190 protein-coding genes and 4 tRNA genes (2 of these 194 running past the window's edge) are annotated in these 230,686 nt (G+C 53.4%); 85 read left to right on the forward strand and 109 right to left on the reverse strand.

The window, feature by feature from the left end:
* The 3 genes in view from hisF to coaA are tightly spaced (at most 28 nt apart) and all read left to right on the forward strand, a layout consistent with a single transcriptional unit that may run on beyond the window.
* Positions 1–83, forward strand: partial view of an imidazole glycerol phosphate synthase subunit HisF gene (hisF, locus tag VRZ32_RS06140; protein WP_414524796.1) — the final stretch only. Its footprint begins 706 nt before the window's first position; only the last 83 of its 789 coding nucleotides appear in the window; its start codon lies beyond the left edge, outside the window; the stop codon is at positions 81–83.
* 10 nt (positions 84–93) lie between these two features.
* On the forward strand, positions 94–429 hold the full coding sequence (locus VRZ32_RS06145; protein ID WP_414524797.1) for a phosphoribosyl-ATP diphosphatase: 336 nt from the start codon (positions 94–96) through the stop codon (positions 427–429).
* Positions 430–457: 28 nt separating this feature from the next.
* Positions 458–1,465 (forward strand): type I pantothenate kinase, encoded by a 1,008-nt coding sequence (gene coaA / locus VRZ32_RS06150; RefSeq protein WP_414524798.1) that lies wholly within the window; start codon positions 458–460, stop codon positions 1,463–1,465.
* A 17-nt stretch (positions 1,466–1,482) separates the two neighbouring features.
* On the opposite strand, the gene VRZ32_RS06155 is transcribed toward coaA, so the two are convergent.
* The 5 genes from VRZ32_RS06155 to VRZ32_RS06175 form a co-directional block, all read right to left on the reverse strand.
* Positions 1,483–1,932 carry an RrF2 family transcriptional regulator gene (locus VRZ32_RS06155; RefSeq protein WP_414524799.1) on the reverse strand — a complete coding sequence of 150 codons (450 nt, stop codon included), beginning with the start codon at positions 1,930–1,932 and terminating at the stop codon, positions 1,483–1,485.
* 152 nt (positions 1,933–2,084) lie between these two features.
* Positions 2,085–2,915: a dihydropteroate synthase gene (gene folP / locus VRZ32_RS06160; protein WP_414524800.1), complete on the reverse strand. Its 831-nt coding sequence runs from the start codon at positions 2,913–2,915 to the stop codon at positions 2,085–2,087.
* Positions 2,912–4,072 (reverse strand): N-acetylglucosamine-6-phosphate deacetylase, encoded by a 1,161-nt coding sequence (gene nagA / locus VRZ32_RS06165; RefSeq protein WP_414524801.1) that lies wholly within the window; start codon positions 4,070–4,072, stop codon positions 2,912–2,914. Before nagA ends, folP begins: the two co-directional genes overlap by 4 nt.
* Positions 4,069–4,983 (reverse strand): BadF/BadG/BcrA/BcrD ATPase family protein, encoded by a 915-nt coding sequence (locus VRZ32_RS06170; RefSeq protein ID WP_414524802.1) that lies wholly within the window; start codon positions 4,981–4,983, stop codon positions 4,069–4,071. Before VRZ32_RS06170 ends, nagA begins: the two co-directional genes overlap by 4 nt.
* Positions 4,984–5,074: 91 nt before the next feature.
* Entirely contained in the window at positions 5,075–6,118 is a 1,044-nt protein-coding gene (locus VRZ32_RS06175; protein WP_414524803.1) for a cysteine synthase A, read from the reverse strand.
* 147 nt (positions 6,119–6,265) lie between these two features.
* Here VRZ32_RS06175 and VRZ32_RS06180 point away from each other — a divergent pair, with 147 nt between their 5' ends.
* Complete coding sequence (locus tag VRZ32_RS06180; protein WP_414524804.1) at positions 6,266–6,610, forward strand: rhodanese-like domain-containing protein; 345 nt, start codon at positions 6,266–6,268, stop codon at positions 6,608–6,610.
* Positions 6,611–6,620: 10 nt separating this feature from the next.
* Here the strand turns inward: VRZ32_RS06180 and murJ are convergent, their stop codons facing one another.
* The 6 genes from murJ to VRZ32_RS06210 form a co-directional block, all read right to left on the reverse strand.
* Complete coding sequence (murJ, locus tag VRZ32_RS06185) at positions 6,621–8,165, reverse strand: murein biosynthesis integral membrane protein MurJ (RefSeq protein WP_414524805.1); 1,545 nt, start codon at positions 8,163–8,165, stop codon at positions 6,621–6,623.
* Positions 8,166–8,173: 8 nt separating this feature from the next.
* Positions 8,174–8,941: a peptidoglycan-binding protein gene (locus tag VRZ32_RS06190; protein WP_414524806.1), complete on the reverse strand. Its 768-nt coding sequence runs from the start codon at positions 8,939–8,941 to the stop codon at positions 8,174–8,176.
* Between the two features lie 222 nt (positions 8,942–9,163).
* Positions 9,164–9,658, reverse strand: coding sequence for a hypothetical protein (locus tag VRZ32_RS06195; protein WP_414524807.1), 495 nt, complete (start codon positions 9,656–9,658; stop codon positions 9,164–9,166).
* A 119-nt stretch (positions 9,659–9,777) separates the two neighbouring features.
* Positions 9,778–10,137, reverse strand: coding sequence for a response regulator (locus VRZ32_RS06200; protein WP_414524808.1), 360 nt, complete (start codon positions 10,135–10,137; stop codon positions 9,778–9,780).
* Between the two features lie 2 nt (positions 10,138–10,139).
* Positions 10,140–10,682, reverse strand: a complete 543-nt coding sequence (hpt, locus tag VRZ32_RS06205; protein ID WP_414524809.1) for a hypoxanthine phosphoribosyltransferase — start codon at positions 10,680–10,682, stop codon at positions 10,140–10,142.
* A gap of 81 nt (positions 10,683–10,763) precedes the next feature.
* Positions 10,764–11,987 (reverse strand): UbiH/UbiF family hydroxylase, encoded by a 1,224-nt coding sequence (locus VRZ32_RS06210; protein WP_414524810.1) that lies wholly within the window; start codon positions 11,985–11,987, stop codon positions 10,764–10,766.
* A gap of 324 nt (positions 11,988–12,311) precedes the next feature.
* On the opposite strand from VRZ32_RS06210, the gene VRZ32_RS06215 reads away from it, so the two are divergent.
* Positions 12,312–13,286 (forward strand): quinone oxidoreductase family protein, encoded by a 975-nt coding sequence (locus tag VRZ32_RS06215; protein WP_414525058.1) that lies wholly within the window; start codon positions 12,312–12,314, stop codon positions 13,284–13,286.
* Positions 13,287–13,292: 6 nt separating this feature from the next.
* On the opposite strand, the gene VRZ32_RS06220 is transcribed toward VRZ32_RS06215, so the two are convergent.
* The 9 genes from VRZ32_RS06220 to rimP form a co-directional block, all read right to left on the reverse strand.
* Positions 13,293–14,318: a lysylphosphatidylglycerol synthase domain-containing protein gene (locus VRZ32_RS06220; RefSeq protein ID WP_414524811.1), complete on the reverse strand. Its 1,026-nt coding sequence runs from the start codon at positions 14,316–14,318 to the stop codon at positions 13,293–13,295.
* A 251-nt stretch (positions 14,319–14,569) separates the two neighbouring features.
* The gene (gene pnp, locus VRZ32_RS06225; protein WP_414524812.1) at positions 14,570–16,711 is read right to left on the reverse strand and encodes a polyribonucleotide nucleotidyltransferase; all 2,142 of its coding nucleotides are present in this window, start codon (positions 16,709–16,711) and stop codon (positions 14,570–14,572) included.
* Positions 16,712–17,091: 380 nt separating this feature from the next.
* Positions 17,092–17,361, reverse strand: a complete 270-nt coding sequence (gene rpsO / locus VRZ32_RS06230; protein WP_414524813.1) for a 30S ribosomal protein S15 — start codon at positions 17,359–17,361, stop codon at positions 17,092–17,094.
* Between the two features lie 29 nt (positions 17,362–17,390).
* Positions 17,391–18,446, reverse strand: coding sequence for a tRNA pseudouridine(55) synthase TruB (truB, locus tag VRZ32_RS06235; RefSeq protein WP_414524814.1), 1,056 nt, complete (start codon positions 18,444–18,446; stop codon positions 17,391–17,393).
* A complete protein-coding gene (rbfA, locus tag VRZ32_RS06240; RefSeq protein ID WP_414524815.1) occupies positions 18,436–18,876 on the reverse strand; it encodes a 30S ribosome-binding factor RbfA in 441 nt (146 codons plus the stop codon). Before rbfA ends, truB begins: the two co-directional genes overlap by 11 nt.
* Before the next feature lie 199 nt (positions 18,877–19,075).
* Complete coding sequence (infB, locus tag VRZ32_RS06245) at positions 19,076–22,114, reverse strand: translation initiation factor IF-2 (RefSeq protein ID WP_414524816.1); 3,039 nt, start codon at positions 22,112–22,114, stop codon at positions 19,076–19,078.
* A 26-nt stretch (positions 22,115–22,140) separates the two neighbouring features.
* Entirely contained in the window at positions 22,141–22,944 is an 804-nt protein-coding gene (locus tag VRZ32_RS06250) for an RNA-binding protein (RefSeq protein ID WP_414524817.1), read from the reverse strand.
* Positions 22,904–24,520, reverse strand: a complete 1,617-nt coding sequence (gene nusA, locus VRZ32_RS06255; RefSeq protein WP_414524818.1) for a transcription termination factor NusA — start codon at positions 24,518–24,520, stop codon at positions 22,904–22,906. Before nusA ends, VRZ32_RS06250 begins: the two co-directional genes overlap by 41 nt.
* 3 nt (positions 24,521–24,523) lie before the next feature.
* The gene (gene rimP / locus VRZ32_RS06260) at positions 24,524–25,246 is read right to left on the reverse strand and encodes a ribosome maturation factor RimP (RefSeq protein WP_414524819.1); all 723 of its coding nucleotides are present in this window, start codon (positions 25,244–25,246) and stop codon (positions 24,524–24,526) included.
* 614 nt (positions 25,247–25,860) lie between these two features.
* Here rimP and VRZ32_RS06265 point away from each other — a divergent pair.
* From VRZ32_RS06265 to VRZ32_RS06285, 5 genes are all read left to right on the forward strand, one after another.
* Positions 25,861–26,241: a TIGR02300 family protein gene (locus VRZ32_RS06265; RefSeq protein ID WP_414524820.1), complete on the forward strand. Its 381-nt coding sequence runs from the start codon at positions 25,861–25,863 to the stop codon at positions 26,239–26,241.
* 193 nt (positions 26,242–26,434) lie between these two features.
* Positions 26,435–26,510 (forward strand) — tRNA-Ala (locus VRZ32_RS06270).
* Positions 26,511–26,651: 141 nt separating this feature from the next.
* A tRNA-Ala gene (locus tag VRZ32_RS06275) sits at positions 26,652–26,727 on the forward strand.
* Positions 26,728–27,266: 539 nt separating this feature from the next.
* Positions 27,267–28,718, forward strand: coding sequence for a hypothetical protein (locus VRZ32_RS06280; protein ID WP_414524821.1), 1,452 nt, complete (start codon positions 27,267–27,269; stop codon positions 28,716–28,718).
* A 206-nt stretch (positions 28,719–28,924) separates the two neighbouring features.
* Complete coding sequence (locus tag VRZ32_RS06285) at positions 28,925–29,305, forward strand: CesT family type III secretion system chaperone (protein WP_414524822.1); 381 nt, start codon at positions 28,925–28,927, stop codon at positions 29,303–29,305.
* 77 nt (positions 29,306–29,382) lie between these two features.
* Here VRZ32_RS06285 and VRZ32_RS06290 read toward each other — a convergent pair.
* From VRZ32_RS06290 to VRZ32_RS06310, 5 genes are all read right to left on the reverse strand, one after another.
* Positions 29,383–29,460, reverse strand: a tRNA-Pro gene (locus VRZ32_RS06290).
* 170 nt (positions 29,461–29,630) lie between these two features.
* On the reverse strand, positions 29,631–33,206 hold the full coding sequence (locus tag VRZ32_RS06295; RefSeq protein WP_414524823.1) for a hypothetical protein: 3,576 nt from the start codon (positions 33,204–33,206) through the stop codon (positions 29,631–29,633).
* A gap of 884 nt (positions 33,207–34,090) precedes the next feature.
* Positions 34,091–34,408: an EscF/YscF/HrpA family type III secretion system needle major subunit gene (locus tag VRZ32_RS06300; protein ID WP_414524824.1), complete on the reverse strand. Its 318-nt coding sequence runs from the start codon at positions 34,406–34,408 to the stop codon at positions 34,091–34,093.
* A 26-nt stretch (positions 34,409–34,434) separates the two neighbouring features.
* Positions 34,435–34,716: a hypothetical protein gene (locus VRZ32_RS06305; RefSeq protein WP_414524825.1), complete on the reverse strand. Its 282-nt coding sequence runs from the start codon at positions 34,714–34,716 to the stop codon at positions 34,435–34,437.
* A 2-nt stretch (positions 34,717–34,718) separates the two neighbouring features.
* Entirely contained in the window at positions 34,719–35,564 is an 846-nt protein-coding gene (locus tag VRZ32_RS06310) for a Crp/Fnr family transcriptional regulator (protein ID WP_414524826.1), read from the reverse strand.
* A gap of 528 nt (positions 35,565–36,092) precedes the next feature.
* Here VRZ32_RS06310 and VRZ32_RS06315 point away from each other — a divergent pair.
* Complete coding sequence (locus VRZ32_RS06315; RefSeq protein WP_414524827.1) at positions 36,093–38,252, forward strand: FHA domain-containing protein; 2,160 nt, start codon at positions 36,093–36,095, stop codon at positions 38,250–38,252.
* A gap of 34 nt (positions 38,253–38,286) precedes the next feature.
* The gene (locus VRZ32_RS06320) at positions 38,287–38,625 is read left to right on the forward strand and encodes a hypothetical protein (protein WP_414524828.1); all 339 of its coding nucleotides are present in this window, start codon (positions 38,287–38,289) and stop codon (positions 38,623–38,625) included.
* Positions 38,626–38,677: 52 nt separating this feature from the next.
* On the opposite strand, the gene sctU is transcribed toward VRZ32_RS06320, so the two are convergent.
* From sctU to VRZ32_RS06400, 16 genes are all read right to left on the reverse strand, one after another.
* On the reverse strand, positions 38,678–39,817 hold the full coding sequence (gene sctU / locus VRZ32_RS06325) for a type III secretion system export apparatus subunit SctU (RefSeq protein WP_414524829.1): 1,140 nt from the start codon (positions 39,815–39,817) through the stop codon (positions 38,678–38,680).
* 133 nt (positions 39,818–39,950) lie between these two features.
* Complete coding sequence (sctT, locus tag VRZ32_RS06330) at positions 39,951–40,784, reverse strand: type III secretion system export apparatus subunit SctT (RefSeq protein ID WP_414524830.1); 834 nt, start codon at positions 40,782–40,784, stop codon at positions 39,951–39,953.
* Positions 40,781–41,047, reverse strand: coding sequence for a type III secretion system export apparatus subunit SctS (gene sctS, locus VRZ32_RS06335; RefSeq protein ID WP_414524831.1), 267 nt, complete (start codon positions 41,045–41,047; stop codon positions 40,781–40,783). Before sctS ends, sctT begins: the two co-directional genes overlap by 4 nt.
* Before the next feature lie 96 nt (positions 41,048–41,143).
* Positions 41,144–41,743, reverse strand: a complete 600-nt coding sequence (gene sctR, locus VRZ32_RS06340) for a type III secretion system export apparatus subunit SctR (RefSeq protein ID WP_414525059.1) — start codon at positions 41,741–41,743, stop codon at positions 41,144–41,146.
* Positions 41,744–41,995: 252 nt separating this feature from the next.
* Positions 41,996–43,411 carry a FliM/FliN family flagellar motor switch protein gene (locus tag VRZ32_RS06345; RefSeq protein ID WP_414524832.1) on the reverse strand — a complete coding sequence of 472 codons (1,416 nt, stop codon included), beginning with the start codon at positions 43,409–43,411 and terminating at the stop codon, positions 41,996–41,998.
* On the reverse strand, positions 43,408–44,346 hold the full coding sequence (locus tag VRZ32_RS06350; protein ID WP_414524833.1) for a hypothetical protein: 939 nt from the start codon (positions 44,344–44,346) through the stop codon (positions 43,408–43,410). Before VRZ32_RS06350 ends, VRZ32_RS06345 begins: the two co-directional genes overlap by 4 nt.
* Positions 44,343–44,822, reverse strand: coding sequence for a type III secretion system stalk subunit SctO (sctO, locus tag VRZ32_RS06355; protein ID WP_414524834.1), 480 nt, complete (start codon positions 44,820–44,822; stop codon positions 44,343–44,345). The genes VRZ32_RS06350 and sctO overlap by 4 nt, the downstream gene beginning before the upstream one ends.
* Positions 44,819–46,111 carry a type III secretion system ATPase SctN gene (gene sctN / locus VRZ32_RS06360; protein ID WP_414525060.1) on the reverse strand — a complete coding sequence of 431 codons (1,293 nt, stop codon included), beginning with the start codon at positions 46,109–46,111 and terminating at the stop codon, positions 44,819–44,821. Before sctN ends, sctO begins: the two co-directional genes overlap by 4 nt.
* 160 nt (positions 46,112–46,271) lie before the next feature.
* Complete coding sequence (gene sctL / locus VRZ32_RS06365; protein WP_414524835.1) at positions 46,272–47,099, reverse strand: type III secretion system stator protein SctL; 828 nt, start codon at positions 47,097–47,099, stop codon at positions 46,272–46,274.
* Complete coding sequence (locus VRZ32_RS06370; protein ID WP_414524836.1) at positions 47,078–47,992, reverse strand: hypothetical protein; 915 nt, start codon at positions 47,990–47,992, stop codon at positions 47,078–47,080. Before VRZ32_RS06370 ends, sctL begins: the two co-directional genes overlap by 22 nt.
* Before the next feature lie 151 nt (positions 47,993–48,143).
* Positions 48,144–48,275, reverse strand: coding sequence for a hypothetical protein (locus tag VRZ32_RS06375; RefSeq protein WP_414524837.1), 132 nt, complete (start codon positions 48,273–48,275; stop codon positions 48,144–48,146).
* A gap of 203 nt (positions 48,276–48,478) precedes the next feature.
* Positions 48,479–49,006 carry a hypothetical protein gene (locus tag VRZ32_RS06380; protein ID WP_414524838.1) on the reverse strand — a complete coding sequence of 176 codons (528 nt, stop codon included), beginning with the start codon at positions 49,004–49,006 and terminating at the stop codon, positions 48,479–48,481.
* On the reverse strand, positions 49,007–49,498 hold the full coding sequence (gene sctI, locus VRZ32_RS06385) for a type III secretion system inner rod subunit SctI (RefSeq protein ID WP_414524839.1): 492 nt from the start codon (positions 49,496–49,498) through the stop codon (positions 49,007–49,009).
* 445 nt (positions 49,499–49,943) lie between these two features.
* The gene (locus VRZ32_RS06390; RefSeq protein ID WP_414524840.1) at positions 49,944–51,371 is read right to left on the reverse strand and encodes a glutamate synthase subunit beta; all 1,428 of its coding nucleotides are present in this window, start codon (positions 51,369–51,371) and stop codon (positions 49,944–49,946) included.
* 11 nt (positions 51,372–51,382) lie between these two features.
* Entirely contained in the window at positions 51,383–56,131 is a 4,749-nt protein-coding gene (gltB, locus tag VRZ32_RS06395; protein WP_414524841.1) for a glutamate synthase large subunit, read from the reverse strand.
* 659 nt (positions 56,132–56,790) lie between these two features.
* Positions 56,791–57,303, reverse strand: a complete 513-nt coding sequence (locus VRZ32_RS06400; RefSeq protein WP_414524842.1) for an Hsp20 family protein — start codon at positions 57,301–57,303, stop codon at positions 56,791–56,793.
* Positions 57,304–57,486: 183 nt separating this feature from the next.
* On the opposite strand from VRZ32_RS06400, the gene VRZ32_RS06405 reads away from it, so the two are divergent.
* The gene (locus tag VRZ32_RS06405; RefSeq protein WP_414524843.1) at positions 57,487–58,524 is read left to right on the forward strand and encodes an alpha/beta fold hydrolase; all 1,038 of its coding nucleotides are present in this window, start codon (positions 57,487–57,489) and stop codon (positions 58,522–58,524) included.
* Here the strand turns inward: VRZ32_RS06405 and hisN are convergent.
* The 7 genes from hisN to VRZ32_RS06440 all read right to left on the reverse strand — a co-directional run bounded on the left by hisN (position 58,491) and on the right by VRZ32_RS06440 (position 66,626).
* Positions 58,491–59,300, reverse strand: a complete 810-nt coding sequence (gene hisN, locus VRZ32_RS06410) for a histidinol-phosphatase (RefSeq protein ID WP_414524844.1) — start codon at positions 59,298–59,300, stop codon at positions 58,491–58,493. The two genes, VRZ32_RS06405 and hisN, sit on opposite strands and share 34 nt — an antisense overlap.
* 325 nt (positions 59,301–59,625) lie before the next feature.
* Positions 59,626–61,032 carry an NAD(P)(+) transhydrogenase (Re/Si-specific) subunit beta gene (locus VRZ32_RS06415; protein WP_414524845.1) on the reverse strand — a complete coding sequence of 469 codons (1,407 nt, stop codon included), beginning with the start codon at positions 61,030–61,032 and terminating at the stop codon, positions 59,626–59,628.
* Between the two features lie 4 nt (positions 61,033–61,036).
* Positions 61,037–61,486 (reverse strand): proton-translocating transhydrogenase family protein, encoded by a 450-nt coding sequence (locus VRZ32_RS06420; protein ID WP_414525061.1) that lies wholly within the window; start codon positions 61,484–61,486, stop codon positions 61,037–61,039.
* Positions 61,487–61,571: 85 nt separating this feature from the next.
* On the reverse strand, positions 61,572–62,708 hold the full coding sequence (locus tag VRZ32_RS06425; protein ID WP_414524846.1) for a Re/Si-specific NAD(P)(+) transhydrogenase subunit alpha: 1,137 nt from the start codon (positions 62,706–62,708) through the stop codon (positions 61,572–61,574).
* Between the two features lie 285 nt (positions 62,709–62,993).
* Positions 62,994–63,125 carry an aa3-type cytochrome c oxidase subunit IV gene (locus VRZ32_RS06430; protein ID WP_414524847.1) on the reverse strand — a complete coding sequence of 44 codons (132 nt, stop codon included), beginning with the start codon at positions 63,123–63,125 and terminating at the stop codon, positions 62,994–62,996.
* 651 nt (positions 63,126–63,776) lie between these two features.
* Positions 63,777–65,051, reverse strand: coding sequence for a hypothetical protein (locus tag VRZ32_RS06435; RefSeq protein WP_414524848.1), 1,275 nt, complete (start codon positions 65,049–65,051; stop codon positions 63,777–63,779).
* Between the two features lie 237 nt (positions 65,052–65,288).
* A complete protein-coding gene (locus VRZ32_RS06440; RefSeq protein ID WP_414524849.1) occupies positions 65,289–66,626 on the reverse strand; it encodes a lytic murein transglycosylase in 1,338 nt (445 codons plus the stop codon).
* A gap of 421 nt (positions 66,627–67,047) precedes the next feature.
* On the opposite strand from VRZ32_RS06440, the gene galU reads away from it, so the two are divergent.
* The 3 genes from galU to VRZ32_RS06455 are packed head-to-tail and all read left to right on the forward strand — an operon-like array spanning position 67,048 to position 69,465.
* Positions 67,048–67,923: a UTP--glucose-1-phosphate uridylyltransferase GalU gene (galU, locus tag VRZ32_RS06445; protein ID WP_414524850.1), complete on the forward strand. Its 876-nt coding sequence runs from the start codon at positions 67,048–67,050 to the stop codon at positions 67,921–67,923.
* A 24-nt stretch (positions 67,924–67,947) separates the two neighbouring features.
* A complete protein-coding gene (locus tag VRZ32_RS06450) occupies positions 67,948–68,430 on the forward strand; it encodes a GNAT family N-acetyltransferase (protein WP_414524851.1) in 483 nt (160 codons plus the stop codon).
* A 33-nt stretch (positions 68,431–68,463) separates the two neighbouring features.
* Positions 68,464–69,465: an NAD(P)H-quinone oxidoreductase gene (locus VRZ32_RS06455; protein WP_414524852.1), complete on the forward strand. Its 1,002-nt coding sequence runs from the start codon at positions 68,464–68,466 to the stop codon at positions 69,463–69,465.
* On the opposite strand, the gene VRZ32_RS06460 is transcribed toward VRZ32_RS06455, so the two are convergent.
* The 3 genes from VRZ32_RS06460 to VRZ32_RS06470 all read right to left on the reverse strand — a co-directional run bounded on the left by VRZ32_RS06460 (position 69,455) and on the right by VRZ32_RS06470 (position 74,019).
* Entirely contained in the window at positions 69,455–71,395 is a 1,941-nt protein-coding gene (locus VRZ32_RS06460) for a patatin-like phospholipase family protein (RefSeq protein ID WP_414524853.1), read from the reverse strand. The two genes, VRZ32_RS06455 and VRZ32_RS06460, sit on opposite strands and share 11 nt — an antisense overlap.
* Before the next feature lie 673 nt (positions 71,396–72,068).
* Positions 72,069–73,022, reverse strand: a complete 954-nt coding sequence (locus tag VRZ32_RS06465; protein ID WP_414524854.1) for an acetyl-CoA carboxylase carboxyltransferase subunit alpha — start codon at positions 73,020–73,022, stop codon at positions 72,069–72,071.
* 244 nt (positions 73,023–73,266) lie between these two features.
* Complete coding sequence (locus VRZ32_RS06470) at positions 73,267–74,019, reverse strand: class I SAM-dependent methyltransferase (RefSeq protein ID WP_414524855.1); 753 nt, start codon at positions 74,017–74,019, stop codon at positions 73,267–73,269.
* A 403-nt stretch (positions 74,020–74,422) separates the two neighbouring features.
* On the opposite strand from VRZ32_RS06470, the gene gloB reads away from it, so the two are divergent.
* Positions 74,423–75,217: a hydroxyacylglutathione hydrolase gene (gloB, locus tag VRZ32_RS06475; protein WP_414524856.1), complete on the forward strand. Its 795-nt coding sequence runs from the start codon at positions 74,423–74,425 to the stop codon at positions 75,215–75,217.
* A gap of 44 nt (positions 75,218–75,261) precedes the next feature.
* On the opposite strand, the gene phbB is transcribed toward gloB, so the two are convergent.
* Both phbB and VRZ32_RS06485 read right to left on the reverse strand, forming a co-directional pair.
* Positions 75,262–75,990, reverse strand: a complete 729-nt coding sequence (gene phbB, locus VRZ32_RS06480) for an acetoacetyl-CoA reductase (RefSeq protein ID WP_414524857.1) — start codon at positions 75,988–75,990, stop codon at positions 75,262–75,264.
* Positions 75,991–76,478: 488 nt separating this feature from the next.
* Positions 76,479–77,657, reverse strand: coding sequence for an acetyl-CoA C-acetyltransferase (locus tag VRZ32_RS06485; RefSeq protein ID WP_414524858.1), 1,179 nt, complete (start codon positions 77,655–77,657; stop codon positions 76,479–76,481).
* A 316-nt stretch (positions 77,658–77,973) separates the two neighbouring features.
* Here VRZ32_RS06485 and phaR point away from each other — a divergent pair, with 316 nt between their 5' ends.
* Together phaR and VRZ32_RS06495 are read left to right on the forward strand one after the other, a co-directional pair.
* Entirely contained in the window at positions 77,974–78,579 is a 606-nt protein-coding gene (phaR, locus tag VRZ32_RS06490; protein WP_414525062.1) for a polyhydroxyalkanoate synthesis repressor PhaR, read from the forward strand.
* A gap of 200 nt (positions 78,580–78,779) precedes the next feature.
* A complete protein-coding gene (locus VRZ32_RS06495) occupies positions 78,780–79,355 on the forward strand; it encodes a hypothetical protein (protein WP_414524859.1) in 576 nt (191 codons plus the stop codon).
* Between the two features lie 42 nt (positions 79,356–79,397).
* Here the strand turns inward: VRZ32_RS06495 and fba are convergent, their stop codons facing one another.
* The 4 genes from fba to tkt form a co-directional block, all read right to left on the reverse strand.
* Positions 79,398–80,465 carry a class II fructose-bisphosphate aldolase gene (gene fba, locus VRZ32_RS06500; protein ID WP_414524860.1) on the reverse strand — a complete coding sequence of 356 codons (1,068 nt, stop codon included), beginning with the start codon at positions 80,463–80,465 and terminating at the stop codon, positions 79,398–79,400.
* A gap of 75 nt (positions 80,466–80,540) precedes the next feature.
* Positions 80,541–81,737 (reverse strand): phosphoglycerate kinase, encoded by a 1,197-nt coding sequence (locus VRZ32_RS06505; RefSeq protein ID WP_414524861.1) that lies wholly within the window; start codon positions 81,735–81,737, stop codon positions 80,541–80,543.
* 74 nt (positions 81,738–81,811) lie between these two features.
* On the reverse strand, positions 81,812–82,819 hold the full coding sequence (gene gap / locus VRZ32_RS06510; RefSeq protein WP_414524862.1) for a type I glyceraldehyde-3-phosphate dehydrogenase: 1,008 nt from the start codon (positions 82,817–82,819) through the stop codon (positions 81,812–81,814).
* 62 nt (positions 82,820–82,881) lie between these two features.
* Positions 82,882–84,819, reverse strand: coding sequence for a transketolase (gene tkt / locus VRZ32_RS06515; protein ID WP_414525063.1), 1,938 nt, complete (start codon positions 84,817–84,819; stop codon positions 82,882–82,884).
* Between the two features lie 349 nt (positions 84,820–85,168).
* Here tkt and VRZ32_RS06520 point away from each other — a divergent pair, with 349 nt between their 5' ends.
* From VRZ32_RS06520 to VRZ32_RS06610, 19 genes are all read left to right on the forward strand, one after another.
* Positions 85,169–85,441, forward strand: a complete 273-nt coding sequence (locus tag VRZ32_RS06520; RefSeq protein WP_414524863.1) for a DUF4164 domain-containing protein — start codon at positions 85,169–85,171, stop codon at positions 85,439–85,441.
* A gap of 2 nt (positions 85,442–85,443) precedes the next feature.
* Positions 85,444–85,836 (forward strand): cell division protein ZapA, encoded by a 393-nt coding sequence (locus tag VRZ32_RS06525; RefSeq protein ID WP_414524864.1) that lies wholly within the window; start codon positions 85,444–85,446, stop codon positions 85,834–85,836.
* 77 nt (positions 85,837–85,913) lie between these two features.
* Positions 85,914–86,456, forward strand: coding sequence for a crossover junction endodeoxyribonuclease RuvC (gene ruvC / locus VRZ32_RS06530; RefSeq protein ID WP_414524865.1), 543 nt, complete (start codon positions 85,914–85,916; stop codon positions 86,454–86,456).
* Complete coding sequence (gene ruvA, locus VRZ32_RS06535) at positions 86,453–87,070, forward strand: Holliday junction branch migration protein RuvA (RefSeq protein ID WP_414524866.1); 618 nt, start codon at positions 86,453–86,455, stop codon at positions 87,068–87,070. The genes ruvC and ruvA overlap by 4 nt, the downstream gene beginning before the upstream one ends.
* The gene (gene ruvB / locus VRZ32_RS06540) at positions 87,067–88,125 is read left to right on the forward strand and encodes a Holliday junction branch migration DNA helicase RuvB (protein WP_414524867.1); all 1,059 of its coding nucleotides are present in this window, start codon (positions 87,067–87,069) and stop codon (positions 88,123–88,125) included. Before ruvA ends, ruvB begins: the two co-directional genes overlap by 4 nt.
* Positions 88,115–88,582, forward strand: a complete 468-nt coding sequence (gene ybgC, locus VRZ32_RS06545; RefSeq protein WP_414524868.1) for a tol-pal system-associated acyl-CoA thioesterase — start codon at positions 88,115–88,117, stop codon at positions 88,580–88,582. The genes ruvB and ybgC overlap by 11 nt, the downstream gene beginning before the upstream one ends.
* A gap of 366 nt (positions 88,583–88,948) precedes the next feature.
* Positions 88,949–89,665 carry a protein TolQ gene (gene tolQ, locus VRZ32_RS06550; RefSeq protein WP_414524869.1) on the forward strand — a complete coding sequence of 239 codons (717 nt, stop codon included), beginning with the start codon at positions 88,949–88,951 and terminating at the stop codon, positions 89,663–89,665.
* Positions 89,666–89,685: 20 nt separating this feature from the next.
* The gene (locus VRZ32_RS06555) at positions 89,686–90,159 is read left to right on the forward strand and encodes an ExbD/TolR family protein (protein WP_414524870.1); all 474 of its coding nucleotides are present in this window, start codon (positions 89,686–89,688) and stop codon (positions 90,157–90,159) included.
* An 11-nt stretch (positions 90,160–90,170) separates the two neighbouring features.
* Positions 90,171–91,232, forward strand: coding sequence for a cell envelope biogenesis protein TolA (locus VRZ32_RS06560; protein WP_414524871.1), 1,062 nt, complete (start codon positions 90,171–90,173; stop codon positions 91,230–91,232).
* Between the two features lie 270 nt (positions 91,233–91,502).
* The gene (gene tolB, locus VRZ32_RS06565) at positions 91,503–92,792 is read left to right on the forward strand and encodes a Tol-Pal system beta propeller repeat protein TolB (protein ID WP_414525064.1); all 1,290 of its coding nucleotides are present in this window, start codon (positions 91,503–91,505) and stop codon (positions 92,790–92,792) included.
* 134 nt (positions 92,793–92,926) lie between these two features.
* On the forward strand, positions 92,927–93,442 hold the full coding sequence (pal, locus tag VRZ32_RS06570; RefSeq protein ID WP_414524872.1) for a peptidoglycan-associated lipoprotein Pal: 516 nt from the start codon (positions 92,927–92,929) through the stop codon (positions 93,440–93,442).
* A gap of 272 nt (positions 93,443–93,714) precedes the next feature.
* On the forward strand, positions 93,715–94,797 hold the full coding sequence (gene ybgF, locus VRZ32_RS06575) for a tol-pal system protein YbgF (RefSeq protein ID WP_414524873.1): 1,083 nt from the start codon (positions 93,715–93,717) through the stop codon (positions 94,795–94,797).
* Positions 94,798–94,871: 74 nt separating this feature from the next.
* Positions 94,872–95,984 carry a tRNA lysidine(34) synthetase TilS gene (tilS, locus tag VRZ32_RS06580; RefSeq protein ID WP_414524874.1) on the forward strand — a complete coding sequence of 371 codons (1,113 nt, stop codon included), beginning with the start codon at positions 94,872–94,874 and terminating at the stop codon, positions 95,982–95,984.
* A gap of 206 nt (positions 95,985–96,190) precedes the next feature.
* Positions 96,191–98,110, forward strand: a complete 1,920-nt coding sequence (ftsH, locus tag VRZ32_RS06585) for an ATP-dependent zinc metalloprotease FtsH (protein ID WP_414524875.1) — start codon at positions 96,191–96,193, stop codon at positions 98,108–98,110.
* 277 nt (positions 98,111–98,387) lie between these two features.
* A complete protein-coding gene (gene glmM, locus VRZ32_RS06590; RefSeq protein WP_414524876.1) occupies positions 98,388–99,761 on the forward strand; it encodes a phosphoglucosamine mutase in 1,374 nt (457 codons plus the stop codon).
* Positions 99,762–99,911: 150 nt separating this feature from the next.
* Positions 99,912–100,721 (forward strand): outer membrane protein, encoded by an 810-nt coding sequence (locus VRZ32_RS06595; protein WP_414524877.1) that lies wholly within the window; start codon positions 99,912–99,914, stop codon positions 100,719–100,721.
* A 231-nt stretch (positions 100,722–100,952) separates the two neighbouring features.
* Positions 100,953–103,265, forward strand: coding sequence for a DUF3141 domain-containing protein (locus VRZ32_RS06600; RefSeq protein ID WP_414524878.1), 2,313 nt, complete (start codon positions 100,953–100,955; stop codon positions 103,263–103,265).
* 27 nt (positions 103,266–103,292) lie between these two features.
* Positions 103,293–104,711: a bifunctional enoyl-CoA hydratase/phosphate acetyltransferase gene (locus VRZ32_RS06605; protein ID WP_414524879.1), complete on the forward strand. Its 1,419-nt coding sequence runs from the start codon at positions 103,293–103,295 to the stop codon at positions 104,709–104,711.
* A 69-nt stretch (positions 104,712–104,780) separates the two neighbouring features.
* Positions 104,781–105,983, forward strand: coding sequence for an acetate/propionate family kinase (locus tag VRZ32_RS06610; protein ID WP_414524880.1), 1,203 nt, complete (start codon positions 104,781–104,783; stop codon positions 105,981–105,983).
* Positions 105,984–105,998: 15 nt separating this feature from the next.
* Here the strand turns inward: VRZ32_RS06610 and VRZ32_RS06615 are convergent, their stop codons facing one another.
* Positions 105,999–106,376 (reverse strand): YkvA family protein, encoded by a 378-nt coding sequence (locus tag VRZ32_RS06615; RefSeq protein ID WP_414524881.1) that lies wholly within the window; start codon positions 106,374–106,376, stop codon positions 105,999–106,001.
* A gap of 75 nt (positions 106,377–106,451) precedes the next feature.
* Positions 106,452–107,111: an arylesterase gene (locus tag VRZ32_RS06620; protein ID WP_414525065.1), complete on the reverse strand. Its 660-nt coding sequence runs from the start codon at positions 107,109–107,111 to the stop codon at positions 106,452–106,454.
* A gap of 208 nt (positions 107,112–107,319) precedes the next feature.
* On the opposite strand from VRZ32_RS06620, the gene VRZ32_RS06625 reads away from it, so the two are divergent.
* The 3 genes from VRZ32_RS06625 to VRZ32_RS06635 all read left to right on the forward strand — a co-directional run bounded on the left by VRZ32_RS06625 (position 107,320) and on the right by VRZ32_RS06635 (position 111,476).
* A complete protein-coding gene (locus VRZ32_RS06625) occupies positions 107,320–108,000 on the forward strand; it encodes an ABC transporter ATP-binding protein (RefSeq protein WP_414525066.1) in 681 nt (226 codons plus the stop codon).
* A gap of 3 nt (positions 108,001–108,003) precedes the next feature.
* Positions 108,004–110,550, forward strand: a complete 2,547-nt coding sequence (locus VRZ32_RS06630; protein WP_414524882.1) for an ABC transporter permease — start codon at positions 108,004–108,006, stop codon at positions 110,548–110,550.
* Positions 110,551–110,687: 137 nt separating this feature from the next.
* On the forward strand, positions 110,688–111,476 hold the full coding sequence (locus tag VRZ32_RS06635; RefSeq protein WP_414524883.1) for a Bax inhibitor-1/YccA family protein: 789 nt from the start codon (positions 110,688–110,690) through the stop codon (positions 111,474–111,476).
* Between the two features lie 92 nt (positions 111,477–111,568).
* Here VRZ32_RS06635 and VRZ32_RS06640 read toward each other — a convergent pair whose 3' ends face one another.
* Positions 111,569–111,913, reverse strand: a complete 345-nt coding sequence (locus VRZ32_RS06640) for a DUF2794 domain-containing protein (protein ID WP_414525067.1) — start codon at positions 111,911–111,913, stop codon at positions 111,569–111,571.
* A gap of 766 nt (positions 111,914–112,679) precedes the next feature.
* On the opposite strand from VRZ32_RS06640, the gene VRZ32_RS06645 reads away from it, so the two are divergent.
* The 3 genes from VRZ32_RS06645 to VRZ32_RS06655 all read left to right on the forward strand — a co-directional run bounded on the left by VRZ32_RS06645 (position 112,680) and on the right by VRZ32_RS06655 (position 120,197).
* The gene (locus tag VRZ32_RS06645) at positions 112,680–117,506 is read left to right on the forward strand and encodes an NAD-glutamate dehydrogenase (protein ID WP_414524884.1); all 4,827 of its coding nucleotides are present in this window, start codon (positions 112,680–112,682) and stop codon (positions 117,504–117,506) included.
* A gap of 233 nt (positions 117,507–117,739) precedes the next feature.
* Positions 117,740–118,840, forward strand: a complete 1,101-nt coding sequence (gene nspC, locus VRZ32_RS06650) for a carboxynorspermidine decarboxylase (RefSeq protein WP_414525068.1) — start codon at positions 117,740–117,742, stop codon at positions 118,838–118,840.
* 76 nt (positions 118,841–118,916) lie between these two features.
* Positions 118,917–120,197 (forward strand): saccharopine dehydrogenase family protein, encoded by a 1,281-nt coding sequence (locus tag VRZ32_RS06655; protein WP_414524885.1) that lies wholly within the window; start codon positions 118,917–118,919, stop codon positions 120,195–120,197.
* Between the two features lie 265 nt (positions 120,198–120,462).
* Here the strand turns inward: VRZ32_RS06655 and gltS are convergent, their stop codons facing one another.
* Positions 120,463–121,659 carry a sodium/glutamate symporter gene (gene gltS, locus VRZ32_RS06660; RefSeq protein WP_414524886.1) on the reverse strand — a complete coding sequence of 399 codons (1,197 nt, stop codon included), beginning with the start codon at positions 121,657–121,659 and terminating at the stop codon, positions 120,463–120,465.
* Positions 121,660–122,282: 623 nt separating this feature from the next.
* Here gltS and VRZ32_RS06665 point away from each other — a divergent pair.
* The 6 genes from VRZ32_RS06665 to VRZ32_RS06690 all read left to right on the forward strand — a co-directional run bounded on the left by VRZ32_RS06665 (position 122,283) and on the right by VRZ32_RS06690 (position 131,621).
* Complete coding sequence (locus VRZ32_RS06665; protein WP_414524887.1) at positions 122,283–124,541, forward strand: FepA family TonB-dependent siderophore receptor; 2,259 nt, start codon at positions 122,283–122,285, stop codon at positions 124,539–124,541.
* Between the two features lie 307 nt (positions 124,542–124,848).
* On the forward strand, positions 124,849–125,919 hold the full coding sequence (locus VRZ32_RS06670; protein ID WP_414524888.1) for an HlyD family secretion protein: 1,071 nt from the start codon (positions 124,849–124,851) through the stop codon (positions 125,917–125,919).
* Positions 125,916–128,702 (forward strand): ribosome-associated ATPase/putative transporter RbbA, encoded by a 2,787-nt coding sequence (gene rbbA / locus VRZ32_RS06675; RefSeq protein WP_414524889.1) that lies wholly within the window; start codon positions 125,916–125,918, stop codon positions 128,700–128,702. The genes VRZ32_RS06670 and rbbA overlap by 4 nt, the downstream gene beginning before the upstream one ends.
* Positions 128,702–129,814, forward strand: a complete 1,113-nt coding sequence (locus VRZ32_RS06680; RefSeq protein WP_414524890.1) for an ABC transporter permease — start codon at positions 128,702–128,704, stop codon at positions 129,812–129,814. The genes rbbA and VRZ32_RS06680 overlap by 1 nt, the downstream gene beginning before the upstream one ends.
* A 55-nt stretch (positions 129,815–129,869) precedes the next feature.
* Entirely contained in the window at positions 129,870–130,268 is a 399-nt protein-coding gene (locus tag VRZ32_RS06685; RefSeq protein WP_414525069.1) for a MarR family winged helix-turn-helix transcriptional regulator, read from the forward strand.
* Positions 130,269–130,325: 57 nt separating this feature from the next.
* On the forward strand, positions 130,326–131,621 hold the full coding sequence (locus VRZ32_RS06690) for an MFS transporter (RefSeq protein WP_414524891.1): 1,296 nt from the start codon (positions 130,326–130,328) through the stop codon (positions 131,619–131,621).
* Positions 131,622–131,629: 8 nt separating this feature from the next.
* Here VRZ32_RS06690 and VRZ32_RS06695 read toward each other — a convergent pair whose 3' ends face one another.
* From VRZ32_RS06695 to VRZ32_RS06720, 6 genes are all read right to left on the reverse strand, one after another.
* Positions 131,630–132,157, reverse strand: coding sequence for a gamma carbonic anhydrase family protein (locus tag VRZ32_RS06695; protein WP_414524892.1), 528 nt, complete (start codon positions 132,155–132,157; stop codon positions 131,630–131,632).
* A gap of 295 nt (positions 132,158–132,452) precedes the next feature.
* Positions 132,453–132,758, reverse strand: coding sequence for a DUF6949 family protein (locus VRZ32_RS06700; RefSeq protein ID WP_414524893.1), 306 nt, complete (start codon positions 132,756–132,758; stop codon positions 132,453–132,455).
* A 207-nt stretch (positions 132,759–132,965) separates the two neighbouring features.
* Entirely contained in the window at positions 132,966–133,184 is a 219-nt protein-coding gene (locus VRZ32_RS06705) for a DUF3126 family protein (protein ID WP_414524894.1), read from the reverse strand.
* A 240-nt stretch (positions 133,185–133,424) separates the two neighbouring features.
* The gene (gene cysE, locus VRZ32_RS06710; RefSeq protein ID WP_414524895.1) at positions 133,425–134,264 is read right to left on the reverse strand and encodes a serine O-acetyltransferase; all 840 of its coding nucleotides are present in this window, start codon (positions 134,262–134,264) and stop codon (positions 133,425–133,427) included.
* Positions 134,265–134,703: 439 nt separating this feature from the next.
* Positions 134,704–135,858: a nickel/cobalt transporter gene (locus tag VRZ32_RS06715; protein ID WP_414524896.1), complete on the reverse strand. Its 1,155-nt coding sequence runs from the start codon at positions 135,856–135,858 to the stop codon at positions 134,704–134,706.
* Positions 135,859–135,889: 31 nt separating this feature from the next.
* Positions 135,890–136,543, reverse strand: a complete 654-nt coding sequence (locus VRZ32_RS06720) for a DUF1007 family protein (protein WP_414524897.1) — start codon at positions 136,541–136,543, stop codon at positions 135,890–135,892.
* Positions 136,544–136,793: 250 nt separating this feature from the next.
* Here VRZ32_RS06720 and VRZ32_RS06725 point away from each other — a divergent pair, with 250 nt between their 5' ends.
* From VRZ32_RS06725 to VRZ32_RS06745, 5 genes are all read left to right on the forward strand, one after another.
* Positions 136,794–137,900 (forward strand): putative B6 ABC transporter substrate-binding protein, encoded by a 1,107-nt coding sequence (locus VRZ32_RS06725; protein ID WP_414524898.1) that lies wholly within the window; start codon positions 136,794–136,796, stop codon positions 137,898–137,900.
* A 13-nt stretch (positions 137,901–137,913) separates the two neighbouring features.
* Positions 137,914–139,467: an ABC transporter ATP-binding protein gene (locus VRZ32_RS06730; RefSeq protein ID WP_414524899.1), complete on the forward strand. Its 1,554-nt coding sequence runs from the start codon at positions 137,914–137,916 to the stop codon at positions 139,465–139,467.
* Positions 139,464–140,489 carry a putative B6 ABC transporter permease subunit 2 gene (locus VRZ32_RS06735; RefSeq protein ID WP_414524900.1) on the forward strand — a complete coding sequence of 342 codons (1,026 nt, stop codon included), beginning with the start codon at positions 139,464–139,466 and terminating at the stop codon, positions 140,487–140,489. Before VRZ32_RS06730 ends, VRZ32_RS06735 begins: the two co-directional genes overlap by 4 nt.
* Positions 140,490–140,497: 8 nt before the next feature.
* Entirely contained in the window at positions 140,498–141,430 is a 933-nt protein-coding gene (locus VRZ32_RS06740; RefSeq protein ID WP_414524901.1) for an ABC transporter permease, read from the forward strand.
* 185 nt (positions 141,431–141,615) lie between these two features.
* A complete protein-coding gene (locus tag VRZ32_RS06745; protein ID WP_414524902.1) occupies positions 141,616–142,068 on the forward strand; it encodes a TspO/MBR family protein in 453 nt (150 codons plus the stop codon).
* 98 nt (positions 142,069–142,166) lie between these two features.
* Here VRZ32_RS06745 and guaA read toward each other — a convergent pair whose 3' ends face one another.
* The 11 genes from guaA to rpsF form a co-directional block, all read right to left on the reverse strand.
* Positions 142,167–143,741, reverse strand: coding sequence for a glutamine-hydrolyzing GMP synthase (guaA, locus tag VRZ32_RS06750; RefSeq protein ID WP_414524903.1), 1,575 nt, complete (start codon positions 143,739–143,741; stop codon positions 142,167–142,169).
* Positions 143,742–143,790: 49 nt separating this feature from the next.
* Positions 143,791–144,585: an SDR family NAD(P)-dependent oxidoreductase gene (locus VRZ32_RS06755; RefSeq protein ID WP_414524904.1), complete on the reverse strand. Its 795-nt coding sequence runs from the start codon at positions 144,583–144,585 to the stop codon at positions 143,791–143,793.
* Between the two features lie 20 nt (positions 144,586–144,605).
* Complete coding sequence (gene purF, locus VRZ32_RS06760; RefSeq protein WP_414524905.1) at positions 144,606–146,087, reverse strand: amidophosphoribosyltransferase; 1,482 nt, start codon at positions 146,085–146,087, stop codon at positions 144,606–144,608.
* A 219-nt stretch (positions 146,088–146,306) separates the two neighbouring features.
* Positions 146,307–146,930, reverse strand: a complete 624-nt coding sequence (locus VRZ32_RS06765) for a CvpA family protein (protein ID WP_414524906.1) — start codon at positions 146,928–146,930, stop codon at positions 146,307–146,309.
* 137 nt (positions 146,931–147,067) lie between these two features.
* Positions 147,068–148,492, reverse strand: a complete 1,425-nt coding sequence (gene radA / locus VRZ32_RS06770) for a DNA repair protein RadA (RefSeq protein ID WP_414524907.1) — start codon at positions 148,490–148,492, stop codon at positions 147,068–147,070.
* Positions 148,493–148,507: 15 nt separating this feature from the next.
* Positions 148,508–149,998, reverse strand: coding sequence for a replicative DNA helicase (locus VRZ32_RS06775; protein WP_414524908.1), 1,491 nt, complete (start codon positions 149,996–149,998; stop codon positions 148,508–148,510).
* Between the two features lie 141 nt (positions 149,999–150,139).
* Positions 150,140–151,492, reverse strand: a complete 1,353-nt coding sequence (locus tag VRZ32_RS06780) for a class I SAM-dependent methyltransferase (protein ID WP_414524909.1) — start codon at positions 151,490–151,492, stop codon at positions 150,140–150,142.
* Between the two features lie 196 nt (positions 151,493–151,688).
* A complete protein-coding gene (gene rplI / locus VRZ32_RS06785) occupies positions 151,689–152,252 on the reverse strand; it encodes a 50S ribosomal protein L9 (RefSeq protein WP_414524910.1) in 564 nt (187 codons plus the stop codon).
* Positions 152,253–152,296: 44 nt separating this feature from the next.
* Positions 152,297–153,235, reverse strand: a complete 939-nt coding sequence (locus VRZ32_RS06790) for a DUF2232 domain-containing protein (RefSeq protein WP_414524911.1) — start codon at positions 153,233–153,235, stop codon at positions 152,297–152,299.
* A 170-nt stretch (positions 153,236–153,405) separates the two neighbouring features.
* Positions 153,406–153,648 carry a 30S ribosomal protein S18 gene (gene rpsR, locus VRZ32_RS06795; protein ID WP_414524912.1) on the reverse strand — a complete coding sequence of 81 codons (243 nt, stop codon included), beginning with the start codon at positions 153,646–153,648 and terminating at the stop codon, positions 153,406–153,408.
* 2 nt (positions 153,649–153,650) lie between these two features.
* Positions 153,651–154,115, reverse strand: coding sequence for a 30S ribosomal protein S6 (gene rpsF, locus VRZ32_RS06800; protein ID WP_414524913.1), 465 nt, complete (start codon positions 154,113–154,115; stop codon positions 153,651–153,653).
* A 372-nt stretch (positions 154,116–154,487) separates the two neighbouring features.
* Here rpsF and acpS point away from each other — a divergent pair, with 372 nt between their 5' ends.
* The 3 genes from acpS to ribB all read left to right on the forward strand — a co-directional run bounded on the left by acpS (position 154,488) and on the right by ribB (position 157,871).
* Entirely contained in the window at positions 154,488–154,886 is a 399-nt protein-coding gene (gene acpS / locus VRZ32_RS06805) for a holo-ACP synthase (RefSeq protein ID WP_414524914.1), read from the forward strand.
* A 489-nt stretch (positions 154,887–155,375) separates the two neighbouring features.
* A complete protein-coding gene (gene aroC / locus VRZ32_RS06810) occupies positions 155,376–156,506 on the forward strand; it encodes a chorismate synthase (protein ID WP_414524915.1) in 1,131 nt (376 codons plus the stop codon).
* Positions 156,507–156,584: 78 nt separating this feature from the next.
* Positions 156,585–157,871 (forward strand): 3,4-dihydroxy-2-butanone-4-phosphate synthase, encoded by a 1,287-nt coding sequence (gene ribB / locus VRZ32_RS06815; protein WP_414524916.1) that lies wholly within the window; start codon positions 156,585–156,587, stop codon positions 157,869–157,871.
* A 168-nt stretch (positions 157,872–158,039) separates the two neighbouring features.
* Here the strand turns inward: ribB and VRZ32_RS06820 are convergent, their stop codons facing one another.
* A complete protein-coding gene (locus VRZ32_RS06820; protein ID WP_414524917.1) occupies positions 158,040–158,969 on the reverse strand; it encodes a histone deacetylase family protein in 930 nt (309 codons plus the stop codon).
* A 314-nt stretch (positions 158,970–159,283) separates the two neighbouring features.
* Here VRZ32_RS06820 and VRZ32_RS06825 point away from each other — a divergent pair, with 314 nt between their 5' ends.
* Positions 159,284–159,895, forward strand: coding sequence for a L,D-transpeptidase (locus VRZ32_RS06825; RefSeq protein WP_414524918.1), 612 nt, complete (start codon positions 159,284–159,286; stop codon positions 159,893–159,895).
* Between the two features lie 381 nt (positions 159,896–160,276).
* Here the strand turns inward: VRZ32_RS06825 and VRZ32_RS06830 are convergent, their stop codons facing one another.
* Positions 160,277–160,489 carry a hypothetical protein gene (locus tag VRZ32_RS06830; protein WP_414524919.1) on the reverse strand — a complete coding sequence of 71 codons (213 nt, stop codon included), beginning with the start codon at positions 160,487–160,489 and terminating at the stop codon, positions 160,277–160,279.
* A 258-nt stretch (positions 160,490–160,747) separates the two neighbouring features.
* On the opposite strand from VRZ32_RS06830, the gene VRZ32_RS06835 reads away from it, so the two are divergent.
* A complete protein-coding gene (locus VRZ32_RS06835; RefSeq protein ID WP_414524920.1) occupies positions 160,748–161,626 on the forward strand; it encodes a DUF1499 domain-containing protein in 879 nt (292 codons plus the stop codon).
* 73 nt (positions 161,627–161,699) lie between these two features.
* On the opposite strand, the gene VRZ32_RS06840 is transcribed toward VRZ32_RS06835, so the two are convergent.
* The 3 genes from VRZ32_RS06840 to VRZ32_RS06850 form a co-directional block, all read right to left on the reverse strand.
* Positions 161,700–162,056: a hypothetical protein gene (locus VRZ32_RS06840; RefSeq protein WP_414524921.1), complete on the reverse strand. Its 357-nt coding sequence runs from the start codon at positions 162,054–162,056 to the stop codon at positions 161,700–161,702.
* 233 nt (positions 162,057–162,289) lie between these two features.
* Positions 162,290–164,122, reverse strand: a complete 1,833-nt coding sequence (locus VRZ32_RS06845) for a ShlB/FhaC/HecB family hemolysin secretion/activation protein (protein WP_414524922.1) — start codon at positions 164,120–164,122, stop codon at positions 162,290–162,292.
* Positions 164,123–164,402: 280 nt separating this feature from the next.
* On the reverse strand, positions 164,403–165,305 hold the full coding sequence (locus tag VRZ32_RS06850; protein ID WP_414524923.1) for an MBL fold metallo-hydrolase: 903 nt from the start codon (positions 165,303–165,305) through the stop codon (positions 164,403–164,405).
* Between the two features lie 543 nt (positions 165,306–165,848).
* Between VRZ32_RS06850 and VRZ32_RS06855 the strand changes: the two genes are divergently transcribed.
* A complete protein-coding gene (locus VRZ32_RS06855; RefSeq protein WP_414524924.1) occupies positions 165,849–167,168 on the forward strand; it encodes a helix-turn-helix transcriptional regulator in 1,320 nt (439 codons plus the stop codon).
* Between the two features lie 41 nt (positions 167,169–167,209).
* Here VRZ32_RS06855 and VRZ32_RS06860 read toward each other — a convergent pair whose 3' ends face one another.
* The gene (locus VRZ32_RS06860; protein ID WP_414524925.1) at positions 167,210–169,945 is read right to left on the reverse strand and encodes a cation-transporting P-type ATPase; all 2,736 of its coding nucleotides are present in this window, start codon (positions 169,943–169,945) and stop codon (positions 167,210–167,212) included.
* Between the two features lie 470 nt (positions 169,946–170,415).
* Here VRZ32_RS06860 and fmt point away from each other — a divergent pair, with 470 nt between their 5' ends.
* On the forward strand, positions 170,416–171,366 hold the full coding sequence (fmt, locus tag VRZ32_RS06865; protein WP_414524926.1) for a methionyl-tRNA formyltransferase: 951 nt from the start codon (positions 170,416–170,418) through the stop codon (positions 171,364–171,366).
* Positions 171,366–172,118, forward strand: coding sequence for a tRNA pseudouridine(38-40) synthase TruA (gene truA, locus VRZ32_RS06870; protein ID WP_414524927.1), 753 nt, complete (start codon positions 171,366–171,368; stop codon positions 172,116–172,118). The genes fmt and truA overlap by 1 nt, the downstream gene beginning before the upstream one ends.
* Before the next feature lie 64 nt (positions 172,119–172,182).
* On the opposite strand, the gene dapE is transcribed toward truA, so the two are convergent.
* Complete coding sequence (gene dapE / locus VRZ32_RS06875) at positions 172,183–173,349, reverse strand: succinyl-diaminopimelate desuccinylase (protein ID WP_414524928.1); 1,167 nt, start codon at positions 173,347–173,349, stop codon at positions 172,183–172,185.
* Between the two features lie 6 nt (positions 173,350–173,355).
* Positions 173,356–174,198 carry a 2,3,4,5-tetrahydropyridine-2,6-dicarboxylate N-succinyltransferase gene (dapD, locus tag VRZ32_RS06880; protein ID WP_414524929.1) on the reverse strand — a complete coding sequence of 281 codons (843 nt, stop codon included), beginning with the start codon at positions 174,196–174,198 and terminating at the stop codon, positions 173,356–173,358.
* A 327-nt stretch (positions 174,199–174,525) separates the two neighbouring features.
* Here dapD and VRZ32_RS06885 point away from each other — a divergent pair.
* From VRZ32_RS06885 to tgt, 5 genes are all read left to right on the forward strand, one after another.
* A tRNA-Leu gene (locus VRZ32_RS06885) sits at positions 174,526–174,610 on the forward strand.
* Between the two features lie 374 nt (positions 174,611–174,984).
* On the forward strand, positions 174,985–175,566 hold the full coding sequence (locus tag VRZ32_RS06890; protein WP_414524930.1) for a peptidylprolyl isomerase: 582 nt from the start codon (positions 174,985–174,987) through the stop codon (positions 175,564–175,566).
* Between the two features lie 213 nt (positions 175,567–175,779).
* A complete protein-coding gene (locus tag VRZ32_RS06895; RefSeq protein ID WP_414524931.1) occupies positions 175,780–176,259 on the forward strand; it encodes a peptidylprolyl isomerase in 480 nt (159 codons plus the stop codon).
* Positions 176,260–176,270: 11 nt separating this feature from the next.
* Entirely contained in the window at positions 176,271–177,359 is a 1,089-nt protein-coding gene (queA, locus tag VRZ32_RS06900; RefSeq protein ID WP_414524932.1) for a tRNA preQ1(34) S-adenosylmethionine ribosyltransferase-isomerase QueA, read from the forward strand.
* Entirely contained in the window at positions 177,356–178,492 is a 1,137-nt protein-coding gene (gene tgt / locus VRZ32_RS06905) for a tRNA guanosine(34) transglycosylase Tgt (RefSeq protein WP_414524933.1), read from the forward strand. The genes queA and tgt overlap by 4 nt, the downstream gene beginning before the upstream one ends.
* Here the strand turns inward: tgt and VRZ32_RS06910 are convergent.
* The 3 genes from VRZ32_RS06910 to VRZ32_RS06920 form a co-directional block, all read right to left on the reverse strand.
* Positions 178,449–179,564 carry a hypothetical protein gene (locus tag VRZ32_RS06910; RefSeq protein WP_414524934.1) on the reverse strand — a complete coding sequence of 372 codons (1,116 nt, stop codon included), beginning with the start codon at positions 179,562–179,564 and terminating at the stop codon, positions 178,449–178,451. The two genes, tgt and VRZ32_RS06910, sit on opposite strands and share 44 nt — an antisense overlap.
* A gap of 5 nt (positions 179,565–179,569) precedes the next feature.
* Positions 179,570–180,268 carry a DsbA family oxidoreductase gene (locus tag VRZ32_RS06915; RefSeq protein WP_414524935.1) on the reverse strand — a complete coding sequence of 233 codons (699 nt, stop codon included), beginning with the start codon at positions 180,266–180,268 and terminating at the stop codon, positions 179,570–179,572.
* A gap of 68 nt (positions 180,269–180,336) precedes the next feature.
* Entirely contained in the window at positions 180,337–182,337 is a 2,001-nt protein-coding gene (locus tag VRZ32_RS06920; RefSeq protein ID WP_414524936.1) for an extracellular solute-binding protein, read from the reverse strand.
* Between the two features lie 448 nt (positions 182,338–182,785).
* Between VRZ32_RS06920 and VRZ32_RS06925 the strand changes: the two genes are divergently transcribed.
* Complete coding sequence (locus VRZ32_RS06925) at positions 182,786–183,520, forward strand: invasion associated locus B family protein (RefSeq protein WP_414524937.1); 735 nt, start codon at positions 182,786–182,788, stop codon at positions 183,518–183,520.
* 228 nt (positions 183,521–183,748) lie between these two features.
* On the opposite strand, the gene VRZ32_RS06930 is transcribed toward VRZ32_RS06925, so the two are convergent.
* Positions 183,749–185,590 carry an AsmA family protein gene (locus tag VRZ32_RS06930; RefSeq protein WP_414524938.1) on the reverse strand — a complete coding sequence of 614 codons (1,842 nt, stop codon included), beginning with the start codon at positions 185,588–185,590 and terminating at the stop codon, positions 183,749–183,751.
* Between the two features lie 690 nt (positions 185,591–186,280).
* On the opposite strand from VRZ32_RS06930, the gene secE reads away from it, so the two are divergent.
* The 8 genes from secE to rpoC all read left to right on the forward strand — a co-directional run bounded on the left by secE (position 186,281) and on the right by rpoC (position 198,799).
* Complete coding sequence (gene secE / locus VRZ32_RS06935) at positions 186,281–186,475, forward strand: preprotein translocase subunit SecE (RefSeq protein ID WP_414524939.1); 195 nt, start codon at positions 186,281–186,283, stop codon at positions 186,473–186,475.
* An 89-nt stretch (positions 186,476–186,564) separates the two neighbouring features.
* Entirely contained in the window at positions 186,565–187,098 is a 534-nt protein-coding gene (gene nusG / locus VRZ32_RS06940; RefSeq protein WP_414524940.1) for a transcription termination/antitermination protein NusG, read from the forward strand.
* 208 nt (positions 187,099–187,306) lie between these two features.
* Positions 187,307–187,738 carry a 50S ribosomal protein L11 gene (gene rplK, locus VRZ32_RS06945; RefSeq protein WP_414524941.1) on the forward strand — a complete coding sequence of 144 codons (432 nt, stop codon included), beginning with the start codon at positions 187,307–187,309 and terminating at the stop codon, positions 187,736–187,738.
* Between the two features lie 10 nt (positions 187,739–187,748).
* Positions 187,749–188,450, forward strand: coding sequence for a 50S ribosomal protein L1 (gene rplA / locus VRZ32_RS06950; RefSeq protein ID WP_414524942.1), 702 nt, complete (start codon positions 187,749–187,751; stop codon positions 188,448–188,450).
* 504 nt (positions 188,451–188,954) lie between these two features.
* Positions 188,955–189,470, forward strand: coding sequence for a 50S ribosomal protein L10 (rplJ, locus tag VRZ32_RS06955; protein WP_414525070.1), 516 nt, complete (start codon positions 188,955–188,957; stop codon positions 189,468–189,470).
* A gap of 47 nt (positions 189,471–189,517) precedes the next feature.
* Positions 189,518–189,892: a 50S ribosomal protein L7/L12 gene (gene rplL, locus VRZ32_RS06960; protein ID WP_414524943.1), complete on the forward strand. Its 375-nt coding sequence runs from the start codon at positions 189,518–189,520 to the stop codon at positions 189,890–189,892.
* 377 nt (positions 189,893–190,269) lie between these two features.
* Complete coding sequence (rpoB, locus tag VRZ32_RS06965; protein ID WP_414524944.1) at positions 190,270–194,391, forward strand: DNA-directed RNA polymerase subunit beta; 4,122 nt, start codon at positions 190,270–190,272, stop codon at positions 194,389–194,391.
* A 178-nt stretch (positions 194,392–194,569) separates the two neighbouring features.
* Positions 194,570–198,799: a DNA-directed RNA polymerase subunit beta' gene (gene rpoC, locus VRZ32_RS06970; protein WP_414524945.1), complete on the forward strand. Its 4,230-nt coding sequence runs from the start codon at positions 194,570–194,572 to the stop codon at positions 198,797–198,799.
* A 213-nt stretch (positions 198,800–199,012) separates the two neighbouring features.
* Here the strand turns inward: rpoC and hrpB are convergent, their stop codons facing one another.
* The gene (gene hrpB, locus VRZ32_RS06975) at positions 199,013–201,535 is read right to left on the reverse strand and encodes an ATP-dependent helicase HrpB (RefSeq protein ID WP_414524946.1); all 2,523 of its coding nucleotides are present in this window, start codon (positions 201,533–201,535) and stop codon (positions 199,013–199,015) included.
* 248 nt (positions 201,536–201,783) lie between these two features.
* Between hrpB and VRZ32_RS06980 the strand changes: the two genes are divergently transcribed.
* Positions 201,784–202,782: a GNAT family N-acetyltransferase gene (locus tag VRZ32_RS06980; RefSeq protein WP_414524947.1), complete on the forward strand. Its 999-nt coding sequence runs from the start codon at positions 201,784–201,786 to the stop codon at positions 202,780–202,782.
* A gap of 2 nt (positions 202,783–202,784) precedes the next feature.
* Here VRZ32_RS06980 and hrcA read toward each other — a convergent pair whose 3' ends face one another.
* Positions 202,785–203,879 carry a heat-inducible transcriptional repressor HrcA gene (gene hrcA / locus VRZ32_RS06985; RefSeq protein WP_414524948.1) on the reverse strand — a complete coding sequence of 365 codons (1,095 nt, stop codon included), beginning with the start codon at positions 203,877–203,879 and terminating at the stop codon, positions 202,785–202,787.
* Positions 203,880–204,061: 182 nt separating this feature from the next.
* Between hrcA and rph the strand changes: the two genes are divergently transcribed.
* From rph to VRZ32_RS07000, 3 genes are read left to right on the forward strand one after another with little or no spacing between them, the layout of a single operon-like run.
* Positions 204,062–204,775 carry a ribonuclease PH gene (gene rph / locus VRZ32_RS06990; RefSeq protein ID WP_414525071.1) on the forward strand — a complete coding sequence of 238 codons (714 nt, stop codon included), beginning with the start codon at positions 204,062–204,064 and terminating at the stop codon, positions 204,773–204,775.
* Positions 204,775–205,401 (forward strand): RdgB/HAM1 family non-canonical purine NTP pyrophosphatase, encoded by a 627-nt coding sequence (rdgB, locus tag VRZ32_RS06995; protein ID WP_414524949.1) that lies wholly within the window; start codon positions 204,775–204,777, stop codon positions 205,399–205,401. The genes rph and rdgB overlap by 1 nt, the downstream gene beginning before the upstream one ends.
* 49 nt (positions 205,402–205,450) lie before the next feature.
* Positions 205,451–206,587, forward strand: a complete 1,137-nt coding sequence (locus tag VRZ32_RS07000) for an acyltransferase family protein (RefSeq protein WP_414524950.1) — start codon at positions 205,451–205,453, stop codon at positions 206,585–206,587.
* A gap of 37 nt (positions 206,588–206,624) precedes the next feature.
* Here the strand turns inward: VRZ32_RS07000 and recQ are convergent, their stop codons facing one another.
* From recQ to VRZ32_RS07045, 9 genes are all read right to left on the reverse strand, one after another.
* Complete coding sequence (gene recQ / locus VRZ32_RS07005; protein WP_414524951.1) at positions 206,625–208,484, reverse strand: DNA helicase RecQ; 1,860 nt, start codon at positions 208,482–208,484, stop codon at positions 206,625–206,627.
* Positions 208,481–209,107: a LysE family translocator gene (locus VRZ32_RS07010; RefSeq protein WP_414524952.1), complete on the reverse strand. Its 627-nt coding sequence runs from the start codon at positions 209,105–209,107 to the stop codon at positions 208,481–208,483. The genes recQ and VRZ32_RS07010 overlap by 4 nt, the downstream gene beginning before the upstream one ends.
* A 40-nt stretch (positions 209,108–209,147) precedes the next feature.
* Entirely contained in the window at positions 209,148–210,293 is a 1,146-nt protein-coding gene (recF, locus tag VRZ32_RS07015; RefSeq protein WP_414524953.1) for a DNA replication/repair protein RecF, read from the reverse strand.
* Positions 210,286–211,404, reverse strand: coding sequence for a DNA polymerase III subunit beta (gene dnaN, locus VRZ32_RS07020; RefSeq protein ID WP_414524954.1), 1,119 nt, complete (start codon positions 211,402–211,404; stop codon positions 210,286–210,288). Before dnaN ends, recF begins: the two co-directional genes overlap by 8 nt.
* Before the next feature lie 193 nt (positions 211,405–211,597).
* A complete protein-coding gene (gene dnaA, locus VRZ32_RS07025) occupies positions 211,598–213,172 on the reverse strand; it encodes a chromosomal replication initiator protein DnaA (protein ID WP_414524955.1) in 1,575 nt (524 codons plus the stop codon).
* Between the two features lie 1,879 nt (positions 213,173–215,051).
* Positions 215,052–215,318 (reverse strand): 30S ribosomal protein S20, encoded by a 267-nt coding sequence (gene rpsT, locus VRZ32_RS07030; RefSeq protein ID WP_414524956.1) that lies wholly within the window; start codon positions 215,316–215,318, stop codon positions 215,052–215,054.
* 289 nt (positions 215,319–215,607) lie between these two features.
* A complete protein-coding gene (locus VRZ32_RS07035; protein ID WP_414524957.1) occupies positions 215,608–216,420 on the reverse strand; it encodes a TSUP family transporter in 813 nt (270 codons plus the stop codon).
* 42 nt (positions 216,421–216,462) lie between these two features.
* Positions 216,463–217,479 carry a polyprenyl synthetase family protein gene (locus VRZ32_RS07040; RefSeq protein WP_414524958.1) on the reverse strand — a complete coding sequence of 339 codons (1,017 nt, stop codon included), beginning with the start codon at positions 217,477–217,479 and terminating at the stop codon, positions 216,463–216,465.
* A gap of 280 nt (positions 217,480–217,759) precedes the next feature.
* A complete protein-coding gene (locus VRZ32_RS07045) occupies positions 217,760–219,577 on the reverse strand; it encodes an ABC transporter transmembrane domain-containing protein (protein ID WP_414525072.1) in 1,818 nt (605 codons plus the stop codon).
* Positions 219,578–219,871: 294 nt separating this feature from the next.
* Between VRZ32_RS07045 and rpmE the strand changes: the two genes are divergently transcribed.
* Entirely contained in the window at positions 219,872–220,102 is a 231-nt protein-coding gene (gene rpmE / locus VRZ32_RS07050) for a 50S ribosomal protein L31 (protein ID WP_414524959.1), read from the forward strand.
* Between the two features lie 119 nt (positions 220,103–220,221).
* On the opposite strand, the gene VRZ32_RS07055 is transcribed toward rpmE, so the two are convergent.
* Positions 220,222–221,028, reverse strand: coding sequence for a MetQ/NlpA family ABC transporter substrate-binding protein (locus VRZ32_RS07055; protein ID WP_414524960.1), 807 nt, complete (start codon positions 221,026–221,028; stop codon positions 220,222–220,224).
* Positions 221,029–221,441: 413 nt separating this feature from the next.
* Between VRZ32_RS07055 and purU the strand changes: the two genes are divergently transcribed.
* Together purU and folD are read left to right on the forward strand one after the other, a co-directional pair.
* Positions 221,442–222,302, forward strand: a complete 861-nt coding sequence (gene purU, locus VRZ32_RS07060) for a formyltetrahydrofolate deformylase (protein ID WP_414524961.1) — start codon at positions 221,442–221,444, stop codon at positions 222,300–222,302.
* A 3-nt stretch (positions 222,303–222,305) separates the two neighbouring features.
* Positions 222,306–223,190 carry a bifunctional methylenetetrahydrofolate dehydrogenase/methenyltetrahydrofolate cyclohydrolase FolD gene (folD, locus tag VRZ32_RS07065; RefSeq protein ID WP_414524962.1) on the forward strand — a complete coding sequence of 295 codons (885 nt, stop codon included), beginning with the start codon at positions 222,306–222,308 and terminating at the stop codon, positions 223,188–223,190.
* Between the two features lie 95 nt (positions 223,191–223,285).
* On the opposite strand, the gene VRZ32_RS07070 is transcribed toward folD, so the two are convergent.
* The 7 genes from VRZ32_RS07070 to VRZ32_RS07100 all read right to left on the reverse strand — a co-directional run bounded on the left by VRZ32_RS07070 (position 223,286) and on the right by VRZ32_RS07100 (position 228,988).
* The gene (locus tag VRZ32_RS07070) at positions 223,286–223,984 is read right to left on the reverse strand and encodes an AprI/Inh family metalloprotease inhibitor (protein WP_414524963.1); all 699 of its coding nucleotides are present in this window, start codon (positions 223,982–223,984) and stop codon (positions 223,286–223,288) included.
* 238 nt (positions 223,985–224,222) lie between these two features.
* Positions 224,223–225,008, reverse strand: coding sequence for a succinate dehydrogenase iron-sulfur subunit (locus tag VRZ32_RS07075; protein WP_414524964.1), 786 nt, complete (start codon positions 225,006–225,008; stop codon positions 224,223–224,225).
* A gap of 130 nt (positions 225,009–225,138) precedes the next feature.
* Positions 225,139–226,959 (reverse strand): succinate dehydrogenase flavoprotein subunit, encoded by a 1,821-nt coding sequence (gene sdhA / locus VRZ32_RS07080; RefSeq protein ID WP_414524965.1) that lies wholly within the window; start codon positions 226,957–226,959, stop codon positions 225,139–225,141.
* A 2-nt stretch (positions 226,960–226,961) separates the two neighbouring features.
* Positions 226,962–227,360: a succinate dehydrogenase, hydrophobic membrane anchor protein gene (sdhD, locus tag VRZ32_RS07085; protein ID WP_414524966.1), complete on the reverse strand. Its 399-nt coding sequence runs from the start codon at positions 227,358–227,360 to the stop codon at positions 226,962–226,964.
* 10 nt (positions 227,361–227,370) lie between these two features.
* Positions 227,371–227,778: a succinate dehydrogenase, cytochrome b556 subunit gene (sdhC, locus tag VRZ32_RS07090; protein WP_414524967.1), complete on the reverse strand. Its 408-nt coding sequence runs from the start codon at positions 227,776–227,778 to the stop codon at positions 227,371–227,373.
* Between the two features lie 560 nt (positions 227,779–228,338).
* Positions 228,339–228,671, reverse strand: a complete 333-nt coding sequence (locus VRZ32_RS07095) for a DUF167 family protein (protein ID WP_414524968.1) — start codon at positions 228,669–228,671, stop codon at positions 228,339–228,341.
* Between the two features lie 26 nt (positions 228,672–228,697).
* Positions 228,698–228,988, reverse strand: a complete 291-nt coding sequence (locus tag VRZ32_RS07100; RefSeq protein ID WP_414524969.1) for a YggT family protein — start codon at positions 228,986–228,988, stop codon at positions 228,698–228,700.
* Positions 228,989–229,686: 698 nt separating this feature from the next.
* Here VRZ32_RS07100 and VRZ32_RS07105 point away from each other — a divergent pair.
* Positions 229,687–230,686: the 5' portion of a porin gene (locus tag VRZ32_RS07105; RefSeq protein WP_414524970.1), read on the forward strand. It continues 299 nt past the right edge of the window; only the first 1,000 of its 1,299 coding nucleotides appear in the window; it begins with the start codon at positions 229,687–229,689; its stop codon lies beyond the right edge, outside the window.

Consider the following 230,686-nt stretch of genomic DNA (forward strand, 5'->3'; position numbering starts at 1 on the left):
GTGAATTCACGGTAGCGCAGGCGAAGGACGCCTTGGCTGCGGCCGGTGTTGCGGTGCGCCGTGATTATCTCGTTGGTATCTGAGGAAGAAAATATGGCCATTCAGCCTGAAAATGCATTTTCCCTCAGCGATCTTGAAGCCATCGTAGCGCGTCGTGGTGCGGAAAGTCCGGATGTTTCATATACGGCTAAGCTTCTTGCTGGCGGCATCTCTCGATCTGCCAAAAAGCTTGGTGAGGAAGCGGTTGAGGCAGTCATCGCTGCGGTCGAGGGAGACCACGACGGCCTTGTGAGCGAGAGCGCAGATGTGCTGTATCATCTCCTTGTTGTGCTGCGGGCGCGAAATATTGCATTGCAGGATGTGCTGAACGAGCTTAAACGGCGGACAGCACAATCGGGCCTTGATGAAAAGGCTGCGCGGGGATCGTGAAATATCCCGGCGTTTGGGAGCGAACTGTATGAATGCGCGCAACATCGGCACACCTGAAAGCCGCGGCGCTGAGTCTGACACGGGTATCGTGCCATTGAATGGTGAGTTGTCGCCTTATCGCGTTTTCAGTCGCGCTGAGTGGGCGAGCCTGCGCGCAGACACGCCCATGACGTTAACGGTGGAAGAGCTGGTACGTCTGCAATCGCTGAATGATCAGCTGTCGCTTTCCGAAGTTGCCGAGATTTATCTGCCGCTTTCGCGTTTGCTGTCGCTTTACGTTGCATCAATGCAGGGGCTTTTCCGTGCAACGGAACGCTTCCTGGCGGTGGAAGATGGCAAGGTGCCGTATATTATCGGTGTTGCGGGGTCTGTGGCGGCGGGGAAGTCCACCACCGCGCGCGTGCTTGAGGCGCTGTTGGCCCGTTGGCCAAATACGCCCAAAGTGCAGCTGATTACCACCGATGGCTTTCTGTTTCCCAATGCGGAGTTGAACCGTCTTGGTATTTTGAGCCGGAAGGGTTTTCCTGAAAGCTACGATACGCCAGCATTGCTGCGGTTCCTGTCGGCGATCAAGGCTGGTGCACGCAATGTGCGCGCGCCAGTTTATTCGCATATGACATATGACGTGGTGCAGGGTGAGGAAATCGTGGTTGATCGGCCCGATATTCTCATCGTTGAGGGGTTGAATGTGCTCCAGACCGCTCGCCCCCCCAAAGATGGCAGGGCAGTGCCATTCGTCTCTGACTTTTTCGACTTTTCAATCTATGTGGATGCAGACGAAAGCCAGTTGCATGAATGGTATGTCAGCCGTTTCATGAGCTTACGTGAAACCGCATTCCGCGACCCGCAATCCTATTTCCGCCGCTATGCTGAAGTGCCTGAGGAAGAGGCGCTGCAGAAAGCCGAGGAGCTTTGGGGTGGCACGAACCTGATTAACCTGCGCGATAACATCTTGCCGACTCGCCAGCGCGCCAATCTCATATTGCGCAAGGGCGACAGCCATCGCATTGAAGAAGTGGCGTTGCGACGGCTCTAACTGCAGCTTCCTGGCGGTTAAATGTGATAAACGAAGGATGCCATTTCGTCTTTTGGCATGTCGCGCATTTCGGCGAGCGTGCGTTTATCAAGCACGCGCGCGATGGCTTCACGCACTTCCATCATCATCAGGCGCACAGCGCATAGTTGCTCATCCTGGCAGTCGTCGCAGGGGCGATAGGCTGTTTTGCTGGCGCAGGGCAGGGGCGCAAGTGGGCCATCCAGCACGCGCACAACATCGCCAACGATGATTGTCTCAGGTGGACGTGCCAACATATAGCCGCCGCCCTTGCCCTTCTTGCTGTGCAGAAAGCCAGCATTGCGCAGCTCGCCAAGAATTGCATCAAGGAATTTTTTGGGAATATTGTTGCTTTCGGCAATATCTGCCACAAGCGCTGAAGTGCCGGGCTGAAGATGCGCAAGGTGAATGGCAGCCTTGAGGCCGTATTTCCCCTTTTTTGTTAGCATGTAGATATATCTCTTATTCTTGGGCGTGCTGCGATAAGATTTCAGTCTGGAATCAGTTCAGGCAATGATTTTTATATCAAGTCCCTATACTATACAAAATATATAAGCTGAAAGTGATGGTGCAAGGTCATGCGGTTAATCATGGTCTGTCATCACTCACCAGCTGCAACAAGTGCCTTCCATACGCGCTTTGCCTCTACATGGGGGCGCACATCATGGACGCGTAAAATATCCGCTCCTTGTGCTACGGCAAACATATGCGCTGATAACGTGCCATATAGCCGTTCTTGCGGGGGCTGGTTGATCAACGCGCCGATGAACGACTTGCGTGAAGCGCCAACCAGGATAGGGTAACCTCTCGCGCGCAGTTCTGAAAGCCGGCTCAGGGCCTCCATGCTTTGGGCGGGCGTCTTTCCAAATCCTATTCCGGGATCAAGAATGATGCTGCCATCATCAATCCCTGCTTGATGAGCGATGGCGATGGAGCGGTCAAAAAATTGGCATAACTCATCAATCACCTGCAATGAGGGATCAATTTCGGTGCGGTTATGCATCACGATCACTGGCGCACCATGGGCTGCAGCCACATGGGCGATGTCCGGTTCGCGCTGAAGGCCCCAGACATCATTGATAACCGTTGCACCCGCTTTTAGCGCGGCCTCGGCGGTTGCGGCCTTATACGTATCAATGGATATCGGCACGTTTTGGGCGTGAGCAATGGGAGAAATGGCTGCAAGTACTGGAAGAACGCGTGCCTGTTCATCCTCAGCCGAAACTTCCTCATGGCCCGGGCGGGTAGACTCACCGCCAACATCAATGATGTCCGCACCCTCCGCCAGCATGATCATGGCATGCGCATGAGCGGCCTCAACGGCGCCAAACATGCCCCCATCTGAAAACGAATCCGGTGTTACATTCAAGATCCCCATGATGAGCGGGGTATCTTGACAAAGCCGGCTAAACAATGGGTGGCGAATAGTCATTGAGGTGGTGTTCCTATGCCGTTTATCCAGCTTCCACTAACGTTCAAGTCAGCATCCAGAGCCACGAGGTTTGCTTGGTATCCCGGGGTAATTCGGCCAAGTTCATTCTCTACACGTAAAAACATAGCCGGATAAAGAGAGGCCATGCGTAGCGCTTCTTCCAGTGAAACATCAAGACAATTCACAGTGTTGCGGACGGCTGAGGCCATATCAAGATCAGAGCCAGCAAGTGTGCCGTCATCAGCTGTCAAGCGACCGTCTGCCCGCGTGATCTGGCGGCCAAGCAGGGCGAACGTATCCTCACTGAAACCAACGGACGACATGGCATCTGTGACCAGCATCATACGCTCTGGCCCGTGAGCGCGGATAGCGGCTTTCAGCGCGATGGGCGATGCATGGTGCAGATCGACGATGAGGCCGCAGAAGCTTTCCGGGTCTGTAAAAGCTACACCAACAGGGCCGGGATCACGGCTGGTGAGCGGGGGCATGGCGTTGAAGAGGTGCGTAAAACCGCTCAAACCGCGGGCGCGTGCATCGATTATTGCCTCAGCACTGGCGGCCGTGTGTCCGGCGGAGAGCACGACACCTGCTGCGATAAGTTGGTCAATCGCAGTGGCTTCTACCATCTCAGGTGCGAGTGTGACGTGAACACGCATGTTCTCAGGTAGATCGTGCGCTAATGCGGTGATCTGGCGGATGTCATCATCATCCATCGGCCTGATGAGGGCAGGATCGTGGATGCCCTTGCGAGCGGGGTTCAGGAAGGGGCCTTCGAGATGCACGCCCAGCAATCCGGGCGCCTGCTGCGCAGCAGCCTCGCGCGTGGCGGCTATGGCTTGTCGCATGCGGGCAGGGGTGTCGGTGATGAAGGTCGGCAAAAAGCCGGTTGTGCCATACGCCCGATGTGCCGCGCCAATAGCGGTGATGCCTTCTACGTTGGGGCTGTCGTTGAATAAAACGCCGCCACCGCCATTGACCTGCACATCGATAAAGCCTGGCACCAGCAATCCTGATGTAGACTGGCGTTCAATCGCGGGATCAAGCGCGCCCTCTGGCGTGACAGCCGTAATGCGCCCTGCGTCAATCACCACTGCATAGCCATCAAGCCAGGTCGTATTATCGTTGAAAATGCGCGCGCCGATGAGTGCATAGGTCATGCTGCATCTCCATTGCCATGCCCTGCGCTGGCAAAGTTTCTTTGTGCCATTACTATTGCGCCATCAAGCGCATCTGCGTGTGGGGGGGCGAAACAGGATTGTGCTGCTGGTGATAGCCACGGCTGAATGGTTTGCGCCAAACCACCCAGCATATGAACTCGCGGTGCTCCAAGCGTTACGAGTCGCAGTGTCAGCTCACTAATGGCATGGGCCGCTTGCTCAACAATATCACGTGCGTTGGGATCGTCCTGGGCCGCATGCGCGTAAGCCAATGGCGCGAAGCGGGCGAAATCTGCGGGCTTGGCCGTGTCCGCCCATTCCACAATGGCTTCAACAGAGGGGCCTATAGCGGCTAGAATAGCCTCTGTAAGAGGGCTTGCCGGAAAGAGACCGTCGTATACCTTCAGTGTCCGCCGGATGATTTCACGGCCAGTTACAGCGCCACTGCCATCATCGGAAACGATAGAGCCCCAACCACCGATGCTGATGCGCTGCTCTTCACGTTCCATGAAGCCGCATACGCCTGTGCCGACAATCAGGATTGCACCGCGATTATCCGCATGCTCAGCAGCGGTTGCGCCAAGCCAGGCTGTGTAGGCATCGGTGTCGAGAGAGATTGTCGCGAAGGGAAATTCCTGCGCCAGCAGCCGCGTTCGCGCCACAGGTTGGCCTGCGCCAGCCAGGCCCCAACCGGCGTAGGTGCGTTTCCAGATTGCGTCCTCATCCAGCCCGGCTTGCGCGCGAGCAGCGGAGGCTGCGTCGAGGATGGATTGACGCACCAGTGCAGGATCAAGCCGTGCATTGGCTGCGCCGCCCATCCCTTCGCCTAAAAGCTTACCAGCTGCATTGCGCAGCCTTGCACGACAGCTGGTGCCGCCGCCATCGATGCCTAAGAAAAGGGGCTCTGCCATTACTTGCCTGCACTGAAACGGATCGGTGTCGAATCTGATGGTTGATCGACTATCGATAGCCTATTCGGGCGGGCGGGGGAAATCGTTTGAATCACACGAGGTTTGGCTCAACACCAGGCAGGCGCTCCAGCCATTCTGGCACCGGCAGATCCCTGGAATGCAGAAACTCCGGATTGAACAGCTTCGATTGATAACGGTTGCCGTAGTCTGCCAGAATGGTCACGATGGTGTGTCCGGGGCCAAGCTCTTTCGCCAGCCGGATCGCGCCAGCAATATTAATGGCCGACGAGCCACCCAGAATAAGGCCCTCATTCTGAACCAGATCGAAGATATAAGGCAGAGCTTCAGCATCCGAAATCTGATAAGCGAGATCAATTGGCGCGCCTGCAAGGTTTTTGGTGATGCGCCCCTGGCCAATGCCTTCCGTGATCGAAGAGCCTTCAGATTTAAGTTCGCCGGTGGTGTAATAGCTGTAGAGAGCTGCTCCCAGAGGATCGGCAAGAGCGATTTTAACGTTTTTGCTGCGCTCCTTCAAAGCAATACCTATGCCAGCCAGTGTGCCGCCGGACCCGACTGAGGCCACAAAGCCATCCACTTTGCCTTCAAGCTGATCCCAGATTTCTGGTCCTGTGGTTTCGATATGCGCTTGCCGGTTGGCAACGTTATCAAACTGGTTGGCCCACACTGCACCATTGGGATCAGAGGCCGCCAAGGCATCTGCCGTGCGGCCGGAAACTTTTACGTAATTATTAGGATTGGCATAGGGAACCGCAGGCACTTCCAGCAGTTCTGCTCCTAATAAACGCAGAGCATCCTTCTTTTCCTGTGATTGCGTTTCGGGGATGACGATGACCGTGCGAAAACCCAGTGCATTGCCAATCACCGCAAGGCCAATCCCGGTGTTTCCGGCTGTGCCCTCCACAATAGTGCCGCCAGGTGAAAGCGCTCCACGGGCGATGGCATCCCTGATGATGAAGAGCGCAGCCCGGTCTTTGACCGATTGTCCCGGATTCAGGAATTCTGCCTTGCCCAGAATATTGCAACCTGTGAGTTCTGATGCTTTTCTTAGCCGGATAAGCGGCGTATTGCCCACTGCATCCACTACGCTTTCTGCAACTTTGGCTGCGCTGCTCATGGGAGGCTCCATCTTTGCAAATCGATCAGATACAGGCATAAAAGAGATTGCCGAATTTGTCCATTTACTTTGTAGATTGGCATATTAAACATTACGCAGCGTGAATTGCACCAGCCCGAGTGCCGGCTGCCAATGCAGGAGATTTAAATGAGTGCGCAGACATCCAAAGGCATTATTGATCTTGGTATTGATGAGGTGAAGCAGGGGCTTGCCGATGGCTCGATGCTGCTGATCGATGTGCGCGAGCCCGATGAATATGCAGCTGGCCACATTCCCGGCGCTGTCTCGTTTCCGCTGTCTACTTTCGATGCTCATGCGCTTCCAGCGGCTGGCGAGCAGCAGATTGTGTTTTCGTGTAACTCAGGCGGGCGCACGCTCCGCGCCATTGCAGCCGCGCAGGCTGCAGGTGTGGATCTGAACACGCATTACAAGGGTAGCTACAAGGATTGGGTTGCGCATGGCGAGCCAGTCAATACTGGCGATCAGCCATAATTGTAGCGCTTTAGCCTGGCTGTTTGCGCCTGCGTAGCGGTAGCGGCACGCGCAGCAGCTTCAGGCCTATGAGCAATATCACCCCATAAGCAAAACCACCTGCCGTTGCCACGATGCCCAAATGAATCAGGGAACGGAAGCGTGGCAGATCGGCTATCCATGAAGCGATATTGGCGTCTGTCAGCAGGGTAGTCAGCGCCAGCGCTGCACTTGCTGCCATGATTGCGATAAGTGAGCATAGAAGCATGCGGTTTGGCGCGCTCCAACGCCAGCGCACGGCGAGCAGATAGAGCAGCCCGCAGTTCACCCACGCGCCTACCGCCGTTCCGAAGGCAAGGCCCGGCGCGCCGAAACGCTTTGCCAGCAAGATTTTCAGCACAACATTGATGGCAATGCCGATAAGCGACACAATCGCAGGCGTTGCCGTATCCAGTCTTGAGCGGAAGCTCGCGACCAGCGACGGAATCATTACAATCGCAGGAAGGCCTAATGCATAGGCTGCAAGCACTGCACCAGCTGCTGCGCCATCTGCATGCGTGAAGGCGCCGTGCCCGAAAAGCGTATTCATAATGAGATCAGGCACAATCAGAAACGCCACCATGAAAGGCGCTCCCAAAACAAGTGAGAGTGCCAGTGTGCGGTTCTGTGCGCTATGCGCTTCATCGACCCGGTTTGCTGCAATCAGGCGGCTCATTTCGGGCAGCAGCACCGTGCCTGCAGCAATAGCAATGACGCCGATGGGCAGCTGGTAAAGGCGATCCGCGTAGTAAATCGACGATACCGCGCCTGTTGGTAGCAGGGAGGCGATGATGGTATCTGCGAACATCGCAATCTGCACGCCAGCGGAACCAATAACAGCCGGCCCTAACGCTTTCAGAAAGGCGCGCATATCGGCATCCAGCTTAGGGCGCGTGATGCGCGGCGCAATACCCGCCCGCATGGCGTCACCATAGACGAGCGCAAGTTCCAGCACGCCGGCAATCATCACTCCCCAAGCTGCAGCGTGCCCGGCAGAGGGAAACAGAAAGGCGCATCCCAGTGCCGCGATGATGGAGAGGTTCAGCAGGATTGGTGCGCCCGCAGCTGCCGCAAAGCGCCGCACACCGTTCAACATGCCCGATATCAATGTTACCAGCGTGATGAAAAATAGGTAGGGGAAGGTAATGCGTGTGAGCGTTACAGCGAGCGTGAATTTTTCGGGATCCGCCGCAAAGCCCGGAGCAAGCAGTGCGACAACCTGTGGCATGAATGCAAAAGCCAGGCCCAGAATCAGCGACTGCACAACCAGCATCACCGTCCAGACGTTATCGGCAAAACGGCGTGCCTCGCTCTCACCAATTGCGGTATGCAGACGCGTAAACACCGGGACGAAAGCGGCGTTGAAGGCACCTTCGCCAAAAATGGCCCGAAAGTGATTGGGTAGCCGCAGCGCAACGAAAAATGCATCAGCAATAAGGCCTGCGCCCAGCAATGCGGCCGTCATCAAATCACGCGCGAGGCCCGTGACACGTGACAACAAAGTGAAGCTGCTGACGGATAAAAAGTGTCTAAGCATTGTATGGATCAGTTAAGCGACATGCCGCTGGCCACGGATAATGCCTTGCGCATGGCAGTGTTCATTGGATCACCTGTGACCGGGAGATCCTCCAGCTTTTCAAATGCTGCAATCGCTTGCTGTGTTGCAGGGCCTGCACGACCATCGGGGGTGATGGCATAGCCCAGCTTCACCAGCGCCTGCTGCACAGGCATGATGCTACCTTGCGCAGCCTTTACTGGTTGCGGTGGTGCACCGTTTGCAATCAGATTCGCAATTGGATCATATGTTGCCGCTATTTGAGCTGCGGGCGCGATCACCTTGGTTGACGGAGGGGACGCAGCAATTGCCTGGGCGTTGCTTTCTGCGGGACGCGGCGGAGGAATTGAGGCGGTTGTTGCGATTGCTTTGGGGGCGGCCTTTTGGGCAGCTGTCTTTAGCGCAGCCGCTTTGGGAGCCTGTCCCTGTGCAAATATGGGCGAAGGGTGAAACCCCTCCTGCCGCGAAGTGGCGTTGATGATGATGGATGTGCTTAGCGCAACACCAACGAGACTGCCTACCACCGCAACAGGATATCGCTGCACGATTGTGAGCAGATAGTGACCGACGAACATTAAGCCGGCAAGGATTGCCGAGGCGAGAAATGCCCCCAGCGTGGTTATAAGATGCGATGCTGGTTGAGCATTAGACTTACGTCTCTGCCTGCCTTTCGTCGACGTGCCGGACTTGCGCCCGCGCGTTTGCGCAGGGGAACGCCGGGTGGCGTTGAAGTCTGAACGGGCGAGGGCTTCACGCAATGCTATCTTCGCTTCCTATCAGGATGGGAAATGGTGATCCATCTCCCAAATGTCTTCGACTTGTTCTCTTGGGTGAGCGCTTTGAAAACGACTCACCCTTCAGGACTCATGCTTGGCGATGCAGCCAGAAAGCTATATCGCGCACTGCACAACATACAATGCCATTGAGGCCTAAACGAACCTTAAAGACGCGCCTCCCGATTAGGTGAGATGCAGAAAGCATTATTGATTGTTGTTCTGCGTCGTAGCGTTATGGCTTGTTACAATTGTTTTGAAAATATCTCGCTCAGCTCCAGGCCATCCTTTTCTGATGGTGCGAAGCAGCGTTAAATCTGCAGCCTCTTTCATTTCAACAAGCTCTGTTTTTGTTGCCTCGTTTGCTTCATGCTCTATGTATGTTGGCAGGACATTTGGCGCGATTGATGCAAAGTATATTTCCAGTTTAACGTTGTCATTAAAAGGATAGGGTTCAATTGTTTTATAGATACGCTTTGATAAGTTAAATTCTGAAAATATACTTTGGAAACGATTATTGGCACGCATTCTCTCAATACTGTCTTCTGGTGCCGTTAAGATGTCGCGAAGCTCGTTCCAGGTATTTATGCCGTATGCTTGGGGTAGAGTATTACTCATTAATGCCGTGAGGAGCACTTCCCCATTGGCTTCTGGTACCTGAGCCATAGAAAAAGATGCATCTGATGTCGGAGTCATAGTCATAACATTATCCCTGTATGTTGTTGAAATAAAAGATATTTCTTGTTTCTGGTGAGGTGAGCTGAGAGACTTTATTAAAGAAAAGAAATTTTAAATTTGAGCATTCGCTCGGCCATATGATGTTATGGCAGCACCCGCGAAACCTGTGCCCGCAATTCTCCCAGTGTGAAGGGTTTCAATAAAATGCCGGCCAGATTTTCAAGGCTTTGAGCGCGTTCATGCTGGTCGGAATAGCCTGTCATGATCAGTATGGTCAGCGCTGGCCAATGTTCTTGCGCAGCATGCGCAAGGGCAATGCCATCCATCAGGGGCATGCGCACGTCCGTCAATAACAGATCGAACGCGCCATTTTTCGTTATAAGCAGATCGAGGCCATCTTCGCCATCGCAGGCGGTCTCGACGGTATGTCCGTCGAGCTCAAGGCCGCGCTTTAAGAAGCTGCGCACACTGTCTTCATCATCAACGAGCAGAATGCGCGCCATGATTATGCTTCAGTCTGTTCAATAATGCCAATGTAAGGCAGCTGCCGGAACGAATGTGCCGCATCCATGCCATACCCTACTACGAAGAGGTCAGGGCAGGTGAAGCCCACGAAGTCCGGTGTGATATCGACAGCGCGTTTCTCGGGCTTTTCCAGCAGCACTGCGGACATAACCCGCTTTGCACCACGTGCGGTAAGCAGATCCTTGGCAAAGGCAAGCGTGCGACCTGATTCGAGGATATCATCAAGCAGCAGCACGTCGCGTCCCACGACATCACTATCGATGTCCTTCACAATTGTGACTGTGCCTGAAGAAACAAGGCCGGCCTTATAGCTCGACAACTGGATGAACTCGACCTGTGGCTCCAGCCCGGCACGATGCAGGGCGCGGATCAGATCGGCGGCAAACATAAAGCTGCCCTTGAGCACTGCAATAACGAGCAAGTTATGTGGCTTGGCGGCGACGATATCACGCGCCATCGCTTCGTTCCGGTCAGCGATGTTGGTTTCATCGAACAGGGTCTTAATGCGCACTGGCTGGTTCATACCTGATTCCAATAATGATTAAGGGCGCGAGATAGCATCTCAATGCCCCTTGCTCCAGCCCTATATGAGCATTTGGTGAGATTACATTGCATCTGCCGCTGAATGTGAGGGCGCGCGGCGCATTTGCATTGGTGTATTAAGGCTGGGCGTAAGCCCTTCGCGCATCACCATTCGCCTTAAAGGCCCAAGAAGACTCAACGTTAAAAGCCCCGCGCCACGCAGAAAATCGGTAGGCAGGAAATCTGCGAGTAGCGTGCGATTTAGCAAATCAATGGCACCTGTGCGCAATGCAGTATCCGCCGCCCGCGCTTTGCCAAAGGCATCAAGCATAACGGATGAACCGATATCCTGCCCCGCAGAGCGTGTTTTGATCAGCGAATCGCGAAGTGCTGCACCATCTCGAAGGCCGAGATTTAGCCCTTGTGCACCGATAGGCGGAAACACGTGCGCTGCTTCACCAACAAGCGCGAGCCGTTTGGCCGTGAGCGGTGTGGCGCTCATGCCGGATAAAGGCACCTTGCCCCGTGGACCTGCAACTTGCATGGCACCGAGTAGATGGCTCGCGCGCTTCTCAACGGCCAGAGCGAAGGCTGTATCATCCAGTGCAGCAAGGCGCTCTGCTTCTTCAGGGCGGTTAACCCAGACCAGGCTTGAGCAATTCCCGGGTAATGGCACCAATGTGAATGGGCCTGAGCGGGTGTGGAACTCGGTCGAGGCATTGTTATGGGCGCGCGCGTGCGAAAGGATTGCGGTTACGGCAGTCTGTGGATAGGCCCAGGTTTTCGTGCCAATACCGGCTGCGCGCCGCAAGGGAGAGTTGCGTCCCTCAGCGCCGATAGCCAAATGAGCGGTGAGGCGGCGTCCATCTTCGAGTGTTACGGTGGCGGCTGTATCGTCGGCTGAAAAGCCCGTTACCTTGACTGGGAAAAGCGTAAGGTTTGAGCGCGTCGCTGCTTCTGCCGCAAGGTGCGCGACGAGTTTGACGTTCTCAATGTTAAAGCCGAATGCATCCAGCTTGATCTCGCGGCAGGAAAATTCCACAGGTGGTGGTCGAAACAGACTGCGGGTGGCATCGACAAGACGCATGATCTGCATGGGTGAGGCGTCATCGGCCATACGCTCCCAAACGCCCAGAGCCTTGAGAAACTGCACAGACCCATCGAGAAGTGCGACGGTGCGCCCGTCATATGGCGCGTTAGCCTCGCCAATGAGAGCGGTGGCAAAGCCTTCCTGTGCGAGCGCGAGCGCTGTAGCAAGCCCTGCTGGTCCGGCACCTGCGACCACCACATCGAAATCGCTTGTCATGCTCCGCTCCCTTGCGCCCCTTGGTTGCTTGAATAGCCCGAAGCTACCTGGGGTGCAAATACATCAACCGCGACATGAGCGCTCATCTGGGGTTATGTCGCGCATGTGGCAATTCGTGCAGGCGTTCAGGATAGCACAAGACAAAGTATGATCCAGAAGCCATTATCACATGATGGCGTAATGCATTAAATCTGCATCGCTTCTCGTTATAACTCTTTGTTCTGGCATCAATTTTCTGGATTGATACAATAGGCATTGGCGTACAGGCACTTACGGGCATAACCTTAATAGCCTGTTGATTTCTTTAGGTTCTGTAAGGAGCGTATCATGAATGCGATTGTCGTGCGTGCCTTTGGCGGTCCAGAGGTTCTATCGTTCGAGGCGGTGCCTGAGCGCTTGCCGGGACCGGGTGAGGTGTTGGTTGCCAATCGTGCTATCGGCGTGAATTTCATTGATACGTATCTGCGTGAGGGCATCTATAAATCCGCCCCACCACCCTTCGTGCTTGGCAATGAAGGTGCTGGTGAGATTGAGGCTGTAGGTGAGGGCGTTGGCGATTTCGCGCCGGGAGATCGCGTCGTCTACACCAGCAACCTCGGGGCTTATGCGGAGCGCACAGTGGTGCCGGCAAAGAACGTTCTGAAGTTGCCGGGTGCTATCGGCTTTGAGGATGCCGCTGGCAGCCTGTTGAAGGGATTGACTGCAGAGTATCTTCTGCATCGCACCTTTAAGGTGGGGCCAGAGCATACCATCCTTATCCAGGCAGCGGCTGGTGGCGTTGGCCTGCTGCTAACGCAATGGGCGAAACACCTTGGCGCAACGGTTATCGGTACGGCTGGATCGCCCGAAAAGGTGGCACTGGTGCGTGCAAATGGTGCTGACCATGTCATCGATTATACGCGCGAGAACTTCGTTGAACGTGTGCGCGAGTTTACCGATGGTAAGGGTGTCGATGTTGTTTATGACGGGGTTGGCAAGGCGACGTTTCCAGCCTCTCTCGATACACTGCGGCCGCTTGGTCTTTTTGTGAGTTACGGCAATGCATCGGGTGTAATTGAGGCATTTGATATATTGCTTTTAAGCCAGAAGGGATCGCTTTATGTGACGCGCCCAACGCTCGGCGTTTACACAAACCATCGCGAAATCTTGCTGGAGCAGGGGGATAACCTGTTCGGCGCAATTGAGAGTGGCATAGTCAACGTAGCGGTTAATGCCCGCTATGAACTGAAAGATGCGGCTGATGCTCACCGAGCGCTCGAAGGGCGCAAAACCACAGGCGCAACGATATTGCTGCCATGAGATCCTTCAGGAAGTCCGTGTAGATTGTGCGGGCTTCCTCTTCAAGCGCGACCAGCCACCGTGCAGTGCGAGCATTACAAGCGCAAGCACGAATGGAATGAGATAATAAAACAGCCGAAACAGCAGCATCGCGCCCAGCACGCCCTCTGTTGGCAGATGGGAGAGTGCAACCAGCATGGTGGCCTCAAAAACGCCCAATCCACCTGGCGAGTGGCTTACAATGCCCAGCATGCAGGCAAGCACATAGATCGCCAGAAATGTTTCGAAATTCAGATTATGGCCTACCGGAAGCAGCACGAACAGCACGGCTGCGCTGGCGCAGACATCGCCCGCACCTAGCAGAGTCTGCCCGAGCGAGAGCTTAAAACCCGGCAGATCAAGCCGCCACCCGCGTATGATAACGGCCCGGTGTTTTAAGGATACCCAGAAGAAATAACCCAGCAATGCTGCCATAGCGCCAGCGCCAATGAGCTGCAGAAGAACCGGGCGCAGGTACAGAATGTTGCTAAGCGCATCAGCCTCCCGAATGAGGCTCCAGGCCAGCACACCGCCCATGCCAAGCCAGAAGGTTATGCCCGCAATTACCGTGAGGGATGCAATCTTGGAGGTCTTCAGCCCCTTTGGAGAATAGATCCAGTAACGCACCGTGCCCGATGTCACTATAGGAAAGCCCAAGGTAAAGCTAACCGCATAGCTCGTGAATGAGGCGAGGGCGGCGATATGATAAGCGATACGTTCGCCCAGTTGCTTCAATGCAAGGAAATCGTATCCAGTTAGCAATGCATAGCTGATTGCAGTGAACAGCGCGGCAAGACCTATCTGGCGGGAACTCGCTGAGCGCAACCCCTCATGCAATTGCTCTCCATCAATCTCGTGCGCGAGATGCCACAGGGTCACCAGTGCTGCAAGAAAAATACCGGCGCTTAACAGCGCGCCCAGCATTTGCCAGCGGCGGCGGCGGCGTAAAAGGGCTTGTGCCCTTTCCCTCCGGCGTTGAGAATCGGTGAGAAGAGCAGTGTCTTGTAAATCCATGCGTATCCCAGCCTGCGAACATCTTGATGGCGTCGCGTACGGGAAGAAAGAACGCGGCAGTCCACTGGCGGGTTCCAAATGGCCCCCGGAGCTTTTGCTCATGCCTGCTGTAGCACAGCATTAGCCATTGATAGAACAGGCCTTCAAGACCCTGCACAGTTTTCAAGAAATTAATAGGTCCTCGGCCTAAAGACCCATGCACAAAAAACCCCTGGTGGCGAACCACCAGGGGCGTAATCATGTATGAGCAATCAGTCTGCCTGTGCCTCGGCTTCAGCCTTCTGCTTTGCCTCGAGATCTTCACCGGTTTCCTGGTCAACAACCTTCATCGACAGGCGCACCTTGCCGCGGTCATCAAAACCAAGCAGCTTGACCTTGACCTTCTGGCCTTCCTTGACAACATCGGTCACCTTGCTCACGCGCTGCGTTGACAGCTGGGAGATGTGCACAAGGCCATCACGGGCACCGAAGAAGTTCACGAATGCGCCGAAGTCAGCTGTCTTGACGACAGTGCCTTCATAGATAGCGTTCAGCTCAGGCTCTGCCGCAATCGAGCGGATCCAGTTGATTGCAGCCGTGATCGACTTGGTATCGGAAGATGCAATCTTGATCGTGCCATCATCAGCGATGTCGATCTTCGCGCCAGTTTTCTCAACGATCTCGCGGATGACCTTTCCGCCCGAACCGATGACTTCACGGATCTTGTCCTGCGGGATCTTCATTGTTTCGATGCGTGGTGCATACTCACCGAGCTCGGAACGAGCTGAAGTGAGCGCCTTGGCCATCTCGCCGAGGATGTGCATACGCCCACCCTTCGCCTGCTCAAGCGCAACGCGCATGATCTCTTCTGTGATGCCAGCGATCTTGATGTCCATCTGCAGAGCGGTGATGCCTGCTTCCGTACCCGCAACCTTGAAGTCCATATCGCCTAGGTGATCTTCATCGCCCAGAATATCGGACAGAACAGCAAAGCGTTCGCCTTCAAGGATCAGGCCCATCGCGATACCTGCAACAGGACGGCGCAGTGGAACGCCAGCGTCCATCAGTGCCAACGAGGTGCCGCAGACGGTTGCCATGGATGACGAACCGTTTGATTCCGTGATCTCCGAAACAGCGCGCAGCGTGTAAGGGAATTCATGGTGCGGAGGCAGCAGCGGATGCACAGCGCGCCATGCGAGCTTGCCGTGACCGATTTCGCGACGGCCAGGCGACCCCATACGGCCCGTCTCACCCACAGAGTAGGGTGGGAAGTTGTAGTGCAGCAGGAAGTTTTCCTTGCGGGTGCCTTCCAGCGAGTCAATGAACTGCTCATCGTCACCGGTGCCGAGCGTTGCAACAACAAGCGCCTGCGTTTCGCCACGCGTGAAGAGTGCCGAACCGTGCGTGCGTGGCAGGAAGCCGACCTGTGCCACGATTGGGCGAACAGTCTTCACATCGCGACCATCGATGCGCACACCTTCATCAAGGATGTTCCAGCGCACGATCTTGGCCTGTACGTCCTTGAAAACAGCCTTGACCTTCTCAGCCTCGAAGCGGGGTGTTTCACCCGATGTCAAGGCAGCAGCAACCTTGGCCTTGACGGCATCAACAGCAGCATAACGCTCCTGCTTCTCGACAATGCGATAGGCAGCGCGCAGATCAGCTTCTGCGATCTCCAGAACAGCTTGCTCAATGGCAGAAACATCGTTCTCAACCACATCGCGAGGTGCCTTGGCTGCCTTTTCAGCAAGGCGGATAATCGCCTCGATAACAGGCTGGAATGCCTTGTGGCCGAAGGTTACAGCGCCGAGCATTACCTCTTCAGAGAGCTCTTTAGCTTCCGATTCAACCATCAGCACAGCATCGCTGGTGCCGGCGATTACGAGGTCAAGCTCGCTGCCTTCACGCTCGGAAATCGCTGGGTTAAGCTTATACTCGCCGTTGATGTACTGAACGCGTGCGGCGCCAACAGGGCCCATGAACGGCACACCGGAGAGCGTGAGCGCAGCGGATGCAGCAACCAGCGACAGGATATCCGGATCGTTTTCGAGGTCGTGCGTCAAGACAGTGACGATAACCTGCGTCTCATTGCGCCAACCATTGATGATCAGTGGGCGGATTGGGCGGTCGATCAGGCGGGAGACAAGGGTCTCGTTCTCGCTTGGGCGGCCTTCACGCTTGAAGTAACCACCTGGAATGCGGCCAGCAGCGTATGCCTTTTCCTGATAGTTGACGGTGAGTGGCAGAAAATCGATGCCAGGCTTTGGTTCCTTGGCAGCAACTACGGTTGCAAGCACGGTGGTTTCACCCAGCGTTGCCAGCACAGCGCCGTCAGCCTGACGAGCGACGCGGCCGGTTTCGAGGGTAAGCTTTGCGCCGCCCCAGGTGATTTCCTCGCGTTGAATATCGAACATTATCTTCTCTCTTGCTTTGGCCGTGTTGGCGGCCACGGTTCCGGGCCCTTCGGCCCTCAGGTTCGGAGCGCCATGAGCAAGACGGCGCGACGCTTCATTAAAGCGCCCTGCGATCCTGCCATGGTCGGCTACCAGTGAATGAAAAGCTTTTGCTTTTCGGCATATCAAGGCAGCCCATCTTGATGGGCTGAGTCGTGCGTGAACAGCGATGTTTAGCATCACACTGTTCCCGTAACGTAACGTTGTCTATCCAACAAACGTTGCGCGAAGATTATGTGCAGCGCTATTATTAGCCCTTAATGGCAATCTGTTGCGCGCACACCAAAAGCCCGGGATGCGGTGTGCCCCCCGGGTCATCTGGCAAAATCGGTGGTAACCGATCAGCGGCGGATACCGAGACGGCCGATCAGCGTGCGGTAACGCTCTTCGCTCTTACCTTTGAGGTAGTCAAGCAGCGAACGACGCGTTGATACAAGCTTCAGCAGACCGCGGCGCGAATGGTTATCCTTCGCGTGGGTCTTGAAGTGACCGGTCAGGTTGGTGATGCGCTCGGTCAGGATCGCGATCTGAACTTCCGGTGAACCGGAATCGTTAGGAACGCGGCCATATTCCTTAAGCAGTTCTTGCTTGCGCTCAGGAGAAATCGACATCGGGGTATCCTTTCTATGTCGTGCGCGCGTTACCGCGCGCTATTGAGGTTGAAAACACGTCGGGCAACGATCTCTCCCGCTTCCAAATCTGCCACGGCGACAAGTTGTCCCTGGCAAATTACGGCAAGCGGGCCTTCAATGATCGGCGCGTCCCGTCCGCGTAGTAGTACGGTCTGACCTCGCGCGAGTCGGACCGCGTCCGCCCTGTTAATGGCCAGCGCCGGGATGTCGTCCAGCGCGGTCTCAACAGGCAGAAGTACTTCTGGCAAAATTGCCGGAGTGATTTCATTGTCACCTTCCGGCTTATGACTCAATTCCTGCAATGTCGCTAGTGAAATCGTACGATCGAGCCGAAATGGCCCGACACGCGTGCGCCGCAGAGCAGACACATGGCCAAGGCATCCAAGTGCCCGCCCAAGATCACGGGCAATGGCGCGAACATAAGTGCCCTTACCGCATTCTGCTTCCAGCGTTGTGCTTTCGCTGGTGTGTTCAATGATGGTCAGCCGATCGATAATGACAGGACGGGCTTTGAGCTCTACGACTTCGCCTTCGCGAGCGAGGTCATAGGCACGTTCACCGTCTACCTTGATGGCCGAAAACTGTGGTGGCACTTGCATCAGCTCGCCTGTGAATTGCGACAGCAAAGCTTCCACATCTTCACGGGTTGGGCGCTTGTCAGTTTGGCCCGTAACCTTGCCCTCGGTATCGTCGGTATCGGTTTCAGTGCCCCAGCTGACGGTGAATGCATAAGCTTTGCGTCCATCCATCACATAAGGAACGGTTTTCGTGGCCTCACCCAGCGCAATCGGCAAAATGCCTGATGCAAGTGGGTCCAGCGTTCCCGCATGGCCTGCTTTTTTAGCATTAAGCACGCGTTTAACTACGGCAACCGCATGCGTCGAGGTTATCCCGACAGGCTTATCAAGAATAAGCCAACCATTGACATCACGCTTGCGTCCACGTGCGTCGCCCTGCTGTCGACGTTGAGGCCCGCGCCCGGAACGTGAACCCGCAGGCCTTGGTTCTCTGGCTTCAGATGCAAGAGAAGCGATGGCTTCTGTTTGATTGTTTTCACCGGTCATGATCGCCATCGTCATTATTTAGGCCGTCTTCTTGCTCAGCTTGGTCGATCAATGGCAAGCGGTTACCGCGAAGCAGACTATCCATATGGCTTGCTTCGTCGAATGTTTCGTCAAGTCGAAACCGGACATCGGGTGCGTAACGTAGATTAACCCGGTGTGCGACCTCGGAGCGAATGAGTTTACGGTTACGCTCCAGCGCTGCAAGCACGGGCTTTGCATCTTTGCCGCCCAGGGGAACAATATAAGCCGTTGCAAGCCGCAGATCAGGCGACATACGCACTTCAGGAACCGTGATAACATGCGTCTCAAGCACATCATCATGCACGTCGCCGCGCATAAAGATGTCAGCAAGAGCATGGCGAACAAGCTCACCGACGCGCAAAACACGCTGGCTCGGGCCAGCGCCTGTGTCGAATTTTTTTCGGGACATGAATCTGCCACCCGGAGTTGGACCGGGGCCTTTCCATCTTTGCAATATCACGTCTTCAGAAAAAGCGGTTATCGCTTTTTCGATTGAAGGCGTTTCAGCTCAATAACTTAGAGCATATTGAGCGATTCAGGGAATCGCGAAAATGCTCTAATGAAAGAAACGAGGAGAGGCGAGCCTCTCCTCGTTGATCGTACGCTGATTAAAGCGAGCGGCGAATTTCTTCGACGGTGTAGCATTCGATAACATCGCCGGCGCGCATGTCTTGATAGTTTTCAAATGACATGCCGCATTCCTGACCTGCAACAACTTCCTTGGCATCGTCCTTGAAGCGCTTGAGCTGCGAGAGCTTGCCTTCATGGATAACGACGTTGTCGCGGATGAGGCGTACGTGCGCACCCTTTTGCACAACACCATCGGTGACAAGACAACCTGCTACCTTACCGATCTTGGACACACCGAAGATCTCACGGATCTGGGCATTCCCCAACATATGCTCGCGCAGTGTAGGCGCTAGCATGCCTGACATCGCCGCCTTAACATCGTCCACGAGGTTATAGATGATGTTATAATAGCGAATTTCGACGCCTGACCGCTCAGCCGATTCACGGGCTTCTTTATTGGCACGCACGTTGAAGCCAATAACCACCGCGCCTGATGCCTCTGCCAGGGTGATATCAGATTCCGTGATCCCGCCAACACCCGTGTGGATGATGCGTGCTGATACTTCGTCGTTGCCGACCTTCTCCAACATGCCCACGATGGCTTCTGCAGAGCCCTGCACATCCGACTTGACGACGAGTGCGAATTCCTTGCGGCCCGCACCTTCTTTCAAATCGCGCATCATATCTGCCAACGACCGTGCTGCGCCTGCGCCCCGTACCGCCGCAAGATCGCGCTTCTGGCGGATGCGGTAGCCGGTGATTTCACGTGCACGTGCTTCCGATTCAACAACAGCCACGCGATCGCCCGCTTCAGGCGTACCATTAAATCCAAGCACTTCCGCAGGTACGGATGGTCCCGCTTCGCGAATCTGCGAGCCGGTGTCAGCAATCAGGGCACGTACACGGCCCCATTCTGCACCCGCTACCACAATATCACCGACCTTCAATGTGCCGCGCTGTACGAGCACAGTTGCAACTGGTCCGCGACCACGATCAAGCTTTGCTTCAATAACCGTGCCTTCTGCAGAGTGATCAGGATTAGCCTTCAGCTCAAGAATCTCGGCTTGTAGCTGAAGACCTTCAAGCAGCTTGTCGAGGTTGGTGCCAACCTTTGCCGATACTTCGAACTCAAGCGTTTCACCGCCCATCGATTCGACTACGATACCATGCTGCAACAGTTCTGTACGAACCCGCTGCGGGTTAGCACTTGGCTTATCGATCTTATTGATCGCTACGATCAGCGGTACTTGAGCGGCTGTTGCATGGTTGATAGCCTCAATGGTTTGCGGCATGACACCGTCATCAGCTGCAACCACGAGCACTACGACGTCTGTTACCTTTGCACCGCGAGCGCGCATTGCTGTAAAGGCGGCGTGGCCAGGAGTATCAATGAAGGTAATCTTGCCGCCCAGAGGGGATGTGACCTGATACGCACCAATATGCTGCGTGATACCACCCGCTTCACCAGATACAACATTCGCATTGCGAATTGCATCGAGTAGTGACGTCTTACCATGGTCAACGTGACCCATGATGGTAACAACTGGCGGACGCGGCATAAGCTCTTCCGCATTGTCTGGAGCTGTGTTGAACAGGCCCTCTTCAACATCCGCTTCAGCAACACGCTTAACCGTATGACCAAGCTCTTCCGCGATCAGCTGAGCTGTATCAGCATCAATCACATCAGTAATCTTGTGCATTTCGCCTTGCTTCATCAGCAGGCGAATCACGTCAACACCACGCTCAGCCATACGAATGGCGAGTTCCTGAATGGTGATCGTTTCAGGAATAATCACCTCACGGCTGATCTTTTCCTTTGGTTCCACATTCTGCTGGCCACGCATACGCTGCTGGCGACGGCGGTAAGCCGCGACCGAATGTGTACGCTCGCCCAGATCCCCCGCTGTTGCGGCAGAAACAGTAAGGCGACCTCGACGCTTTTCATCACCAGTGCCTTTGGAAGGCTTTGGTGCTGGCGGCAACGCGGCGCGAGCCGGAGCACCGCCACCAGGACGGCGTGCTTGACGTGGCCCATCACTATCATCCACATCGCCGCCGATACGTCCACGACCAGGTGCACCGGGCGCTGCGCTTACAGGCCGACGCGGTGTCGTGTGATCTGCAGCAGGGGCAGGAGCCGCACTGCCACTGCCAGAGCGAGCCGGGCTGCCCGAGCGCATAGGAGCGCGTTCAGAGCGAGGTGCCGTTGAAGGCTCACCACCTGCAAGACGACGACGGGCCTCTTCTTCTGAACGACGCTTGATTTCATCGTTCTGGCGGCGACGCTCATCTTCCTCGCGCTTACGCGCTTCGGCAGCTTCTCGTTCAGCCTTTGCGCGCGCATCACGCTCTGCGCGCAGTTTTGCCTCTTCAATCGCCCGACGGCGATCATCGTCTTCGCGCTTTTTAGCCTCTGATAAAGCTTGCAGACGTGCATCGCGCTCGTCATCGGTCAATGTGCGAAGCACAACACCCGATCCTCCACGCTGGTTGCCTGAACGATTACCTGGACGTGTGTTTCCACCGGAACGTCCACCTGGAGCCGCAAGTGTACGCCCTTGAGGGGCTGCAGGGCCGGTGCGAACCGGATTAGCTGGAGCAGCCGGAACACGTGGCGCTGCTGGGCGCGGAGCAGGCGCAGCAACAGGAGTTTCCTCCACCTTAGCTGCAACTGGTGCTGCTGGTGCAGGTGCGGTGTCCTCAGCTTTGGGAGCTGCTGGAGCGGGGCCTGCTGTCACAGATGCTTCAGGTGTAGCTATTGCAGCAGGTGCTGCAGCTGGAGCGGGTTGCTCATTTGCGACCGGGTTAACCGGCGTTTGTGCTGGGGCAGGCGCTGGGGCAGACGTCACCGCCGCCGCAGGCGTCGAAGGGGCAGCCTGTACAGGCGTTGCCTCTTTCGTCTCAGCGGTTGTCGGTGCCATTACCCGGCGCTTAACCTTTTCTACCACAACGGCTTTTGTGCGCCCATGAGAGAAGCTTTGGCGCACGACGCCCTGTTCGACAGGGCGCTTCAGCGTCAGCGTCTTAGAGGGCGTCACGCTTAGCGTCTTGTCGTTCGGGTTCTTTGTATCGGTCATTCCGTCGGTGTCCTGCGCCTTCGCGTTCATTCTTGCCCCAAGATCGCCTGGTCAGCGAGCTTTCCCCCAGTCATTTCCCCACCTTGGGGATTTGCTGGTGTATCGGAAGCCTCTGTTGGCGTCGATAATTCTGTCATGCGATAACGTGCCAGCCTTTGCCAGCGCGTCATGAAACCGTCGCTTCCAGATCCGGCGACAACAGCTGCATGTATCACATGTATGCGGCCTAAAGCCAAATCCAAATGTGCGCCTTCAAAACAATCAATGACAGGAACAGCATCCGGTTCTCGATTGTGTCTCTCTTGCAACGGTTGACGACCACGAAAAAGAGCTTGTGCAATTTTTCGCCGACCGTCTGCCGCTGCTTCCCGTGCGTGTATCACTGCGGCAATCTTGACTTTGCCATCTACACGCGCAGCAAGCTCTTCAACCTTGCCAAAACCCGTCACGACAGCCCCGGCTTTATTGGCAAGTGCCAATGCTTGCATCACATCTCGACATAATAATGCCTCGATATCATCAGCAAGCGTTGCCGTTACCTTAACATTGCTCTTAAGGGCGCGGCTGAAAGTTTTTCCACGCATGGCCTGCAACACAGTTTCCCGTGTTGCCTCAATCCATACACCACGACCAGGTAGTCTGGCACGAATATCTGGCACTAATGTGTCATCAGGCCCAACAACAAAGCGAATCATCGCTTCTTTTGCCATAGGCTGACGGGACACCGCGCAGCTGCGGTTGTCCTCTCGTGCAGATGTTTCGCCTTCTATGCGTGGCAAACCGTTCCCCTTAAGCCTCTTCAGTGTGCGCGACTGCAACTGCGTCTGCATCGCTTGTTGCTTCTTCGTTAGCTATGGACTCGATCCAGCCAGCTGCAACACGGGCAGCCATGATCATGTTTTCAGCTTCTTGACGAGAAACCTCAAAGCCATCCAAGGCACCTTTATGACGGGTAACTTCCTGCCCCTTGCGTTCTGACCAGCCTGCGAGCTCATCCGTTGCGCAACCAGCGAGATCCTCAATGGTACGTATGTCGTTTTCACCAAATGCCACTAGAATAGCTGTGGTTACGCCATCAATGGTGCGCAGTTCGTCCGATACACCAAGTTCTTGACGGCGAGCATCCTGCTCAGCCTCTATGCGGGCCAGATAATTTTGAGCACGCGTCTGAATTTCAGCTGCTGTCTCTTCATCAAAGCCTTCGATGCCCGTCAGCTCACTGATCTCGACAAAAGCGATTTCTTCAACAGAGCGGAAACCTTCCGATGCCAGCAACTGACCTACGACTTCATCGACATCCAGCGCCTGCATGAAAGTTGCTGTGCGCTCGACGAATTCTTTCTGACGGCGCTCAGATTCTTCATTCTCAGTCAGAATATCGATGTCCCAACCAGTTAGCTGAGAGGCAAGGCGCACGTTCTGGCCACGACGACCAATAGCGAGCGATAGCTGTTCATCCGGCACCACGACTTCGATGCGTTCGGAATCTTCATCAAGAACGACCTTCACAACCTCAGCCGGTTGCAGTGCATTGACGATGAAAGTTGCCGAATCAGGCGACCATGGAATGATATCGACCTTTTCACCCTGCAGTTCCTGCACTACAGCCTGCACACGCGAACCGCGCATACCGACGCAAGCACCGACCGGATCAATGGACGAATCGCGTGAAATTACAGCAATTTTGGCACGCGAGCCGGGGTCGCGGGCAACAGCTTTAATTTCCACGACGTTGTCGTAAATTTCAGGCACTTCCTGCGCAAATAGCTTCGCCATAAACTGAGGATGTGTTCGCGAAAGGAAAATTTGTGGACCGCGCGTCTCTCGGCGCACGTCATAGACATAAGCGCGAATACGGTCACCAGGACGGAATGTTTCACGCGGAATCAGCTCGTCACGGCGCACAATAGCTTCTGCACGGCCCATATCGACAATGACATTGCCATATTCAGCCCGTTTAACAACGCCATTGATAACTTCGCCGATCCGATCCTTAAACTCATCGTACTGGCGGTCACGTTCAGCTTCACGCACCTTTTGCACAATAACCTGCTTGGCCGACTGGGCTGCAATACGCCCAAAATCGAAAGGAGGTAGTGTGTCGGAAATCGAATCGCCAATCTGGGCAGCAGGATTATGTCTGCGCGCTTCGATCAGACTAATCTGGGTCGAAGGATTATCGAGATCACGATCCTCAACGACAAGCAGATGGCGCGCCAAACGTAGCTCACCCGTACGCGCATCGATTTCTGCATGAATGTCGGTTTCCGCCCCGTAGCGCGAGCGTGCGGCCTTAGCGATAGCGTCTTCCATCGCCGCAATGACGATGGTGCGGTCAATCACCTTTTCCCGCGCTACTGCATCAGCAATCTGCAGAAGCTCAAGCCTGTTGGCACTGACGGTCATCCGTCACTCCTTCCGTGAGGGGTTTTTCCCAGTCTGGGTTTTTCCGGCTTTTCCCGTGGCGGCTTTGCATTTCTTGGCAAGCGGCTTGTCGCCATCGGGGCCAGGTTCGCCCGGTGCATTATCATTATCCGCCGCGGGCAAGGCCGCGTCGTCAGTATTGTTTGCAGCAGCCTTGGCCGCACGCAGCGCTTCTGTAATAAGCGCGTCAGTTAAAATAAGCCGTGCCTCTCCAATGCTGCGTAATGGCAGGGCAACTACTGGCTCTGCACCTTCAGCAACATCAGGCAATTCTATAAGTGCGCTTTCACCCTCAACACCCCGCAAGATGCCACGAAAACGCTTACGTCCATTCAGTGGCAGCGAAAGATCAACGCGTGCTTCGTGGCCCATCCAGCGCCTAAAATCGCCAGCACGTACCAATGGACGATCAATCCCCGGGGAGGATATCTCCAGATTATAATTGCTGGTGATCGGATCCTCAAGATCCAGAACCGGTGAGACAGCGTGGCTGACAACCTCGCAGTCATCAACGCTCATGTTTCCATCCGGACGCTCAGCCATAATCTGAACTGTGCAGCCATTAAGAGCATTTACCTTAACGCGTACCAGTCGATAGCCCGCGTCCAACAACACGGGCTCAACGATTGCTGCCACACGTGCAGCTACACCCGTTTCGGTGGTCAGACGCGGCTCTAGCAATTGCGGGTCGTTGGTTGTCGGTTCCATAGGTTCTCGCGGTTTCCAAACTTTATTTCTGAAGGCAGCTTATTTCATAAGGTAATGCAGCAACATGCCATCAAATGGAAGTCACACAGCGCCAAACGGAGCAGTCTCTAAGGAGACCACTCATCATAATAGCTCTATTCGACCATTTGATGGGATGGCACATCCTTACCTCTATATGGCTGCTAACGCAAGTGCCGAATGATAGCGAAAATGACAGATACTGCAGGAAGCTGTCTTTACCTTTAATATGCTTATGCGGAATGGGTTGCATTCTCGAAGGGATTTTTCTCAGAAATTAGCTTTGTCTGCAGGTGAGCCCGTTGCGATTGAGAAAAGAAATATCGAATCAATTTTCTTGGTCTTTATCATTTTTGTTTTCATTGTGAGTAACGTTTTTCAGATGGAAATCCGTTCTTTTTTGGTAGAGGCCAATAAAGAATTTGAAATAGCCGATGTATCAATGTGGAGGCTGTTTTAAAGGCTTTCTAACGGTGCATAAACACATAATGATGGTGTTATAGTCGTTACTTGCTCCGCTTTATCGATATTGCCGTTGACACGGACGCAATAGCCCTTTAACGGGATCGCTTCCTACTGAACAGGAGTGACAGAACGTGGCGAAACCGGAACTCGGCACGAAGCGCCTATGCCTGAGCTGCGGCGCCAAGTTTTATGATCTCAACAGAGATCCAATTCTCTGCCCTAAGTGCAGCGCCCCTTTCTATGTGGCAGCTGTGCGCGCTGCGCCTCTCGTATCATCTACGGATGATGAAGATGAGGCGGCAGAAGGGGATGTTGTTGACATTGTCTCGCTTGATGATGTTGCAGCAGAGGAAAGTGCACCTGAAATCGTCAATGATGACGATGATATCGATCTTGGGGATGATGACATCCCTGATGACGATGAGGCGACCTTCCTTGCTGACGACGATGATGACAGTGACGATGTTTCTGATTTGATCGATAGCGATATCGACAACGACGACGAGCACTAAATATACTTGCGAGATCGTGAGTAGAAAACGGTGGATGAGGCCAGCATAAGAGGCTTGACCCTTTTTATGCTGGCGTTATACATGCCACCGTGAAATCTGGCTGGGCATGCCGTGCTAGATTTGCAAAAGTTGCACAAGACGCTTCCCAAAGCGTCTTCTGATCCAAGTGTATGGTTCAGATGTACAACAATAAGGGGTCATAGCTCAGTTGGGAGAGCGCTTGAATGGCATTCAAGAGGTCGGCGGTTCGATCCCGCCTGGCTCCACCAGAATTTATGTCGTTGCTTGCGGTTATTCCTTTAGGGATAATAGCAGTAGCGTTTTGTAAAATGCCGACATGTCGTCGAAGTTATTAAGCAACATTGCTTAGTGATGCTGCTTTGCCCCTCATTATCATGAGGTGGCTGGATGGGGTCATAGCTCAGTTGGGAGAGCGCTTGAATGGCATTCAAGAGGTCGGCGGTTCGATTCCGCCTGGCTCCACCAAATTACGAGTTATTTATCCGTATTTTCTGATCAGAATGAATTGTCTTTTGATCAATTCATGGTTGAGCTGTTTTATGCGGTAAAAATTTATGCTTAATCTAGCTTAATAATATAACGAGATGGCCAGATAAGTATACGTATAAGCGTAAAATAGATATTGCTATCTATGGCTACATTCGATCTGCAAGCTATTTCGGTTTGTGATTTTTTTGATGGCAAGTTACTCCAGTCTTAGACACCATGCTTAAGCTCAATCTTATCTTGCATGGCTTAAGTTATGACGTTATATTACCGTGTCCATTTATCCCTAACCAAGCAAGACTCTTAAATGCCTAAATTTAGCCTCGATTGTGATTTTTAGCACAGAGATCTTAAAGCGCCCGTGGCAGCATTGACATTATAAACGTTGTGTCTCGGATTTTCCTTGACCTTCCACAATCGTACCGGGCATTAAGGCCAAATATGATGACTCTGAATTTGCTAATTAAAGACTTGGCATTATCTTAATAACGGTACTTTAGTAGGGATTTGATTGCGCCATGGCTGGAGAAATCACATCACGTAATGCTCAGGAAAGCCCCATTCATTCAACGAGTGCGGGTCGTGGTGTGGATCCGGCTGCCCTGTTTTTGCAGTCAGGTGGCCTTTATAACGGCGAGAAGATTGCTCCTATTCCGCAAACCAATGCAGCTGGTTTGGTTGAGAGTGTCGAAAATCTTGCTGAATCTGGCGCTATTGCTCTCCAGAATCGTAATCGTACAGCTGGAAGCTCCCAAGGCAACGTGCGTAGCCGCCCTGTTTCGGGGCGTAGTAGCGCCGCTGAAATGCGCGATACGACCTCCTCGACAGCTGACGCTGATGAGCCAGATGCTGTTGTCAAACGTATTTCCACACTGCTGGATGCGTTTGACGGCGGCGGTGGCGGCGGCGGCATGGGGGGCGGTGGTCACGGCGGTGGTGATGCTGGTCAGCAGCAGCGGCAGCATGCACAGTCACAACAGGCTGTGGGGAGCATGGGCAGTGCTTCCTCCAAACAATCCGCTGTTTTGGTCGACCGTTTGAATGCGATTCGCGATAAAGCTCTGGACATTCTTGCCGCGCAACCTGGTATTAATCAGGGGCAGTTGCTTGAAAGCATCATCGATGCTGTTCGTGAAGCATTGGGTGAGCTCAGCTTCGATCACGTCCAGCAGATGACAGCTCTTGAGGTTGCTCGCAGCCATTTTGGTGGGGCTGATGATATCTTTAGTAGCGCGCTCAATTCTCTGCAGCAGGACTATGAGCGGTTTGATGTCGGCGGTTTCCTCAGCAAAGCTGTTCGCAGCACCTTTGATACAATCAACGCTGCAAAAGCTGCGCGCGCGACAATGGAAACGGACCCCACTGCTACGCGCGCTTACCAGCGCCAGCAGTTCCGTGAAAACGTCAAGGCTTTAGGTAACATTATCGAGTCGCTTGAGCGGACGCATCCTAAGATGCCTATGCAAGCCGCTATTTCGGATTACATGGCAATTGCTGGTCATGAGATTAGCAATAGTGATGGCATCAATATCGATAAGCAGTTTCTGCATAGCTTGCTCAGTGAGTTAGCTGCTCTGAAAGCTTTGAACTCAGTATATGATATCACGCTGGAGCTATTGGATAAAACCAATCTACAGGAGAATGATCAGTTCACTGCATCTGTGATGTTGCGTCCTATTCTGGAGTTAGTGGCAGCAACGAAGCCAGTGGATGCAAATGCTATTAGGGAGAACTCCCTTGCTGTGCTGCCAAAGAACATGGACCATGATGACATGTTCCTGTTCACCAATAACCTGGCAGACGCTCATGGGCGCTTACCTGATGCTATTTTCCCCGGCGCTTCATATGAAGAACAGCGTGCGGCTCAGCAGGTTCAGGCTACCGCTGTTCTGAATTGGAGGCATGATTTGGCTGAGGATGAAAACAGGGCCCTTTATGGACCTTCGCCAAAATCACAGGCGGCAGCTTGATAACTGAGTAAAACAGAAATTTATCGCACCAGGTTAATGGGGCGAGAGATCGTTTTATAAAATTTGATGCAAAAACAAAATATATACAATGTCGTGATAGGAGGCGGCTCGTCATCTGCCTCTCGGCGTAGGCCACTAAAATGTTTGCAATGCATCAAGATTTGTAATCATAACTATGAAGCGCATTCCGCTGTTGAGGATAATTGATGACGGTTATGTTCTCAAGCGCCAGCTTGCATGCCATTGAAACCTTTGCATCCCGTATCGGTGTGCCTGCTATACCTGCAAGCGACGGTACCTATTCATTCCGTTTCGAGCAATCCGGTGATTTGTCTTTCATGCCCTCACTTGACGGCAAGCGGTTGGTTATTAGCCTGGTGCAGGCACAAGCATATGCGGATTCAGCACGTGAGGCACGTGCGCTTTCTGCGGCAGGGGCTGATCCGGTAACGGGATACTTTCTCTACGTTGGCATGTCGTCAGAGGGCGCTATCGTTTTTTCATTTATTCTGAATGACTATGAGATCGATACCCCGTCTGTCGAGCGTTGTATAAATAATCTCATTAATGCGCACGCACGGCTGTGAGCTGGTTATAATAGCCAGCAGCGGAGCATGCATTAATTGCTGCTTCTTAAAATAAATCATCAAATTCAATGATATAATGGTCGGAGCGAGAGGATTTGAACCTCCGACCCCTAGTCCCCCAGACTAGTGCGCTAACCGGGCTGCGCTACGCTCCGTGACCAACGGAATCACCGACGCTCATCAAAGGTCGGTTCGTGGTGTTTAGGGAAATACTCGCTTTGATGCAAGCACAAAGATCAAATAGCAGTGATAAGATTGGTGTAACTTAAAAAGAGAACCCGGCGCGTGCGCCGGGCCCAATTGGTTTTGATTCTCTGCCAGCTGATCAGACGAACTGGATGTCAGCCTGTGCAAGGCTGCCACCGCCGATAGCGGAGCCAACCAGCGCTATTTCGTGTACAGCTTCGTTATAGAGGTTCTGGCCATTACCTGTACCCACCAGATCAAAGTCTGTCTTGGTGAAGTACTCGCCGTTGGCTTTGAACAGAACCTGGAAGTCTGTGCCATTCACAGTGTCAACCGTGAACACGCCATCATGGTCAGCACCTGCGTAAGTGCCTTGGCGCACCACCACATTCACAGTGGCTTCGCCGTTGTGGTTAGCTGTTGTGCCGATGAACGACCAGCCCCCTGTATGACCGCTACCATTGTAGAGAGCGATCTTGGTAGAGTTCGGATTATCCACGTCGACGATCAGCGTATCACCTCCGACGGTGAAGTCAGTGATGATGTCGTTGTAAACCGACTGCCCTTGAAGCGTGGATTTTCCTGATTCGCTGTAGATACCCTGGTGATCGCGGTCAAAGTTAAAAACAAAGTTGTCCTTACCTGTGCCGCCGGTCAGAATATCGCGGCCGTCCCGCGTTTGCCCACCGCCGATGATGATGTCGTTGCCAGCGCCGCCATCAATGATGTCGTTGCCGAAGCCTGTCTTGCCATACGGCGCATTATGATAACTGTCATAATCGTTATAGGAACGCTTACCAGCCCCTTCGAGGAAGTCGCCAACGAGGATATCATCCCCATCTCCGCCTGAAAGGTAGTCATTATCACCGTTGCCAATCAGGAAGTCGTTGCCGTTATTCCCATACAAGGAGTCTTCGTCATTGGTTCCGACTACATAATCATTCCCTTTAGAGCCTTTGAAAGTAAAGCCCTCGGAGGCATCAGCGGTGGTCAGAACCGCAAAGTCATACTTGGTGTCATATTTCAGGCCAACTGCCTGTGCTACGTCCTTTCCGAAGTAAACCTGATATCCGTCCTTGGTGATTTCGTGCGCTTGGGATTTGCCTTCAAGTTTGGAAGCGTCAATCGTTTGCACGACTTCGTCCTGGAACCAGAGGCCTGTTACCGTACCGCTGCCCGAGACGTTAATGGCACCATTCGATTGTGCCTCCAGGTCAAGGCCTATCAGGTTATTAAATGCAGCAAGATCTTTATCATAATGACCGCCGCCGCCGCCTTTATTGCTGGGGCCATAGCTACCTGTTGTGATGACTTCAGTAACACTTCCTTGCACATGTCCTGATGTTTCAATGTTCATCACACCAATTGAAGCGGCCTGCAGCCAGTTGTGGCCGTAGGTTTCAATACGTGCATTCCGAAGGTCACGATCCACTTCATACCCTTTGAGGAGGGCGATATTGGAGTGGCCATGTACTTCCAGCTCTTGCGTGCTGCCGTTCAGCTCGATCCAGGAACTGCGACCGCCCTCGACATTGATGCTCGTTACAGTAGCTGCGCGATTGCCTTGAGCGTGGGAATCGTCGGCATCAATGCCCCACGAGCGGATAGTAGCGTAGTTAGCCGCATTAATGACGACCGATTCCAGGTCATCAGCGGCATCACCGAACTGTTCGTTGTATTTTCCATACTCACCTGTTCCGATAACACCTACATCAATCGTGCTATTGGAGGCGCCCTCGATTGTCAGATGCTGCAGGGCGTTAGCTTCTGCCATGGCGGCGTAAGACTCGTTTCCTACAGTCAGATCGCCATCCATTTCGGTCTTGATTGTGAGGTCCTGAACAGTGTTGCCGTCCACAATTGCGGTACCAAAGTGGTTGCCGATCACGACATCACCCGACGACTTGTTGATGATGCTGAGTGATTCAGTGTAACGGCCGGGGAAATCATCATCCACCTGAATGCCGTTTGATAGCATTGCGGCTGCCAGGAAGTTGATGTTCACCGTATCGGCATTGATGACGCGTAATGCCGCCTTATTGCCAGCATTGCCTGCACTGGCCTTAAAGTTAACAGTGAGATCGGCGTAATCCTTGCCATTGTAATCAACTTCAAGACCCTGAGCGAGAGCGCCGTTGACATTGATTGTCGTTAACCCACTGTTGAAGTTATCAAAATCAGCCCGAGAAGCTGACTTGTTGAGGTCGATTGTTGCGAGGCTCCAGTCAATCTTCGACCCATTAAGCTGAACGGCTGCCTGAAAAGAAGCCTCTAGTGTTTCGACATTTGTGATGGTGGGGGTGCGGTTTGGATCGGTTGCCGTGAGGAAGTCCGTCACGATGCGATCGTCACCGTCACCACCGTCATAAACATCGCCCGTTCCCAGTGTATCGCCGGTTTTGAGCACGTCATCGCCTGAACCAAGCAGTGCGGTGAGCTGCGTGAATGTTTTGGACGTATCAAGATGAAGGCTTGAAGTCGCCGCCGAAGCGTCGATTTTTGTCAACGTGCTATCGAGAGCGTCGGTGATGGTGAACACGCCACCTTCGTAGCCGCCTGTGATATTAAGCGTCTCTGTTTTATGACCAATGAGGTCCGCCAAAGTGGAGTCATGCCCATCTGTGTCGTTGATCATAAGGTTGATCGTTTCCACGGCGCCATTCTGTGCATCGTTCGTGGTCGCATGTACCACGCCAAATACTTCATGGACGCCGATATAAGCTTCGCCACCAAACTCATTTGAATCATATGATAATTTGATGGTGTGGTTAGGGTTCCGGGCGTCATCCACGATATTTACGTGCGTGGCGCCGCTTTGGATATCCTTAAGATGGAAATTACCCTGAATGTTGTTCAGGTTAATCTGCCAGATGTCTGTCCAGTTTCTTGTATTGAGAGTTGTGTCAGCGTCTCCACCGGCGGTGACGTCCACCAAGGCGACGCCCGTTACTTTTCCGGCTTGGGTCACGTTGCCATTAACAGACAGTTCAAACACATTGTCTGAAGAGCCTGTGATGGAGTCATTGCCATTGTAGGTATCGTTATTGCCGTTATTTTGCGTGCTGTCCGAGAAGCCCTTAACGGTATCTCCCGCCGCCATCACTACCGTATCGGCAGAGACAGTCAGATTAAACTGCACTTCTGGAGGGGGTGGATCTTGTGGCCAGAAATCAGATTCACGCAGGTTTTCGTTATATGGAAGTGCGTTTCCATCTGCTGCGTAAAGCAAGGCACTTGCGATTGCGGTGTTAGCCGGAACGGTAAATTCAGGTTCAAAGGTGAACCTCGCAACGATTTCTGGCAGCGAGTAGCTGCTATTAACCCAGAAACTTAACCCATTAGCATCGGGCTCGCGGCCGAGAACATTCTGATAGATCTGTGTAATAGCCTGCGCACGTGTCTGGCTCTCAAAATCAAATTTCCATTCCGGGAGATTAGAGAAGTATATTGCCAGATCTACGATATTGCCGGCAGACGTGGTCTGGTAATTCTGAATCCAATAGTTCAGCCCGGCATCATCTGGAATGCGCCCAAATGAAGCTTGATAAAGGCGGAATACCGGGTTCACGGTAGCTTGCGCCGCACCAATGAGGAATGTGTCTAGCGCATCATAGGTAGGGTACGAATTCGCCCAGAGCTGAATTTGACTATCACTTGATACAACGCGGAGAATTGCTTCAGAACGCTGCGTAACAATGTTGATATCTAGAGCCATGATGAATTCCTTCTCTTTCATGGTCAAAGGCACATCAGCGAAAGGTCGCCCCCCGGCGCCCTTAGTGAATTGCTATACCCCTAGATAGACAATTACGCAATAATCCAATACAGCAAATAATACCAATTATGCAGAAAACGCATCAAAAATTACGCGTAATAATATCAAACAGTCTAATATTTAATCATGAAAAATTCATATTTACGACAGTTTGATTGTCTTAATTTGATAATCTGGTTGTCTCTTGAAATAGTCAAGTTTATGTTTGATCATTTCCCACAATGCACATGTGATAATCGATACTTTTTACGTGTTTTATTGCATATTCAGAATGGTCTATATAGAGAATAAATCTATTATTGCTTGTATTAAAAATTATAATTCAGTATTTTGATTGTTATTGTTCTTGGTGTGTTGTATTTCTTCTTCCGCAATCTATAATCGAAAACGCATTGGGTTCGCAATCAGGTATATGATTAACTGTATGGGCGTGCTTGATATAGCAACCGATATTCTTGCGTGGATGTTATGAATGTATCGTCCGAAAATCCCAGCTTGAGCCTTCGATGATTTTGGAAGCAGGGCGCATGCTGAATGTGAGCGCCTGAGCGCGCATGAATGCAGTCCTGATGGTCCTTGAGAGAAGTAAGAGTGCCCGGTTAAGGGAGGTTATTGCCACGTTATTCGCTGGTACAGGGTAACTTGGGGAGCAGTAGGGCTCAACGCTGAAAGTTACAATTGTTGTTCACCAGGGGCCAGATGATCTGCTAAAGCCAGATAGCTAGTATAAATATAAAAAAATTCGGCGGCTTTCGCCGCCGTATTTTGTCGTGCATCAATGACATCTGCATATTGTGCTGCCAGATCCTGCAGATCTTCAGCGCTTATGCAATATTACGAACGACCTGCTTCAGCGTATCAGAAACGCTCTTTAGCATATTGGTACGCAAATTGCTGATTGCTGACCAAGTGTTCATTGCAATCTGCATGGCAAACATACGCTCGGTATCGGATAAGTTACCATTGGATTCGATAGCTTTGATTTCAGCTTCGATGCCAGCCATCTTGCCGCCGAGATATTGCTGGCTCCAGAATAGATCCATGCCATCCCTTTGATCCAGCACATAGGATGAATCAGCATAATTAGCCGGCTCAGGCAAATCGCCTCTAATTCCTACACCAACGTCATATTGGGTTGCCATGATAAAACTCCTCGAGCATCAACTGGCTAGCGGACTATGTCTCTAGCAGCCTTAATAGCAGCATTTATAATGACTGACTTGTCATAAATGTCAACTGTTGCCCCTTTGGTAATGATGCTTTTAATCTCTGTCTCAATATCATCAAGAGCTTGGTTAATACTTTCTAATGTTTTTTCATTGGCATCAGTTACCTGTGGCGCTGTGATTTCTTCGACAGATAGGGATGCCGTTGATGGTGCGTGAACTTTAGCTTCAGCTTCTGGTGTCTTGTCGGCTGTCTTTGGTGGCTTAAAAAGATCTCCGAACATGGTCAAAAATCCTCCTGCAGCGCAAGCGCTTCTAATTTGGGCCGATTCAGGATGATGATTGAACGATCCTGCATTGATATCCATTTATCGCGCTCCCAGGTTTTAAGAGCGCGGTTGACGTTACTGCGGGCGCCGCGAGCCATTAAGCCTAGATCGGTTTGTGTAACCATAGCGCCAACGTATGGGTATGAGCGTTGATCGATCAGCGTGTGTGTACCGAGGCCATCAGCGAGTCGCAATAGCGCTTGCGCAATGCGTGCTGCCAATGTTTTCAGACTTAGCATCCGGGTCAATTCTACATAAGCACGATAGCGTTTGGCGACGACATGTGCGATCGCAGCGCTTATTTGCGGGTGACGCTCACGCAGTTGGCGGTATTGGTGCAGCGGTACGGCCGCGACCACTACCTCACCAATCGCTGTAGCCATGTCGCAATGAGTGCCGCCCTCAAATATGCCAAGCTCGCCAAAGCTTTCACCCGGAGGGAGAATGCCGCATAAAACTGCTGATCCATCCTCCATCAGATACGACAACCTTACATAGCCTGATCGAATAAAATAGAGGTAATCCGCATCATCATCCTGCAGGTAGATCAGATCATGGGGGGCAAATGTCCGTGTGATCAGGGATGCAGCCAGCGCCTGCTCGGCTTCCACGCCCATATTCTGAAATTCCTTGCTCCCCAGGAATGCGCATCTTGCATCAGCCGGTGCGGCTATTTCTGCAGCTCTGCCAGTTGATGATGCAAGATGTTCAACCTGTTTGTACGGTCTGTTTCTGGGTGCATCCAGGGTGGCAGCAACAACAAGTGAAGCGGGGTTCTTCGGGGGGCTTAATGTCCGATTCATGCTGCGATTGCCCTTCTCAGCCTTACAAGGGGATAATGGGCAGGGCACGGCATAGGCAGAGTGGATGTGTCAGGATGAAAAATCGGGGAATGTGGACGCAAGCTATCCCTGCTCCGCGCCTCTACAGGTCGATGACCAGACGGGGGGTGAGCCGTGCCTGTAATGTTACCCTGGCGCTGCAACGCATCCTCCGTGGCAATGGAGCTGGAGCATTTGCTGATTGGGGTGTTATGCACAGGCTCGTACAGCTGAAATGCCCTCAAAACTCGCATGTGTAGCAGTTGATGCTGCCAATACGCCTCAAGAATGCCACACTCTGATAAATTTGTCATCAAGCCCTGTCAAAAATTGCGATTTTCCTGGGAGTTGTTAGGCAGGAAGGTGCTGTTTATATTGGATGTCCAGAAGATCGAAGGTAATATGTTCCATTGCTGTAGTGACATCGTTTGGTTACGGTGTAATTAAGCGCTGAGAGAGATCGAGGGGTGTCCATTACGGCCAGCTCAGGAAATGCTGCGGGAACACTAAATGACGGATGAGGGTTTGACTGATCCCGATGCAATGAGCGCCGGCGTAACGGATGGCACAATCCTCAAAATTCTGAGTGGCGTGCAGTCCGGCGTTGAAGTCTCGCTGTCACCTGGGCTTTATACGCTTGGGTCCGGGGGTGACGATGATATTCAGATCATCGATGTCAGTCTGGCTCCTGGCCATTTGCAGTTGCGGGTTGGTGCTGGTGCCATTCAGGTTAAAGCTGCGGCTGGTTCTGTGCGCACCGGTAACGGTATTGCTCTGGATCCTGACAGCGAATGGCATGAAGTTGAGCCGCTTGATATTCTGACAGCAGGGACGACGCGCCTTGCGCTCGGGCCTTCTACCGCAGCCTGGACTTCCGTAACTGATATTGATGACGAGAAAGCTCCTGCAGAGAAAGAGGAAGCTGCGCCAGAGCGTCAAACCCTATCAGATATTCTGGCGCGTATTGACCTTCGTAAGCAGGCCTTACCTTTGCTTGCATTAGTGATGGTGTTGGGGCTGGCCATTTGGTACCTCGCATCTGATGGTGCAGGGCGTTCGGATAATGCCGGCATTACGCCCGCGAATGTTGCCGAGGTGCGCGCTGCTTTGGTGCCATTGCCTTTTGCACGTAACATCGAAGTGCGCCAAGAGGTTGATGGTACCATCTATGCAACTGGCTATGTTGATTCGACGGTAGAACGTCGCGCAGTTGCTGGCGCAATAGAGGAAACTGGCGTACCGGTGCATCTGCGTGTGTGGGTGCTTCAATCCATGCGGCAGGAAATCGAGGGGTTGATTGCAGCGCAAAAGCGCAATGTTACCTTTGATATTTCCCGCACCGGTGTTGTTACACTCAATGGCCTCATTCCTGATGATGCTCAAGCGGCGCAATTTATCAGTACCATACGGGAAGGGGTGCTGGGGGTAACGTCTGTTGAGTCCAATTTGCGTACGCCAACAAGCCTTTTAGCTGATGTAGAGAAACTGGCTCAATCATCGCGCATTAAGCCATGGGTGTTATTTCGTTTTGATCAGGGTGTGATTGAGGCAACCGGGGCATTGCCTGCAGATGAAGTAGATTCCTGGTCTGGCTTCCTGCAGGTGTATGCGCGGCGCTTCGCTCCTGATGTTGGGTTGCGCTCATTTGTGCAGTTGCAAGATATAAATGTTCCTCCTAGCCATGCTATTACAATTGGCGCTGCTGCTCAGAACACGGGCGATGTTGAGGTTGATGTTTCGCGTATACAGCAGGGAAATTTCACCTCGGAAGATGTGTTGATTGGTGCCCCTCAAAGCAGACAATCAATTTCGGAGCCAGTTCAGCAGCCATCCTCCAATGAGGCCGCGCCAAATACGGGGGGGCTGCTGCCCGGCAATAATTTCCCGAGTGCTGCTGAGATGGGGTTGGATCAGTCCGCTAATGCCCCTGATTCAGATGTAGGGCGGTCGTCCGATGCGGCTGTTTCTGGACGTTCTAACCTGTCATCCTTACGGCCAAGGGTAGGAATGCAATCACTTTTGGTTGCCCCCGCTGCGGATTCTGAAGCAGTGAAAGCCGAGGTGCGGATAAGTGCCGTACCTGGAGAAGGGGTGGGAATGCGTGCATTGCAGGTTCTGCCGCCACGTGAAAAAATGACCGCTCCGGTTATGGGGAATATTAGCCTTTCTTCGGATGGTATTTCTCCGGTTTCAAGAGCAGGCATGAGGGCGCTTATTGTCTCGCCCGCCGAGGAAGAGCCTAATACGAATGTTATTGCTACTGTGGGAATCAGCGGTAATTCTGCATGGTTGGGCATTGAAGGTTTTAATGCCCCACTCCAGAGCGGTAGCGGGGCTTTGCAGAATAATGACGCCTTGAATGCATCTCTCTCCAACAGTACGCGGCTGCTGCTTGAGCAATGGCGCGATGGGCGTTTGCAGGGGGGGGCAAACGCGAACTCTCTTATGCAGGCACTTGAGCGGTTGAGCAGGGAAGGTGGAGCTGGTGGGGCCTCGCGTTTGGCTCGCCAACAGCTTTATGATCGCTATTTGCCCGCTGCTTCGGGGCGGGTTGAGTTCAGAGAGGATGCTGGCCAGCATCAGATCTTCAACGCCCCAGGATGCCGCTACGGCACTGTTCTGGCTCGATATTCTCAGTGTTGGGCGAACATTATCTTTATCGAGCTTTGACGCCGATAATTTGCTGGCGTTGATGGAGGTGGCGATGAATCCTCGCCGCGTTACACGCTGTATCGAGCGCGCCTTCCCTGACACAGACATAATCACCAACTCAATTTATCTGCGAGAAGTAAAGCGCAACCCAGCGTTCATCCGGTTCATTCTGCGCGATATTAGCCCATTCACGCTGGATGTAGCGGGTGCGAGCCCTGCTGGCGAGGTGCGCTTCATTCAAACGCAGGACGGCGTGAAAATTCGAGAAGGCGCATCCCCCACTGATAGCAGCAGGCTGTTGGTAGTAGGTGAGCTTGGTTCGATCGTTGAGGTGCCTAATGGTTTGGCATCACTCGTATATGGTCCAAACCTGGTATGGATACTGGATTAGAGAGGCTGAGCTTCACATTATAGGATGTCGCAGAAGCATATTGTGAAGCCAGCTAGTTGTTTTGCCCTTTGGTAATGTCAGCGCGGTGATCCCCGTTTTCCATATCGAGAACACCGTGATTAAGAGGGCCATGGTAGAGCTTGTCTTTATTGCGCTCTACCCAGGAAAGCACCTCAGCAACAACGTCGAAAAGATCGTCTGGAATAAATTCGTCGATCTCGACATCAGCATAAAGTTTGCGTGCTAAGGGGACATTGAGGAATACCGGTACGCCTGCGGCTTCTGCTTCCGTTCTTAAATAATGAGCGTAAACGTTGCGGCCCTTGGCGGTTACAACCGGCAGCGGCATCTTATCCGGGTTGTAGAGAATAACGACAGCAAAATGCGTGGGGTTCACCACCACGGCTGTGCCTTTGCGTGCTGCACCTCCACCCCCGCCCATGGCCATTTCTTGTGCAAGTTGTCGGCGCTTGCCTTTAATGTGTGGGTCGCCTTCGCTTTCCTTATACTCGCGCTTCACCTCGTCCTTGGTCATCATCAAGCTTTTGGTGTGTGCGTGGCGTTGATAACCAATGTCAAATAGTGCAACAGCCAAAAAGGTGAGGCCAGAATACATAAAGGTTTGGAACATAAAATAAGAGGTCACGGCCGTTAGGCATGGCATGCCGCATGAAACAGACGCTATGTATGCCGAGATAGCATTGCGGACGACGAAGTATAGCAAGATGGACAGGATGATGATCTTGATGATCGATTTGAGCGTCTCAACCAGCTGTTTCATCGAAAAAATACGTTTGAAACCAGCAGCAGGACTTATTTTCTCAAGTTTCGGGGTAATTGATTCAAACGACATCAATGAACCGACTTGAAAATAGTTGGCCGCAATACCAGCCAAGATCGTTACACCCAAGACGGGCAGAATCACTATTGCAGCATCGCGCGAGATAATATCAACGGCTTTGAATGCATTGACCTTGAAGTCTCCGATCGACAGAACCGCTATTTCATCAAACATGGTGATCATTGCGGTCATAAAGCTGTCCCAGGTCGCCCAAATCAGCCAGATGATCGAAAAGAGGGAGACTGTGGTCACAACTTCGGTGCTGCGTGCAACCTGCCCTTTCTTGCGCGCATCGCGCACTTTTTTCGGGGTAGGTTGTTCAGTTTTTTCGCCTGACGACTGCCCGCTCATGCTCTAGCCCCGGATTTTAGAGCGCTGGATGTTCTGATGGCCTCAGAACGGCGTTCTAATCTTTATGCTTTGCCGCAACTTGACGTGCAAGCTGATGATCAACTGTAGCGCAAACTGCTTTAATGCGGTTGGCTCATGGCGTAACGCCTGGTGGAACGGGCGGAAGTAAACCAAGAATGTATCCTACGTAATCATGCATCACATATATATTGGATTCTGCATAACGGATCATCGTTGAGAAATAGAAGATCATCATAATGATGGCAATAAGGCTCTTGATAGGCATGGCAAGTACGAAAACCTGTACCTGAGGCGCAAAGCGACTAACCATAGCAAGCGCGAATTCTGATAGAAACATGACAGCAATAATCGGTCCAGCCACAATAACGATAAAGCGCATTGCGTGATCCAGGGCTGCTAGCATGAATACAGGGAATTCGCGCGAAATTTCAGGGATGAAACTCGTCACAGGCCATAGCGTATACGACTGATACAGAAGCCCAAAAATAGGCAGCATCGCTCCAGTAACGAAGACATATGTAATGAAGATATGCGAAAACATGATGCCGAGCGGCGAGGCTTCATGCCCCTGCATCGGATCGATACTCGCCGCAATAGCCGCGCCGCGCTGATTATCGATAAACGCACCAGCTGCTTGCACAGACCAGAAAATCCAGCCTACGAGGTGCCCCATGGTAAAGCCAAGTGCGTATTCCTTGGCAAAAATCATCATGTAATGTGACAACGATCCATCAAAGGCTGCCGCCTGCTCCATATTGATGGGCACGATGATGATTGATAACGACAATATGCAAACGTTACGGGGAAGGTGCGGGATCGCGCTTGAACTCAGTAACTGAGATGTTGACAAAAAAGCATGGATACGCGGCAGCGATAGCATAAGCGCCATCAACTCCACGTGGAAAAGCCGAGCAAAAAGAAGGTAAACCTCCTTAAACTCGTTCATGTCATGCTCGGAAAGTCATTAAAGAGCTTGAGTGTGTAATTCAGGATTTCGCTGCCAAGCCAACCGGACATTGCCGCAATAGTTGCTGCGACGGCAATTAGCTTGATGGCGAACGACAGGGTTTGTTCCTGAATCTGCGTCAGAGCCTGAATAAGGCTTATGAGCACGCCGACAACCGATGCAACGATAATAGGCGGCATCGACAGCAGCATAACGAGGATCATCGCTTCCGTAACCTGGCGCAGGGCGATATCTGGCGTCATGACATTTTCTCCAAATCAGCGCCTGCAAGGCGCCCCCTCATGAATGCAATCCCGTTTTGTGCGGGACTGCTCGTATATATTATGACCTGGCCGCTGCTATACGATGTAGGTTTTGACGAGGCCAAGAATAAGCCGCGACCAACCATCGATCATCACGAATAGAAACAGCTTGAATGGTAGCGAGATTGTGAGCGGGCTAACCATCATCATACCCATGGCGAGCAGAATATTGGAGACGATAAGGTCAATCGCGATAAATGGTAGGTAGAGCAGGAAGCCGATTTCAAACGCTTCACGTAATTGGCTGACAGTAAACGCGGGAAGCACTACGGCGAGGCTCTCTGTCGTCAATTGTGATGATAGGTTTTCAGGCCACAAGCTGCGCGCGGCTTCAACAAAGAATATCTTTTCACGTTCACTCGCATGGGTGCTCAGAAACTTCAGCAGGGGATCTTTGCCTACATTATAGGCCGCCTCAATGCCCTCTGCCGTTGTAAATACATGATTGCCCTCCTTCAGAAGGTCATATGTTTCAACAAACACCGGCAACATAATGTAGCCTGAGAGAATAATCGCCAGGGCATTCAGCGCCATATTAGGCGGGATTTGTTGCACACCCAACGCGTTACGTACAAGCTGGAAAACGACCGACAACTTGACGAACGACGTAGCAACAACCGCCATGAATGGCACCATTGCTGCCGCAAACAGAACGAAAATGAGATTTAACGGATCGACCAAGTGTGCCCCCCATCCACCAATTGGATGTCCGGTTTAGATTGCGCTGATCTTCACACCCTCGGTGTGAAGTCAACATCTCCTGGAGCGTTTTCGGGAAAAGCGGCGACTACTTATTCCGTTTGAAAACGCATCAAATTAATAAGTTGGCTTTTAAACAGCCTGCACCTTGCTTGAACCAATCAAAGATGCACCCGTTTGTCTTCTTGATTAGCTACGTAGAAACAGTTTCGATAATCTCACGGCCAGACGGTCGTCGATGGCGATCAGATCGCCGGTAGCAATAGTGCGGCCATTGGCGCGCAATGTGACTTCCACCCGGTCTGTCAGCGCAGGTGGATCCAGCGCAACCACCGCGCCTGGCTGCCAGGTCTCGATCTCAGCAAGTGTGAAATCACGTTCGCCAATATCGAAATCGATCGTGATACCTAGATCAGATAACCGTACGCCATCAGGCACCAGTGTTTCTTCAACCCAATCAACCACGGGTAGAGCATCAGTGTGGACATCGTCCTGAGGCAACGATGTTGCTGTTACGACATCGTCATCAGAAGATGCAAGGTCTTCGTCCACATTGTCAGCGTCTATTGTCGTTTCTTCCCTGGTTTCCTGCTCAGAGCTGTCTCTAGTCCATGCAGTTAAGGCCAAGGGCGCCATCTCATCTTCTGACATAGGTGTGGCTGGATCGGTTACCTCTATCTCCACAGGATCGGAAGTTTCCGTGAGAAGAGGAGTATCGGTAGACTGTGACAGTGCTGGCGTGTTGTTGCCTTCTTCTGCGAGTGCCTCTGTGGTCTTTTGGGTCTGCACCTGATCTGTCACGTCTCGTTCCTTGACTCGCTGCCGTTGCGATTCCTGTGTTCGTTTTCTCTGGCCTGCCAGTATCCATGCCCCGCCGCTGGCGTGAAACTCCCACACGGCTTTGTCCACACGCACTAATTGCTGGTTCTGGGGCGCAGATGGCAACACGATGACTGCCCCTTCAGTCAGCTGTGCGAGCTGGCGGGGGAAAAACGTGGCTGCGCCCAGTGTATATGTCGCGGGAATAGAAATGCTTGCTTTCGCGGTTTCCTGAATAGCAATGGGCTTCACCCCTTCGCTTCCAGCGATTGCAATCAGCTGATTGCGCGCGCACCCGATACGCAGCGTGATCGGCTCTTCCGCAATGTTTTCGAGTATCACATCAAACCATGCAAGGTCTGCCGGGAGCTTATCTTGTAAAGCACTCAATGGCTGCGTGGAGAGAATAGCGATATCCGCTGCACCATTCTCCAGCGTTTCCTGCAAGGCGTTCTGTGCAATGAGGTTTACCATCCCCTCAATCAATGCATCCCGTAATGCTTTCGGGAGCGCAGGCAGATCATCAACTGAAAGAGTGGCTTGAAGCATCGACTGAAAAGGAAAATGTCGCCAGACAACAAAAAGCACAGGTGCAAGCGGCGACGCCCCCATCTTGACATGCGTACATAGAGTGCGCTCGTCAGGTGCATCAACGGGCTCAAACGCAGCATAGACATTGCCGCTTAATGGAATGGTGGTGCGGGCATGCGTGAGTATGGCATTCCACAGAGCATCCTGATGCCCAATACCCAACAGTTGAGGTGGCTGCCAATTTAGTGCACTCATGTAAGGGAATCCGGGCGTTTAAACGGAGAATCTGTTATCGGTTGCACGGCGCTATCGTTATCGGAAGCACTGTCGCTGGAGGCGGGCGCAGAAAGCACACGCACATTGCGATTTCCAAATCTTTTGGAAAGCCTGTCAGCAAGCGATTGGGCTTCGCCAGCTAACTCGACAGCGCCCGACAGAACTACGTCGAGGCCAGTTGCCGACATACGTATGGTGATCGCATTGAGGCCCTCGACAAGACCAGCCACATTAATGCTGATGCTATTGATGCTGGCGGACGAGGCCGCAAGTTCGGCTTGAATTGCTTGTGTCACCCGTCCTTCGATGGCGGATACGAGTTCCTGTGCGCGCGCAACAGCGGTGGGGGCCTGCACGGCGTTAGGCTGTTGCAGGGTTGCAAACATTGGCATTGTTGAGCCGGTCGCAATGCTTGTCGCGAGCAACTGCTCTTCATCAGCCATCACTTCAGGACTATTACCATCCTTATGCGCGAAAAGCTGGCTAAGAGACTGCTGGCCGGTAGCTTGTTGATTTGATTGTTGTCCGAACTTGCCAGGGTTTCCGTGCATCAGGCCTGAAACAGGGTCAAACGTTTTCGCTGCCTCATCTTGCTGCGAACCATGGGCTTCAGCGCTAGAACTGGCAGTGGAATCCGTTGTGTTTTGCTTCGCTGCATTCAAGCTCCGCTGGAAATCACCTGCGCGTGCGGCTAGCGCTGCCTGTTGGTGTGCATCGCCGGGCTGTTGCTGCTTTTCATGTCCACCGGCGCGTCGATCGGCGCCATCCTCTTGCGGCCCCTTGTTATCAAAGCCGGCAAAGCGCTCATCATTGCGGGAGTCACGAAAACCACGCGCATCATCCTGATCCAGAATATCATCGCGATTGGTTTGGTTCGTACTGTTGCTTTTACCGTAAGCGCCGATAAAGCTCATGCGATCCTCCTCATAGGTCTGGAGAACAGATCCTCGATCTCGATTTCTTCTTTGCGCGTGGCTTCATCGTCAGCCTCGGCCTGCATGGTTTCCGTGATGGTGATGTACTTGTCACGGTTTCTTACGGCAGTGCGGTAGGTATTGATGGCCTCAACCAGCTCATCCTCAAGACGTTGTTCAATTTGGCGGGCGCGATCCCAGTCATCCTTGAGTGCGATATATTCTTTCTCAAGCTCAACAATCTTCGCACGCACATCATCAATGCCATCAACATCGACAATTCGGCCCATCACTTCGTCGTAAATCTGGTTTTCGCGTGCGGGCATTGTTTCGCGGAAGCTTTCTGCGATTTGGAGCGCTTCTTGTGTTTCAATGCGCGCGCGTTCAGTCTGCACCTGCTTGGCACGCATGGCGCTAAGAGCTTTTTCCTGCTTCAACTCCTTGATACGTAACAGTGCTTTCATCTGTCCGATCATTGTACGAGCCTCGCAAGTTTGGTCAGCGTGGCTTCGTACGTTTCGAATTCATCTGTGCGCTGCCGTAAGAATGCGTTGATATCCTTGTTTTTGGCGACTGCTATATCAGTCTCTGCGTCATTGCCAGGTTTGTATTCGCCAACTTTAATGAGCAAGTCCACGTCGGCATAAGTCGCCAGCCACTGGTTAATCTGGCCAGCCATCTCGCGATGTTGAGGAGAGATGACGGCGTTCATCACGCGGCTTTTGGAGGCCAGTACATCAACGGCCGGATAATGGTTCGCTGCCCCAAGCTTGCGGGATAGAATAATATGGCCATCAAGAATGGAGCGCGTCTCATCTGCCACCGGCTCGTTCATGTCATCACCTTCGACAAGTACGGTGTAAAGCGCGGTGATGGAGCCCTTATCATTCATGCCCACACGTTCCATTAGCTTGGGCAACATGGCGAAAACGGAAGGCGGAAAGCCGCGTCGGGTTGGCGGCTCGCCAGCAGCAAGGCCAATTTCACGCTGTGCGCGGGCAAAGCGGGTGACGGAATCCATCAAAAATAGCACGCGTTTGCCCTGATCGCGGAAATATTCCGCGATAGCCGTTGCTGCGAAGGCAGCTTTAGCGCGCTCCATCGAGCTACGATCGGAGGTCGCGACTACGAGCACAGACTTGGCCAACCCTTCTGGCCCCAGATCATGCTCAATGAATTCACGCACCTCTCTGCCGCGCTCACCCACGAGCGCCATGACAGTCACATCGACATCCGCGCCCTTCACCAGCATGGATAGCAATGTTGATTTACCACCGCCAGCGGCGGCAAAAATACCCATACGCTGGCCTTCACCGCAAGTGAGAAGCCCATCAAGCACGCGCAGGCCAAGCGATAGCGGCTGATCAATGATGCGGCGTTTCATAGGATCGGGCGGATCCTGATACAGTGGATAGTGCGTATCGGGGAAGAAAGGCGTGGTTTTGCCGTCGATAAAGCGGCCCATACCATCGAGTACACGCCCCTGCAGGCCAGGGCCAACTGCAATCGATTGCACGCGGCCTGTGCGGCGCACCTCGGTGCGCGGTGAAATGCCCTGCGTTTCACCAATGGGTGAAAGCAAAGCTTCATCACTTAGAAAGCCAACGCACTCGGCTAATAGGCGCGCACCACTGGAACGGGTGAACAGTTCGACAATTTCGCCAACCTGGATTTCTGGGACCGAGGCATGAATAATCGTGCCAACAACTTTCCGCACCTTACCTGTCGCCGTATAGGGGAAAAAGGTATTGGAGCGTTCACCCATGCGTTCGCTAAAGCGCTGTAAACGCGCGTTGATCAACTCATCACGTTGTTCGATGATGGCGGTTAGTTCGCGAGGAGGAACGCGGCAATGGGCGCCGATCAAGCTGGGTTGAGAAGCCTCATCGAAACCCGGCATTGTTATCGTGCCATCGGGCAGGGGGCTAACGCTCATCGTCGTCAGCCTCCTCATCATCGTCTTCGTAATCTTCTTCGTCTTCGTCCCAGTTCTCTTCCTCGTCCCAATCCTCTACGTCATCCAGCTCGGAAGGATCTGTTAAAGCGTCGTCTTTTGCATGCAGCTCCGCATCTTCTGCATCGCCATTAACTGCTAGTACAATGTCTTCATCAGGCACGGCACCTGGCAGCATACCGCGAATAATGTTGTCGAATTCAGTCAACCGTGAACCCAGATCACCCTCGATACGTCCCACGCTCGTTTCGACCACCACGTGGGGCGCTGAAAGGGATGCATCTTCAACCACTTCGAGCAGATCAAAGCCTGGAAAGTCCAGAAGGATACGCGTGACGGCTTTGCGGAAATACGCCAGCTGTTCCGGAGAAACACGGATTTCCGCCTTCTTCTCACGCCGCATCTGTTTCAGGGCACCCCTGACAATTGCTTCTGCTTTCGTGGCGTCATCAAAGCCATCTACCAACTTGCGCATTGATACCATGAGGATATTGGTGAGATCCTGCTCAAGCGCTTCAATCCGTCGATCGAGGTCGGCACTCTGATGCAGCATGAGTTCGACAGACTGCATCTGACCTTGCGCAAGCCCTTCTTCATAACCACGTTGCCGTTCGGCCTCACGCACTTCTTCCGCGTTACGCACAATGGCAAGTGCTTGGGCACGTGCGTCCTCTAACAGCTGTGTGGCTTCACTTACGGGCGCTATGGCCTCAGGTGCAATAACCTGTATGCCTTCCGACAAGCGAAAGCCCAGATCTTTCAGCTGACTGACATCTTTCAAGCGATAGTATGCGACCACGGCTCAAACCTCCGACGAAGCAGTCTGATGATATGTGCACCATGCCTTTCGGTCATGGCAGTGGTCTTGGGGGCATTATCTCTGGCAGCTGAGCGTGAGGCTTGTCGAAATGCAAGCAATGGTGTGAGCGAAGGTTCGTTCATATCGACGAAATCGTGCAGCACTCTTTGCCCTGTTGCGATGATCGCCATACCCATATCATGCGCTGGCGCATCGCCGCGGGCAAAAGCAGGGGGGATGGAAAACGAGCCATCATCAAGTTCAGCGAGTGCCGCATGCAGCATTGGTGCTTCACGGGTAGCGATGCGATATGTATCTGCGCCCATTAATCTCTGCAACATTTCACGCTCAGCCTTCAGGGCGCGGGCAAGGAAGTGTTTGTGCAATACAATTGCCCCAACCAATAGGCTGGACTCTGCTATGTGGGCGGGGTCACCTGTTGCAAGCAACAAAGAAAGCTGGCTGGCGCTGTTATGGCCTAATCTGCGCAAGTGCTTCGCATCAATTGTAATCTTGTCAAGACCTGAAAGATGCGCTGCCGCCCGGTTCAGGGGCCCTACGAAAAAAGGATGCTGCGCGATCTTGCGTGCATCATCCAGAGTGAGAAGCCCGAAAGGCGCATGATCGATGTTTAACGCCTCTAGTGGACGTGCAATTGCTGCCGCTATTTGAGACGTGATTGCGAGTGATATCGGGACAGCGTGTTGGATGTCATGGGCTAGCGAACGTGGGTCAGCTTTTAACGGCAGTTGATCTATGCCCAAGAGCTCATCATGGGACGGCAAACCAGGTTCCTGCAGCTTGGGAGCTGCGAAAAACTCCTCATCTTGAAGCAATGGAGGAGCAATAACTGCTTCTGTAGCACCTTCGGCGCCTGTCAAGGCGCTGGCCATAGCACACCCCCTGAAGCACCTTGTTCAAACCGTTTTTGAAACAATACATGCAACAATACCTTACGCGCGCCACGTTGTTGCGTGTCGCGCGTTAAGGCTCCATTCTGGAAGATGCATCTATGCTGGTTTGCGGGAGTGCTCCCTGTGCTTCTCATGTGATTTCAGGCGCAGAGGATCTGCCGCCTCCAACATCTCCTGACATACGCTTGTTGCGGGCACGCCAGAACAGGAATGCACCACCCAACGCAGCCAGAACCAGCACGACAATGATGCCGATCAACATATAGAAAATTTCCCAGAAACCTTCCCGTGTCGCTCTCGCGTACTTCCAGCCCCGGAAAGAGCTCAACCGTAGTGTTCAACCGTGCGGAAATTTCAGATTTCATCGGTACCGTTTCCGAAAGGATAACGGTGACACTGGCATAATCCAGCCCTTCAATCGCACTGCTCACCAAACGGCGAATCTGTGGTACGAAAAAGTCGAGATCAACACCAGCTTGATGTTTTATGAACACTGCCGCGGAAGCGGGTGGCGCTGTCTTGCCCATTTGTGGAGGGTCCGGCTGCACGATTATGCACGCGCGCGGCTACCACGCCATCGATAAAACTCAACGTGCGGGCAACTTCATCGCCCAAAGCGCTAATGTAGCGTACCTTTTCCTCAAATGGTGAGGACATGATACCGGATTTCTGAAAGACCTCATTGATCGATGCATGGGTGACTGTTGGCAAGCCCTTGCTCTCAAGCAATGCGAGGGACTTGAGAACATCCCGGTCATTGACGCGGATTGCGAAGCCATCCTTACCTGAGACAACTTTTTCCGCAGGAATGCCGCTTGTAAGCAGTGCAGCAAGCATCTGATTGGCCTGCGATTCCGCAAGGCCGGTGTAAAGCTCACTCTTGCAGCCAGCAAGAAGCAGTCCCAAACCAATAACTAACCATACCGCAAACTGACGCCACCCACGCGGACGATAATCAATTCGCATAGCCCCAAACGGCTGCACTCGGTTCACTTACTGACCCTTCATCAACTGATCAACAACTTGAGCCGCCTTACCCGTCAGCTTCGATGTGATGTCTAATAGCATAGTGTATTGCACCATTTCCCTCTGCATGTTCAGCATTGTTTGCTGATCCACAAGATTGGAGTGCACTACATCACTGATGTTATGCTCACGAACGTCGAAAAAGCCGCGTATTTTCTGCATGCCACCTAGAATGGTATCGCCGGAGCTGGGCGCCTGTGTCGCATTTGCACCATCTAGTGCCAACGCCCGGCGTGCGCGGGTCTGGTCATCTGCAGAGGCTGTCGCGCCCGTGTTATTAACCGCCGGCGTTGCATTGGAAGCTGCAACTTTTTCGATGCCCTGGTTCTGGTGCTTAAGGGCTTGCGCAAACGCATCCGCGCGCGCGCCAATCTCCTGTACACTACCTACAGCTTTCTTGACCGGAGCAGCAGCATTCGCAGGATCGATGTCAAGGAGAGGTAAGGTCGTTGCAACCATAATATAGCCTCCATTTCCCCCAAACAATACCTCAATAAGCCTTGTTATGCAACGCCGCTTTTCTGAATTTATGAGCGGGACTACTTTTGGCGGGGGCTGTATTATTTTACAGATTAGATCGATTTGTAGATTTAATCATATTAAATAGTTTATTTTGTATGAAAAAATAGTATATTTTACGTGTGCTTGTGTTTGGTGTGACAAATACAAATATGATGATGTTGTTTCCAACGTCTTGGCGACTTCTAGGCGCATTATTTACTTTATTAAGAACATATGACGTACTTCAAACCAAAAGTGGTAACATTGTGCCATTATATGTTTTTTAAGCAAAAGCAGCGCTCACGTTTGGAATATAGCGTCAAGCGCAATGATTTCTCTCCAGGTGTATCAAGAATCAAAGAGGCGCCATTTGCAGGCGCCCCTCTATGAGAGTGTCATATATCTAGCGCGGAAGTAGGCTTTCACCCATGAGATAAGTGTCGATGGCGTGTGCGGCTTGTCTGCCTTCGCGGATGGCCCAGACCACTAATGACTGGCCACGGCGCATGTCTCCGGCTGCGAAAACCTTATCGCGTGAGGTGCGATAGGCCTGCGTGTCGGCGGCGACATTGCCGCGTCTATCAAGCGCGACAGCTGCCTGCTCCAACATGCCTTCATGCAATGGGCTGGCAAAGCCGATGGCAATGAACACGAGATCAGCACGACGAATGAACTCGCTACCAGCAATTGGCTTGCGTCGCTCATCCACACGGGCGCAGCGCACGCCTGTCACGATGCCATTCTTACCTTCCAACCCCAGCGTAGCAGCCTGAAATTCGCGTTCTGCCCCTTCTGCCTGGCTGGAGGAGGTGCGGAATTTCGTAGGCCAGTAAGGCCATACCGTCAGCTTATCCTCCTGAAGAGGAGGCAGGGGACGGATATCGAGCTGCGTTACCGACAGCGCACCCTGCCGGAAGGCCGTGCCGACACAGTCAGATGCCGTATCGCCACCACCAACCACCACAACGTGCTTGCCAGTCGCAAGAATAGCCTCTTCATGTGCAGACAATGTCTCGCCGCCGTTGCGACGGTTCTGTTGGATCAGATAGGGCATCGCGTAGTAAACGCCCTTCAGGTTTGTGCCTGGCAGCTCAGGATCGCGTGGCTTTTCGGAGCCGCCCGTCAAGAGCACAGCATCAAAGCCTGATGAAAGCTCGTCGAACGATTGTGTGACGCCGACATTTACCCCGTAATGGAAGCGCACGCCTTCGGCTTCCATCTGCACTACGCGTCGGTCGATGTGGTGTTTTTCCATTTTAAAGTCTGGAATGCCATAACGCAGCAAGCCGCCTGCCTTTGGTTCACGCTCAAACACGTGCACCTCATGGCCTGCCCGTGCCAGCTGTTGCGCTGCTGCAAGACCTGCCGGGCCAGAGCCGATGATTGCTACGCGCTTGCCTGTCTGCTGGGTAGCGATTTCGGGAACGATCCAGCCTTCCTGCCAAGCCTTGTCAGCGATGGTCTGCTCGATGGTTTTGATCGTCACCGGCATGTTTTCGAGGTTCAGCGTGCAGGCTTCCTCGCATGGGGCAGGGCAGATGCGGCCAGTGAACTCGGGGAAGTTATTCGTGGAATGAAGGTTGAGAGAGGCCTCCTTCCAGTCCTGATGATAGACGAGATCATTCCAGTCCGGGATCTGGTTATTGACCGGGCAGCCCGTGTCACCGTGGCAGAAGGGAATGCCGCAATCCATGCATCGAGAGGCTTGCCGCTCAACGTCTTTATCGTCAAGTGGTAGTGTAAACTCGCGATAATGGCGCACACGGTCGCCGGCTGGCTGATACTTGCCTTCCTGGCGATCGTATTCGAGAAATCCTGTAACCTTGCCCATTGTCGCCTTCCTTATTCCGCAGCCTGCAACACGCGCGCCCGTTCCATATCGCGGATGGCACGACGGTACTCAACCGGCATTACCTTCACAAATTTGGTCCGGGTGTTCTGCCAGTCATCCAGAATGGCGCGCGCCAGTGTGGAGCCGGTGTAGCGGACGTGGTTGGCGATGAGCTGTAGCAACCGCTCTTCATCATGGCCGGACATGTTCGCCATGATATCGATGCGGCCCTTTGTTTCCAGATCACCGCTGTGGTGATGGATGCGTTCTTGCAGTTCTTCTTCTTCCTCAACGGGTTCCAGATCGACCATAGACAGGTTGCAGCGCTTGGCGAAGCTGCCATCCTCGTCGAGCACATAGGCAATGCCGCCCGACATACCTGCCGCGAAGTTGCGTCCGGTTTGCCCCAACACGACAACGACACCGCCCGTCATGTATTCGCAGCCATGATCGCCCGTGCCTTCTACCACCGCGATTGCGCCGGAGTTACGCACGGCAAACCGCTCTCCAGCCACGCCACGCAGATAGCATTCGCCCGCGATGGCCCCGTAAAGCACCGTGTTGCCCGCGATGATGGAGCGCTCAGGTTTTGCTTGCATGCCAGGCGCAGGGCGAACGATGATCTTGCCGCCCGATAGCCCCTTACCGACGTAATCATTCGCCTCGCCTTCAAGATCGAGCGTAACGCCTGCCGCCAGAAAAGCGCCGAAGCTTTGCCCTGCCGTACCAGTGAGTTTCACGGTGACGGTATCGTCTGGCAAGCCTTCCATGCCATAACGCTTGGCGACCTCGCCTGACAGCATTGCGCCTGTCGTGCGGTCCACACTGCGGATTGTACGTTCAAGCGTAACGGGTGTGCGGTTGTTGAGGGCATCTGTGGCATCAGCGATTAGGCCGATATCCATAACGGCATCAATCGGGTGATGCTGCCGTTCAGTATGGCGCAGTGGGCCGGTTGCGGAGGGCTTGTGCAGCAGGCGCGAGAAATCGAGGCCCTTTGCCTTCCAATGTGATAGTGCTTCGCGTTGATCGATGAGATCGGTGCGGCCGATGAGTTGCTCGAAACGGGTAAAGCCCATTTCCGCCATTATCTCGCGCACTTCCTCGGCCACGAAGAAGAAGTAGTTGACCACATGCTCCGGTAAGCCCTTGAAGCGCTTGCGCAATACCGGATCCTGCGTGGCGACGCCAACCGGGCAGGTATTGAGGTGGCACTTGCGCATCATGATGCAGCCAGCAGCAATCAGCGGTGCGGTTGAGAAGCCGAACTCATCCGCGCCCATCAGCGCACCGATGACAACATCGCGACCAGTGCGCAATCCACCATCAACCTGCAGCACCACGCGGCTACGAAGGCCATTGAGCACGAGCGTTTGCTGGGTTTCAGCAAGCCCCGGCTCCCAGGGTGAGCCAGCATGTTTGAGGGAGGTGAGGGGGCTTGCGCCCGTGCCTCCTTCATAGCCCGAAATCGTGATGTGATCAGCCCGTGCCTTGGCAACCCCTGCTGCCACCGTGCCCACGCCCGCTTCCGAGACGAGCTTGACGGAGACATCAGACGCCGGGTTGACATTTTTCAGATCGAAAATGAGCTGCGCCAGATCCTCAATGGAGTAAATATCGTGATGAGGCGGGGGTGAGATCAGTCCAACGCCTGGTGTCGAATGACGCACGCGGGCGATAACTGCATTGACCTTATGGCCGGGCAACTGCCCACCTTCGCCAGGCTTGGCGCCTTGCGCCACCTTGATCTGCATCATGTCGGCGTTGACGAGGTATTCAGCTGTCACACCAAAGCGCCCCGACGCGACCTGCTTGATAGCCGAGCGGCGTGAACGGCCATCTGCCATCGGCACGAAGCGCTCGGACTCCTCGCCGCCTTCACCGGTATTCGACTTGCCACCGATGCTGTTGAGTGCGATAGCCAGCGTCTCATGCGCTTCGCGAGAGATGGAGCCGAACGACATTGCGCCGGTTGAAAAGCGCTTCACGATGCTCACGGCTGGTTCAACCAACTCCAGCAGAACCGGCTTGCGTGCCTGTTCGGCCGCTCCCTTCAGCCGGAACAGGCCGCGGATTGTGTTCAAGCGGTTGTCCTGATCGTTGATGCGGGCTGCAAAACTGCGGTACTGGTCCTGCGCGTTGAGACGCACGGCATGTTGCAGTTCCGCGACGGAATCAGGCGTCCAGGCATGGTCTTCGCCACGGATGCGATAGCCATACTCGCCGCCCACTTCCAGGCTTGCACGCAGTACAGGTACATCAGAGAATGCAGCCTGATGGCGACGCACGGTCTCTTCCGCGATTTCGTCGAGGCCAATGCCTTCAATGCCGGTTGCGGTGCCGAAGAAGAAGCGGTTGATAAACGCGGTGTTGAGGCCGATGGCATCGAAAATCTGCGCGCCACAATAGGATTGGTAGGTGGAAATGCCCATTTTGGACATCACCTTCAGCAGGCCCTTATCGACTGCCTTGATGTAGCGGTGCACGAGTTCTTCTTCGGTGACTTCCTCGGGGAAATCGAGCGCTTCGTGCATGGATAGCAGCGTATCGAAAGCCAGATACGGATTGATCGCCTCCGCCCCATAACCTGCCAGACAGGCAAAGTGGTGCACTTCGCGCGGCTCACCTGTTTCGATCACAAGCCCGACAGAAGTACGTAGTCCCTTGCGGATCAGGTGGTGATGCACGGCGGCGGTGGCGAGGAGTGCCGGAATGGCGATACGATCTGGCCCTACCTGACGATCTGACAGAATGATGATGTTGTAACCGCCATGCACGGCAGCTTCCGCACGATCACACAGGCGTTCCAGCGCGCCTTCCATGCCCGCAGCGCCTTGCAGTGCGGGGTAGGTCATGTCAAGGGTTTTGGTGTCGAAACGATCTTCATAATGACCAATGCAGCGGATCTTTTCGAGGTCCTCATTCGTCAGGATAGGCTGGCGCACTTCAAGGCGCTTTTTGCGTGAGGTGCCTTCCAGATCGAGGATATTGGGGCGCGGGCCGATGAACGACACCAGGCTCATCACCAGCTCTTCGCGGATCGGATCGATCGGGGGGTTTGTTACCTGTGCGAAGTTCTGCTTGAAGTAGCTGTAAAGCGGCTTTGACTGCTTCGACAGCACCGAGATCGGCGCGTCGTTGCCCATAGACCCAACAGCCTCCTGCCCTGTTACCGCCATGGGTGGCAGTACCAGCTTGATGTCTTCCTGCGTATAGCCAAACGCCTGCTGGCGATCGAGCAAGCTCACGTCGGTGCGCGAAGCGCGTGCCTGCACTGGCGGCAAGTCTTCCAGCACGAGTTGTGTGCGATCGAGCCATTCGCGATAGGGATGCGCCTGTGTGTAGAGACTCTTGATCTCCTCATCGGGCACAATGCGGCCCTGCTCAAGGTCGATCAGCAGCATCTTGCCTGGTTGCAGGCGCCATTTTTCGATGATCTTCTCTTGAGGGATGTCAAGCACGCCCATTTCGGATGCGCCAACCACGAGGCCGTCATCGGTGACAACATAACGGGTCGGGCGCAGGCCGTTACGGTCAAGCGTAGCGCCAATCTGGCGACCATCCGTGAAGATGAGGGCGGCCGGGCCGTCCCACGGCTCCATCAGCGCGGCGTGATATTCATAGAACGCGCGCCGTTGCTCATTCATCAGCGGATTGCCTGCCCACGCCTCCGGCACCAGCATCATCATGGCATGTGCCAGCGGGTAGCCGCCGCGCACCAGAAACTCCAGCGCGTTATCAAGGCAGGCGGTGTCGGATTGGCCTTCATATGAAATGGGCCACAGCTTGCCGATGTCATTGCCGAACAGCTCGGAATCGACAGAGGCCTGACGTGCCGCCATCCAGTTAACGTTGCCGCGCAGCGTGTTGATTTCGCCGTTATGGGCCATCATGCGGTACGGATGCGCCAGTGACCACGTAGGGAACGTGTTGGTGGCAAAGCGTTGATGCACCAGCGAAATGGCGCTCTTGAAACGCGGGTCAGTCAGATCAAGGTAATAATCGCCCAGGCCAGTGGCCAACAGCATGCCTTTATAAACAAGCGTGCGCGAGGACAGGCTGACCGGATAATAGCCCGCCGTGCGGGGGTCATTCATATCGTAGACAGTGTTCGACACCACCTTTCGGGCGATGAACAGACGCCGCTCGAACTCATCCTGCGTGGCGATCAAGGGGCCACGCCCTACAAAAATCTGCCGGTGCTGTGGCTCACTCGGGCGCACCGATTCACCCAATCCCGCAGGATCAACAGGTACGTTGCGCCAACCGAGAAGCACAAGCCCTTCATCGGCAATCACCTTCTCCACGATATTGGTGACAATGCGAAACCCGTCGCCATCGCGGGGCATGAAGAGGTGCCCGACCGCATATTCACCCTGTGCAGGCAGCATAAAGCCAAGCTTTTCGGCTTCATCCTGAAAGAAGGCGTGCGGAATCTGCACAAGCATGCCACAGCCATCACCTGCCTTGGGATCGGCCCCCACCGCACCACGGTGATCGAGGTTTTTGAGAATGGTCAGGCCATGCTGAACGATTTCGTGCGAGGGCTTGTTGTGCATGTTTGCCGCAAAGCCAACACCGCATGCATCGTGCTCATTGCTAGGATCATAAAGACCTTGTGCAGCTGGCAAGCCATTTCGCGTTTTTTCAATGGAAGCTGTTTTATCAATGGATGTTGCGGCGGCAATATCGTGAACGCCCGTAGCCTGGGCTTGCGATTGCTGCAATCCATGATGAAGCTTCTCATTGAAGTTGTTCATTTTCTTCTTCCTGTACGCGGCCGTGAAGGCCTTCTTGGCAAGAGCGTCGGCGAAGCAGGCGGCGGGCTGATGGTGCCCGCAGCGGGGTCGATTGTAACGGCGTCGAGTCGTTCGGCACCGTTATTGGTGAGCTGGCAGGTATTATGCGGGTTCTAATCGTTCAGGGAGTGGTGCACCTGCATGACCGCCCCAGAGGCTATCTTGCGCGGCGGCTGGGGAGCGCAATTATCTATGCGTTGAACCGCCCGCTCTTGTATCCGGTTTTCGGAAGGCGGGTTCAGTATCCAAAGGAGCTACAGCGAACGGAACTGCAGTTAAGCGCATCATGATAGCTAACGCACCTCAAGGCGCACGGCAATCACCCCGATTGCTGCGCTACCCATATGTTGCAAGAACCTGCCGTATTCGGCAAGGGGGCAAATGGGACAGATTAACTGTCCTAATCTCTGCCGGACAATGGCAGATTTTTTGAACCGTTACAAGCGAGCATCAATGCAAATTTTGCATGAAAGTGCTCACAAATAGTCAAGCATTGAAATTATAATTCAATATTTGACTATTAATCAAAATTAAATTTCGTTTTTTGCTCAAGATGCAGGCACCTATCCGCATAAAAAAGGGCACCAGATGGCGCCCTTTCGTTGAAGTGATACAGCAGATTAGGCTGCATGACGTGATGGGTCTTTATCGCCAGCATCGACTTTTTCAGTAGCACTCTCAATCGTGGCGGCCTGCACGGGGGTGTTTTTGCCAATGGGAATATTCCGGGGCTTTTTTACTTCCGGGATCTCACGGACAAGATCGATGTGCAGCAAACCATTCTCCAGCGCCGCGCCCACGACCTGAACATGATCAGCTAGCTGGAAGCGGCGTTCGAAGGCGCGTGATGCGATGCCTTGATAAAGCACGTCTGCAACTTTATCAGTGCTTGTCTGGGTCTGTTTGTCGCCACGCACGGTTAGTGCATTGTCTTTGGCTTCGATGCTCAGACCGTCTTCGGTAAAGCCTGCAACCGCAATTGATATGCGATAGCTGGTTTCGCCTGTGCGTTCAATGTTATAAGGGGGGTAACTTGGTGCCGCTTCTATATTGGTTGCTTGATCCAGCAATGAAAAAAGCCGGTCGAAACCAACCGTTGAGCGATAAAGCGGAGCAAGATCGAAATGACGCATAACACATCCTCCTGTTGAGCGATATGATAAAGCCCTCAACATCAAACCCGCCAAATGGCCGGGTATTTAATGTCGCCAAGCTCTTTGTGCAGCCGTATTGGCCTGCACAACCAAGAGGTAGGCGGGCAAAATTGGTTTTCAAGAGGGCCGAGAAGTCCAATAAGAGCTTTAGTGGGTGAATTGATGAACAGCGCAGTGCTCGAACTTGTGGCGATACCTGATAATCCGATTCCGCCATCTGCCACAGTGCATGACGTGGTGACGCGCGATGGCCGCCACCTGCGTGCAGCCCACTGGCCTCCTGAGGGTGATGGAGCACGCGGCATCGTCTGCCTGCTGCAGGGGCGGGGCGAGTTCATTGAGAAATATTTTGAAACCATAGTCGAGTTACGCCAGCGCGGTTTCTATGTAGTGGCGTTTGATTGGCGCGGGCAGGGCGGCTCGCAACGCGTGTTACGTCAGCGCAGTAAAAACCCTATTCATAAAGGTCATATCCGGGATTTTTCGCACTATCAGCGTGATCTTGATGCTGTACTTACGCAAGTGGTTGAAAAGCTGCCCGCATTGCCGCTTTTTGCCCTTGGTCACTCAATGGGGGGCGCTATTGCTTTGGTTCGTGCTGCCGGACGTAACTATGCGAAGGATTTTGCGCGTATCGTCGCTGTATCACCGATGATTGCGCTTGCGCCCTCTCTTGCGCCCTCGTTCATTTCATCGATTGTGCGTTGTTGTGCGAATATTGGCTTGGCGCGGCTTTTCATTCCGGGCGGAAAACGCGCAGTTACAGCGATGCGCCCCTTTGAAGGCAACCGACTGACAAGCGATCAGACACGATTTCAGCGCATCCGTGCGATTGTCGAACACGCGCCCAGGCTTGCTGTGGGTGATCCAACTGTCGGGTGGTTGGCGGCAGCTTTCCGGCTGATGGCGAAGTTCACCAAACCGCGTTTCGCGCTGCATGTTGCAACGCCCGCGCTCGTGATTGCGGCAGGCAATGACCGCATCGTCTCAACAGTTGCAACAGAACGGTTTTGTGCACGGCTAAAAGCTGGCAATGCGATTGTGTTGCCTTATGCGAAGCATGAGATTCTGGTTGAAAATGATGATATTCGCGCCGTTTTCTGGGCGGCGTTTGATGCCTTCATTCCAGGCAGGGGCTTGCTGGAGGATGATGCGCCAGCGTCTGCTCAGGCGTTAAGTAAAGCTAGCGCTGCCTCATGAAGCTGCGGGTTCGCTGCAGCCAGAGCGGTTCCGCCATCTGTGACGGGGCCGCCAGTCCAGCTGGTTACAACGCCGCCTGCTGCTTTAATGATTGGCACGAGCGCTACAATATCACACGGCTTGAGCCCCGCTTCAACGACCAGGTCAATATGCCCCGCTGCTACCATGGCATAGGCGTAGCAATCATATCCATAGCGGGCGAGACGGCAGGCGCGCTCTACCCTGTCGTAGGCGGTGCGTTCCATATCGGTGAAAATGCGTGGTGAGGTGGTTGATATGGTGGCTTCTGTAAGTAGCGTGCGGGTGCTGGTGCGCAGCCGCGTTCGTGCATCTGCCCGATAAAATTGTGCATCAGCCTTTTCACCAGCGAAGGTGGATCCGCAAAATGTTTCTCCCGTAAATGGCTGATGCATAAGGCCAAAAATCGGCTCACCCTTATACTTCAGACCGATTAAGGTGCCCCATAGCGGTAGTCCGGATATGAAAGCCCGCGTGCCATCAATCGGATCGAGCACCCAAACATATTCCGCATCACTGTCTTCGTTGCCATGCTCTTCGCCTTCTATGCCATGATCGGGATAGGCGGTGCGGATCAGTTGACGCATCGCTTCTTCTGCATCGCGATCTGCGATTGTGACTGGATCGAACTCACCTTCACCGGCCTTGTTATCCGCCGATAAGGGGGTGCGGAATAGCGGAAGCGTCACTTGTGCTGAGGCAGCGGCAAGCTTGTGAGCAAAAGCTGTGATCTCGGAAGAAAATTTACAGACTGTCACAAAACTTTCCCTGCCAGTGCGTCAAAACGATGATGCCTATGAAGGTGACGATCAGATAATCACGTTATTTATGAAGGTGTTAAATAATGAACACCGATCCGGAATCTCATGTGCGAAAGTGCACTTCATTTTACTTGCTTTTTGTGCAACGCAATGGCATATTGTTGCAGTGCGATACAGCGATCATGTCGCTCTATCGCTTGCCCTTCTTGGGCGTTTCCTCCCTAGACTTGGACCGTACATGCAAATGTGCGGTCTTTTTTTATGCTGAAATCATAGCCACCTGTCATTGCGATAACGCAACAACAGGTGGGGCACTGTTCTTTTAATCCAGAGCCTTCAGGATGCTTTCGACCATCTTCTTGGCATCGCCGAAGAGCATCATCGTGTTATCACGGAAAAACAGCTCGTTTTCTACGCCAGCATAGCCTGAGCCCATACCGCGCTTACAGAAGAGAACGGTTTTGGCTTTTTCCACGTCCAGAATAGGCATGCCGAAGATGGGCGATGCAGGATCGGTTTTTGCTGCAGGGTTGGTTACGTCATTCGCGCCGATAACGAAGGCCACATCAGCCTGTGCGAACTCGGAGTTAATATCCTCAAGTTCGAACACTTCATCATAGGGCACGCTTGCCTCAGCCAGCAACACGTTCATGTGGCCTGGCATACGGCCAGCTACGGGATGAATAGCGTATTTTACGTCAACACCCTCATGCTTAAGCTTGTCAGCCATTTCACGTAAAGCATGCTGAGCCTGCGCAACCGCCATGCCATAACCCGGTACAATGATAACCTTGCCGGCGTTCTTCATCAGGAAGGCTGCATCTTCCGCAGAGCCCTGCTTGACAGGACGGCTTTCAACCGTACCGCCAGCAGCGCCGGCGGCTGCATCATCACCACCAAAGCCGCCAAGAATGACCGAAATGAACGAGCGGTTCATCCCCTTGCACATGATGTAGGACAGGATCGCACCCGACGAACCCACCAGCGCACCTGTGATGATCAGGGCGAGGTTACCAAGCGTAAAGCCGATACCAGCAGCAGCCCAGCCGGAGTACGAGTTAAGCATCGACACCACAACTGGCATATCCGCGCCGCCAATAGGTACGATCAGCAGGAAGCCCAGTGCGAAACTTACCAGTGCAATCATCCAGAAAACCATATGGCTTTCCGTCATCACGAACACGATGAACAGCACCAGCAACAGCGCTGCAAGCGCTAGGTTGATAACATGACGCTGGGGCAACAGGATTGGTTTGCCCGACATGCGCCCATCAAGCTTCAGGAACGCAATGATCGAGCCGGAAAATGTAACCGCGCCGATGGCAAGGCCCAATCCCATCTCAACCAGGCTTCCACCATGGATCTGGCCTGCATTGCCGATGCCGAATGCCCGTGGTGCATAAAGCGCACCCGCTGCAACCAAAACGGCTGCAAGACCAACCAGCGAGTGGAATGCAGCAACGAGTTGCGGCATAGCTGTCATTGGTACGCGTTTAGCAATCAACGCCCCCGCCCCACCGCCAATGCCGATGCCCAAGATAATCAAAAGCCAGGCAAATACATCAGATGGCGGATGTCCGACAAGGGTCGTGACAATCGCAAGGCCCATACCGATCATGCCGTAGAGGTTGCCTTGGCGAGATGTCGCTGGTGATGAAAGCCCGCGCAGCGCCAGAATAAACAGGACGCCAGAGACGAGATAAAGCAGGGCAGAGATATTTTCGGACATAGTCTCAGCCCTTCTTCTTATACATGGCTAGCATGCGCTGGGTCACCAGGAAGCCGCCGAAAATGTTAACAGAAGCCAGGATTAACGCGATAAACCCGAATAGTCGCGCCCAACCAGAACCTCCCTCAAACGCAGGCACCGCCTCAACGCCTACGGCGAGCAAGGCGCCGACAACGATGACTGACGAAATCGCATTTGTTACCGACATGAGTGGTGTATGCAGTGCCGGTGTTACCGACCACACAACGTAGTAGCCAACAAAAACTGCAAGTACGAAGATCGCTAAACGAAATACCGTCGGATCAACCCCGCCACCGGTGAGTGCGTGGGCTGCGGCGCCGAGCGCATCGGCTGCCTGATCGGCATAAACCTGCGCTGCATCAGCAGCTGCGCGCGCAGCCTCTGCCGCTGAACGCGCATGCTGCAGTGCTTGATCCGGCGTTTGTGTCGCCATGTCGGTTGTGAGATTTATAGCAAGATTGGTTGTGGGATCCGCCATAATGCGCTTCCTCTCAAATCAATGAATCTGGCCTTGGGAGTCAGGCTGTGGGCTGGAAAGCCGGGTGAATGACGGAACCATCGCGCGTCAATGCGGTGGCCTTGATGATCTCATCATCCCAATTAATCGCGATAGCCTTTGCTTCCTTGTTGATAAGCTGCTCAACAAAGGCGAGAAGATTTTTCGCGTAAAGGGTAGAAGCGGTTGCTGCCAAACGTCCGGGCACATTGTGATGACCCACAACTTTAACACCATTGATCAAAACAACTTCGCCGGCTTTGGCGCCTTCAACATTACCACCGCGCTCAACCGCGAGATCGACAATGACAGAGCCCGGTTTGAGCGAACGCACCATTGCATCTGACACAAGACGTGGTGCTGGGCGACCGGGGATAAGAGCTGTCGTAATGACAATATCCTGCTTCGCGATATGTGCCGCTACGAGCTCAGCCTGCTTCTGCTTGTACGCATCCGACATCTCGCGCGCATAGCCGCCAGAGGTTTCCGCCTGCTTGAATTCATCATCCTCAACAGCAATGAACTTGGCGCCAAGCGATTCGACCTGTTCTTTAGCCGCAGGGCGCACGTCGGTTGCGGTGACAATTGCGCCAAGACGGCGCGCTGTCGCTATCGCCTGCAAACCAGCCACACCAGCGCCCATCACGAAGATACGTGCAGCTGGCACGGTGCCGGCTGCTGTCATCATCATCGGTAAGGCGCGACCATACTCAGCTGCTGCATCGATGACCGCCCGATAGCCAGCGAGATTAGCCTGAGAGGAAAGCACGTCCATAACCTGGGCACGCGTGATACGTGGCGTCAACTCTGTTGCGAAGGCAAGGATACCTGCTGTTGCCAGTGCCTTGATGGCATCCTCATGGCCATAAGGATCAAGAATACCGATCAGGATTGCACCGTTCTTAAGCAGGGCAATTTCTGCCTCTTCAGGCCGACGAACTTTCAGTACAATATCAGCGCCCGAAAGGGTTTCTGCAGCATTGGGTGCGATGGTTGCGCCTGCGGTTTCATAATCAGCGTCTAAAATGCCAGAGGCAACGCCGGCACCGGCTTGCACGCGTACGGTTGCGCCAAGGGCAATGAGTTTTTTGACGGTTTCAGGCGTCGCAGCGACGCGGCTCTCGTCAGGCAGAATCTCTGTGGGAACGGCGACCAGCATCGTATTCACTCCGAGGCGGCTCAGTGCCGCACTTAATTTGTCTGGTTTGAATATCTGGTTGTTATGACGCGTTTCTAATTATTCTTACGCGGCAATAGTCCATGCGCCATAACGAGCATGACGATACTACCACTTTCCAAGATCAACCGTTTTCGAAAGCTGACTAAACCGAATATCATGCAGGATAATCGGAAATCCAGGAAGGCGGCGATACAGGCTGCTTTGTCAAAAGAAATGGCAATGCCTTGGATTTTCTGGTCATTGCCTAGGCAGAAAGCCATGGGATCAGAGCAGGAAAATCGCCATCAGGATGAGAACAACAACCACGGCTACGCCACCAATTTTTGATAGGCGAATGAAGCCTTCATAGGTGCGTTCATGCTCGCGATAGTCCATCTTAACGATATCATCTGCCACGGCTAAACTCCTCCTCAGCCATCATGAGAGCGAAGTGCAAAAGCGCAAATCGCCAAACATTCTAATCAATTGCATTCACATCAAAATTTATTCTGAAAAATGCTCACATTCTCCAGATTGATGCTGTCGTTAAAGGTCGTACCCCAACCTGGTCACGGTTGCAAGGCGTTGATTATACTCCACCTTAACTTTGGCATGTGTGTGCTTTATGCGTCTTCCACTGCATTTTGGAAATTAAGACAATGCATTGCAATAATTTGAATTTATTTTCATTTTCCTTGAAAGATATTTAAAATCAATTACTTAATGCTGATTTTGTATATTGTGATGGCTGTTAATCTGCATTTTTGGTGCTTCAAAGTGTGAAATGCCCCTTGCAATAACTGAAGTTTCGTGTGTAACTATGTTCATCCAAGAATGGTCGCCTCTAAGGTCCTATCCTGGATAGACGGCAAATCAAAAAACCGCAAAATTTAAAATAAGCGGTCCAGGTCTAGGGAAGCAACGCCCATCATCAAGGGTAGGCGACTTATCAGCGTTTCCAGAACGCTCTCTGAATAGCATCCGCTACGAGATGCAAAACCCGTTCTGCCCGGCAGGACGGGTTTTTTCATAGTTGTTTTTATAATCAAAGCAACGCAAGCAGGTGCCCTAAGGCAGCGAAATGATCGCGGTTTGTTGTGAGGAAGTCGCGTCCGAAGAGGCGGCTTGCTGAGGGGCAGTTTCTTCACCGCTGGTGGATTTTGCTTGTTGTTCTGTCATACGCGACGGCCATGAAAAATCATCCGCGCGTCCCGCAATAGGCTCCAAGGCTAGTCCCTCGTCATAAACGCGACGAGCGATTATAGCAGCGTCTCCCTTCAATACAGGACGTTTTTGCTGCAGCTTGCCGTTGCTTGCGGGTTGAATGCTGAGCAATGGCAAAATAGGTCCCGCGATGGGCTTTACTGAAATCACCGATGGTGCGAGCACATCCGGTAGAGATTTTAGCTTGCCGAGGCTATTATCACTTGCGGGATCTGGTGTTGTGATGGCGATGACCGTCGACATGCCGCGTGCTTGCAGGAGGCGGCGAATTTCAAGTTCCGTAAAATGCGCCACCTTACGCCCACCGCTTGGCGTAAGGCCGATGCCATCAGGTGTGCGCAAGCGCGCTTCCTGGCCCTTCACATCCGGACCGGAGCTAATAAAGCCTTTTTCATCATTAGAGAAAGCAGCCCAGATATCAACAAAAACACCACCTGCTTTTAGCACTTCTTCACGATAGAGAGCATTGAGGGTGCTGGCGGTTGTTGATTGTGCTTCAGGCTTCATCGGTGGCAATCCCACCCATACCAGAGGTATGCGACGATCGGCGAACGTGCGAATCAATGTATCAACGCGTTCAGTCATAAGCGTTATCCAACGCGGAGAGCCAACCTTTGCCTCTGTGCCATCGATATCAAGAAGAGTGCGTTGTTCATCCGCGCCGATAAAGACCACGCCAAGGGTAATGGGTTCCGGATTGGGTTGACTTTCACGGGTATAATCGCGGGTTAGAAAAATCCAATCCTGGGCGCTTGCGCGTGTGAGGTTTGTTTTTGGCGTGGTCCGGTTGACGATTGCGATATCATCTGCCCCGGAAAAGGCTTCACGCAGGCCATCAACGAGAGATCCACCCAATGAATCGCCAATAACCGCAATGAAAGTATTGGCTTCATGCTTTTGCTGAGCATCCCGTACGATCACTGTGGCGGGTTGTGGGCGTTTTGGCACTTGCCGTGTTTGTACAGGGCGTTTCTTGACCACCGGAGGAGGTGGTTGCTGCTGATTTTTCTTGAAGATGCCGTCAAGAAAGCGCGTTAGTGGATCTGATGCTGCAATTGCTTGCGTGCCTGCACCGAAAACGGCGCTGCAGATTAATGTCGCGATAATGGTTCGCGACAATCTTTTTTGCAATAAGCTTTTATGAAGCAACACCATGATATCTCACACGGACAATACGTCTGCCGATGCTGCTATCCGGAGCATCCAGCAGAGGACCAGACAGCGACACTCTACGACAGAAAAATGCCTGTGTCTCGCATTGCCCGCATATTCCGTCTGTAACCATCAATCAGGGTAAATGCGTGTAAAGTTTGAGCATTCAGCCAAGATCGTTCCAGCAAAATGATCAGCGCATTCTTAGCGGTTTTGCTTCAAGTGGGTTAGAAGTGATGAACTTGGGTGGCCGTCGGGAATGAGGCCTGTGCGCTCCTGATAGGCAGTGATCGCTGCGCGCGTTTGCGTGCCGATACGGCCATCTGGCTCTCCCACTGCAAAGCCAAGATGTGCCAGATAGCGTTGTAGATCTTCGCGCTCATTTCGGCTGAGGGGCGTTTCATCCATTGGCCACGCTGCCTGTACGCCCGCGCTGCCATGAAGCATGTCACCAAGCAGAGCAACCCCTAAAGCATATGAATCGGAATTATTATAGCGCTTGATAACGTCAAAATTTTTGGTGACGAGGAACGCAGGTCCCTTCGCGCCAGCGGGCAGAAATATACGCGCTTCGCCAGCGCGCGGCATTGCACCGCCATCCATCCGGCGAACGCCAGCAGCTGCAAAGCTGGCGAAGGCGCCATTGCGTTGACGATAATCGTAACCTGGCGGCAGCTTCACCTCGAAGCCCCAGGGAAGAGCGCTATCCCAGCCGTGCTCGTGCAAATAATTGCCCGTGGAGGCAAGTGCATCGGGCACTGAGGTCCAGATATCACGCTTACCATCGCCGTCAAAATCCACCGCATATCGCATGAAGCTTGAGGGCATAAACTGGGTTTGGCCCATAGCACCTGCCCATGAGCCAATCATTTTGTCACGCGTGATGTGCCCTTCCTCAAGGATCATCAGCGCTGTCAGCAGCTCATTGCGGAAGAAGGGACCGCGATATTGCGCATGGGCAAGGGTAGCCAGGGCTTCAACGACATAGTTGCTGCCCATTGTGGAGCCGAAGTTCGTCTCCATCCCCCACACGCCGGCGATCACTTTGCGATCAACGCCATAGCGCTGCTCAACAGCAGCGAAGCTGGCACGCCATTGCATGGTTTGAGCGCGTCCGCGCTCCAACCGTTGGGTGGAAGTGGCAGAAGCCAGATATTCCCATACCGGTTTAACGAACTCGGATTGTTTTTTCGTGAGTGCGATAATCTTGGCATCCGGTGCTACATCGGCAAACGCCGTCTCGAAAGTACGTCGCGAGATTCCACGGGCTGCAGCCTCTGGCCATAATTCGCGGGTAAAGCTTGAGAAGCTCTGCATGGATTGCTCTGGCTGCTCGGATGCATAAGCCAAGGGGGCGGCGGCAGTGCGGGAACTTGTGGGCAGTGAACCGGTTGTCATTGTATCAACTGGCGCTGCAGGCCAATAAACGTTGAATGAAGAGCAGGAGGTAAGAAGGGCACCTGTAACCACGGCAATCAATGCACGCTTGCCCATTCCGGACGTCTTGCACGCCGAGTGATGCTTATGTGCTTGTTGCCCCATGAACCGCTCCATATACGCTGGCTTAAATCAGGCTGGTTTTTGGCTCGTCCTGACTGAAAATGAGATCCCCTTTTTAGGGGTCATCTTCAAGGGTTTGAAAAAGTTGAGTTTTCTTCAAACTTACGCATAGACAACTTAAAAACGCGCCTCAAAAGGCCAATGCAGCTATGTATCAGCCCCATATGAGTTGCTGATATTTGCTCACAAGATGCTTGCGCCAATATGGTTTAGAATTCGTTTATGTCGATAAAAATAATACGTCCATTCATGCAAGCGTATTCTTAGCTTTGCCTATCTCATGACACAATGATAGGCGACGCAATGTTGCATGATGATGGCTATGCCGTTATCCACGGGCAATCTGCGTCAAGGGGTGGCGTAGATTGCTAGTCTGCCACGCACCCCGCCTGTTTGAACGGACATGAACAAACCAATTCGTAAGGCCGTGTTCCCCGTTGCCGGGCTTGGCACGCGTTTTCTACCCGCGACCAAGGCAATGCCGAAAGAGATGCTTACCGTCGTCGATCGGCCGGTGATCCAGCATGTGGTTGATGAGGCGCGTGCCGCTGGCATTGAGCATTTCGTGTTTGTTACCGGGCGTAACAAAGGCGTGATCGAAGATCATTTTGACAATCAATTCGAGCTTGAGCGCACGCTGCAGGAACGTGGGAAGGCGCGCGAGCTTGAAGCATTGCTGCGAGACCTTCCGGGCCCTGGGCAGACCAGTTTTACGCGTCAGCAGGGGCCGCTCGGCCTTGGGCATGCAGTATGGTGCGCACGTGACATCGTGGGCGATGAGCCATTCGCGCTACTGTTGCCGGATATGCTGCATCATGCGCCAAAGCCTTATATGAGCGATATGATCGCTGCTTATGAGGCAAATGGTGGCAACATCATTGGTGTGTATGAGGTGCCTCATGACCAGACGCATCAATACGGCATTGTCGATGTTGAAGATGCGAATGCCAAGGTATCCATGATTAACGCGATGATCGAGAAGCCTGCCAAAGGCTCCGCGCCCACTAACCTGGCGATTTCGGGCCGCTATATACTGCAGCCGGAGATTTTTGATCTTCTCGCCAGGCAGGAACGTGGTGCTGGTGGTGAGATACAATTGACCGATGCAATGATTACGCTCTCCCAGTCCCAACCCTTCTTCGCTGCGCGCTTTGATGGCGATATCTACGATTGCGGTTCGAAGATCGGCTTTCTCACTGCCAATGTCGCATATGCCCTGGCGCGTGAAGATCTTGCGCCGGATTTCCGGGCGGCATTAAAAGCGCTCCTGAAGGATTAACCGGGATAAAATGGCAGAACAAATATGAGCACGGTTGCGACGATTGATACACATGTATTTGCGCCCCTGCTCTTGTTGAACAATGCGCATGCGCGGGAAACGTCCTTGCTTGATGAACAGCGATTTTCGGATCTTGTCGAACAGGCTTTCTATGCGCGTGCAATCAATGGGGCGGAAGCTTTCCTGATTGCCCTTGATCAGGGCGCGAAATACAATAGCCCGAATTTCCTTTGGTTTAAGGAGCGTTTTGAACGCTTTGTGTATATTGATCGCGTCATTACCGCTGATAGCGCACGTCAGCGTGGGCATGCGCGTGCTCTTTATAGAGACTTGTTCACAGTTGCAGCATTGGCTGGCCATAAGCGGGTTGTATGTGAGGTCAATAGCATACCGCCAAACCCTGCCTCACAGGCATTTCATGCGGCGCTGGGTTTTGAACTTATCGGTAGTGCGCAGCTGGGGCCATTGAAAACGGTTGATTATCTGATGTGCCCTCTCAATCATTGAGCGCTACTGCGGCGCAAAATCAGAGGATAGCCCATGAACCTGCCCGTCTCGCAAATCGTGGTTGGCATCTCTATGCCCGGCGGGCCAGAGGTGTTGCAGCAGCAAGAGCGTCCGATAACAATGCCACGCAAGGGCGAAGTGCTGGTTAAGGTGCATGCTGCGGGTGTTAATCGTCCCGATATTGTGCAGCGGCAGGGGCATTATCCACCACCGTCAGGTGCGTCTGATATCCCCGGCCTCGAAATTGCAGGTGAAGTTGTTGCGCTCGGAGAGGGGGTGGCGACCCCTGCTATTGGTGCGCGTGTTCTGGCTTTGGTAACCGGGGGCGGGTATGCTCAATATTGTTTGGCTGAGGCGGCACTTGCATTGCCCATCCCGGATAACCTCGATTATGTCGCTGCGGCCGGAATAGCAGAGACCTATTTTACTGTATGGTCGAATGTGTTTATGCGCGGCGCACTCAAGGCGGGTGAGACACTTCTCGTGCATGGTGGGTCATCGGGCATTGGCACAACAGCCATCCAGCTTGGCAAAGCATTTGGTGCAACTGTGCTGGTAACGGCAGGCTCTGCGGAAAAATGTGCTGCCTGCGAGAAATTAGGGGCAGATGTTGCTATCAATTATCGCGAAGAGGATTTTGTTACTGCGGTAAAAAAAGCCACAGAGGGACGGGGCGCTGACGTTATTCTTGATATGGTCGGTGGTCGTTACATCGAGCGTAATTATCAAGCTGCAGCGCAGGATGGCCGCATTGTTCAGATTGCGTTTATGCAGGGATCCCGGGTTGAAATCGATTTTATGCGTTTGATGCTGAAGCGTCTTACACACACTGGTGCAACCTTGCGCAGTCGCCCTCTGGCGGAGAAGATCGAGATTGCGGACGCTTTACATGCGCATGTGTGGCCGCTGCTGAATAACGGGCGTTGTATGCCCATTATTCATAGGGTTTTTCCAATGGCAGAAGCCTCACAAGCGCATGCTTTAATGGAAGCAGGTCAGAGCATAGGGAAACTTATCCTTCTCCCTATGGAATAAAAGAATGGTTAGTTTGAAACGCTTGCTGAATATCTGATGGAATTGGGGGCGTATTTCCCTCACATATAGTGGATGCTTCTATCATTTTTTCCTCAGTAGACTTTTGTGCCAGACGCTGCGCACGAGGATCATGACTTACCTTGAAGTATAAGCGGGATGCATGCATGTGGGCTTCTTCGCTTTTAAGGAATGCTTTCTGTGCGCTGAGATACGCTTTTTCCTTTTTCTCACGCTGGTCTTCAGTATTTGCCGGGTCTTGCTGTGCCGCAAGGAACTCACCCCTGCTTAGTTCATATGCTTGCTGAGCGCTATCGCAACCAAATTGCTCACGCGTGGGCGTGCCGGCAACCAGTATTTGGCGCATTTCTTCATCAGATAACCTATCAACTGCTTCCTGCAGCGTTTGTACTGTAACGAAATATCCTTGCCCTTTGCGCTGAAGTGCTTGCGCAAGCAACCCGATGCTTGCTTCATCAATGGCATACTCTTGCCGGTCGGCGCTGACATTCATTTCCGTTGTACGTAAATCGCCATGATGCAGGATGTAACCATTACTTCCGGCGGCATTGAATTTTTCTTTATCTTTCTGGCTGTCTTCTTCAAACCGGGGATTGGTGGAGACAAAGCGCATAAACCAATCCCGAAAACGGCGACTGATTAACGTGAAAAATCGTGTAAAGATATTGCCCTTATTGGAGCCTGACTCTGCATGGCTGTCATCAAATTTCATGACAATTATTTTTGCGCGCGTCATTTCATCTTCGCCAGTGGCTGGAGCATCCACCGCGCGCTTTAAGTCGTGGCTGTATAGCACTTCACTCGGAAGGTTTGAGGCGATGCCGCCGTCGATATAGACAGCGCCTGAAGCATATAATTGCGGATCAAAATGCACACCTTCTGCCAGCAATGGATGAGACATCGACAAACGCGCTGCATAGGCAACAGGTACATTAGGTGTATCTTTAACATTGAAATAATGTACTTGTTGAGTAACAGCGTCATATCCTGTTGTTTGTATGTCCTTAAATCGCTTTGGGTCCATCTCATGCAAGAGATCAAGATCGGAAAAAGTAATCATTGCAGATTCACGGTTTTGTTCAAAATCTGCAGGCTGCTTTAATGCATTTATACGCGATTCAAGTTTTTGTTTTTCTGATCCCGCGATATTTCTGCTTATGCAATAATTATCGATGTGAGATTTTAACTCTTCCGATGGTGTTTTTTCAAGATACTCTTTTACAGCTGTACTTGTAACTTCATCCAGCTTCTTAACAAGGCCGTTAGCCTCTCCTAGCGGACGACCGCCCATAATTGTCCATATCGTGCGGGCAATCATCGACATGGTGTTCTGGAATCTGAGACTTGGATAGACTTTGTGTAGTTCAGGCCGTGTATCAAGAAGTGTTGGGAGCTCGGTTGCAAGCATGTTCTTCATCTCATCATGACTATCGCCAAATGACATGAATGTTGCTGCGAGAGAACCAGCAGAGCTGCCGATGAATTCTTTTGCGTGAGGAAAAACGCCGTGGCGCAGCTCTCGCATCAATCCCACATATGCTACGCCTTTGGCGCCACCGCCAGGCAATACAATGCTTTCAATTTCTGCCGTGCGGATCAGATTGAAGCCACCACTGCTGCGTGCAACAACCATCGGCAATGGTGCCAAGGTTGAAAAAGGTGCTTGCAATCTCTGGCGCAGGTCCTTGATTGTTTGCTGGTAGAGCGATGGATCCTTATGCGTACGCAAGTAGTCAATTAACCCATTCACATCACTGTAATCGGGCATTGTACTGCTGGCCGATGCGGTTCCGGCCAAGCATGATACATTGGGTGGATTATTAACAAAAGATTCAGGCAATGAGTTGTTAGAAAAAAACGGATGATATGCGTCTTGTATGTTTATAGAGGGTTGAGTGCTGGAATTTGTCAATTTTGAGATCCATATAGACAGTGGTTTATCACATGTCTGCACGCATAATATAATCAAATTCTTGCGGCAGGATTAAATTAGGATCTTGGAGATAGAATAGATTTTCTTATGCAAAGCTCTATATTTCTCCCTTTGGTTTATTATTATTTATATACAGTTACACACTCATCATATGTCATTCAAGCGCAATAATATGCGGGAGCATCAGTTATATGTGAATGTTTATATCAATGCATTGGCAAATTTTGAATTTAAAATGCGCCTCATCTCGCATAATGCGCTGATTCAAAAATATCAGAACTATTATTATAAATACAGTTTTTAGAATGGATTTTTATGCATAAGCAAAAATATATAGAGTATTTATATTGAATTTTATATAAATGTCGCCTTAAGTATGTACTTGTAATATGTGGGGAATGCGAAACAGTGGATTTTGATGAGCTCAAAGGAAGGTGGCTCAGTGGCATCAATTGCGGAGCGCATAAACGCAGTAAGAAAGAAAATCGCCAACTTCCGTAGACGTGCTTGGTGCGCAATACGACAATCACATGCAGGTGAGTGATGTCCGGCCTTGTCGAGTGCAGCTATAACCGGCCCTTACAAAGCACAACGGCTGGCCTTGGGGGCCAGCCGCATATGATGAGTCAACAGGATATACCCGATGGGATACTTACAGTTTCCGCCCAATGGCGAGGAACTTATCTGCACGTGCTCGCTTGATCTCTACTGGTGAGAGGCCAGCAAGATCCTGCAACGAGGCCGCAATTGCATCGCCAGCAGCGTTGATTGCTGCCTTTGGGTTGCGATGTGCACCGCCTGCGGGCTCTGGAATGATGGCATCAATAATCTGGAACCGCAGCAAATCCTGCGCGGTGATCTTCATAGCAGTGGCGGCGTCCTGTGCACGGGTTGGATCGCGCCAAAGGATAGAAGCCGCACCTTCTGGAGAAATGACGGAGTAAACAGAGTGCTCCAGCATTAGCACACGATTCGCGGTTGCTAGCGCAATTGCGCCCCCTGATCCGCCTTCGCCGATAATAACCGATACGTTAGGCGTCGGCAGCATCAAGCATGCATCAGTAGAGCGGGCGATGGCTTCTGCCTGTCCGCGCTCTTCCGCGCCGATACCAGGATATGCACCTGCTGTATCGACAAAGGTAATGACCGGCAGGTCAAACCGGCTGGCAAGCTCCATCAATCGCACAGCTTTGCGATAGCCTTCCGGGCGGGCCATGCCAAAATTATGCTTGAGGCGTGTTTCTGTCGACGAGCCTTTTTCTTGCCCGATGATACAAACGCTTTCGCCTCGGAAGCGGCCCAGACCACCGATGATGGCTTCGTCTTCGCCGAATTTACGATCCCCGGCGAGTGGGGTGAAGTCGGTGATTAGCTCTGCACAATAATCAACAAAATGCGGTCGCTGTGGATGGCGGGCCACCATGGTCTTCTGCCAGGGTGTGAGCGCCGTATACAGATCTGACAATGCCCGACGCGATTTTGTCTCAAGATGCGTGATTTCATCGCCGATCGCGACAGCATTTCCCGAATCAGCAAGCGCCCGCAGTTCCTCGATTTTCGCTTCGAGTTCGGCAACGGGTTTTTCAAAATCGAGATAGCTTCGCATTCACATTCGCCAATTGTTACATCATTAAAGGTTACGGTTGTGCCTTTGAAGTCAAAGGTCGCCCCAACGTGCGCGGACCTTGGCGTTGCTGAGCCGTCAAGTCAAGGGCACAATGCATAAACATTGCACGTATGGCCCCTTGGCAGGCTTTCAGGCATGCTGTCAACTCACTTTCTGCCTTTAGCGACAATTGTTGTGCATCTGCAAAAGGGGGAATCCGCAACCATTGCAGGGATTCAGGCTATTAATGACTGTCAGAATGATGGGTATGTTGCATTGAAGAGGCGGGCATCAGTGCGGGTGAAAGGCGTCGAGATGTTGCGGTTTTGCGTGCGGAAACCGGTCTGTAGAGTTGCTTGACCGCTTCCAGAACATGCACGCCTGCAAAGGGTAACGATAATCCTGCGCCAATTCGCTCCCAAGCTACGGCAGAACGCAGCGCAAGCGGACGGGGCACGGGTGGGATATATAAGGCTTCTCCCCATGTCTCAGGCGCAAAAAGGCTGGCTTGCAGCAAGGATGAAAGCTGTGAGCGGCTGAAGGGCTGCCCCTGGCCAAAAGGAGTTGTGTCCATACGTGTCCATAATCCGCGTCGGTTGGGCACGATAATGATCACTTTCCCCCCGGGCGTGAGCACCCGCCATGCTTCCTCCATAAGGGCTTGTGGAGAGTCCGCAGTCTCCAGCGCATGCGCAATGATGATGCGGTCTACACTGCCGATTTGCAGAGGGAGCGCGGTTTCCTCAACAAGGGCCGTGGCGTTCAATGTCGGTCGGGGCCATGCGATAACCCCTTGTGCGCAAGGCATGAAAGCGATGACGCGATCTGCGCTAGCATGCAGACTTGCCAGATAAGGTGTTGCATAGCCCAGTCCTAGCACCGTCTGGCCGTAAGCATGGGGCCAGATGCGCTCGACAGCCTTCGTCACAAGTCGCCGCGCGACAGTACCAAGGGGGCTGGCATAGAAGTTTCTTAGTTCTATAACATCAATGCTCATGACAGGGCTTATTGTAAGGCGCAACGCTATTCACGCAACTCCGCAGTGAAAACGAGTTCGCAAAAGGCGGTGCTTTGTGCTTGCCAGACTTTACCCCATGATAGCTCTGGCGATTGTTTTTTATTGCGACTTTCACAAATCACCAAACTCTGCATTTCAACTTACTTTAATGCAAACCGCAATGAATAAGTATCAGGATATTTTTCGGAGAATGCCGGGATTGTTATTCGATTGGATTTCCGAAGTTAGCCTGCAATGGCAAACACTGCATATCCATCCAAAAGGCATAGGTTCCCATGTATCAAAACACTGAGCCCATGCATTTTAATTTGCTAATCGGATGAAAGCGGCTGCACAATTTGGTGATGTTCGTTTTGATGTTGCAAGCACCAGTGAGGTTTTGATGAATAGCCCCATATCCCATGAAGGAAACGCAGAAACATATGTTTTTCTTGCTCTGACGGATAATATCGGCGTGCTTTTGCACGACCGCACGACAGGCGCAACAGCCTCTATCGACGCACCGGACGCAGACGCTGTTCTTGCCGCGCTTGAACATACCGGATGGACGCTTACCGATATCCTTATCACGCATAAGCATGCCGATCACATCGACGGAATCCCGGGGCTCAGGCAGCGCTTTCCCTCTGTACGTGTCACGGCTCCCTTAAGTGAGCGTGATGCGATCGGTGATGTTGATGTGACCGTTATTGATGGCGATATGGTTATGGTTGGATCACTTAGGGCAAAGGTTATTGCCACGCCCGGACATACTTTAGGCCATGTCGTGTATTGGTTTGAAAAGGAAAAGGCGCTTTTTGCCGGTGATACCCTATTTGCGCTTGGGTGTGGTCGGATTTTTGAGGGGAATGCAGCGGATATGTGGGCCGCTCTTGATGGTCTACGACATTTGCCGGATGATACGCGCATCTATTGCGGGCACGAATACACACTTGCCAATGCTAAATTCTCACTAACAATCGATCCTAATAATAAGGCGCTACAAGAAAGGGCGCGTTCTATCGAGGCATTGCGCAAGGAAGGGCGGCTGACAATTCCGTCGCTGATGTCTGATGAAAAAGCGACCAATCCATTCTTACGTGGCGATGATCCCACGATTGCATCAGCAGTTGGATTGACCGGGCATATGGCAGCAGAAGTATTTGCTGAGCTGCGCGAGCGTAAGAACCACTTCTGATACCCCGCGTGATGACGGGGTATCAGATGCATTATATGTGGTAATCAGCCGTTGGCCATATACTGCGCACCGTTGATGCTAAGCACTGAACCGTTGAAGTAGCCCGCCTGTTCGGAAGCCAGGAAGACGACAGCATCAGCGATTTCCTCAGCGCGGCCCAGACGACCGTTGGGGATGGTGCTGATAATCTTCTTCAGCACTTCTTCCGGTACGGCCGCAACCATTTCCGTATCGATATAGCCAGGGGCGATGACATTGACCGTAATGCCCTTAGGGGCGTTTTCCTGCGCCAGAGCCTTGCTGAAACCAATCACGCCAGCCTTTGCGGCGGAGTAGTTGGTTTGTCCTGCTTGCCCTTTTTGGCCGTTGATCGATGAGATATTAATGATGCGTCCAAAGCCGCGTGCGCGCATGCCTTCGATAACAGGTCGGGTGACGTTGAACATGCAATCCAGATCTGTGCGGATGACCTGTGACCATTGCTCATGCGTCATGCGGTGGAATGCGCCATCGCGCGTAATACCCGCGTTGTTGACCACGATATCGATGGGGCCATGTTGTTGCTCGATCTCTGCAATTTTCTCAGCCGATGCTGCGTAATCTCCAACATCGAACTTGACAACCGGAATGCCGGTTTCTGCCTGGAATGCCGATGCTGCTTCGTCGTTCCCGGCATAATTGGCAATGACTTTGTGTCCAGCTGCTTTCAGAGCCTTGGAGATTGCCGCGCCAATTCCGCGCGTGCCGCCAGTTACAATCGCTACCCGTGTCATGGTATTTCCTCTATCTTTTTTGTCTGAACATTGAATTAGTTACCCCTGATACAGATGCTGTCAGGCAGGAAAAGATTAAAATCTCTTCCTTTGGGGCCCTGAAGCGCTTTAGCTGCATGATAGCGGAATGAAGATCCCGTATCATCTTAGGATTGATTGTTGTTGGTCAAATTCACCGATTCACATGCCCGCTTCAATGCAGAAGTTTATAAGAGCACTGTGAGCGATGTCATGAATCAGAGAGAGTGACAATTGCCAATTTTTTAGGCAATGCAAGTCTTTTATCGCAAGCAATATGTGCAGCTTTATCGTTTATAAAACGGAAGAAGCCAGTTGAGTTTACGGCCGGGACTTCGAATGACATTAACGCTTATCAAAAGTATATAATTTGCCGATAGGATTATAAGATTTAGAGCCGCACCCCATCTATCATGATAAGGAACGGCTCCAGGCTTTATGCTGTTATAGTCTTGCAATCAGTGCGGATTCTAGCGCTCAACAGTCAGCGCAACACCCATGCCGCCGCCGATGCAAAGTGTGGCAAGGCCTTTTTTGGCGTCGCGGCGCTGCATTTCATGCAGAAGCGTGGTGAGAATGCGCGCGCCTGATGCCCCGATGGGGTGTCCGATTGCAATCGCTCCACCATTCACATTGACCTTGGACGTATCCCAGCCCATATCGCGGTTGACTGAGATGGCTTGTGCTGCAAACGCTTCATTGGCTTCGATCAGATCGAGATCGTTGACGTTCCAGCCAGCCTTTGCAAGAGCCTTGCGAGCCGCTGGAATGGGGCCCGTGCCCATGATCGTTGGATCAACGCCAGCTGTTGCCCATGAGGAGATGCGTGCGAGCACCTTCAGTCCACGGCGCTCAGCCTCTGCTGCCGTCGTAATAATGAGCGCTGCTGCACCATCATTGATACCAGAAGCGTTACCAGCGGTGACGGTGCCGTCCTTGGTGAAAGCAGGGCGCAGCTTTGCGAGAGCATCTAGTGTTGCACCATCACGAATATATTCGTCGGTATCAACGACAACATCGCCCTTGCGAGTCTTGACAGTGATAGGGGCGATTTCATCCTTGAACTTGCCAGCATTGCGGGCAGCTTCGGCTTTGTTTTGTGATGCAACGGCGAATGCATCCTGCTCTTCGCGCGAGATCTGGTACTTCAGTGCTACGTTCTCGGCTGTTTGGCCCATGTGATAACCGTTAAAAGCTTCCCAGAGACCGTCTTTGATCATGGTGTCGACGAAGTTCATATCGCCCATTTTCTGGCCAGCGCGCAGATATGCCGCATGGGGGGAGAGCGTCATTGATTCCTGGCCGCCTGCCAGAATGAATGTAGCATCACCATTGGCGATTTGCTGGGCACCCAGCGCGACTGCGCGAAGGCCAGAACCGCAAACCTGGTTAAGCGTCCAGGCTGTCTTTTCCACCGGGATACCGGCATTGACGGCTGCCTGACGGGCGGGGTTCTGGCCTTGCGCTGCTGTCAGCACCTGGCCGAGAATCACTTCGTCGATGTCACCCGCTTCGATACCAGCGCGGGCGATGGCCGCTTGAATCACCTGTGCACCCAGTTCATGGGCCGGCACGGTTGCGAAGGAACCGTTGAAAGAGCCAACTGCCGAGCGTGCTGCAGCGACGATGACGATATCGTTGAAGGCCATAGGATTAATCTCCAATTGAGCGTTTTTTACAACGTTCTGCGGGAATTCTCGTCCGGGGATAGACGGCGAAATTCCTTCCATGCTGCTAAATTTGAGTGTTGGAGGCGCTGCGTCAAGCACTCTTACAGTTATCACCACTTGAAAGAGGCGAATAAATCGGTGCGTGAAAGCACGATGGTAACCTCATATAGCGAAAAGTGTTTGCGCAGACGCGCGAACAGCCTATCGTTAACAAGAGAGACGCTGGAGCGACAGTCTGCATCATTATTGCAGGCAGTTGCAACAAACCGGCGACAACATGACGGTAAGGATACTCATGACGACCGAGAAGAAGCCCACGGTTATCAAAAAATACGCTAACCGCCGCCTGTATCACACAGGAACCAGCACTTATGTGACGCTGGAAGATCTGGCGGGAATGGTACGTGTGGGCGAGGATTTTGTCGTATTTGATGCCAAATCAGGCGAGGATATTACACGCTCGGTATTAGCACAGATCATATTTGAGGAAGAGGGCAAGGAAGGGCAGTCGCTTTTACCAGTCGCATTCTTGCGCCAGCTGATCCGCTTCTACGGTGACAGTGTGGAAGCGCTCGTACCCAGTTATCTTGAGTTCTCGATCGAGAATTTTACCCGTGAGCAGCAGAAGTTGCGTGAAAAAATGGCGCAATCATTTGGGCCAGCCGCAGCATTCCACGCCATGGAAGAACAGGTTCGTTCCAACATGGCTATGTTTAGCGAAGCATTGAGAATGTTCACACCCTTTGCGCAGAAGAATGATGAGGCTGAACGCCAGAAGACCTCTTCTTCAGCTTCAATGTCAGACAATGCAGCAGAGCTCGATATACTGAAAAAACAGATGGCCGATATGCAAGCAAAGTTGGATGCTATTGCGGGCGAAAAATCAGAAGAGATAAAATAACAGCTTGCAGTTCTATCGGTTGGAATATAATCAGATGATGCCTTCAAAGCGTTAAGCTGAAAATTCTATGTGTCTTTTAGGATCCTTTTGAGCGCATACCGCCCAGAGGATTAATAGAAAGACGCAAGAATAAAGAGCTGATATGATTAGTGATTTTTAGGACGGCGGAAAAAATAACTTTATTCAAGGATTAAGGCAAGATGATTTCGAGTATAATTGAAATGGCTGCAAGTATAGCTAGCGGTGATATTATTGAAGACTGTGTGCATGACCCGCGCTCTCATTCTCGCTCTTCGGTATATACTTTTTCTTTTAATGAAGAATCTTTATCTTTTTCACAAGAAGCTCATAAATTTTGTGGTAGAGTGATCAGCTGTCTAGCGAGTGCTGCTCTTCCTGTTGTTTATGTTCTTAATACAGCATACAGCGTGGTGATAGCTGCAGTATCTCCTCCTTTGCACTTATTGTTCTATACGGTACGTCACTATCGTGAAGGCAATGGGGTATTGTCATCTATTCGCACTGGCATAGAAAGTGCTGAAGACAAGTTCAAGGAGAGTGTAGGTGATGTTTCACATAATATGATGAAAACTATAAATTCAGTTACGGAATGTGCTTTTCATTTAGTTTATACGCCTGCTTTTGAGATCATGAATATTGCTGGCTTAGCTGTTTGCGGCGTGTCTTATCTGTCAAAAAGTGCTATTGGAGCATTAGAGGAAAGATTTGGTGATGTCGGGAATGTATTTTGCCACGCGGTGGATCCAGAGTCTTAAAAAAAACGCGGGGTTTGAAGCCCCGCGTTTTTTGTTGAGATCTTAGCCCGCAATCTTGGGATCGAGCTCGCCGGATGCATAGCGCTTCGCCATGACATCAAGCGCCAGCACCTTGATCTTTGAAGCGTTGCCCGCCGTGCCAAATTGCTCAAGGCGCAGCTGGCAAAGCTTGGTCATTGCTTCCATAGCGGGCTTGAGATACTTGCGCGGATCGAATTCTGCCGTGTTGGTGCTCAGCACCTTGCGGATTGCGCCCGTCATCGCGAGGCGGTTATCAGTATCGATATTAACCTTGCGCACGCCATGCTTGATGCCGCGGATGATTTCTTCCACTGGCACGCCCCACGTTTGTGGCATCTCACCACCATGGGCGTTGATGATGTCCTGAAGATCCTGTGGCACCGACGACGATCCATGCATCACAAGGTGCACATTTGGCAGGCGTTTATGGATTTCTTCGATCACGTTCATCGCCAGGATGTCGCCATCAGGCTTGCGGCTGAACTTGTAGGCGCCATGCGAGGTGCCCATGGCGATGGCGAGTGCATCAACCTTGGTCTTCCTCACGAAGTCTACAGCCTGATCAGGATCGGTCAGCAGCTGATCGTGTGATAACTTGCCTTCAGCGCCATGGCCGTCTTCCTTATCGCCTTCGCCGGTTTCTAGCGAGCCGAGTACGCCAAGCTCACCCTCAACCGAAGCGCCGCCCCAATGCGCAATATCAGCAACGCGCTTGGTGATGCCGACATTATATTCGTAATCAGCAGGCGTTTTGCCATCGGCCATCAGCGAGCCGTCCATCATCACCGAAGTGAAGCCGTTTTGCAGTGCAGTGACGCAGGTGGGCTCAGCATTGCCGTGGTCCAGATGCATACAGACGGGGATGTGCGGGTAAATCTCAACCAACGCATCGATCATTCGGGCAAGCATAATATCGTTGGCATAGGAGCGCGCGCCGCGGCTGGCCTGAATGATAACCGGCGCATCAACAGCATCCGCCGCCGCCATGATGGCGAGGCCCTGCTCCATATTATTGATATTGAACGCGGGCACGCCATAGCTGTGTTCTGCTGCGTGATCGAGAAGCTGTCTAAGGGTAATGCGGGCCAAGGGGCGTCCTCCTAAACGAAGCGTGTAGACAATTATTTTTGATGGCGGAATAACACCACCACTCGTTTTTCAAACTCAAGGCTGAGTGAGGGCTGCGACACCTGGCAGGGTTTTACCCTCAAGCCATTCCAGAAATGCGCCGCCAGCCGTTGAAACATAGCTGAAATCATCCGCAGCATGGGCTTTGTTAAGCGCTGCGATTGTATCGCCGCCACCTGCTACCGAAACCAGCTTGCCAGCTTTGGTGCGCTCTGCAGCGTGTTGCGCTGCTGCGACTGTACCACGGTCAAACGGCTCTAGTTCGAACGCACCAAGAGGACCATTCCAGACGAGGGTCGCTGCATCATCAATAGCTGCGTGTACACGTTCAATGGACTGCGGCCCGATATCAAGAATCATGCCGTCAGCAGGAATTGCATCAAGACCATAAGCCTGACTATGCGCGCCCGCCTTGAAATCCCAGGCAACAACGGCATCAACCGGCAGAATGATGCTGCAGCCATGCTTGTCTGCCGCCGCCATGATGCGCAGTGCTGTATCGGTGAGGTCGCGTTCAGCCAAAGACTTGCCGATCCCTGCCCCCTGAGCCAGCAGGAATGTGTTAGCCATGCCACCACCCACAACAAGGGCATCAACGCGGGTAACGAGATTTTCCAACAGATCAAGCTTGGTGGAAACCTTCGCGCCACCCACAATTGCGACCACAGGCCGGTTGGGATGCTCAAGGCCCTTCGAGAGCGCTACCAGCTCCGCTTGCATCGCGCGGCCGGCGAAGGATGGCAGCACATGTGCCAGCCCTTCAGTTGATGCATGCGCCCGGTGTGCCGCAGAGAAAGCATCGTTGACATATAAATCACCAAGGCGCGCCAGATCCTTTACAAACTCAGGATCATTTTTTTTCTCGCCAGCGTGGAAACGAGTGTTTTCAAGCAGCAGCACCTCGCCATCCTTTAGTGCGGCAACAGCAGCCTCGGCTTTTTCACCGATGGTGTCTTCGCAAAAGGTAATATGCTTGCCCAGCACTTTAGAAGAGGCGCTTGCCAGCGGGCGAAGGCTTTCCTTGGGATCATGCCCTTTCGGACGGCCAAAGTGCGACAGAATGACAACGCGCGCACCTCTGTCAGCCAGCTCGCGTATCGTGGGCATCGCGCGCACAATGCGCGTGTTGTCCGTAATGTGGCCGTGCTCATCTTTCGGTACATTAAGGTCGACACGCACGAGAACGCGCTGACCCTTTACAGCTGCATCATCAAGTGTGCGAAAAGCTGTCATCGAGGCAAACTCCGGCAATAAGAGGTCTCGTAAAAAGTGGAAAAGGCGCGGACAATGCCGCGCCTTTCAAAGCATCAGATCAGCGAACCGAGCACGACTGCCGTATCCGACATACGGTTGGAGAAGCCCCACTCGTTGTCATACCAGCTCAGTACGCGCACCAGCGTGCCATCCAGAACCTTCGTCTGATCAAGCGCAAACACCGATGAATGTCCATCGTGGTTGAAGTCAATCGAGACGTTCGGCACAGCGGTGAAGCCAAGCACGCCTTTCAGCGCGCCATTTGATGCTGCGATGATCGCTTCGTTGATCTCTGCCACGGTGGTGGCACGACGGGCAATGAACTTGAAGTCCACTACCGACACGTTAGGTGTTGGCACGCGGATCGCGGTGCCATCCAGCTTGCCGTTAAGCTCTGGCAGCACGAGGCCGACAGCCTTGGCAGCACCCGTCGAGGTTGGGATCATCGACAAGGCAGCAGCGCGCGCGCGGTACAGATCCTTATGCACCTGATCGAGCGAGGGCTGATCGTTGGTGTAGGAGTGCACCGTCGTCATGAAGCCCTTTTCAATGCCGACCAGATCATTCAGCACCTTCGCAACAGGCGCGAGGCAGTTTGTGGTGCACGATGCGTTCGAGATGACGAGGTGTTCCTTCGTCAGCTTGTCGTGGTTCACACCGTAAACAACAGTCAGATCAGCACCCTCAGCCGGCGCCGAGATGATCACGCGTTTGGCGCCAGCCGTCAGATGAGCTGCCGCTTGAGCGCGTGTAGTGAAGATGCCCGTCGATTCCATGGCGATATCGACACCCAGTTCCGCATGCGGAAGCTGGGCCGGATCACGCACGGCAGTGACCTTGATTGGGCCGCGGCCGACATTGATGGTGTCGCCATCAACCGTGACTTCATGGGGGAAACGACCATGCACCGAATCGAACCGCAGCAGATGTGCGTTGGTTTCAACAGGTGCCAGATCGTTGATCGCTACCACTTCGATATCGGTACGACCGCTTTCTACAATAGCGCGCAGGATGTTGCGTCCAATACGACCGAACCCGTTAATTGCTACGCGGACTGCCATTTTCGTGTCTCCTCGCCCAAGGGCTAAACAGATATGAGGCTAATCAGATATGAAAGGCGGTATCAGCCGTTGTGACGCGCCATAACTTTTTCGGCAACTGCTTCAGCCGTAATGCCGAAGTGAGCATAGAGTTCCTTGTAAGGAGCGCTCGCGCCAAAGCCGTTCATGCCCACGAAGATGCCATCCGAGTCAATCACTGCATCCCAACCGAAGCGTAGAGCAGCTTCAATTGCGACCTTGATCTTGGCGTTGCCGATGACAGCTTTACGGACATCGTCCGGCTGTTCAAGAAACAGCTCAAGCGATGGCACGGAAACCACACGTGTGCCAATGCCCTTCTCATGCAGCAGCGCTTGCGCAGCCAATGCAATTTCAACCTCTGAACCAGAAGCAAACAGCGTAGCCACGGCTTCCCCCATTGCAGGCGATAGCTCGTAAGCACCCGTTGCGGACAGGTTCTGCGGTGCGGCTTGTGTACGTACTGCTGGCAGGTTCTGGCGGGTGAGGGCAAGCAGCGTTGGGCCAGTGGTGCGGCCAAGCGCAATTTGCCATGCTTCAGCGGTTTCCACGGCATCTGCAGGACGCAGCACGCGCAGGTTCGGAATAGAACGCAGGCTTGCAAGGTGTTCAACCGGCTGATGGGTTGGGCCATCTTCACCCAGACCGATGGAATCATGCGTGAACACGTAGATTGCAGGCGTGCCCATAAGCGCGGCAAGGCGTATGGCAGGGCGTGCGTAATCAGCAAACACAAGGAATGTGCCGCCTGCAGGGCGGTAACCACCATGCAGCAGAATGCCGTTCATTGCAGCGGCCATGCCGTGCTCGCGGATGCCGTAGTGCACGTAACGACCAGCATAATCACCAGGCGCAATCGCCTTCAGATCCTTGGTGCGGGTATTGTTGGAAGGCGTCAGGTCAGCCGAGCCCATCAGCAGTTCCGGCACTTCGTCGATCAGCGTCTCAAGCGCCATTTCGCTGGCCTTGCGGGTCGCGACGGTTGGCTTGTCATTCACGAGACGCGTCTTGAGTGCATCGATCGCCGCATGTAGACGGCGAGCATCGATCTCGCCCGTTACGCGGCGTGCAAATTCCAGGCGTGTGGCTTCCGATTCGCCAGCAAGGCGACCTTGCCATGCTTCACGCGCTGCCTGGCCGCGTGTGCCGAAGCTGCGCCATGCATTGAGAATGTCAGCAGGAATCTCGAACGGACCATGTGGCCAGCCCAGCGCTTCCTTGGTTGCGAGCAACTCATCACCACCCAGAGGTTCACCGTGCGCCTTGGAGGTGCCTGCCTTCTTGGGGGAACCGTAGCCAATTGTGGTCTTTGTTGCGATCAGCGTTGGACGATCAGACTTCCGTGCAGCCTCGATAGCAGCAGCAACAGCTTCAGGATCATGCCCATCAACGCGCACAGCAGCCCAGCCGGCTGATTCGAAGCGCTTCACCTGATCCACCGAATCAGCCAGCGACAGCGGACCATCGATGGAGATGCCGTTATCGTCAAACAGCACGATCATGCGGTTAAGCTTGAGGTGGCCAGCAAGTGCGATGGCTTCCTGGCTGATACCTTCCATCAAGTCGCCGTCGGAAGCGAGCACATATGTAAAGTGATCGACCAGCTTATCGCCATACTCAGCATTGAGCATGCGCTCAGCGAGGGCGAAGCCGACAGCCGTTGCAAGACCCTGGCCGAGGGGGCCGGTGGTGGTCTCGATGCCATCCGTGATGAAATTCTCGGGATGACCTGGCGTTTTTGAGCCAAGCTGGCGGAAATTCTTGAGTTCATCCAGCGTTACAGAAGGAGCGCCCGTGAGATAGAGGAGGGCGTAAAGCAGCGTGGAACCATGACCCGCCGAGAGGATGAAGCGGTCGCGGTCAGGCCAGCCAGGGTTCGTCGCGTCGAACTTCATAAAACGTGAGAACAACACGGTTGCGACATCGGCCATGCCGAGAGGAAGGCCAGGATGGCCGGATTTTGCCTTCTCAACCGAATCCATTGCAAGGGCGCGGATGGCGTTCGCAAGCTGTTTGTGCTCGACTGGTGCTGTCACGGATGAAATCCTCTGGTCTTCGTGCGCGTATGAATCTGTAAATCTGCCGGCTGAAAGCCATGCTTATAATCCGGCTTGATAGCAGGCTGTATCCCCATGTCAAAACAGAACATGAGGGTTAGGCATATTGACGTGCATGAATCTGCCGTTCACCTTGCATGGAAGTCCCTTTTGTGTTGCATCAAAGAACGCTTGGTGGCGATACCATGACGCTGCACTTTCATAAAAGAAAGCAGCACGCATATGGTAAATTGACAGGTATTAGTTTCGCATACTCTCGGAAGAGGGCAGGATCATGTCGCTTGCTGACGCTTTGAAGAGGCTTGATGCCGCTATCGGTTCACTAGAGCGCACGAGTGTTCGGCGGGTGGAGCTGGACAGGCGCGGCGGCGACCTGCCAACGGAACTTGCCTTGATGCAGGATGATCGCGCACGTCTGGCTGTGGAGCTGGATGGTGCATTGGCGCGACTTGGGCAGCTGGAAGCGGTTGCGAGCAGTATCGATGAGCGGCTTGCTACGGCACTTGGCAAAGTAGAAGAAGTGCTCGCCGGCGAGCGAGGGAATTAGGAATGACGCAAGGCGCCAATATCACCGTTGCTCACGTTAGCGTTTCAATTGCTGGGCGCAGCTACCGCATGGCCTGTGAAGCCGGTGATGAAGCGCGCATCGAAGAGCTTGCTGCCAAGGTTGATATGCGGATTGGTGAGCTGCGGGAGGCGTTCGGGGCAATTGATGATCTGCGTTTGACAGTGATGGCGGCCTTCTCAATGGCCGACGATCTCGCGGAAACGGAGCGTCGCTTTGCCGTACAGGAAGAGGCGCTAAACGCGCTTCGCGCACAGCTTGCAGAAGAAAAAGCCCGTGCGGATTCTCAGGAAGCGCAATTCGCCCAGGCCATTAATGATGCCGCTGAGCGGGTGGAAAACATCACATCGGATCTCACGCCGACTGTCCAAGCGTAGCAGCAAAATAGCGTTTTCCACGGTTGCGGCCAATAGAGTGAGTGCGTTCCCCGTTTGTTTCTGTTAGAGCATGATGCATGACAGGAAGACAAGTGATTCGCATTTTAGGGATAGACCCGGGCTTACGCCGTATGGGATGGGGCATGATCGCTATCGATGGATCGCGCCTGTCGTTTCTTGGCTGTGGGTGCATTCAATCAGATGGTGATTTGTCTCTGGCCGAGCGCCTACGACAACTGCATGATGGCCTGACGCAGATTGCGGATGTCTGGGTGCCGGACGAAGTGGCCGTGGAAGAGACATTCGTCAATAAAGATGCGCAGGCCACGCTGAAATTGGGCCACGCCCGTGCTGTGGCGTTGCTTGTTCCGGCGCTTCGCGGGCTTTCGGTGGCTGAATACGCTGCTAATCAGGTTAAAAAGACGGTGGTTGGCGTGGGGCATGCCGAAAAAGCGCAGATTGCAGCGATGATCAAGGTTCTGCTTCCTTTGTCGAATGCCAAAACACCTGATGCGGCGGATGCGCTCGCCGTTGCAATTACACATGCCCATCATCGCAAATCGCACGATTTATTGAGCCGCACCATGGCACGGGCAGGGTCAACACGGGTGGCATCATGATCGGTAAATTAAAAGGCGTGGTGGATTCACAGGGCGAGGATTACGTTATCCTTGATGTCCATGGCGTTGGTTATGTTGTGCATTGCTCGTCACGCACGCTGCAGGCGCTTCCCTCAATCGGGGAGGCGGCGACGCTGGCAATCGAGACGGTGGTGCGTGAGGATATGATCCGTCTGTTTGGTTTTCGTTCGGATGCTGAGCGCGAGTGCTTCCGCTTGCTGCAAACCGTGCAGGGCGTTGGCGCAAAGGTGGCTCTTGGCATTCTGTCTGCGCTGGATCCCGCAGCTCTTACTTCAGCAATTGCGCGTGGCGATAAGGCAGCTTTATCACGAGCGCCGGGTGTTGGACCTCGTCTTGCCGTGCGCATCACAACCGAGTTGAAGGATAAAGCGCCAGCCTTTGTGGCCGGACCTGGGGAGACGGTTGCGCCGCTCGCCCCAGCCGCACTTGATAATGCACCACAGCCGCTGACGGATGCTGTGTCTGCGCTGGTCAATCTGGGATATGGCGAGCCACAGGCCGCGCGCGCAGTTGCTTCCGTTGCCGAGCAGGCGGGGGAAGCGGCAGAGACGGCGAAGCTTATTCGTCTGGCGCTTAGGGAGCTTGCCTCATGAGCAAGGGCGTGCTCACACCGCACGAGCAGGCGGCGGATCAGGAATTATCGTTACGCCCGTTGGCGCTTGGCGAGTTTATCGGTCAGGCGCAAGCGCGATCTAATCTTTCCGTATTTATTGAGGCGGCGAAATCCCGGGGTGATGCGCTCGATCACGTGTTGTTCGTTGGTCCGCCTGGGCTGGGCAAGACAACGTTGGCGCAGATTGTTGCGCGTGAGCTTGGGGTAAATTTTCGCTCGACCTCCGGGCCGGTGATCGCCAAAGCAGGTGATCTTGCAGCGCAGCTAACCAATCTCGATGAGCGCGATGTGTTGTTTATCGATGAAATTCATCGCCTCAATCCATCGGTTGAAGAAATTCTCTATCCTGCGATGGAGGATTACCAGCTTGACCTTATCATCGGTGAGGGCCCGGCTGCGCGTTCGGTCAAGATTGATCTGCCAAAGTTTACGCTCGTAGGGGCAACAACACGGCAGGGGCTGCTGACGACGCCTCTGCGAGACCGCTTCGGTATTCCAATCAGGCTGCAGTTCTATACGGTGGAAGAGCTGGAGCTGATTGTCACCCGCGGTGCCAAGGTTATTGGTGTTGGTATGACCCCGGATGGCGCGAACGAGATTGCACGCCGCGCGCGTGGCACGCCCCGTATTGCGGGACGTTTGTTGCGACGGGTGCGGGATTTTGCCGTGGTTGGCGGTTCTGACACCATCACGCGTACTATCGCAGACCGCGCCTTGCAGTTGCTGGAAGTTGATAGCGCGGGATTGGATCTGATGGATCGGCGCTATTTGTCTATGGTGGCGAAATCCTTTGGTGGTGGGCCTGTGGGCATCGAAACCATCGCGGCAGCGTTATCTGAGCCACGCGATGCGATTGAGGAAATCATAGAGCCCTACCTGATCCAGCAAGGTTTTGTGCAACGCACGCCGCGTGGGCGCGTGTTGACAGCGCATGCCTTCACCCATCTGGGGCTTGCAGTGCCGCGGCGCGAAGACAGGCCGCAAGTTGCATCCAATACCGGTTTATTTGACGAGGAAATTATCGATGACGCTTGAGAGCGCCTCAGCACCTCAAAAGACATGGCCTGATCTTGCAGGCCGGTTTGAGGAGCGCACGCATATTCTGCCGGTGCGCGTTTATTATGAAGATACGGATTTTTCCGGTATTGTTTATCATGCGGGTTATTTGCGCTTTCTGGAACGCGGACGCACGGATAGCTTACGTCTTGCGGGTGTTGGACAGGCTGCGCTGCATGCGGATGGGGAAGGGCTGGTCTTCGCCGTACGTCGCCTCACCATTGATTATCACCGCCCGGCACTGATGGATGATGTACTTGAAGTGCACACGCACACACAGGAAGTCCGAGGGGCCTCGCTGGTCATCATTCAGAAAATTATGCGTGGTGATGAACTAATTGTGAGCGCCGATGTACGCGTCGCTGCGATTATGGGTGGTCGTCCCGCGCGAATTCCTGATGCCTTGCGGCGTATCCTGTCTGGCGATCAGCCTTGACACGACCATAATTGCAGTGCGTGGTAACCGCCTGTTAACCATAACGGGTGTTTTGTATCGATGAGGTTAACTGTATCAAACCAGAAAATGAATGCCATTTTTGGGATAATTGGATGCACGAATAAAGAGATAGAGTATCTTGGCTGCGTATGATTTCGCGCGGTGCTCCCATGCTCGGATCGGCAAGTGCGTAAGTATACAGGCCCGGCCCTCATTTCGACAGATTTATAAGCAAGTAACAACGGGTAAAGCGTCACTGGTGCCGGCCTGCCATGCGATCTGACGGATGATCCGTTTAGGTCAATGCAATGTATTGGTCTTATAGGTACGATTTGATGCTGTGACTGCACTGTGAAAGGACTATCGATGAACACCGCCGACGTTATTCAGACGGCCTTGCCATCTGCTGGCGAGGTTTCATTGTTTGGCATGTTCTGGCAGGCGCATATGGTCGTCAAGCTTGTGATGCTTGGGCTTGTTGCTGCTTCCGTCTGGTGCTGGGCGATTATTATCGATAAAGCGCTGCTATTTGCGCGCTACAGGCGCTCAATGAACCGGTTTGAGGAAATCTTCTGGTCCGGCCGTTCGCTTGATGAGTTATACCGTTCGCTGGAGAACCAGCCTGTGCAAGGTATGGAGGCGTTGTTTCAGGCTGCGATGCGCGAATGGAAACGCACTTTTGATGGTCAACGCCGCACAGTTGGCAGTTTGCAGCAGCGTATCGATCGCGCTCTTGATCTTGCAATCCAGCGCGAGGGCGAGCAACTGCAGGCACGTCTTGGTGTCTTGGCTACTGTTGGTTCGTCTGCGCCATTTATTGGTCTGTTTGGCACGGTTTGGGGCATCATGACGAGTTTTCGTTCGATTGCCGCATCCAACAATACGAGCCTTGCCGTTGTTGCCCCAGGTATTGCTGAGGCGCTTTTTGCTACGGCGATTGGCCTGTTTGCAGCTATTCCTGCGGTAATTGCATACAACAAGCTGCAATCGGAAGCCACTCGTCTGCAAGCGCAGCTGGAAGGCTTTGCCGATGAGTTCTCGTCGATCCTGTCACGGCAGATTGACGAACGCGCCGCTGCCTGATCGAGCTGGAGGACGCTTCCATGGGAATGTCAGTTGGTGGAGCCGGATCAGGTTCTGGACGGCGCGGACGTCGGGGGGCAAAAGCGCCTGCGGTGATGTCTGAAATCAACATGACGCCGTTTATCGACGTCATGCTTGTGCTTCTGATCATCTTTATGGTCGCTGCGCCGATGATGGTTGTTGGCGTGCCTCTTGATTTGCCTCAGACGGCAGCGAAACCCCTCAATATGGAGCAGAAACCATTGACGGTTTCTGTTACGGAAGCAGGCAGCGTGTTTGTGATGGACACCGAGCTGACGGATGGCGAAATCGTCGAAAAACTGCGCGCTGTTGCGCCGGCGGGAGAGGAAGAACGCATCTACGTGCGTGGTTCCAAGGCGGTCAATTATGGGCGTGTGGCGGAAATTATGGCGATCATCACGTCTGCCGGTTTCAAGAAGGTTGCGCTCATTACCGAGCCTGACCCTGAAAAGCATGCAAGCGGATCGAACTGAGGATAGCCCCTGTGCGGTTTTCGAAGAACGAGCCCGGATTTATCGCCTCAGCAGCAGTGCATACAGCGCTGCTGGTGGCGGGGGTTGTTGCGTTCTCATCTACGCCCAAATTCGCTGATCAGCAGGAGTCGATTGCCGTTGAGGTGATTTCCGACGAAGCTTTTTCGACGATGACCAAGGGCGATCGCACTGCCAAGACTGTGCAGGAAAATCCTAAGCCGCGGGTGGATAAAGTGGCGGAGATCGAGGAAGAAAAGCCCGATCCTGGAGAGGCCAAGCGTGATGTGCCGGCACCAACGGCGCGGCCTATGGCTGAGGATAAATCGGAAGATCGTGCGGCGGTTGAGCCGACGCCAGAGCCTAAGCCCGAACCTGCAAAGACAGAGCCTGTGAAGCAGGCTGAAACTGTGCCAACGCCCACGCCGCCTGTGCCGCGGCCACGTCCACAGGAAGTGGCGCAGATTGAGGAACCCAAGCCCGAACCCGAGCCTAAGCCGGAACCAAAACCTGAGCCTAAAAAGCCTGAACCAAAAAAGCCCGAGCCTAAACCCGAGCCAAAGAAGCCAGAGCTGAAAAAGGTTGCTGTAAATAAGGAGCCCGTGAAGGCTGCTTCGCGTTCAACTTCGGAAAAGTCTTTCGATACTGATGCGATTGAGAAATTGCTCGCCAGCAAGGATAAGGCCCAAACCGCAGGTTCTACAGGGCGTGAAATGCAAACCGCTTCTGCAGGTACGCGCACTGGTAATTCGCCAAAGCTCTCGCTGTCGCAGCGCGACGCTATTGGCAATATGATGAAGGAGCAGATTGGGCGCTGCTTCTCAGCGCCTCCTGGCTTGGCTGAAGTAAGTTCATCGCCTGTTATTAAGGTCTCACTGAACGAGGATGGAACGCTGGCTTCTCCGCCGCAGATCGTGAGTGGCGCAGACGATGCAGCCTCTCGATCATTTGCGGAAAGTCTGATGCGTGCAATCCGTCGCTGCGCGCCTTATTCGTTCCCCGCACAATTTGCGCCCTATTACAATGATTGGCGGGATTGGCGAATCGATGCCTCACCCGGCGACTTTTTAGGATAATCGGGAGTTTTCGCCATGGCAGCATTCCGCTTTTTGGCACTTCAGTGGCTTGCACAATGCTCTGCGAACTACTTTCCACGTGAAAAAATCCGGAAAGAGGTTTGTTGCCGCTCCTTGGACGTAATTTCTTCACCTGAAGTGTTATCCATTAGTACAAGGAATGCTGCGACACAGTTGCAGGTCTTTCTGACAGCCGCATGGTTTGTAACGATCAAGAGATTTGCGACGACAATGACGATAACCCGCCTATTGCCCCGTTTAGCTGCTGCCATGCTGGCGCTCGTGCCCGTATCGCTGCATGCGCCAGTTGCTCATGCCGAAATCTCGATCACACTTAATAGTGCGACATTTGCGCCGCTGCCGATTGCGATCGCCGAGTTTTCTGGTGATCCTGAGGTTGCTGCCGGCATTACCGAGGTCATTACCAATAACCTGCAGCGCATTGGATATTTCGCACCATTGGATCCTGCGACATTTGTCGAGAAATCAACAAATTTTGATGCTGTGCCCGATTTTGCTTCATGGCAGAGCATCAACGCACAAGGGCTTGTGACCGGACGTGCAGTGCGTGAGGCCGGCGGGCGTATCCGGGTGGAATTCCGACTTTGGGATGTTACATCCGGTCAGCAACTGGCAGGTCAGCAGTTCTATACTGATCCGGTGAACTGGCGTCGGATAGGCCACATCATTTCTGATGCCGTGCTTACGCGGGTGACGGGCCTTAAAGGCATGTTTGATACAAAAATTGTGTTCGTTGATGAGACGGGCACGAAGGAAAACCGTCGTAAGCGTTTAGCGGTTATGGATCAGGATGGCGCGAGTCTGCGTTATTTGACGCGCGGTGAAGAGCTTGTTGTTTCGCCACGTTTCTCGCCAATTTCGCAAGAAATTGCTTTTATGTCGCAGCGCCAGAATGAAAGTACGCGCGTGCAGCTGCTGAATATCGAAACGGGACAGCGTGAGGTTGTTGGCAGCTTTCCCGATATGACATCCAGTCCGCAATTCACGCCGGATGGCCAGCAGGTTATGCTCAGTCTGCAGCAAGGCGGTAATGCAAACATTTATGCAATCAATCTGCGTTCGCGTGCAACCACACGTGTAACCGCCACTAATGCAATCGATACCTCCCCCTCTGTCTCGCCTGATGGCAGCCGGGTGGTGTTTGAGTCCGATCGTGGCGGTGGTACGCAACTTTATGTGATGAATGCGGATGGATCCGATCAGCAGCGTATATCGTTTGGTGAAGGGCGCTATAGTCAGCCTGTGTGGTCTCCGCGCGGTGATTATATTGCCTTTACGCGCTCACGGGCTGGGCAATTCGCTATCGGTATTATGAAGCCTGATGGTTCCGGTGAGCGGATTCTCACCGAGGGCTATCATAATGAAAGCCCGACATGGGCACCGAATGGCCAATTCATCATGTTCTACAGTGATCCAGGCGGAGAGGGCGGTGGTCGACTTTACATGGTCGATATCACTGGCCGGGTCAGAGCGCAGATTCCGACGCCGTCGTTTGCGTCTGATCCTGCCTGGTCGCCGTTGTTGAGTGATTTGCGTTGAGCCTCTTGTCCTTTCAAGGCTGCATTCTGGCATTATTGGGACGCTGCGTTTAATGGCTTCGCGTTGACAATGCTTTAGTGCTATTTGGCTATAATGCTATCTGGTTAAGAATCGTTATTTCAGGAGACTTTACAATGTTTGGTTTCAAGGTTTCTGCCGCTCTGAAGGCAGCTGCCATCCTTTCGGTGACGTTGGCGCTTGGCGCTTGCGCCTCCAACAAGACCGATCAGGCGGGTGCTGGTGGTATGGGTGGTCTTTATGGCGCAGGTGCTTCCACGCCAGGTTCTGCTCAGGACTTTGTTGTTAACGTTGGCGACCGCGTGTTCTTCGAGACGGATAGCACCAGCCTGACGTCGACGGCTGTTGCAACGCTTGATGGTCAGGCTGTCTGGCTTCAGCGTTATCCGCAATACACCTTCCTGATCGAAGGTCATGCGGACGAGCGTGGCACGCGCGAGTACAACTACGCACTGGGTGCACGCCGTGCACAGACGGTTTATGACTATTTGACCTCACGTGGCGTTCCCGCAAACCGCATGCGTGTCGTTTCTTACGGTAAGGAACGTCCAATTGCCGTTTGCAATGACATCTCTTGCTGGTCTCAAAACCGTCGTTCAGTGACTGTCCTGGATCGCCCTGCTGGTTCTTAAATTAGTTCGTTGGGGCTCTCTGGTGGTCGTCTATCGGGGCTTTCTGCGCTTCGGTTCTCGAAAGCCCCCGCTATATGACTATCAGAGTGCGCCATCATACTAATTTCATTCCGGCCCTTTTTGAGGATGTGCTGGTGAGCTGGGCTTTTTAAGTCATGCATGTTTGATGATGGAGCAGATCATTTTCTGGAGATGTCATGCTCCGGACATGGTGATTTGAAGCGGTTTAGAGTACAGGTCTATGGTTCGTTGTAAAAACGAGGTTTTTGCTGATGACCGTACGTCGTTCGTTTTTTTCCCGTGCAGCACTTGCTCTTGTGTTGCCGGTTCTAATGTTTCTCGCTGCAGCTCTTCCTGCTGCGGCTCAAGATAGTTCCGAATTCTTCCTGCGCCTGAACCGATTGGAAAATCAGGTGCGCGATCTTGCAGGAACTGTTGAAAAGCTTGAATTCGATAATCGCCGTCTGCAAGAGCAGCTCAAGCGCTTTCAGGAAGATGTCGAGTTTCGTTTTCAGGAATCCTCAGGATCTCAAGGCTCAGGCGCGCCAAGTGCTCCGCCCAGGCAAAAGCGATCTGATCTGATGCCGGCGCAACCGGCATCTCCTCAACAAACAACGACGCCGGCAACGCCGGCTTCGTCTCTACCTTCCCAAACTACGGTAATCGAAGGCGAGATGCTCCAGCCGAGTGGCGAGAATACACGCTCTACTGCTGTTGAGCCCGTACCCGTACCATCTGCTTTACCAGCACCCCATTCTGGCGGATTCGGCGCCATTGAAGCGCCTGCCACCGCTGAGGCCGAACAGGGCCGCCCGCTTGATTTAGGTGCCGTTGCTGGCACAACCCGCATTATTCCGCAAGCAACACAGACCCAGTTGGTGCCAGATCCTCAGGCTGTGCCTGGCATGATCGAGGAAAACGCAGCCGGGGCCATTACCGACATTCCATCTGTTGCTGCCACGTCGCCTGGAGATCCGCAAGAGGGTTATCGCGAGGCAGAAGGATTATTTCGCAGGCAGCAGTATGAGCAGGCAGAAATGGGTTTCCGCCAATTTTTGCAAAGCCATCCGCGTGACAAGCTGGCACCTGATGCCACCTTTAATCTTGGTGAAAGTTATTTCTTTCGTGGGCGTTATCGCGAAGCGGCTGAGCAATATCTTAAGCTTACCACAGCTTATGCCAAGAGTGATCTTGTGCCTGTCGGCATGCTGAAACTTGGCATGTCGCTTGAAGCATTGGGTGCAAGGGATCAAGCTTGTGCAACCTTTTCCGAAACAGCACGCAAGTTTCCTGATGCTGGCCCAGAACTCAAGCAAGGTCTCGCCCGCGCCCGCAGCCGTGCCAATTGCACGTAAAGGATGTTGCGTTATAAAATGACAAGGTCCGTAAGTGCAGGCATGCAAGGAGCGCGCTATTCTGCGCAATGAAGATGACACAATCTGGTTTAATGCTCCATCGCCACGTTGATGTCGGCCAAGCTCCCTTCGCGACGATCCATGATGCTGAAATAGAAAAGCTTTTTAAGCCGTTACGGAATGCGACGGGAATTGTACTTGCTGTCTCTGGCGGTCCTGATTCATTAGCCTTGTTGGCGCTTATGGCGCGGTGGCGCAACTTGAATAGCCTCAGTACACTTCCGCCTATTTACGTTGCCAGTGTCGATCATGCGTTGCGTGCCAATGCTGCTGTTGAGGCAAATGCCGTTAAGGTGCTGGCTAGCGGTTTGGGGTTTCCGGTGCGTGTGCTGGTCTGGCAGGGAGAAAAGCCTGCTGGATCGATCCAGGAAATGGCTCGAACTGCGCGCTATAGCTTGCTCTGTGAGGCTGCGCAGGAATGGGGTGCAAGCCACATTGTGACCGCCCATCATCGCAATGATCAGGCGGAGACTGTGCTCATGCGCCTTGCAAGCGGGAGTGGTGTCGGTGGTTTGGCTGCGATGCGTCCTTTTGTTGCACTGGGACTATCTGCCATGGATGGGCGTGCTCCTATTGCGCTAGCGCGCCCACTCCTTGGCATGACAAAGGCACAGCTGGAGACCGTTATACTTGAAGCTGGATTTGAGGCTGTTGATGATCCGGCAAATCGTAATCCGCGCTTTGCCCGCGCCCGGTTGCGCGGACTTGAAGCAGAACGTAACGCTCTGGGCTTGAGTGCAGATCGCTTGGCCACATTGGCTGCGCGCTGCGCTCGCGCTGATAGCGCCCTGTCTGCCGTTGCCCAGCAAAGATTTAGCGAGTTGTCTGAGCCTGGACCCACAGCACTACGTCTTAAGCCTGCGCTGTGGTTTGAAACTGAAGAAATTATCCTGCGCTGCATAGCGCTTGCCGTAACACGACTTTCTGAATGTTGCGGGAGGGCCGGTGATACTCAGCTCTCTTTGGAACGGCTTGAGCGTTTGATCGAAGCTTTTCAGACCTCTCGGCTTGAGGGACAAGCCTTGCATCGCACCCTGCACGGCATGATCGTGCGCTTGGATGCTGCAGGGGGTGTTACCGTTTCTCGCGAACCAGAACGCCGTCGCGGTAGAAAAATAGTGGCATAAGCTGTGAAAAACCTGGCTCTCAGAGGGGTCTGAAGCAGATTTCGCATAAATCTTGCACGCATTAGCAGTTGCAGATCTTGGCAAGCGCGCATGTGGCTCCTAGATTAGCCGAGGTGTCTTATTAGCTTCGTGTATGCTACGAGCAAAAGGTCGCCATCGGTATAGGGCCCTCTGGCCCCTCAACCTTGCAGGATAATAGACAGACGATGAACCCCAATTTCCGGAACTTCGCCCTGTGGGTCATCATATTCCTGCTGGTGCTGGCGTTGGTGAGCTTATTCCAGAATCCAGGACAGCGCAGCAGCAGTAATGAGATCCCTTATTCACAGCTATTGAACGATGCCGATAACGGCGGCGTTTCTACTGTCACGATATCAGGGCAGGAAATCTCCGGTACGTATAAAGCGGGCGGTAACTTCCGCACCTACGCGCCGTATGACCCCAACCTCGTGACCAAGCTTGCAGATAAGGGCGTGCAGATTACAGCGCGCCCGCCTAATGATTCGACGCCCTGGTTCATTGCGCTGCTGGTAAACTGGTTGCCGCTGATTGTGTTTATCGCCGCGTGGATATTTCTCTCTCGCCAGATGCAGAATGGTGCCGGGCGTGCGATGGGCTTTGGCAAGTCCAAGGCCAAGCTTCTTAATGAAGCGCACGGTCGGGTGACGTTTGAGGACGTCGCTGGTGTGGAGGAAGCCAAGGAAGATCTGCAGGAGATCGTCGAGTTTCTGCGCGATCCACAGAAATTTCAGCGCCTTGGTGGACGTATTCCGCGCGGTGTTCTGCTCGTTGGTCCTCCCGGTACAGGTAAAACCCTGATCGCACGCGCGGTTGCTGGCGAAGCCAATGTGCCATTCTTCACGATCTCCGGTTCGGATTTTGTTGAAATGTTCGTGGGTGTTGGCGCCTCGCGTGTGCGCGACATGTTCGAACAGGCCAAGAAAAATGCGCCTTGCATTATCTTTATCGACGAAATCGACGCAGTCGGCCGCCATCGTGGTGCCGGACTGGGCGGTGGTAACGATGAACGCGAGCAAACGCTGAACCAGCTCCTTGTCGAGATGGATGGCTTCGAGGCCAATGAAGGCGTCATCATCATCGCTGCGACCAACCGCCCTGATGTGCTTGATCCAGCTTTGCTGCGTCCAGGTCGTTTTGATCGTCAGATCGTGGTGCCAAATCCTGATGTGGTTGGCCGTGAACGCATTCTGCGGGTGCATGTGCGTAAGGTGCCATTGGCTCCCGATGTGGATCTCAAGACAATTGCGCGTGGTACGCCGGGCTTCTCTGGCGCTGATTTGATGAATCTTGTCAATGAAGCTGCGCTGCTTGCGGCGCGCCGCGGCAAGCGTATCGTCACCATGGCTGAGTTCGAGGATGCCAAGGACAAGGTGATGATGGGTGCGGAGCGCCGTACTCTGGTGATGAGCGAAGAGGAAAAGCGCCTTACCGCTTATCATGAAGCAGGCCATGCGATCGTGGCGCTCAACGTGCCAGCTACCGATCCGGTGCATAAAGCGACCATCATCCCGCGTGGACGTGCGCTCGGCATGGTGATGCAATTGCCTGAACGCGATAAGCTCTCGATGAGCTATGAGCAAATGACGTCACGTCTGGCCATCATGATGGGCGGTCGTATAGCGGAAGAACTTATCTTCGGCCATGATAAGGTGACTTCGGGTGCGGCTTCCGACATCCAGCAAGCAACACGACTTGCACGGGCAATGGTGACCCAATGGGGCTTCTCCAAGGAACTCGGTACAGTGATGTATGGTGAGAACCAGGATGAAGTGTTCCTTGGCATGTCCGTTGGGCGGCAGCAAAACATATCAGAAGCCACTGCGCAGACGATTGATGCTGAAGTTCGTCGGTTTGTCGATGCAGGACTTGTCGAAGCACGGCGTATTCTCAGCGAGAAAAGCGCTGACCTCGAAGTGCTGGCAGAAGGGTTGCTTGAATATGAAACCCTATCGGGCGACGAGATTGTCAATCTGCTCGATGGTAAACCGCCTGTGCGCGATTCTGGAGATCCTGTCCCATCGCGCGGGTCTCTTGTTCCATCGGCAGGGCGCAATAAACCTAAGGATGAACCTGGTCAGGGATTGAATCCCCAACCTCAATCCTAAACGCGCGCTGTTTTTCTTGTTCCCGGATTATAAAATGGGGACAGGAGGGCGGCTGTCTTAGAACGAAGAAAACGGCCGGTGAGCTCCGGCCGTTTTTGCGTTGGGGCTTCAGCCCGATGAAAGTTCTAAGCTTACGTTATTCTGCTGGATATGATTGCTTACAATTTTTGAACTGATTGCGAAATAATACACCCAAGAATTGTCAATAAGTCTGATATAGAGACAATCAGATGAACGGTACAGCTAGCTGGGCGAGCATAAGTCAGGTGAATAATAAATGACGCGTAGTTTCTTTGGAACAGATGGTATTCGGGGTCGCGCCAATACGGTGATTACACCTGATCTGGCGTTGAAAGTGGGGCAAGCGGCTGGCCTCGTTTTCCGCCGAGGCGATTATCGCAACCGTGTGGTGATCGGCAAAGACACGCGTTTATCCGGCTATATGATTGAGACCGCCCTTGTCGCCGGTTTTACCTCAGTTGGTATGGATGTGCTTCTGTTGGGCCCAATGCCCACGCCTGCTGTCGCGATGCTCACGCGTTCAATGCGCTGCGATCTTGGGGTGATGATTTCGGCATCTCATAATCTCTATGAAGACAACGGCATTAAGCTGTTTGGACCGAATGCTTATAAGCTATCGGACGATGTGGAGCGTGAGATTGAGGCGCTGCTGGGTGCGGATCTTGGTTTGCGGCTTGTGCCGCCGGAGCGCATGGGCCGTGCCAAGCGCATTGAAGGTGTGCATGCGCGTTATATCGAATTTGCCAAGCGCACGCTGCCGCAGAATTTCGCAGCAAAAGGTGCGGGAAATGGTACCGGGCTCGGTCTTGATGGCATGCGCATTGTCGTTGATTGCGCCAATGGTGCGGGCTATCGCGTGGCGCCTGAAGCCCTTTGGGAACTTGGCGCTGAGGTGATCACAATTGGTGTTGATCCGGATGGTTTCAACATCAACCGTGATGTAGGCTCAACTGCACCTGCAGCTCTCATTGCTAAAGTACATGAAACCCGTGCTGATATTGGCATTGCGCTTGATGGCGATGCAGATCGAGTCATTATCGTTGATGAAAAGGGGCAGGTCGTTGATGGCGATCAGCTCATGGCGGCGATCGCCACACAATGGAAGGAAGATGGGCAGCTGTCACGGCCAGGTGTTGTGGCGACTGTGATGTCCAATCTTGGTTTTGAGCGCTATCTGGGCGGTATTGGTCTGGAACTTGCACGCACTTCAGTTGGAGATCGCTATGTGCTGGAGCGCATGCGTGCTGATGGCTATAACCTTGGCGGTGAGCAATCAGGCCATGTCATTATGTCAGACCATGGCACCACTGGTGATGGATTGATCGCGGCATTGCAGCTGCTTGCTGTTGTGCGCCGTCGTAACAAGCCAGTCAGTGAAGTGTGTCACCTGTTTGAGCCTCTGCCGCAAGTGCTCAAGAACGTGCGCTTTGCCAAGAGCGCACCTTCTGCAGACATTGTTTCGCCTGTGGTTGAGCGTGCGCGCGAGCGTTTGGGCAAAAGCGGGCGTCTGTTAGTGCGCCCATCTGGCACAGAACCCGTGATCCGCGTTATGGGCGAAGGCGACGATCGGGCGCTGGTGCATGAGGTTGTGGACGATATCGTTGCAGCACTCAGCAAGGCGGTTGCATAACAGAATGCAAGAACCTGCTTGTTGATGAATAAAGAGTGTGCTTGAACCTCATCATTAACAGACAGGGTTAATTTCTTGTTTACCCTATTGGGTGAAAGTGCCTCCATACCCGTTGCTTTGGCGCGGCGGGGAGATGGAGGCATTGGGCAGATGACATTTTGGGGAACAAGCATTGCTGCGGTAGGATTGATCGCAATGCTTTCCATGAATATCCAGGCTCATGCAGGCGACTATCAGCTCCAGCCCGAATTTGATGAAGCCGCTTCATCATCAAAAGCGCTAACCACGCCAATACACATGGAGCAGGAGATTGCGCATCATAGCGCTATCAGAATGTCATCCTTGGCTGATGAAGAGCTGCCGGACGCGCCCGATCTTGATGCGATCCCTTTTCTAGCTGCCCGTGACAGCGCCATATATGGACGCGTGGACGTGGGCTTTGGCGTGCCTTTTGCGCATGAGGCGCTGACGGCTAATGGACGTTTCAATCCGACATTATCGGGGCCCGCGCTTTACGGAGTAGGCTTAGGCTACAAACTAGGCCTCATGCTGCGTAGTGAGGTGACGGCCGAGTATCGTTCACGCTTGGCTGTGCAAACCGCAGATGGTATTCGCGCGCATACCTCTGCTGCCAATGTACTTGCGAACATTTATGCTGATATTGGCACCTGGTATGGTGTTACGCCCTATATCGGTGTGGGCGCGGGTGTCGGTTGGAGCGCATTGTCGATTGCTGGTGGGTTCAGGGATCAGGAGCGCATAGACTTCGTATGGGGAGTGATGGGCGGCTTTGGGGTGGAACTGACGCCGCAGGTGACATTCGACATCGGCTATCGCTATCTCGATACAGGCACGCAACATTCGCCTGTTCTTACTGTGCGCGAGAGTGGCGCGCATGATGTGCGCATTGGATTGCGTTGGCGTTTTGGTGATGCAACAGAGAGCGTCAATCTACCCTGACTCTGAGACATGAGTGGAATGCATTTGATATATTCACGATATTAGTAGTTTTCATCGAATGAGCTCAGCGGCAAGAATTTCTAGTATTATACATGTCGTATTAAAGTGATAGTGTGCGCCTCTTGAGTGAGGTGAGCTGCTCTCTTTGTGTGAGATTGAAATGTATCTGGCCAGTTCCAGGCATTGTGATTCCGCCTTGAGAAGATCGCTTTGATAGATGGAGATCGGGATATGTCGCAAGCAAACAATACGCTGATCGAGAAGATGGCGAATGTTACCCAGATTGCTGAATCGCAGCTCGCTATGGCGCAACGCCTGAGCAAAAGTTGGGCCGAGATCAATCAGACCATTGCCACCACTCAAACTGATGAGGCGATCGACCGTCTTGCGCGCCGTCAGAAAGCTTTAGAAGCCATCAATCCGCTTACAGTTGCAAGCGATTGGGGCAACTATCTCATGGATGCAGCTGAGCGCGCGATACTTTATCTCGATATCCTGCGTGAGCGTGGCAACAATTATGTTGCGCATGAAGCTGCTGGTATGCCGCCTGTGCTGGATTTTGAGTATGAGACCATTGTTGATGGTCGCACATTGGCGCGTCCCGTGAATTATTCGTTGCTGCGCATTCTGCCGCCTGCGGGGGTGACGGTAGATAATACGAAGCGGCCTTTTGTGGTGATCGATCCACGTGCCGGCCATGGCGCTGGCATTGGCGGCATGAAACCCGTTAGCCAGGTTGGTGTTGCGCTGAATGCGGGCCACCCGTGCTACTTCGTGGTGTTCCGCCCCAAGCCCGAACCCAGCCAGACAATTGCTGACGTGTGCGATGCGGAAGGGCTGTTTCTGCAAGAGATTACCGAGCGTCACCCAAAAGCGCCGCGTCCTGTTGTATTGGGCAATTGTCAGGGTGGTTGGGCCAGCATGCTGCTTGCATCGTCAAACCCGGATAAAACCGGAGCGGTTGCTATCAGTGGTGCGCCGCTGTCATACTGGTCGGGCACTGAGGGCAAGAGCCCTATGCGTTATTCTGCGGGCCTCTTTGGCGGCGCGACGCCTGCGCTTTTTTCGTCAGATCTTGGGAATGGCGTTTTTGATGGCTCCAGCCTTGTTACCAATTTTGAGAGCCTCAGCCCCGGTAATACCTGGTGGAAAAAGTATTATAACGTCTATTCCAAGGTAGATACCGAAGGTCCGCGTTTCCTTGAGTTTGAGCGTTGGTGGTCTGGCTTTTTCTTCATGAACGAGGCCGAAATCCGCTGGATTGTGGAGGAGCTGTTCATCGGTAACAAGCTTGGTACGGGTACATCCAAACTGGGCCATCGCAGCGTTGATTTACGCGATATTACCTGCCCAGTGATCGTATTTGCATCGATGGGCGATAACATCACGCCGCCGCAGCAGGCGCTGAACTGGATTGTTGATCTGTATGGTTCAACCGAAAATATCCGGGCGCGTGGCCAGCGCATTATTTACATCGTGCATAAGTCTATTGGGCATCTGGGTATTTTCGTCTCCGCTAAAGTCGCAGGGCGCGAGCATGGGGCAATTACTGGCCTGATCGAGGCAATCGAGGCGCTGGCACCGGGGCTTTATGAGCTTGTGCTTGAGGATGAGTCTGACCAATTGCAGGTCAGTTTGCAGCCGCGGACCATTGACGACATCAAGGCTATGGATGATGGGCATGAAGATGATGCCGCTTTTGCAGCAGTCGCGGCGTATTCTGAGTTGGGTGAAGAGCTGTATGAGCTGACGCTGCGCCCAATCATCCGCTCTATGGTAACCCCGCGCAGTGCTGACATGTATTTCAAATCAGCATCACCACGGGTTCAACGCGTTGCTTTCTCCGATCAAAACCCATTGATTGCTCCGATTGCAGGCGTTGCAGAACAGGTGCGAGAAAACCGCCATCCGGTGGGGCCGGAAAATCCCTTCTTTGCCTTGCAGAACGTTTGGGCGGATGCGGTCGAGAATTCTCTCGATCTCTTCCGCGATGTGCGTGATGCGTGGCGCGAGATGGCGTTCATGTCGATCTACAATACGCCATGGATGCAATATATTGGACAGGAGGCGCTGAAAAAGCGCGTTGCTTCCAGCGATTATGAAAGGGATGATCTGCGCACGCGTGAAGAAGTGCAGGCGATCCTTGAGCGCGTTGATGAGGGTGGGTTTGCGGAAGGCGTTGTGCGCATTCTGATCATCCTGGCGCAGGCGCGCGGTAACGTGCGGCGTACGCGTCTTGCCCGTTCGGCGCAAGTGCTGACGCAGACGCAGCCGTTCGATACATACAGCGAGCAGGCTCGTGCTCGCCTCATCCATGAGCAGAGCGTTATCGTTGAGCTTGAGCCCAAGCAAGCACTCGCAACCTTGCCTGATCTGCTGAAAAATCCGGCTGATCGCAAGCGCGCTATCGATCTTGCCGTGCAGATCGCAGGCCCGACGCGTGAGGAGATCGACCCCAACGCTCTTCTTAAGCTGCAGGAAATTGAAGCAACTCTGGCGGCAGCATCACGCAAGAAGCCTGTAGCTGTGGTTGCGGCGGAATAAGGGGCTGTTATCTGAGGAGGGCATCTGATGACGGAACACTTCACCGTTCGCAATACGATCTGGGATGAGCTGAAAGTCGGAGATGAAGCTTCGGTGCAGCGCACAGCGACTGCGCAGGATTTTTTTCTGTTTGCGCATGTCACGGGCAACATCAATCCGGCGAATTTACCAGGCAATGAGGAGGCGCCGCCATTGGCGCCTTCCATGTGGATTGGCTCGCTGATTTCAGCCGTGCTCGGCAATCGCTTGCCGGGACCGGGCACGTTATATCGGGTGCAGAACTTGACCTTTCATGAGCGTGTGCATTTGGGCGATACGCTGACGGCGTTCGTGCGTTGCACGGAGAAGCGCGAAAAGCCACGTGCGGTGTTTGAAACGCGGGTGACGAAAGGTGATGGGGTGCTGGTTGCTTCAGGCATCGCTGAAGTTGAGGTGCCGCTTAAAGTGATTGAAGCGGATACGCGTCAATTGCCGGAACTTATTCTCGACGAGCATGATCATTTCGGGCAACTCGTGACTTGCGCCGCGCACTTGCCGCCGATGCCAACGGTTGTCGTATCCCCAGATGATCGGAATTCACTCGGCGGAGCAGTTCTGTCGGCGATGAAGGGGCTGATTGTGCCCATTCTCGTAGGCGAGCGGGCTGCAATTGAAAATGCAGCCGTGGAGCTTGGCGTCGATATCAGCGGTTACCGGTTGGTTGAGGTCGAGGGGCACCATGCTGCGGCTGCCACGGCGGTTGCGCTCGTCAATGCTGGCGAAGCGCGCGCGATTATGAAGGGCAACATCCATTCAGATGAATTGCTCGGCCAGATTGTGAAAAAGGATGGCGGCCTGCGCGGGGCGCGTCGTATCAGCCACACCTTTGTGATGGACGTGCCAACGCTTGATCACCTGCTGTTCATTTCGGATGCTGCAATCAATATCGCGCCAGATCTTATGACCAAGGTCGATATCGTTCAGAACGCTATTGATCTTGCAATCGCCTGCGGCATCACGCAGCCGCGCGTTGGCGTGTTGTCGGCTGTTGAGACGGTGAACGTCAATATTCCTTCCACGCTGGATGCGGCTATCTTGTCCAAGATGGCTGAGCGTGGCCAGATCATCGGCGGCATCGTCGATGGGCCGCTCGCTATGGATAATGCCATTGATATGGAAGCAGCACGCACCAAGGGCATCACGTCGCTGGTGGCGGGGAAGGCTGAAATTCTTGTGGTGCCTAATCTTGAAGCGGGGAATATGCTGGCGAAGGAGCTTACCTTTGTCGCCCGCGCGGAAGCGGCCGGTCTTGTGCTTGGCGCCAAAGTTCCGGTGATGCTCACAAGCCGTGCGGATAACGATCGTGCACGTCTGGCATCTGCCGCGCTGGCTCAGCTTTATGATTATTGGCAGCGGACAGGGTCGGCATACATGCCTGCGACCTCACTCACGAGTGCTGCAAAGTAAAACCATGCGCTTTCTCAAGCGGCTCTGCCTTGTCGCGCCTCTATATTGCCTTGTTGAAGGATGGTCTCGATGTCCAAAACCCTGATCGTGCTGAACGCCGGATCGTCCTCTATCAAGTTCGTTGTATTCGACGTGACAGATGGCAAGCCCACAGCGCTGGCGACCGGGCAGATTGAAGGGCTTGGCGCCTCTGTAACACGTTTCAACGCGAAGGATGGCGAAGGGCAATCACTTGGCGAACGCGAATTCGATAAGGTATCAGGTGCGATCGCGACGCATGAGAATGCGGTTGATCTGATCCTCAACTGGATCGAAGAGACCTTGCCGGGCACAACTGTCGTGGCCGTTGGCCATAGGGTGGTGCATGGCGGTGTGCGCATCACCACGCCTGTGCTAATCACCGAAGAAATCATCGCAGAGCTTGAGACGCTGATACCATTGGCGCCGTTACATCAGCCGCATAATATCGCGGGCATTCGGGCAGCGCATGCGGCTTTTCCGGGGGTGCCGATGGTCGCGGTGTTTGATACCTCGTTCCACCGCAATCATCCGTTTGTGAACGATACCTTCGCCATTCCGCGTGAATATTATAATGAAGGCGTGCGCCGCTATGGGTTCCATGGTGTGTCGTATGAGTATGTCACCCGCCGGATGAAGCAGATTGCGCCGCTTGATGCGGAAGGGCGGGTTATTATTGCCCATCTTGGCAATGGTGCGTCGATGTGTGCTGTCCGTTATGGCCATTCCATCGCTTCCACCATGGGTTTTTCAGCGCTCGATGGGCTACCCATGGGTACGCGCTGCGGTAATCTTGATGCAGGCGTGCTGTTGTATTTGCTCGATCAGAAGGGGATGACGTCATCTGAAATCCGGCAATTGCTCTATACGAAATCAGGCTTGCTTGGGCTTTCAGGCATTTCGCAGGATATGCGCGAGCTGGAGGCATCGGACACCCGGGAAGCGCGTGAGGCAATCGATTATTTCGTGTTCCGCGTAAGACGTGAAGTTGGAGCGCTTGCAGCAACCCTTGATGGGCTGGATGCGGTTGTTTTCACCGGCGGGATTGGTGAGAACTCCTGGCGGGTGCGCGAACGTGTGCTGCAATCCATGCAGTGGATTGGCATTGATCTGGATGAAGAAGCCAATCATCGCAATGCAAGGCTCATATCCTCACCATTATCACGTGTGCGGGTGTATGTGATACGCACCAACGAAGGGCTGATGATTGCGGAGCATACGCTGGATCTGCTTGGGCTGGGGCAGGCGGCATAATTGCTTGCGGCTGCTTCAACGCAATTTTTCCAGTATCTGGCGTGCCTGCAAGCGATGTTCTGGCTTGATAGATCCCGCAACTGCTGCGATTGCAGCAGCCAACATAGCGATATCGTCCGAGAAGCCGAGCAGTGGCATGATATCCGGCAGGGCATCAATCGGCAGGATGAAATAGCCCAACGCACTCAGTAGAAGATAGCGCACGCGCGCAGGAGTTTGCGGATCCTTGGCGCACAGGAAGGCCGCGACAAGGTCCTCTGCAAATGGCAGTTTATGCACCACGCGTTTGAGCGCACCCCAGAATGACCCGGTGATGCTTTCCTCGTCGCGCGCAGCACGGCGCATGGCGTCCATCTCTTCGCGGGTTAATGGGCGCGCAAACGGTTCAACCATCTATCCACCTCCATATCAGCCGGCTTGACATGGGATCACAAACCGCGTCACGCAAGGTGAAGCTTTGCTATATATTCAGCCAGGAGCAGGAAGCGTGGCGATAAACTGCTCGACTGTCGGCAGAATTTGCTCCACCATCTTGCGCACACCTGCCTGATTGGGGTGAAGGCCATCAGGCATGATGAGCGCATTATCGCCCAGCACTCCCTCCATGAAGAACGGGTAAATCATCAGGCCATACTTCTGGCCTAGGTCCGTATAAATTTTTTCGAAGCGCTCCGCATAATCCTGCCCCAGATTAGGCGCGGCCCGCATGCCGGCAAGCAACACGGGTATATTGCGCGCCTTGAGGCGGGCAATCATCGTATCGAGCGCTTTTGCTGAAATGGCTGGATCAACGCCGCGCAGCATATCGTTTGCGCCAAGTTCCAGAATGACGGCATCCGTGCCATCTGGCACAGACCAATCGAGACGCGCGAGGCCCCCCGTTGTTGTATCGCCGGAAACGCCTGCGTTCGTGACAGATACGTTATGGCCTTTTTTCCGCAGAGCTGCCTCCAGAACCACCGGAAATGCTTGCTCAGATGGCAGGTTGTAGCCCGCAGTCAAGCTATCGCCGAATGCTACAATCCGCAGTGGTTTATCGGTGGCCGCTTGCGAAGATGCTGTGAAAATCATGCTGATGGCCCATACAATCGCAGTGAGTGCGAAAGCAAGACGCAAGGTTTGCGCCATAGGCTGATCACGATGATGTTTCTGTATCAAGTGCCTTATCACGCTAAACTCCCTTCTCGGTAGCGGGCGGGGGGCGTATGCTGTGCCTCTGCAACATGTTGATATCAGTTGAAGAAAGTAAAGCCCACTCATGATGAATGCTTCGACAACGAATGCATCCCCGCAAACTATTTCGCCTGACAATGAGGCATCGGTTGCTCCTGTTGATATGGTGCGCCTGCGCGCCGTTCGCTTGAGTCTCGGTCGCGGTGCGGCGCAAGTCGAGGCACTTAAAGGGGTGTCACTTGATGTTGCGCGTGGTGAGGCTGTTGGTCTTGTGGGGCCTTCGGGGTCGGGAAAATCCAGCCTGCTGATGACGCTCGCCGGGTTGGAGCAGGTGAATTCCGGCAGGGTGCTGATCAACGGCTTCGATATTACCGATCTGAATGAAGATATGCTGGCGAAGTTCCGTGGCAGGTATATCGGCATCGTATTTCAATCGTTCCACCTGGTGCCAACCATGACAGCGCTTGAGAATGTGGCGTTGCCGCTTGAGCTGGCAGATGCATCCGATGCATTTTCGCGCGCAAAGAGAGCGCTGGAGCGGGTTGGACTTGGTGGGCGGCTTGGCCATTATCCGGCACAATTATCGGGCGGAGAACAGCAGCGCGTAGCGATTGCGCGTGCGGTTGTGGGGCGTCCGCCTCTGATTGTGGCTGATGAGCCGACGGGTAATCTGGATGAAGATACCGGCAAGGATATCGTCGATCTTCTGTTTGCGCTCAAGCGTGATGAGGGGGCGACATTGGTGCTGGTTACGCATGATCCCGCCCTCGCGGCCCGCTGTGATCGTACTATACGCATGCGTTCGGGGTTGATTGAATCCGCCACGCTTGATGAGGCGAGCTAAGCCATGTTGGGACCGTTCAAATTGGTCTTGCGCCTCGCTTTGCGGGATATGCGTGGTGGGTTGCGTGGCTTTGGCATCTTTTTGGCATGCATTGCGCTAGGTGTCGCGGCAGTTGCGGGCGTTGGTTCGGTCGCGCGTTCCCTATCCGAGGGGCTGGCCCGAGAGGGGCGGATGATCCTTGGGGGGGACGTCTCGATTTCGCTTACACAACGCCCTGCGAATGAGAGGGAATTGGTGTTTTTGAAGGGGGAGGGAATTCTCTCTCACGTGACAGACCTGCGCGCTATGGCTGTTGCAGCAGATGGTGAGGCGTCGCTTGTCGAATTGAAATCGGTTGATGATGCTTATCCACTTCTGGGTACGCTCGATACCTCACCCGCGTTGACGCGTCAGGGGCTTTTGAATCCTTCCGGAGGGCGCTTTGGCGCGGTAGCGGACCCGGCCTTGCTGGCAAAACTCGGTATTGGCGTTGGTGATACGGTTCGGGTTGGGGCATTAACGCTTACAGTGCGTGCAGTGCTGGACTCAGAACCGGATAAAATTGCAGCAGGTATTGGCTTTGGACCGCGCTTGATGATTTCGCATGAAGCGTTGGTGCAGTCGGGCTTGCTGCAACCCGGCAGCATTGTGCGCCATTCCTATCGCATGTTGCTGCCAGGCGGCGAGGCAGATGAAAGGACACTGACGCGTTTCGAGGAGCGCGCTAAGGCTGCCTTTCCCGATGATGGTTGGCGCATTCGCAACCGTCTCAACGCTGCGCCTGCACTTCAGCGCAATATCGACCAGTTCACGCAGTATCTAACCCTTGTCGGCATGACGGCGCTGCTCGTTGGCGGTGTGGGGGTGGCTAATGCCGTGCGTGGGTTCGTTGATCGTCGGCGCACAACCATGGCAACGCTGAAGGCCGTTGGTGCTTCAGGTGGTACTGTTGTCGCGGTGGCGTTGACCGAAGTGATGATGATTGCCGGTCTTGGCATCATCGTGGGCCTCGCGCTGGGTGCGGCTATGCCGTTTGTGGTGGCGTGGGCGGGGCAGGGAGTGCTGCCGCTTCCCATCGAGCCGCGTCTTGCGCCTATCGAACTCGGGGCGGCTGCGCTTTATGGTGCGCTGACGGCATTGACATTCTCGATCTTGCCCGTTGGCCGCGCGCATGATGTGCCGGTGGCGGCACTATTTCGTGATCACATTGATGCAGCGGAGGCAAAGCCACGTCGGCGTTACCGCATTGCGGCCTTGCTCGCTGGTCTATCGCTGGTTTGGGTGGCGCTGGCATTGGCGCATAATCCGCGTGTGGCATTGGTGTTTCTGGTGGCGGCAGCGGGAGCGTTTCTGTTGCTGCGGCTGGTTGCCTATGGCTTGATGCGGGGTGCGCGTGCCCTGCCGCATATCGAGAGCCCAATCTGGCGGCTGGCACTTGCCAATCTGCATCGTCCCGGCGCGCTGACACCTGCGCTGGTGCTCTCACTGGGGCTTGGCATTACATTGATTGTGACGCTGGCCCTCGTTGATGCCAGCTTGCGACGTGAGCTGACGCGCTCTTTGCCTGAAAAGGCACCGGCTTTCTTTTTCCTGGATGTACAAGCGAGTGAGGCGCAAGCTTTCAACGCCTTTCTGAATGATTCCATACCGGGATCGGTAATTGATAGTGTGCCAATGATGCGCGGTCGCATTGTATCGTTAAAGGGCGTGCTTGCGCAGAATTATACCTCGCCGGAAGAGGTCGCATGGGTGCTGGAGGGGGATCGCGGCATTACCTTTGCTGATGCGCCGCCAGAAGGCAGCCAGCTGACAGCCGGCGAGTGGTGGCCACGCGATTATAAGGGGCCGCCTCTGGTGTCCTTCGATGCTGAGGTGGCGGAAAAGCTTGGTCTTTCTGTGGGCGATGCCTTGGTTGTTAATGTGCTGGGGCGTGAAATCCCGGCCACGATCGCCAATCTGCGGCGAATCGAATGGCGGACACTGGGCATCAATTTCGTGATGGTGTTTTCGCCAAATACATTCGCGGGGGCGCCTTATACGGTGCTGGCTACGTTAACAGAACCTGAGGGGGCGGATTCCGAGCAGAACCTAAGCCTCGTGCGCGACATTGCCGCAAAATTCCCCGCTGTAACCAGCGTGCGGGTGCGGGATGTATTGACGGCTGTCAATGAAATCGTGGGTCAGTTGGCTGTGGCTATTGTAGCTGCCAGCACGGTGGCGCTGCTGGCGAGTGCGCTTGTGCTTGGCGGTGCGCTTGCGGCATCCCACAGGTCTCGTCTTTATGATGCTGTGATCCTCAAAACGCTTGGTGCTACGCGTGAGCGCCTGTTGCGGGCTTATGTGCTTGAGTATGGCCTGCTGGCCCTGGCGTCTGCCTTTGTGGGCTTTATTGCTGGTAGCGTGGCGGCTGTTGTTATTACGACGCAGGTTATGCGCTTGCCGCTAAGCTATGTGCCGGGTCCAGCGCTGCTATCGGCAGTGATTGCGGTTATAATCGCCATTGGGTTGGCGTTGGCGGGCACGTGGCAGATCCTTGCGCAGAAACCAGCACCTTATTTGCGTGAAAGATGAGTGCGCATAAACATGCTGTAATCTCAAATGTCTTGTATGATTCTCTAATGCAGACCATATTACGGGAAAGGTTCGCTGAAGGGCTTTTCCGAGTCCTGTACATGCGGCGATAAGTTTTTATTTCGGGAGAGGGTATCATGTCGGATTGGAACCGCAACGCACCAGCCTACGGGCAGGACGCGACTCGCGCTGGTAGCGCTGAGCTTGATCAGGGTTTGCGCGCTTTCATGCTCGGCGTTTACAACAACATGGTGTTGGGCCTTGCTATTACAGGTTTGGCCGCGCTTGGCATTTTCATGGCTGCAACGACGAGTGATCAAGCAACGGCTGTAGCGTCTGTCGGTGGTGGTCTCTACCTGACCCAGTTTGGTTATGCACTGTTTGCATCACCGCTGAAGTGGGTGGTTATTCTTGCCCCGCTCGCGATGGTATTCTTCATCAGCTTCCGCATCGAGAAGTTGCAGGCAGGCACAGCGCGCATGCTGTTTCTGGCCTATGCGGCGTTGATGGGAGTATCGATCTCGTCGATTTTCCTTATCTACACACAGGCTTCTATCGTACAGGTGTTTTTCGTAACGGCTGCAGCTTTTGGTGCTCTCAGCCTCTATGGTTATACCACGAAGCGTAACCTGTCGGCGATGGGGTCATTCCTGATCATGGGTCTTTTTGGCCTGATTATCGCTTCGCTGGTGAATCTGTTCCTGCAATCGAGCGGGTTTCAATTCGTGATCTCGGTGCTTGGCGTGCTGATCTTCGCCGGCCTGACGGCTTGGGATACGCAGCGCATCAAGGAAATGTACTACGCGCTCGATGGTGGTGAAGTTGCGGCGAAAAAGTCAGTGCTGGGCGCGCTCAGCCTTTATCTGAACTTCATCAACATGTTCATGTTCCTGCTGCAACTCTTTGGCCAGCAGCGCAGCAACTAAGGCATTTTGCGGTAATTTCGCTGATGCATGAAAAAAGCCCCGGTGGAAACATCGGGGCTTGTTGCATTTGAAGCTCATGATGGTTGTGCATTTTATCGCACGATTTTTAATGGTCGATCCAAAACAGCCAGTACGCGGGCAAGATCGCTGCCGCGCTTGAGAATCAGGCCTGAAGCCGCAACTGCTGCATACTCGCCCTGTTTGCGCGCAAGGCGCGGGGTTTTTTCGATGCGGTAGAGGGGCACTTCGGATGAACGACGAAATACCGAAAAGATAGCCTGATCACGCAAGAAATCGAGTGCATAGTCACGCCATTCACCCGAGGCCACCTTGCGGCCATAAAGCCCGAAAATCACACGTAATTCTGACTGGTTGAACGTGACAGGCCCTGCCTGCGCAGGTGAAGGCAAGTGTGCTTTTGCAGCAATGGGAATGATTTTAGCGGGCGATTTGTGACCGCTGTCAGGGGCTGCAGACTGATCATTTGATGGGCGCAGGCCGACAGGCGGCAACCTATTATTCCAGTTCGTGGGGGATATATCCTCGCGTGACTGCGCCCGAACGCTGTGCTCTGGATCTTCGCTTCCAGCTTCGCTCAACCGGCTTCTCCTGTGTCACAGGTTGCTGTCGCAATATGGTTATGATGACCGCCCTGGAGCCTGGATGCAAGCTTAAAGCGTTGACTAAACGCATCGGATGCTTGCGTGCAAGCACTCAGGTGCCCTGATAACGCCCAGCAGCGAACGCGTGATTGCCGCGATAATGCCCCATTGGTTAGACATCATACCCACGTCATCCAGATGGCCTGTCAGTTCATGATACCGAATTTATAGAGCCCCCCAGCCCCCTCGGTATCGCTGAATTTCAGACCATCTGGATGCATTTTCTTTTTAAATAGTTCTCCGCCCATTTCATGTCATTGCGCTTTCTTCACCTGTGCTGTATGCGGCACGGGCGCATGCGTGCATCATGGGCGCTGCTATTGGGAAATCCTTAAAAGATTCTCTGCCAATGGTTGGGTTCATCACCGAAAAACAGGTGAAAATGCTTGGATTTTATGCTCTGCAATAAGAAATGCAGCAGAGTGCTTTTAATCTAGGCAGGGTGTGGCAGAATGCGGCCGCGCAATGATGGCAATAATGTCATCAGCGTGTAGGAAACGTCTGCTGTCGAGAAGCGACGGCGGGGTATCGGGAGGAAGTTGTGACGGAAGCGGGCTTGATCGCGCGGGTCGCGAACGGGTTGTCTGAGCGGGGTGCTGCGGCGCCAGGCTGGTTTGTAGAGGCGCTCTTGGGGCAGGTAGCGGCGGAGGATCTAACCGTCTACCCGGAGGTGTTTCTGGAAACACTGGTCGAGGCTGCCTACGCGCACCTTAACAAGGCGCGTCGGCGTGGCTCTCCCAGCATCCAGCTCACTGATCACATAACCGGGACGGGCAGCGATGCGCGCCAGATCACGGTTGTTGAAATCGTCAATGACAATATGCCCTTCCTGGTGGACTCCACCCTTGCGGCGATTGTTGCTCTTGGCTTTGACACGCAGCTGGTTGCCCATCCCATTCTCGATGTAGAGCGCGATGGTGCAGACAACGTCAAGGCTGTTTTGGGTGAGGCGGGGCCGGATGAACCGCGGACCGGAGCTGGTCGCGAGAGTCTTATCCACTTGCATTTACCGCAACTTGATGATGCCGCCGATCGCGCACGGCTCGTTGAAGAACTAACGCGCGTTTACGCCGATGTTGCCAGCGCGGTGACCGATTGGCCCGTGATGCGTGCACGCGTCATCGAAGCGCTGACGAGCCTGCGCGAAAACCCGCCACCACTGCCGGAAGCGACGGTGAGTGAGGCGGTTGCATTCCTGCAATGGCTGGCTGACGATAATTTCACGATTCTGGGTATCCGCGAGTATCGCTATACGGCAGATACGGCTTCCGACCCTGTTGAAGGCACTGGCCTGGGCATCTTGAGCGATCCATCTGTGCGCATCTTGCGCCGTGGTAGTGAGCTTGTGGTGATGACGCCGGAAATCCGCGCCTTCCTGCAGCAGCCAGTGGCGCTGATCACTGCGAAAGCCAATGTGAAGTCACGCGTGCATCGCCGTGCGCACCTCGATTATGTTGGCGTCAAGCTATTTGATAATTCGGGTGAAGTTGTCGGTGAGCTGCGCATTGCTGGTCTTTATACGAGCAACGTTTATACGCAATCAACAGCTGAGATCCCTTACCTGCGCCAGAAAGTGGCAGAGGTTGTGCGTCGGGCTGAGTTCGATCCAGCCAGCTATTCAGGCCGTGCACTGACGCATATTCTGGAAGATTATCCGCGGGATGAGCTGTTCCAGATTGATGTTGATACGCTTTACCAGTTCGCACATGATATTCTGCAGTTGACGGAACGCCCGCGTGTGCGTGTGCTATCGCGTGCGGATGAATTTGGCCGGTTTGTATCCGTTCTCGTTTATCTGCCAAAGGATCGCTACGACACTGATGTTCAGAGTGAGATCGGTGCGTTTCTTGCGCGGCTTTATCAGGGTCGTCTGTCGGCGGTATATCCTTCTTATCCGTCAGGGCCGCTTGCGCGTCTTCACTACATTATTGGCCGCGATGAAGGCACCACGCCTGTTATCGAGCGCTCAACGCTGGAAACAGGCATCAGCAGCCTCATTCGTAACTGGAGTGATGCACTAAGCCAGGCATTTGCTCGGCATGTTGGTGGCGACAAGGGGCGTGAACTTGCAGCAACCTATGGTGCAGCATTCGGTGGCGCTTATCGTGACGCCTTCTCTGGTGATGCGGTCATTGAAGATATTGGCGTTATCGAAGCGCTAGGTCCTGATCATCCACGCGCGGTGAAGCTGTACCGTCGTGAGGGCGATCCTGAATCTCGGGCAGCGTTGAAAGTCTTTTCGCGTTCGGCACCTACGCCTTTGTCAGAGCGCGTACCGCTGCTTGAAAAGCTTGGCTTTAAGGTCGTAAACGAACGCACCTATCGCGTGACGCCGCGCGGGGCAGAGCCAGAAGGCCGCGTGTGGTTGCATGACATGTCGCTGGAGCGTGCAGCGGGTGGTGTGATCAATATTGATCGCGCCAAGCCTGATCTTGAGGATGCGCTGATTGCATTGTTCGAGGGTGCAGCTGAATCTGATGGTTTCAACGCCCTTGTGCTTGAAGCCTCGCTCAACTGGCGTGATGTGGCGAATCTACGTGCTTATGGGCGCTATTTGCAGCAAATTGGCGTGCCATATGATCAGGAATATCTGGCGCAAACGCTGGTGCATCATCCTGAGATCACCACGCGTATTGTGTCCTTGATCGCGGCGCGTTTCGATCCCGACTTCACGGGCGATCGTGCCGAGCGTGAGATCCAGGTGCGTGAGGATATTGAAGCGCGTCTGCAGGCGGTTTCCAGCCTTGATGAGGATCGCATTCTGCGCCGCTTCGTCAATCTGATTGAGGCGACTTTGCGCACGAACATCTTCCAGCGTGATGCTGAAGGAAATGCGCGCGATACGATTTCGTTCAAATTTGAGTGTGCGAAGGTAGAGGGCCTGCCAAAGCCTGCACCACTGTTCGAAATCTTTGTCTATTCACCACGGGTTGAAGGCGTGCATCTACGCTTTGGTCGTGTGGCGCGTGGCGGTCTTCGTTGGTCTGATCGTCCGCAGGATTTCCGCACCGAGGTGCTGGGTCTTGTAAAAGCGCAGCAGGTCAAGAACTCGGTGATCGTGCCGGTTGGTGCCAAGGGCGGCTTTGTGCCCAAGCGCTTGCCACCAGTATCGGATCGGGCAGCATGGCAGGCAGAAGGGCGCGGCGCTTATCGCGTGTTCATCTCCAGTCTGCTGGACCTGACGGATAATCGCAAGGGTGCGGAAATCGTTCCGCCTGCGCGTACGGTGCGTCACGATGGCGATGATCCATATCTGGTTGTAGCAGCCGATAAGGGAACTGCGACGTTCTCGGATCTTGCTAACGAGATTTCGCTTGAGCACGGCCACTGGCTTGGCGACGCTTTCGCTTCCGGCGGTGGTAACGGTTATGACCACAAAGGCATGGGCATCACCGCCCGGGGCGCTTGGGAAGCAGTCAAGCGTCACTTCCGCGAGGTCGATATTGATATCCAGATGACGCCGGTAACGGTGGCGGGTGTGGGCGATATGTCGGGCGACGTGTTCGGTAACGGCATGCTGCTATCGAAGGCGCTGAAAGTTATTGCTGCGTTCGATCACCGCGACATCTTCCTTGATCCGGATCCAGATCCGGCAACGGCGTGGGCAGAGCGCAAGCGTTTGTTTGATCTGCCGCGCTCCAGCTGGCAAGATTATGATAAGGCGCTGATCTCCACAGGTGGTGGTGTGTTCTCGCGTTCAGCGAAGACCATTCCGCTATCAGAACAGGTGCGCGTGCGACTTGGCACAACGCGCACGGAGATGACGCCGCAGGAGCTGATGACGGCGATCTTGACCGCGCCGGTTGATCTGCTTTGGTTTGGCGGTATCGGCACCTATATTCGTGGTGCATCAGAAACAGATGATCGCGTGGGGGATCGTGCGAATGATGCCATCCGCATTACCGGCAATCAGGTGCGGGCACGCGTTATCGGAGAGGGCGCTAATCTGGGTATGACGCAGCAGGGCCGTATTGAGGCTGCACGTAAGGGCGTGCATCTCAACACCGATGCTATCGACAACTCAGCCGGTGTGAATACATCTGACGTGGAGGTTAACCTCAAGATCGCGCTGGCTATTCCAGAGCATGACGGGCGTCTAACCGAAGCTGATCGTAATGCCTTGCTGGCAGCAATGACGCCGGAAGTTGCCAAGCTTGTGCTGGTCACCAACTATGATCAATCGCGTGCAATTTCACTGGTTGAAATGCGCGGGGCTGAAGAAATCGGCTATGCGCGGCGCTTTATTCAGGTGCTTGAGGCCGCTGGTCGGCTTGATCGGGCGATTGAGTACTTGCCCGATGATGCTGAGCTGACAGCGCGCGAGAAGCGCGGGGAGGGGCTCACGCGCCCTGAAATTGCGGTTCTACTCGCGTATGCCAAGCTCTCGCTGTATGACGCCATTCTGGAATCATCCGTGCCGGATGATCCATATGTGGCGCGTGAGCTATCGCATTATTTCCCGAAAGTGTTGAGCGAGCGCTTCCCTGATGCCATCGCTCAACACCGGTTGCGCCGGGAGATCATCGCAACACGCCTGTCGAATGCGATCATCAATCAGGCAGGCCCTGCGATCGTAACAAAGATCGCTGACCAGACGGGTGCAAGCGCGCAGACCTTGGCTGCAGCGTTTATCGCGGTGTGGGCATCGTTTGGTCTGGCGGATGTCGTTGCATCAATTGATGCATTGGATATGCGCATTGGCGCCCAGGCTGGGCAGCTGAGCGGCGCAACGCAGCTTTCGCTTTATGCGGAAGTGCAGGATGCTCTGATCGATCGTCTCGTATGGTTCAGCCGCAACGTAGACTTCGCTTCTGAAAGCATCGAAGCCGTTGTTTCACGCTTCCATGCTGGCGTGCGGGAAGTTGGCGATGTTCTTGATCGGGCTGTGGCTAACCCTGTGCGCGATGCCCGCATTGAAGAGCTGCGTGCGTTGAACGTGCCCGATAGCGTTGCCAGCCAACTGGTGCGCTTGTCCGCATTGGTTGAGACACCCGATGTTGTGCGCGTTGCTGCTAAGGCAGGGCGCGCTGTGGGTGAAGTGGCGGAAATCCACTTTGCGCTTGAAGATGTCTTTGGGTTCAAGGAGCTGGTGGAGGCTGGTGGCGATATCAACCTGACCGATTATTATGATCGGTTGGCGCTTGATCGTGCTGTTACTGCACTTGCCGATGCACATGGCAAGCTTACGGCGGAGGTTATTGCTTCCGGCCAAGGGCTTGGCAAGCAGGCCGTGGACAACTGGGCAAACGTTCGGGATGACGATGTCGCGCGGATCCGCAAAGCGGTGGGCGATATCCGGGCATCTGGTTTGACGCTGTCGAAGATTACCGTTGCAGCAAGCCTCGTGGGAGATCTGGCGCGCGGCTAAGTGCGCGTCAAATTTCAGACCAGGAACCCATAAAATTGAGCACGCGCTTCCTTCAGGGGGCGCGTGCTTTTTTGTGTCCGGCGTTTGGGCCAATTATTTCTTGAGCTTGAAGCGTTTGGAATATAAAAGAGAAGATATGCGTTCTGATTTTTATCCAGAATAGTTTCAGGACGTATGGGTTTTTCGCAGATTAACGTAGCGCCAAGGACGTTGAATTGGAAAAAAACACAGATATCGCAACGCCGTATTACCTTATAGATAAAGAAAAACTTCTTCGTAATCTGGAGGTAATAGCCAGTATACGCGAGCAGTCCGGAGCAAAAGCTTTGCTGGCTCTGAAATGTTTCGCGACTTGGTCTGTGTTCGATCTGATGAGCCAATACATGGATGGCACGACCTCATCATCGTTGTATGAGGTGAAGCTTGGCCGGCAGAAATTTGGCGGTGAAACCCATGCTTATAGCGTGGCATATGCCGAGCATGAAATCGACGACGTGCTGGCGCAGGCCGACAAGATCATCTTCAATTCTGTTGGGCAGCTAAGCCGTTTTGGCGAGCGCGCAAAGGCGCTTGGTGTGGCGCGGGGGCTGCGGATTAATCCGGGTATCAGCAGTTCGGATTTTCTGCTGGCTGATCCGGCGAGGCCATTCAGCCGCTTGGGTGAATGGGATGATGAGAAAATTGAAGCAGTCATCGATCAAGTGTCTGGCGTTATGCTTCATAACAATTGTGAGAACAGCGATTTTGCCCTTTTCGATGCGTTGCTGTCGCAGATCGAAGCGCGTTTTGGCGCGAAGCTGCAGCGCCTTGATTGGGTGAGCCTTGGCGGTGGCATTCACTTTACGGGTGACGGTTATCCTGTTGCCGCATTTGCAGATCGCCTAAAGGCCTTCTCGGATCGCCATGGCGTGCAAGTTTATCTGGAGCCGGGCGAAGCTGCGATCACCAATAGCACCACGCTGGAAGTGAGTGTGCTGGATACGCTCTTCAACGGGAAAAACCTTGCTATTGTTGATAGCTCGATAGAAGCGCATATGCTTGATCTGCTGATTTATCGCCTCAATGCCAAAATGAAACCTAATGCGGGTAAGCACGATTATATGGTGTGTGGCAAATCATGCCTTGCTGGCGATATATTCGGTGAGTTCACGTTCGATCAGCCACTCAAGGCTGGTGACCGGCTATCATTCGAGGATGCAGCTGGATATACGATGGTGAAAAAGAACTGGTTTAATGGCGTCAAGATGCCATCTATTGCTATTCGCCAGTTGGATGGCAATATTGATGTGGTCAAGGAATTTTCTTTTGACGATTACGTTAATAGCCTTTCATGAAAGCGCACTGAACTGAGTGAGTGCTTTAAGGCTGGTTGTTCATTGTTTCCCCCAAACATGGAGCCTCCCGCGTGAAATGAAAAAAAACGTCCTCATTATTGGTGCTGGCGGTGTAGCACAGGTCGTGGCCCACAAGGCGGCGCAACACAACGATGTTCTTGGTGATCTCCATATTGCCTCACGCACAATCGATAAATGTGAAGGCATTATTGCAAGCGTGGTGAAAAGAGGCAGCCTGAAAGTGCCAGGCAGATTGCAGGCGCACCAGCTGGATGCATTCGATATTGAGGCGACAAAGATGCTGATCCGCGAGACTGGCGCGCAGATTGTCATTAATGTCGGATCGGCCTTCATCAACATGTCGGTATTGCGGGCAGCGATTGATACCGGTGTGGCTTATATCGATACGGCGATCCATGAGGATCCGGCCAAGATTTGTGAGACGCCGCCCTGGTATGCCAATTATGAGTGGCATCATCGCCAGGAATGCGCCGATAAGGGAATCACGGCGATTCATGGTGCAGGATTTGATCCAGGTGTTGTTAATGCTTATGCCGCGCTTGCGGTGCAGGATTACTTCGATCACGTAGACTCGATTGATATCATTGATATCAATCAGGGTAATCATGGGCGCTATTTCGCGACCAATTTTGACCCCGAAATTAATTTCCGCGAATTCACGGGGCAGGTTTACTCATGGCAGAACGGTGCGTGGCAGACGAACGAGATGTTCGAAGTCAGTCGCAGTGATGATTTGCCGGTTGTCGGTAGACAGACAAGTTATCTGTCTGGGCATGATGAGCTTCATTCGCTATCTCGCAATCTGCCAGTAAAGAATATTCGTTTCTGGATGGGTTTTGGGGAGCATTACATCAACGTTTTTACTGTCCTGAAAAATCTTGGTCTGCTCTCGGAGCAGCCAGTGAAGACAGCGGAAGGATTTGAGGTTGTGCCGCTAAAGGTGGTGAAGGCAGTGCTGCCGGATCCGGCTTCGCTCGCGCCTGATTACACTGGTAAAACCTGCATTGGGAACCTCATCAAAGGCATCAAGGGTGGCGTTCCGCGTGAGGTGTTTATCTACCAGATAAGTGATCATAAGGCCGCGTTTGAAGAGGTTGGTAGTCAGGCTATTTCATATACGGCCGGTGTGCCGGCGGTGGCGGCTGCGATGCTTATTGCTTCTGGAGAATGGGATGTGCGTCGCCAGGTGAATGTTGAGGAATTGCCGCCGCATCCCTTCCTCGATTTGCTCAACCGCATTGGCTTACCATCTCGCATTCGCGATGAAAAAGGCGATAGGCCACTTGCTTTTGCAGTGACTGAAGATGGGCATTGGCGAACGCAGGATAAGAATTGAAAGACGCATTAGCGCATTTTTGAAGCAACAGGTTGCGGGATAAATTTACGCCTAGTGCGGTAATTTTATCTCGGTTTGGCGCGGTAGAAATTTCAGAATAGAAACTGTATGGCAATCTAATTCTATTTGAGGATTGTTACGGTTTCTATTCACTCGCTGTCTAAACATAACATGCGCGCAGTGGAAAGCGCGCATGATGCTGCTTATCGCAACAACAATCTTGCCAACACCGAAGCGGCAGAATGATGCGTGCTTGTTGGTTTATTTAACCAACGAATGCTGCAATCACGAGTGCATTAACAAGGTCAATGAAAAAGCCACAGACAAGAGGCACTACGATGAAGGCACGGTGAGCTGCGCCGTGTTGCTGGGTTACTGCGGTCATATTAGCAATTGCGGTTGCAGTAGAGCCCAGGGTGATGCCGCCAAAACCCGCTGAAATCACACTCGCTTCATAATCACGTCCCATGATCGGGAACACAATGTAGACGATGAAAACGATGCTCAGGATAACCTGAATAACAAGCGTCGTGATGATAAAGCTGAAAATGCCTGATAATTCCCATAATTGCAGGCCCATGAGTGCCATGGTCAGAAAAAGCCCAAGTGAAATGTCGGAGATTAACGACAAACCCTGCCGGGTTCCTGGCCAGTACCGCATCACCGTTTTGCCGCCAGCAAGCGGTGTCAGATTACGTACTGCGATGCCTGCAACGAGACACGCAACGAATGTCGGCAGCATAATGCCTGTTTCATCAATCAGTGCATCAAGGCCAGTGCCTAGCAGCACTGTAACATTCAGGATAAAAATCGCCCATAATACGCAAAAGTAATTGAGGCCGGTGGTCTGCCCTTCATGGGTGGCGCCAATGTCCAGCTCTGTGATGCCAGATGGCGTTATCGAGTGACGGCGCATCAGATAAGCAGAGATCGGCCCGCCAATGACGCAGGCCGCAATCAGGCCCACTGTATTGCTGGCGATGCCAAGTTCAGCTGCATTCGAAATGCCCATGTCAACAAAAATGGGCGCCCATGCCAATGTTGTACCAAGACCACCTGTAAGCGAAATCGAACCAACCATCAGGCCCGCTTTGGGATCCAGCCCAAATGCTGAAGCAAGACCTATCCCTGCGAAATTCTGACCTACCATAAACGTTGTGGCTAAAATCAGTAAAATAATAAGAGGTTTACCCCCGCGAAGAAGCGTTCGCACATCTGATTTTAGGCCAATACCTGCAAAAAACAGAAGTAACAAAAAGTTACGAACATCCAGGTCAAAAGAGATAAGGTGGTCAAATAAGAAATAAACCAGTGAAACGACTCCCGCGCACAGGAACCCGCCAATAACTGGCTCGGGTATGCTGTATTTGCGCAGCGTGTATGAGTTCATTGTTATGATTTTCCCCATCATTAGCAATAAGATTGCTAATGTGAAGGAAACAAAATCGTTCACTGATGTCATTTATTTATTTTTACTTATGTTTTTCTGATTTTGTTGGCATTTTGGCTTTATGGAGGCGAAAGCTACACCGTTGTTAATGAGATAACAATGATTCTTTTTAGCCTGGATCAGCATGGCATTAGAGGGTTCTAAAACAACTAGAATTTTGATTATGTGACGTATTTTTAAGCTTTATTATGTAAAAGAATAATAATTCCAAAATGATGATTGCAAGCAACACAGTCAAAAATGTTGATACTCCTTGCTGTTTCCCTCTTTCAAGTTGTTACGTATGGGGATAAATGCATATCAAATCAATTCAGCGGATTGCTTGCTACTTATAAGCTATCCTGGAATGATTTTTAACTGTGCTTGTGTGTCATACAATGCGTATATATGGCTGCATGATATGACTTATATTTCTTTTTGATCTGCCTATTCTTTGTATTTGCTCCAGTCTTCTCTGGTCAATCAGGAGTGGTGGAAGATTTCATGGTTACCGATGTCTACGGGGTGGGCGACGACGGTGGCCGATAACGAAGCGATGCAAACGACATGCACGTCAACGTAGCCACGTCATCTGACATGGAGGCGAGACGGCTTTCGGCATCACGGTATCGGACGGTGTTGGAAGGAAATCAGAAATGGCACCAATAAGCTTGAGAGATGGGGCGGCGACAGCCCTGGTGCTCTTGTTTTCGGTAACCGCAAGCGCTGCTTACGCGCAAAATCGCCCTGTGCAAAATGAGACGGTGAACGCGGATCTACCCCTGACAGGGGATGAACTGCTGTTGGATGAAGTCGTGGTTATGTCTGCGCGTGAGCAGCTTAATCAGGCGCCGGGTGTGTCAATTGTGACGCAAGAGGATCTCCAACGTCATCCGGCTGTCAATGATCTCTCTGATGCAATCCGTCGCCAGCCGGGTGTCAACCTCACTGGCAACACGCCCAATGGGCAGCGTGGCAACAATCGACAGATCGATATTCGCGGTATGGGGCCTGAGAACACCCTTATTCTTATTGACGGAAAGCCTGTGTTCTCAAGAAATTCCGTGCGTATGCGCCGTGGTGGTGAGCGCGATACGCGTGGGGATTCGAACTGGGTGCCAGCAGAACTTGTAGACCGGATCGAGGTATTGCGCGGCCCCGCTGCTGCTCGGTATGGCTCTGGTTCTGCGGGTGGTGTGGTCAACATCATTACCAAGCGGCCGGAAAAATTTGCGCTGAGTGCCACGAGCTTCGCCAATGTGCCTGAGAGCGACAAGGAAGGACGCACTTTCCGCTCTACAGTGCTGATGGGCGGGCCGATTGATGAGCGGTTTTCGTATCGCTTGTCGGGTAATTACAATCATACTGGCGCTGATGCTGTTGATATCAATGAGGCCGCGACGCCGCTAAATCCTGACGGGACGCGCCAGAATGTGGCTGCTGGCAACGAAGGTGTCGTCAATACCGATCTGCGAGGCTTGCTGTCATGGAAGCTTGACGAGGCGCATGTTCTTGACTTTGAGGCGGCCTGGAGCCAGCAGCGGAATATCTATGCAGGCGATGCCTTGTTCCAGAGCGTTTTTGCTAACGCCCTTAATCAGGAGCTCGCTGAGGGCGGCAATGAAACCAACCGTGTAACCCGCTCCACGCTTTCCGCAACCCATCGTGGTAAGTGGGATTTTGGCACCTCTAATAGCTATATTCAGTGGGAGAACACACAGAACAAAAGGCTTGGCGAAGGCAATGCCGGTGCTGGCGAGGGCATGATCAACAGTCGTTATGCCAAGGACCGTAAAACCATTACACTCGACAATCTCGCAGCCAAGAGCGAATGGAACTTCCCGTTGACAGTGATTGTGCCCCAGACGCTGACTTTGGGGGCAGAATTCCGCGGTGAATGGATGGACGATGAAACCATTCAGGATGGCAATGCCTTTGATAATGCAGGAAGATTTGGGGTTGCGAGCGCAGCAAACCGCAATCCTCTAAGCCAATCAATGCTGCTTGGCCTTTATGTTGAAGACAATATTCTGGTTACGGACAAGTTTATTCTGACGCCAGGGCTGCGTTTCGATCATCACTCGCAATCGGGCAATAACTGGAGCCCCAGCCTCAATGCCTCCTATGCCTTGACTGATGAAGTGACGTTAAAGGCAGGTGTTGCGAGGGCATTTAAGGCGCCTAACCTTTTCCAGATGAACCCGAATTACCTCTATAACTCACGTGGTAACGGTTGTCCCTATACATATGGCGGGTCATGCTATGTGATTGGCAATGCCAATCTGGAGGCAGAAACCAGCATCAATAAGGAAATCGGCATCAATTATACCAATGATGCCGGTTGGAACGCAGGCATTACGTATTTCCATAACGACTATAAGGACCGTATCACTGCAGGCACTACGCCGATTGGCCGGAATGGTACGACCTTCGTTTATCAATGGGAGAACGTGCCAAAGGCAGTGATTTCGGGCCTCGAAGGCAACCTGCGTGTTCCACTGCATGAAAAGGTGACATGGAATACCAATGCGACTTACATGATCGAATCCAAAGACAAGACCACGAATGAGCCGTTGTCTCTGGTGCCTGAATATACCATCAACTCCAACCTTGAATGGCAGGCCACCAAGGAGCTGCAGCTCAATCTTGGTGTGACGCACTACGGCAAGATCGAGGCGCCCCAGTTGAATTACGCAACGCAAAGGGCGGCCGCCAATACCCGGTCGCGTTCGCCATATACGCTTGTAAACCTTGGTGCGCGCTATGAGTTCAACGAGAATCTGCGCCTGCTAGCTGGCGTCAATAATATCTTCAACAAAAGCATCAAGCGTGAAGGTGCTGCAAACAATGCCGGTGCAAACACGTTCAACGAGCCAGGACGTGCTTATTACATCTCCCTAACCGGTTCCTTCTAGAATGGATTGATTTTCGCGTCATGGTGGCCTGCAATTGCTGCTTTTCTGCGCTTCCAGTGCTCGCGTGCTTATGTACGCTGCGCGCTGGTTCTCGACAGGTAACAATTTCGGCTCACCCTGATGCGGATCTCAACACATTTTGCGGTTCTTTTTCTGCACGGTTGTATGTGTGCTTGGGGGTAAAGCCGTGCGGCTTTGTGTGCTATTCTTAAAAGATATTCTGTCTAGCAGCTTGTAAAAAATCAATTTTTGCGCTTCCATGTAAGCCTTGCAATATGAATGGTGTAGCAGTGGGGATGGCGGCCGTATGAGCTTTTCTAGGAAATGGTTGGCGCTTGGTGCTGTGATTGTGCTCGCTGTTGTTGGCTACTACGGATGGAAAGAGTTGCGCCCACATGGCCTGCCAGAAGGAATCGCTGGCGGCAATGGTCGCATTGAAGCCACCGAAATTGATGTTTCCACAAAGGCAGCCGGTCGGGTGCGGGATGTTTTGGTGCGCGAGGGAGATTTCGTGCAGGCCGGGCAAACCCTTGCGGTGATGGATACCGATCAGTTACAGGCGCAAAAGCGCCAGGCTGAAGCGCAGCTGCAGCAGGCTTTGATTGCTGTGGAAACAGCCCGCAATCAGGTTACACAACGAACGGCCGAGCAAGCTGCTTCTACTGCGGTTGTGGCTCAACGTGAGGCGGAGCGAGATGCCGCTGACAAGCGTCTCAAAAGATCTGAGCAGCTTATTATTCGCGACAATATCTCCCAGCAAGTGCTTGATGATGACCGTGCTCGTGCGCTCGGTGCTGCGGCTGCGGTTGAGGCCGCTAAAGCGCAGCTTGCTGCGACCAATGCCGCAATTGGTGCAGCAGAATCTCAGGTTATCGGTGCGGGGGCAGCTGTTGATGCTGCGAAAGCAACAATCGAACGGATTGAAGCTGATATCGCGGATAGCGTGCTGACTTCTCCGCGCGATGGACGGGTGCAGTTCCGCGTGGCGCAACCGGGTGAGGTACTTGCAGCCGGGGGACGGGTGCTGAATCTTGTCGATCTCAGCGATGTTTACATGACCTTCTTCCTGCCCACAGCGCAAGCCGGGAAATTGGCGCTTGGGGCTGATGCACGCATCGTGCTGGATGCGGCGCCTCAATATGTCATTCCTGCCAGGATATCGTTTGTTTCGGATGTGGCCCAGTTCACGCCAAAGACTGTCGAGACGGCGGTCGAGCGTGAAAAGCTGATGTTCCGTATACGCGCCCAGATTCCACCGGAATTGCTGCGCCAGTACATCACGCATGTCAAAACCGGCTTGCCGGGCATGGCTTATGTGCAGCTGCATCCCGATGCTCAATGGCCTGAGAACCTGCAGAAGACGGTTGCCGATCAATGATCGCGCCCAATCAACCTGTCAGCTCACCATCAGGTTCATCGGTTGTATCTGCCAAGGGCGTCAGCCTCAGCTATGGCAAGACGCGCGCGTTGGAGAATGTCGATCTCGACATTCCCGCAGGCGTGATGGTGGGCTTGATTGGTCCTGATGGTGTTGGCAAATCGAGTTTTCTATCGCTGGTGGCAGGCGCGCGCGTTGTGCAGGCGGGGCAGGTGATGGTGTTAGGTGGCGATATTGCCAATGAACGTCATCGCAATATCACTTGTCCGAGAATTGCTTATATGCCGCAGGGGCTTGGGAAAAACCTTTATCCCACGCTCTCGGTTTTTGAGAATATTGACTTCTTTGGCCGCCTGTTTGGTCACGATAAAAAAGAGCGTGAGGCGCGCATCGCCCAATTATTAGGCCGCACGGGTCTTGCGCCTTTCACAGATCGCCCTGCGGGCAAGTTATCTGGCGGCATGAAGCAGAAACTTGGGCTGTGCTGCGCGCTTATTCATGATCCGGATTTGCTGATCCTTGATGAACCGACAACCGGTGTTGATCCACTCTCACGGCGGCAGTTCTGGGATCTGATTGACGATATCCGGCGCGAACGTCCGCAAATGAGCGTGATCGTCGCTACAGCTTATATGGAAGAGGCTGCACGTTTCGATTGGCTGGTGGCCATGGATGCAGGGCGAGTGCTTGCCACGGGCACACCTGCCGACATGCTGACACGCACCGGTGCCCAGACACTGGATGATGCCTTCATTGCGCTATTGCCGGAAGAGATCCGCAACGCGCATCACAAGGTAGAACTGCGACCGCGTGTTGAGCATCCCAATGAAACGCCCGCTATCGAAGCCGAAGGGCTGACCATGCGTTTTGGCGATTTCGTTGCGGTTGATAACGTGAGTTTTCGCATTCCCAAAGGTGAGATTTTCGGCTTCCTGGGCTCCAACGGTTGCGGCAAAACCACCACGATGAAGATGCTCACCGGTTTGTTGCCCGCAACCGAGGGTACGGCACGGCTGTTTGGGCAGATTGTCGATCCCAAGGATATCAGCGTGCGCCAACGCGTGGGATACATGTCGCAGGCGTTCTCGCTTTATATTGAGCTAACTGTGCGCCAGAACCTCGATCTGCATGCGCGCTTGTTTCATTTACCACCGGAAACCATTCCCGCGCGTATAGCCGAGATGGCAAATCGCTTCGACCTGACAGAGGTTATGGACGTGCTGCCAGATGCATTGCCGCTAGGTATACGGCAGCGATTGTCACTGGCGGTGGCGCTCATCCATGGGCCGGAAATTCTCATTCTGGACGAGCCAACATCAGGTGTTGATCCCGTGGCGCGTGACGCGTTGTGGCAATCGCTCATTGATCTGGCGCGTAATGATGAGGTAACGATTTTTATCTCCACTCACTTCATGAATGAAGCTGAGCGCTGCGATCGCATATCACTGATGCATGCCGGCAAAGTGCTGGTGAGTGATACGCCTGCGGGCATTGTCGAAAAACGCGGCGCAGCGAGTCTGGAAGACGCGTTTATCGCTTATCTGGAAGAGGCGGGTGCCGGGACAGTTGCGCCACCCCCCACTGCCACAGTGGCGGCTGAGGTTACTGCAGCCTCTTCCATAACGCCGGAGGCGGAACAGCATCAGGCATCCCGGTTTTTCGATGTGCGCCGCATGATGAGTTATGCCCGGCTTGAAGGGCTGGAACTGCAACGTGATCCCATTCGTGCGACCTTGGCGTTGCTGGGCAGCGTCATCTTGATGTTCATCATTGGCTACGGCATCAGCATGGATGTTGAGGATCTGACGTTTGCGGTTCTGGACAATGATCAGACGTCAATTAGTCGCAGCTATACGCTTGATATTGCCGGTTCACGATATTTTACAGAAAAAGCGCCGATCCTTGATTATGCGGACCTTGATCGGCGCATGCGATCCGGTGATATCACGCTTGCGATAGAGATTCCGCCGGGCTTCGGGCGTGATGTCATGCGTGGCAAGCACGTGGAAATTGGTGTCTGGTTTGATGGCGCCATGCCACAACGAGCCGAGACGATCCGTGGTTATATCCAGGGGGTGCATCAACGCTGGTTGAGTGAGAAGATTGCGCTTCTGGCTGGGCCGAGCGCTGCGCAAGGCTTGTTCAACGTTGAAATTCGCTATCGTTATAACCCCGATGTTGAAAGCCTGCCGGCCATTGTCCCGGCTGTGATCCCCATTTTGCTGCTGCTGATCCCGGCCATGCTGACCGCTCTTAGCGTGGTGCGGGAGAAGGAGCTTGGGTCGATTGTGAACCTCTACGTCACGCCAACGACCCGGCTTGAGTTTCTTCTGGGCAAGCAGATTCCTTATGTGATGCTGGCGATGCTGAATTTTCTGCTGCTGGTGTTGCTTGCCATCTTTGTGTTTGGCGTGCCGGTGAAAGGATCGTTCCTGACGTTGCTGCTGGGGGCGTTTTTGTATGTGATCGCCTCTACCGGCATGGGATTGCTGATTTCAGCATTCATGAACAGTCAGATTGCCGCCATCTTCGGTACCGCGATTTTGACGATTGTGCCTGCTGTTCAGTTCTCGGGTCTCACGGATCCGGTGTCGTCGCTTGAGGGCGTTGGGGCGTTTGTCGGGCGTATCTATCCGACTGCGCATTTCATCACAATTGCGCGCGGCACCTTCTCTAAATCGCTGGACTTCGGAGATCTTCATGCCTCCTTCTGGCCGCTGCTGATCGCTGGGCCTGTTTTGATTGGCCTTGGTGCTATGCTCTTGAAGAAGCAGGCAAGCTGATGCGCATCTCCAACATTTTCCAATTGGGCATCAAAGAATTGCGCGGCCTTCTGCGTGATCCGGTGCTGTTGGTTCTCATCGTTTATGCTTTCACTGTGTCGATCTATAGCGCCGCGACAGCTATGCCGGAGACGTTGAACAAGGCTCCGATTGCAATTGTGGATGAAGATCGCTCTCCGCTTTCGCAGCGTATCATCTCCGCGTTCTATTCGCCGCTGTTCGTCACCCCGGAGATCATAACGCAGGACGAAATGGACCAGCGGATGGACGCTGGTAACGACACGTTCGCGCTCAATATTCCACCGAATTTCCAACGCGATCTGCTGGCTGGTCGACAGCCGGTCATCCAGTTGAATGTCGATGCTACCCGCATGTCGCAGGCGTTTTCTGGTAGCGGCTATGTGCAGACGATCGTTACTGCTGAGGTCAACGAGTTTGCTGCTCGCTATCGTGCGAAATCCGATTTGCCAGTCAATCTCGCCTTACGCGCGCGCTTCAATCCGGAGCTAAGCAAGATCTGGTTTGGCGCAGTGGTCAACATCATCAACAATGTCACGATGTTGTCGATTATCCTCACCGGCACAGCTCTGATCCGTGAGCGTGAGCATGGTACGGTAGAGCATCTGCTTGTGATGCCAATTACACCGTTTGAAATCATGGTGAGCAAGGTATGGTCGATGGCGCTTGTGGTGCTGCTGGCGACCACATTTTCGCTGATTGTTGTGGTGCAAGGTTTTCTCGGCGTGCCGATTGAAGGGTCTGTACCTTTATTCCTTGTCGGAACGGCGCTGCATCTATTTGCAACGACATCGCTTGGCATCTTTCTGGCGACGCTTGCCGGTTCCATGCCGCAGTTCGGCATGTTGCTGATACTTGTGCTGTTGCCGCTGGATATCTTATCCGGCGGAGTCACCCCACGGGAAAGTATGCCCGAATTCATTCAGATGATTATGCAATTGGCACCAACAACGCACTTCGTGACTTTGGCTCAAGCCATTCTCTACCGTGGTGCATCAATCAATGTCGTGTGGCCGCAGTTTCTGGCACTCGTAGCGATTGGCGCGGGGCTCTTTACGTTTGCATTGGGAAGGTTCCGCCAATCATTGAAATAAGGGTAGCGCTGGCAGGGCCGCTCTTGTGCTTGATGATGTATGGGTATATACCCGCATCATGGCTGACGCGTGCTATTGCATTTTGATGCGTAAGGCATCCCGGAAGATGTCCTCGCTTTATGACGAGGCATTGTCGCCGCTTGGAATTAACGTGGCGCAGTTCAGCCTCATGCGGACGGTGCAAAAGAGGGCACCGGTTTCGCTGACAGATCTTGCCCGTTATCTGGAGCTTGATCGCTCGACGGTTGGGCGTAATGCCAAGGTGCTGGAACGACGGGGATTGATCCAGAACACACGGGGCGAGGATCAACGTGAAGCATTGCTATCGATAACGCCAGCAGGTGAGCGCCTGTTAGACAGCGGTGTGCCCCTTTGGGATAGCGTGCAGGCGCGTATCGGCAAGCGGTTTTCTGCGACAGAGGGAGCGCTTCAGGCGCTGATTGACGAGCTATAACGGCAAAAGCATCGCATTTTATGGGTTTGTGCAGACAGCATCAGGGCAGGGAACTCAATGATCGCAAACCGTCTCTCTGCCTATCTGGCATTGCGAAACATCCATTATGGCTGGGTTGTTGCCGTAACGACTTTTCTGACCATGCTGGCGACAGCGGGCGCGATGGGTTCTGCAGGTGTCATGATCGCACCTTTGCAGCAGGAATTTGGGTGGGACATTGCTGATATCTCTTTTGCCATGGCAGTGCGGCTTGTGCTGTTTGGTTTGCTGGGGCCATTCGCTGCTGCGTTTATGAACCACTTTGGTGTGCGCAAGGTGGTGATCTGTGCGCTGACGCTTATTCTCATGGGCGTTCTTGGCGCGACTCTCATGCGTGAGCTGTGGCAGCTTATTCTTTGGTGGGGCGTCGTGGTTGGTGTTGGCACCGGTATGACGGCGCTGGTATTAGGCGCGACGGTTGCAACGCGCTGGTTCTCGCAACGCCGGGGGCTTGTCGTTGGTTTGATGACGGCCAGCAATGCCACGGGCCAGCTTGTATTCCTGCCACTGCTTGCTGCGCTCACTGAGGCGTGGGGATGGCGGGCTGCGTTGGCGTTTGTGCTTATCATCATCACGGTCGCGATGGCGCTTGTCGCGTTGCTGATGAGCGATTATCCCTCAGATCTTGGCTTGCCGGTTTATGGCGAGACTGAAATCACACCTCGGCCTTCTATGAGTGGGAGAGGATTGGGGGACATGATGCTGTCGCCACTGGTAGCCCTTCGGGAGGCCTCAAAGAGCGGCACATTCTGGGTGTTGTTTGGTACGTTCTTTGTTTGCGGATTAAGCACCAACGGCCTTATTCAGACGCATTGGATCTCGATCTGCGGTGATTTCGGCATGGCACCTGTTGCCGCTGCTGGCATGCTTGCGATGATCGGCATATTCGATTTCGCCGGCACCATTTTCGCGGGTTGGCTGTCTGATCGTTATGATAACCGCTGGTTGCTGTTCTGGTTCTATGGGCTGCGCGGTCTCTCGCTGATCTTTCTGTCGTATTCAGGGTTTAGCTTTTACGAGCTGTCGCTGTTTGCAATTTTTTACGGCCTGGATTGGGTGGCAACTGTTCCGCCGACCGTGCGCCTTGCAGCGGAGCGCTTTGGGCGTGAGCGGGCAAATCTGTTCTTTGGCTGGATATTCGCAGGCCACCAGATTGGTGCAGCGACAGCAGCATGGGGAACAGGGACATTGCGCGATGATCTGGCAACCTACATGCCCGCGTTACAAATCGCAGGCTTCATGTGCCTCATTGCGGCGCTCTCTGTGCTCACCATGCGTCGTTCAGGGCGGCCTGCTGTTCGTGCGCTTGCTTGAGAGCGCCCTTATATCTGTATGAGGCTTGCAGAAAAGCGCTTCCAGTTCTCGATATAGTGCGCGGAAGATTTGCGCAGGTTGGCGATTGTCTCTTCATCCAGGCTTTTGACCACCCGCGCCGGTGAGCCGACGATCAATGAGCCCTCAGGGAACTCCTTGCCTTCGGTAATGAGAGCGCCTGCACCGACCAATGAATTTGCGCCAATCCGTGCGCCATTCAGCACTGTTGCACCCATGCCAATCAGGCAGTTATCGCCAATTGTACAACCATGCACGATTGCACTATGACCGATTGTGCAGCCTTCACCGATGGTAAGTGGCTGTCCGGCATCCGAGTGAAGAACGGCATTATCCTGAATGTTTGTGCCCGCACCCACCTGCAAGGGCTCATTGTCGCCACGTAGCACAGCGCCAAACCACACGCCGACATCCTTACCCAGGATCACGCGGCCAATTACAGAGGCTGTAGGGGCAATCCAGAACTGTTCTTCAGGCGGAAGGGTTGGTACAGCTTCGCCCAACTTGTAAATAGGCATGATGTGCTCCTCAAGCTGGAATGCTGTATCTCATTGTTCTGATAGTCAGCTTACCCAAGAAAAGTGCACATTTTTGATGATGGCGCAATAACAGGCGCCTTTTCAGCAGCATCTTTGATGGTTTTTTAGAGAGTGGGATTGAGAGGAAGATTCTGTCTCGCAATGGGGCCGAGAGTTCAAGCTATCGATAAAAAACAATTTTTATTTGTAGAATAATTTTGCTTTTGATCAAAAGTTCAGCTGTTGCTGAGCCATGGGAAAAAGTGGGTTGCTGGCCAGCGCCTCGCAGAACCGATCAGGCTGTCATAAGAAAGAACATCATCACCCGGCCACACATAATGCTCCAGATCATCGCAGTGATGCAGACGAGAAGCACTGATATGTGCCGAGGTCCGTAGACTGCGCATGCGCGATATGCATTGCGTGTGAGAATGTATGGTGCGGAAAATACCAGCAAAGGCATGCACACCATGAGCGTGACGCCTTTCGCAAACATAAGGCCGAAGTTGGCCGGGCGGCCAGTGAGATATTCGAAGCTGTTACAAACGAGGCCAGCAAATGAAAATCCGAGAACCAGCGCCTGAAGTGTGAAATTTGACATTTGTGTCCACTTCCATGAAGACCAGATGTACAATAACGTTATATAACATCTTCATCAACATAAACAAGTTAAATGGTCAAATTAACGTTCAGGCGTATCTAGAATGTATCACAACCATAGGGTGCTTATTCGTTTTAAAGCTTTTTTCCGAATTGTATCACCCTATGATAACGATCAATCAAACGATTGAGGTGTCTTACTAGAGAATTATTCCTCGTCTTCAAGATCAGTATCAAGTATAGCCATCTGGAAGCTATAAGATTTATCGCCGTCTTCGTCGTCGAGAAACAGAACGCCAATAAATTCGTCACCAATGTAAACTTCTGCCGAGTCGATTTTTTTAGGGCGTGCGGTAACGCGGATTGAATGGTTGGCAAACGTACGGCGCAGGTACTGCTCGACTTTGCTAATTTCTTTTTTGTCCATGACTGGAAAGCCTCTTGTTTGGAATGCTTCTGTTGAGCTCTAGAGCAGTTTGCGTTCATTTGAGTAATCAAATTGAACGCAAGTTGCGGTGAAATATAGAAATCAGAACGTCAGGCGCTCTAAAATCATTTCCGCCCGGCCACGTCCTTAATGGATGCGACCAGGCGGAAAAATCTCTGTGTTTGATAGTGCGCACTGAAGGCGGCTGCAACCGCTTTTGTGCGACAATTCAAAGTTGCATTATTTGTCCGGCAATTCCCTCAGGATTTGATCCATACTGCGGGCCGGCTCTGCGCAATCTGCAGTGCCGATGACTTTTGCCGGAACGCCTGCAACCGTTGTGCGACTCGGCACGGAGTGCAGTACGACAGATCCGGCAGCGATTCGTGCGCATTCCCCAATTTCGATGTTACCCAGGATTTTGGCGCCCGCACCAATCAGCACGCCGCTACCAATCTTTGGATGCCGGTCGCCGCGCTCTTTGCCGGTGCCACCAAGTGTCACCTCCTGCAAGATTGACACGTTATCGCCAACGACCGCAGTCGCGCCCATGACAAAGCCTGTGGCGTGATCGAGAAAGATGCCGCGCCCGAACTGGGCAGCTGGATTGATATCGGTTTGGAAAACTTCGGACGAACGACTTTGCAGATGCAGGGCAAAGTCCCGCCGCCCTTGTTGCCATAGCCAATGGGCGAGACGGTGGGTGACCAGCGCGTGGTAACCCTTGAAATAGAGCACAGGCTCAATCAGGCGGGAGCAGGCTGGATCACGATCAAGCACGGCGAGTAAGTCTGCACGGATTGTCGTGCTCAGTGAGGGATCGTCCGCAAAAGCTGATAAAAACCCTTGCGTGATAAGCTCACCCGGTAGCGTTGCATGGCCCAGACGCTGGCCGATCTTGAACGCAAGGACAGCCTCAAATGTATCGTGGTTAAGGATCGAGCCAGCGATAATACCGCCCAGATAAGGTTCGCTGCGAATGATGGCTTCGGCTTCCCGGCGCAGGCGCAGCAGTATGGGGTCGGCGTGGGTCACGTTTACCTCAGAGGGCGTGCTGGGAGAAAGCTGTTCAGATATCATTTGGGGGACTCCCGAAAGTCCAGTCAGAGGCAACAATTGCGTGATGGATGCCATCAAGCCTGTCAACTGCAATACGATAAGGCGGAATTGTGTGCCATTTTCATGATGTTCTCCGCACTTTCTCTCACTGTCATTACGGGTGCCAAGCTGTTTGAAAGAATGAGGCCAAGCCTCAACCGGCAACCGTATTGAAATCAGTTACCCCACAGATATGGGGCGTCGGGCACAGACGTCCAGATTAAGCACTTACCTAGGGGGGGCTTATGCTACCTTGAACTTCTTATAGAGAAAAACTGTCATGAGCGCTATTGCTGATCGCGCACGGCTGGTTTGATAAGATATCTTCCTAACAGATTGCAGTAGATCGTGTTATTCCAACAAGGCGGTTGTGATTATATCTTTTGAGGCTATGCAATTATTGCATTGTGCATCTGTGAAATCATGAGCCTGCCTGCATCTGGCCAAAGGCCAGCAGGAGGCCTGTCATGGCGATCAAAGCGCTTGCCAATACCTCAAGCACCGCGAGCGCGCGTGTGCCGGTGCGGGTGTTTGTGCCTGCTAGTTTTGCAGCGAAACGCTTGGCGAAGACGGCCAGACTTGCGAGTACACCAACTGTGATGAAAGTACCAACTGCCATTGCAAACACTGCAGCAATGCCAGCCGCGAGAAGCCCCTGGGTGAGCGCAAACACCAGCACGATAATGGCGCCGGAGCAGGGGCGCAGGCCTGCTGAGAGCGCAACCATCGCCATTTCCCGCAGGCTGCCTAGTTTATTGAGCTCTTCGGGCAGGAGAAGGTGCGCGCAGCCATCGCCGGTGCAGGAGGGATGCTGGCATGCCAGCACGGAATCTTCAGGATTAACCTCGTCCGCCCGGAAACGTCCTGAGGCTGTCGCTTGTGTTGGTTGAAATGCCAGGCCGGAAAAAAGCGTGCTATCTATTGTGATGGTTTGCGCAGGTGCGTCCGGCTGCTTGGCTGAGAGGGCTGTGAGCTTTCCAGCCTTGCGCCAAAGCATGATGAAGCCAACGAGCGCCACGAGCGCGAAACTCGCTTGCTCGACGATTTGGGCGGTTGTGTTGATCGTATGCGTTGTGGCGTTAAACAGAGCTGCAAGTACCCCAACGATGGCAATAGCAGAAACTGCTTGCAGTAGCGAGGAGGCCAACGCAAGCCCAAGTCCGCGTTTGAGCGAGCGACGGCTGTCAGCCACAAGATAACCAGCGATTACCGCCTTGCCATGACCAGGGCCTGCAGCATGGAACACACCGTAAGCGAAACTGAGAGCAATCAATGTCCAAATGGCGGAAGCGCTTTGCGCAAAGCCTTGCAGCACGCTGATCATGCGCGCATAAAAAGCGGATTGAATGGCCAGGATCGTGCTGCCAAGCCCGGCGGGGTCAAACGTTTTTTCCTGCAGGCCTGCGCTAAATGGATGGCGTGGCGATGGCGCGGCAGTTGGCGTTGCCCACCACATGGAAACCAGCGCGAATACACCCGCAATAGCCGCTAGTGCTGCGACTGCGATCAGCACGCGCACCAGAATGGCACTTAAGGCGGGGCTGCGCTGTGCATCCACGCGAAATGTATCAGTCATTGAGTGGGCATTCCGTGGGTGTTGAACGATTTCATGGGCATGCGACGATGGCACGGGTGGCAAAATCTTGCCCGAAGCTGGAGGCGGTGGTCAACGCATTGAAAAACGCTTCTGACAGCTCCTCCTGTTCGTTGAAGTTCTGCTGCTTCGGTCGGGTGATTGTAACGGCGCATTTGCTGGGCGTGCCAACCACATTAACGGCATCCTGTTCGGGTGCAAAGACGAAGGATACAAAATAGGTCGGATCATAGACCTCTAGCGCAAGTGTGCGATTAGCCTGAGCTGGCAGATCTACCGGCAAGGTGAAATGCAGTGTCAGCGCATCGTCTTTTAATGTGATTGAAGGCTCTATCGGGTTAGTGAAGGCAAGTGCCTTGCCATTGGCCTTGGCTTTGGTGAAATAGTCGAATTCATGCAGGTTTTCGACATTCAAGCGCGCCAGATCAGCGAGTTCTTCAGCGTTTATGGTGCCGTCCGGATTGGTCGCGAGCCCTTGTATCGCATATTTTGAATAAGCGGGGTCGAAGGTCCAGCTGTGGCGAATGGCTGTGAGCTTGTTCGCTTCAAACACAAGCTGTGACCGTGCTGTTACCCACACATGAGGATGCGCAAAGGCTGCCTGTGTCGAAAAGAGCAGCGCAATGCACCACATGGCGGCCAGCAGTGGTTTCAGGTGCTTATGCATCAATTCCAGACCCATTCCATGTAGCATTATGGCCATGTCGAGGCCCAGTACCGGCCATGTGCATCGTGACGCACCTTATGACACCGTTATAGGCGTTGTATATGGGGCGAAATTTTGCTGTAAGTGAGGGAGAGGGGCAAGAAATATCAGGTGATGCGCCGGATTATTCTTCGCCAAGAGTCATATCGGATATCACCATCAGCTTGCAGCTCTGATTACAGCAAGACCGGTTGATGGGCGGGGGGAAGTTATGCGCACCATAGGTATGGAATTATCCATGTTATTCCTGAAACACCACGCCACTCCGTGCGACCAAAGACAGGCCTATGGTCCGGTTCGTCGTATCATAGCTGCGCTCGCGCTTTCGTGCATGCTACCACTTACAGCTGGTGCAGCTGAGCTGAAGGCGATTGCTATCATGGCGCCCGAGGCCGCAACCGATTTCGGCTGGAATCAACAGGGTGTCACGGCTGCGCGTGCGGCTGGCAAACAAGCTGGCGTTGAGGTGATGGTGGCGGAAAACCTCGGCTACGATGACGTGCGGCCCGTGATGCGGGAGCTTATTGAGGATGGTGCCGGCCTGCTGATCGCGCATGCAAGCGGCTATAATACGGCTGCGCCCGAGATCGGCGCAGAACTTGGCGTGCCCGTTGCCATCACGGATCGGCCTGAGGCCCGGGTGCCTGGCAAGGTGGCTGATTACACGGCAAGTGGCCACGAGGGGGCCTATCTGGCCGGACGTCTCGCAGCCAAGCTTACACGCACTGGTACGCTTGGGATCGTGACTTCCGGAGAGCCTCCGGGCTGGAATGCGCAATCTGTGGCATTTGCGCAAGGTGCGCGGGCCGAAAAGCCAAACATCATCATTCGCTATGCTGTGATCGGCCCCGCTGCCTATAGCGACGCTGCAGGTGCGCGCCGCGTGACGGAAACTGTCATTGCAGCTGGTGCCGATATCATTCTGGGGCAGGGCAATGGCTCAAGCTTCGGCATGCTTGCGGCCATTGAGGCCACCAAGGCTGTAGATGGTGGCAAGGCATATTTTATCGATGTGATTGGTGACAAAACGCCAATCGATAAGGGGCATCTGCTGTCCTCCGTCATCTGGAATCTGGAACCGGTATTTTCGGCGATGATTGCTGATGTCAAAGCAGGAACCTATGGCGAGAAAAACTATGGTATCCAATTGGCAGATAACTCTGTTTCGCTGCTGAAAACCCCGCATATTCCTGAAAAAGTATGGCAGGAGGTTGCGGCTATTCGTCAGGATATCATCGACGGTAAAATCACACTGACGCCATCCTTCGATGCGCAAAGCGTGCATCGTCTGGTGAATACGACCACCTCCACCCCGTAGGATTGCAGCTGTTATGGAAGCTGCTCCTATTGTGTCGCTTGCTCGCGTGAGTAAGTCATTCGGCCGCGTTCAGGCGCTGGTCGATGTCGATCTTGATTTGCGACCGGGTGAAGTGCACGTTCTGCTGGGTGAGAACGGAGCTGGTAAATCGACATTGGCTGCCATTCTGGCAGGCGTGAAGCATCCTGATGCGGGAAAAATCAGCATTTCAGGCCAGGCGCGGCATCTTGCATCACCGCGCGATGCACTGATGCTTGGCATCAGCACGGTATTTCAACATGGACAGCTCGTGCCCTCGCTGAGCCTTGTCGATAATACGGCGCTGGGGGGTGTGTGGTGGCGAAGACCACAGCGTGCGCAACTTGCGGAGCAAATGCGTACAGTTGCGCAGAGCATTGATCCTGCTGCGCCTTTTGACCCTTATGCGCGTGCGGATGCGCTCTCTTTGGGTGAGCGCCAGCATGCTGAGATTGTGCGGGCGCTCATGCGAGGCAGTCGCGTGCTGGTGCTGGATGAGCCTACAGCCACGCTCACGCCTGCGGGGGCGGCTGATCTTGGGCGGCTCATGCGCCGTCTTGTACAAGGCGATGCTGGAGCGCCGGTTGCTGTTGTCTTCATTACTCATAAGCTCGACGAAGCCCTGGATTTTGGCGATCGCATCACGATTTTGCGCCATGGTCGTGTCGTAGCAAGAATATCTCCGCGCCAAACAGGCTGGGATCGAGAAACCGCGCATCGTGAACTGGTCAATTTGATGTTCGCGGGCTCAGTGTCGAAGTCAGCGCATGTGGCCAAGCCACATGTCTCTCATGGAAATGAGGTGCTGCAGGTTAAGGGGCTGAGTGTGGACGATGTACGGGTGCCGCTTGCTGATATCAACCTCACAGTCCATGCCGGAGAAATTGTGGGCATCGCTGGGATTGATGGCAATGGCCAGAAACAATTGGCTGAAACATTAGCCGGTCAAAGAGCGCATAGCACGGGCGAGATAACGCTGAATGGCAAGCCTGTGGGGCATCTGTCGGTTGGTGAGCGCACCCGGCACGGCTTGCGTTATGCCAGCGATGATCGGCTGCGCGAGGGAACAGTTGGTGCCCTTTCGATTGCTCTCAATCTGTTGTTGAAACGTATTGGTGATGCGCCGTTCTGGCGCCGGGGCGTTGTGCGGCAGGCCGCCATCGATGTGCGGGCACGGAAGGCGATTGCTGATTTTGATATCCGCGCCCCCGATGGGGCAACGCCTGTAGGGCATTTATCGGGTGGCAATGTGCAGAAGGTTGTGCTGGCGCGCGAGCTTGCCAGTGGTGCGCAGGCGGTTATCTTCGCCAAACCCACGCAGGGGCTGGATATTCAAAGCACTATCGCTTGCCATCAGAGGATAAGGCAGGCTGCCGAGGCAGGACTTGCTGTGCTGCTCATCTCGACTGATCTTGATGAAATACTAGCGCTATCAGATCGCATCGTGGTGATGGACACGGGACGCGTGATTGCTGCGTTGGACAACGGAGCCGAAGCGCGGGCCCTGGTTGGGCGCGCAATCAGCCAGGCGGATGGACAGGCCGCATGATCAGGCGCTTTGCTTTTGCTATTATAGGCCCACTACTGGTGGCGCTTGTGTTGACAGCGGGAATGCTGTGGGCCATGGGGGTGGATCCGCTTGCATATTTTATGCAAGTCATGCAGCGGGGCCTGTTGTCGCCATCTGGTTTGCAGGCCGTCATAACGCGAATGGCGCCGCTTTTGTTGATTGCTGCAAGTCTGATCATTGCCTTCCGTGCTGGTATCTGGAACCTTGGCGGTGATGGGCAATATTTGTTAGCAGCAGTTGCTGTTGCGGCGGTGGCACCCACGTTGACAGGGATTATGCCGTTATGGCTCGCATGGGTGGTGTGCTTTGTCATTGCGGCGGTTGTTGGTGCGGCATGGTCGCTATTGCCCGCGATGCTCAAGGCCTATCGCGGCATCAATGAAATTATCGCTACCCTGATGATGACGTTTCTGGGGTTGTCTCTTGCTAACTTATTGATAAAACTGGTATTCAGAGATCCATCAACCACCGTGCCGCAAACGGTTACTCTGCCGGTTGCAGAACGGCTACCGCGTTTAGACGACACAACGATTTCAAGTGGTGTCTTGATTGGAGTCGTGGTCGTGCTGTTGGTGCATTGGGTAATGGCGCGCACCGCTTTTGGGTTGCGATTGCGCGTGGTCGGGTTGAATACGCGTGCAGCCCTGCATGCGGGCCTTAATGTGCCGCGTCTCACGATCATCGTATTCGCGCTCTCGGCGGGCCTTGCAGGCATGGCCGGGGCGGTGGATGTTCTGGGTGTGCAGGGCAACGTACGCGCTGATTGGAACCCAGCTTACAGTCTTATGGTGGTGCCGCTGGTGTTTCTGGCGCGCTTTAATGGCTTTGGGGCCATCATCTTTGTCTTTCTGTTTTCGGTATTGTCTGTAGGTGGTGAGAGCGCCGCGCGGCGACTGGGTATTCCTAATTATGTCACATTGCTGATCGTTGCTATCTTGTTGATTGCGCTGGCGTTGGGCGACATGCTCGAACAACGAGCGCGCACAAGGGGGCCGATATGAGCGGCCTGATGACGCAGGCTTTTTTGACTGCATTGCTTGCAGGCGCTGTAACTGCGGGCATTCCGTTATTGTTAGCGGGACTTGGCGAGCAAGTGTCGCAGCGCGCAGGCGTTCTCAATATTGGCCTGGAAGGCATGATGTTGATGGGCGCTTATGCGGGTTTTGTTGTTTCACTGCAAAGCGGTAACCCCTGGTTTGGCTTCGCTGCCGGTTTAGGGGGCGGCATGGCGGTGGCGGCATTGATGGCGCAGTTCGCTGTGCGATGGGGATTAAACCAGATCGTTATCGGTATTGCGCTGCTGCTGGGCGTAGAGGGGCTGACTGCAATTTTGCATCATCTAAGCTTTGCGCAAACATATCCACGGTTGCCAGCTGCCACAACGTGGCCATTGCCGGGTCTGGTGCATTTGCCATTGATTGGCCCGGCGCTATTTGATCGACCGCCAGTTGCCTATGCGGCCTTTCTGCTTGTGGGGCTGATGGCTTGGCTTGATCGGCGCACGCATTTGGGGCTTGCCTTCCGAGCGGCGGGTGATAGCCCTTCAGCGCTTGATGCCGCAGGTGTCGATGTTTTACGCACCCGCGCCATTGCCGTATTAATCGCGGGCGCGTGTGCAGGATTGGGCGGCGCGTTTATGGCGATTGTGGGTGCCGGTATTTTTGTGCCCTTTATGACCAACGGCGGTGGTTTCATCGCAATTGTACTTGCCATGTTAGCCCGTGGTCGGCCGCTGATGGTGCTGCTGGGAGCGCTGCTGTTTGGCGCATGTCTTTCAGCGACCACAGCATTGCAAGTGGTAGGGATCGATGCACCGACAGATATCGTGCAAATGCTACCATTCGCTGTGGTTTTACTGGTGCTGGCGCTCTTCGGGGATCGCGGATCATTGCCAGCATCGCTCGGCGAGAGCTGGAGCCGTGGCAATCCCCTCAGCCGTTAGAGCTTTACGCATTGAATCATACGCACCCGCGATGCACTGTTGTTCGACGGTGGCGCAGATGGCAACCCGGATCCAGCTGAATTAGCGGAAACTTGGCTGTGTCTATTTAAGTATTTGTTTTCCAGTGATAAATTATCTAGTTTCAGATGTTGATTTCCTGCGCAGGGCATATTGAGGAAGAGACAATGTCCAAGTTGATTTCACTGGCTGTGTTTATCCTGATCACGCTGGGCGTAGGCCTAATGATTGGGTTTGTCACCATGCCAGCCGAGTGGTATGCGGCGCTCAATAAACCATGGTTTACACCTCCAAACTGGTTGTTCGGTCCGGCGTGGTCTATTCTTTACGTGATGATTGCTGTTGCTGGTTGGCGGTGCTGGCTACGCGATCGGCGTGGGTTGGCGATGAAGCTTTGGCTTATTCAGATGCTTCTGAATTTTAGTTGGTCGCCCTTGTTTTTCGGTGCTCAACAGCCAGCTTTAGCTTTGGTTATCATTGTTGCAATGGTCGCAACGACCTTTGCCTTCATTGCCGCTACGTGGAAACGGGATCAGATAACAGCGTTGCTCTTTGTGCCCTATGCAGCCTGGACGAGCTTTGCCACTTTGCTAAATGCAACAATAGTTATGATGAATTAAACGCGTAATGCCGTTTATTACGAAGCTAACTCCGCGATAAACGGCAAATATTGAAGAGGCGTTGAACGCATTCCTGACGACGCTCACGTGAGCCTAAATCACTCCCACTCGATGGTGCCGGGTGGCTTGGACGTGATGTCGTATGTTACCCGGTTGATGCCCTTGACTTCATTGATAATGCGCGTGGCCACGCGACCCAGAAAGCCCATGTCGAAGGGATAAAAATCAGCCGTCATGCCATCAACTGATGTGACTGCACGCAGGGCGCAAACGTGTTCGTAAGTGCGCCCGTCACCCATAACACCCACGGTGCGAACTGGCAGCAGAACAGCGAAAGCCTGCCAAATATCGTCGTATAGACCAGCGCGGCGGATCTCGTCCAAATAAACCGCATCAGCATGACGCAAGATTTCAAGTTTCTCCGACGTGATTTCACCTGGGCACCGGATTGCAAGGCCAGGACCAGGAAACGGATGGCGGCCGACGAATGCTTCAGGCAGGCCAAGCTCACGCCCCAGATCGCGTACTTCATCCTTGAATAATTCGCGCAGCGGCTCCACCAGCTTCATCTTCATGCGATCAGGCAGACCGCCGACATTGTGGTGGCTCTTGATCGTGACGGATGGCCCGCCTGTGAAGCTGACGCTTTCAATGACATCCGGGTACAGCGTGCCCTGTGCCAGAAAATCAACCGGCTTGCCATCACGCGCGGCAATCTTCTTGGCTTCTTCATCAAACACGTCGATGAATAACTTACCGATCGTCTTGCGCTTGATTTCCGGGTCGCTAACGCCATGCAGCGCATCAAGAAACAGCTTTTCTGCTTCTACATGCACGAGCGGGATGTTGTAGCTGTCGCGGAACATCTGCACCACTTGCTCAGCTTCACCCATACGCAGCAGGCCGTGATCAACGAAAACGCATGTGAGCTGATCGCCAATTGCTTCATGGATCAGCACGGCAGCCACGGCAGAATCCACGCCGCCGGAAAGACCGCAGATAACCCTGCCGGTGCCAACCTGCTCACGAATGCGCGCTGTTGCTTCCTCACGGAAGGTTGCCATCGTCCAGTCGCCCGTGCAGCCTGCGATGTTGCGTACAAAGTTGCGGATGAGGCCTGCACCGTGAGGGGTATGCACCACTTCCGGGTGGAACTGCACGCCATAGAAGCGACGCTCTTCATTGGCGATAACGGCGAATGGCGCGTTCTGAGATATTGCTACTACCGCAAAACCTTCCGGCAGACGCGTGACGCGGTCGCCGTGGCTCATCCATACAGGATAGGCTTCGTTCATTTGCCAGACGCTATCGAACAGCGCGCTATCAGCCTTGACGTTGACTTCGGCGCGGCCAAACTCGCGGTGATGACCGCTTTCAACCTGCCCGCCAAGTTGCGCCACCATCGTCTGCTGGCCATAGCAGATGCCAAGGATAGGCACGCCAGAATCAAAGATTTCCTGTGGCGCGCGGGGGCTGGCGTCCTCTGTCACCGAAGAGGGGCTACCTGAGAGGATAATACCCTTAGGCTTCATCGTGCGGAAAGCTTCGGCTGCACGCGTAAACGGCACCACTTCCGAATACACGCGCTCCTCGCGCACGCGTCTTGCGATCAGCTGAGTTACCTGGCTGCCGAAATCGACGATGAGGATTTTGTCGTGTGTTGCGTCGGTCATAGGCTCAATCTTGTGCGGGTTGAACAAGCAATATTGCGGACAATGCTTATTATTCAGCAGGCAGTGACGTTGGTGTTGATGATGGAGCCGATGGCCACAACACCTTATCCTGTGGGAAATCGTAGATCACACCAGTCTGCGTCCATGATGGGGACAGCATGCGCACTAATTGCGGTGCAAGCTCTTCTGGCGTGCGAAGTATCGATGGATCCTCACCCGGCATGGCAGTCGCGCGCATGCGGGTGCGCAACGGGCCGGGGTTCACCAATGATACACGAATAGGGGTGGTTTGCGTTTCGGAGGCATATGTCAGTGCCAGTGCTTCAAGCGCTGCCTTTGATACGGCATAAGAGCCCCAAAACGCCCGGTATTTATGCGCAGCGCCCGATGTGATGAATACCGCGCGGCCTGCATCGGATGCACGTAACAGCGGATCAAGCGAGCGGATCAGACGCCAGTTGGCGGTTAGGTTGACGGCCATCACTTCGTCCCAACGCTTGGGCTCATGATGGGCGAGGGGGGTCATGGTGCCGAGAATGCCTGCATTCGCCAGCACACCATCGAGCTTGCCCCAGCGTTCGAAAATGCCAGCGCCAAGACGGTCGAGAGCATCAAAATCTTTAATATCAGCCGGGACCAGTGTCGCTGATCCGCCTTCAGCCTTGATTGCGTCGTCGAGCTCTTCCAGCGCGCCAACTGTACGCGCCAACGCTACGACGTGCGCGCCAGCCTTGGCCAGCGCGAGTGCTGCCGCCCGCCCAATCCCGCGCGAGGCGCCGGTAACCAGCACCACGCGGCCAGTAAGCGATGTGTCAGAGGCGAAATCGGCAGTTAAACCTGTCATACTATCAACCAGTGTCGAAACTAACCTGCTTCGGCGAGCAACGCGGCCTGACGCGGTGCATCGCCCTTATTGTCAGTAAGGGGCGTTGGATAATCGCCGGTGAAGCAATGGTCGGCGAATTGCGGCATCAACGGATCACGCCCTTGATAACCACACGCACGGTATATGCCATCAACTGACAGAAAAGCCAGCGAATCTGCACCAATGATTGCACGCATTTCCTCGATAGTGTGGTTCGCGGCCAGTAGCTTCTCGCGTTCAGGCGTATCGATGCCGTAATAATCAGGATGTGTAATTGGCGGGCTGGCAATGCGAAAATGCACTTCACGGGCCCCTGCATCGCGCATCATCTGCACGATTTTCATAGAAGTTGTGCCGCGTACGATAGAATCATCAACCAGCACAATGCTCTTGCCCGCGACGGCGCCGCGGTTGGCAGAGTGCTTCATACGCACGCCAAGTTCGCGCACCGATTGCGTGGGCTGGATGAACGTGCGTCCCACATAATGATTGCGGATAATGCCTAGCTCATACGGGATATCGCATGCGCGCGCATAACCGATGGCCGCAGGCACCCCCGAATCGGGAACAGGCACGACCACATCAGCCTCAGCAGGGGCTTCGAGCGCAAGTTGTGCGCCCATTTTCTTGCGGACTTCATAGACGCTGCGCCCATGCACGATAGAATCGGGGCGGGCAAAATAGATGTATTCGAAAATGCAGGGGCGCATTGGCTGTGACCCAAACGGCTTAATTGATTCGATGCCGTTTTCATCAATGATCAGCACTTCGCCATTCTCGATATCACGCACGAACTGCGCGCCGATGATATCGAGAGCGCAAGTCTCCGATGCCAGGATGTAATGGCCATCAAGCTTGCCCAGCACGAGCGGGCGAATGCCCAGCGGGTCACGCGCGCCAACGAGCTTTTTATTTGTGAGGCCAACGAATGAGTATGCACCCTCAAGCTGCAACAGCGCATCGATAAAGCGATCTGCAAAACGCTTTTTCCGGCTGCGTGCAACGAGATGCAGGATAACCTCAGTATCGCTGGTTGACTGATAGATTGCCCCTTCACGCACCAGTTCGCGGCGCAGGGTAAGGCCATTGGTGAGGTTGCCGTTATGCGCAACAGCAAATCCGCCGCCTGTCAGTTCTGCAAACAGCGGTTGGACGTTGCGCAGCATCGTCTCGCCCGTGGTGGCGTAGCGCACATGGCCGATAGCCGAGTGACCAGTTAACTGGCGGATAACAGTGGGATCAGAAAAAGTATCGCCGACAAGGCCCAGCTGACGCTCAGAATGAAAGCGATGGCCATCAAAGGAAACGATGCCGGTGGCTTCCTGCCCACGATGCTGCAGGGCATGCAGGCCAAGCGCCGTAATAGTAGCGGCTTCAGGGTGACCGTAAATGCCGAATACGCCGCATTCTTCATGCAGGGTGTCGTCGTTCAGATCGAAGTCCATATCCGAATGCAGACCTGCAGCTAGACCGTGATTCATCTAACGTCCTCCGGCAGAACACCCTTATCGGCGCATGATTATTGCATGGGAAGACATGTGAGTGTCTTCCCATCCGTAGCGCTCATGTGCGCTATGGAGACTACAATTACCAGTCCCATCAACGCACAACAGACCCGCTTCATGCGACTGTCTTACAGCAAGACTGCGGCAAAAACGCGAAACAATTCTGTGACGCAAGCAATGCGCTTATGAAGATGTTCAGCGTTCGTCGATTGAACCGCCACCAATCAGCTGCTGAATCGGATCGCCGGAATTGCTGGAACGCTGTCCCGGATCAGTATCGGCAGGAGCTGCATCATCGCCAGGCTTTTGCGGCGCAATTTTCTGCAAGACAGCATTACCGAAATCAGCAGGAAGAAGCGCTAGCAGCTGGTTGCCTGTGCTTTGCAGCAGTGGGCGTGACTTGGCGTTCTGCGCCCATTCAGGCTGTGCTTCCGGCTTCACAAGCCAGTTGAAGAACAGCAACGCAATCGCGCAAATCAGAATACCGCGTGCTGCGCCGAACACGAAACCCAATGAGCGATCAACAGCGCCAATGCGCGAATCGAGAATGAGATCGGAAATCTGCACCGTTACGAACGATACAAGCACCAGCGTAATGATGAACACAGCTGCAATAGATGCAACTTGTGCCACCATCGGGTTTGAGATGTAGGGCTCTAGATGCGGCAGCACAAAAGGGTGCAGGTATAGTGCAGCTGCAGCGGCGGCAACCCACGCAGCAATCGCCAACACCTCACGCGTGAAACCACGAACAGAGGCAAGCAGCGAAGAGATCAGCACGATGCCGATAACAATCAGATCTAGCAGAGCAATGGGCATGAACCGGCACCTTGAAACAAGCTGGACGAATAAGCGGCTGCAACTTGCATTTAATTTGCAGAGCAAATCAATCGCAAACAGCTTTAATGGAAAGTAGACTTTGCTGGCGCTGTGTATAGCGATGAAATTGCGCCGCGTCACCTATCTGTAACAAGACTGCGCCTTTCACGAGCAACTTGTGGACGCCTTGCCGCAATAGTTGCGACGAGATCAGCAATATGACCCACGCTTTCCAACGCTAAAGGCGATGCATCCGGTGAGTCTTTCAAGGTTGCAGGCACAATCGCGCGGTTAAAGCCAAGCTTGCCAGCTTCTTTTAAACGCGCAGGTGCCTGTGCCACCGGCCGGATGGCGCCTGAGAGGCCAATCTCGCCAAAATACACTGTTTCCGGGGATAAAGGAGCGCCTGCTAATGATGAAATCAGCGCAGCCGCAGCTGCAAGATCAGCCGCGGGCTCGTTGATGCGCAGGCCGCCTGCAACATTGAGATACACGTCATGTTGGCCAAGTTTTAACCCGCCGCGCGCTTCCAGCACTGCAAGGATCATTGACAGGCGGCTCGGATCCCATCCAACAACCGCGCGACGCGGAGTACCAAGAGAAGAGGGCGCAACCAACGCCTGAATTTCCACCAGCAGCGGACGCGTGCCTTCCATTCCTGCGAAAACGGCTGTGCCGGGTGCGGAGAGATCACGCCCTGCCAGAAAGAGGGCAGAAGGGTTGGCGACTTCGGCAAGACCGTGGCCGGTCATCTCGAATACGCCGATTTCATCTGTCGGGCCAAAGCGGTTCTTCACAGCGCGCAAAATGCGGAAATGATGGCCGCTGTCGCCTTCAAACGACACTACTGCATCAACCATGTGCTCTACCACGCGCGGGCCAGCAATCTGGCCGTCCTTTGTGACGTGGCCGACAAGAATAACTGTTGTGCCGGTGGTTTTGGCAAAACGGATCAGCGATTGCGCGCTTCCACGCACCTGGGTCACTGTGCCGGGCGCTGCTTCAACGGCGCTGCTCCACATGGTCTGAATCGAATCGATTACCGCAAGGCGTGGTGGCGCACCTTCGCTGAGGGTGGCAATGATATCCTCGACATTGGTTTCTGCAGCCAGCTCCACAGGAGCCTCAGTAAGACCGAGGCGCTCTGCCCGCAGACGCACCTGCGCTACAGCTTCTTCCCCCGAAATATAGGCCACGCGGTTACCCAGACGTGCCAATGCGGCGCATGCCTGTGTGAGCAGTGTCGATTTACCAATGCCTGGATCGCCACCGATCAGAATGACTGATCCCGGCACAAAGCCGCCACCAGTCACGCGGTCCAGCTCAGCAATGCCGGATGCCACGCGCGGTGCTTCCAGGCTTTCGCCTTTCAACCCCTCCAGCGCAAAAACGCGGCCAGCACTGCGCGCACCACGAAGGGCCGCACCTTTTGCCCCCGCAATTGGGGCTGCGATGGATTCTTGCGCTAGCGTATTCCAGCCATCGCAAGCTTCGCATTTACCCTGCCAGCGCGTATAAGCCGCGCCGCAGCTCTGACAGATGAAAGAAGGAGACTTTGCCACAATACCAGCCGATCATTACATGTGGTCGGGCATGTGATCGTCGCTGGCAAGATTGCCGAAGCGTGTCACATCCGCCTGGAAGGAGAGGCGAACCGTGCCTGTAGGGCCGTGACGCTGCTTGCCGATGATAAGCTCTGCCGTGCCATGGGCCTGATCCATCTCTGCCTGCCATTTGAAATATTCCTCGGTGCCCATTTTAGGCTCCTTGCTTTTGAGGTAATACTCCTCACGGTACACAAACAGCACCACGTCGGCGTCCTGCTCGATGGAGCCCGATTCACGTAGATCCGACAATTGCGGGCGCTTATCATCGCGGTTTTCAACCTGACGCGACAACTGGGATAGTGCCACGATAGGCACCGCAAGCTCTTTGGCCAGCGCCTTGAGACCCGTGGTGATTTCTGTCAACTCCTGCACGCGGTTTTCACCGCGTTTGGATGAGCCCGAAAGCAGCTGCAAGTAGTCAACCACCAGAATATCCAGCCCACGTTGACGCTTAAGGCGGCGTGCGCGAGCGGCAAGCTGGGCAATGGAAAGGCCACCTGATTGATCGATATAGAATGGCAGCATCTGCATTTCGCGTGCAACATCCGACACTCTGTAAAACTCGTCCTCAGCGATATCACCGCGGCGGATTTTATAAGAGGGCACACCGGATTGTTCGGCAATGATACGCGTTGCGAGCTGCTCGGCAGACATTTCGAGCGAGAAGAAGCCCACAATGCCGCCGTTGACCGTCTTCATCGAGCCGTCCGGCTGCTTCTCGCCGCGCCAGTTGCGTGCGATATTGAAGGCGATGTTGGTGGCAAGCGAGGTCTTACCCATAGCAGGACGACCGGCCAGAATGATCAGATCTGATGATTGCAAGCCGCCCATTGTGCGGTCTACATCCGTAAGCCCCGTCGAGACGCCTGACAGATTACCATCGCGCTTATAAGCGGCAGCAGCGACATTGATGGCGGTTGTCAGCGCATCCGAAAACCGCATGAAACCGCCATCGTAGCGGCCGGTTTCGGCGAGTTTATAGAGGCGCTGTTCGGCCTCTTCGATCTGGGTGCGGGGCGGATTGTCAACCGGTGCATCGTAGGCGACGTTGACGATATCTTCACCGATGGAAATCAACTCACGGCGCACGGCCAGATCGTGGATCGTGCGGCCGTAATCTTCGGCATTAATAACCGTTGTGGCTTCTGAAGCAAGGCGCGCAAGGTATTGGGGGATTGTGATGCCGCCCAGGTCATGCTCGCCTAAAAAGGTTTTGAGCGTGATAGGCGTTGCAACCTTACCCGCCTTGATGAGCGATGAGGCGACCTCATAGATGCGGCGGTGGATTTCTTCCTGGAAGTGCGCGGCCTCAAGAAAATCCGATACGCGAAAATACGCATCGTTGTTCACCAGCATAGCGCCGAGCAGTGCCTGCTCAGCATCGATATTATGCGGCACAAGCCGGTATTGAGGCTCTGGCGTGGCATCAAGCCGTGTCACCAACGAATTAACGATGCTCATTTCACTCCCGGCGGCAAGCGCGGATTCTCTTTAATCGACGTGTTGTTTTCTACGGTAAAGAAAATCTTAAATCCTGGGTAGCCGATTCTCCGCAGAGCTCGTCATATTTCCCCGCTTTGCACGCTGGTCTCGCGAAAAATATCACTCTCCAGCTTGCTGCAGACTCTGATTCACGCCACGGTTAGAAGAGAGTGCATCTTTTTCACGAAAACTAAGTGCGGCCTCATTGCGCCCGATATAATCACGCGTAAGGGGAACGGCATCCTGCCGTTTGGCGAGCTGGATCTGAAAAACCATCATGCCATCATGCCTGAATGACATTTCAGAGGCGGCGAGATAAAAATCGAACATGCGAAAGAATCGCTCGTCAAACATTTCCAGCACTTCAGCACGGCGGGCATGGAAGCGTGCGCGCCATGTTTTTAGTGTTTCGGCGTAATGAAGCCGTAGAATCTCGATATCCGTGACGATGAGGCCCGACCGTTCAATTGCCTTCAGAACTTCGGACAGTGCCGGAATGTAACCGCCGGGGAAAATATATTTTGTGATCCATGGATTGGTGCTGCCTGGAGGGCACATGCGGCCAATCGAATGAAGCAGCATCACGCCATCATCCGCCAGTACTTTAGCCGATTGATCAAAAAAGTTCTGAAACCACGGCGCGCCGACATGTTCAAACATGCCGACTGAAACAATTCGGTCGAATGTATCCGAGAGAGTTCGATAATCTGTGAGGTTAAAATTCACCTGGTTTGATAGTCCAAGCGCAGCGGCACGTTCCTGTGAAACAGTAAGCTGTTCTTTCGAGAGGGTGATACCGGTTACCTTTGCCCCGCATAATTGTGCAAGATAGAGCGCCATCCCACCCCATCCGCTGCCGATATCAAGTACTTTCTGCCCGGGCTTCACCTGGAGCTTGGCTGCAATATGGCGTTTTTTGGCCAGTTGTGCCGCATCCAGCCCATCAGAGGCTGGTGTATTGACCAATGCCTCCCCGTCTTTGCTTGCAAGTATAAAAGAGGGGTCATCACCGGGCTCAGCCTGAATGTTTTCAAAATACGCACATGAATATTGGCGGTCTGGATCAAGGAACAATGCATAAAGGCGCCCGTCCAGATCATAATGATGGGCAACATTTCGACGCGATCGGCTAGCAAAGTTAAATTGTGCAAAGAAACGGAAAGCATCACGCCATAATCGGGTAAGTTTGATCGGCAAGAGGCCATTGCCGTAATTATAATTACGCATAGCCAATGCCAGCAGATCGCCGATATCGCCTTTGAGCATTTCGATATCAGCGTCCATGTACAACTCACCCAAGGCTAAATCCGGATTTAGCAAAAGGCGCCTCACGGCACGGTTATTGCGAAAATGCATGGCTATCGAAGGGCCTGAGCCATCGCCAACAGTAAAGGGTGGATGCGTTGCTACTGATGCCGTTAACGATCCGGAACGGATAAGGCGCTTAAGAGCGAACCGAAGCAATTTTTCCATGCTCGACCCCATCTGTATAATGTTTACACATCATCTTTTCCGTATGAATACGGATATTATTTTCTCTCTAAGCGTAATCTCATAAAAATAAAAAACAACGGGGGGCGCTTCCACGCCCCCCGTCTTGCAATAATTGATTGCTGTTTTATCAGATGCTTATGACACAACTGTCGCTGTGCTATTGCAATCTGTCAGCTCAGAGCTCTACATCGCCGGCTTCAGCAAGTGCTGCGCCAACTTCAAGACCGAGCTCGGAAAGATCGATCTCGTCACGGGTGCTGACTTCTTCACCACGATCCTGACGCTCTGCCTCTTCTGCGCTGCGTGCAACGTTGAGTGTGACCGAAACTTCAACTTCTGGATGTAGCGCAACAGGAACCGTATGCAGGCCGAGCGACTTGATTGGCGTGTGCAGTACGATCTGCTGACGGTTAACAGTGAAGCCACCGGCGGTCAGCACGTCAGAAACGTCGCGTGCAGCAACCGAACCGTAAAGCACGCCCGACTCACCAGCCTGACGAATCAGCACGAATGCCTGTCCGTTCAGCTTTTCACCGACAGCTTCAGCTTCGTTGCGTAGCTCAAGGTTGCGGGCCTCAAGCTGAGCGCGCTGGTTTTCGAAGCGCATCTTGTTGGCTTCTGTTGCGCGCAGTGCTTTGCCGCGTGGCAGCAGGAAATTGCGAGCGTAGCCATTCTTAACACGTACGGATTCGCCAATTTGGCCAAGACGTGCAACGCGTTCCAGCAGGATAACTTCCATTTTAACTCTCCTCGTTAAGTGTATCGTATTTCAGTAATTTAAACTCAGTCCAGCATCGCGGTTCTCGCACTCTTGCGCGAGCGCCATGCGACAGCTGCAACACCCACCCCTGCCAACACAACAATGATCCAGAGCGACAACAGCAACAGCGCCAGATAAAGCAGTGCCAATAACACGGGACGCGCCCTATTGCCGCGCGTTGCCGCATGGATACTAGCAAGGCCTTGCAAGGCAAAAGCTGCAGCCATGCCGCCCAGAACAGCCGTTGCGCCAAGCCCCGCAAAGCCGGGGAGCAGAACACTGCCAAGTCCCGCAGCTCCTGTGATGAGCAGCGAATTTCGTGCCATCAAGGTGTCAGGAATTGAAGGCCATGGGCGCGGTAGCCATCCCGATACGCGTACGGTAAATGCGGCAAGCCACAAGTTTAACGTCAGCATGAACACAAAGGTCGTTGCAGCAACAGCAGGCACAGCCGCTGTTACCAGGCGAACAAACTGTTCTGTGTCTGCATCCACCGGCAATGCTGGTGTGAGTTCTGCGCCGACCATAGCGCGGATCAAATCATCCAGACTGGACCGATAGGCTTCGTATGAGGGCCCCAACGAAATAGCACCGATCAAGGTGATACCAGCCGCAGTAACTGCAAGCCATGTCAGGATGCGGCCCAACGGATACCACTCAATCAGTTCTGCATGATCTGTGCGTCCCAGCAAAGCAAGGTATGCCAACCACCATGCCGGCAAGCCGACAGCGATTGCGAAGACCAACCCTGCTGCAGGGGGCAGAAAAACAGCACTGACAATGGCGCCGACAATTGTAGCAACAAGACCGGAACGATGGCTCCAGCCCAAAGCAGCAATCAGAATGGGGAGGGGGGCAACATAAGACAACAACAACCCGAGCGGTGACAATGTCGCCACCACGCCAAATAGCAGGGCAGAGACCAGGCCCGCCCCCGAGCCAATAAAGAGTATTGTTGCCATCGTCCTGCTGTCCCACTGCCTATGCAGGGTTAGAAGCGGATCTCCGCCCCAACAAATCCTCCAACCGAATCACGAAAAACACTCAGGTTTTTCGTATGTTGAAGGACGACTTCATTGTGAAATCAAAGCGCCGCGCGAAACAAGATCGCGCGGCGTAGAATTATTGTGTCTTACGCGATTACGTAAGGCAGCAGACCCAGGAAGCGCGCGCGCTTAATAGCCTGTGCCAGCTCGCGCTGCTTCTTGGCCGATACAGCCGTGATGCGCGAAGGAACGATCTTGCCACGCTCAGAGATGTAGCGCGACAGCAGACGTGTGTCCTTGTAATCGATCTTCGGTGCGTTCGCGCCCGTGAATGGGCAAGTCTTGCGGCGACGGAAGAATGGGCGACGGGGAGCTGCTCCAGTTGTCATGATTAGTTCTCCTCCGAACCTTCTGCACCAAAATCATCACGCGAACGATCGCGGCGTGGGCCACGGTCGTTGCGATCGCCACGGTCGAAGCGGCCACCGCCGCGCTCGAAGCCGCCGCCTTCGCGGTCGCGACGGTCATCGCGGTCGCGCTTCTGCAGCATAACCGACTGACCTTCTTCAAGTTCTTCAACGCGAATCGTCATCGAGCGGAGAACATCTTCGTTCAGGCGCTGCAGACGCTCAACTTCTGCCAAAGCAGCAGGAGGTGCATCGATATTGAGAAGTGTGAAGTGCGCCTTACGGCTCTTGCGAATCCGGTAAGCAAGGGCCTTGAGGCCCCATGGCTCGATCTTGGTGATCTTGCCGCCGTTGGTTTCGATGATGCCCTTGTACTGTTCTACAAGTGCCTCAACTTGCTGGGCAGTCAGATCCTGACGTGCCAGAAAAATGTGCTCGTAAAGAGACATGTGTGGCCTTTCAATCTACAACAAGCGTTTCTCCGGCGCCAAGCCCTTCGAGCCTCGTCACCAAGGCCCGACTGGTGTTGCTTCGAAGGCGGAGACACGGGACGAAAAAAGGAATCCTTTTATGCCATAAGGCACCGTCCGTTCAGCCCCCAGCCGGAGAGAACACGAAGCAGGGCCAATACACCACCCATCACTTCGAGGCAAGTCTCTATTTGCGACCATGCATATTCATGGCACGTTCGAATATCTGGATGGGAGAGCTTTTCTCATGATTTTTTGCAGCTGACGCTTAAATTAATCGGTAGAAACAGTTGCAGGCTGCTATTGCGCCACTTCTATATTATATCGTGCCGACAGCAGAAAGGCGCATACATGATCATTGGAATCGGCTCTGACCTATGTGACATCGATCGCATCAGCAATACGCTTGAGCGGTTTGGCGAGCGCTTCACGCACCGTATATTCACTGAAGGGGAGCGGGTGCGCTCAGAACGCCGCGCAGCACGTGCGCCATCCTATGCGCGCCGCTTTGCAGCCAAGGAGGCATGCGCCAAAGCGCTTGGCACCGGTATGTCACGGGGCGTGTTCTGGCGCGATATGGAGGTGGTTAATCTACCTGGTGGTCAACCGACAATGCGGCTTACAGGCGGCGCCCAGAAACGTCTCAAGGCCATATTGCCAACAGGGCACCGCGCGGTGGTGCACGTATCGCTAACCGATGATCCGCCTATGGCGCAGGCTTTTGTGATTATTGAGGCAGTGCCGGAATAATGTTTTCTGCCCTGGAAAGAAAAAGGGGCCACATGAAACATGCGGCCCAAGTCTAGGGAGGAAACGCCCAAGAAGGGCAACGACAGGCAAAGCCATGTCGCAATGCAACAATACCCGACTCACAGAATATAGCAAGGGGTTGTTTATGCAAATTTCGAATGGCTCAAATGCACTGATTAGGAGATATGATCACTCGCTTTGCCGAATTGCACCCTATTTGTGCCAAATTTCTACAAAATGACCAAGTATCGATAGAATGGAGGCGGCATGTTATGTGGTGCATTATGCAGCAGAGTCATGCCGCAGGATCGTGCATAATGCCTATTTATGATGCTTTTTGAGGAATTGGCGGGCTGAAATTGCTCCATTTTGCATCACTGCTGCAAAATGGAATTAGCTGATGCGACACTTGTATTGGCACTATCAACCGGCGTCTGCATCGTTTATCAGAGAGGGGTAATTTTTGCCCGCCCTTGTGGAATGTTCATCATGTCGCATAACACCTTCGGCCATATGTTTCGTGTAACCACGTTTGGTGAAAGTCATGGGCCTATGATTGGTGCCGTGGTTGATGGTGTGCCGCCGCGCATTCCACTGACGGATGCTGATATTCAAGCTGATCTCGATCGTCGGAGACCTGGTCAGTCGCGATTTACCACGCAGCGACAGGAGCCTGATCGGGTGCGTATCGTCTCAGGTGTATTCGAGGATCCCGAGACGGGGGAGCAGGTGACAACGGGCGCGCCCATTGGCCTGATGATCGAGAATGTCGATCAACGCTCAAAAGATTATAGCGAAATCAGCAGCGCTTATCGACCGGGGCATGCGGATTACGTATATGATGCCAAGTACGGCATTCGTGATTATCGTGGTGGTGGTCGCTCTTCTGCGCGTGAAACGGCAATGCGGGTTGCTGCGGGTGCTATCGCGCGCAAGGTTGTGCCGGGATTAAAGGTGCGCGGTGCGTTGGTGCAGATGGGGCCGCATGCAATTGATCGTGATCGTTTTGATTGGGAGGAGGTGGCGCGCAACCCCTTCTTTACGCCAGACGCAGAGGCGGCAGCCTTTTTTGCCACTTATCTTGACGGTGTGCGCAAAAACGGCTCCTCGGTAGGAGCTGTGATTGAGATTGTTGCTGAAGGAGTGCCAGTAGGGCTGGGGGCGCCCATTTATGGGAAGCTGGATGCCGACATTGCCTCGCTGTTGATGAGCATCAATGCAGTCAAGGGTGTTGAAATTGGGGATGGATTTTCCTCAGCCGCGCTTACTGGTGAAGAAAATGCTGATGAAATGCGCGCCGGTAATGATGGCGCGCCAACTTTTCTGTCGAATCATGCGGGTGGCATTTTAGGTGGTATTTCCACAGGGCAGGCAATCATAGCCCGATTTGCGGTAAAACCGACATCTTCAATACTTACGCCACGTCACAGTGTGAGTCGCAGCGGGGTCGAGACCGAGGTGATGACAAAAGGGCGGCATGATCCTTGCGTTGGTATCCGTGCGGTGCCAGTAGGTGAGGCTATGGTGGCGTGCGCGATTGCAGATCATTACCTGCGCCATAGAGGGCAAGTTGGTGTATCTGCCGCATGGCCTTTTGTTTCGCAACAGGATGCTGTTTAGTCGTATTAAATTTATATGCGGACTGGGTGGTTGCAATTTTAGTTGAACTAAAATTGGCCGTGCGCTAACTTGCGCAGCATGAAGCTCGCAGACTGGCTTGAACACAATAATATATCACGCATAGCATTTGCGCGTCGTATTGGCGTTTCGCCGGGCGCGGTCACACAACTTTGTAATAATGCCGCCGGTTGGCTCTCGCGCGAGACAGCCGAACTCATCTTGCGAGAAACGCGCGGAGCTGTCACGCCGAATGATTTTCTCGGTGCTGCGGCTGGTATTCAGGAGAATATGATGACCCAATCAGTGACCGAAGCCATCGAGGCCTTCGCCAAGGGCGAAATCGTGATCGTGACTGATGATGATGATCGCGAAAACGAAGGCGATCTGATCTGCGCAGCATCCTTGTGTACGCCTGAGAAGATGGCCTTCATCATCCGCCATACCTGCGGCATCGTTTGTGCACCTCTGTCATTAGATGAGGCGCGCCGGTTACGGTTAGAGCCAATGGTGGCATCGAACGATGCGCCCCTTGGCACAGCTTTCACAGTGACAGTTGATGTGCGCCATGGTCTCACCACGGGTATTTCGGCAGAGCAGCGCTCTAACACTGTACGAGCGCTTGCTAATAACAATATGGGGCCGAGTGATTTTGTGCGCCCAGGTCATATCTTCCCGCTAATAGCGCGTGATGGCGGCGTGCTCATGCGTTCGGGACATACAGAGGCCGCAGTCGACCTGTGTCGTCTGGCTGGGTTGCCGCCTGTTGGCACGATCTGCGAGCTTGCTAATGATGATGGCACTGTGATGCAGGGCGAGCAGATTGATGCTTTTGCTCGCGAACATAAATTAAAGCGCATTTCGGTTGCAGATCTGATTGCTTTTCGGCAGTCGCGCGAGAAACTTGTCGAGCGTGTAAATACTTTCTCGGTGCAGACTGATATCGGTGAGCTGATGGGCTATGCCTACACAACGCCATTTGATGACGTGCAGCACTTTGCTTTTGTGTATGGTGGGATCGGTGATGGTCGTGATGTACCCGCACGGCTGCATCGAGCTGATGTTATCAGCGATATATTTGGTGGTAAATCATTGCATCAGGCACTCGCTTACTTCAAGGAGCAAGGCCGTGGTGTGCTGGTTTATCTCCGTGATGGCACAGCAGGGGTTCCCGTAAAGCGACCGGATGCACTGGAGGGCACTGAAGCGCAGCGCGTGCAGCAGTGGCATGAGGTTGGTCTTGGCGCCCAGATCCTGCGCGATCTTGGTGTGAGTTCCATCGATAATATTACTTCGACCGCGCGTGGCTATGTGGGCTTATCGGGATTTGGCATCACAATTTCCCGCACCACTGTGCTGGAAAAATAATAGTGCCGTTTGCGTTCAATGTGATTATTCAAATGAACGCAAGGTGCGATAAAATGGAAACCAGAGCGCAGTTCTGATTTAATCAGAATGTCAGGCGCTCTAACTCCCTTTATCTCGACACGTACATCCAATTGATTTCTAGAGCGGTGGTGCGGAATTGGCATGACCTTAGCCGCGCATAAGGGCGGTGACATGTGCGGCGGCTGAGCGGGATAAGCCGATAAGGTCGTATCCGCCTTCAAGAATGGATACAATCCGTCCATCACAGCAGCGATCTGCCACATCCATGACGGCTTTGGTAGCATAGGCGAAATCAGCTTCAGTGAGATTGATGTTGGCCAGCGGATCGCGCCAATGAGCATCAAAACCAGCTGATATAATGATGAGATCAGGCGCGAAGGCTTCGATGCGAGGCAAGACAGCATTTTCCAGCGCCAAACGGAATATCGGGCTACCATCTCCCGCCTGCAAGGGGACGTTGACAATTGTATCGTACTCACCCTTTTCACACGCCGCGCCTGTGCCGGGATAAATTAGCATCTCGTGGATAGAGGCATAAAGCACGCTTTTGTCAGCCCAGAAAATATCCTGCGTGCCGTTGCCGTGATGAACATCCCAATCCAGAATCGCTACCCGCTCAAGTCCATGCTTCTGCTGGGCATGTCTGGCTGCAATCGCTGCGTTGTTAAAAAGACAGAATCCCATAGGCTTTGCATGCTCGGCATGATGCCCCGGTGGGCGGATGGCACAAAATGCGTTATCGACCTTGCGCTCTATAACCTCATCCACCGCATAACATGCAGCCCCCAACGCCCGCATTGCAGCCTTCCAGGAGCCGGGTGAAAGGAGTGTTTCGTCATCAATGTTGGCGATGCCTTTGCTGGGAATTGCTTCAAAAATATTGCGTACATACTCTTCTGTATGGGCCAACATAGCCATATCTGCATCGCCGCGCGGCGCAGTTTCTCGCAACAGGTGGGAATACGCCTCTTGCTCCAAGGCGCGTTCTATTACCACGAGACGGTCTGCGCGCTCTGGATGTCCCTTGCTCGTTTGATGATCGAGACAGTCAGGATGGGAAAGGTAGAGCGTCGTCACGAATGTTTCCTGCCGTGGAGCTTGCCGGGCTTCAGGTAGGAAAGATTGTGCAGTCCTGATTCCCGCATGCCATATCATTATTCTTGAGCATATCCGGTTTCTATCGGGTAGCACGCTCTTTTTAGTCATCAAGCAATGTCGATGCGGAGCGCAACCATAAAGGGAGTAGGACGGCCGCAGTAAAATCCAGTGCTTAACCTGAGGCATTAACTATTTCGGATAAGCTTTGTAGCGATAAATATCACGCTGTAAGACAACAATCAGCGTTGGAATCAGGTTAAAGCAGTTCGCAGCACTTAAATAAGGATGAAAGAATGGTCTGGTCCAGGATTGTACGAGTATCCCGAAATCTGCTGCTGATAGCAGGGTTTGGCGCTGTGTTGGCTGCTTGCACTTATAAAAGTGTGCCTGATCCCTCCGTTTCCGCGCGCGACGTGGAGTGGATGGCGCAGATGCCACAGGCGGATGTCGATCTTGAATTTGCGCGATATCTCGTTGATGATCCAACTGGCGAAGCGCCCGGCACAATTGTGGTAGAGCAGAAAAAGAAGCTTCTTTATTATGTATTGCCCGAAGGAAAGGCCATCCGTTATGGCGTGGCAGTCGGTGACGAGGCTTATGGATGGACGGGCGAATCCGTCGTCAAGCGCAAGGCCGAATGGCCCGCGTGGAATCCGCCCGCCGATATGGTCAAGCGATGGCCCCATGTTCACCCGGTTAAAGGTGGGCCGCTTAACCCGCTTGGTGCACGCGCGCTCTATCTGTATGACGCGAATGGCCGTGATACGCTATACCGGATCCACGGAACCAATGAGCCTGAGAAGATCGGACGCGCAGTTTCATCTGGCTGCATCCGCATGCGCAATATTGATGTGATTGATCTTTATAACCGCGTGGAATTGGGAGCCCGTGTTATTGTGAGGTAGGGCTGCATCATAAAACAAAGCCGGAAGCGCACGACTGGGTAGAAGAGCGTGCGCTTTCGCAGGAAGCGATTAAAATGAATGGTTTCAGTGAGATGGCGATATAAAGTCCATCATTGCATTTGTTATTATTTAAAGAATACACAAAACTAAATGACAATCTGCGCAAGCAGCGGCCATAAAGTTCTCAAACCGAAACGTCGCTCGTGACACATAAGCAGTGGCGACGCTTATTCTTTGATTGGTGCGCTAATTCTATCAATAAATCGGCGCCCATGATCTGATTTGATGCAAGCTGCTTAAAAGCTGGTCTGATGTTGCCTTGGCAAATGACATGCAGCTGCAGCAATCAGAGTGCATTAAATCTCACGACTGGCGATCAACTCAACTATTCTGCGGGTTGCGCATGAAGTGTGGCAACTCGTGCGAGGCCTTCGTGGGCGTTGACTTAGGGGCGTTGCGCGTAGCAGCTGCAAGAGCTGGCATGCCCAATGCGCCAAATGGAGGGGTGACGCTCTTGGAGGAGTTAAGTGCCGCCTGCGCAGATTGTGCTGCAGGATTAGCGACGGTATCAGCGATTTGATGCTTGATGTTCATGATGCTCACAACGTGTTTGAACGAAAAATGTCACTGGAAACGCTGCCAACTTGTCGGATTGAAATATTGCCGACACTGTTGATCATTGCTGATGATAGCGTCGGAGTGTTGTTCTGTTGATGGCGAAGTGGTGGCAAATGGTGTTTAATATCGATATTTTCGGCAATGTCGCTAATGAATGATTAAGCGTTAGGGCGCATCTTTTTGAATCTTATAAACTCTTTTTCTTGGGCTTTTCTTTGAGGCTGGTTGGAAATCATGCGGCGTCTAATAGTTGAGGAACCTGTAAGCCGTGCGGCAATATGGGGGCGGAGGTTTGCGTGGTTCAGCCTGCCTGTGCTGATTTCTGGCATTGTGCTTGTGCGTGGGGGAAGTGGCGACCTCTCTCCAGGCTTTGCTGTGATTGGAGCTGCTTTCCTGCTGGCATGTGTGGGGCTGATTTTTGCAGTGTCTGCGCTTGTACAGATTTGGCGCTATGGTCGTAAAGGGTTGGGGTATGCCATCAGCGGCATGCTGGTCGCGGGCCTTGTTATTGTATTTCCAGGGGCGCTTGGGCTGCGTCTGCTTGTGATGCCATATTATGCCGATCTCACAACAGATGCTGCTCATCCGCCCGCATTTTCACGCAGCACAGTTGCATTCGCTGCGCGTGGTGGAATGCTGCCGCAGCCGGCCAGCGAAAATATTTTGGCAGGCGTGACCTCGGGAAATATTTGGGAGCATCTGCCCAAAGTGCAGAAAATTTTGCAAACATTGCCGCTGCCTGAGACTGATAAAGCAACACTGCGCCAGAGACAGCGTCAGCTTCATCCAAATTTAGTATCGCTGAATACAGAAATGGAAGCAGACGCAGCATTTGCACGCGCACGTGTAGCGGCGGAAAAGGAGGGGTGGACAATTATTGAGGCAACACCGCCCAGTGGCCGTTTTGGAATTGGGCATCTGGATGCTGTGAAATTAACACGGGTGCTAAAACTGCCTATTGACGTGACAGTGCGTCTACGCCCCCATGCGGAAGGCACCACAATCGATGTGCGAACCATTCCTCGATATCGGTTGTTCGATGTGGGCAGCGGACCGCGCAATATTGAACAGTATTTCGAATATTTCACTTCGGAAAATACGGTAGGAAAGTAATAAGTTAGAGTATTTTTTAATCATGATTGATCAAAAAATACTCTAAGCTTGTCTTGGTCGTCGCTAAGCTTGTTTATAAACGGAAGAGATCGCGCGCTTCATCACTAATTCCGCGTCCAGCACTTTCAAACACGGTTGGTGGATTGAAGAAGTCTGAAACGCTACGCTTTAAGTCACGCCACATATTGCCCAAGCCTGGACCGATATCACGAATTGCAGTCCGCATTTCCTCCCCTGATGGGGTAATAGCGCTGAAGAACGATGTTATCTTGTCCCAAAGTCTGGACACCAGATTGCAGAAACCCTGACCGGCATCTTTAAGGACGCGTACAGTTTTACCGCAAAAGCTTCCGATGCTATCTGTTACGGTTGCAAAAACACTTGATGGAGCTGCGCCACCCTGCACACCAGAAATTTCTGATCCTGCCATGATAAATCCCTCAATAAATATGAATAATATTTTACTTTGTTGCGCGGCAATAATGGTAATTTACTAAAGCCACGTATAGATAATTAACGTGAAAAATGTCAAAATTGCGCCGATCGCGTGGCTATCTTAATTTATTTGCTGGTCGTGCTATTAAATGGCTGTGGCATTGTTTGGTAAGTGGAAAGAGGATGTTACGGCGTATCTTTCTAAAATCAGGATATAATTGCCATATATTACAGCATCTTGGTGTTGATCGAGAAGTAAATCTCTGGCGCGTGCTGGAAACGTGGTGTTCCGCGCTCTATCGCACGATGAGCGAAGCTGAAATCTATCTTGGTGCGTCCATAATTCATACGAACCCCACCCCCAAAGCTGGCGCGTGTCAAATCACGCTGGGTGGTGATGTTGCGACCTTGTCCAGCATCCACAAAGACATAGGGTTCGGTGGCGCGCAGCATATCATTCAGGAACGGCCAGGCATTCTTGTCGGTTTCAGTCATCATTTTATCAACTGGTACTGTCGGTGCAAATTCTGTGCGCAAGAAAGCGCCTCGATCGACCTTAGCCGCAGTGTTGTTAAAACCACGAATGGTTTCAAGTGATCCAAGCGAGAGCTGATCGCCTGAATAAAGCGCGCATTCACTCCATTGCGCTTTGGCTTCCATGCTGAGGGTGCCGAGATTGCGAAGGCGCTGCTTCAGTTTGGCCTTGCCGTCCAGCTTCCAGAATTGCGCATGAGGCTCTCTCATGCCGAGATTGGGCGCATCATGCGTGGCTCCCAGCATGGGCAGGCCCCTTGTTATGCCTGCGCCATAACTGATTTCACGGCCCTGAAGAAACTCCTGATCGGCAGCTGTTGTCATATAATGACTGCGTAAGAAGCCAAGTCGAGAAATCGTAATCTGTCGCGTTTCCAGCAAGTAAGAATTGATGTGACGGTCAACCTTACGCCAACCAAACCCGCCTTCCAGCTTTGTATTATGGGTGCGTGCGCTTTCCAGCAAATAAGTGCCATATGCATTGGCATCTACGCTCAGGTAATGGTAATTGATGGTTGGTGCTCCAGCAGTGACGCTTTTGAAGTATTCACCCATCATCGAAATAGAGAAGCGCCTCCATGGTACGGAAAAATTGCCCTTGAACTCAGTATTATCCGGGCCATAGGCAAAAATCGTTCCCCATTTATCATTAACGCCAATCAAGTTATCTTTTGTAGATTCAAGCCGTAGGCGCTTGTCAATCGTATTCCCACGGTTATTGAGAGCCACGCCGTTAACCTCATAACCTGCAGTTAGCGTAAAGCTGTCGCGCCGATCGTTGGTCAGGATGACTTGTGACATGGCGGGGGTTTCGCCGGGAATAATCTTATAAGTGGTGTTGTTGGAAGGCAGGCTTTTAAACACATCCACGCCTCGCTGAATTTCATCGCTATTCAGTGCTTCGCCCGCTTTAATGCCGGTGGCCGTCCATGGTTTGAGGGTGGGCCATTTCCTCCCATCGAGCATCTGAAAACGATCAAGCGGATGATCTATTGTATGAAGCAGGTCCGAGATTGCATTAACGAACCCCCAAGGACCGTCAGCTTCATGGATGGGCTTCGATGCTTTTGAAATGCGAGCCGGAAAATCATACCCCGCGTCGCGCTCGTTTTCTTGGTAAATGATCTTTTCTATGTGTCCTGTAACGACATGAATATCGAGCCGCGTGGATTTATGTATCTCTTGAGTGGACAAATGGGCCTTTGTGGTAACAAAGCCTGCATCACTATGTATGTCACTGATTGCATTGGCCAATGCATATGCAGCATCGCTGCTCAGACAATGATACGCCATCGGTTGGATCTTGGCGCGAACAGTTTCTTTGTCTACTAACGATAAACCTTGAATTCGAATTTCGTGTACGTGAAAGCAGGCAGCCTGCGTCAGTTGATCGTTTGATGAGGGGCTCTCATGCGTTGGTATGGTTAGCGTTACCGGTGCAGGGCTGGCTTTTTGCGCAAAAATGCTCCGGGCGCTGACCTGTGGAGCGGAAGCTGTAATCCAGGCAAGAGCGGCAATTGTCGCCATGAATAGTCGCTTTTGATGCGAGGTGATCAAATATTTCTTTGCCATTATATAATATACGAAATCAAAATTTGCATCGAGTTGCCATTATATGCATGCATCATTCATGAGTAGGCGGCGGATAATGCTTTGGGTGATTTTAACGTTGCGTAATTTGCCAGAGGTTAACCATATTAGCAAACCAGAATGAGCCTGTTTATTAAGTTATACAAATGATTATCTCAAATTCCCCAAACGCGGCTAAGGTATAAAAAGCAAGAAGAGCAAAAATTATCAGAGCCGATTAGAGGGGCCTGAATTGAGCGCGCAAATGGGGTGGTTCGTTCGTTGTGATTTTGCCGTCTGCTAATAAATTTTCGATGTGTGCAAAGACAGATAGCGCAGCGCCGCCCCATAATGCCGGAGGAAGACCAGTATAAAGTTTTTGAACAATGGTCTCGATATGCACATCGCCTGCTTCAATGCGTGCCAAGATGGCCGCCTCACGTTGACGGCGATGGTGAAGTAATGCGCGTACAAAGCGGCGCGGCTCCCGTACGGGGCCTCCGTGTCCGGGCCAATATATGCGATCATCCCGCTCACGCAGCTTTTCTAGCGCGCTCATATAGGAAGCCATAGAACCATCTGGCGGAGCTACCAATGTCGTTGACCACGCCATTACATGGTCTCCAGAGAATACGGCTCCCGTTTCCCTCAGCTCGAAAGCAAGATGATTGGCCGTGTGGCCGGGTGTGGCGATGGCCATCAGTGTCCAGTTGTCGCAAGCAATAGTATCGCCATCAGCCAATACGAGATCTGGGGCATATGCGAGATCCGCCGCTGCTTCAGCACGCTCCAAGGCGTTGGGAGCTCGCGAGGCAAAATGGGGAGCGCAGCCAACAATTTGCGCCCCAGTGGCTGCCTGAAGAGCTGCAATGCCTGCTGTATGATCGATGTGCGTATGGGTTGCGACAATGTGCGTTATCCGCTCGCCGGCTGTTGCCGCAAGCAGCGCCGCAAGATGCGCGGGATCATTAGGGCCGGGATCGATGATTGCGACCGAGCCGCTGCCTACAATATATGTGCAGGTGCCAGTATAAGTGAAAGCACTTGGATTGGGAGCTACAATCCGGCGAATGAGTGGCTCCACAGGTGTAACCTGGCCTGCAATTGCGCTGCTATCCTGCGTAAAGGGGACTTCCGACATTCGTTTGCAATTCCTTATGCAACGAATGATTGTATTTTGCTGATAGGGCAAAAGAGGATCATGTTGCAGCTCGTTCTTTGTAGGGCTCCGCTTCATCTTGAGCCCTGTAATGCCTCAGCTGCAGAAGAATCACTTGATGATCAGTCTGATTTTCCAAAGCTTGAGAGGGCAGGATAATGCATTGCTCCGTAATCGTCTCGCATTTCTGTCGGTGAAGGGCACACTTTCGCGCTCGATAATTTAAGTATGTATTTCAGAATGTTATCTTCGCATTTCATGCGATAAAGGGGCTCTGTATAATTTTTTCACAACTGAAGAGACCTTAATTGCAACCATAAGTTGCATATACTCTATGATCGTGTATATTGCATCACGACGAAAATGGCGCTTCTCGAGTTCTATCGCCTTAAGAAACTGCTTCAAGCAGAATGTCACTAAGACAAGTAACGAAGAAACGCTACGTCATATCGATCAGCTGGTAGGGGGAGGATACTCTAGTTATGCTGATTTCAAAAGAAGAATCGAAAAAAGATGGATATGAACATGAGTCTGACTGCAAGCGAGAGATTGGAATATATCTACGATAATAATGGCAAGATTTTGCTGTTGAATAATAATGAGCGTATTCGCTGGGATGGATCGCTCGTTATGCGTTGCGCTGATCCAGTAAACTTCAATAGGGTATGTGGACCACTGGTTTCCGCAATGGCCAATCCCGATGATAGTGTGTTCAGTGCAGAAGTAGGTATTTCATCCGACCTTCTTTCTGTCTCTGCTACCTTCGCACGCCAGGTTCGACATGGGGCTAGTCCGCAGGATTTGCGTCATCCAGCGATCGTTTTGATCCTGCTGCGTAAGGGGGAGGCCTTACTTCGAGTAGGCGGAACAGTGGTACCGCTGGATGTTGCCATGGTTAGTTCGGATGTGGATTTCACTATACGTGCAACCGAGCCGGGCGGCACGTGTACAGTGAGCTACATTATGCTCATGGGAGCGCCGGATCTTGTGGCGCGCATGCCCCGCCCATTGATCGTGCCAAAAACCACACGCAATATGGCGCCCGATAATGCTAGCCCAGATAATGCGCCTTATGGTCGCCAGGCTTTGCGTGAATTTGGTGAGCGTACGGCTGATTGGGTATCAGAAAATCATTATTTGAGCGAATATGAAGTATTTCGCTTTTCCGAGCTGTTTAAGAGACTTCTCCGTGAACATTTTGACCATGGTGAATGGATTGATCAGGGGGCAGGCGTTGGATGCGAGATCGGCATGACCACAGGTAATGGTCGCGATATCATTTCCATGGTGCAGCGCTATCTGCGCCAGAATTCCAGCGATGCCGACGTAACGCCTGGACGCATTGCACGCCATTGTGCTGTGTCGGTAAGAAAGCTCTACAATGCATTTGCGATGGCTGATATGTCACTTCGCGCAACAGTATTGAGCTATCGTCTGGAAGAAGCACGCCGCCAATTAAATGGGCGTATGGTGAAAAAGGTCACCTCAATTGCTTACGATGCCGGGTTTAGAGACGTTTCAACATTTTATCGCAATTTTCGTCGTGAGTTTGGCTACTCTCCGCGCAATAATGTGGTCAATGATCTACAACAGGAGTCTGCGTTGCAGGAAAGGGATAAGCCTGATGCTGACTCTCACTGCGTAAATGCCGGCTCGGCTCATGCAATGCCATTTACGAGCGTTATGCCTAATAATAGTCAAGCAGGTGGCATGCAGATAGGCGGTATACAAGAGAATGCCGGTGAAGGTGTTCTGCTACCGCGGGATACCCTCTTCCGGAATCATGCATCACGGCCTGCAAATTTTCGCCCTCATGCGCCCAATAGATTGCGCGCGCCTTCATAATAAGAGGGGGCAACTCCCCCTCTTTAATGATGCCAAGGCAGCTAAGTCATTCCGAATAGTTTAAAACGGCGAAAGAGTGTTTTTTCAATTTCAAGCACGACCATGATGATGAACCCTATCAAGACCATCAAAAGGCCATCCTCCCACGTGATGGGACGTGAATCGAAGGCTGCTTGCATAAATGGTGCGTAAGTAAAGAGGATCTGCCCCGCAATGACGGCGGCAATTGCTATAAGCACTGCCGGTGTGCCTAATGCACCTCGTAACGTAAATGAAGGCACGTTGAGATAGCGGACATTAAATAGATAAAAAGCTTCCATCACGACTAATGTATTAACACACAATGTCCGCGCCAAAGCAAGTTCATCACCGCGCGACAGACTATAGAAAAAGATCCCCATCAAAGCGATCAGAAACAGCACAGAGACGAAAAACACGCGCCACAGCATGAATGGCGATAGTAATGATGCTTGAGCATCCCGCGGTTGACGCTTCATCACACCCGGCTCAGCTGCCTCGAATGCCAGAACCAGTCCCAGGGTAGCCGTTGTAATGAGGTTGACCCACAGAATTTGAGTGGGCGTCAGAGGCATTGTAAAGCCAACCAAAATGGCAAAAACAACCGCTAATAGTTCGCCCCCATTGGTAGGTAAGGTCCATGCGATCATTTTGCGGATATTATCATAGACGGTGCGCCCCTCGCTGATTGCGGCAACAATAGATGCAAAATTGTCATCAAGAAGCACAACCTGTGAAGCTTCTTTGGCAGCCTCAGTGCCTTTGCGGCCCATGGCGATGCCAACATCCGCTTGTCTTAATGCGGGCGCATCATTCACGCCATCGCCTGTCATGGCGACAACCGCGCCTGTAGATTGCAAGGCTTTGACAATACGCAGTTTATGCTCAGGACTTGTGCGGGCAAAAACATCCGTACGGGCAGCTAGTTCAGGCAAGTCTTCGTCTGATGCTTTGTCGACATCTGCGCCTGTCGCTGCAACCGGCTCTTGAGCAATGCCCAGTTGTTGAGCGATAGCGGTGGCAGTGACTGCATGATCGCCGGTGATCATTTTGACGGTGATGCCGGCTGCATGACATTCGCGGATAGCTGCAATGGCTTCGTCACGGGGCGGGTCTATGAAACCTGTAATGCCTAAAAACACCATATCATCGCGCAAATCATCAAAGCTGAGACGCGTGGTTAATGCTGACAAGGCGCGTATTGCATACCCAAGTACACGCTCGCCCTCGGCTGCTGCCTTTGCAATTTCCCCATGCCAGAAATCGTGATCAATAGCTGCGGGGCCATTAAGGGTGAAAGAGCTGGAGCACATTTCCAGAAGGCGTTCTGGTGCTCCTTTAACAAAAATAATACCACTGCCGTCCGGGGCGTGGTGTAATGTCGCCATAAAACGATGGGCTGCATCGAAGGGGATTTCATCGCGGCGGGCCCATAAGGTACGCACTTCGGATGGATCGACATTCGCTTTTTGCGCTAACGTGAGCAGTGCTCCTTCCATCGGGTCACCATCTACCAGCCACTGTCCCTCGCGCAAATGCAGGTGAGCATCGTTACATAGCGTTGCTGCACGGATGAGTTGGACGGCTGGTATGGTGTCGTCTGTTAGATCGGGGAGTGCGCCTGCATGTGTTGTAATGTCGCCTTTAGGGGCATATCCAGCGCCGCTTACCTGTAAGATTTCATTGGCGGTGACGAGGCGGCATGCGGTCATTTCATTGCGGGTGAGGGTGCCTGTCTTGTCAGAGCAGATAACCGATGTCGCACCTAAGGTTTCAACTGCGGGTAGCCGTCGTATCACCGCATTTCGCACGGCCATGCGACGCACACCGATGGCCAGGGTGATGGTTATGACAGCGGGAAGCCCCTCCGGGACAACCCCTACCGCGAGTGCAACCACTGCGATCAACGCCTCAGCCCAGCCGTAATCACGTATATGTACCGCAAAGAAAAAGAGTGCTACCGCGCATATAAGCGCAAGCATTGTAAAGCGCCGGGCAAAGCTGTTTATCTGGCGCAGTAAAGGCGTAGACATCGGTTCAACATTGGAGAGCAACGTGGAGATGTGCCCTATCTCGGTTGCGCTGCCTGTTGCGACAACGATGCCGGTGCCTTGCCCCGCTGCAGCCATAGTGCCGGAAAAAGCAATGCAGAGACGATCGCCAAGTGAAGCATCTGCATCAGTTGGAGCATCGTGCTTTTCTGCAGCGACCGATTCCCCTGTCAGAATAGCTTCATCGATCAGCAGGTTTCGCGTACGTGTGAGGCGTAAATCAGCCGGAACACGGTCTCCCGCTTCAAGTAAAACAATATCGCCTGGTACGAGATCTTCGGCGGGTATGGTGGTGTGTATGCCTGCGCGTATAACATGAGCGAGGGGTGAGATCATACTGCGGATTGCACTAAGTGCTGCCTCCGCCTTGCCTTCCTGCACAAAACCTACAATGGCATTCACAATGACCACTGCCAGAATAACCATTGCATCAATTATATGGCCCAGAAGGCTCGCAGCCAGAGCGCCAGACAGCAGCACGTAAATCAAAACGTTATGAAACTGTGCAATAAACCGCAATACTGGATGGCGTTTAGGGGGCTTGGGAAGTTCGTTGGCACCATAGAGAGCGTGTCGTCTCTTGGCTTCGTTGCTATCCAGGCCGTTGTTGTTAGTCGCCAATATTTCGAGCACTGCATCAACCGGTAAAGCGTGCCACAATGGAGCGGAATCCTGATCAGTCGTTTTGATTGCTGGAGTATTGGGCATAAGACCTCTTCGGTATGGGTTGCAGGATCAAATCTATAATGTCCGGCTAAATAGTGGACCTTTTATTCTACCGAATTTAATGCAAAAACATTTTGTCAGATGGAGCTATCCATCAAAATATAACTCGTGCTGATCTACCAGCTATATTTTAATGGTTTGCGACCAGCAAACAATCAGTTCTCCTTCTTATTGGTTCCGTATTTAAGTTTAGAAGTTAAAGGCAGCATGCGCTTTGTTATGCCGCAAACTTCTGGAGTCATTTTGCCCTAAAGACGCGCTGGCGATGCCCTAGGTGCCACCCTTGTTGCATTATGGTGATGATATAATGCGTTACAAAAATAGAAATTGATATAAATATCAAATAGATATATCAAAATAGATATTTTGTGATTATCGCATTTGCGCTTGCTGCAGAATGCTTTATGAGCTTGAGAAACATATTTTGCAGACAACACCTTTGTTAGGGCATTATGTCGCTTCGTATCGTCTTTATGGGTACGCCGGATTTCGCCGTTCCCACACTCGCTGAAATTGTTGGGCAAGGGCATGAAGTCGTTGCCGTTTACACGCGTGCGCCGGCTCGAAAAGGGCGGGGTCTGGCCGAGCAGCCTTCGCCTGTGCAAGCCATGGCGGACAGGTTCGGTTTTCCCGTTTATACACCGCGCACTTTGCGTGATCCGGAAGCTGCAGCTACTTTTGCCGCGCATGAGGCTGATGTTGCCGTGGTTGTCGCCTATGGCATGATTTTACCGCAGAATGTGCTTGATGCACCACGGTTAGGCTGTCTCAATCTGCATGCTTCCATACTGCCACGTTGGCGTGGTGCTGCGCCTATTCAGCGAGCTGTCATGGCGGGCGATCAGGAAACCGGCGTCGCTGTTATGAAGATGGAAGCGGGGCTCGACACCGGACCGGTTGGCATGCTGGAGCGGGTTACAATCGGCCGGGATGAGACCTCTGGTGACTTGCATGATCGCTTATCCCGATTGGGTGCGGACTTGATGGCACGCGCGCTTGCGGCGCTCTCACGCGGGGCGCTTGGCTTCATGCCTCAGGTAGACGATGGTATCACTTACGCCAGCAAAATCACGAATGATGAAGCGCGTATCGACTTCTCATGGTCTGCTCAGCAAGTGCATGATCATGTGCGCGGGTTGTCGCCCTTTCCGGGAGCTTTTATCCTGGTCGATCTTGGCAAGGGAGTAGAGCGGCTGAAGGTGTTGCGTACAACGCTGGTTGATGCTGCGGGTATACCAGGAACATTGCTTGATGATCAGCTCACAATTGCTTGTGGAACCGGCGCTGTGCGGTTGCTGCAGGTGCAGCGGGCTGGTAAGGGGGCTGTCTCGGCGGCGGATTTTCTGAATGGTGCGCGTCTTGAAAAGGGTGCTCGGCTTGCTATCGAAGAAAGCCCCACCTAATGCCGCGCTATAAACTGATTATTGAATATGACGGCACGCCTTATGTAGGCTGGCAATGGCAAACGAATGGTCGTGCGGTGCAGCAAGCGGTGGAGGAGGCAATAACAGCTTTCTCCGGTGAACAGCTGCGCGTGCAATGTGCAGGCCGGACGGACACCGGTGTGCATGCTACGCATCAGGTTGTGCATGTTGATTTGAGCCGCAATTGGCGCACAGACGTTGTTCGCGATGCTATCAATGCCCACCTGAAAATGCAGGGTGATGCCGTGGCTGTGACGTCTGCGGAAGCGGTGTCCGATGCATTTGATGCGCGTCACACAGCCGTTAGAAGGCACTATCTTTACCGCATTTCAAACCGTCGTCCCCAGCCGGCGCTTGAGCGCAACAGGGTTTGGCATGTGCCACGTCGTCTCGATGCAGAAGCCATGCGCATAGCTGCACAACGATTGGTCGGCACGCATGACTTTACAACTTTTCGCGCTGCTGACTGTCAGGCCACAAGTCCTCTCCGCACATTGGAGCGCCTTGATGTCGAGGCGGTTGGCGATGAGATCCGCGTATTTGCTTCAGCGCGCTCCTTTTTGCACCATCAGGTGCGTTCAATGACGGGATCGCTTGAGCTGGTTGGGGCGGGTAAGTGGACGGCGGATGATTTGAGCGCAGCGCTCGAAGCGCGTCAGCGCGCGCATTGTGGGCCAATGGCGCCTTCAGCAGGGCTTTATTTAATCGGCGTGGATTATCGTGAACTTTAAAGCAGTATGCATTTAAGGTAGCCAGCGCCAAATCCCTGAAAGCCTTGGTCAAGATTGTTAAGCATCAGAAATAAAGCTCCAGCACTTTCTTATAAATGGCTGTGAGCTTTATCAGGTCTGCAACTGATACAAACTCATCCACCTGATGCATACTGCTACCAACGGGGCCAAATTCCAGAACGGGACAATAAGCCTGAATAAAGCGTGCATCTGACGTGCCGCCTGTCGTGGATAACTGTGGGGTGCGGCCAGTTTGTTCAACCACGGCTGTACTTACCAGGTCAACGAAGGGGCCAGGGTCAGTTATAAAGGCCACAGAGTTGCTTGGATCGAAGGTAATCTGCACGTCAGCGTCGTTGTCTTGCCGTGCATGAGCAAGACGCTGTTCGATTTCAGTCTTGAGGCTATCATGCGACCATAAATCATTAAATCTTATATTGAAAACGGCTTTTGCCTCACCCGGAATGACATTCGTGGCCGGGTTGCCAATATCGATGGTCGTAATTTCAAGGTTTGAAGGCGCAAAATGAGCAGTTCCGGCATCGAGGGCCGGGGCGAGGAGTGCAGAAAGTGCCCGTAAAAGCGTTGGCACCGGATTTCTGGCCAAGTGCGGATAACCAACGTGCCCCTGTTTGCCCTTGATCAGCAGTCGCCCTGTGAGTGAACCGCGCCGGCCGATTTTGATCATCTCACCCAGCTGATCAGGGTTAGTTGGCTCGCCTAAAAGACAATGGGCAAACGTTTCACCGCGCGCTTTTGCCCATTCCAGTAATTTGATGGTGCCATTGATGGCAGGGCCTTCTTCATCCCCGGTTAGCAAAAAAGCGATGGAGCCATTAAATGCAGGGTTTGATCTCACGAAATCGAGTGCAGCTGTGACCATGGCCGCGACGCCGCCCTTCATATCGCAGGCGCCACGTCCATAAAGTTTGCCATCCTCAATCGTGCCCGCAAAAGGGTCATGCTGCCACTGAGCAATATCACCGGTGGGCACAACATCTGTATGACCTGCGAACACAAAACAGGGCTCTCTGGTGCCATAGCGGGCATAGAGATTATCGATATCGGGGGTGTTCGGCGCCTTGAAGGTTACACGCTCCACCGCAAATCCAGCCTGCAACAGCTTCTCCGCCAAAAGCGTAAGCGCGCCGCCCTCCTGTGGCGTGACAGAGGGGCAGCGGATGAGCTCTTGAGCGAGGCGAATGGTGGCGTGATTTGCGGTGTCGGTCATGGTGTATTAATCGCGCAGCAGGTCGTTGATGCTGGTTTTGGCGCGCGTCTGCGCATCTACCCGCTTGACAATTACTGCGGCATAGAGGGAAGGGCCGGGCGTACCATCGGGCAAGGGTTTGCCGGGTAAGGTGCCAGGCACAACCACCGAGTATGGCGGAACCTCACCGCGGAAAATTTCCCCGGTCTCACGGTCGATAATCTTGGTTGAGGCGCTGATGAAAACGCCCATGGACAACACTGAACCTTCGCGCACAATAACGCCCTCAACCACCTCAGAGCGTGCGCCGATAAAGCAGTTATCTTCGATGATAACGGGGTTGGCCTGGAGCGGCTCCAGAACGCCGCCAATGCCTACGCCACCAGAAAGATGCACGTGCTTACCAATCTGTGCGCAAGAGCCAACGGTTGCCCACGTATCGACCATAGAGCCCTCTCCAACATAAGCCCCAAGATTGACGAACGATGGCATCAGCACAACATTGGGAGCAATATATGCACCCCGGCGCACAACCGTATTCGGCACCGCACGGAAGCCGGCCTCACGGAAAGTTAAAGCATCCCAACCTGCGAATTTGGACGCGACCTTATCCCACCACACAGCACCGCCAGGGCCGCCATCGATGACAGTCATGTCATTAAGACGGAAAGAAAGCAGAACTGCTTTCTTTAGCCATTGATTGACACGCCACTCGCCATCGATTTTTTCTGCAACCCGGGCGTAGCCGCCATCAAGCAGGCGCAGTGCCTCTTCCACACCCTCGCGGATCTCCCCAGTGGTGGCGGGGGTCACATCTGCGCGCTTTTCCCAGGCGTTATCGATAATGGAGGCGAGAGAGTCGTGTGTCATGAGGTTTCCGAAACAGTTGGATAAAATGAAAGACGCGAGTTTGCGCACAAGTGTCGATCTGTCAACGATTGGTTGGAGAATCACTTTGACTGATTAGCGCAAGGGCTACCATATGATTCTCGCCTTTAGACGTGACAAGAAGGAAAGATGTCGCTCTTTTGGGTGAAAAATGGTTTTTTGGAAACCCCTATTTATTCAAGGAATTTATGTGTTTCCCACAGGTGTTCCATTCTATTGCTGGATTGGCGGCACGAAAGGCTTGTGGAACAGAAAACGTTCTGTTACATCCACCTCACTTCGGAGGGGCACGCTCCTTCTGAACACGCTGCGGCCATGGCGGAAGTGGTAGACGCGCTAGCTTGAGGTGCTAGTTGGGCAACCAGTGGAGGTTCGAGTCCTCTTGGCCGCACCATCGCTCTGATCTGATTAGAAGATCATCGAAGCGATAAGGTGCCAGAATTTGAACGGCACGCATCAAGCAAGCTATAATTTAATAACTCCTTGGGCAGTATCCAACTCATTTGGGTGCTTCCCGGGAAAATTGTTTTGTTATTTATTGGTGCTTCCAAGATTTGGCTTATCGTGAGTTCTCCAGTCTGGATGATTGCTAAACGGAAATGATTGCCTTGGCGTGAGTTGTCCGCCACCTTTTGCATATCATGGTCTGGAGCATTGGCAGGTGAAGTGTTATGCCTGCATCGGATAAACATGTATCATCATAAGCATGGGTCCGGGAGGAGTCGCTCAGCGGCAAGCCGCACCGATGCTGCGTTCCGGAGATTTCATATGCGTTCGCTTATGCTCGCTCTCGGCTTTGTGGCAGTCGCCGCGTTGCCGGCTATGGCTGCCTCGTCAGCACCAGCAAAGTCTCTTGTGGTTGCTCAGCAGGCTGTGTCTGAAGACGTCATCCTGCTCGATACCAAGCATGGCCGCGTTACGATCAAGCTGCGCCCTGATCTTGCGCCTCAGCATGCTAAGCGCATTCGCACGCTCGCCAGCCAAGGCTTTTATGATGGCGTAGTGTTCCACCGTGTCATTCCTGGCTTTATGGCGCAAACGGGCGATCCAACCGGCACTGGCATGGGTGGCTCTGATCTTCCTAACCTGCCATCAGAGTTTTCACGGGCGCCATTCAAGCGCGGCACGGTTGGTATGGCGCGTTCGTCTATGCCAGATTCAGCAAATTCGCAGTTCTTCATTTGCTTCGATGATGCGCCGTTCCTCAATGGCCAGTATACGGTGATTGGTGAGGTTGTATCGGGTATGGATGCAGTCGATAAAATCAAGGCTGGCACGAAAGCAAACAATGGTGCCGTGTCAAATCCTGACAAGATCATCAAAATGCGCCCGGCAACTGACGCCAGCTGATCAAAACTGCGCGAGGGAATGCGACATGTTGCGTTTAAGTTGAGCATCAACTTGAAGGCAAATTGCGGTAGAACATAAAAATTAAAGCGCAGTTCTGATTTTATCAGAACATCCAGCGCTTTATTTTCTAGCATATTCATATCGCATCGCTATATCCGGGGACGATGACCGTTCTCCGGGGCGGTGCCAGGTTTTGAGAAAAGGAAAAAGACAATGACCGCCACCAATGATGCGGAAAATACGCTCATTCTGGAAACCACCAAGGGCCGTGTTGTAATCGCGTTGCGTCCTGATCTTGCGCCTCTGCACGTTGCACGTATCAAGGAACTGGCACGCGCAAAATTTTATGATGGCATCGTCTTCCATCGTGTGATCGATGGCTTCATGGCGCAGACGGGCTGCCCAAAGGGCACGGGCACGGGCGGTTCCGAGCTGCCAGACCTCAAGGCTGAGTTCAACGCTGAGCCGCATGTACGTGGCGTTTGCTCGATGGCGCGTGCGCAGAACCCTAATTCGGCAAACTCGCAGTTCTTCATCTGCTTCTCCGATGCTCGCTTCCTCGACAAGCAGTACACGGTTTGGGGCAAGGTGACGGAAGGTATGGAAAACGTTGACCAGATCAAGCGCGGCGAGCCTGTGCGCGATCCCGATTCCATCATTTCGATGCGCGTTGCAGCTGACGTAGAGGCGTAAGAATACCGGCGATGGATGTTTCCCTGTTTGATTTCACGTTGCCGGAAGCCTCCATCGCCTTGCGCCCGGTGCATCCGCGCGACAGTGCGCGCATGTTGGTGGTGCGCCCTGATGGGTTGACGGATCAGTTTGTTAGCGATTTGCCTTCGTTGCTACGTCCGGGTGATGTGCTGGTGCACAACGATACGCGCGTTATCCCGGCGCGTCTTGATGGCATTCGGGTGCGTGGTGAATCGGTTACACGCGTTGAGGTGATGCTGCATAAGCGCGAATCTGCTGATTCCTGGCTTGCGTTTGCGCGTCCGGGTAAGCGGATCAAGGTGGGCGAGCGCATCCGCTTTGGGGCGCAAAACGAGCGCTATGCCTGTGAGCTGGCCTCGCTTGATGCCGAGATTATGGAGAAGGGCGAAGGCGGAGAAGTGCTGTTGCGCTTCAGCTTTAGTGGCCCGGCTCTTGATGAAGCCATTGCCCGTTTCGGCCATATGCCGTTGCCGCCTTATATTGCGTCGAAGCGTGCGGAAGATGCGGCCGATCTGGCTGATTATCAAACAATTTATGCCCGCAATGATGGCGCTGTTGCAGCACCAACTGCTGGGTTGCATTTCACCGATGATCTCACTGCCCGGCTGGTGGAAGCGGGTATTGAGCGCCGCTTTGTGACGTTGCATGTGGGGGCCGGTACCTTCTTGCCAGTGAAGGCAGATGATACGCGCGATCATAAAATGCACGCAGAAGTGGGTGTCATCGATCAGCAAACGGCTGATGCACTGAACGCAGCGCGTGCGCGTGGTGGTCGTATTATCGCCACGGGCACCACCGCTCTGCGCTTGCTGGAGAGCGCCGCGCGTGACGATGGTACGATTGCGCCATTTACGGGCGAGACTTCGATTTTCATCACGCCGGGGTATCGCTTCAAGGCAGTGGACATGCTGATGACCAACTTCCATTTGCCGCGTTCAACCTTGTTCATGCTTGTCAGTGCTTTTGCGGGGCTTGATGCCATGCAAGAGGCATATCGACATGCGATTGAAACCGGCTATCGCTTTTATTCTTATGGCGATTCCAGTCTGCTGTATTTAAATGATGGGGCTAAGCGATGAGCGCGCCATTTTCGTTTCAGATCAATAGCCGTGATGGCGCGGCCCGCACTGGCGCAATCCATTTGCCGCGCGGGACCATCCGTACGCCGGCCTTCATGCCGGTGGGTACGGCTGCTACAGTCAAGGCCATGCATACGCATGAGGTGAAGTCGCTGGGCGCTGATGTGCTGCTTGGCAATACGTACCATCTCATGTTGCGTCCAGGCGCTGAGCGTGTGGCGCGGCTCGGTGGCCTGCACAAGATGATGAACTGGTCGCATCCGATCTTGACGGATTCGGGCGGGTTTCAGGTTATGTCGCTCGCCAAGCTGCGCAAGCTGAATGAAAAGGGCGTGACCTTTCAATCGCACATTGACGGCTCACGCTATGAGCTGACACCAGAGCGCGCTATCGAGATTCAGGGGCTGCTGGGGTCTGATATCCAGATGCAGTTGGATGAGTGCGTCAGGCTGCCGTGTTCTGATGCGGATGCTGCGCGCGCCATGCGACTTAGCTTGCGATGGGCAGAGCGTTGTCAGAAGGCCTTCAGCGAACAGCCGGGGCGTGTTGAGTTCGGGCGTGCACTATTCGGTATTGTGCAGGGCGGGGCGAACCGTGAGTTGCGGGTTGAGAGTGCGCGTGAACTCACAGCCATGGATTTTCAGGGTTATTCCATTGGCGGTCTTGCTGTGGGCGAGCCGCAGGATGTCATGCTCGATATGATCGAGACAGTCATTCCGCATTTACCTGATGAGAAGCCACATTATCTGATGGGTGTTGGCACACCGGATGATCTGGTGGAGGCTGTGCGTCGCGGCATTGATATGTTCGACTGTGTAATGCCCACACGCGCTGGCCGTCACGGGCAGGTGTTCTCACGTTTCGGCAAGATCAACATCCGCAATGCGCGCCATGCCGATGACCCGCGCCCGATCGATGAAGCTTCATCGTGGGAGCCTGCGCGCACTTACTCACGCGCTTACCTGCATCATCTGGTAAAGGCAGGCGAGATTCTGGGAATGATGCTGCTCACTGGCATCAACCTTGCCTACTATCAAGAGTTGATGGCTGGCATGCGCCATGCGATTGCCGAGCAGCGTCTGGACGACTTTATTGCGCAGACGAAGGATGGTTGGGCGCGCGGCGACGGATGATGTCATAAAAGTCATCCGCCGTATCAGGACGCACGAGAGACTGCGCTATCCGACTTGCGAATGGCAAACGGTAGTGCAGAGGGTCCCAGAAATTCGCATCTTCGCGGGTGATGGATGATGCTTTTCGGAAATCCAGCACGGTCGCATTATGGCGCGCACCAATTGCGGTGAAGTGTTGCTTGCAGGCACTGTCTTCAGCGGCCAATAAAGAGCCAGGACGCGGTTGCGCGCTGATGTGCGCGGGCGGGAACAGGATATAAACCTGCGTTTGCGCTGGCACCTGCTGCAATAGCGCATCAAGCCAATCAGCCGCTGGAAACTGCCAGGCTGCTTGCTCCTGTGCTGTAGGGATAACGGGCGGGTTTTGTGGCGTTACTTCCGCAGGAAGGCCCTTGGCAGCGTTCTCGGCCCAAATATGGGTGCGAGCGCGGGTTGGATCATACAGGTTATCGGGCGGCACAAATATGCCATAACCGTCATCACGCAGCGATACGTCTCGCAAGCCAAGGCGATGTGACATGAGGCGTATGGAGATTTCCAGTGACTTCATATTGAGTGTGTCGAGCCAGTCATTCCAGTGGTTATCGTCGTAGAAGCGCTCTGGGAAAGTGCGGAAGGTGAGGCGCTTTTCGGGCGTATCCGCAAGCCTGTCGCACCATGGGCGGTCAATGCCGACAATAAGCACCTGTGGCGCGGGCTGTGCGCGTAGGAAAAGCCGCGCAAGCTGCATCTGTTCCCACGGTGTGGCCGCATTCATCGCCAGATTTGCAAAGTGAATTGGTTCACCGGAGGAGGGTGCGAACAGACGATCAAGCTCCTCCGGATCGATCAATCGTAGCGAAGAGGTGCCAAACACAGCAGCATTATAAAGATGGCTGCGCGCAAGCTGCGGGTACATAAAGCGCTGATTGATATCGACAATAGGACGAGGCTCATCGCCAGCACCCACGCGGATACCATAAGGATCAACCACAATGACAAGTGCCGCCAGCGCGCTACCTGCAAGGATGAACGAAACGACAAAGACAGCCAGAAATCGCCGCCAGAGATTAAATTTGTACCGTGAATGCATCGTGATCAGGCGTCCGTCGATCCCTTGCCCGCAGGTGTTTCATTCGTTGCGGGCTCATTGGCGGCTTGCTGCAGCGCATCAGCTAATGCTTGTGCCGACTGAGCGCCTGCGACCCCATAGCGACCATCAATAATAAAGAATGGCACGCCCGTTATACCAAGGCGTGCGGCGACTGCAATTTCTTCATTCACTTCCTGCTTGTCCCAATCACCCGCCAGACGATTGGCGACTGCCTCGCCATCAAGGCCCGCCTGTGTCGCAACTTCTTGAAGAACCGCAGGATCGCCGATATCGACACCTTCACAAAAATAGAGTGCAAAAAGCCGCTCAGCTACAGCGGATTGCGTGGCATTGCTTTGCGCCCAGCGAATAATGCGGTGTGCATCCAACGTATTTGGCGCACGGGTGATGCGATCAAAGTGAAAGTTGATGCCCTCTTCCTTGCCCAAAGCGACAAGGCGTTCATGAGCTGCATCAATGCGCTCCTGATCGCCGAATTTTTGCAGCATATATGCCGTGCGATCAACGCCGCCTGCCGGGATGGTTGGATCAAGCTGGAAAGGGCGCCAATTAATCTGCACGTCAAGATCGGGCACTAATTCAAGCGCGCGCATGACGCGTTTGGAGCCAATATAGCACCATGGGCACACGACATCAGACACGATATCGAGGCTAATAGCGCGCGGTTGGTTTGTCGTGCTCATGCTGATCTTCCCGAAAAGGCCACCCGAGGAGGAGCTTCAGATTCGATAACGCCTACCTGCTATGACCTTTAAGGCTTTTGCCACCACGTGTCGATAAGTGCCCCCGGAATTGCGCCCACTGCAGCAGACCCACTGACAAATAACGGTACTTTTTCTGGCCGTTCGACTGTTGCACGTCGTGCCACCCATCGTTCGTCAACATGGAAGAGGGGCATCACATAGAAGCCTGACAGCAATGTGCGATCCAAAGCGCGCACGGCATCGGTGAACTGCTCCTGCGTTTGCGCCACCAGAAGCGCATCGATCATGGCATCAATAGCAGGGGATTTAGCGCCTGTAATATTCAACGATCCCGGCCGATCAGCCGAGGCTGAAGACCAGCGGTTCAACTGTTCGGAACCCGGTGAGGCAGATACATTCCACGTGTAAAGAATTACATCGAAATCTGCCGCCAGAAGCCGTTTCCAATACTGCGCCTCGTCTACAAGCCGCACATTTGCTGTAATGCCAGCTGGTTTGAGTGATTGCGCGAAATTAAGCGCCAGCCGTTCCTGATCGCGCGATACCACCATGATTTCAAACGTCAGTGGTTCACCACTTTCATTGCGCAGGACGTCGCCCTTCAATGTGTAGCCAGCCGATGCTAATAGATCGAGGCCTTTGCGGGCTAACGTGCGATCGCGTCCAGAGCCATCTGCTTCGGGTGGCCGCCAGGTGCCTTCCATGATGTCTGGGCGCACAGCATCCGGGAATGGCGCCAGCAATGCCCGCTCACCAGCCGACGCTGGAACCCCCTGTGATGACAGTGCCGAGCCGGAAAAATAGCTGCCCGTGCGTGTATATAGATCATGGAAGAGATTGCGGTTTACCCACGGAAAATCAAAAAAGTAGGCTAGGGCTTCTCGCACCTTGATATCTGCCAGCGGCCCGCGTCGGGTATTTAATGCAAAGCCATACATCGGACGTGGTGTGGCGAGGGGCAACGTCTCCTTGATGATTGTGCCATCCTTCATCGCGGGGAAGTCATAGCCCGTGGCCCAGCGTGCTGCGCTTTCCTCGATGCGCACGTCATAAAGACCGGCCTTGAATGCCTCGAACTGGGTGTTCACATCGCGATAATAATCAAAGCGAATTTCATCAAAATTATACAGCCCACGCGTAATAGGCAGATCCTGTGCCCAGAAATTCGGATCGCGTTTGAAAGAGATGCTGCGTCCGGCATCGACCTCCGCAACTACATAGGGGCCGGAGCCAACTGGGGTCTGGAATGTCGCCTGCTCAAAGGTCTGATCATCGATAAGATGCGAGGGCAACACTGGCATCTGCGCAAGGATCATGGGTGTTTCGCGATTACCACCAGTGATGTCGAAACGCACGGTTAGCGGATCGATCTCATCCACATGCGTCACTTGCCCATAAAAGCTGCGATAAAACATCTGCCCTTTTGAGCGTAGAAGATTGAAACTGAACAGAATATCTTCCGCAGTGATCGGATGGCCGTCGGAGAAGCGCGCCCGTGGATTAATGTGGAAAATAATGAAGCTGCGATCGTCAGGCATGCGCACGGCATTAGCCACAAGGCCATAGAGCGAAAACGGCTCATCAGCAGAACGCGCCATTAATGGCTGAAACACCAGGTTGGTAATGCCCTGTGCTGCTATGCCCTTTGGCGTAAAGGGGTTGAGGTTATCAAACGTGCCTGTGACGCCTTGTACCAAACGCCCACCCTTTGGAGCATCGGGATTGACATAAGGCAGAGCAGTAAATTCATCAGGTAGCTGCGGCTCACCGTGCTGTGCCAGTGCATCAAGCAGGGGAAGGTTTTTCCAGTCTTCCGAGTGGTCGCCTGGAAGCTCGTCTACAGCAGTCTCTTGATGCTCTGTCAGATCGCGAATGACTGGTTTGGCATGCACTGTCAAAGGCATGAAGCTGACAGCAAGGAGCATAAACAAGGCCCCCCAGGCAATGGCCGTATACCCCTTAAAGGAAGCACTTGCACGACGCATTTTGGACGTAATATTTCTGAACGCAACAATCACGGTACTGACAATCACTAAAGGGGAAAACATCTGGAGAGAGTATCCTGTTGCAATGATTCGCGTGCAAGTTTATGCGATTGATGTAGTGAGAACACTCTGTATAACTGCATCAATCGGTGAACGGTGCTGGAAAGCGCGTATAATACAAGATAAATACACGCATGAGTCGTGTCATTCAATCGCCTCAATCTGTCTCAAATTGATGGCGGTGGATTTTTGCGTAAAATCGCTTTTTTCCTCTGCGCTTTATCGAGTTGTAGGATTGCAGGTTAGCATGTCAACAGGCAGGTTACATAATTTGCTTATGAAGGCGTGCTGGCGGGATGATCTGGAAGGGATTTTCCCTTTAGAAGGTTCTGCTTAATGGCACCTAATGCCTATCGGTCATGCGCACGGCATTCGTGTGTGAATTCGCTGGGAATGGATCGCTCTTCTTGAGCGCTTCTGTTGAACCGGCATTATAAAAAAGGATCAGTCGATGACCCGCGTGAAACAGTCGGCGCCGCTGCGGGCCGCTAATGGAATCATGATGGCGCTGGTCGCCGGCATCAGCGCATTGGCGCCTGTTGCGGCATATGCGCAAAATGCTCCTGCTGCTCCTGCACAGCAGGCGCCTATGGATACAGGCCCTTCGCTGGTACAGCTTAAGCCTGAGCCTTCCCAGACGGACTGGACCAAGGTTTGCGGTCGCGATGAAGGCGCAAACAAGGAAATCTGCTACACCACCCGCGATTTCGTGACGGAGCAAGGTCAGCCTGTGCTCGCTGCTGCGATCTATGACGTGAAGGGCGAAACCACAAAGATCGTTCGCTTCCTCATGCCACTTGGCCTGCTGCTGCGCCCAGGTTTGCGCTTCGCTGTTGACAAGAACGACGCGGTCGCTGGTCAATACGCCATCTGCTTCCCGAACGGTTGCTTTGCTGAAGCGCCTGTGCCGGATGCTTTTGTGACCTCAATGAAGCGTGGCACCGTGCTGAACGTGAGCGCACAGAACCAGATGGGACGTGAGGTCACGTTTGCTGTGCCGCTGGCAGGTTTCACCAAGGGCTTTGACGGTAAGCCGATTGATCCGCAGGCGCTTGAGGAGCAACAGCGCAGGCTGCAAGAAGCGCTTCAGAAGCGCTCGGAAGAATTGCGTCAGCGCAGTGGCCAGGCCGGTCAGGATGCAGCCCCAGCGGCCCCGACTGCGCCTGCTGCTCCAGCAGCAAAGTAATATCACACTTTATTATCTTTCATGCCGGCATTTCGGATGAAAGTTGACAGTATAGACCCCGGCTTCGGCCGGGGTTTTTTTACGTATTCCATCCACTTGTTTGTCGGCTTGTTCAACACAGGTTGTATGAACCTGGAAGGGGGAGAAGCAATAAAGAGAATACAAATCTTTAGCCCCAACGGATGCCTGGACGGGTAGAGCCATGGAGTCGATAATGATCACTGCCTCTCAGGGAGATGGCCCAGGCTGCCGCGTTGATGCGTTTGAACGCTCAATCAGCATGCGGATATCGGGCGTCACTACCGGATAGTCCCACGATCCGCTGATCTCAATTGGAAAGCCAACTGGTTCAGTTGCTTGTTCACGTCTCGCTGTATTTTCATCATCAGGCGCTGTGTTGGCAGCCTTATCGCTGACCCGTAATCGGAGAGCTAATGAGCGGTCCGCAATGCCGATCTCACCGCTGAGCCCCCCCGACAAATTGCCGGTAAAGCGGAGATTGGCAACAAGATCACCATCGCCTTGATGAATGGCCAGCGTTGCATCCATGGTTTCAAAGGGTGAATGACCGCCGCGCCAATCGAGAGCTGTTGCGAGAGGGCGATGGCGTACACGCCGAATGACACTGGCAAGATCTACACCTTCAAGAGAGCCTTCCATAGCATGTGCTGTGACAATTCCAGAAAGACTTTGCGCGATGGCATCGGGTGATCTGCCTATTCCTTCCAATGCAATCTGCCCGCTGACCGTGCCTGACAATAAAACGTTACCGAATAGACGTTGTGTGGCCTTACTTGCATTAATGCTATCAAAGGTGCCTGTAAGGCGGCTTGCGAAATTATCTTGTGTTGGAGCCAACTGCAGCTTGCCCTTGATTATCCCATCGTCAAGGCTTGCTTGATTGAGCGCAAGCTCAACCTTGTTTCCGATTACCAATAAGCCTGCCGCAACATCCTGCATATCAAGCGTGCCTATTGTGGCGCGGGTTGTGGAGAGGCGAATGTCGAGATCATTGGGAATGCCGGTGCGGCGATCGATCAATGGTGTGCTCTGCCATCCGGATCCAGCAGCAGGACTACTGATAGGTATAAGAAGGCGGTTGAAATCGAGCGCTGTCGCATCAAGTGTGGCGGACACCAGCATCCGGCCCGCATCTGTAATGTTTGCACCAAGTGCTCCCTCAAGCGTGCCTCCCTCAACCTCAATGCGCGCGTCAGGTATCGATAGGCCATCGCTGGAAAGATGTGCTGTGCCTTTAATTGCAAGCTGCCCTGCATCTTCCGCAAAAGAGAGGGGAGTGCGCAACCATGCAATGGCACGCCCAAGTGATCCGGTGCGCAGCACTAGCTCGCCATTGAGTTCGGGAATAGCGCTTGCCGCGATCTGGCCGCTGAAGTTGAAGGAAATTGGGCGTGAGGATAGACGCACAAACAGGGGAGAGGGTTGACCAGCCGTAAGGGCGTCTGGCAGTAGTTTCTCAATGTGTAGATCAACAGCTTCGCCACGCCACATGGCCGTAGCATTAAACGCAAGCGGTCGTCCTGCCTGGGGCCAGTTAATGGCAGCGTTGAGGCGTCTTAGTATAGAACGCGTACCAGTCTCATGGATGACAGTGCCATCAACAATTTTTAGGCGTTGCGGAAGATGGAAGTGGTTGATGTCTGTAATTGTTGTGTGTGCCATCGCCCATAAATCCCTCGGACGTTCTGGCCCAAGCCATCTGATACGCGGATTAACAAGCGTTACTTGATCGGTTTCAAACCTTCCAAAAAGCAGTGGCCATATTTTGAGTTGAACAATGATTTCCCGAGCGCGCAGTAGATCGGTATCTTTATCGCTACCTGTGCTTGCAGGATCGGAAATTGCTACCTGAGCCAGTTTGAGGTGTGGCGTGGGCAATAACCTGAACGATGCATTACCGTGCTTGACAGGCATGCCTGTAGCAAGCTGAAGTCGTTGATTAATTTGGTGTTTAAATGGCAAATGATCCAAAGGCCATGTAATGGCCCCGGCGGTCACGATAGCGCTAATGGCGAGCGCTGGAATGATATATCGCCGATGAAGGATCATATGACCTGCATGTTAATAATCGCAGCAACCATAACGCGACCAGGTGTCACAAGTGGTTCCCTTCAACGTATGTTTAAATCGGGCCAGACGAGGCAAGAGTGCATCATTCCTAACATATTCTGCTGCCGCTGAAAGCGCGCATAATAAGTAAGCAGCTTTTCTCTTAAATCCCATGAATGCATGACAGCGTGTTACAGGCCGATTATTGTGTAGCGCGATCTTAAAATCATGCCATGCCACGATCCCGTTCCTAAAGCAAAAACGCGACTCAACTTCCTTGCATGTGGTTACCTTTTGCCGAGATGGGTAGTGGGCACACAGGCGCCAGGATTATTCTTGACGGTGTTGCGGGGATTCTGGGGAATGGGATGTGGTTTGGGCTTGTGTTTCAGGCTGTGGACAATTATGGAGAGTGCGTTCATGTCTGCGCTGTCTCCGGTGCAGGCATGCTTTGTGCTGGCTTTTAAGGAGAGCTCTCGCTTTCAGTTGAAGTCGATTCGCTTTGGATTGGCATCGTGCAGGTTGAGGGGGGGGCGGATTTTCGTTTCCGCCTAATGGATTTGTGCCGGCGGCATAACGGTGTGTCCGTTGATGTTTATCGCGCTTGCATCCGCTGGCGGTGATTGAAGTGGCCTGGGAATGGGCCTCAAAGAACGAGGATGGCCTGTACGCAGGCCTATTGGAGCAACGATGGCGAAGACGAATCCGGTCGAATTCCTTCAGCAGGTCCGTGCCGAAACGAAGAAGGTGACGTGGCCAACCCGCAAGGAAACATTGGTCACGACGGCGATGGTTTTCGTCATGGTGCTTGTGGCGTGTATTTTCTTTTTCATCGTTGACCAGTTGATTCAGCTGGGCATCGGCGCGGTGCTTGGGCTCCGCTGAGACGCATTGATGCGTCTGATGCAATCATTCTATTAGCGGGTTATCTGGTCTAGTCGCCCTTGTGTGCTGGATCATGGGGAGAGTTGTTGATGTCCAAGCGTTGGTACATTGTCCACGCCTATTCGAATTTTGAGAACAAGGTCGCTCAGTCGCTTCGTGATCAGGCAGAGCAGCGTGGGCTTGAGGACAAGTTCGACGAAATTCTGGTGCCCACTGAGAAAGTCGTCGAAGTGCGACGCGGCCGTAAGGTGGATACCGAGCGCAAGTTTTTTCCGGGGTATGTGCTGGTGAAGTGCGACCTGACGGATGATGTCTACCATTTGATCAAGAACACACCGAAGGTCACGGGCTTTTTGGGGGCTGACAAATCGAAGCCTCTTCCGATCCCTGACCATGAGGCAGAACGGATTAAAGGGCAGGTGGCTGAGGGCGTTGAACATCCAAAGCCTTCGATCAGTTTCGAGGTTGGCGAGCAGGTGCGTGTGTCCGATGGGCCATTTGCATCGTTCAACGGAATTGTGGAAGAGGTCGACGACGCGCGCGCCCGCCTTAAGGTGGCCGTTTCAATCTTCGGTCGCGCAACTCCTGTTGAGCTTGAGTATGGTCAGGTCGCCAAGATCTGACATTGTTGATGCCTGAAACGATTTTCAGAAGGCGTCTCACTTGCATGTGAAGGTTGGTTGCTGTATGGAACCGCCTTCGTTTGATTCATAACGATTCACCAACGCGGGAGATCCGCCTGGCCAGCCAGCCGGGAGTTCGGATCCCACCGCGGACTGCAACTGTGACAGCCGGGCATTCCGGTTGTCGTTCTGTTTGGGAGCAGCCATCATGGCAAAGAAGATCACGGGTTACGTGAAGCTTCAGGTTCCGGCGGGCGCGGCTAATCCGTCGCCGCCGATTGGTCCAGCGCTTGGTCAGCGCGGCCTTAATATCATGGAATTCTGCAAGGCGTTTAACGCTAAGACGGCGCAGATGGAGAAGGGTACTCCGATTCCGGTGATCATCACCGCTTATCAGGACCGCTCCTTCACCTTCGAAATGAAGCAGCCACCAGTTTCCTTCTATCTCAAGAAGGCTGCAGGTCTTAAGAGCGCGTCGAAGACACCCGGCAAGGGCGGATACGCTGGCAAGGTGACGAAGGCGCAGATCCTTGAGATCGCGCAGGTAAAGCTTGTTGACCTCAATACTGATACGCTTGAGGCTGCTGCGACGATGATCGAAGGCTCTGCTCGTTCTATGGGCATCGAGGTTGTAGGCTAAGGGGGCACGAATGGCACATGTTGGAAAACGCGTCGTCGCCTCTCGCGAAGGCATCGACCGCAAGAAGCTTTACACGCTTGATGCAGCCGTTAAGGCGATCAAGGAACGTGCAACAGCAAAGTTCGACGAAACTGTCGAAATCGCTATGAACCTTGGTGTTGACCCTCGTCATGCTGACCAGATGGTCCGTGGCGTTTGCCAGCTCCCTAACGGCTCTGGCCGTACGGTGCGCGTGGCTGTTTTCGCGCGTGGCCCGAAGGCTGATGAGGCGAAGAAGGCTGGCGCTGATGTTGTGGGCGCTGAGGATCTCTTGGAGCAGATTCAGGGCGGCAACATCAATTTTGACCGTTGCATTGCAACGCCTGACATGATGCCGCTGGTTGGCCGTCTTGGTAAGGTGCTTGGCCCCCGTGGTCTGATGCCTAATCCCAAGGTCGGAACCGTGACAATGGATGTCGCTGCTGCAGTTGAGGCTGCTAAGGGCGGTGCTGTTGAATTTCGCGTCGAGAAGGCTGGTATTATCCATGCTGGCATTGGCAAGGTCTCGTTTGATGAGCAGAAGCTGATCGAGAATATCCGGGCTTTTGCTGATTCAGTTGCCAAGGCTAAGCCATCAGGTTCCAAGGGCACCTATATCCAGCGCATTGCGATATCGTCGACGATGGGGCCTGGTGTTAAGGTTGAGCCAGCATCGGTTCTTGTTACGGCATAATTCATGAAATATGAGGGTGGCATTTGGAATCTGCAACAAAAAATAGTGATGTAGATAAAAAACGACAAATGCCACCTTTAACCTTCTTGCGTTTTAAACGCGAGAGGGATACATGAACTCATTGATTCAGCGAGCTGGGTCAAATGTGTTTAGAATTCCGATCATAGATCGGTAGGACGACAGGCTTTGGATGCGCTTTTAGGCGTCCGGGGGCTGTCGGTGTCCTGTCCAAGACTGCAGGTGCCGAGCGTTTATCGTTTGGTCTAATTTCGCCAAGAGGCCTGCATAGACGGGTAAGGCTGATGTCAGTAGACGCTAGGTTTTTCTAGTGGAAGTGGAATCGGTTCGTACCTTCGCATCCGATCTGCGGCATATGTCGTGGTTCGGGGACAGGGCTCGCAAGCGCCGTTCTTCGGTGTCGGGCTTTTGGGTATCGGCATCGCAAGAGTGGCATGTGTAGCTGGCGGGAAGGCTTTTGCTGACCCGTTTATTGGAGAGAGCCCCGTGGATAGAACGGCAAAAGCCGAGCTTGCAACGATGCTAGGTGAGGTGTTTAACACCTCCGGCGTTATCGTTGTTGCTCATTATGCCGGCCTGAGGGTTGCCGAACTGCAGAAGCTCCGCAAGGATGCCAAGCAGGCCGGTGCCAGCGTGCAGGTCGCTAAGAACCGTATCGCCAAAATCGCTCTCGAAGGCACTGACGTTGCCGGGATCGCGCCTCTTCTTCAGGGGCCAACGCTGCTGGCTTATTCCAGCGACCCGATTGCAGCGGCTAAGGTTGTTGCCGACTTCGCCAAGACGAATGACAAGCTTGTCATTCTAGGTGGCGCGTCGGGTTCAACCGCTCTGAATGTGGACGGTGTGAAGGCGCTTGCTGCGCTGCCGTCACTCGACGAATTGCGCGCCAAGCTCGTGGGCCTTGTTCAGGCTCCTGCGACGAAGATCGCTCAAGTTGTCAACGCGCCTGCCGCCAAGGTGGCTCGCGTTTTTGGAGCTTATGCCAATCGAGATGCGGCTTAAGGCCGATTACCCTATATAACTGACGAACCGATACAGGAAATTTTATCATGGCTGATTTGACCAAGCTTGTCGACGAACTGTCGAGCCTGACCGTGCTTGAGGCTGCTGAGCTTGCAAAGCTTCTCGAAGAAAAGTGGGGCGTTTCTGCTGCTGCGGCTGTTGCTGTTGCTGCAGCTCCTGGCGCTGGCGCAGCGGCTGCTGCTGAAGAGCAGACCGAATTTACGGTTGTTCTGGCTTCGGCTGGCGACAAGAAGATCGAAGTCATTAAGGAAGTCCGTGCAATCACCGGTCTCGGCCTGAAGGAAGCAAAGGACCTCGTTGAGGGCGCTCCTAAGCCTCTCAAGGAAGGCGTGACGAAGGATGAGGCCAACAAGCTGAAAGAGCAGCTTGAGAAGGTCGGCGCGAAGATCGAACTTAAGTAAGATATTCGAATGCGGTGGGCTTAGATTGGCTCACCAGATGCGGTGTTTTATTCTGCGGACCGTCAATTCGGTTCAGGCCAATAATATCGGCCATTGATATAGGCTTGATGAAGTCTTGCGAAGAGATACCGTTATTCGAACTTAGAGACCTTGCGGTTCCGGGGGAGTTTCTCCCGGGGCCGCGTCGTCGTCCGAAGGGCTGTCATCGTGATGAGAGCACTTTTCGGCCGTGAACGGCGGAACCGTTCATTGACCCTGCCGCGGGAAAGCGGCCCGGCTGACCAGGCGGCCTTCTCAAAGGACGCCCCTCGCATAAGCGGGGACCGGCACAAGTGAGGACCGCCTGGTCAGGCGTGCGTTGAGGAGCAAGAGTCCACATGGCCCAGACGATCACAAGCCGGAAGCGTATCCGCAAGTTCTTTGGCAAAATCCGGGAAGTTGCCGAGATGCCGAACCTCATTGAGGTTCAGAAGGCGTCCTATGACCAGTTTCTGTTGATCGATGAGCCCGAAGGCGGGCGGCCTGATGAAGGTCTGCAGTCCGTTTTCAAATCGGTATTCCCGATTTCGGACTTTTCCAGCACGTCGCTGCTCGAGTTCGTGAAATATACGTTTGAGCCTCCAAAGTATGATGTGGACGAGTGCCGCCAGCGTGGCATGACATATTCCGCACCGCTTAAGGTGACGCTGCGTCTGATTGTGTTTGATGTGGACGAAGATACCGGCGCACGTTCTGTGAAGGATATTAAAGAGCAGGATGTCTACATGGGCGATATGCCGCTCATGACTGACAATGGCACCTTCATTGTGAACGGCACCGAGCGTGTGATCGTTTCGCAAATGCATCGTTCACCAGGCGTGTTTTTTGACCATGATCGCGGTAAGACGCACTCATCTGGCAAAATTTTGTTTGCAGCACGTATCATTCCTTATCGTGGTTCTTGGCTCGATATCGAGTTTGACGCTAAGGATATCGTATACGCGCGTATTGATCGCCGCCGTAAACTGCCTGTCACGACACTTCTGTACTCGCTTGGCTTAGACAGTGAGGAAATCCTCAATACTTTCTATGATAAGCTGTCTTACACCAAGGACGAGCTTGGTTGGCGTATGCCTTTTGATCCAAGCCGTTTCAAAGGTTTCAAGGCTACGGTCGATGTAATCGATGCTGATTCCGGTGAAGTTGTGCTGGAAGCAGGTAAGAAGCTTACGGTGCGTGCAGCGCGCCAATTGGTAGAATCTGGTGTTAAATCCCTGCGTGCAGCAGACGAAGATCTTTTTGGTCAATACATTGGCGAAGATCTTGTTAATCTGGAAACAGGTGAAATCTATGCCGAGGCAGGCGATGAGATCACCGAGAAGGTGCTGCTGGAGCTCACCGAAGCCGGTGTGCATGAGATTCCTGTTCTTGACATTAACCACGTCAATATTGGCCCCTACATCCGTAATACACTTGCGCTAGACAAGAATACTTCACGTGACACGGCTCTGTTTGATATTTATCGCGTGATGCGTCCTGGCGAACCGCCTACGCTGGACACGGCAGAGGCTATGTTCCATTCGCTGTTCTTTGATGCTGAACGTTATGATCTCTCGGCCGTTGGCCGTGTCAAGATGAATATGCGTCTTGATCTGGATGCGCCGGACACAACGCGTACGCTCCGTCGTGAGGATATGCTGGCTGTTGTGAAGGCGTTAGTCGGTCTCCGTGACGGTCGCGGTGAGATTGATGATATCGACCATCTCGGTAACCGTCGTGTGCGTTCGGTTGGCGAATTGATGGAGAACCAGTATCGTTTGGGTCTCTTGCGTATGGAGCGCGCCATCAAGGAGCGCATGTCATCCGTCGATATCGATACAGTAATGCCGCAGGATCTGATTAATGCTAAGCCTGCTGCTGCGGCGGTACGTGAGTTCTTTGGCTCCTCACAGCTTTCGCAGTTTATGGACCAGACCAATCCACTTTCCGAAGTCACGCATAAGCGTCGACTCTCGGCACTTGGACCTGGCGGTCTGACCCGCGAACGTGCAGGTTTTGAAGTTCGTGACGTGCATCCCACGCATTATGGTCGAATCTGCCCAATTGAGACACCGGAAGGTCCGAATATTGGCCTCATCAACTCGCTCGCAACTTTTGCGCGCGTGAATAAGTACGGCTTTATTGAGGCGCCTTATCGGAAGGTAAATAATGGTAAGGTAACCAATGAGGTAAATTACCTCTCGGCTACCGAGGAAATGAAGTACGCAGTGGCGCAGGCCAATGCGGAAATTGATGCCGATGGCCAATTGATCGAAGATCTCGTTGTTTGTCGGCAGGCCGGTGATGTGGTTGTGGTGCCACCCGAACGCGTCGATTATATGGACGTTTCGCCTAAGCAGCTTGTCTCTGTTGCGGCGGCGCTTATTCCGTTCCTTGAGAATGATGACGCTAACCGCGCCCTGATGGGCTCGAACATGCAACGTCAGGCTGTTCCGCTTGTGAAGGCAGATGCGCCATTCGTTGGTACGGGCATGGAAGCCGTTGTTGCACGAGATTCTGGTGCAGCCATAGCGGCACGGCGCACGGGTATCGTCGATCAGGTGGATGCCACACGTATCGTTATTCGTGCGACAGAAGATCTCGATCCAACAAAGTCGGGTGTCGATATCTATCGTTTGATGAAGTTCCAACGTTCAAACCAGTCAACTTGCATTAATCAGCGCCCACTTGTGAAGGTTGGTGATTTCGTTGCAAAGGGCGAAATTGTTGCGGATGGTCCATCGACTGAGTTTGGTGAGTTGGCGCTTGGTCGCAACGTGCTTGTCGCGTTTATGCCATGGAATGGTTACAACTACGAAGACTCTATTCTACTGTCTGAGCGCATCGTGAAAGAAGACGTGTTCACTTCGATCCACATCGAGGAGTTTGAAGTCGCTGCGCGTGATACGAAGCTTGGCCCTGAGGAAATAACACGCGATATCCCGAATGTATCGGAAGAGGCTCTCAAGAATCTTGATGAGGCAGGTATCGTTTACATCGGTGCTGAAGTGCAGGCTGGCGATATTCTCGTTGGCAAGATTACGCCAAAGGGCGAAAGTCCCATGACACCGGAAGAGAAGCTTTTACGAGCTATCTTCGGTGAAAAGGCATCTGACGTTCGTGATACATCGTTGCGTGTGCCGCCTGGCGTTACTGGAACGATTGTTGAAGTGCGTGTGTTCAATCGTCATGGCATTGATAAAGACGAGCGCGCTCAGGCGATCGAACGCGAAGAGATTGAGCGTCTTGCAAAGGACCGTGATGACGAGCAGGCGATTCTTGATCGCAATGCATATGCGCGTCTTGTGGACGTGCTTGTTGGTCAAACGGCGATTGCGGGCCCGAAAGGCTTTAAGAAAGACACGCATCTTGACCGGCAGGTGCTAGCTGACGTGCCGCGTTCGCAGTGGTGGCAGTTTGCTGTTGCTGATGATGCGGTGACGGCTGAGCTTGAAGCCATGCGCAAGCAATACGACGAATCCAAGAAGCGCCTGGAACAGCGTTTCCTTGATAAGGTTGAAAAGCTTCAGCGTGGTGATGAATTGCCGCCAGGCGTGATGAAGATGGTCAAAGTCTTCGTTGCTGTGAAGCGCAAAATTCAGCCTGGTGATAAGATGGCTGGCCGTCATGGTAACAAGGGTGTTGTGTCGCGTATCGTTCCGATCGAAGACATGCCGTTCCTTGCTGATGGTACGCATGCCGATATCGTGCTCAATCCATTAGGTGTGCCTAGCCGCATGAACGTTGGGCAAATCCTTGAGACTCATATGGGCTGGGCATGTGCCAACATCGGTCAACAGATCGGTCGGGCAGTTGATGCTTACCGGCGTGCTCATGAACTTGCACCGCTCAAGCAGGCGCTAAATGAAGTATACGGTGAGAATGCCGTATCTGATGATGTGTTGCCTGAGGACCTTGTTGAACTGGGTGAAAGTCTTCGCCGTGGTGTGCCGATTGCAACGCCTGTGTTTGACGGTGCAAAGGAAAGCGACATCGAGCGTATGCTTGAAGAAGCTGGACTTGATACCTCTGGTCAGTCAACGCTCTATGATGGACGTACGGGTGAAGAGTTTGATCGCAAGGTAACGATGGGCATTATTTATATGCTCAAGTTGCACCACCTTGTTGACGACAAAATCCACGCTCGTTCAATTGGTCCATACTCGCTTGTAACCCAGCAACCGTTGGGTGGTAAGGCGCAGTTCGGTGGCCAGCGCTTTGGTGAAATGGAGGTGTGGGCGCTTGAAGCTTATGGCGCAGCGTACACCCTGCAGGAAATGCTGACAGTGAAGTCGGATGACGTAGCTGGCCGTACGAAGGTGTATGAGGCAATCGTACGTGGCGACGATACGTTCGAGTCTGGCGTGCCCGAAAGCTTTAACGTGCTTGTGAAGGAAATGCGGTCTCTGGGGCTGAATGTGGAGCTACTGTCCTCCAAGCACGCGCCTGAAGACGATTTTCCAGCAGAGGCAGCTGAGTGATCGGCTGGCGCATCTGCGCTGATCGGCGACTTTAAAGATCAAGGCGGCATCCGGCCATAAAATGGCCGGGTGTCGCTGGTGTATTTGGATTTTCAGGCATCGCGCTGCAGGCGGCAGGGCTGATGCCGGCGGGACCTACCCGAGGGAATGGGGGTCACGCAGACTTGAGGAGACGGCGATGAATCAAGAGGTGATGAATCTCTTCAATACTCAGGCTCCCGCGCAGACTTTCGATCAGATCAAGATCTCGATCGCGAGCCCTGAAAAGATTCTGTCATGGTCCTACGGTGAGATCAAAAAGCCGGAGACCATTAACTACCGCACGTTCAAACCTGAGCGTGACGGCTTGTTCTGCGCCCGCATCTTCGGTCCTATTAAGGACTATGAGTGCTTGTGCGGTAAGTACAAGCGTATGAAATATAAGGGCGTTATCTGTGAGAAGTGTGGGGTCGAGGTCACGCTTGCGCGCGTTCGGCGTGAACGCATGGGTCACATCGAGCTGGCTGCCCCTGTTGCCCATATCTGGTTCCTAAAGTCTCTTCCGTCGCGTATCGGTCTGTTGCTCGATATGACGCTGAAGGATCTTGAGCGTATTCTTTATTTCGAGTCATATGTTGTGCTTGAGCCCGGCCTGACGCCTCTCAAGATGCATCAGCTGTTGACCGAAGAGGAGTTTATGCGTGCGCAAGAAGAATATGGCGATGATAGCTTTACCGCTCAGATTGGCGCTGAAGCAATCCGTGAAATTCTGCGCGCTCTTGACCTTGAAAAAACTGCTATTGAAATCAAGGAAGAGATTGCTACAACCACGTCCGAGCTGAAGCCTAAGAGGTTGATGAAGCGTCTCAAAATCATTGAGGCGTTCCAACTATCTGGCAACAAGCCAGAGTGGATGATCATGACGGTTGTGCCCGTCATTCCACCGGACCTGCGTCCACTCGTGCCGTTGGATGGCGGTCGCTTTGCGACGTCTGATCTGAACGACCTTTATCGTCGTGTTATCAACCGTAACAACCGCCTCAAGCGCCTCATTGAGCTACGTGCGCCGGATATTATTATCCGTAACGAGAAGCGTATGCTTCAGGAATCGGTTGATGCATTGTTCGATAACGGTCGGCGCGGTCGCGTTATCACAGGTGCCAACAAGCGTCCGCTTAAGTCGCTTGCGGATATGCTGAAGGGTAAGCAGGGGCGCTTCCGTCAAAACCTTCTCGGTAAGCGAGTCGACTATTCTGGTCGTTCGGTGATCGTGGTCGGTCCTGAAATGAAGCTGCATCAGTGCGGCTTGCCGAAGAAGATGGCGCTTGAGCTGTTCAAGCCGTTCATCTATGCACGGCTCGATGCCAAGGGACTGTCTGCAACCGTTAAACAGGCCAAGAAGCTTGTTGAGAAGGAAAAACCGGAAGTTTGGGATATCCTCGATGAGGTTATCCGTGAGCATCCCGTGATGCTTAACCGCGCGCCAACATTGCACCGTCTAGGCATTCAGGCGTTTGAGCCTGTGTTGATTGAAGGCAAGGCCATCCAGTTGCATCCGCTTGTTTGCTCGGCTTTTAACGCCGACTTCGACGGTGACCAGATGGCTGTGCACGTTCCTCTGTCGCTTGAAGCGCAGTTGGAAGCACGTGTGTTGATGATGTCGACGAACAACATTCTGCATCCTGCAAATGGTCAGCCGATTATTGTGCCATCGCAGGATATGGTGTTGGGGCTTTACTACCTTTCGATTCTGGCGGATGGCGAGCCAGGTCAGGGTAAGGCCTATGCGGATCAGGATGAGATCGAGCACGCGCTTAATGCAGGTGTTATCACTTATCATACCAAGATCCGTTATCGTTGGATCGGGGTTGATGAGAATGGTGCGAGCATATCGAAAATCTACGAGACCACGCCTGGTCGCGTGTTTCTTTCACGTCTGCTGCCCAAGCATCCGAAAATCACTTTCGATGTCGTCAATAAACTGATGACCAAGAAAGAAATCTCGGGAATGATTGATGCCGTCTACCGTAACTGCGGACAGAAGGAATCAGTGATTTTCTGCGATCGCATTATGTCACTGGGTTTCTATCACGCGTTTAAGGCAGGCATCTCGTTCGGCAAGGACGACATGGTTATCCCGGAAAACAAGTGGGAGATCGTTGATCATACCCGCGTTCTGGTGAAGGACTATGAGCAGCAGTACAATGATGGTCTGATTACCCAGGGTGAAAAATATAATAAGGTTGTCGATGCCTGGGCGAAGTGCTCGGACAAGCTTGCTGGCGAAATGATGGCGCGTATTTCTACCGTTCAAAAAGATGAAAACGGTCGCGACAAGCCAGTAAACTCGATCTATATGATGGCGCACTCCGGTGCTCGTGGTTCGCCTGCGCAGATGAAGCAGCTTGCCGCAATGCGTGGTCTGATGGCGAAGCCGTCGGGTGAGATCATTGAAAGTCCAATTATCTCGAACTTCAAGGAAGGTCTTGATGTTCTTGAGTACTTCAACTCCACTCACGGTGCTCGTAAGGGTCTTGCTGATACCGCGTTGAAGACCGCTAACTCTGGTTACCTGACACGTCGTCTTGTCGATGTGGCTCAGGATGCTGTAATCCGTGAAACAGATTGCGGTTCCGACCGTGGCATTTCGATGCGTGCTATCGTTGATGCGGGTCAGATCGTGGCAACACTTGCTTCGCGTATTCTGGGCCGTACAGCTGGTGAGGATCTGATCGATCCAGCGGGCAACGTTATCGTGCCAATGGGCGTGATGATCGAGGAGAAGGATATTGCGGCGATTAACGCTGCGGGTATCCAGCAGGTGAAGATTCGTTCAGTGCTGACCTGTGCGTCACGCAATGGCGTTTGCGCTACCTGTTATGGTCGTGACCTGGCACGTGGTACGCCTGTTAACCACGGTGAAGCTGTCGGTGTTATCGCTGCTCAGTCTATCGGTGAACCAGGTACGCAGCTGACAATGCGTACCTTCCATATTGGTGGTGCGGCAACAATTGCTGACCAGTCATTCCTGGAGACGAACTTCGAGGGTGAGATCAAGTTGCGTAACCGCAACGTGGCTCGCAACTCTGATGGCGATCTCGTTGTTATGGGCCGTAACGTTGGTGTTATGATCCTTGGACCGGATGGCAAGGAGCGCGCTGTGCACCGTGTGCAGTACGGCTCGCGTCTGAAGGTTGATGATGGTGATCAGATCAAGCGTGGTCAGCGTGTGGCGGAATGGGATCCCTATACCCGCCCTGTGCTGACTGAGATTGATGGTACGATTGCGTTCGAAGATCTGCTCGAAAATATGTCGATGTCTGAAAGCATCGATGAGGCAACTGGTATCGCTAAGCGTGTTGTGATTGACTGGCGTGGTTCAGCCCGTACGGCTGATTTGCGTCCAGCTATCGTCATCCTTGGACCAGACGGCAAGATTGCCAAGCTGGCCCGCGGCGGTGAAGCACGCTACCTCCTGCCAGTCGACGGCATTATTGCTGTTGATCCAGGCACGAAGGTCAAGGCAGGTGACGCGCTCGCGCGTATTCCGCTGGAAAGCGCCAAAACGCGCGATATCACGGGTGGTCTGCCACGCGTTGCTGAGTTGTTCGAAGCACGTCGTCCGAAGGATGCTGCGATCATCGCCGAGAAGTCGGGTACGATCCAGTTTGGTCGCGATTACAAGAACAAGCGCCGCTTGACACTGACGCCGCATGACGGATCGGAAGCAGTTGAGTACCTGATCCCGAAGGGTAAGCACATCCATCTGCAGGATGGCGACGTCATCGAGGTTGGTGACTTCATTGTTGACGGCAACCCTGCGCCGCACGACATCCTTGCCATTAAGGGTGTGGAAGAGTTGGCTGCCTATCTCGTGAACGAGATCCAGGAAGTCTACCGCCTGCAAGGCGTGCATATCAACGATAAGCACATCGAGGTGATTGTTCGCCAGATGCTGCAGAAAATTGATATCACCGAACCAGGCGATTCCGAGTTCCTGCAGGGTGAGCAAGTCGATCGCACCGATTTCCGCGATGTGAACGAAAGGCTCATTGCCGAGAACAAGAAGCCTGCTGAGGGTACGCCAGTACTTCTTGGTATCACCAAGGCGAGCTTGCAGACGAAGTCGTTCATCTCGGCGGCATCGTTCCAAGAGACTACCCGAGTGCTTACCGAAGCTGCTGTCAACGGCAAATCGGACACGCTGGAAGGCCTTAAGGAAAATGTCATCGTCGGCAGTCTGATCCCGGCTGGTACGGGTGCCATCGCTACGAAGTTGCGCGAAATCGCAACCCGTCGCGATGAGCTCATCCTTGGCCAGCGCGCACAAGAAAGCAGCATTGCTGCAAAGGCAGCTGCGCGCACGGTGGCGGAGCCAGCGGTCTTTGAAGCGGTGCCGTCGCTCTCGGAGCCTCAGCCCGATATCTGATCGCCCATAGCTGATCAGTTGAAACAGTAAAAAACCGCCCGCAACTTGATAGTTGCGGGCGGTTTTTTATTTGGCATGTTGTGATTAAAATTATGCGGGAAGTTGAAGATAGCTGCTCTACAGTGCGGTTTTGATGGATCAGCGCTACATTTTAATTTTTATATCGTCCGGCCACCTGCATTAAAGTTGACCGGCAACAGAATGCAAACAGCTCTAGGTTCCGCGTGGTTTTGCGCGTGCTGTCGCAACTGCCTTTGCGGGCTCTTCAGGCCAAACGTGCTTGGGATACCGGCCGCGCATATCTGCCCTCACGCCGGCCCATGAACCCTGCCAAAAGCCGGGGAGGTCACGCGTAATCTGAATTGGCCGATGCGCTGGCGATAGAAGTTCCAAGGTTAGTGCTATACGCCCATGTGCCAGGGTGGGGTGCTCGCTGAGGCCAAACAGTTCCTGTACGCGCACGGCGATAGAGGGATTGTCCCCAGAGTAATCCACAGGGATGCGAGAGCCTGTAGGTGCGGTGAAATGAGTTGGTGCATCACGTTCTAATGTTTGTTGGGTATCCCAAGGCAACATTGCTTTAAGAGCGGTATCGAGGATGTCAGCACTGATATCCGCTAGTGATGTATAACCTGTTAGATAAGGTGCCAGCCACGTTTCAATTGCGGATATCAGGGCTTCATCTGAAAGATCTGGCCAGAGTGCACTCTCGCTGTCGGCTTCACGCAGGAACATCACACGCGTGCGCCATTGGGTAAGTGCTTTGCTCCACGGCAGATTTACAATACCAAGTGAAGCGATACCCTGGGCAAGGGCGCGGGCAGAATTATCGTCTGTGGGAGTAGGTAAGGGGCGTTGCTCCAGAACAATGGCACCTAGCCGGCGGATATATCGGCTGCGCAAAGCTTTGGCGCTATTGTCGAAGATGGTTTCCGTTGCTTCTGTAATGCGCGATCCCGCGCCCCGTTCAATTTCTTCCAGCGTAATTGCTGCGGCAGAAACAATGCGGGCTGAAGCGGCGGAGCCGACAATTTCGGCTACTGCAAGGAAAGGCTCGCGGGCCAGCCGATCGCTGGGATCAAGCCTTGCACCGCGACCATTGGCGAGAATGTAAGCGCCATCCCGGCCGCGTGCTTTGGCAATGCGATCCGGAAATGCGAGTGCGAGCAAGGGGCCTATTGGCTCTTCGCGTGTGCCGTTTGGTCCACCCCAGTTTCGTGCCAGGCGCCGCATGTCATTGGCACGGGATGAACGATCACGGCGGAACTGAGTGATACGCTCACTCAAATCAATCGCATTGCCGCCAAGGCCGCGCTCAACAAGAACGGCTGCGATTTCCGCCGCGCGAGCACTATCACCGGTACGGCGCGCTTCCACAATCATCCGAGCGAGACGTGGCGGCAAGGGTAGCGCTTGCAGTGCAGAGCCTAGTTCTGTGATGCGATTGTTGGCATCAAGCGCATTGATAGATTGCAATAGGCGGCGCGCCTCTATGATGGCTGCAGCTGGCGGGGAATCTAGAAAGGATAGTTTTGCGGGATCATCCACGCCCCAGGCTGCGCAGTCCAAAAGCATTGGAGCGAGATCAGCGGAGAGAATTTCCGGCGTTGAGAAAGGCGCTAATGCGCCGTTTGCCGCTTCCTCCCATAAACGCAAGCACACGCCGGGCTCAGTGCGTCCTGCGCGGCCACGGCGCTGGTCGGAAGCCGCGCGTGAGGTACGCACGGTTTCAAGGCGCGTGATACCGATGTCGGGCTCGAAGCGGGGAACACGCGTAAGGCCCGCATCGATAACAACCCGCACACCTTCAATCGTTAGTGATGTTTCAGCAATTGTGGTGGCAAGCACAATTTTACGCTGCCCTGGAGGGCTTGGCAAAATTGCGAGGTTTTGTGCTGCGCGGTCCAGTTGGCCATAAAGCGGCGCGATATCCACAGCTTGCCCACTGGCAGCAGTTGCTGTGAGCCGCTCGCGTAAGAGCGTTTCGGTGCGTCGAATTTCTCCTTGTCCGGGCAGGAACACGAGAATTGAGCCTGTTTCGTCCTTAAGTGCCGTGCGAATGGCTGCAACGACATCTTCTTCCAAACGCTTGCTTGGGTCGCGGCCTATGTACCGCGTTTCGACCGGGAAGGCGCGGCCTTGCGCTTCAATCACGGGCGCTGGTTTTTCCTCATTGGCGAGTAATGTTGCAACACGGGCGCCGTCGAGAGTTGCTGACATCACGAGAATACGCAAATCCTCGCGCAATCCGGCCTGTGCGTCGAGGGCAAGGGCAAGACCGAAATCAGCATCAAGGGAGCGTTCGTGAAACTCATCGAAGATCACAGCAGCAATGCCAGTCAACTCTGGATCATCAAGGATCATGCGGGCGAATACGCCCTCTGTGACGACCTCGATGCGGGTGCGTGCACTGATTTTCGACCCAAGCCGAACACGTAGGCCGACAGTCTCACCCACTTCTTCTTTTAGGATTTCTGCCATGCGTTGAGCTGCGCCCTGGGCTGCAAGGCGGCGTGGTTCAAGCATAATGATCTTGCCGCCATTGCCCCATTCTGCATCCAGAAGCGCTAATGGCACGCGTGTGGTTTTGCCTGCTCCCGGAGGCGCGACGAGCACAGCGTTTGGGGTGCGCGCAAGTGCATCCTGCAATGGTGCGAGAACAGCTTCAATTGGCAACGATGAGGGGCTGATAATCATGGGTTCGGAGGCTGTCGAATCATGTGCACTATCATGCATGGCAATTGAATTGGCGTTACCATTGTCATCGAACTGTCTAATGCCTATGCTTTTTATGAGGGGAAGAGGCGGTTCGAGTCCCTAATGCCCTGATTTCATGGTATCAAGTCAAATATCTGCTGCAGGTTTATGCAGACAAGTTTAATACCGTATCAAATTACTAAAGCGGGTTCATATTAACCGCGATTGACGCTAAGGGCCATGGGCGAGCACAATTGGTTGGTTCAAACGGCGCGGTGAGGGGCAGGATGACAAACTATCCATTACACAAAAAGGGCAGGATGCCCGATGTCGCCACCGCGATTCAACCCGCTGGCCGTGTGCCAGCTTTTTTGCAACCCAGTGCATGGGCCAATCCGAAAGCGTGGGGATGGGTGCAGAACAGCCGTTTTGGTGCAGCTTCGAAAGGTGAGTCGCTCGATACAAGTGGCCTCGATCCTGTTCTGGGGCGCATCGGTTCACTCGAAGTGCGACTCGCGACCACCAAGCGTGAGGTTCGTCAGGCTCAGCGTTTACGCTATCGCGTGTTCTATAATGAAATGTCAGCAGTGCCCAATGCGGCTTGCCGACTGGCGCAGCGCGATATGGATCATTTCGATGCCATCTGCGATCACTTGCTGGTGCTTGATCACGATGGACCGCGCAAAGCTTTTCGTGCGTACAAGCCCAAGGTTGTCGGCACCTACCGCTTGCTCCGGCAGGAGGTGGCAGATAGGTTCTTCGGCTTTTATACTGCCAGCGAATTTGATGTTAAGCCGCTGATCCAGGCGAATCCGAATCTGCGATTTCTTGAGCTTGGCCGTTCATGTGTGCTGAAGCCATACCGTAACAAGCGGACAGTTGAGCTGCTTTGGCAAGGCATCTGGACTTATGTGCAACATCACCGCATTGATGTGATGTTCGGCTGTGCAAGCCTTGAGGGCACTGATCCGGCCGCAATGGCGCTGCCGCTCAGCTTCCTGCATCACTTTGCGCGCTCTCCGGAAGAGTGGAACGTCAAGGCGCTACCGGATCGTTTTGTGGGAATGGGTCTTATGAGTAAAGATTCCATCGATGCTAAAGCAGCGTTGCACAGCTTGCCGCCATTGATCAAAGGCTATCTGCGTCTAGGTGGTTCGATTGGCGAAGGTGCTGTGATCGATCGGCAATTCGGCACCACGGATGTGCTTGTCATGCTGCCGGTTAAAGCAATCAATCCGCGTTATATTGGGCATTTCGGGGCGATGGTGAGCCGCAAGAGCGGCTGATTTTATCGCCCACGCTCAAGGATGCGTGACACCACGCGGGCGGTGTAATCTACCATCGGCACGATGCGTGAGTAATTGAGGCGTGTTGGGCCGATCACGCCGACAACACCCAGGATTGTCTGTGTAGAATCGCGGAAAGGCGCTGCGATCATTGAAGAACCGGAAAGCGAAAATAATTTGTTTTCCGAACCGATGAAAATGCGCACACCTTCACCACCTTCTGCGCGCGATAGCAGATCAATGACATCCTTCTGCGTTTCCAGATCAGCAAAAAGCAGCCGGATGCGCTCAAGGTCTTCTGTTGCCTTGAGGTTCTCAAGCAAATTAGCCTGGCCGCGTACAATGAGCTGACGTCCGTCTTTTGGGCCGACGCTAACCGCGAGTCCTGCATCAATAAGCGTGGACACGAGGGCATCGACCTCTTCTTCCATGCTGGAGCGGCGTTCTTCTACTTGCGTACGCAACTCGCCCAATGTGAGGCCGCGAATGCGGGCGTTGAGAAAATTGCCAGCTTCGATTAGCGCGCTTGAGGGCAGGCCGGGTGGTAGATCAAGCAGGCGATTCTCCACGCCGCCATCCTCGCCCACCAGCACTACGAGCGCATGGGTGGGATCGAGGCGCACAAACTCAATGTGTTTCAGCTGCGGGTTCTGCTTGCCGGTTACCACCACGCCGGCCCCACGCGTAAGGCCGGAAAGCATAGCGGTTGCTTCAGACAATACATTATCAAGTGAGGCGTTGGTTGCAGCCGCAGCGACTTGCGCTTCGATACGGCGCGTTTCATCTGCATCGAGGTCGCCAATCTCCAACATGGCATCGACGAAAAACCGAAGGCCACGCTCGGTTGGCATGCGCCCCGCACTGGTGTGGGGGGCATATAGCAAGCCCTCGCGCTCCAGATCCGACATAACATTTCGGATGGAGGCTGATGACAGGGAGATTGGCAGAATGCGCGCGAGATTGCGCGAACCAACCGGCTCCCCGGTGGCAAGATATCCTTCAACAACCCGCCGGAATATTTCGCGCGAGCGCTCATCGAGATCTGCGAGCAGACGCGCGCTGTCCGGGCTTCTGAATGGATGATACGGAGTACTCATAAAATTCTCACCATCACATGATTATGGCCATGAAGGTTTGCGCTGCAAGAGCGAGACGTGCCGGATTTGCCTCAATACGCGTGTTTTTCATGTCAAAGCGCGATTGGGCTTGTCGCACGCGCATCAGATGCTACAAGCCGGTCAGCAATTCATTATGTAAGGACAAGGTCGTGAGCACCGTTATTCGCCCATCAAAACGCGCCTCAGACGAGATGCGCAAGGTTACGCTGGAACGTGCTGTCGCGCGCTATGCTGAGGGCTCGTGCCTCGTGAAGTTCGGTGAGACGCATGTACTGTGCACCGCCTCACTTGAAGAGCGCGCACCACCATGGCTGCGCGGGCAGGGACGCGGTTGGGTCACGGCAGAGTACTCCATGCTGCCTCGCGCCACGATGGAGCGCACACGTCGCGAGGTGACATCCGGCAAGCCTTCAGGCCGCACGCAGGAAATCCAGCGCTTGATCGGTCGCAGTTTGCGGGCCGTTGTCGACTTGCATGCTATTGGTGAGCGTCAGATCGTGGTGGATTGCGATGTGCTGCAGGCCGATGGTGGTACACGTACAGCTGCGATCACCGGCGCATGGGTGGCGTTGCATGATTGCCTTGAATGGATGAAGGCACGCGCAATGCTCTCGGCCAAGCCGCTGAAAGATCATGTCGCGGCAGTTTCTTGTGGCATCTACAAGGGCCAGCCAGTTCTTGATCTCGATTACCTGGAGGATTCTGCTGCGGAGACGGATTCCAACTTCGTGCTGACAGGCGCTGGCGGTATCGTTGAGGTGCAGGGCACGGCAGAAGGTGTGCCGTTTAGTGAAGCAGAGCTTATACAAATGCTCGCAATGGCTAAGGCTGGTACATCACGGCTGGTTGAGCTTCAGAAGATGGCGGTGGCATAATGGCGCGCAAGCTTGAGGGGCGACTGGTTGTCGCTTCGCATAATCCGGGCAAGTTGCGGGAGATGCGTGAGCTTCTCACGCCCTTCAACATCGAAGTGGTATCGGCGGCCGAGCTCAATCTGCCGGAACCGGATGAAACCGGCACCACATTCGCTGAAAACGCTGCGATCAAGGCCCATGCAGCCGCACAGGCTACGGGGCTGCCAGCTTTTGCTGATGATTCGGGCTTATGCGTTGCAGCGCTTGACTGCGCACCAGGCATCTTTTCTGCACGTTGGGCGGGGCCTGAAAAGGATTTCAGGGCTGCCATCAGCCGTATCGAGCGCGAGCTTGTTGTGCGCGGGGCAATGTCTGATGCGGATCGTCGTGCTCACTTTGTGTCAGCGCTGGTCGTTGCATGGCCAGATGGGCATGAGGAATTATTTGAAGGGCGCGTGTATGGCACACTCGTGTTTCCGGAGCGTGGCACGAATGGCTTTGGCTACGATCCCATCTTCCGTCCAGATGGTCACGAAACTACTTTCGGCGAGATGACATCTGAGGAAAAGCACGGCCGCTTGCAAGGCGATGGCCTTTCGCATCGAGCGCGGGCGTTTAAGAAGCTTTCTCAGGCGCTTCTGCCATAAGCGGCGAAGTGCAGTTTTACGGCTGATTAGTGCAGTGATTGAGTGACTGATGTTAAAAATTGAGCAAGAAATTCTACCACTGACTGGACTGCGCTTTGTCGCTGCATTTTATGTGTTTTTGTTTCACATCCACATTCGCTGGCCGCTCGCTAATGACCCGTTCCTGAATAATATCCTTGGGCAAGGCGCTATCGGCATGAGTTTGTTTTTCATGCTGTCGGGTTTTGTGCTTGCTTATCGATATGCCGATGGATGCAGCTCATTGAAGAATTATCTCACCAACCGCTTTGCCAGAATCTATCCAATTTATGTTGCTGCAGCGCTTGTGACAGTGCCGTGGATTGGCATCAGTTTTGGTGATGGCTCGTGGGCTGATCTGTCGCGTGGGATTGGACAGTTAGGGCTACTGATCACTGCCAACATCCTGTTAATTCAGGCGTGGTTTCAACAATTCTTCAGTTTGTGGAATAATGGCGCTAGCTGGTCTATCTCGGTCGAGGCATTCTGCTACCTGATGCTGCCGTTCTTCTTGCCGCAGTTAAAACAATTGTCGGCAAAAGGCTTGTGTATTGCGGCGGCAGTATGCTGGTTTTTGGCAGTTTTTCCGGGGCTTGCTGTGGCATTGTTCGATGCGCCCTTTAACGCCATATTCTATTCGATGCCGATTTTTCGGTTGCCAGAGTTCCTAATCGGCGTATGCATGTTGCTTCTGATACGTCGAGGCCATGCATATCGTCTGGGCGTGATTGTTCAGGCAGCGCTCATTGCGATCTTGCCTATATATATAGGGATAGCTGGGCAGTGGATGCCCCTCTATGTGGGCCATAACTGGGTCGTATTGCCGGTAATCGCTTTTGCAATTTTCTCATTGGCTAACAGCAAAGGTGCTATCGCGGCATTACTATCCAGCAGTTTGTTCGTGTGGCTTGGTAAGATCAGTTATTGCTTCTACTCATTCCAAGCGCTGGTGATTTTGTTCCTGCTGTATAACCATGCCGAAGTTGTTAGCACGATGCCTATTTTGGCCAATAATTATATCTTGGCGATCGTTGCGTTTGTGCTTCTCGTTGCTATTTCCGCGCTTGGATATTACGGGATCGAAGAACCCGCACGGCGCTGGATCCGACGCACTTATCGTGATGATGCGCCGCGCAGCATTGAAGTCGCGCAAAATGCTGTTACATAAGCCAAATGAAGCTGAAGCGATTTTTTATTCAGTCGTTTCAGTTCTTTTCTCGTAAAAACGCAGCGATGGCATCAGCAAAAGTCTGGCCGTAGCGTTCCAGTTTATGCTCACCCACGCCTTGAACGACGCGCATAGCGTAGAGATCTGTGGGTTTGAGGCGCGCCATATCGATCAGTGTGCGGTCTGGGAACACGATGTAGGCCGCAACATTTTCAGCACGTGCCAGCTCAAGGCGGATGCTCCGCAAGTGCTGGAAGAGCGCATTTTCTGCTTCTGTCAGGTCTGTTTCCACCTCGGCGCGTGGGCTTTCACGCCGGCGCTTAGGCTCTTCCGCTACTGCGCGTAATGTCAGGCTCTCGCGGCCAAAGAGAATTTTTTCGCCCTTATCCGTCAGGCGATACCCGCTATATTGCTCGCCTGTTTCATTGACTGCGCCAGTGGCGAAAAGCTGCCTGATTATTGCCTGCCATGCACGCTTGCTCTTTTCACGCCCAACGCCAAATGTTTTCAGCTGATCATGGCCAAGACGCGTAACGGTGTCATTGATGGTGCCGGTAAGAATATCGGCAATATGCCCTGCACCGAAGCGCTGGCCGGTGCGCGCGATGGCTGAGAGCACCTTTTGCGCATCAATGGTTGCATCGTAAAGACTAACGCCCCCGCGACAGAGATCGCATCCGCCGCACGGCTCGCTGCCTTCGCCGAAATATGATAGCAGCGACTGACGGCGGCACGTGGCGGTTTCGCACAATTCGATCATTGCACCGAGGCGTTGATGCTCGATGCGGCGGCGCTCGTCGTCAATGTCCTTATCGTCGATCTGTCGGCGGCGTAGCGCCATGTCGGAAGCGCCATACAGCGTCAACGTCCACGCGGGTAAACCATCACGGCCCGCACGCCCGATTTCCTGATAATATCCCTCGATGCTGCCGGGCATATCGGCATGCGCTACAAACCGCACGTCTGGTTTATTGATGCCCATACCAAAGGCAACAGTCGCTACCATAACGACGTCGTTCTCCTGCAGGAACTGATCCTGCCGTTGACTGCGTGTCGTATGGTCGAGGCCGGCATGATAGGCGAGGGCGCGGATACCGCGTTGAGAGAGGCTCTCTGCAATATCTTCCGTGCGTTTGCGTGCCGACGTATAGACAATGCCGCTCGAACCTTTATGCGACTGAACGAATTCGGCAATCTGCGCAACAGGACGTTCCTTGGCCGCGAACCGCAGGTCAAGGTTGGGCCTATCAAAGCTATGCACCACGATATGCGGCGGGCGCGGAAACAGCTGCTGGACGATATCTGCCCGTGTCGCGCGATCTGCGGTTGCTGTTAGCGCAATGGTTTGTGGTGAACCAAGTTGCTCGCGCACCTGTTTGAGGTTGCGATAATCGGGCCGGAAATCATGCCCCCATTGCGAAACGCAATGAGCTTCGTCGATAGCCAAACGGCAAATGCCGCTATCGCGGAGCACTGCCACCATATTGTCGCTGGCGAGTTTTTCTGGGGAGACGAAGAGCAGCTTCAATGCGCCGGTGCGCATGGCGCGCCACGCTGCGCGATTCTCGTCTTCGCTGTTAGCTGAGTTAATGGTAGCCGCAGCAACGCCGAGTGCTTTTAACTGCCCCACCTGATCGCGCATCAGGGCAACCAGCGGTGAGATGACCAGCGTCATGCCTTTCTCATCGGTAAGAGCTGGCAGCTGATAGCACATCGATTTTCCGCTACCGGTTGGCATAACGGCAAATACGTTTTCGCCATTGAGGACAGCCGCAATGACTTCGTCCTGACCCGGGCGAAAATCATCATATCCGAATACCGATTTCAGGACTGCGCGCGCACGATGCGCGCGTTCTGGGCTGACGGGTTTTACCGCTGCCGAAGAGGCTGCCATCATGAACGCGTAGCCACCACAACTGCAGCGCCAGCCATCACTGCGCTTGTCGCACGATTAACGACTGCCAATGCACGTGGGCTGGTCAACAGACGACGCGCACGAGCTGCTGCGATGACATATGCGGAAAAGACAACCGCGAGAACCGCAAAAGTGACGATTGAGAGTTCTGCAAAGGTCAGAGGCGTTACGGCATTTAATGGAATGAAACCGGGCAGCAGTGCCAGATAGAACATCATTGCCTTGGGATTGGCGAGGCCAACCATCAACCCACCGAAAAACGCTGGAAAGCCACCTTCTCGCACCTCAAGCGGTGCAGCAGAGATGGTGCTAACAGGCCTTGTCCAGAAACGCCATGCGAGCCACAGCAGGTAAGCTGCACCCAGGTATTTAATGGCAAGAAATACACCCTGAAATGTCTGCGCCAGAACTGCCAATCCTAGCACGGCAAGTGAAAGCCAGATCACATCGCTCAAGATGATGCCAACAATAAAGGGCGCAAGCCCCCGTGTGCCGCGTGCCAGCACGCGCGCCACAATCGCCGCAACTGCGGGGCCGGGAACAGCTGCGGCTATGGCCAAAGCTCCAGCGAAGATCACAAGGGCAGCGATGTCGATGCCGGGCAAGGGGCGCTCCTGAGAATAGCGAAGCAGAGTGCTTCGCAAATCATGTGCTTATTGCAATAGCCTGTCCAGGGGTTACGAGGCAAGTGATCGCAGAGGTTGGCAGGTCCGCAAACAATGCAAGGTCAGCGCCGGTCATAAAAATCTGACTACCCAGCTGATCGAGTGCGCCAAACAAGGCTGCACGCCTACGCGGGTCCAGATGGGCGGCAACCTCATCAAGTAAAACAAGTGGTGCAATGCCGCTCATCGTGGCTACCAAACGGGCATGCGCCAGAATGAGACCAATGAGCAACGCTTTCTGTTCGCCAGTTGAGCATTGACTTGCGGGAATGTCTTTTGTGGCGTGACGGACGGCCAGATCGCTTGTCTGCGGGCCAATGAGCGCACGCCCTGCGGCACGATCGCGCATGCGCGAAGCGTGTAGCAGCCGACGAAATTTATCCTCAACCTCGACGGCGGGATAAACAGCAAGTTCGTCCTCAAGAGTGCCAATTAACGCACTTTTTGCCGCTGGAAAGGGAGATGCATCATCATGGCCAGCATCAATCAACGCTTGCAGTCGCCCAACAGCCTCAAGCCGTGCTGCGACAACAGCCACACCTAACTCGGCCACTTCTTGCTCTATGGAATCAAGCCAGCGTGTATTGGAGGGGGCTTCATCAAGCACGCGGTTGCGTGAGGTGAGGGCGCGTTCATAAGCATTGGTGCGGGTGCCGTGGGTGGCATCAATTGCAAGCACGAGCCGGTCGAGAAAGCGTCGCCGATCACCAGCGGCGCCCATGAACAAGCCGTCAAGCGCGGGCGTGAGCCAGACAACACGCAGATATTCTGCAAAAGCCGCAGGAGAGGAAGCGGGCGCGCCATCAATGCGACATTTGCGAGCTGTTGAGCCAGGTTCAAGCCCTGTGCCCAAACGCGTTTCGCCGGTGGAAGCATCCAGCGTCAATGAGATGGCAAAACCACCATTCCCTTTAACGCACGCCATTTCAACATATGGTGCACGACGCAAACCACGACCTTGGGTGAAGAGTGACAGCGCTTCAAGCAGGTTGGTCTTGCCTGCGCCGTTCTCACCCGCAAGCGCAACGATCTTCGCATCGGTTGCGAGATCGAGCGCTGTGTAACTGCGAAAATCTGAGAGTGCCAGCCGCGTCACCCGGCGGTGCGCGGGCGCGATCTCAGACACGCATCGGCATCAGGACATAAAGGGCAGCTGCGCCCTCGCGATCCTGAACAAGAGTAGGAGAGCCAGGATCAGCCAACAAAAGTACGGCCGTATCGCCATCAAGTTGACCTGCTATATCAAGCAGATAGCGGGCATTAAAGCCGATTTCGAGCGCATCTGATTCGTACTCGACTTCAATTTCTTCCGTCGCACTGCCCGAATCGGGGTTGGTAACGGAGAGCGTCAGCTTGCCCTCGGTGAGTGCGAGCTTCACGGCGCGCCCACGTTCGGACGAAATCGTTGATACACGATCAACAGCCGTCGCGAACTCAGCCCGATCAACAACAAGGCGCTTGTCATTGCCTTGGGGAATCACACGCTGGTAATCAGGGAACGTGCCATCGATGAGCTTGGAAGTGAGCACTACGGTGTCGGCGGTCAGGCGAATTTTGTTTGCTGACAGTTCAACCTGCACTTCGCCATCAACGCCATCGAGGAGCTTATGGATTTCGGTTACAGCCTTGCGCGGCACAATCACGCCAGGAATGTCATGAGCACCTGCTGGCGCATCAGTTTCGATACGCGCCAGACGATGGCCATCAGTCGCTACCGCGCGTAGTTTCGTGGTACCATCCGTTTCAAAGGCATGGAAGTAGATGCCGTTGAGGTAATACCGGGTTTCTTCCGTCGAAATCGCGAACTGCGTCTTGTCGATCAAGTTCTTGAGTTCTGCAGCCTTAATCGAGAAGGTATGTGGTAACTCACCGGCGGCCAGATCCGGGAAATCGCTTTCAGGCAGCGCCTGCAGTGTAAAGCGTGAACGTCCCGCGCGGATGACAACCTGCGAACCTTCTTGTGCGCTTTCCAGTGAAATCTGGGCACCGTCCGGCAATTTGCGGATGATGTCATAGATCACGTAAGCGGGAACAGTGGTTGCACCCGCAAGAGCGACATCGGCGGCGAGTGTTTCCGTCACCTCGAGGTCAAGATCGGTTGCCCGCAGGCGTAAAGTGCCGCCTTCAGCGCGTAACAGCACGTTGGACAAAATCGGAATCGTATTACGCCGTTCCACAACCCGGTGGACATGGCCGAGCGATTTAAGGAGCGCAGCCCGCTCGACGGTGACCTTCATCGACACTTCCATTCAACTGCAACGCTACAACATCCCTGCACTGTCACGATTACATAAGATCGAAATCAGACCGGGCAGGGACGGCACAATGGCGTTTACGGCACATAAGTGCAAGAGGAGAAAGAGCGAACAATGCGCTTTCCTGGTATGATATTGCGCACAACATAGGGTGCACGAGCAATAATAAAGAAACTTACTCTTGCAGCATACGCTTAAGCAGCTCGACTTCTTCTTTCAGACTCGTATCGTCACCAACTGCTTTTTCGATTTTGCGCACAGCATGAAGCACGGTGGTGTGGTCGCGACCGCCAAACCGGCGACCAATTTCCGGCAGTGACCGCAACGTTAAAATTTTGGACAAATACATTGCAATCTGTCGTGGCTTCACCACGGCGGCGGTGCGGCGTTCCGACAGAATATCCGCGCGTGAAACATTGAAGCGGCTTGCTACGAGCTTCTGAATGTCTTCAATCTTGACCCGGCGCGGTTCGCGGGTGCGGATCAAGTCGCGGATAGCAACTTCAGCCGTTTCAAGCGTCAACGCAGTGCCAGTCAAGGTTGTGTGAGCAAGCAAGCGGTTTACTGCGCCATCGAGATCACGCCCGTTCGTGGCAATAACACGTGCAACGTATGCCACCACAGGTGCGGGCACCTGGAAGGTTGGATTTACGCTCTGCACAGCATCGATTCGCGATGCAAGAATGCGTGCGCGCAGATCTTCATCAAGGGAGTTCACCTCCACCACAAGACCACCTGCGAGGCGCGAGCAAACGCGCTCATCCAGTGCATCAAGTTCTGATGGTGGCCGGTCTGCAGCGACAACGATCTGGCGACCCGCATCAATAAGCGCATTGATAGTGTGGCCAAATTCCTGCTGGATTGATTTCCCCTGCAAGAACTGCACGTCATCAATAATCAGCAAATCAATGCCGCGCAGCTTCTCCTTGAATGCTAATGCGTTCTGAGCCTTCAGCGCGGAAACGAAGCCGTACATAAAACGATCGGCGGTCAAATAGATGATGCGCTTGCCTTGCATTTGCGCTTCGTGAGCAATGGCTTGCAGCAAATGGGTTTTACCAAGCCCAACCCCCGCATGCAGATAGAGCGGATTATAAAGGGCGGTGCCACTTGCGTGGCGTGCCACGCGCTCAGCCGCAGCGTGGGCAAGCGCGTTCGAGTTACCGATAATGAAGCTTTCAAAAGTCAGACGGTTATCGAGTGAATTACCGCTCAAATCGTTTGTTTGTGCGGGCTCTTGCACAAAAGTAGCTGTTGGTGCCGGGCGCGTTGCGGGCTGTTGAACCACCACCCCTCGTGGGGCACTGCTGGAAGCTGCAGCACGTTGAGCCTCTGCATTACGTGCCTGTGCAGCGGCCTGATTGGCACCCTCGCGGCCAACGGCATCGCGGACGCTGAAGCTGACGCGGGCCAGATCAGGATACTCAGCTTTATAAAGTGTGAGTACGCGATCAGCGTAATGCGACTCAATCCAGCTCTTCAGGAAGCGCGTTGGCACCGTCATGAATGCAGTCTGACGCGAGACCGATTCGAGCTCAAGTCGACCAAACCAGCTTGCAAACACATCTTCGCCGAGTTCGATGCGCAGTCGGCGTTTCACCCGTGGCCAAGCTGCCTCCGGGGATGCTTCTGGATCGGGTATTGCATCACTATCAGCGCATGACAGTGCATCCAAGGCGCGGAAGGAGGCCGGATTTTCACCGTCCTGATAGCCGCTGGCGTACTTCGCACTGTCATCAACTTTAAACATGGTTTCGACGCTCCGCCTTGAATCATGAACCTGACGCTTTGCGCGCCCGTTCTGACTACTTGTTATTGCATCCTCCTGTCACCTTTGACGTTCGCCCAATTGGGTGAAGCCAGATGACAGAATTATGCCCCCTGATTTAGCCGGCTTCGATTGTCTCGAATGCCGATGGACACAATGTCCCTGAAACGAACGCCCGTACCGCTAGGTCCGCGTGCCGCTCCATTTATTTTTTATGACCGCCTTTTACAGCGCATCAACGAAAGCCTCAGTAATTAACTCTTACACTCAAAGCATTAGACCGAGAGCTTGCTAATACCGAAGTATGGCAAGTTAAGGCCCTAGGCTCTAACAAACTGATTTTTATCAGCGTTATCAAGGCAGCTGCCGCGGCCCCTACGTGTGCTCATTCCTGGAATGAGAAGCACTCAAGGAATTGAGCAAAAAGCTCAAGTGCGCGCGTCCGAAGACCCGCACTGAACGCACGTAACGCATTTTACGCAAACACTCCAAAGAGATCGTCACCCATGATCGTCCGCACGCGGCTCGTATTGGGTAGAGCGTCCCGCTGCTTCAAAACCAACAAGTGCCGATTTTGAAAATATGATCCAGAAGCCAGCTCCTGAGAGCTTTCTTATGAGAATCTGCAGCCAATGGTGAGTAAAGATGATACGCAGAACTAAAGACTTATTGCGTATAAGTGTGTGCAAGTACAGATATTTTACTGTGAACTAATAACCACCTCGCAAGCACAAATATGCATACTCTACATCCTGAGCAATATGCTTGAGCTAACGCATTACTATATCATTTTGCGCTCAAGCATTCATTAATTGTCTGTCTTGTCTGCTCTCTGACGAGTGCAGCTTTCAACTGCCATCTTTCTTTTTCAGAAGAAGCAGAAAATTTCCCCGAAGGCATTTGGACCTTACTTCAACTCTCTGGCAGCACGCAACTGTGCAGAACTGCAGGATTCTCTCAAAAGGAGCCATTATCCGATTCGATCAGCGATATTTTTTCTCTCTGGGCGGTGCAACGTCTTGTTGAATCGATGTGATTTTCCGTTGGATGTTTTTTGAACACGCTCGTCATTTTCCGTATTTTGATGCGCCCTGAAGCGTCTTTTTTCACTTTCTTGGCACAGATTCGCTGTCTTGGAGATCCTTTGCCTCCTAACAGATTGTTTTGCCAATAGATTGTTTGTGCGATTGCTCCGCTTGGGATGTGCTTTAAAGCGTAGCCTAGAGATTTTATTGTCAAGTCAATTTGGGCAACACAATCTGCTTAAATAGCTGATTCTGGTTGTGAACTTTTCTCACTGGCCATATTTGGCACTAGAAAGATTCGCGATAAGTCAATCATATTTTTTTGACTCTGATCGCGCTTCAAAAGTGCTGCAACGAATTGATTTTATAACCACGTTAGAGTAAAAATTTAACACTTGTTTCAATGTGTAAATACAAAATAATATATTATAAGTGAAAGACAATCTGTATAAATTTAAATTATGAAATGTTTTTTGTTTGATTAAATTGCAATCTGTTCTTTATTTCGGATCCATGATTAGCTGCTCTTATGCTCGCGCTTGTAGTGGTAATAACGAATCTCGCTTACCTGGTGTTTTTGATATCCATACAATCAGAAGCTTCGCGGTTGTGTCTGAGGTTGCATTCTTCTCATTGCTGATAAAATTCTTAATATAATAAGAGGCTTATCTTTTTGATGGCGCATGAGCGTTCTTTTTCAGCAATACAGCGACGGTAGCTATTATCCATATGCTGTGAAGCAAAGAAAAAGCCCGGCCGAGGGCCGGGCTTGTATATATTGCAAGGATGGGTCAAGAAAACCTAACCTCTCCCGCTTTGTCTTTACACTCAGCCAATTAAGCCTGAAGTGCCTTCACGCGGATAGCAAGGCGAGAAACCTTGCGGGAAGCCGTGTTGCGGTGCAGCACGCCCTTCTGCGCAGCGCGCACAATTTCAGGCTCAGCCTGGCGGAAGGCAGCCAGAGCAGCGGTGTGATCACCGGTGGTCAGCGCATCTTCTACCTTGCGCACGTACGTACGCATGCGGCTCTTGCGAGACTTGTTGACGGCAGTCCGAAGAGCGATTTTACGCACCGCCTTCTTTGCTGACGCAGTATTGGCCATGTTGTCCTCTTGTCGTCCCGATCAGGGCTACACGGAAAACGGAACCGCGTAATCGGGATCGGCTTAGATGTGAATCGGCTATGTAACTTCAAATGAGTCGGGCGAAGCCACGTAAGGAAAACCCTGCAAGGCGACACTCTCGTGAAGTTTGGGCTTATAGGGCCAAACCAGCGTTCCGTCAATGCCTCGTTATGCGTCTATCAGCTATTCATTTAAATTCGTTAAGCCTCTGTCATGCGGCTATGCCTAGCCTCTATCAATATGCAGCTTACTCACGTTCCCGCGGTATTCAGAGGGCGCCGGTGATAAACGTGATTCCCTGCATGATGAAGTCACGCAACGGGTTTGCAGGATCAAGCAGTAGCCGCACAGCCATCACACAGCACACGATTACCAGCAGTGGTCTGATGATCCGTGCGCCATTGCGCATCGCCACCCGCGCACCAAGCTGCGCACCGATGTACTGGCCAATGCCCATCGATAGGCCGATAGTGACATTCACGCCGCCAGCGAAGGTGAAAAAAAGTAGCCCACCGAAATTGCTCGCAAAGTTTAGAAGTTTGGTGTGAGCCGTTGCGCGCATAATCGATAGGCCCAGTAGCGTTACAAAGCCGATCATGAAGAATGAGCCCGTTCCCGGCCCAAAGCATCCATCGTAAAAGCCTACACCGAGCGCAATCGTGCAGGTGAAGGTGCGTTGCGAAATGCGCGCGACGCCGCCCTCAAAGGAAATGCTTGGTGACACCATAAAATAGAGGGCAACGAGTATCAGCAGCACAGGCATAACGGCGGCGAGCACATATGTGGGCATGATCTTGACGAGCATTGCCCCTGCAATAGCACCAATAAATGCTGCCCCCGCCATGGGCAGCGCCGCGCGCCAATCAATCAGTCTTGCGCGTGCATAGGCAGTTGCGGCAGAAAATGAACCGAAACTGCTTTGAAGTTTATTGGTGGCAAGCGCTGTTACCGGATCTAGTCCGGCTATGAGAAGGGCTGGGACCGCAAGCAAGCCGCCGCCACCTGCAATCGCATCGATGAAACCTGCAACAAGGCCGACAAGCGCCAGCACACCGACGGTCCAAAGTTCCACGTCGCCCACTCTGGTTTGTCCAATTCTGCCTGTGCGGTTTAGGGATGACCTTTAGTAAGCCCGGGCGATGCAGAACGCGACGGTATCGATCAACGCCTGTTTCATGGGGCCATTGGGAAAGGTATCTAGCGCTGCAATGGCTTTGTTGCCGTAGTCGCGTGCGCGTTCAAGCGTTGCCTCAAGTGTGCCATGCTTGCGCAGCGTCTTGATCGCCATATTCAGATCATCGTCAGCAATTTCGCCATGCTCTAGTGTTCGCGTCCAGAAGGCGCGCTCTGTATCATTTGCTTTATGTAGCGCCAAAATGACCGGAAGCGTGATTTTACCTTCGCGGAAATCATCGCCGACATTTTTGCCCAACAGATCCGCTGCGCCTCCGTAATCGAGCGCGTCATCCACTAGCTGGAAGGCAATCCCAAGCGCATTGCCATAAGCACGGGCGGCTTCACGCTCATGCATATCAAGACCGCTGAGAATCGGGCCAACCTCTGCCGCTGCCGCAAAAAGTGCTGCGGTTTTTGCCTGTACAACACTGAGATATGCTTCCTCGCCCGTGGATAAATCCTTGGCGGCAGAAAGCTGCCAGACCTCACCTTCTGCAATGACGCTGGCGGCTGTCGCCAGCACGTCGAGTGCAGCAAGTGAGCCCACCTCCACCATCATTTTGAAGGCTTGGCCAAGCAGGAAATCGCCAACCAGCACGCTTGCCTCGTTGCCCCACAGCATACGGGCAGCGAGTTTGCCGCGGCGCATATCGCTCTCGTCAACGACATCATCATGCAGCAAAGTTGCGGTATGCATAAACTCTACGCTTGCGGCGAGTTTGATGTTGCCATCGCCTGAATAGCCGGACAGCTGCGCAAATGCGAGGGTCAGCATAGGCCGCAGCCGCTTACCGCCCGAGGAAATCAGGTGGCTTGCAACCTCCGGGATCAACGCGACATCAGATCCTGTTCGCGACAGGATGAAGCTGTTCACCCGCTCCATATCGCTGGCGACAAGCGACACAAGAGCATCGATCCCGCCAGTTGCTACTGGCCTATCTTCGCGAGGCGCCGCCATAACCACGATTCCGATCTCCGTTTCTCGTCCCTTAAAAGGGCAGAATTCTTTTGCGCGATTGATTTATTATCGCGCCATGATGCCAGTTTCTCGCGCATTCATCACGCCATCTCTCCTCAATAACCATGAAGGGATGCCGCAGCCGCTCGATGACTACAAGTGGGGGTATATCGCCTTTCTGCCAAAATTCAAAAGGCTGAAGTACTTTCCATGGTAATCATGCTGAAATTTATGAGAAAGCTTCTATCAAAGATATGGCATCAGGTTCCAGAACCTCTTTTAACGATCACATGCCAAACTGCAAATGCGCGAGGCGGGCATAGAGGCCGCGTTGTGTGACAAGGTCTTCATGCGTGCCCTCTTCGACAATGCGGCCGCCATCCATTACAATAATACGGTTAGCGGAGAGCACCGTTGCCAATCGGTGGGCAATGACCAGTGTGGTACGCCCCTGCATCAGCCGATCGAGAGCAGTTTGTACAAGGCGCTCACTCTCGGCGTCGAGCGCTGAGGTGGCTTCATCCAGCAACAGAATTGGTGCATCGCGCAAGATTGCCCTGGCAATTGCCAATCGTTGACGTTGACCACCAGAAAGGGTCACGCCACGCTCACCAATCAAGGTGTCATACCCTTGCGGTAGTGCCACAATGAAATCATGTGCAGCTGCCTGCTTCGCTGCCTCTTCTATTCGGGAAAAGTCAGCTTCTGGCGTGCCGTAGCGGATGTTGTCAGCAACGGTTGCGCCAAAAATTACGGGATCTTGCGGTACAATTGCGAATCGCTCTCGTAACTTGGCGAGGTCAGCATGGCGTGCATCCACGCCATCAATCAGAACCTGGCCTTGGCCTGGATCATAAAAGCGTTGCAGTAGCTGCAATACCGTACTTTTACCAGCACCCGATGGACCGACCAGCGCAACACGCTCACCCCGCTTTATCCGCAGAGTAAAGCTATCAAGCGCAGGCGTATCGCTGCGGGTAGGGTAGTTGAAGGACACGCCTTCAAATGCTGCCGTTGCAAGCGGTGGTTCAGGTAACGCTTGCGGGGCAGAGGGGGTGACAACGGTTGAACGCGTAGACAAAATTTCACTCAAGCGTCCGGCAGCTCCGGCAGTCTGCGAAATCTCACCCCACACCTGACTAAGTTCACCAAGGGATGACGCCGCAAATACGGCGTAAAGCACAAACTGCGATAGCCGACCGCCAGTCATATTCCCAGCCAGAACATCCTGAGCGCCGTACCACAGCACGGCAACCACACTGGCGCTAACCAGAAAAAGCGCAATGGCAGTCAGCAGTGCGCGTGCCCGGGCAGAGAGGCGTGCGGCAGAAAATGCTTCTTCAGCAGCATCCTTAAAGCGTGCTGCGGTTTCGCTTTCGGCGTTAAATGCCTGCATGGTGCGCACGGCGCTGATGGCTTCCGTGGCATAGGCATTCGCGGCTGCCAGTCGATCCTGCGCATCACGGGAGCGCTTACGGACGCCACGTCCGGAAAACACCAGCGGAAGCACGATCAATGGAATCGCAGCAAGCACTAGTGAGGACAGGCGCGGGCTGGTAACGACCATCATCGAGCTTGCCCCAATGAAGATCACCAGATTTCGCAGCGCCTGTGAAATACTGGAGCCAAATGCCGATTTGATTTGCGTGGTGTCTGCAGCAAGCCGGGATGTCAGCTCGCCAGTGCGTGCGGTGTCGTAGAATGTTTGATCAAGCGTTGTAAGGTGCTTGAATGTATCGGCGCGCAAATCAGCAACAACCCGCTCGCCCAGTGTCGTTACAAAGTAGTAGCGTGTTGCGCTCGCAAGCGCCAATACGCCGACAACCCCCATGAGCATCAAGAAGTAAGCATTGATGACCCAGCTATCGAGGCCTGAGAAGCCATAATCGATCACTCTCCGTACAGCGAGGGGCAATGCCAGCGTCGCTCCGGCAGCAACAACCAGTGCAATAAGCGCAACGACAACATGGCCGCGATAACGCCATGCAAAGGGGGCCAGCGTTGCAAGCGGTCCCAGTGCGGGGCGAACAGCATTACCCTTGCTCTTTTGGTTGGGAATCGCGTTCGCATACGCCTTTTCCCGCGCTGGGGAATCGCCTGCCATTATCGCACCGTTCTGCACTTCGGTTAGCACCCTTGCTGGCTCCACCTGATTAAAACATCTATGCGAAGGCTATAGGAGCCCGAAAGAGCTTACGCAAGATCTTCGCTGCAATCGTTATAAACTGCGACGAGGTGTCGCTTTGTTGGCGCATACGTGCATTTGTCGGTAATTGTCTGCTTGTATCATCTGCAAACCTGCGCTATAGGGTCGCGACTTCACCTTTTTCACCGATAGTCGTCAAAGGTCGCCCACTCATGGTTGGCCCCGACGGAGACGTTTTTCGAGGACTGCGCCATGAAGGCCGATATTCACCCTGACTACCATTTCATCAAGGTCGTCATGACCAACGGTACCGAGTACGTGACTCGTTCCACTTATGGCGCGCCGAACGCAACGCTGAATCTTGATATCGATCCAACCAGCCATCCTGCATGGACCGGTGGTTCTGCTCAGCTGCTGGATCGCGCTGGCCGCGTATCGCGCTTCAATAACAAGTTTGCTGGCATCAGCTTCGGCAAGAAGTAATCTGCCAGATAATATCTTCTAAAGAAGAGATTTGATTTCTTTTTTAGCTTAGAAAAATAAAAGCCGGTTCCTAAATGGAGCCGGCTTTATTTTTTTATCATGTTTCCTTGAAATTCAGCTTACCAAGCGGGAAGAATCGAGCCCTTGAAGCGCGTGGCTAGGAAGTCTTCCACTTCTTTTGACTGATAAGATTCAACCAATGTTTTCAGCGCAGGCTTGTCCTTATCTTCAATGCGTACAGCGATGAAGTTGCCATAAGGGTTGTCAGTGCGGCTTTCCTGCACGATCGCATCCGTTACCGGGTTAAGCCCCGCGCCAAGTGCATAGGTTGTGTTGATGATCGCACCATCAAGATCATCAAGCTGCTTGCTGATCAGCGCTGCATCAAGTTCCTTGAAGACAAGATTTTTAGGATTTTCAGCGATATCAAGCGGTGATGCGTCAGCCTTTGTCGGGTCCTTGAGCTTGATCAGGCCGTTGGCAGCTAGCAGTTTAAGTGCTCGCGCGCCGTTGCTTGGATCGTTTGGAATACCGATTGCAGCGCCTTCCTTCAACTCATCGAGCTTCTTCACCTTCTTGGAATAGAACCCAATGGGCTGCACGATAGTAAAGCCAATCGGTGTGATCTTGTAGCCCCGTGCTGCGATCTGCGCGTCGAGATAAGGCTTGTGCTGGAAAGCGTTAGCATCTAGATCGCCGCGTGAGAGCGCCTCATTTGGTAAAGAATAGTCCGCAAAAGTTACGAGCTCGACATCAAGGCCCTTACCAGCGGCAACCTTCTTTACCACTTCGGCGATTTCCTCTTCCTCACCACCGATTACGCCAAGCTTGATCTTGTCTGCCGCATAGGCTGAGGATAGCGTAGCGACGCCAGCCAATACAGCGCCGATGGTCAAGGTTGCAATCCTGCGGGTCACTTTCGACATTACCGTCTCCTGAAAATTCCGGTCCGGCACGCAGCGCCAGATCTCTAATGGAGAGGGGGCCATATTTTACAAAGAATGTCTATAGATTTTATTGTTTCACATTAAAGCAGGGGTATTTGCATTCAATGCAATAGCAGATGTGAGGCGCCGCTTGTGCTTAGGGGTATAACGACAATCTACTGTGCAACGTTCCATGCTTTCAGCAGTAGATTTTCACCTGTCGCAACAGCGAAATGCAACCAGTTGCACGCATGGCCGGTATCACGAAATCGACTATGGAATCGGATGAAAAAGTGCTAACCGCAAAGCACGATTTCCAACGGGTAAATCGCAGAATGGTGCGGACCCTCTTGGGTGACATGGTGTTTTTTGTCCTGTGATATTAAAGCGGGCTTTGATTTTTGGAGTTGTTGATGTCGGGTGAGAAGTATTTTTTGAGCCTGTCCTGTCATAATCGTCCGGGAATCGTGGCAGCTGTGGCGCGCTGTTTATTTGAAGGCGGGGCCAATATTCAGGAAGCGCATCAGCATGATGATGTCGAAACCGGCATCTTTTTCGCGCGGATTGGATTCAACTTTGTAAATGGCGGCGATCTCGATGCCTTGCGTGGTGCCTTTGAGAGCGTTGCCAATGCCTTTGATATGACATGGTTCATGCGCAGCGTCTCGCAGCCACTGCGTGTTCTCGTTCTCGTATCCCGATTCGACCATTGCCTTTCTGATATCCTCTATCGTTGGCGCATTGGTGAATTGAACATGACCATCGCGGGTATTGCCGCCAACTATCCGCGAGAGACTTATGTTCATCATGATTTTGACGGCATTCCATTCGATTACCTGTCGATAACGCGCGAAACAAAGGCAGATCAGGAGGCGCAGCTCCTGCGCATTATTGAGGAACGCGAGGTCGATCTGGTCATTCTCGCGCGTTATATGCAAATCCTGTCGGCGGATTTGGCTGCGCGGCTTGCAGGGCGCTGCATCAACATCCACCACTCGTTCTTACCGGGTTTCAAGGGCGCGAAGCCCTATCATCAGGCATATGAGCGCGGTGTGAAGCTAATCGGCGCAACAGCACATTACGTCACTGGCGATCTGGACGAAGGCCCTATCATCGAGCAGGATGTAGAGCGCGTTTCACATCAGGACACACCTGAAGCGCTGGTGCGCAAAGGCCGCGATATCGAGCGCCGCGTGCTCTCGCGTGCTCTTGCATGGCACCTCGAAGGCCGGGTAATTCTCAATGGCCGCAAGACGGTGGTATTTAGGGATTAATATATGAGCGCAGCGATCATCGACGGGAAGGCTATTGCGGACGATCTTCGGGCCGCCATTGCAACTGAGGTGGCTGCGATTGCCACGCGTGATGGCTTGCAGCCGGGGCTTGCGGTCGTATTGGTTGGCAGTGATCCAGCAAGCGAGGTTTATGTTGGTTCCAAGGCCCGGCAAACAGTGGCTGTTGGCATGCGTTCATTCGAACATCGTTTGCCAGCAGACGTCTCTGAGGCGGAGCTGCTGGCGCTGGTTGCGACGCTCAATGAAGATGATGCCGTCGATGGCATTCTGGTCCAACTGCCGCTGCCGGCGCATATTGATTCCAACCGTGTGATTGAAGCGATCAATCCTGATAAAGACGTAGATGGATTTCACCCTGTTAATGCAGGCAGGTTACTGATTGGGTTGCCTGGGCTTGTGGCTTGCACGCCACTTGGCTCGCTATTGCTTGTTCGAACGGTGCATCCGGATTTATCGGGGTTATCTGCTGTTGTGATCGGGCGCTCGAATATTGTTGGCAAGCCATTGGCACAATTGCTGCTGCAGTATAACGCAACGGTGACGATCGCACACTCACGCACGCATGACCTGCCATCCGTTTGTCGATCTGCGGATATTGTGGTGGCGGCTGTGGGGCGGCCTGAATTCGTGCGCGGCGATTGGATCAAGCCGGGTGCAACGGTGATTGATGTTGGCATCAACCGTTTGCCGCCGAAAGCAGGTGAGACCAAAGGACGTCTCGTTGGCGATGTGGCATTTGAAGAAGTGCGTGCGGTTGCTGGTGCAATTACACCTGTTCCAGGCGGCGTTGGTCCGATGACCATTGCCTGTCTTTTGCGCAATACGCTTCAGGCATTCAAGGCACGCCGTGGCGTTGCAAAGTTCTGACCATACGTAACTAGTATGATTTGGAGCTTGATGTATATGAAAAAGGCGGTCCTGACGGGCCGCCTTTTCCTTTGAGAAACTTTTTGCCGAACACGCTATCGAGTGAGTGTTACAGGGGCGCCGGATTTCGCCAATACGCCGCTGAAGTTACCGCCTCCACCGCGCAGTCGGGCTACAACATTGCCGCGTGCATAAAGATAAACCTCGTTGCCGCGTAGATCCCATGCGTTGACACTCTTCAGATCTTGCGATGCACAGCCGCTGGATGACGCTTTATACAGATCGAGTGATGGTGAGCTTGAAAGCACTACCCGGCAGCTTCCGCCTGCAGCTTCACTTGCTTTCCAGCTTCCCGTTACAGCTGTACGCGATGGTGTAGCAGTGGGGGAGGGCGTCGCAGGGGTGCTTGGAGGTGTGAGCGATGCAACCGGGCCAGGGGGCGTGCTGCCAGCAGGTGCTAGGTTGATATCTTGACCTGGCATTCCACCCATTGACGGCGACATCGTACCGGGCAATGGCCGATCCATAGTTTGTGTCATGCCACCTGCAGGTGGCAATGGTGCGGAAATCACTTCTGGCGATGGTACGCCGCCGGAGAGCGGTATGATGTCATCCACTGGGGCTGAAATCACACGTGGGCCACCATAAGGGCTGGATGAAAAACGTCCTGAATCGGCGCAGGCCCCCAAAATCAATGCTGGCGCGAGCGCCAACAAAAGCTTCACCGCATGCGGCTGATGCCATACCGGGCGGACGGTGCATGCAATAACGTCTTGATTGCGGTCAAGTCCCATATCGATCCCTCGCGATAACAAGCAGCCCAACACCCACATAAACACACGCCGGTTCTTCAAAACCAGCGAGCCAAGCACTTTGTGCCATGAATGCGAACAAAGCAGGAGAAAAATTGTGCTGCTGAGAGAAACTCAATGCAACATGACGCATTCTTGCAACAAAATGCGCCATATTCTGCAATAGGTTGCAGTTAACAGTCAGGGACATTGCCTTTGAAGCGCCACAGCAAGTGACGGATTACACTTGGCGTGCCACCATCATCTTTTTCACTTCGGCAATTGCCTTGGCAGGATTAAGACCTTTAGGGCAAGCGTTAGCGCAGTTCATAATTGTGTGACAGCGATAGAGACGGAAGGGATCTTCCAAAGCATCAAGCCGCTGGCCCGTTGCTTCATCGCGGCTGTCGATCAGCCAGCGATAAGCCTGCAGCAAGGCTGCCGGGCCAAGGTAACGATCGCCATTCCACCAATAGCTGGGGCAAGAGGTTGAGCAGCATGCGCATAGAATGCACTCATAAAGGCCATCAAGCTTTTGACGGTCCTCATGGCTTTGACGCCATTCCTTTTCAGGAGAGGGCGAAACCGTTTGTAGCCAAGGCTCTACCGAAGCATGCTGAGCATAAAAACGGGTAAGATCAGGCACCAGATCCTTCACCACTGGCATATGCGGTAGCGGATAGATATTGACGATACCGTTTTGTGCCATCTCGTCGATGCCACGTGTGCAGGCAAGCGTATTCGTGCCTGCGATATTCATTGCGCACGAACCGCAGATACCTTCACGGCATGACCGACGGAAGGTCAGTGTTGGATCGACGGTGTTTTTAATCCAGATCAGCGCATCCAGCACCATCGGGCCGCAATCGTCGCGGTTGACATGGTAGCTGTCCATACGCGGATTATTGCCGGTATCTGGATCGTAGCGGTAGATATTGAACAACGTGGTCCGCGTCGCGCCCGCGGGTGCAGGCCAAACCTTGCCGGATGTCACCCGTGAATTCTTCGGAAGCTTGAACTCAGCCATTGTCTTTGCTCTCTTCGCTGACCCTGAAACAAAATGCGATAACCAACATCGCAGTTTTGCCCTATCTGTTGTTTTGAGCGCTCCAATTCAAAATGCGAGCATTTTAAATCGAACGCTATCGGGGTCGTAATTAGTAAACGCGTGCTTTAGGTTCGATATAGTCAATCTCATTCGACATCGTATAGGTATGCACCGGACGATAGTCGATTGTGACCTTGTGTGAATTGATATCGAGCCACGCGAGCGTATGTTTCATCCAGTTTTCGTCATCGCGATCCGGGAAGTCCTCACGCGCGTGCGCGCCACGGCTTTCCTGACGGTTGGCCGCACCTTCCATCGTCACCACAGCTTGCGTAATGAGGTTATCAAACTCGAGTGTTTCCACGAGATCAGAGTTCCAGATCAGCGAGCGATCCGTCACGCCGATATTAGCTTCTGCCGACCAGACATCATGGATAAGCTTGACACCTTCTTCCAGCACTTCACCTGTACGGAACACAGCGCAGTTTGATTGCATCGTGCGCTGCATTTCAAGGCGAAGCTGAGCCGTAGGCGTACTGCCTGATGCATGGCGGAAATGGTCGAGACGCGAGAGCGCCAGATCAGCAGAATCCTTTGGCAATTCTGGCTGCTTCTCGCCTGCCTTGATAATCTCAGCCGCCCGCAGACCTGCCGCACGGCCAAACACCACAAGGTCAATCAGCGAATTTGAGCCCAGACGATTTGCACCATGTACTGACACGCAAGCAGCTTCGCCGAGCGCCATCAGGCCTGGAACAACAGAATCAGGATCGCCACCGCGCTTTGTCAGCACCTCGCCGTGATAGTTAGTAGGAATACCGCCCATGTTGTAGTGCACGGTTGGCAGCACCGGAATTGGCTCCTTCGTGACATCAACGCCAGCAAAGATATGGGCCGATTCAGAAATTCCTGGCAGGCGCTCTGCCAGAATCGCTGGATCAAGATGATCAAGGTGCAGGTAGATGTGGTCCTTATTCTTACCGACACCCCGGCCTTCGCGAATCTCGATCGTCATCGAACGTGACACGACGTCACGTGAGGCGAGGTCCTTTGCGGAAGGCGCGTAGCGTTCCATAAAGCGCTCACCCTGAGAATTGGTGAGATAGCCACCTTCACCGCGCGCGCCTTCAGTAATGAGGCAACCTGCACCGTAAATGCCGGTGGGATGGAACTGGACGAATTCCATATCTTGCAGAGGCAAACCAGCCCGCAGCACCATCGCGTTGCCATCACCCGTGCAGGTGTGAGCAGAGGTAGCGGAAAAATATGCACGGCCATAACCGCCGGTTGCAAGAATTACCATCTGTGCACGGAAACGGTGCAACGTGCCGTCATCAAGCTTGAGTGCAATAATGCCGCGGCAACGGCCTTCTTCGTCCATAATCAGGTCGATGGCAAAATATTCGATGAAGAACTCTGTATTGTTCTTCACAGCCTGCCCATAGAGAGTATGCAGCATAGCATGGCCGGTACGATCAGCCGCTGCGCAGGTGCGCTGCGCTGTACCCTTACCAAAATGCGTCGTCATACCACCAAAGGGGCGCTGATAAATTTTACCCTCTTCAGTGCGCGAAAATGGCACGCCCCAATGTTCAAGCTCATAAACAGCAGCAGGTGCATTGCGCACCAGATACTCGATAGCATCCTGGTCACCAAGCCAGTCCGACCCCTTGACGGTGTCGTACATATGCCACTGCCAGGTATCCTCGCCCATATTGCCGAGCGATGCAGAGATGCCGCCCTGTGCTGCCACTGTGTGTGAGCGGGTGGGAAACACTTTTGTGACGCATGCAGTACGCAGGCCAGCCTGTGAACAGCCCACTGTAGCGCGAAGGCCTGCACCGCCCGCACCTACTACCACGACATCAAAAGTATGATCAGTGATTGGATAGGCTTTGCCGTTGACAGCAGGAGAGGAAAGCGTGGCCATCGTTATACCCCGAACGAAATCTTGAGAACGGCAAATACAGCCGCAACCGCAATGGCTGCGGAGAACAAGGTGTTGGCAATTACCGCTACAACCTTTGTTCCTTCATGATGCAGGTAGTCTTCGATGATGATCTGCATACCGATGCGGCCATGAATCATGCCAACGACAATGAACAGCAGCAAAATAATGGCAGTCACTGGATGTCCAATGAGTGCACGTGCTGACTCATAATCCGTCCGCGTTGATGCACAGATGAGAATGGCAATAAAGGCCAGCGTTAGCGGGACAAGTGCAACCGCCGTCACACGCTGACGCCAGAAATCCCCGGTGCCAGATTTCGCAGAACCCAAACCGCGCACTTCTTTGACTGGCGTGCGGATAGAGAAATTAAACTGACCCATAGCGGCCTCCTTATCCGACGCTCAAGCCGATAGCCCACACCACTACCGTCAAAATGCCGGAAGCAATCAGATTAGCGCGTGCAAGGTTCATGCGTGCATTGAGATCGAAGCCATAACCAAGATCCCATACGAAATGTCGCAGGCCACCAAAGAGATGATGCAGCAACGCCCAAGTGTAGCCGAACAAAACGACGCGCCCGAGAAATGAGCCAAAAACCCACTGAGCGGTTGCAAAAGCATCAGCGCCAGCCGCTAATGCGATCAGCCAATAAGCCAGCAGCAATGTACCGCCATACAGCGCAATACCGGTCAGGCGATGGATAACCGACATAGCCATCGTCCATGTCAGGCGATAGATCTGCAGGTGGGGGGACAGCGGACGATCCGCTGCGCGCGGGGGGGCTTTCGCCTCGGCCATAATCGTGGTCTCCTCCATGGGCTCGGCCCCAATCCAAGGAGCGCATTGGGGTAAGCAGTTTGCTCTGTAGTCTAGAGCTTCTCAAAAGTTGTTACGCTTCGTATAGAATCTATCGCCGCTTAGCAATGAAATGCAGCGAATCTGCGGTGACAGATTTCAAAATATGTCACCAGCAGCCTGATCGTGCATAGCGCATATCTGGGAAGGCATTCAAATTTTATCGGAATTTCTTGTTGGCTTATCTAATGTCCAGCTTATTCAAGCTGAAAAGAAGGCTGCGTTCGTAAATTCGAACATGGAATCGTTTTGAATGGATTTCATATATTGATGCCATTACAACTGACGCTTCTTTCGGTCGCGTTGTTCAATCGCTGAATTTTAGCTGCTCTACACTGTCAGCAAGCCTTCTTCGCAAGCCGAATTGGTTATGCCTGCTTATCTCCTAGAGCATCATGCTGTGTTGAAGATGCTTGATGGCACACCCTTTCGTGCCCTTATCGAAACATACACGAGCAATGTTCTGGATTTTCCCGCAACAAAGCCCAGGGAATTAACCAGATTTATGTTTTCGTGAGAAAGCTGATTAGCCGAGGCTCGATAATCGAAGGATCGCCTGATAAATAAAGCTTTTTCAGCCGAGAAGTGTGGCCGGATTCAATTCGTACGGCGCTTGCAGGAATGCCAGTTGTTTTTGCCAGTAGCTTTATAAGAGCCGTATTAGCAGCGCCATCTTCTGGGGGCGGGCGAACGCGTACCGATAACACACAGCAGCCATTAGCCAGAGTGTTTATGCCATCAATCGCCTCACGCCCGCCACGAGGCGTGAGTCTGACAGTGATAACCAGGCCACCATTTTCCAAGCGCCAAGGATAACTGATTATATCATCGCTCATTATCAGCCCATGGTTACTCGTACTAACTAAGGCACAAATGGCCGCAGATAACGTTCAATGAAGCTTTGCAGAAAGAATACGAGCAGAAGCAAAATCACAGGCGAAATATCGATGCCACCGAGATTCGGGAGCATATTTCGAATGGGGCGAAGCAGCGGCTCTGTGACCTGATAGAGAAAATTGACGATCGCATAGATAAACCGGTTACGGGTGTTCACGACATCAAAGGCGATCAGCCAGCTCAGAATGGCGCTGGCGATGATAATGTAGGTGTACAGATTCAGCACAAGCTGAACGACGTCGAGAACCGATTGCATGTCTTCTCCCGAGGCCGAAGGCCTTCATGAAATGATATATGTAACTGCTCTTATATCCGCGACCTTGCACAAGAGCCAGATCTCAAACGCAAACAAGAGCTTCTATGCCTTGTTTTTTCTGCATTAAAGGGCTGCTTGTTGATGGTTTGCTTAATAATCACACAAGAGTCTCCATGAATGAGACTAAGGTATCTTTATAGTTTGTGTCGCCAACCTCGATAGCATTGCCTGAGCAGGCATGGCATCTAAGTTCGTACACCAAATGCCATTGAATAAAGCAAACGGCGTCGCGCTTTTAAAAAAGGCTCATTTTGAAAACCTGGGGGGCAATTGATTGATTCAGGGCATTGCCGCCGTGAGGCTGTTGAAAAGTTTACTTGCGTGCTGAGCTGGCTAGAACCGTTTAAAATCCAGCAAAAATTTAACCTTTTGTAAACGTCTTGGTCAATTGTGACTGGAATTCGCGTCATTTGTGCAACACGCGGTTAAAATGGCGACTAATACGACGGATATGTCGTTAGATGGTATTGTTTTGTCGCCGGGAATGAATCAGTTTGCAGAACAGGAGCTGCGCCACTCTCGTTGATTCTCAAGGGTTGGTAGGGGTGCTGCAGCTGCAATTGATCAAGTGAGCTTCGGCTTGCGATTGGGTTCCTTCGGGGCCGCACAAATTAAAAATACTTTTGGAGAACGACGTTATGACGATCGCAAGAAGCCTTCTTCTTGGTTCCGCAGCTGGTTTCGCAGTCATTTCTGGCGCACAGGCAGCTGATCTTCCTGTCACCAAGGCTGCTCCAGTAGAATACGTCCGCGTGTGCTCGACGCACGGCGCTGGCTTCTTCTACATCCCTGGTTCAGACACCTGCATCAAGTTCGCTGGCCGCATGCGCGCTGATTACACGTATGCAGAGCCTAAGGGTGCAAACGTATACGGTTTGAACGGTGTTGTCCTTCGTCGTAATGGTCGTGACCAGGACGTGACCGGTGTCAAGGCTCGTGCACGTCTTGATGTTGACACGCGTACGGCTACCGAATTCGGTACGCTGCGCACGTTCTTCCGCTTCCAGATCGACAAGAACGCTGGTCAGCAGGGTTCAGGTCACAACACGACGCTCGACAAGGGTTACATCCAGTGGGCAGGTATCACCGCTGGTCGCGCTCAGTCGTTCTTTGACTTCTACGCATCTGACCTGAACTTTGGTTCGGGCTACCTCGCAAGCGCTGGTTCGGACACCACGACCGAGCTTCTTGCTTACACGGCAACGTTCGGTTCGGGCTTCTCTGCTACGATCTCGCTCGAAGACCGCAACACCCGTAACGTTAACGCTGTTGCTTACCAGGTTGCTGGTTCGCGCATGCCAGACGCAGTCGGCGTTCTGCGCGTAGACCAGGCTTGGGGTTCGGCTCAGTTGTCGGGTGCTCTGCACCAGATGAACTCGATCGCTCTGACGGGTCCTTTTGCACAGCGCGTTGACACCGAATACGGTTGGGCTGTTCAGGGTGGCGTCAACTTCAAGCTTGACTCACTCACGGCTGGCGACAAGCTTTGGCTGCAGGCTGCTTACGCAGATGGCGCTCTCAGCTACATCGGCATGGGTCCTTCGATCACTTCGGCTAACTTCGCTGCAACAGCTTACGATGGCCTGATTGTTAACAACGGCATCAAGTCGACCAAGGGTTGGAACCTCACCGGTGCGT

Source organism: Pseudochelatococcus sp. G4_1912, assembly GCF_047501465.1.
GTDB lineage: Bacteria > Pseudomonadota > Alphaproteobacteria > Rhizobiales > Beijerinckiaceae > Pseudochelatococcus.

Bases quoted from the DNA above. Each gene is read 5' to 3' on its own strand.
- VRZ32_RS06840 (WP_414524921.1), bottom strand. From the start codon at position 162,056: ATGGCAGGATCAGAAATTTCTGGTGTGCAGGGTGGCGCAGCTCCATCA.
- ftsH (WP_414524875.1), top strand. From the start codon at position 96,191: ATGAACCCCAATTTCCGGAACTTCGCCCTGTGGGTCATCATATTCCTG.
- VRZ32_RS06345 (WP_414524832.1), bottom strand. From the start codon at position 43,411: ATGAGTGCACTAAATTGGCAGCCACCTCAACTGTTGGGTATTGGGCAT.
- VRZ32_RS06400 (WP_414524842.1), bottom strand. From the start codon at position 57,303: ATGCGTCATTTCGATCTTGCTCCGCTTTATCGCTCAACGGTTGGTTTC.
- VRZ32_RS06765 (WP_414524906.1), bottom strand. From the start codon at position 146,930: ATGCCCATTGCTCTGCTAGATCTGATTGTTATCGGCATCGTGCTGATC.
- ybgC (WP_414524868.1), top strand. From the start codon at position 88,115: ATGACGCTTGAGAGCGCCTCAGCACCTCAAAAGACATGGCCTGATCTT.
- VRZ32_RS07075 (WP_414524964.1), bottom strand. From the start codon at position 225,008: ATGGCTGAGTTCAAGCTTCCGAAGAATTCACGGGTGACATCCGGCAAG.
- glmM (WP_414524876.1), top strand. From the start codon at position 98,388: ATGACGCGTAGTTTCTTTGGAACAGATGGTATTCGGGGTCGCGCCAAT.
- VRZ32_RS07070 (WP_414524963.1), bottom strand. From the start codon at position 223,984: ATGGGACTTGACCGCAATCAAGACGTTATTGCATGCACCGTCCGCCCG.
- VRZ32_RS06220 (WP_414524811.1), bottom strand. From the start codon at position 14,318: ATGGATTTACAAGACACTGCTCTTCTCACCGATTCTCAACGCCGGAGG.
- tgt (WP_414524933.1), top strand. From the start codon at position 177,356: ATGAGCGCGCCATTTTCGTTTCAGATCAATAGCCGTGATGGCGCGGCC.
- sctR (WP_414525059.1), bottom strand. From the start codon at position 41,743: ATGGTGCCATTCATGGCGGTTGTTGCTACGTCGTTCGTCAAGTTGTCG.
- rimP (WP_414524819.1), bottom strand. From the start codon at position 25,246: ATGGAACCGACAACCAACGACCCGCAATTGCTAGAGCCGCGTCTGACC.
- VRZ32_RS06485 (WP_414524858.1), bottom strand. From the start codon at position 77,657: ATGGCCTTCAACGATATCGTCATCGTCGCTGCAGCACGCTCGGCAGTT.
- VRZ32_RS06155 (WP_414524799.1), bottom strand. From the start codon at position 1,932: ATGCTAACAAAAAAGGGGAAATACGGCCTCAAGGCTGCCATTCACCTT.
- VRZ32_RS06620 (WP_414525065.1), bottom strand. From the start codon at position 107,111: ATGGCGCAAACCTTGCGTCTTGCTTTCGCACTCACTGCGATTGTATGG.
- sctU (WP_414524829.1), bottom strand. From the start codon at position 39,817: ATGAGCGGGCAGTCGTCAGGCGAAAAAACTGAACAACCTACCCCGAAA.
- VRZ32_RS06610 (WP_414524880.1), top strand. From the start codon at position 104,781: ATGTCCAAAACCCTGATCGTGCTGAACGCCGGATCGTCCTCTATCAAG.
- VRZ32_RS06705 (WP_414524894.1), bottom strand. From the start codon at position 133,184: ATGGACAAAAAAGAAATTAGCAAAGTCGAGCAGTACCTGCGCCGTACG.
- VRZ32_RS06175 (WP_414524803.1), bottom strand. From the start codon at position 6,118: ATGAGCAGCGCAGCCAAAGTTGCAGAAAGCGTAGTGGATGCAGTGGGC.
- VRZ32_RS06390 (WP_414524840.1), bottom strand. From the start codon at position 51,371: ATGGGCAAGGTTACAGGATTTCTCGAATACGATCGCCAGGAAGGCAAG.
- VRZ32_RS06555 (WP_414524870.1), top strand. From the start codon at position 89,686: ATGGGAATGTCAGTTGGTGGAGCCGGATCAGGTTCTGGACGGCGCGGA.
- VRZ32_RS06715 (WP_414524896.1), bottom strand. From the start codon at position 135,858: ATGACTGATACATTTCGCGTGGATGCACAGCGCAGCCCCGCCTTAAGT.
- VRZ32_RS06680 (WP_414524890.1), top strand. From the start codon at position 128,702: ATGCGCATCTCCAACATTTTCCAATTGGGCATCAAAGAATTGCGCGGC.
- VRZ32_RS06980 (WP_414524947.1), top strand. From the start codon at position 201,784: ATGACAAACTATCCATTACACAAAAAGGGCAGGATGCCCGATGTCGCC.
- ruvB (WP_414524867.1), top strand. From the start codon at position 87,067: ATGAGCAAGGGCGTGCTCACACCGCACGAGCAGGCGGCGGATCAGGAA.
- VRZ32_RS06520 (WP_414524863.1), top strand. From the start codon at position 85,169: ATGTCGCTTGCTGACGCTTTGAAGAGGCTTGATGCCGCTATCGGTTCA.
- ruvA (WP_414524866.1), top strand. From the start codon at position 86,453: ATGATCGGTAAATTAAAAGGCGTGGTGGATTCACAGGGCGAGGATTAC.
- purF (WP_414524905.1), bottom strand. From the start codon at position 146,087: ATGAATCACGGTCTAGCTGCAGGTCTGCATTCGGATATGGACTTCGAT.
- sctO (WP_414524834.1), bottom strand. From the start codon at position 44,822: ATGATCGGACAGATGAAAGCACTGTTACGTATCAAGGAGTTGAAGCAG.
- VRZ32_RS06210 (WP_414524810.1), bottom strand. From the start codon at position 11,987: ATGACAAGCGATTTCGATGTGGTGGTCGCAGGTGCCGGACCAGCAGGG.
- VRZ32_RS06890 (WP_414524930.1), top strand. From the start codon at position 174,985: ATGCGTTCGCTTATGCTCGCTCTCGGCTTTGTGGCAGTCGCCGCGTTG.
- sctN (WP_414525060.1), bottom strand. From the start codon at position 46,111: ATGGGTGAACGCTCCAATACCTTTTTCCCCTATACGGCGACAGGTAAG.
- VRZ32_RS06305 (WP_414524825.1), bottom strand. From the start codon at position 34,716: ATGTTCGGAGATCTTTTTAAGCCACCAAAGACAGCCGACAAGACACCA.
- murJ (WP_414524805.1), bottom strand. From the start codon at position 8,165: ATGCTTAGACACTTTTTATCCGTCAGCAGCTTCACTTTGTTGTCACGT.
- VRZ32_RS06250 (WP_414524817.1), bottom strand. From the start codon at position 22,944: ATGCAGACGCAGTTGCAGTCGCGCACACTGAAGAGGCTTAAGGGGAAC.
- VRZ32_RS06725 (WP_414524898.1), top strand. From the start codon at position 136,794: ATGCGCACCATAGGTATGGAATTATCCATGTTATTCCTGAAACACCAC.
- VRZ32_RS07100 (WP_414524969.1), bottom strand. From the start codon at position 228,988: ATGCAATCGGTTCTCGACGTCGTTCAGCTTGTGCTGAATCTGTACACC.
- VRZ32_RS06850 (WP_414524923.1), bottom strand. From the start codon at position 165,305: ATGTCGGAAGTCCCCTTTACGCAGGATAGCAGCGCAATTGCAGGCCAG.
- hpt (WP_414524809.1), bottom strand. From the start codon at position 10,682: ATGAACCAGCCAGTGCGCATTAAGACCCTGTTCGATGAAACCAACATC.
- VRZ32_RS07045 (WP_414525072.1), bottom strand. From the start codon at position 219,577: ATGGCAGGCGATTCCCCAGCGCGGGAAAAGGCGTATGCGAACGCGATT.
- VRZ32_RS06350 (WP_414524833.1), bottom strand. From the start codon at position 44,346: ATGAGCTTTATCGGCGCTTACGGTAAAAGCAACAGTACGAACCAAACC.
- dapD (WP_414524929.1), bottom strand. From the start codon at position 174,198: ATGACACACGACTCTCTCGCCTCCATTATCGATAACGCCTGGGAAAAG.
- VRZ32_RS06320 (WP_414524828.1), top strand. From the start codon at position 38,287: ATGAATCCTCGCCGCGTTACACGCTGTATCGAGCGCGCCTTCCCTGAC.
- VRZ32_RS06670 (WP_414524888.1), top strand. From the start codon at position 124,849: ATGAGCTTTTCTAGGAAATGGTTGGCGCTTGGTGCTGTGATTGTGCTC.
- VRZ32_RS06495 (WP_414524859.1), top strand. From the start codon at position 78,780: ATGATTTCGAGTATAATTGAAATGGCTGCAAGTATAGCTAGCGGTGAT.
- VRZ32_RS06910 (WP_414524934.1), bottom strand. From the start codon at position 179,564: ATGCATTCACGGTACAAATTTAATCTCTGGCGGCGATTTCTGGCTGTC.
- tolB (WP_414525064.1), top strand. From the start codon at position 91,503: ATGCTGGCGCTCGTGCCCGTATCGCTGCATGCGCCAGTTGCTCATGCC.
- truB (WP_414524814.1), bottom strand. From the start codon at position 18,446: ATGACCGGTGAAAACAATCAAACAGAAGCCATCGCTTCTCTTGCATCT.
- VRZ32_RS06370 (WP_414524836.1), bottom strand. From the start codon at position 47,992: ATGGCCAGCGCCTTGACAGGCGCCGAAGGTGCTACAGAAGCAGTTATT.
- rbbA (WP_414524889.1), top strand. From the start codon at position 125,916: ATGATCGCGCCCAATCAACCTGTCAGCTCACCATCAGGTTCATCGGTT.
- rplK (WP_414524941.1), top strand. From the start codon at position 187,307: ATGGCAAAGAAGATCACGGGTTACGTGAAGCTTCAGGTTCCGGCGGGC.
- rplI (WP_414524910.1), bottom strand. From the start codon at position 152,252: ATGGAAGTTATCCTGCTGGAACGCGTTGCACGTCTTGGCCAAATTGGC.
- VRZ32_RS06730 (WP_414524899.1), top strand. From the start codon at position 137,914: ATGGAAGCTGCTCCTATTGTGTCGCTTGCTCGCGTGAGTAAGTCATTC.
- gltS (WP_414524886.1), bottom strand. From the start codon at position 121,659: ATGACATCAGTGAACGATTTTGTTTCCTTCACATTAGCAATCTTATTG.
- rdgB (WP_414524949.1), top strand. From the start codon at position 204,775: ATGGCGCGCAAGCTTGAGGGGCGACTGGTTGTCGCTTCGCATAATCCG.
- dapE (WP_414524928.1), bottom strand. From the start codon at position 173,349: ATGACCGACACCGCAAATCACGCCACCATTCGCCTCGCTCAAGAGCTC.
- VRZ32_RS06600 (WP_414524878.1), top strand. From the start codon at position 100,953: ATGTCGCAAGCAAACAATACGCTGATCGAGAAGATGGCGAATGTTACC.
- VRZ32_RS06180 (WP_414524804.1), top strand. From the start codon at position 6,266: ATGAGTGCGCAGACATCCAAAGGCATTATTGATCTTGGTATTGATGAG.
- VRZ32_RS06720 (WP_414524897.1), bottom strand. From the start codon at position 136,543: ATGCATAAGCACCTGAAACCACTGCTGGCCGCCATGTGGTGCATTGCG.
- rplA (WP_414524942.1), top strand. From the start codon at position 187,749: ATGGCACATGTTGGAAAACGCGTCGTCGCCTCTCGCGAAGGCATCGAC.
- fmt (WP_414524926.1), top strand. From the start codon at position 170,416: ATGTCGCTTCGTATCGTCTTTATGGGTACGCCGGATTTCGCCGTTCCC.
- aroC (WP_414524915.1), top strand. From the start codon at position 155,376: ATGTCGCATAACACCTTCGGCCATATGTTTCGTGTAACCACGTTTGGT.
- sctI (WP_414524839.1), bottom strand. From the start codon at position 49,498: ATGGTTGCAACGACCTTACCTCTCCTTGACATCGATCCTGCGAATGCT.
- VRZ32_RS06635 (WP_414524883.1), top strand. From the start codon at position 110,688: ATGTCGGATTGGAACCGCAACGCACCAGCCTACGGGCAGGACGCGACT.
- VRZ32_RS06295 (WP_414524823.1), bottom strand. From the start codon at position 33,206: ATGGCTCTAGATATCAACATTGTTACGCAGCGTTCTGAAGCAATTCTC.
- VRZ32_RS06195 (WP_414524807.1), bottom strand. From the start codon at position 9,658: ATGACTATGACTCCGACATCAGATGCATCTTTTTCTATGGCTCAGGTA.
- tkt (WP_414525063.1), bottom strand. From the start codon at position 84,819: ATGGATTCGGTTGAGAAGGCAAAATCCGGCCATCCTGGCCTTCCTCTC.
- VRZ32_RS06285 (WP_414524822.1), top strand. From the start codon at position 28,925: ATGACGGTTATGTTCTCAAGCGCCAGCTTGCATGCCATTGAAACCTTT.
- nusG (WP_414524940.1), top strand. From the start codon at position 186,565: ATGTCCAAGCGTTGGTACATTGTCCACGCCTATTCGAATTTTGAGAAC.
- cysE (WP_414524895.1), bottom strand. From the start codon at position 134,264: ATGATATCTGAACAGCTTTCTCCCAGCACGCCCTCTGAGGTAAACGTG.
- VRZ32_RS06740 (WP_414524901.1), top strand. From the start codon at position 140,498: ATGACGCAGGCTTTTTTGACTGCATTGCTTGCAGGCGCTGTAACTGCG.
- VRZ32_RS06735 (WP_414524900.1), top strand. From the start codon at position 139,464: ATGATCAGGCGCTTTGCTTTTGCTATTATAGGCCCACTACTGGTGGCG.
- dnaA (WP_414524955.1), bottom strand. From the start codon at position 213,172: ATGTTTAAAGTTGATGACAGTGCGAAGTACGCCAGCGGCTATCAGGAC.
- VRZ32_RS06300 (WP_414524824.1), bottom strand. From the start codon at position 34,408: ATGGCAACCCAATATGACGTTGGTGTAGGAATTAGAGGCGATTTGCCT.
- VRZ32_RS06780 (WP_414524909.1), bottom strand. From the start codon at position 151,492: ATGGAAAAATTGCTTCGGTTCGCTCTTAAGCGCCTTATCCGTTCCGGA.
- VRZ32_RS06845 (WP_414524922.1), bottom strand. From the start codon at position 164,122: ATGGCGACAATTGCCGCTCTTGCCTGGATTACAGCTTCCGCTCCACAG.
- rpoB (WP_414524944.1), top strand. From the start codon at position 190,270: ATGGCCCAGACGATCACAAGCCGGAAGCGTATCCGCAAGTTCTTTGGC.
- queA (WP_414524932.1), top strand. From the start codon at position 176,271: ATGGATGTTTCCCTGTTTGATTTCACGTTGCCGGAAGCCTCCATCGCC.
- VRZ32_RS06375 (WP_414524837.1), bottom strand. From the start codon at position 48,275: ATGTTGATCGGCATCATTGTCGTGCTGGTTCTGGCTGCGTTGGGTGGT.
- VRZ32_RS06895 (WP_414524931.1), top strand. From the start codon at position 175,780: ATGACCGCCACCAATGATGCGGAAAATACGCTCATTCTGGAAACCACC.
- rpsT (WP_414524956.1), bottom strand. From the start codon at position 215,318: ATGGCCAATACTGCGTCAGCAAAGAAGGCGGTGCGTAAAATCGCTCTT.
- ruvC (WP_414524865.1), top strand. From the start codon at position 85,914: ATGACAGGAAGACAAGTGATTCGCATTTTAGGGATAGACCCGGGCTTA.
- rpoC (WP_414524945.1), top strand. From the start codon at position 194,570: ATGAATCAAGAGGTGATGAATCTCTTCAATACTCAGGCTCCCGCGCAG.
- truA (WP_414524927.1), top strand. From the start codon at position 171,366: ATGCCGCGCTATAAACTGATTATTGAATATGACGGCACGCCTTATGTA.
- VRZ32_RS06665 (WP_414524887.1), top strand. From the start codon at position 122,283: ATGGCACCAATAAGCTTGAGAGATGGGGCGGCGACAGCCCTGGTGCTC.
- VRZ32_RS06200 (WP_414524808.1), bottom strand. From the start codon at position 10,137: ATGGCGCGCATTCTGCTCGTTGATGATGAAGACAGTGTGCGCAGCTTC.
- secE (WP_414524939.1), top strand. From the start codon at position 186,281: ATGGCGAAGACGAATCCGGTCGAATTCCTTCAGCAGGTCCGTGCCGAA.
- VRZ32_RS06860 (WP_414524925.1), bottom strand. From the start codon at position 169,945: ATGCCCAATACTCCAGCAATCAAAACGACTGATCAGGATTCCGCTCCA.
- VRZ32_RS06655 (WP_414524885.1), top strand. From the start codon at position 118,917: ATGAAAAAAAACGTCCTCATTATTGGTGCTGGCGGTGTAGCACAGGTC.
- VRZ32_RS06605 (WP_414524879.1), top strand. From the start codon at position 103,293: ATGACGGAACACTTCACCGTTCGCAATACGATCTGGGATGAGCTGAAA.
- VRZ32_RS06310 (WP_414524826.1), bottom strand. From the start codon at position 35,564: ATGAATCGGACATTAAGCCCCCCGAAGAACCCCGCTTCACTTGTTGTT.
- VRZ32_RS06315 (WP_414524827.1), top strand. From the start codon at position 36,093: ATGACGGATGAGGGTTTGACTGATCCCGATGCAATGAGCGCCGGCGTA.
- dnaN (WP_414524954.1), bottom strand. From the start codon at position 211,404: ATGAAGGTCACCGTCGAGCGGGCTGCGCTCCTTAAATCGCTCGGCCAT.
- nusA (WP_414524818.1), bottom strand. From the start codon at position 24,520: ATGACCGTCAGTGCCAACAGGCTTGAGCTTCTGCAGATTGCTGATGCA.
- rbfA (WP_414524815.1), bottom strand. From the start codon at position 18,876: ATGTCCCGAAAAAAATTCGACACAGGCGCTGGCCCGAGCCAGCGTGTT.
- VRZ32_RS06145 (WP_414524797.1), top strand. From the start codon at position 94: ATGGCCATTCAGCCTGAAAATGCATTTTCCCTCAGCGATCTTGAAGCC.
- sctT (WP_414524830.1), bottom strand. From the start codon at position 40,784: ATGAACGAGTTTAAGGAGGTTTACCTTCTTTTTGCTCGGCTTTTCCAC.
- VRZ32_RS06825 (WP_414524918.1), top strand. From the start codon at position 159,284: ATGGTCTGGTCCAGGATTGTACGAGTATCCCGAAATCTGCTGCTGATA.
- ribB (WP_414524916.1), top strand. From the start codon at position 156,585: ATGAAGCTCGCAGACTGGCTTGAACACAATAATATATCACGCATAGCA.
- VRZ32_RS07055 (WP_414524960.1), bottom strand. From the start codon at position 221,028: ATGTCGAAAGTGACCCGCAGGATTGCAACCTTGACCATCGGCGCTGTA.
- VRZ32_RS06615 (WP_414524881.1), bottom strand. From the start codon at position 106,376: ATGGTTGAACCGTTTGCGCGCCCATTAACCCGCGAAGAGATGGACGCC.
- pal (WP_414524872.1), top strand. From the start codon at position 92,927: ATGTTTGGTTTCAAGGTTTCTGCCGCTCTGAAGGCAGCTGCCATCCTT.
- tilS (WP_414524874.1), top strand. From the start codon at position 94,872: ATGACACAATCTGGTTTAATGCTCCATCGCCACGTTGATGTCGGCCAA.
- sdhA (WP_414524965.1), bottom strand. From the start codon at position 226,959: ATGGCCACGCTTTCCTCTCCTGCTGTCAACGGCAAAGCCTATCCAATC.
- VRZ32_RS06855 (WP_414524924.1), top strand. From the start codon at position 165,849: ATGAGTCTGACTGCAAGCGAGAGATTGGAATATATCTACGATAATAAT.
- VRZ32_RS06595 (WP_414524877.1), top strand. From the start codon at position 99,912: ATGACATTTTGGGGAACAAGCATTGCTGCGGTAGGATTGATCGCAATG.
- coaA (WP_414524798.1), top strand. From the start codon at position 458: ATGAATGCGCGCAACATCGGCACACCTGAAAGCCGCGGCGCTGAGTCT.
- ybgF (WP_414524873.1), top strand. From the start codon at position 93,715: ATGACCGTACGTCGTTCGTTTTTTTCCCGTGCAGCACTTGCTCTTGTG.
- VRZ32_RS06415 (WP_414524845.1), bottom strand. From the start codon at position 61,032: ATGTCCGAAAATATCTCTGCCCTGCTTTATCTCGTCTCTGGCGTCCTG.
- rpmE (WP_414524959.1), top strand. From the start codon at position 219,872: ATGAAGGCCGATATTCACCCTGACTACCATTTCATCAAGGTCGTCATG.
- VRZ32_RS06775 (WP_414524908.1), bottom strand. From the start codon at position 149,998: ATGAGCATCGTTAATTCGTTGGTGACACGGCTTGATGCCACGCCAGAG.
- acpS (WP_414524914.1), top strand. From the start codon at position 154,488: ATGATCATTGGAATCGGCTCTGACCTATGTGACATCGATCGCATCAGC.
- VRZ32_RS06420 (WP_414525061.1), bottom strand. From the start codon at position 61,486: ATGGCGACACAAACGCCGGATCAAGCACTGCAGCATGCGCGTTCAGCG.
- VRZ32_RS06695 (WP_414524892.1), bottom strand. From the start codon at position 132,157: ATGCCTATTTACAAGTTGGGCGAAGCTGTACCAACCCTTCCGCCTGAA.
- VRZ32_RS06930 (WP_414524938.1), bottom strand. From the start codon at position 185,590: ATGATCCTTCATCGGCGATATATCATTCCAGCGCTCGCCATTAGCGCT.
- VRZ32_RS06915 (WP_414524935.1), bottom strand. From the start codon at position 180,268: ATGAGCACGACAAACCAACCGCGCGCTATTAGCCTCGATATCGTGTCT.
- nagA (WP_414524801.1), bottom strand. From the start codon at position 4,072: ATGACCTATGCACTCATCGGCGCGCGCATTTTCAACGATAATACGACC.
- VRZ32_RS06920 (WP_414524936.1), bottom strand. From the start codon at position 182,337: ATGTTTTCCCCTTTAGTGATTGTCAGTACCGTGATTGTTGCGTTCAGA.
- gltB (WP_414524841.1), bottom strand. From the start codon at position 56,131: ATGAACAACTTCAATGAGAAGCTTCATCATGGATTGCAGCAATCGCAA.
- VRZ32_RS06755 (WP_414524904.1), bottom strand. From the start codon at position 144,585: ATGACAGGTTTAACTGCCGATTTCGCCTCTGACACATCGCTTACTGGC.
- phaR (WP_414525062.1), top strand. From the start codon at position 77,974: ATGACGACCGAGAAGAAGCCCACGGTTATCAAAAAATACGCTAACCGC.
- gloB (WP_414524856.1), top strand. From the start codon at position 74,423: ATGAATAGCCCCATATCCCATGAAGGAAACGCAGAAACATATGTTTTT.
- VRZ32_RS06455 (WP_414524852.1), top strand. From the start codon at position 68,464: ATGAACCTGCCCGTCTCGCAAATCGTGGTTGGCATCTCTATGCCCGGC.
- VRZ32_RS06425 (WP_414524846.1), bottom strand. From the start codon at position 62,708: ATGCTGGTCGCCGTTCCCACAGAGATTCTGCCTGACGAGAGCCGCGTC.
- rpsF (WP_414524913.1), bottom strand. From the start codon at position 154,115: ATGTCTCTTTACGAGCACATTTTTCTGGCACGTCAGGATCTGACTGCC.
- hrcA (WP_414524948.1), bottom strand. From the start codon at position 203,879: ATGAGTACTCCGTATCATCCATTCAGAAGCCCGGACAGCGCGCGTCTG.
- VRZ32_RS06465 (WP_414524854.1), bottom strand. From the start codon at position 73,022: ATGCGAAGCTATCTCGATTTTGAAAAACCCGTTGCCGAACTCGAAGCG.
- folP (WP_414524800.1), bottom strand. From the start codon at position 2,915: ATGACTATTCGCCACCCATTGTTTAGCCGGCTTTGTCAAGATACCCCG.
- galU (WP_414524850.1), top strand. From the start codon at position 67,048: ATGAACAAACCAATTCGTAAGGCCGTGTTCCCCGTTGCCGGGCTTGGC.
- VRZ32_RS06745 (WP_414524902.1), top strand. From the start codon at position 141,616: ATGTCCAAGTTGATTTCACTGGCTGTGTTTATCCTGATCACGCTGGGC.
- VRZ32_RS06405 (WP_414524843.1), top strand. From the start codon at position 57,487: ATGAACAGCGCAGTGCTCGAACTTGTGGCGATACCTGATAATCCGATT.
- guaA (WP_414524903.1), bottom strand. From the start codon at position 143,741: ATGACCGACGCAACACACGACAAAATCCTCATCGTCGATTTCGGCAGC.
- VRZ32_RS06470 (WP_414524855.1), bottom strand. From the start codon at position 74,019: ATGAGCATTGATGTTATAGAACTAAGAAACTTCTATGCCAGCCCCCTT.
- VRZ32_RS06525 (WP_414524864.1), top strand. From the start codon at position 85,444: ATGACGCAAGGCGCCAATATCACCGTTGCTCACGTTAGCGTTTCAATT.
- gap (WP_414524862.1), bottom strand. From the start codon at position 82,819: ATGGCAGTCCGCGTAGCAATTAACGGGTTCGGTCGTATTGGACGCAAC.
- VRZ32_RS06280 (WP_414524821.1), top strand. From the start codon at position 27,267: ATGGCTGGAGAAATCACATCACGTAATGCTCAGGAAAGCCCCATTCAT.
- pnp (WP_414524812.1), bottom strand. From the start codon at position 16,711: ATGTTCGATATTCAACGCGAGGAAATCACCTGGGGCGGCGCAAAGCTT.
- hrpB (WP_414524946.1), bottom strand. From the start codon at position 201,535: ATGCATGATAGTGCACATGATTCGACAGCCTCCGAACCCATGATTATC.
- VRZ32_RS06450 (WP_414524851.1), top strand. From the start codon at position 67,948: ATGAGCACGGTTGCGACGATTGATACACATGTATTTGCGCCCCTGCTC.
- tolQ (WP_414524869.1), top strand. From the start codon at position 88,949: ATGAACACCGCCGACGTTATTCAGACGGCCTTGCCATCTGCTGGCGAG.
- VRZ32_RS06630 (WP_414524882.1), top strand. From the start codon at position 108,004: ATGTTGGGACCGTTCAAATTGGTCTTGCGCCTCGCTTTGCGGGATATG.
- VRZ32_RS06830 (WP_414524919.1), bottom strand. From the start codon at position 160,489: ATGAACATCAAGCATCAAATCGCTGATACCGTCGCTAATCCTGCAGCA.
- VRZ32_RS06440 (WP_414524849.1), bottom strand. From the start codon at position 66,626: ATGGGGCAACAAGCACATAAGCATCACTCGGCGTGCAAGACGTCCGGA.
- VRZ32_RS07095 (WP_414524968.1), bottom strand. From the start codon at position 228,671: ATGAGCGATGATATAATCAGTTATCCTTGGCGCTTGGAAAATGGTGGC.
- folD (WP_414524962.1), top strand. From the start codon at position 222,306: ATGAGCGCAGCGATCATCGACGGGAAGGCTATTGCGGACGATCTTCGG.
- VRZ32_RS06790 (WP_414524911.1), bottom strand. From the start codon at position 153,235: ATGGCAACAATACTCTTTATTGGCTCGGGGGCGGGCCTGGTCTCTGCC.
- VRZ32_RS06925 (WP_414524937.1), top strand. From the start codon at position 182,786: ATGACCCGCGTGAAACAGTCGGCGCCGCTGCGGGCCGCTAATGGAATC.
- VRZ32_RS06505 (WP_414524861.1), bottom strand. From the start codon at position 81,737: ATGACAGCTTTTCGCACACTTGATGATGCAGCTGTAAAGGGTCAGCGC.
- VRZ32_RS07000 (WP_414524950.1), top strand. From the start codon at position 205,451: ATGTTAAAAATTGAGCAAGAAATTCTACCACTGACTGGACTGCGCTTT.
- sctS (WP_414524831.1), bottom strand. From the start codon at position 41,047: ATGACGCCAGATATCGCCCTGCGCCAGGTTACGGAAGCGATGATCCTC.
- VRZ32_RS06690 (WP_414524891.1), top strand. From the start codon at position 130,326: ATGATCGCAAACCGTCTCTCTGCCTATCTGGCATTGCGAAACATCCAT.
- sdhD (WP_414524966.1), bottom strand. From the start codon at position 227,360: ATGGGTCAGTTTAATTTCTCTATCCGCACGCCAGTCAAAGAAGTGCGC.
- recQ (WP_414524951.1), bottom strand. From the start codon at position 208,484: ATGATGGCAGCCTCTTCGGCAGCGGTAAAACCCGTCAGCCCAGAACGC.
- VRZ32_RS06700 (WP_414524893.1), bottom strand. From the start codon at position 132,758: ATGTCAAATTTCACACTTCAGGCGCTGGTTCTCGGATTTTCATTTGCT.
- infB (WP_414524816.1), bottom strand. From the start codon at position 22,114: ATGACCGATACAAAGAACCCGAACGACAAGACGCTAAGCGTGACGCCC.
- VRZ32_RS06835 (WP_414524920.1), top strand. From the start codon at position 160,748: ATGCGGCGTCTAATAGTTGAGGAACCTGTAAGCCGTGCGGCAATATGG.
- rplL (WP_414524943.1), top strand. From the start codon at position 189,518: ATGGCTGATTTGACCAAGCTTGTCGACGAACTGTCGAGCCTGACCGTG.
- VRZ32_RS06625 (WP_414525066.1), top strand. From the start codon at position 107,320: ATGGTGCGCCTGCGCGCCGTTCGCTTGAGTCTCGGTCGCGGTGCGGCG.
- rpsO (WP_414524813.1), bottom strand. From the start codon at position 17,361: ATGTCGATTTCTCCTGAGCGCAAGCAAGAACTGCTTAAGGAATATGGC.
- purU (WP_414524961.1), top strand. From the start codon at position 221,442: ATGTCGGGTGAGAAGTATTTTTTGAGCCTGTCCTGTCATAATCGTCCG.
- rpsR (WP_414524912.1), bottom strand. From the start codon at position 153,648: ATGACAACTGGAGCAGCTCCCCGTCGCCCATTCTTCCGTCGCCGCAAG.
- sdhC (WP_414524967.1), bottom strand. From the start codon at position 227,778: ATGGCCGAGGCGAAAGCCCCCCCGCGCGCAGCGGATCGTCCGCTGTCC.
- phbB (WP_414524857.1), bottom strand. From the start codon at position 75,990: ATGACACGGGTAGCGATTGTAACTGGCGGCACGCGCGGAATTGGCGCG.
- VRZ32_RS06170 (WP_414524802.1), bottom strand. From the start codon at position 4,983: ATGGCAGAGCCCCTTTTCTTAGGCATCGATGGCGGCGGCACCAGCTGT.